Annotated in this window: 210 protein-coding genes, 2 pseudogenes and 2 riboswitches (2 of these 214 running past the window's edge); of the genes and pseudogenes, 102 read left to right on the top strand and 110 right to left on the bottom strand. The window is 67.9% G+C overall.

Annotated elements, in window-relative coordinates; translation table 11 throughout:
* A protein-coding gene (locus ABL838_RS18455; RefSeq protein ID WP_418121415.1) for a glycosyltransferase family 2 protein crosses the window boundary here: on the top strand, positions 1-1,202 show its 3' portion. Its footprint begins 256 nt before the window's first position; the window shows 1,202 of its 1,458 coding nt (coding positions 257-1,458); the start codon falls outside the window, past its left edge; the stop codon is at positions 1,200-1,202.
* 4 nt (positions 1,203-1,206) lie between these two features.
* Here ABL838_RS18455 and ABL838_RS18460 read toward each other — a convergent pair whose 3' ends face one another.
* On the bottom strand, positions 1,207-2,034 hold the full coding sequence (locus ABL838_RS18460; protein ID WP_418121416.1) for a DODA-type extradiol aromatic ring-opening family dioxygenase: 828 nt from the start codon (positions 2,032-2,034) through the stop codon (positions 1,207-1,209).
* A 117-nt stretch (positions 2,035-2,151) separates the two neighbouring features.
* On the opposite strand from ABL838_RS18460, the gene ABL838_RS18465 reads away from it, so the two are divergent.
* Both ABL838_RS18465 and ABL838_RS18470 read left to right on the top strand, forming a co-directional pair.
* Positions 2,152-3,084 carry a LysR substrate-binding domain-containing protein gene (locus ABL838_RS18465; protein ID WP_418121417.1) on the top strand — a complete coding sequence of 311 codons (933 nt, stop codon included), beginning with the start codon at positions 2,152-2,154 and terminating at the stop codon, positions 3,082-3,084.
* 125 nt (positions 3,085-3,209) lie between these two features.
* Positions 3,210-5,012, top strand: coding sequence for an ABC transporter ATP-binding protein (locus ABL838_RS18470; RefSeq protein ID WP_126022145.1), 1,803 nt, complete (start codon positions 3,210-3,212; stop codon positions 5,010-5,012).
* A gap of 7 nt (positions 5,013-5,019) precedes the next feature.
* Here ABL838_RS18470 and ABL838_RS18475 read toward each other — a convergent pair whose 3' ends face one another.
* Complete coding sequence (locus ABL838_RS18475; protein ID WP_418121418.1) at positions 5,020-5,448, bottom strand: VOC family protein; 429 nt, start codon at positions 5,446-5,448, stop codon at positions 5,020-5,022.
* Between the two features lie 70 nt (positions 5,449-5,518).
* On the opposite strand from ABL838_RS18475, the gene ABL838_RS18480 reads away from it, so the two are divergent.
* The 3 genes from ABL838_RS18480 (at position 5,519) to ABL838_RS18490 (ending at position 9,300) form a co-directional block, all read left to right on the top strand.
* On the top strand, positions 5,519-6,124 hold the full coding sequence (locus ABL838_RS18480; RefSeq protein ID WP_126022003.1) for a TetR/AcrR family transcriptional regulator: 606 nt from the start codon (positions 5,519-5,521) through the stop codon (positions 6,122-6,124).
* A 357-nt stretch (positions 6,125-6,481) separates the two neighbouring features.
* Positions 6,482-7,885, top strand: a complete 1,404-nt coding sequence (locus ABL838_RS18485) for a DUF2868 domain-containing protein (protein ID WP_418121419.1) — start codon at positions 6,482-6,484, stop codon at positions 7,883-7,885.
* Positions 7,882-9,300, top strand: coding sequence for a GTPase/DUF3482 domain-containing protein (locus tag ABL838_RS18490; RefSeq protein WP_418121420.1), 1,419 nt, complete (start codon positions 7,882-7,884; stop codon positions 9,298-9,300). Before ABL838_RS18485 ends, ABL838_RS18490 begins: the two co-directional genes overlap by 4 nt.
* A gap of 4 nt (positions 9,301-9,304) precedes the next feature.
* On the opposite strand, the gene ABL838_RS18495 is transcribed toward ABL838_RS18490, so the two are convergent.
* The gene (locus tag ABL838_RS18495) at positions 9,305-10,291 is read right to left on the bottom strand and encodes a sialic acid TRAP transporter substrate-binding protein SiaP (RefSeq protein WP_184637047.1); all 987 of its coding nucleotides are present in this window, start codon (positions 10,289-10,291) and stop codon (positions 9,305-9,307) included.
* Positions 10,292-10,457: 166 nt separating this feature from the next.
* Here ABL838_RS18495 and ABL838_RS18500 point away from each other — a divergent pair, with 166 nt between their 5' ends.
* The 8 genes from ABL838_RS18500 (at position 10,458) to ABL838_RS18535 (ending at position 18,206) form a co-directional block, all read left to right on the top strand.
* On the top strand, positions 10,458-10,973 hold the full coding sequence (locus ABL838_RS18500; protein ID WP_418121421.1) for an O-acetyl-ADP-ribose deacetylase: 516 nt from the start codon (positions 10,458-10,460) through the stop codon (positions 10,971-10,973).
* A 39-nt stretch (positions 10,974-11,012) separates the two neighbouring features.
* Positions 11,013-12,767 (top strand): IlvD/Edd family dehydratase, encoded by a 1,755-nt coding sequence (locus ABL838_RS18505; protein ID WP_418121422.1) that lies wholly within the window; start codon positions 11,013-11,015, stop codon positions 12,765-12,767.
* 26 nt (positions 12,768-12,793) lie between these two features.
* Complete coding sequence (locus ABL838_RS18510; RefSeq protein ID WP_418121423.1) at positions 12,794-13,564, top strand: class I SAM-dependent methyltransferase; 771 nt, start codon at positions 12,794-12,796, stop codon at positions 13,562-13,564.
* A 151-nt stretch (positions 13,565-13,715) separates the two neighbouring features.
* Positions 13,716-15,167 (top strand): glycerophosphodiester phosphodiesterase family protein, encoded by a 1,452-nt coding sequence (locus ABL838_RS18515; protein ID WP_418121424.1) that lies wholly within the window; start codon positions 13,716-13,718, stop codon positions 15,165-15,167.
* A gap of 34 nt (positions 15,168-15,201) precedes the next feature.
* Complete coding sequence (gene trhA, locus ABL838_RS18520; RefSeq protein WP_418121425.1) at positions 15,202-15,825, top strand: PAQR family membrane homeostasis protein TrhA; 624 nt, start codon at positions 15,202-15,204, stop codon at positions 15,823-15,825.
* 35 nt (positions 15,826-15,860) lie between these two features.
* Complete coding sequence (locus ABL838_RS18525) at positions 15,861-16,778, top strand: bestrophin family protein (protein WP_418121426.1); 918 nt, start codon at positions 15,861-15,863, stop codon at positions 16,776-16,778.
* Positions 16,779-16,832: 54 nt separating this feature from the next.
* Positions 16,833-17,261: a hypothetical protein gene (locus tag ABL838_RS18530; RefSeq protein WP_418116842.1), complete on the top strand. Its 429-nt coding sequence runs from the start codon at positions 16,833-16,835 to the stop codon at positions 17,259-17,261.
* A 57-nt stretch (positions 17,262-17,318) separates the two neighbouring features.
* Positions 17,319-18,206, top strand: coding sequence for an amidohydrolase (locus ABL838_RS18535; protein WP_418121427.1), 888 nt, complete (start codon positions 17,319-17,321; stop codon positions 18,204-18,206).
* 12 nt (positions 18,207-18,218) lie between these two features.
* On the opposite strand, the gene bla is transcribed toward ABL838_RS18535, so the two are convergent.
* Entirely contained in the window at positions 18,219-19,106 is an 888-nt protein-coding gene (gene bla, locus ABL838_RS18540; RefSeq protein ID WP_418121428.1) for a class A beta-lactamase, read from the bottom strand.
* Between the two features lie 175 nt (positions 19,107-19,281).
* Here bla and ABL838_RS18545 point away from each other — a divergent pair, with 175 nt between their 5' ends.
* From ABL838_RS18545 to ABL838_RS18575, 7 genes are all read left to right on the top strand, one after another.
* Positions 19,282-19,632, top strand: a complete 351-nt coding sequence (locus ABL838_RS18545; RefSeq protein ID WP_418121429.1) for an ArsR/SmtB family transcription factor — start codon at positions 19,282-19,284, stop codon at positions 19,630-19,632.
* 51 nt (positions 19,633-19,683) lie between these two features.
* A complete protein-coding gene (locus tag ABL838_RS18550; protein ID WP_184637025.1) occupies positions 19,684-20,220 on the top strand; it encodes an SRPBCC family protein in 537 nt (178 codons plus the stop codon).
* Positions 20,221-20,461: 241 nt separating this feature from the next.
* Complete coding sequence (locus ABL838_RS18555; RefSeq protein WP_418121430.1) at positions 20,462-22,549, top strand: LamG-like jellyroll fold domain-containing protein; 2,088 nt, start codon at positions 20,462-20,464, stop codon at positions 22,547-22,549.
* Positions 22,550-22,600: 51 nt separating this feature from the next.
* A complete protein-coding gene (locus tag ABL838_RS18560) occupies positions 22,601-22,789 on the top strand; it encodes a hypothetical protein (protein WP_184637023.1) in 189 nt (62 codons plus the stop codon).
* 49 nt (positions 22,790-22,838) lie between these two features.
* The gene (locus ABL838_RS18565; RefSeq protein WP_184637021.1) at positions 22,839-25,046 is read left to right on the top strand and encodes a phosphocholine-specific phospholipase C; all 2,208 of its coding nucleotides are present in this window, start codon (positions 22,839-22,841) and stop codon (positions 25,044-25,046) included.
* A gap of 173 nt (positions 25,047-25,219) precedes the next feature.
* On the top strand, positions 25,220-25,996 hold the full coding sequence (locus tag ABL838_RS18570; RefSeq protein WP_126021986.1) for a DeoR/GlpR family DNA-binding transcription regulator: 777 nt from the start codon (positions 25,220-25,222) through the stop codon (positions 25,994-25,996).
* Positions 25,997-26,122: 126 nt separating this feature from the next.
* The gene (locus ABL838_RS18575) at positions 26,123-27,151 is read left to right on the top strand and encodes a DUF2272 domain-containing protein (protein ID WP_418121431.1); all 1,029 of its coding nucleotides are present in this window, start codon (positions 26,123-26,125) and stop codon (positions 27,149-27,151) included.
* 15 nt (positions 27,152-27,166) lie between these two features.
* Here ABL838_RS18575 and ABL838_RS18580 read toward each other — a convergent pair whose 3' ends face one another.
* The 3 genes from ABL838_RS18580 to ABL838_RS18590 are packed head-to-tail and all read right to left on the bottom strand — an operon-like array spanning position 27,167 to position 28,416.
* Positions 27,167-27,415 carry a DUF3297 family protein gene (locus ABL838_RS18580; RefSeq protein WP_126021985.1) on the bottom strand — a complete coding sequence of 83 codons (249 nt, stop codon included), beginning with the start codon at positions 27,413-27,415 and terminating at the stop codon, positions 27,167-27,169.
* 46 nt (positions 27,416-27,461) lie between these two features.
* Positions 27,462-27,938 (bottom strand): ribonuclease HI family protein, encoded by a 477-nt coding sequence (locus ABL838_RS18585; protein ID WP_369661806.1) that lies wholly within the window; start codon positions 27,936-27,938, stop codon positions 27,462-27,464.
* A gap of 7 nt (positions 27,939-27,945) precedes the next feature.
* Positions 27,946-28,416, bottom strand: coding sequence for a hypothetical protein (locus tag ABL838_RS18590; RefSeq protein WP_369661805.1), 471 nt, complete (start codon positions 28,414-28,416; stop codon positions 27,946-27,948).
* 116 nt (positions 28,417-28,532) lie between these two features.
* Here ABL838_RS18590 and ABL838_RS18595 point away from each other — a divergent pair, with 116 nt between their 5' ends.
* The 8 genes from ABL838_RS18595 (at position 28,533) to ABL838_RS18630 (ending at position 35,808) form a co-directional block, all read left to right on the top strand.
* Entirely contained in the window at positions 28,533-29,276 is a 744-nt protein-coding gene (locus ABL838_RS18595) for a glutamine amidotransferase (RefSeq protein WP_418121432.1), read from the top strand.
* A gap of 145 nt (positions 29,277-29,421) precedes the next feature.
* Positions 29,422-30,060 carry a CDP-alcohol phosphatidyltransferase family protein gene (locus ABL838_RS18600; RefSeq protein ID WP_418121433.1) on the top strand — a complete coding sequence of 213 codons (639 nt, stop codon included), beginning with the start codon at positions 29,422-29,424 and terminating at the stop codon, positions 30,058-30,060.
* 34 nt (positions 30,061-30,094) lie between these two features.
* Complete coding sequence (locus tag ABL838_RS18605) at positions 30,095-30,676, top strand: glutathione S-transferase family protein (RefSeq protein WP_126021980.1); 582 nt, start codon at positions 30,095-30,097, stop codon at positions 30,674-30,676.
* Positions 30,677-30,774: 98 nt separating this feature from the next.
* Positions 30,775-33,177, top strand: a complete 2,403-nt coding sequence (locus tag ABL838_RS18610) for an acylase (protein ID WP_418121434.1) — start codon at positions 30,775-30,777, stop codon at positions 33,175-33,177.
* 22 nt (positions 33,178-33,199) lie between these two features.
* Entirely contained in the window at positions 33,200-33,844 is a 645-nt protein-coding gene (locus tag ABL838_RS18615; RefSeq protein WP_126021978.1) for a histidine phosphatase family protein, read from the top strand.
* A 55-nt stretch (positions 33,845-33,899) separates the two neighbouring features.
* On the top strand, positions 33,900-34,862 hold the full coding sequence (locus tag ABL838_RS18620) for a DnaJ C-terminal domain-containing protein (RefSeq protein ID WP_418121435.1): 963 nt from the start codon (positions 33,900-33,902) through the stop codon (positions 34,860-34,862).
* 2 nt (positions 34,863-34,864) lie between these two features.
* Positions 34,865-35,182: a chaperone modulator CbpM gene (locus ABL838_RS18625; RefSeq protein WP_126021976.1), complete on the top strand. Its 318-nt coding sequence runs from the start codon at positions 34,865-34,867 to the stop codon at positions 35,180-35,182.
* 116 nt (positions 35,183-35,298) lie between these two features.
* Entirely contained in the window at positions 35,299-35,808 is a 510-nt protein-coding gene (locus tag ABL838_RS18630) for a MerR family DNA-binding protein (RefSeq protein ID WP_418121436.1), read from the top strand.
* Here the strand turns inward: ABL838_RS18630 and ABL838_RS18635 are convergent.
* Positions 35,762-37,498: a dipeptidase gene (locus ABL838_RS18635; RefSeq protein ID WP_418121437.1), complete on the bottom strand. Its 1,737-nt coding sequence runs from the start codon at positions 37,496-37,498 to the stop codon at positions 35,762-35,764. The genes ABL838_RS18630 and ABL838_RS18635 overlap by 47 nt on opposite strands.
* Positions 37,499-37,562: 64 nt before the next feature.
* Between ABL838_RS18635 and ABL838_RS18640 the strand changes: the two genes are divergently transcribed.
* The gene (locus tag ABL838_RS18640; RefSeq protein WP_418116857.1) at positions 37,563-38,150 is read left to right on the top strand and encodes a DNA-3-methyladenine glycosylase I; all 588 of its coding nucleotides are present in this window, start codon (positions 37,563-37,565) and stop codon (positions 38,148-38,150) included.
* A gap of 84 nt (positions 38,151-38,234) precedes the next feature.
* Here ABL838_RS18640 and ABL838_RS18645 read toward each other — a convergent pair whose 3' ends face one another.
* The 4 genes and pseudogenes from ABL838_RS18645 to metE all read right to left on the bottom strand — a co-directional run.
* Positions 38,235-38,588 carry an alpha/beta hydrolase gene (locus tag ABL838_RS18645; protein ID WP_184636997.1) on the bottom strand — a complete coding sequence of 118 codons (354 nt, stop codon included), beginning with the start codon at positions 38,586-38,588 and terminating at the stop codon, positions 38,235-38,237.
* Between the two features lie 328 nt (positions 38,589-38,916).
* Positions 38,917-39,885, bottom strand: a complete 969-nt coding sequence (locus ABL838_RS18650; RefSeq protein WP_418121438.1) for a Bug family tripartite tricarboxylate transporter substrate binding protein — start codon at positions 39,883-39,885, stop codon at positions 38,917-38,919.
* 100 nt (positions 39,886-39,985) lie between these two features.
* Positions 39,986-40,840 carry a hypothetical protein gene (locus tag ABL838_RS18655; protein WP_418121439.1) on the bottom strand — a complete coding sequence of 285 codons (855 nt, stop codon included), beginning with the start codon at positions 40,838-40,840 and terminating at the stop codon, positions 39,986-39,988.
* An 80-nt stretch (positions 40,841-40,920) separates the two neighbouring features.
* Positions 40,921-43,263: pseudogene (metE, locus tag ABL838_RS18660) on the bottom strand (5-methyltetrahydropteroyltriglutamate--homocysteine S-methyltransferase); the annotation flags it as partial.
* Positions 43,264-43,376: 113 nt separating this feature from the next.
* On the opposite strand from metE, the gene ABL838_RS18665 reads away from it, so the two are divergent.
* The gene (locus ABL838_RS18665) at positions 43,377-44,303 is read left to right on the top strand and encodes a LysR family transcriptional regulator (protein WP_184636991.1); all 927 of its coding nucleotides are present in this window, start codon (positions 43,377-43,379) and stop codon (positions 44,301-44,303) included.
* Positions 44,304-44,356: 53 nt separating this feature from the next.
* The gene (locus ABL838_RS18670; protein WP_418121440.1) at positions 44,357-44,797 is read left to right on the top strand and encodes a hypothetical protein; all 441 of its coding nucleotides are present in this window, start codon (positions 44,357-44,359) and stop codon (positions 44,795-44,797) included.
* On the opposite strand, the gene gcvA is transcribed toward ABL838_RS18670, so the two are convergent.
* Complete coding sequence (gcvA, locus tag ABL838_RS18675) at positions 44,698-45,687, bottom strand: transcriptional regulator GcvA (RefSeq protein WP_418121441.1); 990 nt, start codon at positions 45,685-45,687, stop codon at positions 44,698-44,700. The genes ABL838_RS18670 and gcvA overlap by 100 nt on opposite strands.
* A 128-nt stretch (positions 45,688-45,815) precedes the next feature.
* Here gcvA and ABL838_RS18680 point away from each other — a divergent pair, with 128 nt between their 5' ends.
* Both ABL838_RS18680 and ABL838_RS18685 read left to right on the top strand, forming a co-directional pair.
* Positions 45,816-47,114 carry an MFS transporter gene (locus ABL838_RS18680; RefSeq protein ID WP_418121442.1) on the top strand — a complete coding sequence of 433 codons (1,299 nt, stop codon included), beginning with the start codon at positions 45,816-45,818 and terminating at the stop codon, positions 47,112-47,114.
* A complete protein-coding gene (locus ABL838_RS18685) occupies positions 47,111-47,275 on the top strand; it encodes a hypothetical protein (protein ID WP_184636983.1) in 165 nt (54 codons plus the stop codon). The genes ABL838_RS18680 and ABL838_RS18685 overlap by 4 nt, the downstream gene beginning before the upstream one ends.
* A gap of 19 nt (positions 47,276-47,294) precedes the next feature.
* Here ABL838_RS18685 and mmsB read toward each other — a convergent pair whose 3' ends face one another.
* From mmsB to ABL838_RS18705, 4 genes are all read right to left on the bottom strand, one after another.
* The gene (mmsB, locus tag ABL838_RS18690; protein WP_126021966.1) at positions 47,295-48,191 is read right to left on the bottom strand and encodes a 3-hydroxyisobutyrate dehydrogenase; all 897 of its coding nucleotides are present in this window, start codon (positions 48,189-48,191) and stop codon (positions 47,295-47,297) included.
* Positions 48,192-48,338: 147 nt separating this feature from the next.
* Positions 48,339-49,454: an enoyl-CoA hydratase/isomerase family protein gene (locus tag ABL838_RS18695; protein WP_418121443.1), complete on the bottom strand. Its 1,116-nt coding sequence runs from the start codon at positions 49,452-49,454 to the stop codon at positions 48,339-48,341.
* Between the two features lie 142 nt (positions 49,455-49,596).
* On the bottom strand, positions 49,597-50,751 hold the full coding sequence (locus ABL838_RS18700; protein WP_418121444.1) for an acyl-CoA dehydrogenase family protein: 1,155 nt from the start codon (positions 50,749-50,751) through the stop codon (positions 49,597-49,599).
* Between the two features lie 12 nt (positions 50,752-50,763).
* A complete protein-coding gene (locus tag ABL838_RS18705; protein ID WP_418121445.1) occupies positions 50,764-52,287 on the bottom strand; it encodes a CoA-acylating methylmalonate-semialdehyde dehydrogenase in 1,524 nt (507 codons plus the stop codon).
* A gap of 161 nt (positions 52,288-52,448) precedes the next feature.
* On the opposite strand from ABL838_RS18705, the gene ABL838_RS18710 reads away from it, so the two are divergent.
* Both ABL838_RS18710 and ABL838_RS18715 read left to right on the top strand, forming a co-directional pair.
* Positions 52,449-53,411, top strand: a complete 963-nt coding sequence (locus tag ABL838_RS18710) for a LysR family transcriptional regulator (protein WP_418121446.1) — start codon at positions 52,449-52,451, stop codon at positions 53,409-53,411.
* A 41-nt stretch (positions 53,412-53,452) separates the two neighbouring features.
* Complete coding sequence (locus ABL838_RS18715; protein WP_418121447.1) at positions 53,453-54,622, top strand: pyridoxal phosphate-dependent aminotransferase; 1,170 nt, start codon at positions 53,453-53,455, stop codon at positions 54,620-54,622.
* 3 nt (positions 54,623-54,625) lie between these two features.
* On the opposite strand, the gene ABL838_RS18720 is transcribed toward ABL838_RS18715, so the two are convergent.
* From ABL838_RS18720 to ABL838_RS18730, 3 genes are all read right to left on the bottom strand, one after another.
* Positions 54,626-55,699 carry a DUF4241 domain-containing protein gene (locus tag ABL838_RS18720; RefSeq protein ID WP_418121448.1) on the bottom strand — a complete coding sequence of 358 codons (1,074 nt, stop codon included), beginning with the start codon at positions 55,697-55,699 and terminating at the stop codon, positions 54,626-54,628.
* Positions 55,700-55,772: 73 nt separating this feature from the next.
* On the bottom strand, positions 55,773-56,411 hold the full coding sequence (locus ABL838_RS18725) for a 3-oxoacid CoA-transferase subunit B (RefSeq protein ID WP_019652014.1): 639 nt from the start codon (positions 56,409-56,411) through the stop codon (positions 55,773-55,775).
* Between the two features lies 1 nt (position 56,412).
* Positions 56,413-57,216: a CoA transferase subunit A gene (locus ABL838_RS18730; RefSeq protein ID WP_126021959.1), complete on the bottom strand. Its 804-nt coding sequence runs from the start codon at positions 57,214-57,216 to the stop codon at positions 56,413-56,415.
* 113 nt (positions 57,217-57,329) lie between these two features.
* Between ABL838_RS18730 and ABL838_RS18735 the strand changes: the two genes are divergently transcribed.
* A complete protein-coding gene (locus ABL838_RS18735; RefSeq protein ID WP_126021958.1) occupies positions 57,330-57,896 on the top strand; it encodes a LuxR C-terminal-related transcriptional regulator in 567 nt (188 codons plus the stop codon).
* Here the strand turns inward: ABL838_RS18735 and ABL838_RS18740 are convergent.
* On the bottom strand, positions 57,893-58,384 hold the full coding sequence (locus ABL838_RS18740) for a GNAT family N-acetyltransferase (protein ID WP_126021957.1): 492 nt from the start codon (positions 58,382-58,384) through the stop codon (positions 57,893-57,895). The two genes, ABL838_RS18735 and ABL838_RS18740, sit on opposite strands and share 4 nt — an antisense overlap.
* A gap of 219 nt (positions 58,385-58,603) precedes the next feature.
* On the opposite strand from ABL838_RS18740, the gene ABL838_RS18745 reads away from it, so the two are divergent.
* On the top strand, positions 58,604-58,750 hold the full coding sequence (locus ABL838_RS18745) for a hypothetical protein (RefSeq protein ID WP_301509455.1): 147 nt from the start codon (positions 58,604-58,606) through the stop codon (positions 58,748-58,750).
* A gap of 53 nt (positions 58,751-58,803) precedes the next feature.
* Here the strand turns inward: ABL838_RS18745 and ABL838_RS18750 are convergent, their stop codons facing one another.
* The 13 genes from ABL838_RS18750 to ABL838_RS18810 all read right to left on the bottom strand — a co-directional run bounded on the left by ABL838_RS18750 (position 58,804) and on the right by ABL838_RS18810 (position 74,286).
* A complete protein-coding gene (locus ABL838_RS18750) occupies positions 58,804-59,772 on the bottom strand; it encodes a Bug family tripartite tricarboxylate transporter substrate binding protein (RefSeq protein ID WP_418121449.1) in 969 nt (322 codons plus the stop codon).
* 49 nt (positions 59,773-59,821) lie between these two features.
* Positions 59,822-60,202: a VOC family protein gene (locus tag ABL838_RS18755; protein WP_184636963.1), complete on the bottom strand. Its 381-nt coding sequence runs from the start codon at positions 60,200-60,202 to the stop codon at positions 59,822-59,824.
* Positions 60,199-61,188 (bottom strand): hydroxymethylglutaryl-CoA lyase, encoded by a 990-nt coding sequence (locus tag ABL838_RS18760; protein WP_418121450.1) that lies wholly within the window; start codon positions 61,186-61,188, stop codon positions 60,199-60,201. Before ABL838_RS18760 ends, ABL838_RS18755 begins: the two co-directional genes overlap by 4 nt.
* Complete coding sequence (locus ABL838_RS18765; protein WP_418121451.1) at positions 61,185-62,360, bottom strand: CaiB/BaiF CoA transferase family protein; 1,176 nt, start codon at positions 62,358-62,360, stop codon at positions 61,185-61,187. Before ABL838_RS18765 ends, ABL838_RS18760 begins: the two co-directional genes overlap by 4 nt.
* Before the next feature lie 128 nt (positions 62,361-62,488).
* Positions 62,489-63,268 carry a hypothetical protein gene (locus tag ABL838_RS18770; protein WP_418121452.1) on the bottom strand — a complete coding sequence of 260 codons (780 nt, stop codon included), beginning with the start codon at positions 63,266-63,268 and terminating at the stop codon, positions 62,489-62,491.
* On the bottom strand, positions 63,265-63,999 hold the full coding sequence (locus ABL838_RS18775; RefSeq protein WP_418121453.1) for a phospholipase D-like domain-containing protein: 735 nt from the start codon (positions 63,997-63,999) through the stop codon (positions 63,265-63,267). Before ABL838_RS18775 ends, ABL838_RS18770 begins: the two co-directional genes overlap by 4 nt.
* A 1-nt stretch (position 64,000) precedes the next feature.
* Positions 64,001-69,256, bottom strand: a complete 5,256-nt coding sequence (locus ABL838_RS18780; RefSeq protein ID WP_418121454.1) for a DNA repair ATPase — start codon at positions 69,254-69,256, stop codon at positions 64,001-64,003.
* Between the two features lie 12 nt (positions 69,257-69,268).
* The gene (locus ABL838_RS18785; protein WP_126021949.1) at positions 69,269-69,814 is read right to left on the bottom strand and encodes a zf-TFIIB domain-containing protein; all 546 of its coding nucleotides are present in this window, start codon (positions 69,812-69,814) and stop codon (positions 69,269-69,271) included.
* The gene (locus ABL838_RS18790) at positions 69,811-72,003 is read right to left on the bottom strand and encodes a hypothetical protein (RefSeq protein ID WP_184636951.1); all 2,193 of its coding nucleotides are present in this window, start codon (positions 72,001-72,003) and stop codon (positions 69,811-69,813) included. Before ABL838_RS18790 ends, ABL838_RS18785 begins: the two co-directional genes overlap by 4 nt.
* 70 nt (positions 72,004-72,073) lie before the next feature.
* Positions 72,074-72,727 carry an OB-fold-containig protein gene (locus tag ABL838_RS18795; protein WP_126021947.1) on the bottom strand — a complete coding sequence of 218 codons (654 nt, stop codon included), beginning with the start codon at positions 72,725-72,727 and terminating at the stop codon, positions 72,074-72,076.
* 25 nt (positions 72,728-72,752) lie between these two features.
* On the bottom strand, positions 72,753-73,139 hold the full coding sequence (locus ABL838_RS18800) for a hypothetical protein (RefSeq protein WP_418121455.1): 387 nt from the start codon (positions 73,137-73,139) through the stop codon (positions 72,753-72,755).
* Positions 73,140-73,144: 5 nt separating this feature from the next.
* Entirely contained in the window at positions 73,145-73,858 is a 714-nt protein-coding gene (locus ABL838_RS18805) for a PspA/IM30 family protein (protein WP_126021945.1), read from the bottom strand.
* Positions 73,859-73,869: 11 nt separating this feature from the next.
* Positions 73,870-74,286 carry a YjfI family protein gene (locus ABL838_RS18810; protein WP_184636946.1) on the bottom strand — a complete coding sequence of 139 codons (417 nt, stop codon included), beginning with the start codon at positions 74,284-74,286 and terminating at the stop codon, positions 73,870-73,872.
* Positions 74,287-74,426: 140 nt separating this feature from the next.
* Here ABL838_RS18810 and ABL838_RS18815 point away from each other — a divergent pair, with 140 nt between their 5' ends.
* Together ABL838_RS18815 and ABL838_RS18820 are read left to right on the top strand one after the other, a co-directional pair.
* A complete protein-coding gene (locus ABL838_RS18815; RefSeq protein ID WP_184636943.1) occupies positions 74,427-75,347 on the top strand; it encodes a LysR family transcriptional regulator in 921 nt (306 codons plus the stop codon).
* Positions 75,344-76,558 (top strand): hypothetical protein, encoded by a 1,215-nt coding sequence (locus tag ABL838_RS18820; protein ID WP_418121456.1) that lies wholly within the window; start codon positions 75,344-75,346, stop codon positions 76,556-76,558. The genes ABL838_RS18815 and ABL838_RS18820 overlap by 4 nt, the downstream gene beginning before the upstream one ends.
* Positions 76,559-76,586: 28 nt before the next feature.
* Here the strand turns inward: ABL838_RS18820 and ABL838_RS18825 are convergent, their stop codons facing one another.
* Entirely contained in the window at positions 76,587-76,970 is a 384-nt protein-coding gene (locus tag ABL838_RS18825; protein ID WP_418121457.1) for a DUF779 domain-containing protein, read from the bottom strand.
* A complete protein-coding gene (adh, locus tag ABL838_RS18830; RefSeq protein WP_418121458.1) occupies positions 76,970-78,490 on the bottom strand; it encodes an aldehyde dehydrogenase in 1,521 nt (506 codons plus the stop codon). Before adh ends, ABL838_RS18825 begins: the two co-directional genes overlap by 1 nt.
* Positions 78,491-78,704: 214 nt before the next feature.
* Here adh and ABL838_RS18835 point away from each other — a divergent pair, with 214 nt between their 5' ends.
* The 3 genes from ABL838_RS18835 (at position 78,705) to ABL838_RS18845 (ending at position 83,341) form a co-directional block, all read left to right on the top strand.
* Entirely contained in the window at positions 78,705-80,585 is a 1,881-nt protein-coding gene (locus ABL838_RS18835; RefSeq protein WP_418121459.1) for a sigma-54-dependent Fis family transcriptional regulator, read from the top strand.
* Positions 80,586-80,709: 124 nt separating this feature from the next.
* Positions 80,710-81,552 carry a class I SAM-dependent methyltransferase gene (locus ABL838_RS18840; protein ID WP_126021938.1) on the top strand — a complete coding sequence of 281 codons (843 nt, stop codon included), beginning with the start codon at positions 80,710-80,712 and terminating at the stop codon, positions 81,550-81,552.
* A 190-nt stretch (positions 81,553-81,742) separates the two neighbouring features.
* Positions 81,743-83,341, top strand: coding sequence for a glucan biosynthesis protein (locus ABL838_RS18845; RefSeq protein WP_418121460.1), 1,599 nt, complete (start codon positions 81,743-81,745; stop codon positions 83,339-83,341).
* Between the two features lie 27 nt (positions 83,342-83,368).
* Here ABL838_RS18845 and ABL838_RS18850 read toward each other — a convergent pair whose 3' ends face one another.
* Entirely contained in the window at positions 83,369-83,737 is a 369-nt protein-coding gene (locus ABL838_RS18850) for an FKBP-type peptidyl-prolyl cis-trans isomerase (protein ID WP_418121461.1), read from the bottom strand.
* Positions 83,738-83,897: 160 nt separating this feature from the next.
* On the opposite strand from ABL838_RS18850, the gene eat reads away from it, so the two are divergent.
* The 5 genes from eat to ABL838_RS18875 all read left to right on the top strand — a co-directional run bounded on the left by eat (position 83,898) and on the right by ABL838_RS18875 (position 89,591).
* Complete coding sequence (gene eat, locus ABL838_RS18855) at positions 83,898-85,325, top strand: ethanolamine permease (RefSeq protein ID WP_184636932.1); 1,428 nt, start codon at positions 83,898-83,900, stop codon at positions 85,323-85,325.
* A 19-nt stretch (positions 85,326-85,344) separates the two neighbouring features.
* Positions 85,345-86,748 carry an ethanolamine ammonia-lyase subunit EutB gene (locus ABL838_RS18860; protein WP_418121462.1) on the top strand — a complete coding sequence of 468 codons (1,404 nt, stop codon included), beginning with the start codon at positions 85,345-85,347 and terminating at the stop codon, positions 86,746-86,748.
* Positions 86,745-87,533: an ethanolamine ammonia-lyase subunit EutC gene (gene eutC / locus ABL838_RS18865; protein ID WP_418121463.1), complete on the top strand. Its 789-nt coding sequence runs from the start codon at positions 86,745-86,747 to the stop codon at positions 87,531-87,533. Before ABL838_RS18860 ends, eutC begins: the two co-directional genes overlap by 4 nt.
* Before the next feature lie 113 nt (positions 87,534-87,646).
* On the top strand, positions 87,647-88,918 hold the full coding sequence (locus ABL838_RS18870) for a haloacid dehalogenase-like hydrolase (RefSeq protein ID WP_418121464.1): 1,272 nt from the start codon (positions 87,647-87,649) through the stop codon (positions 88,916-88,918).
* A 79-nt stretch (positions 88,919-88,997) separates the two neighbouring features.
* Positions 88,998-89,591, top strand: a complete 594-nt coding sequence (locus tag ABL838_RS18875; protein WP_126021929.1) for a peroxidase-related enzyme — start codon at positions 88,998-89,000, stop codon at positions 89,589-89,591.
* A gap of 9 nt (positions 89,592-89,600) precedes the next feature.
* On the opposite strand, the gene ABL838_RS18880 is transcribed toward ABL838_RS18875, so the two are convergent.
* From ABL838_RS18880 to ABL838_RS18890, 3 genes are read right to left on the bottom strand one after another with little or no spacing between them, the layout of a single operon-like run.
* Positions 89,601-91,352, bottom strand: a complete 1,752-nt coding sequence (locus ABL838_RS18880; protein ID WP_418121465.1) for a phosphoethanolamine transferase — start codon at positions 91,350-91,352, stop codon at positions 89,601-89,603.
* 46 nt (positions 91,353-91,398) lie between these two features.
* The gene (locus ABL838_RS18885; RefSeq protein WP_184636919.1) at positions 91,399-91,995 is read right to left on the bottom strand and encodes a phosphatase PAP2 family protein; all 597 of its coding nucleotides are present in this window, start codon (positions 91,993-91,995) and stop codon (positions 91,399-91,401) included.
* A complete protein-coding gene (locus ABL838_RS18890) occupies positions 91,982-92,686 on the bottom strand; it encodes a phosphatase PAP2 family protein (protein ID WP_418121466.1) in 705 nt (234 codons plus the stop codon). The genes ABL838_RS18885 and ABL838_RS18890 overlap by 14 nt, the downstream gene beginning before the upstream one ends.
* Before the next feature lie 142 nt (positions 92,687-92,828).
* On the opposite strand from ABL838_RS18890, the gene ABL838_RS18895 reads away from it, so the two are divergent.
* Together ABL838_RS18895 and ABL838_RS18900 are read left to right on the top strand one after the other, a co-directional pair.
* Positions 92,829-93,503, top strand: a complete 675-nt coding sequence (locus ABL838_RS18895; protein ID WP_126021925.1) for a response regulator transcription factor — start codon at positions 92,829-92,831, stop codon at positions 93,501-93,503.
* Complete coding sequence (locus tag ABL838_RS18900) at positions 93,500-94,852, top strand: sensor histidine kinase (protein WP_418121467.1); 1,353 nt, start codon at positions 93,500-93,502, stop codon at positions 94,850-94,852. The genes ABL838_RS18895 and ABL838_RS18900 overlap by 4 nt, the downstream gene beginning before the upstream one ends.
* 15 nt (positions 94,853-94,867) lie before the next feature.
* On the opposite strand, the gene ABL838_RS18905 is transcribed toward ABL838_RS18900, so the two are convergent.
* Genes ABL838_RS18905 through ABL838_RS18920 form a run of 4 tightly spaced genes read right to left on the bottom strand, consistent with a single transcriptional unit; the run spans position 94,868 to position 97,684 of the window.
* On the bottom strand, positions 94,868-95,572 hold the full coding sequence (locus ABL838_RS18905) for a M949_RS01915 family surface polysaccharide biosynthesis protein (protein WP_418121468.1): 705 nt from the start codon (positions 95,570-95,572) through the stop codon (positions 94,868-94,870).
* Complete coding sequence (locus ABL838_RS18910) at positions 95,569-95,994, bottom strand: acyl-CoA thioesterase (RefSeq protein ID WP_126021922.1); 426 nt, start codon at positions 95,992-95,994, stop codon at positions 95,569-95,571. Before ABL838_RS18910 ends, ABL838_RS18905 begins: the two co-directional genes overlap by 4 nt.
* On the bottom strand, positions 95,991-96,881 hold the full coding sequence (locus ABL838_RS18915; RefSeq protein WP_418125880.1) for a DMT family transporter: 891 nt from the start codon (positions 96,879-96,881) through the stop codon (positions 95,991-95,993). The genes ABL838_RS18910 and ABL838_RS18915 overlap by 4 nt, the downstream gene beginning before the upstream one ends.
* A gap of 20 nt (positions 96,882-96,901) precedes the next feature.
* Positions 96,902-97,684: an SDR family oxidoreductase gene (locus ABL838_RS18920; RefSeq protein WP_126021921.1), complete on the bottom strand. Its 783-nt coding sequence runs from the start codon at positions 97,682-97,684 to the stop codon at positions 96,902-96,904.
* 163 nt (positions 97,685-97,847) lie between these two features.
* Here ABL838_RS18920 and ABL838_RS18925 point away from each other — a divergent pair, with 163 nt between their 5' ends.
* Positions 97,848-99,545, top strand: coding sequence for an electron transfer flavoprotein-ubiquinone oxidoreductase (locus tag ABL838_RS18925; protein ID WP_418121469.1), 1,698 nt, complete (start codon positions 97,848-97,850; stop codon positions 99,543-99,545).
* A gap of 75 nt (positions 99,546-99,620) precedes the next feature.
* Here the strand turns inward: ABL838_RS18925 and ABL838_RS18930 are convergent, their stop codons facing one another.
* Both ABL838_RS18930 and ABL838_RS18935 read right to left on the bottom strand, forming a co-directional pair.
* Positions 99,621-100,682 (bottom strand): hypothetical protein, encoded by a 1,062-nt coding sequence (locus tag ABL838_RS18930; RefSeq protein WP_418121470.1) that lies wholly within the window; start codon positions 100,680-100,682, stop codon positions 99,621-99,623.
* Complete coding sequence (locus ABL838_RS18935; RefSeq protein WP_418121471.1) at positions 100,679-100,951, bottom strand: hypothetical protein; 273 nt, start codon at positions 100,949-100,951, stop codon at positions 100,679-100,681. The genes ABL838_RS18930 and ABL838_RS18935 overlap by 4 nt, the downstream gene beginning before the upstream one ends.
* 144 nt (positions 100,952-101,095) lie before the next feature.
* Here ABL838_RS18935 and denD point away from each other — a divergent pair, with 144 nt between their 5' ends.
* The 4 genes from denD (at position 101,096) to ABL838_RS18955 (ending at position 105,052) form a co-directional block, all read left to right on the top strand.
* Positions 101,096-102,115 (top strand): D-erythronate dehydrogenase, encoded by a 1,020-nt coding sequence (gene denD, locus ABL838_RS18940; RefSeq protein WP_418121472.1) that lies wholly within the window; start codon positions 101,096-101,098, stop codon positions 102,113-102,115.
* Positions 102,116-102,160: 45 nt separating this feature from the next.
* Positions 102,161-103,135 carry a TRAP transporter substrate-binding protein gene (locus tag ABL838_RS18945; RefSeq protein ID WP_184636904.1) on the top strand — a complete coding sequence of 325 codons (975 nt, stop codon included), beginning with the start codon at positions 102,161-102,163 and terminating at the stop codon, positions 103,133-103,135.
* 100 nt (positions 103,136-103,235) lie between these two features.
* Positions 103,236-103,748: a TRAP transporter small permease gene (locus ABL838_RS18950; RefSeq protein ID WP_176666913.1), complete on the top strand. Its 513-nt coding sequence runs from the start codon at positions 103,236-103,238 to the stop codon at positions 103,746-103,748.
* An 11-nt stretch (positions 103,749-103,759) separates the two neighbouring features.
* Positions 103,760-105,052 carry a TRAP transporter large permease gene (locus ABL838_RS18955; RefSeq protein ID WP_418121473.1) on the top strand — a complete coding sequence of 431 codons (1,293 nt, stop codon included), beginning with the start codon at positions 103,760-103,762 and terminating at the stop codon, positions 105,050-105,052.
* Between the two features lie 18 nt (positions 105,053-105,070).
* On the opposite strand, the gene ABL838_RS18960 is transcribed toward ABL838_RS18955, so the two are convergent.
* Complete coding sequence (locus tag ABL838_RS18960) at positions 105,071-105,853, bottom strand: AraC family transcriptional regulator (RefSeq protein ID WP_369661761.1); 783 nt, start codon at positions 105,851-105,853, stop codon at positions 105,071-105,073.
* Positions 105,854-105,951: 98 nt separating this feature from the next.
* Here ABL838_RS18960 and ABL838_RS18965 point away from each other — a divergent pair, with 98 nt between their 5' ends.
* The 8 genes from ABL838_RS18965 to gcvP all read left to right on the top strand — a co-directional run bounded on the left by ABL838_RS18965 (position 105,952) and on the right by gcvP (position 114,306).
* Positions 105,952-107,142, top strand: coding sequence for an MFS transporter (locus ABL838_RS18965; RefSeq protein WP_418121474.1), 1,191 nt, complete (start codon positions 105,952-105,954; stop codon positions 107,140-107,142).
* Between the two features lie 80 nt (positions 107,143-107,222).
* Entirely contained in the window at positions 107,223-107,681 is a 459-nt protein-coding gene (locus tag ABL838_RS18970; protein ID WP_418121475.1) for a hypothetical protein, read from the top strand.
* Positions 107,682-107,794: 113 nt separating this feature from the next.
* Positions 107,795-108,343 carry a hypothetical protein gene (locus ABL838_RS18975; protein WP_418121476.1) on the top strand — a complete coding sequence of 183 codons (549 nt, stop codon included), beginning with the start codon at positions 107,795-107,797 and terminating at the stop codon, positions 108,341-108,343.
* Positions 108,344-108,392: 49 nt separating this feature from the next.
* Positions 108,393-108,803, top strand: coding sequence for a YkvA family protein (locus tag ABL838_RS18980; protein WP_418121477.1), 411 nt, complete (start codon positions 108,393-108,395; stop codon positions 108,801-108,803).
* Positions 108,804-109,041: 238 nt separating this feature from the next.
* On the top strand, positions 109,042-109,326 hold the full coding sequence (locus ABL838_RS18985) for a DUF6506 family protein (protein WP_418121478.1): 285 nt from the start codon (positions 109,042-109,044) through the stop codon (positions 109,324-109,326).
* A 20-nt stretch (positions 109,327-109,346) separates the two neighbouring features.
* A riboswitch (glycine riboswitch) is annotated at positions 109,347-109,444 on the top strand.
* 12 nt (positions 109,445-109,456) lie between these two features.
* A riboswitch (glycine riboswitch) is annotated at positions 109,457-109,570 on the top strand.
* A gap of 45 nt (positions 109,571-109,615) precedes the next feature.
* Complete coding sequence (gene gcvT, locus ABL838_RS18990; protein WP_418121479.1) at positions 109,616-110,788, top strand: glycine cleavage system aminomethyltransferase GcvT; 1,173 nt, start codon at positions 109,616-109,618, stop codon at positions 110,786-110,788.
* A gap of 62 nt (positions 110,789-110,850) precedes the next feature.
* A complete protein-coding gene (gene gcvH, locus ABL838_RS18995) occupies positions 110,851-111,222 on the top strand; it encodes a glycine cleavage system protein GcvH (RefSeq protein WP_369661754.1) in 372 nt (123 codons plus the stop codon).
* Positions 111,223-111,390: 168 nt separating this feature from the next.
* Entirely contained in the window at positions 111,391-114,306 is a 2,916-nt protein-coding gene (gcvP, locus tag ABL838_RS19000) for an aminomethyl-transferring glycine dehydrogenase (protein WP_418121480.1), read from the top strand.
* Between the two features lie 34 nt (positions 114,307-114,340).
* On the opposite strand, the gene ABL838_RS19005 is transcribed toward gcvP, so the two are convergent.
* From ABL838_RS19005 to ABL838_RS19035, 7 genes are all read right to left on the bottom strand, one after another.
* A complete protein-coding gene (locus ABL838_RS19005) occupies positions 114,341-114,595 on the bottom strand; it encodes a hypothetical protein (RefSeq protein WP_126021907.1) in 255 nt (84 codons plus the stop codon).
* A 107-nt stretch (positions 114,596-114,702) separates the two neighbouring features.
* Complete coding sequence (locus ABL838_RS19010) at positions 114,703-115,611, bottom strand: DUF3014 domain-containing protein (RefSeq protein WP_418121481.1); 909 nt, start codon at positions 115,609-115,611, stop codon at positions 114,703-114,705.
* Positions 115,612-115,735: 124 nt separating this feature from the next.
* A complete protein-coding gene (locus ABL838_RS19015; RefSeq protein WP_418121482.1) occupies positions 115,736-116,413 on the bottom strand; it encodes an alpha/beta hydrolase in 678 nt (225 codons plus the stop codon).
* Between the two features lie 26 nt (positions 116,414-116,439).
* Positions 116,440-117,486 carry an NAD(P)H-dependent flavin oxidoreductase gene (locus tag ABL838_RS19020; RefSeq protein WP_418121483.1) on the bottom strand — a complete coding sequence of 349 codons (1,047 nt, stop codon included), beginning with the start codon at positions 117,484-117,486 and terminating at the stop codon, positions 116,440-116,442.
* Positions 117,487-117,578: 92 nt separating this feature from the next.
* Positions 117,579-118,880, bottom strand: a complete 1,302-nt coding sequence (locus tag ABL838_RS19025) for a UDP-N-acetylglucosamine 1-carboxyvinyltransferase (protein WP_126021903.1) — start codon at positions 118,878-118,880, stop codon at positions 117,579-117,581.
* Between the two features lie 219 nt (positions 118,881-119,099).
* Positions 119,100-119,417, bottom strand: a complete 318-nt coding sequence (locus ABL838_RS19030) for a hypothetical protein (protein WP_126021902.1) — start codon at positions 119,415-119,417, stop codon at positions 119,100-119,102.
* Entirely contained in the window at positions 119,414-119,959 is a 546-nt protein-coding gene (locus ABL838_RS19035) for a hypothetical protein (RefSeq protein WP_184636879.1), read from the bottom strand. The genes ABL838_RS19030 and ABL838_RS19035 overlap by 4 nt, the downstream gene beginning before the upstream one ends.
* 276 nt (positions 119,960-120,235) lie before the next feature.
* Between ABL838_RS19035 and ABL838_RS19040 the strand changes: the two genes are divergently transcribed.
* The gene (locus ABL838_RS19040; RefSeq protein ID WP_418121484.1) at positions 120,236-120,652 is read left to right on the top strand and encodes a GFA family protein; all 417 of its coding nucleotides are present in this window, start codon (positions 120,236-120,238) and stop codon (positions 120,650-120,652) included.
* A gap of 9 nt (positions 120,653-120,661) precedes the next feature.
* Here ABL838_RS19040 and ABL838_RS19045 read toward each other — a convergent pair whose 3' ends face one another.
* Positions 120,662-121,021, bottom strand: coding sequence for a hypothetical protein (locus tag ABL838_RS19045; RefSeq protein WP_418121485.1), 360 nt, complete (start codon positions 121,019-121,021; stop codon positions 120,662-120,664).
* Between the two features lie 365 nt (positions 121,022-121,386).
* Between ABL838_RS19045 and ABL838_RS19050 the strand changes: the two genes are divergently transcribed.
* The 3 genes from ABL838_RS19050 to ABL838_RS19060 all read left to right on the top strand — a co-directional run bounded on the left by ABL838_RS19050 (position 121,387) and on the right by ABL838_RS19060 (position 124,302).
* Positions 121,387-121,965 (top strand): dihydrofolate reductase family protein, encoded by a 579-nt coding sequence (locus ABL838_RS19050; protein WP_418121486.1) that lies wholly within the window; start codon positions 121,387-121,389, stop codon positions 121,963-121,965.
* Between the two features lie 310 nt (positions 121,966-122,275).
* A complete protein-coding gene (locus tag ABL838_RS19055; RefSeq protein WP_418121487.1) occupies positions 122,276-123,283 on the top strand; it encodes a Bug family tripartite tricarboxylate transporter substrate binding protein in 1,008 nt (335 codons plus the stop codon).
* A 71-nt stretch (positions 123,284-123,354) separates the two neighbouring features.
* Positions 123,355-124,302, top strand: coding sequence for a TauD/TfdA dioxygenase family protein (locus ABL838_RS19060; RefSeq protein ID WP_418121488.1), 948 nt, complete (start codon positions 123,355-123,357; stop codon positions 124,300-124,302).
* 67 nt (positions 124,303-124,369) lie between these two features.
* On the opposite strand, the gene argC is transcribed toward ABL838_RS19060, so the two are convergent.
* Positions 124,370-125,299, bottom strand: coding sequence for an N-acetyl-gamma-glutamyl-phosphate reductase (gene argC / locus ABL838_RS19065; RefSeq protein ID WP_418121489.1), 930 nt, complete (start codon positions 125,297-125,299; stop codon positions 124,370-124,372).
* A gap of 82 nt (positions 125,300-125,381) precedes the next feature.
* Between argC and ABL838_RS19070 the strand changes: the two genes are divergently transcribed.
* The 7 genes from ABL838_RS19070 (at position 125,382) to ABL838_RS19100 (ending at position 132,936) form a co-directional block, all read left to right on the top strand.
* Positions 125,382-126,272 (top strand): LysR family transcriptional regulator, encoded by an 891-nt coding sequence (locus ABL838_RS19070; protein WP_418121490.1) that lies wholly within the window; start codon positions 125,382-125,384, stop codon positions 126,270-126,272.
* 184 nt (positions 126,273-126,456) lie between these two features.
* On the top strand, positions 126,457-127,383 hold the full coding sequence (locus ABL838_RS19075) for a LysR family transcriptional regulator (RefSeq protein WP_126021892.1): 927 nt from the start codon (positions 126,457-126,459) through the stop codon (positions 127,381-127,383).
* Positions 127,384-127,612: 229 nt separating this feature from the next.
* Positions 127,613-128,563: an N-carbamoyl-D-amino-acid hydrolase gene (locus ABL838_RS19080; RefSeq protein ID WP_418116910.1), complete on the top strand. Its 951-nt coding sequence runs from the start codon at positions 127,613-127,615 to the stop codon at positions 128,561-128,563.
* A complete protein-coding gene (locus ABL838_RS19085; protein ID WP_418121491.1) occupies positions 128,560-129,294 on the top strand; it encodes an aspartate/glutamate racemase family protein in 735 nt (244 codons plus the stop codon). Before ABL838_RS19080 ends, ABL838_RS19085 begins: the two co-directional genes overlap by 4 nt.
* 51 nt (positions 129,295-129,345) lie before the next feature.
* Positions 129,346-130,332, top strand: coding sequence for a Bug family tripartite tricarboxylate transporter substrate binding protein (locus ABL838_RS19090; protein ID WP_184636863.1), 987 nt, complete (start codon positions 129,346-129,348; stop codon positions 130,330-130,332).
* Positions 130,332-131,795: an N-acyl-D-amino-acid deacylase family protein gene (locus tag ABL838_RS19095; RefSeq protein WP_418121492.1), complete on the top strand. Its 1,464-nt coding sequence runs from the start codon at positions 130,332-130,334 to the stop codon at positions 131,793-131,795. The genes ABL838_RS19090 and ABL838_RS19095 overlap by 1 nt, the downstream gene beginning before the upstream one ends.
* Before the next feature lie 58 nt (positions 131,796-131,853).
* Positions 131,854-132,936 (top strand): type II asparaginase, encoded by a 1,083-nt coding sequence (locus tag ABL838_RS19100; protein WP_126021887.1) that lies wholly within the window; start codon positions 131,854-131,856, stop codon positions 132,934-132,936.
* 25 nt (positions 132,937-132,961) lie between these two features.
* Here the strand turns inward: ABL838_RS19100 and ABL838_RS19105 are convergent, their stop codons facing one another.
* Together ABL838_RS19105 and ABL838_RS19110 are read right to left on the bottom strand one after the other, a co-directional pair.
* Positions 132,962-133,978 carry a patatin-like phospholipase family protein gene (locus tag ABL838_RS19105; RefSeq protein ID WP_418121493.1) on the bottom strand — a complete coding sequence of 339 codons (1,017 nt, stop codon included), beginning with the start codon at positions 133,976-133,978 and terminating at the stop codon, positions 132,962-132,964.
* Between the two features lie 270 nt (positions 133,979-134,248).
* Entirely contained in the window at positions 134,249-134,653 is a 405-nt protein-coding gene (locus ABL838_RS19110) for a RidA family protein (RefSeq protein WP_369661738.1), read from the bottom strand.
* Between the two features lie 135 nt (positions 134,654-134,788).
* Between ABL838_RS19110 and ABL838_RS19115 the strand changes: the two genes are divergently transcribed.
* Positions 134,789-135,736: a LysR substrate-binding domain-containing protein gene (locus ABL838_RS19115; protein WP_418121494.1), complete on the top strand. Its 948-nt coding sequence runs from the start codon at positions 134,789-134,791 to the stop codon at positions 135,734-135,736.
* Positions 135,737-135,765: 29 nt separating this feature from the next.
* On the opposite strand, the gene ABL838_RS19120 is transcribed toward ABL838_RS19115, so the two are convergent.
* Positions 135,766-137,130, bottom strand: a complete 1,365-nt coding sequence (locus ABL838_RS19120) for an NHL repeat-containing protein (RefSeq protein WP_418121495.1) — start codon at positions 137,128-137,130, stop codon at positions 135,766-135,768.
* Between the two features lie 317 nt (positions 137,131-137,447).
* Here ABL838_RS19120 and ABL838_RS19125 point away from each other — a divergent pair, with 317 nt between their 5' ends.
* Positions 137,448-138,278 carry an HDOD domain-containing protein gene (locus ABL838_RS19125; protein ID WP_418121496.1) on the top strand — a complete coding sequence of 277 codons (831 nt, stop codon included), beginning with the start codon at positions 137,448-137,450 and terminating at the stop codon, positions 138,276-138,278.
* 18 nt (positions 138,279-138,296) lie between these two features.
* On the opposite strand, the gene ABL838_RS19130 is transcribed toward ABL838_RS19125, so the two are convergent.
* From ABL838_RS19130 to ABL838_RS19195, 14 genes are all read right to left on the bottom strand, one after another.
* Positions 138,297-139,034, bottom strand: a complete 738-nt coding sequence (locus ABL838_RS19130; protein WP_418121497.1) for a tRNA-uridine aminocarboxypropyltransferase — start codon at positions 139,032-139,034, stop codon at positions 138,297-138,299.
* 37 nt (positions 139,035-139,071) lie between these two features.
* On the bottom strand, positions 139,072-139,581 hold the full coding sequence (locus ABL838_RS19135; RefSeq protein ID WP_418121498.1) for a hypothetical protein: 510 nt from the start codon (positions 139,579-139,581) through the stop codon (positions 139,072-139,074).
* 66 nt (positions 139,582-139,647) lie between these two features.
* Positions 139,648-140,859, bottom strand: coding sequence for a DUF1501 domain-containing protein (locus ABL838_RS19140; protein ID WP_418121499.1), 1,212 nt, complete (start codon positions 140,857-140,859; stop codon positions 139,648-139,650).
* Positions 140,860-140,884: 25 nt separating this feature from the next.
* The gene (locus ABL838_RS19145; protein ID WP_418125881.1) at positions 140,885-142,435 is read right to left on the bottom strand and encodes a DUF1800 domain-containing protein; all 1,551 of its coding nucleotides are present in this window, start codon (positions 142,433-142,435) and stop codon (positions 140,885-140,887) included.
* A 56-nt stretch (positions 142,436-142,491) separates the two neighbouring features.
* Positions 142,492-142,974, bottom strand: coding sequence for a hypothetical protein (locus ABL838_RS19150; protein WP_369661731.1), 483 nt, complete (start codon positions 142,972-142,974; stop codon positions 142,492-142,494).
* Positions 142,975-143,095: 121 nt separating this feature from the next.
* A complete protein-coding gene (locus tag ABL838_RS19155) occupies positions 143,096-143,785 on the bottom strand; it encodes a DsbA family oxidoreductase (RefSeq protein WP_418121500.1) in 690 nt (229 codons plus the stop codon).
* 63 nt (positions 143,786-143,848) lie between these two features.
* Positions 143,849-145,258, bottom strand: coding sequence for an MFS transporter (locus ABL838_RS19160; RefSeq protein WP_126021873.1), 1,410 nt, complete (start codon positions 145,256-145,258; stop codon positions 143,849-143,851).
* Positions 145,259-145,338: 80 nt separating this feature from the next.
* The gene (locus tag ABL838_RS19165) at positions 145,339-147,216 is read right to left on the bottom strand and encodes a bifunctional sugar phosphate isomerase/epimerase/4-hydroxyphenylpyruvate dioxygenase family protein (RefSeq protein ID WP_418121501.1); all 1,878 of its coding nucleotides are present in this window, start codon (positions 147,214-147,216) and stop codon (positions 145,339-145,341) included.
* 134 nt (positions 147,217-147,350) lie between these two features.
* The gene (locus ABL838_RS19170) at positions 147,351-148,115 is read right to left on the bottom strand and encodes an alpha/beta fold hydrolase (protein ID WP_418121502.1); all 765 of its coding nucleotides are present in this window, start codon (positions 148,113-148,115) and stop codon (positions 147,351-147,353) included.
* A complete protein-coding gene (locus tag ABL838_RS19175) occupies positions 148,112-149,347 on the bottom strand; it encodes an MFS transporter (protein WP_418121503.1) in 1,236 nt (411 codons plus the stop codon). Before ABL838_RS19175 ends, ABL838_RS19170 begins: the two co-directional genes overlap by 4 nt.
* Positions 149,344-149,775, bottom strand: coding sequence for a carboxymuconolactone decarboxylase family protein (locus ABL838_RS19180; protein ID WP_019651926.1), 432 nt, complete (start codon positions 149,773-149,775; stop codon positions 149,344-149,346). Before ABL838_RS19180 ends, ABL838_RS19175 begins: the two co-directional genes overlap by 4 nt.
* The gene (pcaB, locus tag ABL838_RS19185; protein WP_418121504.1) at positions 149,772-150,986 is read right to left on the bottom strand and encodes a 3-carboxy-cis,cis-muconate cycloisomerase; all 1,215 of its coding nucleotides are present in this window, start codon (positions 150,984-150,986) and stop codon (positions 149,772-149,774) included. The genes ABL838_RS19180 and pcaB overlap by 4 nt, the downstream gene beginning before the upstream one ends.
* Before the next feature lie 22 nt (positions 150,987-151,008).
* Positions 151,009-151,842: a shikimate dehydrogenase family protein gene (locus ABL838_RS19190; RefSeq protein ID WP_418121505.1), complete on the bottom strand. Its 834-nt coding sequence runs from the start codon at positions 151,840-151,842 to the stop codon at positions 151,009-151,011.
* Between the two features lie 145 nt (positions 151,843-151,987).
* Positions 151,988-152,911: a shikimate dehydrogenase family protein gene (locus tag ABL838_RS19195; RefSeq protein WP_418121506.1), complete on the bottom strand. Its 924-nt coding sequence runs from the start codon at positions 152,909-152,911 to the stop codon at positions 151,988-151,990.
* A 199-nt stretch (positions 152,912-153,110) separates the two neighbouring features.
* On the opposite strand from ABL838_RS19195, the gene ABL838_RS19200 reads away from it, so the two are divergent.
* From ABL838_RS19200 to ABL838_RS19225, 6 genes are all read left to right on the top strand, one after another.
* A complete protein-coding gene (locus ABL838_RS19200; RefSeq protein WP_126021865.1) occupies positions 153,111-153,905 on the top strand; it encodes an IclR family transcriptional regulator domain-containing protein in 795 nt (264 codons plus the stop codon).
* 80 nt (positions 153,906-153,985) lie between these two features.
* Entirely contained in the window at positions 153,986-154,996 is a 1,011-nt protein-coding gene (locus ABL838_RS19205) for a Bug family tripartite tricarboxylate transporter substrate binding protein (RefSeq protein ID WP_126021864.1), read from the top strand.
* Positions 154,997-155,021: 25 nt separating this feature from the next.
* Complete coding sequence (locus ABL838_RS19210; protein WP_126021863.1) at positions 155,022-155,687, top strand: response regulator; 666 nt, start codon at positions 155,022-155,024, stop codon at positions 155,685-155,687.
* A complete protein-coding gene (locus tag ABL838_RS19215) occupies positions 155,688-157,130 on the top strand; it encodes a sensor histidine kinase (RefSeq protein WP_418121507.1) in 1,443 nt (480 codons plus the stop codon). It abuts the gene before it with no gap.
* A 13-nt stretch (positions 157,131-157,143) separates the two neighbouring features.
* Complete coding sequence (locus ABL838_RS19220) at positions 157,144-158,169, top strand: tripartite tricarboxylate transporter substrate binding protein (protein ID WP_418121508.1); 1,026 nt, start codon at positions 157,144-157,146, stop codon at positions 158,167-158,169.
* Positions 158,170-158,191: 22 nt separating this feature from the next.
* Entirely contained in the window at positions 158,192-158,590 is a 399-nt protein-coding gene (locus ABL838_RS19225) for a DUF6194 family protein (protein ID WP_418121509.1), read from the top strand.
* On the opposite strand, the gene ABL838_RS19230 is transcribed toward ABL838_RS19225, so the two are convergent.
* The 13 genes from ABL838_RS19230 to ABL838_RS19290 form a co-directional block, all read right to left on the bottom strand.
* A complete protein-coding gene (locus tag ABL838_RS19230; RefSeq protein WP_418121510.1) occupies positions 158,587-159,816 on the bottom strand; it encodes an ROK family transcriptional regulator in 1,230 nt (409 codons plus the stop codon). The genes ABL838_RS19225 and ABL838_RS19230 overlap by 4 nt on opposite strands.
* Positions 159,809-160,606: an ATP-binding cassette domain-containing protein gene (locus ABL838_RS19235; RefSeq protein ID WP_418121511.1), complete on the bottom strand. Its 798-nt coding sequence runs from the start codon at positions 160,604-160,606 to the stop codon at positions 159,809-159,811. Before ABL838_RS19235 ends, ABL838_RS19230 begins: the two co-directional genes overlap by 8 nt.
* Before the next feature lie 164 nt (positions 160,607-160,770).
* Complete coding sequence (locus ABL838_RS19240; protein WP_184636823.1) at positions 160,771-161,736, bottom strand: ABC transporter permease; 966 nt, start codon at positions 161,734-161,736, stop codon at positions 160,771-160,773.
* Between the two features lie 40 nt (positions 161,737-161,776).
* Positions 161,777-162,793, bottom strand: coding sequence for a sugar ABC transporter substrate-binding protein (locus ABL838_RS19245; protein WP_184636821.1), 1,017 nt, complete (start codon positions 162,791-162,793; stop codon positions 161,777-161,779).
* Between the two features lie 293 nt (positions 162,794-163,086).
* Positions 163,087-163,449, bottom strand: a complete 363-nt coding sequence (locus ABL838_RS19250) for a hypothetical protein (protein ID WP_418121512.1) — start codon at positions 163,447-163,449, stop codon at positions 163,087-163,089.
* Between the two features lie 172 nt (positions 163,450-163,621).
* Positions 163,622-163,936: a hypothetical protein gene (locus ABL838_RS19255; protein ID WP_418121513.1), complete on the bottom strand. Its 315-nt coding sequence runs from the start codon at positions 163,934-163,936 to the stop codon at positions 163,622-163,624.
* A complete protein-coding gene (locus tag ABL838_RS19260) occupies positions 163,937-168,658 on the bottom strand; it encodes an RHS repeat-associated core domain-containing protein (RefSeq protein ID WP_418121514.1) in 4,722 nt (1,573 codons plus the stop codon).
* A gap of 12 nt (positions 168,659-168,670) precedes the next feature.
* Positions 168,671-169,165: a pentapeptide repeat-containing protein gene (locus ABL838_RS19265; RefSeq protein WP_418121515.1), complete on the bottom strand. Its 495-nt coding sequence runs from the start codon at positions 169,163-169,165 to the stop codon at positions 168,671-168,673.
* 26 nt (positions 169,166-169,191) lie between these two features.
* Positions 169,192-169,446 carry a hypothetical protein gene (locus ABL838_RS19270; RefSeq protein WP_369661713.1) on the bottom strand — a complete coding sequence of 85 codons (255 nt, stop codon included), beginning with the start codon at positions 169,444-169,446 and terminating at the stop codon, positions 169,192-169,194.
* A gap of 80 nt (positions 169,447-169,526) precedes the next feature.
* Positions 169,527-169,865, bottom strand: a complete 339-nt coding sequence (locus tag ABL838_RS19275) for a hypothetical protein (protein ID WP_418116945.1) — start codon at positions 169,863-169,865, stop codon at positions 169,527-169,529.
* Positions 169,862-170,245 carry a hypothetical protein gene (locus tag ABL838_RS19280; protein WP_184636809.1) on the bottom strand — a complete coding sequence of 128 codons (384 nt, stop codon included), beginning with the start codon at positions 170,243-170,245 and terminating at the stop codon, positions 169,862-169,864. Before ABL838_RS19280 ends, ABL838_RS19275 begins: the two co-directional genes overlap by 4 nt.
* A gap of 92 nt (positions 170,246-170,337) precedes the next feature.
* A complete protein-coding gene (locus tag ABL838_RS19285) occupies positions 170,338-175,113 on the bottom strand; it encodes an RHS repeat-associated core domain-containing protein (RefSeq protein WP_418121516.1) in 4,776 nt (1,591 codons plus the stop codon).
* Positions 175,114-175,188: 75 nt separating this feature from the next.
* The gene (locus ABL838_RS19290; RefSeq protein ID WP_418121517.1) at positions 175,189-178,197 is read right to left on the bottom strand and encodes a type VI secretion system Vgr family protein; all 3,009 of its coding nucleotides are present in this window, start codon (positions 178,195-178,197) and stop codon (positions 175,189-175,191) included.
* 310 nt (positions 178,198-178,507) lie between these two features.
* Here ABL838_RS19290 and ABL838_RS19295 point away from each other — a divergent pair.
* Positions 178,508-178,678: pseudogene (locus tag ABL838_RS19295) on the top strand (hypothetical protein); the annotation flags it as partial.
* Between the two features lie 286 nt (positions 178,679-178,964).
* On the opposite strand, the gene ABL838_RS19300 reads toward ABL838_RS19295, so the two are convergent.
* The 7 genes from ABL838_RS19300 to ABL838_RS19330 form a co-directional block, all read right to left on the bottom strand.
* Positions 178,965-181,151 (bottom strand): LamG-like jellyroll fold domain-containing protein, encoded by a 2,187-nt coding sequence (locus tag ABL838_RS19300; RefSeq protein WP_418116951.1) that lies wholly within the window; start codon positions 181,149-181,151, stop codon positions 178,965-178,967.
* Positions 181,152-181,240: 89 nt separating this feature from the next.
* Complete coding sequence (locus ABL838_RS19305) at positions 181,241-182,422, bottom strand: MFS transporter (protein WP_418121518.1); 1,182 nt, start codon at positions 182,420-182,422, stop codon at positions 181,241-181,243.
* Between the two features lie 17 nt (positions 182,423-182,439).
* Positions 182,440-183,558: a chorismate synthase gene (gene aroC, locus ABL838_RS19310; RefSeq protein ID WP_418116953.1), complete on the bottom strand. Its 1,119-nt coding sequence runs from the start codon at positions 183,556-183,558 to the stop codon at positions 182,440-182,442.
* A gap of 32 nt (positions 183,559-183,590) precedes the next feature.
* A complete protein-coding gene (locus tag ABL838_RS19315) occupies positions 183,591-183,776 on the bottom strand; it encodes a hypothetical protein (RefSeq protein WP_126021843.1) in 186 nt (61 codons plus the stop codon).
* A 49-nt stretch (positions 183,777-183,825) separates the two neighbouring features.
* Complete coding sequence (locus tag ABL838_RS19320) at positions 183,826-185,400, bottom strand: MFS transporter (RefSeq protein ID WP_418121519.1); 1,575 nt, start codon at positions 185,398-185,400, stop codon at positions 183,826-183,828.
* A gap of 20 nt (positions 185,401-185,420) precedes the next feature.
* The gene (locus ABL838_RS19325; RefSeq protein ID WP_418121520.1) at positions 185,421-185,882 is read right to left on the bottom strand and encodes an SRPBCC family protein; all 462 of its coding nucleotides are present in this window, start codon (positions 185,880-185,882) and stop codon (positions 185,421-185,423) included.
* Positions 185,771-186,229, bottom strand: a complete 459-nt coding sequence (locus tag ABL838_RS19330; RefSeq protein WP_418121521.1) for an ArsR/SmtB family transcription factor — start codon at positions 186,227-186,229, stop codon at positions 185,771-185,773. Before ABL838_RS19330 ends, ABL838_RS19325 begins: the two co-directional genes overlap by 112 nt.
* Before the next feature lie 102 nt (positions 186,230-186,331).
* On the opposite strand from ABL838_RS19330, the gene pip reads away from it, so the two are divergent.
* The 3 genes from pip (at position 186,332) to ABL838_RS19345 (ending at position 188,808) form a co-directional block, all read left to right on the top strand.
* Positions 186,332-187,285, top strand: coding sequence for a prolyl aminopeptidase (gene pip, locus ABL838_RS19335; protein ID WP_418121522.1), 954 nt, complete (start codon positions 186,332-186,334; stop codon positions 187,283-187,285).
* Between the two features lie 79 nt (positions 187,286-187,364).
* Positions 187,365-187,787 (top strand): cupin domain-containing protein, encoded by a 423-nt coding sequence (locus ABL838_RS19340; RefSeq protein ID WP_093201273.1) that lies wholly within the window; start codon positions 187,365-187,367, stop codon positions 187,785-187,787.
* A gap of 88 nt (positions 187,788-187,875) precedes the next feature.
* Positions 187,876-188,808, top strand: coding sequence for a DUF2167 domain-containing protein (locus ABL838_RS19345; protein ID WP_418121523.1), 933 nt, complete (start codon positions 187,876-187,878; stop codon positions 188,806-188,808).
* A gap of 12 nt (positions 188,809-188,820) precedes the next feature.
* Here ABL838_RS19345 and ABL838_RS19350 read toward each other — a convergent pair whose 3' ends face one another.
* Genes ABL838_RS19350 through ABL838_RS19375 form a run of 6 tightly spaced genes read right to left on the bottom strand, consistent with a single transcriptional unit; the run spans position 188,821 to position 194,153 of the window.
* On the bottom strand, positions 188,821-189,609 hold the full coding sequence (locus tag ABL838_RS19350) for an enoyl-CoA hydratase/isomerase family protein (RefSeq protein ID WP_418121524.1): 789 nt from the start codon (positions 189,607-189,609) through the stop codon (positions 188,821-188,823).
* A 2-nt stretch (positions 189,610-189,611) separates the two neighbouring features.
* On the bottom strand, positions 189,612-190,442 hold the full coding sequence (locus ABL838_RS19355) for an SDR family NAD(P)-dependent oxidoreductase (protein ID WP_019658647.1): 831 nt from the start codon (positions 190,440-190,442) through the stop codon (positions 189,612-189,614).
* Positions 190,443-190,470: 28 nt separating this feature from the next.
* A complete protein-coding gene (locus ABL838_RS19360; protein WP_369661700.1) occupies positions 190,471-190,890 on the bottom strand; it encodes a MaoC family dehydratase in 420 nt (139 codons plus the stop codon).
* Positions 190,891-190,907: 17 nt separating this feature from the next.
* On the bottom strand, positions 190,908-191,348 hold the full coding sequence (locus ABL838_RS19365; protein WP_184636781.1) for a MaoC family dehydratase N-terminal domain-containing protein: 441 nt from the start codon (positions 191,346-191,348) through the stop codon (positions 190,908-190,910).
* 15 nt (positions 191,349-191,363) lie between these two features.
* On the bottom strand, positions 191,364-192,548 hold the full coding sequence (locus tag ABL838_RS19370; RefSeq protein WP_418121525.1) for a lipid-transfer protein: 1,185 nt from the start codon (positions 192,546-192,548) through the stop codon (positions 191,364-191,366).
* A 45-nt stretch (positions 192,549-192,593) separates the two neighbouring features.
* Positions 192,594-194,153 (bottom strand): long-chain-fatty-acid--CoA ligase, encoded by a 1,560-nt coding sequence (locus tag ABL838_RS19375; RefSeq protein ID WP_418121526.1) that lies wholly within the window; start codon positions 194,151-194,153, stop codon positions 192,594-192,596.
* 110 nt (positions 194,154-194,263) lie between these two features.
* Between ABL838_RS19375 and ABL838_RS19380 the strand changes: the two genes are divergently transcribed.
* Positions 194,264-195,289: an AraC family transcriptional regulator gene (locus ABL838_RS19380; RefSeq protein ID WP_418121527.1), complete on the top strand. Its 1,026-nt coding sequence runs from the start codon at positions 194,264-194,266 to the stop codon at positions 195,287-195,289.
* A gap of 49 nt (positions 195,290-195,338) precedes the next feature.
* Positions 195,339-195,920 carry a GbsR/MarR family transcriptional regulator gene (locus tag ABL838_RS19385; protein ID WP_126021832.1) on the top strand — a complete coding sequence of 194 codons (582 nt, stop codon included), beginning with the start codon at positions 195,339-195,341 and terminating at the stop codon, positions 195,918-195,920.
* A gap of 22 nt (positions 195,921-195,942) precedes the next feature.
* On the opposite strand, the gene cydX is transcribed toward ABL838_RS19385, so the two are convergent.
* The 10 genes from cydX to ABL838_RS19435 form a co-directional block, all read right to left on the bottom strand.
* Positions 195,943-196,092 carry a cytochrome bd-I oxidase subunit CydX gene (cydX, locus tag ABL838_RS19390; RefSeq protein ID WP_093201312.1) on the bottom strand — a complete coding sequence of 50 codons (150 nt, stop codon included), beginning with the start codon at positions 196,090-196,092 and terminating at the stop codon, positions 195,943-195,945.
* 22 nt (positions 196,093-196,114) lie between these two features.
* Positions 196,115-197,269 carry a cytochrome d ubiquinol oxidase subunit II gene (gene cydB / locus ABL838_RS19395; protein WP_418121528.1) on the bottom strand — a complete coding sequence of 385 codons (1,155 nt, stop codon included), beginning with the start codon at positions 197,267-197,269 and terminating at the stop codon, positions 196,115-196,117.
* Positions 197,266-198,885 (bottom strand): cytochrome ubiquinol oxidase subunit I, encoded by a 1,620-nt coding sequence (locus ABL838_RS19400; RefSeq protein ID WP_418121529.1) that lies wholly within the window; start codon positions 198,883-198,885, stop codon positions 197,266-197,268. The genes cydB and ABL838_RS19400 overlap by 4 nt, the downstream gene beginning before the upstream one ends.
* Positions 198,886-198,926: 41 nt before the next feature.
* The gene (gene cydC / locus ABL838_RS19405) at positions 198,927-200,642 is read right to left on the bottom strand and encodes a thiol reductant ABC exporter subunit CydC (RefSeq protein ID WP_418121530.1); all 1,716 of its coding nucleotides are present in this window, start codon (positions 200,640-200,642) and stop codon (positions 198,927-198,929) included.
* Entirely contained in the window at positions 200,639-202,330 is a 1,692-nt protein-coding gene (cydD, locus tag ABL838_RS19410; protein ID WP_418121532.1) for a thiol reductant ABC exporter subunit CydD, read from the bottom strand. The genes cydC and cydD overlap by 4 nt, the downstream gene beginning before the upstream one ends.
* Before the next feature lie 156 nt (positions 202,331-202,486).
* Positions 202,487-203,599, bottom strand: coding sequence for an acyltransferase family protein (locus tag ABL838_RS19415; RefSeq protein ID WP_418125882.1), 1,113 nt, complete (start codon positions 203,597-203,599; stop codon positions 202,487-202,489).
* A 62-nt stretch (positions 203,600-203,661) separates the two neighbouring features.
* A complete protein-coding gene (locus ABL838_RS19420; protein ID WP_126021827.1) occupies positions 203,662-204,624 on the bottom strand; it encodes an NAD(P)H-dependent flavin oxidoreductase in 963 nt (320 codons plus the stop codon).
* A gap of 165 nt (positions 204,625-204,789) precedes the next feature.
* On the bottom strand, positions 204,790-206,580 hold the full coding sequence (locus ABL838_RS19425; protein ID WP_418121533.1) for an acyl-CoA dehydrogenase: 1,791 nt from the start codon (positions 206,578-206,580) through the stop codon (positions 204,790-204,792).
* A gap of 74 nt (positions 206,581-206,654) precedes the next feature.
* Positions 206,655-207,587, bottom strand: coding sequence for an electron transfer flavoprotein subunit alpha/FixB family protein (locus ABL838_RS19430; protein WP_301512158.1), 933 nt, complete (start codon positions 207,585-207,587; stop codon positions 206,655-206,657).
* A 14-nt stretch (positions 207,588-207,601) separates the two neighbouring features.
* Entirely contained in the window at positions 207,602-208,351 is a 750-nt protein-coding gene (locus ABL838_RS19435) for an electron transfer flavoprotein subunit beta/FixA family protein (protein WP_019656080.1), read from the bottom strand.
* Positions 208,352-208,792: 441 nt separating this feature from the next.
* On the opposite strand from ABL838_RS19435, the gene ABL838_RS19440 reads away from it, so the two are divergent.
* The 14 genes from ABL838_RS19440 (at position 208,793) to ABL838_RS19505 (ending at position 223,873) form a co-directional block, all read left to right on the top strand.
* Positions 208,793-209,551 (top strand): class II aldolase/adducin family protein, encoded by a 759-nt coding sequence (locus ABL838_RS19440; protein ID WP_126021823.1) that lies wholly within the window; start codon positions 208,793-208,795, stop codon positions 209,549-209,551.
* 48 nt (positions 209,552-209,599) lie between these two features.
* The gene (locus ABL838_RS19445; RefSeq protein ID WP_418121534.1) at positions 209,600-211,162 is read left to right on the top strand and encodes an ABC transporter substrate-binding protein; all 1,563 of its coding nucleotides are present in this window, start codon (positions 209,600-209,602) and stop codon (positions 211,160-211,162) included.
* Between the two features lie 76 nt (positions 211,163-211,238).
* Positions 211,239-212,213: an ABC transporter permease gene (locus tag ABL838_RS19450; RefSeq protein ID WP_184641233.1), complete on the top strand. Its 975-nt coding sequence runs from the start codon at positions 211,239-211,241 to the stop codon at positions 212,211-212,213.
* A 15-nt stretch (positions 212,214-212,228) separates the two neighbouring features.
* Positions 212,229-213,071, top strand: a complete 843-nt coding sequence (locus tag ABL838_RS19455) for an ABC transporter permease (protein WP_019656076.1) — start codon at positions 212,229-212,231, stop codon at positions 213,069-213,071.
* A gap of 2 nt (positions 213,072-213,073) precedes the next feature.
* A complete protein-coding gene (locus ABL838_RS19460) occupies positions 213,074-214,711 on the top strand; it encodes an ABC transporter ATP-binding protein (protein ID WP_418125883.1) in 1,638 nt (545 codons plus the stop codon).
* Positions 214,708-215,622: a 2-hydroxyacid dehydrogenase gene (locus ABL838_RS19465; protein ID WP_418121535.1), complete on the top strand. Its 915-nt coding sequence runs from the start codon at positions 214,708-214,710 to the stop codon at positions 215,620-215,622. Before ABL838_RS19460 ends, ABL838_RS19465 begins: the two co-directional genes overlap by 4 nt.
* Before the next feature lie 30 nt (positions 215,623-215,652).
* Positions 215,653-217,026, top strand: a complete 1,374-nt coding sequence (locus ABL838_RS19470) for an aspartate aminotransferase family protein (RefSeq protein WP_418121536.1) — start codon at positions 215,653-215,655, stop codon at positions 217,024-217,026.
* Position 217,027: 1 nt separating this feature from the next.
* Positions 217,028-218,065 carry a histone deacetylase family protein gene (locus ABL838_RS19475; protein WP_418121537.1) on the top strand — a complete coding sequence of 346 codons (1,038 nt, stop codon included), beginning with the start codon at positions 217,028-217,030 and terminating at the stop codon, positions 218,063-218,065.
* 58 nt (positions 218,066-218,123) lie between these two features.
* Complete coding sequence (locus ABL838_RS19480; protein WP_418121538.1) at positions 218,124-219,044, top strand: DMT family transporter; 921 nt, start codon at positions 218,124-218,126, stop codon at positions 219,042-219,044.
* A gap of 31 nt (positions 219,045-219,075) precedes the next feature.
* A complete protein-coding gene (locus ABL838_RS19485; RefSeq protein ID WP_126021815.1) occupies positions 219,076-219,768 on the top strand; it encodes a GntR family transcriptional regulator in 693 nt (230 codons plus the stop codon).
* Between the two features lies 1 nt (position 219,769).
* Positions 219,770-220,474 (top strand): SDR family NAD(P)-dependent oxidoreductase, encoded by a 705-nt coding sequence (locus ABL838_RS19490; protein WP_418121539.1) that lies wholly within the window; start codon positions 219,770-219,772, stop codon positions 220,472-220,474.
* A 9-nt stretch (positions 220,475-220,483) separates the two neighbouring features.
* Positions 220,484-221,512 (top strand): histone deacetylase family protein, encoded by a 1,029-nt coding sequence (locus ABL838_RS19495; RefSeq protein ID WP_418116988.1) that lies wholly within the window; start codon positions 220,484-220,486, stop codon positions 221,510-221,512.
* Complete coding sequence (locus tag ABL838_RS19500; protein ID WP_418121540.1) at positions 221,512-222,606, top strand: phosphotransferase; 1,095 nt, start codon at positions 221,512-221,514, stop codon at positions 222,604-222,606. Before ABL838_RS19495 ends, ABL838_RS19500 begins: the two co-directional genes overlap by 1 nt.
* Positions 222,599-223,873, top strand: a complete 1,275-nt coding sequence (locus ABL838_RS19505) for an aspartate aminotransferase family protein (protein WP_418121541.1) — start codon at positions 222,599-222,601, stop codon at positions 223,871-223,873. Before ABL838_RS19500 ends, ABL838_RS19505 begins: the two co-directional genes overlap by 8 nt.
* A 15-nt stretch (positions 223,874-223,888) precedes the next feature.
* Here the strand turns inward: ABL838_RS19505 and ABL838_RS19510 are convergent, their stop codons facing one another.
* Positions 223,889-224,413 carry the 3' portion of a mechanosensitive ion channel family protein gene (locus tag ABL838_RS19510; protein WP_418121542.1) on the bottom strand. It continues 759 nt past the right edge of the window, so only the last 525 of its 1,284 coding nucleotides appear in the window; its start codon lies off the right edge, out of view; it ends in the stop codon at positions 223,889-223,891.

Raw genomic sequence — 224,413 nt, forward strand, 5'->3', positions numbered from 1 at the left:
CTGCGGCCGCCCGGCGCAACACCCTGGGCGTGATCGTCGCCTCGCACAACGAGGCCGCCGTTCTGCCGGTGACGCTGGCCGCCCTGCTCGCCCAGACCGACCTGCCCGAGCGCATCGTGATCGCCGACGACGGCTCGAGCGACGGCACGGCCGAGCTGCTCACCACGCGCTACGGGCTCGTCGCTCCCGAGCCCGGCGAGCTGAGCGCGCCCAGCACGTTGCATCCGTCGCTGCGCTGGCTGCGGCTGCCGCACGGCGGCAAGGCGGTGGCGCTGAACGCGGGCATCCTGCGCATCGACACCGACATCGTGCTCACGGTCGACGGCGACACCCTGCTCGACAGGCGCGCCATCGGCGCCGTGCGCCGCGCCTTCTCGGAGGAGCCGGAACTGGTCGCCGCCACCGGCGTCATCACGCCCGTGTGCAGCCGCACGCTGGCCGGCCGCTGTTTCCAGTGGTTCCAGACCTACGAGTACATCCGCAACTTCCTCTCGCGCTATGCATGGATGCGCGTCAACGGCCTGCTGCTGATCTCGGGCGCCTTCGCGGGCTTTCGCACCGAGGCGGTGCGCGCGGTCGGCGGCTTCGACACCGATTGCCTGGTCGAGGACTACGAACTCATCCACCGCCTGCACCGCCACGCCCAGGCCCACAGCCTGCCGTGGACCGTGCGCGTGCTCGGCGACGCGCAGGCGCACACCGACGCGCCGAGCAGCACCGGCGCCTTCCTGCGCCAGCGCCGCCGCTGGTTCGGCGGCTTCCTGCAGACGCAGTTCTGGTACCGCGCGATGGTCGGCGACCGGCGCTACGGCTGGCTCGGCGTCGCGATGCTGCCGGTGAAGGCCGTCGACACGCTGCAGCCGCTCTATGGCCTTGCCGCCTTCGGCCTGCTGCTGGTGTACCTGGCGCGCGGCAACCTCGGGGTGCTGGCGCCGGTGGCCGGCGTGATCGGCGCGAAGATCGTGCTCGACCTCGTCTTCCACCTGTGGTCGGTGCACCTGTACCGGCGCTGGGTCGGCAACGGCAGCGAAGCCAACTTCGTGCAGGCCTTCGCAGCCGCGCTGATCGAGCCCTTCACCTTCCAGATCCTGCGGCACACGGGTGCGGCATGGGGCTGGTGGATGTTCCTGACGGGGCGCGGAACCTGGGGCCGGCAGACGCGGGTGGGGCTGGTCGATGCCGATGGCGTTCGGCGCGGCTGAAGCTTCAGCCGCCGAACCGGAAGCTCGACACCACGAGCCCGCCCATGAACGCATCCTCGTGATACACGCGTTCGCCGGCTTCGCCTTCTGCCGCGCCAACGGCCACCATCAGCGGAATCAGATGCTCCTCGCGCGGATGCGCCATGCGCGCCGCCGGGGCTGAATCCCACTGCAGCAGTTGCGCGTTGCGCTCGCCGGCCGTGCTCTTCACGACGGCAGCGTCGAGCCAGTCATCGAAAGCCTTCGACACTCCGTGCGCCTGCGGACCGAAGTTGCGCAGGTTGTGGTAGCTCAGCCCGCTGCCGACGATCAGCACGTTCTCGTCGCGCAGCGGTGCGATCGCGCGGCCCAGCGCGAGGTGCTCGGCGGGGTCGAGGCCGCGGCGCAGCGACAGCTGGACCACCGGCACGTCGGCCTTGGGGTAGATGGCGGCCATGGGCGAGAACATGCCATGGTCGTAGCCGCGCTCGGGGTCGATCTGCACCGGCAGGCCGGCAGCGGCGATGAGCGACTGCACGCGCTGCGCCAGTTCGGGCGAGCCGGGCGAGTCGTAGTGCACCTCGTAGGTATGCGGGGGAAAGCCGCCGTAGTCGTAGATCATGGGCGGCCTGGCGTTGCCCTGCACGGTGAAGGCGGGCGCCTCCCAGTGGGCCGACACCATCAGGATGGCGGCGGGGGTGCGGCCGATCTGGCGGGGCATGTCGGCCAGCGAGGCTTCGAGCCGGTCGTAGGTCGGGCCCATCTCCTTCTTCATCCAGGGCCAGGGGCCGCCGCCGTGCGAGATGAAATACGTGGGCAGGCGGGGCGAAGCGGAAGTGTTGTCGTGGGTCAAGTCGATGCTCCTCGATGAAAGCGTTGGATCGACTGTAGACATTTCCTCCAAGGAAATCGACAGGCTACGATGCATCGGATCAGTTCCTGCCAGGAAATCTTCGACAAGGATGCGCACATGGACCGGATGACCAGCCTGCGGGTGTTCCGCGAAGTCGTGGAAGCGGGCAGCTTCGTGGCCGCGGCCGGGCGGCTGGGCATGTCTGCGCCGATGGCGAGCAAGCACGTGGCGCAGCTGGAGAAGTCGCTGGGCGCACGGCTGCTGCATCGCTCCAGCCGGCACCTGAGCCTGACCGAGGCCGGCACCGCCTGGTACGAACAGAGCCGCCGCGCGCTCGATCTGCTCGACGAGGCCGAGGCCGCCATCGGCCAGACCAGCGACGTGCCGCGCGGCCAGCTCAAGGTGAGCGCGCCCGTGTGGTGCGCCACGCCGCGCTTCGCCCGGGTGCTGGCCGACTACCGCGAGAAGTACCCGGAAGTGCTGGTCGACATGCACCTGGAGAACCGCAAGGTCGACCTCGCGGCCGACGGCTACGACCTCGCGCTGCGCGCCACGCAGGAGCCCTCGCCCGCGCTGATCGCCCGACCGCTGTGCCGGGTGCCCTTCTTCCTCGCCGGCACGCCCGCCTACCTGGAGCGCATGGGCGGCGTGCCCGCCGTGCCGGCCGACCTCGCGAAGCTGGGCGCCATCGTGCCGAGCTACGTGAACCTGGACAACCTTGCGCTCAAGGGCCCGGGCGGGCGGATGTTTCCGCTGCGTCTGGCGCCGGCCATGCGCTCGGACGACACCACGCTCACGCTGCACGCGGTGCGCGCGGACATGGGCATCGCCTACATGCCCACCTGGCTGATCGACGACGACATCGCGCAGGGCCGGCTGCTGCGGCTGCTGCCGGACTTCGAGGCCACGCCGGTGACGCTCTTCGCGGTCTACACGAGCCGGCAGTACATGGCGCCCAAGCTGCGTACTTTCATCGACTTCCTGGGCGAGCGGCTGGGCCCGCCTGCGGCGAGCCAGGGCAAGCCGCGCGGCCCGCTGAACGCTTCCTGAAGAACGCACCTTTTCGGGGCAAGGTCATGCATGCACGGCTAAAGTCCTGAGCTCTCCGGGAGACCTCGCTCTTGTTCCGCTTCTTCGAAAAACTCCTTCATCCCTACCCTGCCGCCGAGCCTCCGATGCCGCCGCAGGGCTTCTTCGCCTTTCTCTGGGCCTGCACGCACGGCGTGCGCGGCAAGATCGCGGTGATGGCGGTGCTCACCGCCGCCATGTCGATCTTCGAGGCAGCGCTGTTCGCCATCCTCGGGCGCATCGTCGACTGGCTCGCGGGCCAGGAGCCCTCGCGCCTGTGGCAGGAGCGCGGCGGCACGCTCATGTGGCTGGCGGCCTTCCTCGTCATCAGCATCGTGGTGGTGGCGCTGCAGACCATCGTGAAGCACCAGACGCTCGCGGTGAACCTGCCGATGCGCCTGCGCTGGAACTTCCACCGGCTGATGCTGGGCCAGAGCATGGCCTTCTACCAGGACGAGTTCGCGGGCCGCATCACGGCCAAGGTCATGCAGACCGCGCTGGCGGTGCGCGACACGGTGTTCGTGCTGGCCGACGTGCTGGTGGCCATGGGCGTGTACGTGGCCACCATGATCATTCTTGTGGGCGTGCTCGACGCGCAGTTGGTCTGGCCCTTCCTGATCTGGCTGGCGCTTTACATCGGTTCGCTGGTGTACTTCGTGCCGCGCCTGGGCAAGGTCGGCAAGGAGCAGGCCGACGCCCGCGCGCTGATGACCGGCCGGGTGACCGACGCCTACACCAACATCGCGACCGTCAAGCTGTTCTCGCACACGCAGCGCGAGGCCGGCTTCGCGCGCGACGCGATGCGCGAGTTCATGAAGACGGGCTACGGCCAGATGCGCCTGGTGAGCGCCTTCGAGATCGTCAACCACACGCTGAGCATGGGCCTCACGGCCGGCATGGCGGGCGTGGCACTGTGGCTGTGGTCGCACGGCGCGGTCGGCATCGGCGCCGTGGCGGCGGCCACCGCGATGGCGCTGCGGCTGCAGGGCATGTCGCACTGGATCATGTGGGAGATGACCAGCCTGTTCGAGAACATCGGCACGGTGCAGGACGGCATGAAGACGCTGTCGCGCCCGCGCACCGTGCTCGACGCGGCCGATGCCCGGGCGCTCGAAGTGCCGCGCGGCGAGGTGCGCTTCGAGCACGCGAGCTTCCGCTATGGCGACGCGGGCCGCCGCGTGATCGACGACCTCACGCTGACCGTGAAGCCCGGCGAGAAAATCGGCTTGGTCGGCCGCTCGGGCGCGGGCAAGTCGACGCTGGTGAACCTGCTGCTGCGCTTCCACGACCTGGAAAGCGGCCGCATCCTCATCGACGGACAAGATATAGCGCACGTCACTCAGGACTCGCTGCGCGGCCATATCGGCATGGTGACGCAGGACACCTCGCTGATGCACCGCTCGGTCGCCGACAACGTCGCTTACGGCCGGCCCGACGCGACGAAGGAGCAGATCGAGGCGGCAGCCAAACGCGCCGAGGCGCACGACTTCATCCAGACGCTGGGCGACGCCACAGGCCGGCGCGGCTACGAGGCGCACGTGGGCGAGCGCGGCGTGAAGCTCTCGGGCGGCCAGCGCCAGCGCGTGGCCATCGCCCGCGTGATGCTGAAGGACGCGCCGATCCTGCTGCTCGACGAAGCCACCAGCGCGCTCGACTCCGAGGTGGAAGCCGCCATCCAGCAGAGCCTCTACACGCTGATGGAAGGCAAGACCGTGATCGCCATCGCCCACCGGCTCTCGACCATCGCCGCGATGGACCGGCTCATCGTGCTCGACGAAGGCCGCGTGGTGGAAGAAGGCGACCACCGCACGCTGATGGCCCAGGGCGGGCTGTACGCGCGGCTGTGGGCACACCAGAGCGGCGGCTTCCTGGGCGACAGCCTGGAAGAAGACGAAGCGCTGCGCGCCTGACCGGCCTTCAGGTCGGGAGGGCGCCCGCCTCGTACTGCGCCACGAATTCGCCCGACGGCGGGATCGGCTTGATCACGTCGATCAGCACCCCGTTCGGATCGCGCGTGATGAAGTGGCGCTGGCCGAAGGCCTCGTCGCGCAGCGGCAGCAGGATCGGCAGGCCGGCGGCCTTCAGCCGGTCGTGCACCGCATCGGGATCGTCCACCTCGAAGTTCAGCAGCGTGCCGCCTGCCACCTGACCGCGCGCCGCGGCCGGGACGGTCTCGTGCCGGCCGTCGAGCACGGCCAGGTTCACCGAGGGCTCGTCAGCCAGCTGCAGGTGCACGTACCAGTCGCTCGTGAAGAGCGGCGTGAAGCCGAAGTGCGTCTTGTAGAAAACCGCCGTTCCGGCGACATCGTTGGTCATGAGAACGGGGTAGTAGCTCGTCACTTTCACGGTGGGTCCTTTCATCTAACATACAGACTGCATGTAAATTGAATATAACTTACAGACAGGCTGCATGTAAATGAGCAAGACCACATCGGCGACGGTCATAACCAACCGCGAGCGCACCGAAACGACCCGCCTCGCGCTGCTGGACGCGGCGCGCGCCCTCTTCGTCGGCAAGGGCTACGGCGACACCTCCACGCCCGAGATCGCGGTGGCCGCGGGCATCACGCGCGGCGCGCTGTACCACCACTTCGCCGACAAGCGCGACCTGTTCCGCCAGGTGCTGCAGCGCGAAAGCCAGGCCGTCGCGGCCGACATCGAGGCCGCCGCGCCCGAGCAGCTCTCGCCGCGCGAGGCGCTGCTGGAAGGCAGCAAGGCCTACCTGAACGCGATGACGGCGCCGGGCCGCACGCGGCTGCTGCTGATCGACGGGCCCGCCGTGCTCGGCATGGAAGAAATCATGGCGCTGGACGACACCACCTCGGCCGCTTCGCTGCGCGAGGGCCTCGTGCGTGCCGGCGTGGGCAAGGACGAGGTTTCGCTGGACGCCCTCACCCCGCTGCTCTCGGCCGCCTTCGACCGCGCCGCGCTGGCCATCGACGCGGGCGCCGATGTGGAAGAGACCCGCACGGCGATGCTGTGGCTGCTGGAGCGCGCGCTGGGCCCCGCTCGTAAACGCTGACAGCCCCCTCCGGCCCGGCGCTTCACACCCGCCTACAGCACGCGCCGCCCCCTGCCGACAGTCGGGCCGCAATGCCCGCGCGATGCTGGATTCATCTTCAACACAGAGGAGTCCTCGCGTGAATTCCATCATCTACATCGTCGGTCTAGTCGTGGTGGTCGTTGCCGTGCTTTCGTTCTTCGGCCTTCGCTGATCCCACCCCCCGCTCATCCCGTGAAACGGGGCCGCTCGCGGCCCCGTTCTTCGTCGTGGCGCGTCGTGGCCGGCCGGAAAGCGCCGGGCATAATTTGCGCGGCCTCGCCCTGCGCCGGGCCTCGATGACTGATACAGATACAGACTGGCTGCGAAGGGACCCTGTTGACCAACACCGCGCTGCGCGAACCCGCCTTTACGGACGCGGTGATCACCGAGGCGATCCGATGGACCGAGCAGAACGGTCCGCTCGACGATGCGCAGGCCCTGCGTACCGCGGCCTCCCGCGCAGCGGATTCCCACCGCCAGGTCACCGAGCGCGCGCTGCTGCTCGGCGAGCGCATCGGCCTGCAGCCTGAACTCGCGCGTGCCCGGCAATGGGCGCCCTGGGTGCTGCTCGGGCTCGCGGCGCTCATCGTCGTGGCCGGCCTCGGGCTCGCGGGCAACGTGGTCGGCGGCGGGGAGCGCCACATCAACGTGATCGTCGCGCTCGCGAGCCTGCTGGGGCTGCATGCGCTGACGCTGCTGCTGTGGCTCGTCGGGCTGTGGCTGCCGATCGGCTCCTTCAACACCGCCTCGCTGGGCTGGATCTGGCTGTCGCTCACTGCGCGCGTGGCCGGCGGCAAGCGCGGGCAAGCGCCGGTGCTGGTGCGCGCGGCCACGGGGCTGCTGTCTCGCGCGAAGCTTCTGCCTTGGGCCTTCGGGCTCGTGAGCCACGGCATCTGGTCGCTGTCGTTCGCGGTCGTGCTGGCCGCGATGCTGTTCGCGCTCGCGTTTCGCAGCTACACGCTGAGCTGGGAAACGACGATCCTCGAGCCGGAATTTTTCGTGCGTGCCGTGCAGGCACTGGGGTGGCTGCCGGCGAAGCTGGGCTTTCCGGTGCCCGATGCCGCCACGGTGATGGCCGCCCCTGGTGCCGCTAGCGCCGGCGGGCAACGCACCTGGGCGCTGTGGCTCACCGGCTGCATCGCGGTCTACGGACTGCTGCCGCGCATCGCGCTGGTGCTGCTGAGCGCAGGCGTCCTGCGCAGCTGCCGCAAGGCGCTGCAGCCCGACTGGCACGAACCCTACTACCGCAAGCTGCTGGCCCGCTTCGCCGCGATGGCGTCGGCCGCCATCGTCGATGCCGACCCGGGCCGCCTGCGCGGCGCCACGCCTTCGAGCCTGCCTGCATCGGAACTGCAAGACGCCATCTTCGTGCTCGGCTTCGAGCTGCCGCCCGACATGCCCTGGCCGCCAGCCGCGCTGCCCGCGGCCATTGCAGCGCAGGCGCAGCGCATCGACGGCAGCGCCCCCACACGCCGCGCCCTGCTCGATCAGCTGGCCCGGGTCCATCCACGCACGGTGCTGATGGTCTGCCACGCCGCCTCCAGCCCCGACCGCGGTACCGAGCGCTTCCTGCGCGAGGTGCTGGCGCATTGCGGCGAATGCCGCCTGTGGCTGGCCGACTCGCCCGGTGCCAACGCCACGCAGCGCTGGCTCGACTGGCTGCGCGACACCGGCCTGGAACGCGTCGCCGCCAGCGAACGCCTCGAAGCCGCCCTGCCCGAAAGCGCCATCGCTCCATGACGCAGCAAGCCATCCGCATCGCTGTGGTCGGCCACACCAACGCCGGCAAGACCTCGTTGCTGCGCACGCTCACGCGGCGCGTCGATTTCGGCGAGGTGTCGCAACGCCCCGGCACCACGCGCCATGTCGAATCGGTAGATCTCGAGGTGAACGGCGAGGCCGCCGTGCGCTTCTTCGACACGCCGGGGCTGGAAGACGCCGTCGCGCTGCGCGAGCACCTTGCCGCCGGCTTCGACGCGCAGGCGACGCCACCGGAGCGCATCCGCCAGTTCCTGCGCGGGCCCGAGGCGCACGGCGTGTTCGAGCAGGAGGCAAAGGTTCTGCGCACCATGCTCGACATCGACGCCGCCTTCCTGGTCATCGACGTGCGCGAGCCGGTGCTGCCCAAGTTCCGCGACGAGATCGAACTGCTCAACTCCTGCGCGCGCCCTGTGCTGCCGGTGCTCAACTTCGTGCGCGACGCAGCCAGCCGCGAGCCGGCGTGGAAGGAGCTGCTCTCGGCCTACGGCCTGCACGTGCAGGTGCGCTTCGATGCGGCGGCGCCCTTCGTCGGCGCCGAGCAGGACCTGTACGGCGACCTCGCCACGCTGCTGCGCGATCGGCGCGATCTGCTGCGCGGCGTGGTCGATTCGCTGGCCGCCGAGGCCGTGCGCCGGCGCGAATCGGCGTGCTCGCGCATCGCAAGCCTGCTGGTCGATGCCGCGGCTGTGCGCCGCACGGTGTCGTCCACCGAGTTCGCCGACGATGCGCGCCGCAAGGCCCTGGTCGCCGCGCTGCAGAAGGACGTGTTCGACAAGGCCCAGCGCTGCACCGACGACCTGCTCGCGCTCTACGGTTTTCGCCAGGGCGATGCCGACGAGGCGCCGCTGCCGATCATCGAAGGCCGCTGGACGCTCGACTTCTTCAGCCCCGAGGCCATGAAAGACGCCGGCCTGCGCCTGGGCAAGGGCGCCGTCATCGGCGCGGCGGTGGGCGTTGTGGCCGACCTGGCCGTGGCCGGCATCTCGCTGGGCGCGGGCGCGGCACTCGGCGGCGCCATCGGCGGCGCGGTGTCGCAGGGCCTGGGGCCGCTCGGGCGCAAGATTGCCAACAAGCTGCGCGACGTGCACGAGCTCACCGTGGAAGACGGCGTGCTGTTCACGCTGGCCGCATGGCAGCTGAAGCTCACGCAGGCGCTGGAACTGCGCGGCCATGCGGCCACGCAGCGCATCGCCACCGAATCGCCAGAGGACGGCGATGCGCCCACGCGCGCCGCGGCGGCCGCGGTTCGTGGCGCGCAGCCGGCGCGCAACCATCCCGAATGGGAATCCGGTGGCATCGCGTCCCGCAGCTTCTGGCGCCCGTCACCCCAGCGCGAGGCCTTGGTGGCGGAGTTGTCGATTGCGCTGCAACGCGCCTTCGTCGAAACGCCCTAGCGCCCTAGTTCACCAGCGCCTGCAGCCGCGCATAGTCGCCCGGCCGCGCGCCCAGTTGCTCTGGCGTCGAGCGCCTGACGACCCGCTCCTGGAACAGCTGCCGGTTGGCCGGCGACACGGTCATGCCCTTGTCGCGCAGGAACTTCTCGTCTTCCAGCTCCCCGGCGATCACGCCGACGTTGGTCCACTTGGCTGTTTCCACCAGCACCTTCTCGACCATCGCCTGCTGCTGCGGAGTCAGCTTGCCCCACGCGGCCTTGCCGATGACGATGCCCAGCGTGTCGTAGACGTGCGCGGTCAGCAGCACGTACTTCTGCACCTCGTAGAGCTTCTTCGACTTGACGATGTCGAGCGGGTTTTCCTGCGCCTCCACCTCGCTCTTCTTGAGCGAGCCGTACAGGCTCATGAAGGGCAGCGTCACCGGCTTGGCATCGACCGCGGTGGCGAAAAGCTGGTAGGCCGCGGCGGCGGGCACGTACAGGCGCAGGTCGCGGAAGTCTTCCGGCCTGGCCAGCGGTTTTGCCGATGTGACCTGGCGCGCGCCGTAGTAGACGGACGCGACCATGCGATTGCCGCTCTTCTCGTTGTAGCCCTTCATCAGCTCGGCCAGCAGCGGGCTCGCCAGGTACTTGCGCATGTGGTCGAGGTCCTTGAAGGCGAAGGGGTAGCTCCCCAGGCTCAGCGGCGGATAGCCCTCGGCCAGCGTGGCCTGCCCGACGTAGGCGATCTGCATCGAGTCGTTGGCCAGCATCAGCGGATAGTCGCCCTCCTGTCCCAATTTGGAAGAAGGCACCACCTCGATCCTGATCTTGCCTTCGGACTGCTCGGCGATCTTGCGCGCCGCCAGCTCGGCCTGCTGGTGGAAGATGCTCGTGGGCTCGTAGACATGGCCCCACTTGAACTGCAGCGCCTGCGCATGGGCAGCCACCGCGCCCGCGAACGCCAGGCAGAGAAAAACACCGGCGCGGCGCCACGGCAACAAGCTTTTCATCGACTCTCCCTCGGGTTGAGAACAGCCCGCACCCCATGCAAGATCGAAGCCACGCGGCGACGGGTGCCGGGCGAATGCGTCCGGCGCTGGAATCGTAAGTATTTGAAACCTTCTTCGTAATCGGGTTTGCCCGACTCCGGCTAGCGCGCCTACGATGCCTTGGCACATGACCCCTACGACCACTCTGCGCGCCATCCGCGCCGACATCACGACCCTGCGGGTGGACGCCATCGTCAACGCCGCCAACTCCTCGCTGCTGGGCGGCGGCGGCGTGGATGGAGCGATCCACCGCGCGGCCGGGCCCGAGCTGGTGCACGAATGCCGGCTGCTGGGCGGCTGCAAGACGGGCGACGCCAAGCTCACCAAGGGCTACCGGCTGCATGCGCGCTTCATCATCCATACGGTCGGTCCGGTGTGGCGCGGCGGCGACTCGGGCGAGCCGGAGCTGCTGGCCTCGTGCTACCGGCGTTCGATGGCGCTCGCGGCGGCGCACGGCGTTCGCAGCATCGCCTTTCCCGGCATCAGCACCGGCATCTACGGCTACCCCGTGGAGCCGGCGGCAAGGCTGGCGGTGAGCACGGTGCGGGAGGCACTGGCGGATGCCGCATCGCCGGTGGAGGAAGTCGTCTTCTGCTGCTTCTCCGCCGGAGACCCTGCCATCTATGAAGCCGTGCTGGCCTGATGCCGCATCGGCCCCTGAAGAGCCCCCCCCCCCACACCCATGACCGAATCCAAGTTCGAGCCCGACGACAACGACGGCAACGCCAACGCCGGCATGCGCAAGGGCCTCACCAGCTACGGCGACCGCGGCTTCTCGCTCTTCCTGCGCAAGGCCTTCATCAAGGGCGCGGGCTATACCGATGCCGCGCTCGACCGCCCGGTCATCGGCATCGCCAGCACCGGCAGCGCCTACAACCCCTGCCACGGCAACGCGCCTCAGCTCATCGAGGCGGTGAAGCGCGGCGTGATGCTCGCGGGCGGGCTGCCGATGGAGTTTCCGACCATCTCGGTGCACGAGAGCTTCGCCGCGCCGACCAGCATGTACCTGCGCAATCTGATGGCCATGGACACCGAGGAGATGGTGCGCGCGCAGCCCATGGACGCTGTGGTGCTCATCGGCGGCTGCGACAAGACCGTGCCGGCGCAGCTCATGGGCGCGGCGTCGGCCGGGCTGCCGGCCATCCAGCTCATCACCGGCTCGATGCTCACCGGCAGCCATCGCGGCGAGCGCGTGGGCGCCTGCACCGACTGCCGCCGCTACTGGGCCCGCTACCGCGCGGGCGAGATCGACGCGGAGGAAACGGCCGACGTCAACAACCAGCTGGTGGCGAGCGTCGGCACCTGCTCGGTCATGGGCACGGCCAGCACCATGGCCTGCATCGCAGAGGCGCTGGGCATGACAGTGGCGGGCGGGGCCTCGCCGCCGGCCGTGACGGCCGACCGCATCCGCATCGCCGAGCAGACCGGCGCGCAGGCGGTGCGGATTGCCCGCGAGCGCCTCACCATCGACAAGGTGCTCACCCCGGCCGCCTTCGAGAACGCGATGCGCGTGCTGCTGGCCATCGGCGGCTCGACCAACGGCATCGTGCACCTCGCGGCCATCGCCGGGCGCATGGGCCTGGAGATCGACCTGCACGCGCTCGACCGCATGGGCCGCGAAACGCCGGTGCTGCTCGACCTGAAGCCCTCGGGCCAGCACTACATGGAAGACTTCCACGCCGCAGGCGGCATGGCCACGCTGCTGCGCGAGCTCAGACCGCTGCTGCACCTCAATGCGCTCACGGTCACGGGCCGCACGCTGGGCGAGGAGATCGAGGCCGCCGGCCCCGGCTTCGCGCAGGACGTGGTTCGCCCGGTGGCGCAGCCGATCTACCCGCAGGGCGGCATCGCCGTGCTGTGGGGCAACCTGGCGCCGGGCGGCGCGATCATCAAGCAGTCGGCCGCCGACCCGGTGCTGATGGAGCACGAAGGCCGCGCCGTGGTCTTCGAGAACGCCGAAGACCTGGCGCGTCGCATCGACAGCGACGAACTCGACGTGACGCCTCACGACGTGCTGGTGCTCAAGAACATCGGCCCCAAGGGCGCCCCGGGCATGCCGGAGGCGGGCTACCTGCCGATTCCGCGCAAGCTCGCACGCGCCGGCGTGAAGGACATGGTGCGCATCTCCGACGGCCGCATGAGCGGCACCGCCTTCGGCACCATCGTGCTGCATGTGACACCCGAGTCGGCCATCGGCGGGCCGCTGGCCTACGTGCGCAGCGGCGACCGCATCCGTCTCAGCGTGGCGAATCGGGAGATCTCGCTGCTGGTGACCGACGAAGAGCTGGCAAGGCGCGCAAAGGAATCGCCGGTGGTGGAGCCCACCGCCGAGCGCGGCTACAGAAAGCTCTTCCTGCAGACCGTGACGCAGGCCGACAAGGGCGTGGATTTCGACTTCCTGCGCGCGCCGGACACCACCGGCAAGGTGCCGCGCTAGCCGGCGCGCGCCCGCACAATGGGCGCATGACCGACCGCTTCTATGACGAACTCGCCCCGCTCTATCACCTGATCTATCCGGACTGGAACGACAGCATCCGCGTGCAGGGCGAAAAGCTCTCGCAGCTCTTCGAGGCCGAATGGCCGTGCGGCGAGGCAAGCCGCAAGGTGCTCGACGTGTCTTGCGGCATCGGCACGCAGGCGCTCGGCCTCGCGGCATTCGGCCATGCGGTGACGGCTTCGGACCTGTCGGCCAACGAGGTCGAACGCGCGCGAAACGAGGCCCGTCAGCGCGGCCTAGACATCGACGTCTCGGTGTGCGACATGCGCGAGGCGCACACGCATCACGGCGGCGGCTTCGACATCGTGATCTCCTGCGACAACTCGATGCCGCACCTGCAGACCGACGCCGACCTGCTGACAGCCCTGCGCCAGATGACGGCCTGCCTGCGCCCCGGGGGCGGCTGCGTAGTCAGCGTGCGCGACTACGCGAAGGAAGAGCGCGGCAGCAACCTCGTGAAACACTACGGCGCTCGCGTGGACAACGGCAAGCGCCACGTGCTGTTCCAGGTCTGGGACTTCGATGACGGCGGCAAGGGCGAGCACTACGACCTGGGCTTCTTCTTCGTCACCGAGGACCTCGCCACGCAGGCGGTGAGCACGCGGGTGATGCGCTCGCGCTACTACGCCATTTCGACGACCCGGCTGTGCGAGCTCATGCAGGAGGCAGGGCTGAAGGACGTGCGGCGCGTCGACGGTGCCTTCTTCCAGCCCGTGCTGGTGGGCACGCGGCCCTGATCCGGAGCCGAGCCGGAGTTGATCCGGCGCTGGTTTTCAGGCTGTTTCAGATGGAGTTTCGAGGCCCCCCCGCTGGTCACTGTCCCGTCACGGGGCATACCTAGCATCCGGCGGCTTTCGTTTCTTCTTCAACAACACCTGAAAACCACATATGAAAAAGAGCGTTCCCGCGCCTGCGCCCCGTCCCGTTCTCGCAACCATCGCAGCAATCACGCTCGTCGGCGGCAGCCTGCTGATGACCGCATGCGGCGGCGGCAGCGGCGGCGGCATCTCCCTGCCGGTGCTCCCGCCGGCGCCCGCTCCCGCCCCGGCCCCCACGCCGGCTCCGCCCGCCCCCGCGCCGCTGGGCACGCTCGATGGCTCCGTGCCCCTGGTCATCGGCCACCGTGGCCTGCCGGGCCTGTATCCGGAAGAAACGAAGACCGCCTACGAAGCCGCCGCCGACGCCGGCGCCGACTCGCTCGAAACCGACCTGCACCTCACCAAGGACTGCGTACTGGTCGCGCGCCACAACCCCTGGCTGAGCGACAACACCAACATCGCCGAGGTCGCCAAGACCAACGCCACCGTCGCAGGCCGCAAGCGCACCGTGCCCGGCGTACTCGTGGACGTGAAGTACCCGCCCATCGCGGCCAACGGCCCGGCCCAGTACCTGAGCGATCTGACGGACCCGAACGATCCGAAGTCGGTGCTCAAGTCGCTGATCGTCGACGGCGAGGACCACACCAACGACTGGTCCATCACCGACTTCACGATGGACGAGCTGCGCCAGTGGATCCGCGGCACCACCTACGACGCCAGGGACCAGCGCCCCACCGACCTCAACGGCAAGCTGCCGATCATCAGCTTCCAGGAGCTGATCGACATCGCCAAGGCCAAGAGCGCCGCCACCGGCCGCACGCTCACCGTGTACCCGGAAACCAAGAACCCGATCTGGAACAACGCCCAGGCCATCGCCAACGGCTGCGGCCCGGCGGGCAGCCATCCACTGGAAGACGCGCTCCTGAAGGTCATGAACTTCAACGACCTCAACCGCAAGGACGCGCCGATCTTCGTGCAGAGCTTCGAGCCCGAGAGCCTGAAGTACCTGCGCTCGGCCGGCATGAAGGCCCGCGCTGTGCAGCTGGTGGACGGCAACGACGTCGACTACCAGACCGGCGAGATGATCTACGTCACCAACGACGTCTACACCTTCGTCGACGGCCGCCCCTACAGCTGGACGCTGGCAGGCAACCCGAAGTGGTTCGGCGAAATGCTCACGCCCGCCGGCCTTGCCGAGGTCAAGACCTACGCCGACGGCATCGGCCCGTGGAAGCCGCAGGTCATGGCCCACACCATCGTGCCCTTCGTCGCGGGCAAGGGCCTTGCCGACGTGAACACGATCAAGCCGACCAGCCTGATCGCCGACGCGCACAAGGCCGGCCTCTTCGTGCACAGCTACACCTTCCGCAACGAAGCCAAGTACCTGGCCGGCGTCTACAAGGGCGACCCGACGGCCGAGTACCTCGCCTTCTTCCGAGCGGGTATCGACGGCGTGTTCTCGGATTTCGCGAACACCGCCTTCGCGGCACGCAAGACCTACCTGAAGGAAACGGGCCGCTGAGCGAGGCCGAAAGCGAAAGCAGGCGGCGAACACGATGGACCCCGGAGAGCGCCTCAACGGATACAGCCATCTGCTCGGCCTGCTGCTCGCTCTGCCTGCGACGGCGCTGCTTCTCGTCAAGACAGTGCCCACCGGCGACGCCGCGCGCATCGCCGGCGCGCTGGTGTTCTCCCTCTCGGCGGTGGCGCTGTACGCCGCCTCCACCCTCTTTCACAGCACGCGCGGGCGCCTCAAGCGCATGTGGGAGCGCGCCGATCACTGCGCAATCTTCCTGCTGATCGCCGGCACCTACACGCCCTTCGCGCTGGTCACCATGCAGGGCCCCTGGGGCCTGCTGCTGCTGGCGACGATCTGGGGCGCGGCGATCTTCGGCATCCGGCGCGAGCTGGTTCCGGAGAAGAACGGCGCGCCGAAGAAGCCGTCGCTGCCGATCTACATCGGCCTGGGCTGGCTGGTGGTGCTGGCCGCGGCGCCGCTGGCCGCGCGACTCGATACGGCGGGACTGGTGTGGCTGCTGGTCGGCGGCGCCTTCTATACGACGGGCACCGTGTTCTATCGCAACCGGTCGGGCTTCAAACATGCCCACGGGGCGTGGCATCTGTTCGTGCTGGCGGGAACGACGAGCCACTACGTGGCTGTGGGCTGGTTCGTCCTGTAGTCCCCACGGCGGCGTCGCGGAGATAATTCCCGCCGATGATCGTCCGACCCCGTCCCCACTGGCTGCGCATGCTCTTCGTATGGCGCGGCTCCGTGCTGTCGGACATTGCGCCCCAGTTGCTGTGGACCACCGCCTTCGCGGTGCTGGTGACGGTGCTGCACGGCAGGCTCTTCCAGTGGAAGGTGCCGCTGAACTTCGTGCCCTTCTCGCTCATCGGCCTGACGCTGGCCATCTTCCTGGGCTTTCGCAACAGCACGAGCTATTCGCGCTACTGGGAGGCTCGCACGCTGTGGGGCACGCTGCTCAACGAAACGCGCACGCTGGTGCGGCAGGCGTTGACGCTGGCGGACGCGCCCTCGGAGGCGACGACACCCGCGATGCGGCTCATCGCCTTCGTCCACGCGCTGCGTCATCAGCTACGAGGCACCGATCCTTCTGCCGATCTCGCCCGGCTTCTGCCCGGGGAAGACGGCGCGCGCCTGCGTGCCGCGCGCTTCAAGCCCGCCGTGCTGCTGCTGATGGTGGGCGAATGGCTGCGCGACCAGCGCCAGCAAGGCCGGCTGGACCCTACCCTCGCTCAGGCCATGGAGCACCCGCTGGGCCGCCTGACCGAAGCGCTGGGCGGCTGCGAGCGCATCGCGGGCACGCCCATACCGTTCACCTACTCCGTCATCATCCACCGCACCATCTACCTGTACTGCGTGCTGCTGCCCTTCGGGCTCGTGGACGCAATCGGCCCGATGACGCCGGTGGTGGTCGCCTTCATCGCCTATACCTTCTTCGCGCTGGAGGCGCTGGGCGCGGAGATCGAGGAGCCCTTCGGCACGCAGCCCAACGACCTTGCGCTGGATGCGATGTCGCACACCATCGAGTCGACCCTGCGCGAGATGCTGGGGGAGCCGCAGGCTGTGCCGTCTCCGATGGCCGGGCGCGCGGGATACATACAGACCTGAGGAGCGAGCGACCGGGCGCTGGCGGTCTGCGATTCCTCGAACACGCAATTTCCCATGCTGACAAAGCCCAGGCATCCACTGCCCACCATGCTCGCGATCGTGGCGGGCGCCGTGGTCACGCTCCTCGCCGGCTGCGACCGCGCCGGCACCGCTTCGCAACCCGGCGCCGAAGAAATCGCCATCCGCACTGCGCCTGCCGAGCAGGTGTTCCAAGGCACGCTCGCGGGCCAGCCGGTTCATCTGGTGGTACACGACTGTGAAGTCCTTCGCGTGCAGCAGGGCGCGCAGGGCCGGATCGAATGGACGAGCGTGCTCGCCCCCGAGCCGTATCCCTTCCCTACCGCCTGCGAGCGCCAGTCGCTGAGCTTCGATGCGGGCCAGGTCACGGCGAAGCTCGGGCGTCGCGCCTTCGGCGCGGGCGGCTGCTGCGCCAGCGGCGGCACCTATCGTTCGGCCGATGGCCTCAACTGGAAGAAGCTCTAGCGCCCGGGATCGCGTCGAGGGCCGGATAATCCGGCTCCTTTCATCAAGAGGGTACGCATGAGAGCCGTCGCATCCGCCATCGCCATGCTCCTGGCCGCCGGCACGGTGTTCGCCCAAGGGACACAGGGCCCGTACGAGGGCCCCATCTTCGATACCCACCTGCACTACAACCAGGAAGCCTGGGACGGCAACACCGGTCCCTTCCCGCCTTCCGAGGCGCTTGCGCGCATGCAGCGCAACGACGTCCGGGCGATCATCGCGAACTCGCGCCCCAACGCCGGCACGCAGACGCTGGCTGCGTCGCGCGAGACACGGGCGGCGGGCGTGACGGTGGTGCCCTTCGTGCGCCTCTACCGCAACCGCGAGGACTACACCAACTGGTTCCGCGACGAGACAATCCACGAGATGGTGCTGACCGAACTCGCGCGCGGCACCGCCAGCGGCCCGTATCGAGGCCTCGGCGAATTCCATCTGTACGAGAGTGCGAACGCCAATGGACCGGTGGCGAAGAAGCTGATTGCGCTGGCGGAGCGCGAGAAACTCGCGGTACTCGCGCATGTCGACGACACGGCGGTCGACCTGCTGATGGCGAATGCACCCTCGAAGGGCCAGTCGCTTCGCCTCATCTGGGCCCACACGGGCATCGGTGGCACGCCGGTCGAGCGGGTGCAGGCGATGCTGGAGCGCTATCCGCTGCTGATGGGCGAGCTCTCGTACCGGCCGGGGCTGACCTGCGAGGGCGGCAGGCTCTGCCCCGAATGGCGCTCGCTGATCCTCAAGCATCCGGGGCGCTTCATGGTCGGCTCCGACACCTGGATCAACCAGCGCTGGAGCAGCTACGACGAAACGATGCGCGGCTACCGGGCCTGGCTGGGCGATCTGCCGGACGACGTGGCGCAGCGCATCGCCTGGGGCAACGCGGCCGGGCTGTTCGGCCTGCGCTGAAGCCGCGAAGCCTCAGCCTGCCAGAGCCGCTGCAGCAATCCGCGTGGCCGATGCGACCACGTCGTTGCGGTTCCTGGCATCCTTCTGCGGGAAGGTCAGGTACACGGACAGCACGATGGGCGCACCGGTCGGCGGCCACAGCACGCCGACATCGTTGGTCGAGCCGTAGGAGCCCGCTCCGGTCTTGTCGCCCACCTTCCAGCCTGCGGGAACGCCCGCCAGGAAGCGCTCTGTGCTGGTGGTGTTGCCCAGCAGCCAGGTGCGCAGCTGGTCGCGCTGCCCGGCGCCGAGCGCATCGCCCAGCACAAGGCGCTGGATGCTGTCGCTCATGGCCGCCGGCGTCGTCGTGTCGCGGGGATCGCCGGGAATGCTGGTGTTGAGCTCGGGTTCGGTGCGGTCCAGCCTGAAGGCCTGGTCGCCGATGCCGCGCGCGAAGGCGGTGACGGCGGACGGTCCGCCCAGCACCTTCAGCAGCAGGTTGGCGGCGGCGTTGTCGCTGTACTGGATGGTGGCGGCGCACATCCCGGCCACCGTTATGCCGGTGGCGACGTGCTTCTCGGTGATCGGCGAATGGTCGATCAGGTCGCCCTTGCCGTAGCTCACGTTCCTCGGCAGCAGGCTGGCGTCCTTCGCGCTGCGTTCGAGCACGGCGGCCGCCAGCATCAGCTTGAAGGTGCTGCACAGCGGAAAGCGCTCGTGCGCCCGATGCTGTATGTGCGCGCCGCTGCCGGTGTTGAAGCCGACCACGCCCAGGCGGCCACCCGCGGCGCTTTCGAGCGCGGCAAGCCGGGCCTCGGCGGAAGACTGCGATTCGGTGCCAGGCCACGCGGTGCACGCGCCGGCGAGCGGCAGCACCGAGGCACCGAGCAACAGGGTTCGGCGCTGGATGAGAGGGTTCATTTCGTTTTCTCTTTCTTTCTGCGAGTGGATGGAACGAAGCGAATGCTAGGAGCGCCCCTTGTGGCGATCCACCCTCCCGACGGTGTTTCTCGTCCCGGGTGTATCGGGTGTAACAACCCTGTTTTGCTAAACCGTTCGGTTGAACATCGCTCGGAATCGATCTATATTCAACCTCATGGTTGAACTAGAACTTGCAGACGACCGGCTCGACGCCGTCTTCCACGCCCTCGCCGACAGCACGCGGCGCACCATGCTGCAGCTGCTGTCGCACGGCGAGTGCAGCGTGGGGGAACTGGGCGCGCCCTTTCGCATGTCCTTCGCGGGAGCATCCAAGCACGTGAAAACGCTGGAGCGCGCGGGCCTCGTCTCGCGCACCGTGCAGGGCCGCGCACACGTCTGCCGGCTGGAGCCGTCCGCGCTGGCCATGGTCGATGCGTGGCTGAGCTACTACGAAGGCTTCTGGAGCAACCGTCTCGACGCGCTGGAGCAGGAACTGCGGCGCGATGCGGCATCCCGCAGGAAGTGAGCCTCTTTCTTTCTTCCTTCATTCATCCATCCACCCAAGGAGAGACTGCAAATGACGATCAAGCACAGCCTGGGCACCCAGGTCGAGCCCGGCACCCTGCGCATGGAGCGCACCCTGCCCGCCCCCATCGAGCGCGTATGGGCCTATCTGGTCGATTCCGACAAACGCGCCGCCTGGCTGGCAGGCGGCGTGTTGCCGAAGCAGTCCGGCGAACTCTTCGAGCTGCGCTTCGAACACACGAAGCTCACCGGTGAAGTGGCGCCCGACCGCTTCGCCGAGTGCCGCGAGCCGATCCACCAGAAATCGCGGCTGCTGCGCATCGAGCCGCAGAAGCTGCTGACCATCAGCTGGGACGAAGGAAGCGCCGCGCCGTCGGAAGTCAGCTTCGAACTCACGCCGCAGGGCGACAGCACGCGGCTCGTGCTCACACACAGGCGCCTGGCCAGCCGCAAGGGAATGCTCAGCGTGGCGGGCGGCTGGCACGCGCATGTCGATGTGCTCATCGACGTGCTCGCGGGAAACAAGCCCCAAGGCTTCTGGACGAATCTCGCCGAGGTCGCGAAGGAATACGAGACGCAGATTCGCTGAGCCGCGACGTTCCTCCTTTTCATTTTTCTCTCTCACGGGGCCCTCGGGCCCCGTTTCTTTTTCTGACTTCGAAGTTCGGAGAGCTTGTCAAACCGCTGTCACTCGGCAAACGCAATATTCGAGGCATTCAGAGCATTTGTGTGTTTTGTTGCAAATGAATTCTCTTGCACAAACACATGTGGAAACACGCAAGCCCACGGCTCGAGCCACGGGCCGGCATCTCAATACTTCGAGGGAAAACATGACCAGAGGAATGAACGCGCGTCGTGCGCGGGCGTGGGGAAGCGCTTGTGCACTGCTGCTTCTCGCGGCTTGCGGTGGCGGTGGAGGCGGCGGCACGGGCATCCCGCTCGTCGGCACGCCACCGGCCAGCGGCGGCGGCAGCAATACGCCACCGCCGTCGGTCAACCAGGGCAAGAGCGGACCCAAGGCACTGGTCGTCGAGATCGACGGCCTCACGCATTCGGCGCTTCGCGATGCGATGGCGCAGAACAAGGTGCCGGCCCTGCAATCGCTGCGGGTCGCGCCGGCCTGGACCGGCGGCGCCAACGGCACGCCGAGCGAACAGCGCACCACCGACGGTCCCGGCTGGGCCACGCTCCTCACCGGCACCTGGGCCCAGCGCCACAACGTGCGCTGGGACACAACCGACCAGCGCATCGACATCAAGCTCGCGCCCTCCGTCTTCGCTCTCGCCAGGCAGAACAACAAGGCAGCCGGCTACAGGACGGCCTCCGTCACTGCCGGCTCGCTCTATCCGCTGCTGCTCGCGAACGAAGCGGGCACGGTGGACAGTGCCGTCGACTGTGCGGGCGCCGACGCCTGCGTTACCGACCGCACCGCGCAATTCATCGACGCCGGCTACGACCTGCTGGTGGCGCAGTACGGCGCGCCGGCCGTGGCCGCGGGCAACGGCCTGAAGAGCGACGCCTACCAGCGCTCCATCGCCGACACCGCCATCGGCGTAGGCAAGCTGCTCGCCCGCATCGCGCAGCGCACCACCAACGACCCGAAGGAAGACTGGCTGGTGATCCTCACCACCGGCCACGGCCTCGATGCCTTCGGCAGCGCCACCGGCCTGCAGGACAACAGCAGCAAGACCATCTTCATCGCGAGCAACAAGACGCTGGCGGCCCAGCCTGGCGTCGGTGCCGCCGCTGCGGCCGACGATACGCTGCTGGCGCTCGCGTCCGCCACCGACATCGCCCCGACCGTGCTGCGTCACCTGGGCGCGCTGCCGGCGGCGACGGACTACCGCTTCGCCGGCCAGGCCCTGCAGGCCTCGACGTCGTTGCGCAGCCTGGCTGCCAGGACGGGCGCGGACAAGCGCAGCATCGAACTGTCGTGGACCCTGGCCGGCAACACGACCTCCGCGGTGCAGGTGCTGCGCGACGGCAAGGTGGTGGCCACGCTGCCGGCCGGCTCCACCGCCTACACCGATCCCATCGTCGCGGCGAGCGACGGGGTCTACGCCTTCCAGTACACGGTCGTCGCGGGCGAAGCCAGCGTGGCGCTTGCCGCGCAGATCTCGTATGTCGCGCCCGAAGCACCCGTGACGCTCGCTCCCACGCTCGCGAACGGACTGCTCAACTACTACCCGCTCGACGCGCTGCCCGGCGTGGACGCGAAGAACGCTTCCACGCTCGCGCCGTGGGCCTCCGATGCCAACGGCGGCTCGCTGGTCGACGACGGCTTCGCTGCGCCCTACAAGGCCAAGGCGCTGCGCATCGACAGTACGGTGAAGAACGCCAGCGGCATGGCCGGCTACCGCCTCGTGCAGAACAACGACGTCACCACTAACGCCGCGATCACGGCTTTCACCATCGGGTTCTGGATGCGCACCGATGCCACCTGCAGCCAGGGGGTGAGCAATGGCGGCACGGTGATCGGCAACAAGAACTACACCACCGGCGGCAACGCGGGCCTGGCCATCGGCCTGTTCGGCAGCTGCGAGATCCGCTTCAACGTGGGCACGGGCAGCGCGCGCGCCGACAGCAACGGCTACAGCTTGAGCGCGGGCCAGTGGGCCTACGTGGCGGTGGTCATCGACAAGGCGGCACTCACCATGCGCGGCTACGTGATGGACCCGGTCAGGGGCACGCAGACCAACAGCACCGCCATCACCACCGCGCTGGTCGACAAGCTCGGCGGCCTGGGCAACGGCCTGGGCCTCAACGAGGACGGCACCGGCCTGTACTACCAGCGCGAAAGCAGCTCGCCGCGCGGCGCCATGGACTTCAACGACTTCGCGATCTGGAACCGCGCGCTCACGAGCGCCGAGCTCAACAGCATCTTCAAGTCGGGGCAGCCCCTGTCGACGCTGCCCTGACCCCGATCACCTTCAGCCCCAAGACAACGACGCCTTCAGAGGACTCCAACCATGCAACTTCACCCACGTCTCCTCGTGCGCCTCGCACCCGCGCTCATCCTGGCCTGCGTCCTGTCCGCCTGCGGCGGCAGCGGCGGAGGGGGTGCCGGCTTCGTCGGCACGCCGACGACGCCCACCACGCCGACGACACCCACGCAACCCGATACCGGCGCCGCTCCCGTGAAGAGCTGCGCCCCCTGAGCTCCACATCAAGCCCTACGCCATACCCCAACAAGAGAAGAACAGATCCATGACGAATTCACGTCGCAAGTTCCTCACCGGCACCGCCACCACCGGCGCGGCCGCCCTCGCGCTCTCGGCCTTTCCGCCCAGCATCCGGCGCGCGCTCGCCATTCCGGCCAACAACGCCACGGGCACCATCAAGGACGTCGAGCACATCGTCGTGCTGATGCAGGAGAACCGCTCCTTCGACCAGTACTTCGGCACCCTGATGGGCGTGCGCGGCTTCGGCGACCGTTTCACCATTCCGCTGCCCAAGGGCATGAATGTGTGGCAGCAAAGCGATGCCAACGGCAAGGTCATCCTGCCCTACCACCTCGACAGCCGCAAAGGCAACGCACAGCGCGTGAGCGGCACGCCGCACTCGTGGAGCGACGGCCAGAACGCCTGGGACGGCGGCCGCGCCTACCAGTGGCCGCGCTACAAGAACAACGCGTCGATGGGCTACTTCAAGGAAGCCGAAGTCACCTTCCAGTTCGCGCTGGCCAATGCCTTCACGCTGTGCGATGGCTATCACTGCAGCATGCACACCGGCACCAACTCGAACCGCATGTTCCACTGGACCGGCACCAACGGCCCGTCGGGCGAAACCGCCGCCGGCCCCGCGGGCGTGGCCTCGGTCGTCAACGAATGGGACGACATCGGTGCCTCGACCAGCGGCTACGAGTGGAAGACCTATCCCGAGCGGCTGCAGGAGGCCAAGGTCAGCTGGTTCATCTACCAGAACATGCCCGACAACTTCACCGACAACCCGCTGGCCGGTTTCAAACAGTACCGCAAGGCCAACGAGGCCTCGGGCAAACCCGTGAGCAACGACACGACGTCGCCCGCCTACGACCCAGCCAGCGACGATGCGGGCAACCCGCTCTACAAGGGCATCGCCAACACCATGCCCGACGGCGGCTTCCTCGAACAGTTCCGCCAGGACATCAAGAACGGCAAGCTGCCGCAGGTGTCGTGGATCATCGCGCCGGCCACCTACTCCGAGCACCCCGGACCGTCGAGCCCCGTGCAGGGCGGCTGGTACATCCAGCAGGCGCTGGACGCGCTCACCGCCGTGCCCGAGGTGTGGAGCAAGACCGTGCTGCTCATCAACTTCGACGAGAACGACGGCTACTTCGACCACTATCCGTCGCCCGCGGCACCCTCGCTCAACCCCGACGGCACGATGGCCGGCAAGACCACGCTGCCGGAGTCGGACCTTGCCGTGGAGCGCTTCACGCACCCGAAGCCGCCGGGCACCAGCAGCCAGCCCGCACCCGACGGACGCGTGTACGGCCCCGGCGTGCGCGTGCCGATGTACGTCATCTCACCCTGGAGCCGCGGCGGCTGGGTCAACTCGCAGGCCTTCGACCACACCTCGGTGCTGCGCTTCATCGAGGCGCGCTTCGGTGTGAAGGAAACGAACATCTCGCCGTTCCGCCGCGCGGTGTGCGGCGACCTCACGAGCGCGTTCAACTTCGCAACGCCCAACAGCGAAGCACTGCCCACGCTGGCGGGGCGCACCACCAAGGACGCCGCCGACAAACTGCGTGCCGACCAGCAGGCGCTGGCACAGGTGGCGCTGCCGCTCGACCCGCAACTGCCCCGCCAGGCCACCGGCTCGCGCCCCTCGCGCGCCCTGCCCTACGAACTGCACGTGAGCGGACGCAGCGACGCCGTCAAGGGCCAGATGCGGCTGATCTTCAAGAACAGCGGCAAGGCCGCCGCCGTGTTCCATGTCTACGACAAGCTCAACCTCGACCGCCTGCCGCGCCGCTACATGGTCGAGCCCGGCAAGCAGCTCGACGACACCTGGAACCCGGGCGCCGACAACAGCGGGTTCTACGACCTCTGGGTGCTTGGCCCCAACGGCTTCCATCGCCACTTCAAGGGCGACTTGAACCGGCTGCGCGCAGGCGGCGCGCCCGACCCCGAGGTGCGCGTGTGCTACGACATCACCAACGGCAACGTCTCGGTGGAAATGCTCAACGGCGCGAACGGCACGGCCAGGTTCACGGTGCGCGCCAAGGCCTACCGCGATGACGGCCCGTGGACCGCAACGGTCGCGGGCGGTGCCAAGGCCGAGCAGGCCTGGGTGCTGGCGAGCAGCGGCCAGTGGTACGACTTCGCGGTCACCTGCGACTCCGACCCGGCCTTCTACCGGCGCTTCGCCGGCCGCGTCGAAACGGGCAGGCACTCGGTGAGCGACCCGGCCATGGGTCTGGCCGATCTCTGACCACGGCATCGATGCGTGATCACGCGATCGTGTGATCGTGTGATCGCGAAGTCACCTGATCACGCCCGCGCCGGACATTCGGCGCGGGCACAATGGCGCGGCTTTCGCGCCTGTTCCGGGGCGGCCGTCTCGCAACGCCGCCTTTTTCATTTCTTCCCATAAGCCGCGTTTCCATGCTCCAAGAAGAACGATTCCTGCGTATCCGCAGCCTGCTGGCCACCTTCTCGCGGCTGAGCGTGGAGCGCATCGTGCAGGACCTTGCCGTGTCGCGCGAAACGGTTCGGCGCGATCTGGTCGAGCTCGAGGGCCTGGGCGAGCTGCGGCGCGTGCACGGTGGCGCGGTCGCGGTCAAGGCGGAGCCCGAGCCGCCGCTCGCCGTACGGCTGGTGGCGCGGCAGCGCGAGAAGCGCGCCATCGCCAAGGCCGCCGTGGCCCTGCTGCAACCCGGCCAGACCATCTTCATGGACGCGGGCAGCACCATGTCGATCTGCGCGGAGGAAATCGCCACGCTCAGCGGCATGACGGTCATCACCAATTCGCTGAGCATCGCGCTCAAGCTCGCTGGCGCGGGCGAAGGCCGGCTCACCGGCAACCAGACCATCCTGCTGGGCGGCCAGATCGACGTGAAGGGGCAGGCCACCTTCGGCGACACCACGCTGGAGGCCATTCACCGCTACCGCGCCGACATCGCGCTGCTGTCACCCGTGGGCCTGCACGCGAAGCACGGCGCCATGAGCTTCGAGCACCACGAGGCCACCGTGGCGCGCGCCATGGCCGAGCAGTCGCAGCAGCTCGTGCTGCTGGCCGATCACGCCAAGATCGGCCAGGCCAGCCGCGTGACCTATGCGCGGACGGCGGACATCGACGTGATCGTCACCGACGCCAAGGCACGCGAACTGCCGGGACTGCCCGGGCTGCGCAAGGCCTGCGAGCGCGTGATCCTGGCCTGACGCCGGCTCGGCGGTGCAGCCGCCTCTTGCCGCTCCCAAGTCACGAAGACGTGGCGGCCGGTGCGCGGGTGCGCGGTATCTGCTCGACCAACACTGAACGGGCACGAGGGCTATGCTCGCCGCCAAATGCCGCCACGCACCGACCTCTTCTCCTTCCCGCGCCGGACGATGGCCGTTCTCGGGGCACTGTGGCTCGGCGCCGTGCCAGCGCTGACGCTCGCCGCGCCGGACTGCCTCGACACCGCCACACGGATCCCGCCGCCCTCGCGCGCGCTCGCCATGGCCACCTTCGCCATGCAGGAGCACGAGGCCCTCGGCGGCCAGGCGATGGATGCCGAAGGCCGCATGACCGAGGCCGGCGACTCCGAAGCGGAGGACACGCGCCGCACCGTGCCTGGTCTTGCACCCTGGCAGCGTGTGCTGGGCTACTGGAAGGCAGTCGATCCGCGCCTGCCCTCGCAGGTGCGCTTCGGCGCCCTGCGCCCGGCCGACCGCCATCTGCTGATGCAGGCGCTGAACGAGGCGACGGCCGGGCGCCTTCAGGGCATGGGCGTGGGCCCCGACGAGGGGCTGGATTCAGCGGAGCTGCGCGCCGTGCAGGCCGCGTTGGCAAGGGTCGCGGTGATCGACACGCCCTGGTCGGCAGCCTTCATCAGCTGGCTGGCGCGTCAGGCAGGGCTCACGGACGAGGAATTCGTGTTCTCCGAAGCGCATGCCGACTACGCGGGAGCCGCGTGGCAGGCCGGCATCGATGAAGCTTCGGGCCGCGGTACGCGCCATGCGCTGCGGGCCTGCGACCTCAGGCGCACGCCGCCGCGCGTCGGAGACCTGGTCTGCCAGGCGCGTGGAACCGGCGCCGGGCTGGACACCTTCGACAAGATCGGCGAAGTGCTGGCCGCGCGGGACACCGGCGGCGAGCCGCTGCCCATGCATTGCGACGTGGTGGTGGCGGTGGATGCCACGGGCTTCGACACCGTGGGCGGCAACGTGCTGCAGTCGGTCACGCGGCGCCGGCTCGATTTCGCGCCGGGCACGCGCCGGCTGGACCCGAGCTACCTGCCCGAAGGGTGCGTACCGGGCACGGCGGGCGTGCCCGGGTGCGTCGACCGCCACATGAGCCGGCAGCCCTGGTCGCTGCTGCTGCAGTGGCGCTGAAGAGGCCGGCGGCGGTTACTTGTAGTACGCCTCGACGGTGCCCTTGAGCTTGATCAGCAGCGGCTTGCCTTTGCGGTCGAGCGTCTTGCCGGCGGGCACCTTGATCCAGCCTTCGCTGATGCAGTATTCCTCGACGTCGAGGCGGTCCTTGCCGTTGAAGCGGATGCCGATGTCGTGCTCGAAGGCGGCCGCCACATGGTGCGGGCTGCGCGGGTCGATGGAAAGATGGTCGGGAAGAGGTGGGCGGGAGGTGGCTTCTGTCATGGCGCGTGATGATAGGGGCTCCCGGATCGGGCTCCCTTTTTGGCGCCTACCGGCGCTTGCGGGTCCGTCGGGCCGGCGGCTTGGGGCCGAAGCCCAGCGCGGCGCGTGCCAGCGCGTCGGCCTCGCCGTTGCGATGGCGCGGAATCCATTGCAGGCGCACGTCGTCGAAGCTGCCGAGCAGCACGCGGGCCTCGTCGAACAGGGCGGCCAGCCGGACGATGGGCGCCACCGGCTCGGGGCCTGCCGCGCCGAGTTGCTCGACCAGGATGCTGTTGTCGCTGTAGGCCCGCACAGCGGTGGCGCCGCGCTCGCGCAGGTCACGCAGCGCGAGGGTCAGCGCCAGCAGCTCGGCTTCGTTGTTGCAGCCCGTGGTGTGCGTGGCCTGCGACAGCGTGTGGCGGCTGCCGTCGGGCGCGGTGATGACTGCGCCAATGCCCATGCGGCCCGGATTGGGCATGGCGCTGCCGTCGCAATAGATGGTCCACGGCAGGTTGCCGCAACCCTGTTCTTCTCCCACGCTCATCCGGACTTCAGCAGTTGCTGCGCTTGATGCCCGCGAGGTTCTGGCACGGCCGCTGGCCCGGCGGCGGACCGGAGTCGTGCGCATGCGGCGGCCGCGGCCTGCGGATGGGACGCACGCCGTCGTAGTACGGATCGGGGCTCAGGATCACCACGCCCGGTGGCTCGGCCGCGGCCTGCGGCTGGCTCTCGGCCGGGTAGCGCGGAATGATGGCCGGGCCCGGGGGCGGATTGCTGGCCACCTGGCTAGGCGGCACGACCGGCGGCGCCGACGAGGTCTGCGGCGGCGTGTAGTCGCGGCGTGCCGGGTCGGGCGGCGGCGATTCGAGGATGGGCACCTGCCGCGACTGCTTGCTGCCCGGCGGGCAAGCGACATTGGTGTACGAGATGGCTCCGCTGGCATCGGTGCAGCGCACCACCTCGGCCGCATGCGCGCCGAGCGCCGCAGCGGAGATCGCGAGGAAGGCAGCCAGTGCGCGCATCGATGTGTTTCCGGCAGGGTTCTTCGGTCAGGTCAGGTCAGGTACCGGGAACGGCTCCCGATGGCGCCCACTTTAGCCGTTGCGTGCCGGTTGCGCACCTGCGGCATGATCGCGGGATGGACATTCCCCGACCGCATCCCCTCGTCATCGTCAAACTGGGAAGTACTTTCGAAGCCCTGCGCGCGCAGCAGGGCGGCGACTTCGAACACTGGATCGCCGACGGGCTCGGCGCGCACGCGCTGCCCCTGCTGGTGATCGATCCGCGACGCGGCGACGCCCTGCCCGACCCGGCCGGGGTTTCGGGCGTGGTGGTGACCGGCTCTCATGCGATGGTGTCGCACCGCGAGCCCTGGAGCGAGGCCACGGCCGCGTGGCTCGCGAAGCTGGTCGCGCGCGATACGCCCGTGCTGGGCATCTGCTACGGCCACCAGCTGCTGGCGCACGCGCTGGGCGGCGAGGCCGGCGATCATCCGCAGGGCGCGGAAGTCGGCACGGTGACAGTCACGCTCGGCGAGGCCGCTGCCACCGATCCGCTGCTGCATGGCCTGCCCGCGCAGTTCCCGGCACATGCGGTGCACTGGCAGAGCGCGCTGCGCCTGCCCGAAGGCGCGGTGCTGCTGGCCGGCAACGAGCACGAGCCGGTGCACGCCTTCCGCGCGGGCAGGAACGCCTGGGGCGTGCAGTTCCATCCGGAGTTCGACGCGAACGCCATGCGCGGCTACATCGAGATGCTGGCCGGCGAGCTGGCCTCGATGGGCGCCGATGCGGCCGCGATGCGCGAGCGCGTGGTCGACACCGGCGCGGCCGCCAGCCTGCTCGGGCGTTTCGCGCGGATCGTCGAGGCGCACCAAGGCGCCTGAGCGCCCATCCCACCCCACCCACCCATCCCACCCGGCCTGTCCGACGGCGGCTTTCGCGCGTCGGACCGCGACTACAGGCTACGCTCGCCGCTTCGGTTAAGGTGCGGTCCATCGGCCGCCCGCCGGTTCCTTTTTCTTCCCCTTCATGACCACCCCCTCCCCTGTGCCGGCCCGCAAGCATTTCTCGATGATCCGGGAGTTCCACCTCGCCGACGTGTTCACGCTCGGCAACGCGGCGTGCGGCGTGGGCGCGGTCTTCCTGGCGATGGCCTTCATGGCGAGCCATTCGCTCGCGCAGTTCCTGTGGGCCGCCGCGCTCGCGCCCACGGCCTTCGTGTTCGACGTGCTCGACGGCCGCATCGCGCGCTGGCGGCAGACACAGTCGGCCCTCGGGCGCGAACTCGACTCGCTGGCCGATGTGATCTCCTTCGGCGTGGCGCCCGCCGCACTCGGCTTCGCGGCCGGGCTGAACGGCGGCTGGGACTGCGCGATCCTGGTCTATTTCGTCTGCTGCGGCGTGAGCCGGCTCGCGCGCTTCAACGTGACGGCCGAGGCGCTCTCGGCCGGCTCCGACAAGGTGAAGTATTTCGAGGGCACGCCCATCCCGACCAGCGTGGTGCTGGTGGGCGTGCTGGCGTACGCCGCGTGGCAGGGCCGCATCGGCGCCGACGTGTGGGGCGGCGCCTGGGTCTTGGGGCCCTGGCAGCTGCATCCGCTGGCGCTGCTGTTCGCGCTCTCGGGCACGCTCATGATCAGCAAGACGCTGCGCATCCCGAAGTTCTGACCCATCGCCGATCAAGGCCACAGGAGACACGCCCATGACCATGAAGCTGTATTTCGACCCGCACAGCCGAGCCCAGGTCGCGAAATGGATGCTCGACGAAGCCGGCGTCGACTACGAGATCGTGCCCACCCTCATCAGGGAGAAGGCGCACAAGACGCCCGAGTTCCTGAAGATCAACCCGGCGGGCAAGCTGCCCGCGCTGGTCGACGGCCGCACGCGCATCTTCGAGAACGCGGCCATCTGCATGTACGTGGCGGAGAAGTTTCCCGGCAAGCGGCTGGCGCCGCCCGTGGGTTCGCCCGAGCGTGGCCGCTACCTGTCGCTGATGGTCTATTCGACCTCGCAGCTCGAGCCCGCGATGGGCGATGCCATCATGAAGATCCGCAGCAACAACAGCGCGCGCGGCTGGACCAATTTCGAGGCTGCCAAGGACGCGGTCGAACGCGAACTTGGCGACGGCCCCTACCTCTTCGGGGCGCAGTTCACGGCCGCCGACGTGATGATCGGCTCGATGTTCATCTGGCACCGCGCATTCGGCGGCCGCTCGAACCGGCCGAAGATCGATGCGTACATCCACCGGCTGCAGGCCCGCCCCAAGGGCATGAAGTTCGGCTGAACGCGGCGCGGCGTGCCGCGCTGGTGACAACGCGCGGCGAAGGCACGTCCTTTAATCGGCTTGCTTGTTCCCCTCCAAGAAAGAAGAGAGACGCCCGCATGACATCCAAGAACGCCACGCCCTCCCGGTTTCCGCTCGCGGCCCTTTCGCTGGGCCTTGCCGCCCTGCTCGCCGCCTGCGCGAGCGCGCCGCCGCCCGGCGGGCGAAGCGTGACCATCGAGCGCACCACCTTCGGCATCGCGCACATCACGGCGCCGGACTACGAGGGCCTGGCGTACGGCAGCGCCTATGCGCATGCGCAGGACAACGTCTGCCAGACGGCCGAGCACCTGCTCACGCTGCGCGGAGAGCGCTCGCAGTTCCTCGGCGCGCAGAACACCGGCGAGCTGGGCCTGGGCCGCGCGCCGAACGCGCAGATCGACCTGTTCATCCGCTATCACATGGACGACGCGGCGCTGGCACGCGCGGGCGCCACCACCAGCCCCGAAGTGCAGGCCGCGCTGCGCGGCTACGTGGCCGGCTACAACCGCTACCTGCAGGACGTGGGGCCGAATGGCTTGCCCGAAACCTGCCGCGGCAAGCCCTGGGTGAGGCCGATGACCGCCTCCGACCTGGCGCGCGCCACCGAGATGTCGATGATCCAGGGCGGCCTGGGCGCGCTGGCCGGCGCCGTGCTGGCCGCCGTGCCGCCCGCGCCCGGCGCGAAGACCGGCGCCGCGCCCGTCGAACTGAAGGAAGCCGTCGCCGAGATCGGCCGCCACAGCTTCAACGCCAACCCCGAGGGCGGCGAGCTCGGCTCCAACGGCTGGGCCTTCGGCCGCAACGCCACGCCGGACGGCCGGGGCCTGCTGCTGGGCAACCCCCACTTCCCGTGGAACGGCACCAACCGCTTCTGGGAAATGCACCTGACCATTCCCGGCAAGCTCGACGTGATGGGCGCCACCGGCGGGCTGAGCCCCGTGGTGGCGATCGGCTTCAACAAGGACGTGGCCTGGACCCACACCGTCTCGACCGGCAAGCGCTTCACCCTGTACGAGTTGAAGCTCGATCCCGCCGACCCGACCGTGTACCTGGTCGACGGCCAGCCGCGGAAGATGCTCGCGCACACCGTGACGCTGCCGGCCGCGGCAACGGGGGGCAACGCGCCTGCGGTGCAGCACACCTTCTATTCGACCGAGTGGGGCCCGGTGATCTCTCTGCCGCGCGCCGGCCTCGGCTGGACCGCGCAGAGGGCCTATGCCATCCGCGACGCCAACACGCTCAACGTGCGCTCCGCCGAGGCCTGGATGAAGATGGCGCAGGCCCGCAACGTGGCCGAACTGCGTGCCGCCATGGGCAACCAGGGCATGCCATGGATCAACACCATCGCGGCGGACCGTGACGGCAACGCGATGTATGCCGATCTTTCGGTGGTGCCCGACGTGTCGGCCGACATGCTGAAGAGCTGCGCGCCCTCACCCGCCGCCGCGGCGCTGCTGAACGCGGCCGGGCTGGCGGTGCTCGACGGCTCGCGCGCCGCCTGCGCATGGAATCGCGACAGCACGGCCGCCTCGCCCGGCATCATCGCGCCGGCGCGCATGCCGGTGCTCGTCACGCCGGACTACGTGCAGAACAGCAACGACAGCTTCTGGCTCAGCAACCCCGACATCGCGCCGATGGCGGGCATTTCGCCGCTGGTGGGCCCCGTCGGCGTGCCGCAGCGGCTGCGCACGCGCAGCGGCATCATGGAAATCCGCGGCCGGCTGGCGGGCACCGACGGCCTGCCCGGCAACCGCATGGGCGCGGCCGAGCTGCGCAGCGTGATCTTCCGCGACCGCAACCTCGCCGGCATGCTGGTGATGGACGACCTGCAAGCCGCCTGCCGCGCCGCCGGCGGCTCGCTCGGCACCGACCAGGCGCTGGGCTGCCGCGTGCTCTCGGCCTGGGACCGCACCAGCAATGCCGACTCGAAGGGCGCGCCGCTCTTTCGCGAGTTCTGGCGCAAGGCCAAGGACATCCCGAAGGTCTGGCGCGTGCCCTTCGACCCCGCGCAGCCGGTGGCGACGCCGGCGGGGCTCGACATGGCCACGCCGGCCACGCGCGAGGCCGTGTTCAAGGCGCTGGGCGACGCGGTCGGCATCCTGCGCACCGCCGGCTTCGCGGCCGACGTGCCGCTGGGCGTGCCGCAGTCGCGCCTGGTGCGCGGCCAGAAGATCGCGCTGCACGGCGGCGACGAGTTCGAGGGCGTGCTCAACAAGCTGGAGTCGCAGGGCCAGTCGCTGATCGACCCCAAGGGCTACAACATCAACTACGGCAGCAGCTACATGCAGGTCGTGAGCTTCGACGCCAACGGCCCCGTCGCCCAGGGCCTGCTGACCTACGGCCAGAGCAGCGACCCCGCATCGCCGCGCGCCTACGACCAACTGCCGCTGTTCGCCGCCAAGCAGTGGCACCCGCTGCCCTTCCATCGCGCCGACGTGCAGGCGCAGCGGGTGGGCGCGCCGCTGCAGCTCGCGTACTGATCGACAACGCTTCCTCTCATCCATGTCATTGCAGACCGCTCCCACCCACACCAGGCCCAGCGGGCTCGACCAGCTGATCCGCATCGCGGCGGACCAGCCGCTCTCGCCCGACTGCGACCATTTCTACTTCCTGCGCCACGGGCAGACCGGCCGCAACGCGCTGCGCATCTTCCAGGCCGTGGACGAGCCGCTGAGCGAACTCGGCCTGCAGCAGGCCGCGCGCGCCGCCACGCTGCTGGCGGGCGAGCCGATCCGCACCGTGGTTTGCAGCGACGCGCGGCGCGCGAACGACACCGCCTACGCAGTGGCCACGGCGCTGAAGCTCGTGCCCGCCGCGCAGGCCACGCTGCGCGAGCGCAACTTCGGCGCGCTCATCGGCACCTCGTCCGCCAACATCGACTGGGCCTGCGAGCCCGAGGGCGGCGAGACGCTCTCGCAGTTCGTCTCGCGCACGCGAGAGGCCATCGACACCGCCCTGCGGCTGCCCGCCCCGGTGCTGGTGGTCGCGCACGGCGGAACGCTCTACGCACTGGCCGCCCTGCTGGGCGTGCCGGTCGACCTCGGCCTGCTCGGCAACGCCCAGCCCTTGCGTTTCGAACGCCGCGGCCCCACATGGGCCGTGACGCCGCTGCTGCGGCACGCCGACGGCGACGCGGCCCTGGCCTAGCTGCCGGGGACATTCCCCGCCTCGATGCCGTCCACCCAACGAAGCACCACGCACCATGGAATTCAAGGACTACTACAGCGCACTGGGCATCGACCGTACCGCGTCCGACGACGAGGTGCGCAAGGCCTACCGCAAGCTCGCCCGCAAGTACCACCCCGACGTCAGCACCGAGGCCGATGCCGAGCAGCGCATGCGCGACATCAACGAGGCCAAGGACGTGCTGGGCGACAAGGAGAAGCGCGCCGCCTATGACGCGCTGGCCGACCGCGTCGCGCGCGGCGGCAGCCCCGAGGGCGACTTCCGTCCGCCGCCGGGCTGGGACGAAGGTTTCGAGTTCCATCGCGGCCCGCGCCAGGGCCCGGCCGACCATGCCGACTTCAGCGACTTCTTCTCGTCGCTCTTCGGCGAGGCCGAGCGCCGCGGCGCCGCGCGGCAGAACTTCCGCGCGCGCGGCGAAGACCACCATGCGGCCATCGAGATCACGCTGGAAGACGCGCTCAACGGCGCCGAGCGCGAGATCACGCTGCGCGCACAGACCATCGACGCGCAGGGCCACCCGCTGTGGAGCAACCGCACGCTGAGCGTGAAGATCCCGCCGGGCGTGCACCCGGGCCAGTTCATCCGCCTTGCGGGCCAGGGCATGCCGGGACACGGCGGCGAGCCCCCGGGCGACCTGTACCTCGAAGTGCGCATCGCCCCGCACAAGCTCTATCGCGTGGAAGAGCGCGACCTGTACATGACGCTGCCCGTCACGCCCACCGAGGCCGCGCTGGGCGCGCAGGTGCAGGTGCCGACGCCGACCGGCGGCGTGGTCGAGGTGAGCGTGCCGCGCAACGCGCGCAGCGGCCTGAAGCTGCGCCTGAAGGGCCGCGGGCTCGCGGGCAAGACGCCGGGCGACCTGTACCTTCTGCTCGACATCGCGCTGCCGCCCGCTGACGGCGACGAGGCCCGCAAGGCCTACGAGCAGCTGGCGCAGGCCACCTCTTCCTTCCACCCACGCCAGCATCTGGGAGTCTGAGCATGGTGAATTTCACCCTCACGAGCACCACCGCCATCAGCGCCTCGCAGCCGCTCGCCGCGAGCGAACTGGCGCACGCTGTCGGCGCGGATACCGCCTGGGTCGTGCAGCTGGTCGAAGTCGGCATCCTGCGCATCGAAACCGCCGAGGCGCCGCCAGAGCGCTGGGAGTTCTCGAGCACCGACCTGCAATGCGCGCTCGAGGCACGCAGGCTGGAGCGCGACTTCGGCGTGAATCTCGACGCAGCGGCGCTGATCCTCGACCTGCAGCACGAGGTGCGGAGGCTCAAGGCAGCACTGCACGCGCACGGCCTCCGATAGGAGCCCGAGGGCGAGCGCATCGCCCCTCCTACCCTCAGGGGGAAGCGGCTCGCCCCTTGACCTTGACACCATGCGAAGCCGAAGACTGCGGGCCTTCTCAACAGGAAGGAGCCCGCATGAACCCTCGCACCCTTGGCACACCCGAGCCGGCACCGGCAACGACCCAGTCCGGCCACCGATTCGGAATGGAAGAGGCCATGGCCCGCGCCGGCGTCTCCGAGCGGCTGCTGCGCCAGTGCGAAGCCCGCGGCCTCATTCAGGGCACCGTCGGCCGCGGATTCACCCGCGAGCACGTCGACGTGCTGCGCTTCGTGCGCAGGGCGCACGCGCTGGGCTTCGGCATGAGCGACATCGCAAGGCTGCTCGCGCTCAGGCAGGACGAGCACCGCATGAGCGCCGAGGTGAAACTCATCGCGCTGACGCGCACCGAGGAACTCGAATCGCAGATCGAGGAACTGCAGGCCACGAAGCGCGTGCTGGAGCGCCTCGCCGGCCTGTGCCTGGGCAATCATCAACCCGCCTGTCCCATCCTCGACGAACTGCTGGAGCTCAGGGGCTTCGCCTCCCAGCCGGTTGGCGCTACTGCATCTGCTTCAGATTGCCGATGCGCACCAGCATCTCGGTGAACATCTGCAGGTCGGCGTCGAGGTCGGGCACCTCCTTGTACTCCTTGGCGTTGTGCGCCGTGTACTTCTTGCCGGGCATCGCGGGGCCGAAGTTGATGGCGTTGGGCATCAGCTTCGCGGTGGTGCTGCCGGCCGTGGGCACGGGCCTGGCCTCGAGGCCGGTGGTGTCGCCATAGATGTTCAGCAGCGTGGACAGCCATGCGCCCTTCGGGTCTCGCGCCATCCAGTTGCCTTGCTCGTAGGCGACTTCGAGCTTCACGTTGTTCGCGTTGGCCCACGCATCGATCTTCTGCGTGACTTGCACCTTGAGTTCTTCGGGCGTACGGCCGCGAGGCATGCGCGCATTGACCGTGACTTCGAGCCTGCCATCGCTGCCCATGCGCACGAGGTTGGGCGAGAAGGTCAGAGGCCCCATGAAGTCGTCGGCATAGCCCAGGCCCATCTTCTCGCCGAGGTAGCCGGTGCCGTAGAGCGCGTCGATGTACTTCACGGCTTTCAGGTAGTGATTGGGCGCGAGCGGCACGCCGGATTCCTGCAGGAAGAGCGCGAGACGAGGCAGCGGGTTCACGCCCTCCTCGGGCCGCGAGCCATGGGCGGAAACGCCCGTCACCTTCAGCTCGATGCCGTCGGCGCCGCGCGCGATGTCGATGGAGAACTTGCCGCCCTGCCCTTCGTACTTCTGCAGGAAGGCCGGCTTCGCGGCCTCGAGCTTCGCGAGCGCAGCGGCCTGGTCGCCGCCCTTGAGCACGGCCGTCGCCGTCTGCGAGATCGCGTTGGCCGATGCGGCGGCGCTCATGGCTGTGATCGCCGTCGACGCGCCATCGGCAGTTTCCGCCGGGAAAAACACCTTCAGCGCGCCCGAGCCCTTCTCGGCCACCACCGCCGGGTACTTGCTGTCGAGCACGATGTTGTAGGCCGGCAGCTGCGTCTTGGTGCGGTAGTACTGCATCGCGTCGCCGCCGGTTTCCTCGGTGGTCTCGATCATCAGGCGGATGCTGCGCTCGATGGGCAGGCCGCTTTCCTTCACCGTCTTCATCGCATAGAGCACCGCCGCGATGGAGCCCTTGTCGTCGATGGTGCCCCGGCCGTAGAGGAAGTCGCCCACGCGCGTCATCTTGAACGGATCGAGCCGCGTGCCGTCGTCGAGCACCCATTCGGACAGCACCGCCGGCACCACGTCGGAGTGCGTGAGGATGCCGAACTCTTCGGAGCCCGTGCCCTTGAGGCTGACTTCGAAGATGCGGTTGTCGACGTTGCGGTAGGCCAGGCCGAAATCGCCCGCCATCTTCTGCACGAGCTGGCCGAACTCGATGATCGGCGCACTTTCGTGGGGCGGAACCTGCACGTTGCGCACCGTCGGGATCGCCACCATGGTGCCGATGCTCGCGATCACGGCCTGCTGGTTCTTCAGGCGGTTGTAGAGGCCGAGCAGGCGCGCGATGTTGACGAGGTCGTCGCCGGCCAGCGGCGCCTTCTTGCGGTAGGCGGCCCCTCCCGGCTTGAGTTCCGGGTTGGTCGTCTCGGCCTGCGCCAGGAACGCGTTGAAGTCGGCGGGCGGCTTGCCAGCCTGCCAGGCGGCGGCGAGCTGATCAAGCTGGGGCTTCCTGATCGTTTCCGCATGCGCCAGAGAGCCGAGCGCGAGCGCAAGGCCCAGCGAAAGCGCCGACAATGAAAATCGAGATTGCTGCATCAGGGTCTCCCCCTCATTCTGAAAACATCCCGCGACGATAGCCGAGCGAAGAATCGAAAGAACAATGAGCAACAGCACCGACAAGATCCGCTGCGCCTGGGCCCAGACCGACCCGCTGCTGATGGCCTATCACGACGCCGAATGGGGCGTGCCCGAGCGAGACAGCCGCGCGCTGTGGGAAAAGCTCATGCTCGACGGCTTCCAGGCCGGACTCTCGTGGCTCACCATCCTGCGAAAGCGCGATGCCTTCCGCAAGGCCTTCAAAGGCTTCGTCCCCGAGAAGATCGTCAAATTCACCGAGGCCGACGTCGAGCGGCTGCTGCAGGATCCGGGCATCGTGCGCTCTCGCTCGAAGATCGAGGCCACCATCGGCAACGCGCGCGCCTACCTCGCGATGCAGGCCAAGGGCGAGGACTTCTCGGAATTCATCTGGGGCATGGCGGGCGGCAAGCCCGTCGTGAACCGCACGGGCAGCGTGCCGGTGAAGACGCCGCTGTCCGAAGACATCTCGGCTGCGCTGAAGAAGCGCGGCTTCAAGTTCGTGGGGCCGGTGATCGTCTATGCGTGGATGCAGGCCACGGGCATCGTGGACGACCATGCGCACGATTGCCACCGGCACGGGACGAAGCACGGACGCGGCAAGGCCCAATGAAAAAACCGGACGCTGCCTTCGCAGGTCCGGTTTCTCCTGATGTGTGACTTGTGATTCGATGAAGCGGCTTGCGCCGCTTTCGAATTACAGGCCGGCTTGGCGCGTGAAGGTCAGGCCCTTGGCTTGCGCGGGGATCACGCTGCCGGCGAAGGTTTCGGGACGCAGGTTCTGGCCCGGAGCGTGTGCGGCGGCGACGGCCTGGCTACGGACGGCGGCGCGGTCCACCGAAGCGGTCAGAGCGGGCGTTGCGGTCGAAGCGGCGCCTTCGCTGTCGTTGTAGGCGTTGCCGGCACGGGCGGCTGCCACGGCCTGGGGCGCCACATCGGCGCGGCTGTAGCCAGAAGTCAGGGGCTGGACGCCTTCGTAGGTTTCTGCGTGGGCGCCAGCGGCGGCGAGCAGGGTCAGAGCGGCGGCGGCGAGGATGTTCGAGGTCTTCATTTCAGTTCCTTCTTCATTGGGCTTTTCGGTGCCGCAAGTGTGCACCAGGATTACCAGGGCAAACCCTATGAAGAATGAACCGCAGTGTTCACGAAATTGAAACAATAGCCAGGAACTTTCTGACAACGCTAATCCAAGTGCTCTTTGCGCCGTCGAGAACGTGGGCAGTTTGCATACTTTGTCTCTAGACCGTCAAGCGGAACCTGGCAGCCTGGCTCGGCCTTTCAGCAAAAGGTGCTAAGGCAGCTTCGCCCCTCACCGCGCCTTTCAACAAGCTCTTGCAGGTTGCATGCCAACCGGTGCGCCTGTTCCGGAGCGCTTCGCCCGCTCAGTCCTCCTTCATGCCGGTCGCCTTGACCACGCTGCCGAGCCGCGCACGCTCCTCGTCGACGAACTTGGCAAAGCTCGCGCGGGTGCCACCGACGGGCTCGATGCCCATGTCCTTCAGGCGCTTCGCGATCTCGGGCGACTTCATTGCGGCGTCGACTGCCGCGGCCATCTTGTCCATGATCGCGTCGGGCGTGCCGCGCGGCGCGTGCACGCCGGCCCAGTGCGCGATGCGGATCTCGGGGAAGCCCTCCTCCGCCGCAGTCGGCAGCTCAGGGTAGGCCGAGATGCGTTGCGTCCACGTGCCCGCCAGCGCCTTGAGCTTGCCGCTCTTCACGTAGGGCAGCACCACGATGCTGGCCTCGGAAGTCGCCTCGACCTGGCTGCCGAGCACCGCGGTGATTGACTCCGAGCCGCTCTTGTAGGGCACCACGTCGAGCTTGCCGCCGTATTTCGTCTGCAGGATGCCCTCGACGAAATGCGGCGTGCTGCCCGTGCCGGCGGTGGCCCAGTGGAAGCCGTTGCCCGACTTCTTCGACGCGGCGACGAATTCCTTCAGGTCCTTGTACGGCGCATCGGCCGGCACCACCACCACCGAAGGCGCCAGCCCGATCATGGCCACCGGCACCAGCGCCTCGTCCTTGTACGGCATGTTCTTCTTGATCATGCTGTTCGACACCACGCCGGCCGCGCTCACCAGGAAGGTGTAGCCGTCAGGCGCGCTCTTGGCGACCACGTCGGCGCCGAGGACCGCGCCCGCGCCGGGCTTGTTGTCGACGATCACCGGTTGCCCCAGCTGCTTCGACGCGCCTTCGGCTGCCGCGCGCGCCATCAGGTCGTTGGCGCCGCCTGCGGAAAAGGGAACGACCAGCCTGATCGGCTTGGTTGGCCAGGCCTGCGCGGCGGCGCCTTGGGCGAGGACGGACACTGCCAGCCCGGCGGCGAGCGATGCGATGCGGTTGGAAAGCATGGGAAGTCTCCTGCGTGTTGTGAGTCGTTGTCAGGTACAGCGCCCATTGCACGCTCCTGGGTCGGCTTTGACCTCGGTATTTCTCCCAGAGGCCTGCCGGTCAGGAACGCGGCCAGGCGCGGATCAGCGTGCGCAACGCCACGCCGCCGCTGCCCTTGACCTCGGCGCGATAGGTGCCCACCAGTGCCTCGCGCTCGGCGGCGGCCTGCGGATCGTTGCGCCATGCGAGCAGCGCGGCCACGTCGGTATCGGGCAGCGCGGCGAGCAGCGCCTGCGTCACCTGCCTCTCGAATTCGCGCGCCACTAGCATCAGGTTGCGCGGGCGCGTCGAGGTCACGCCGCGCGACCAGAGCGTGTCGAGGGCCATGTCGAGCGTGCGGTCGGGCAGCGAGCTGAACTGGCCGCCATTGCCGCGCGCGAGTTGCTTGACGACGGCGCTCATCAGCAACTGGCTGGAGAAGTCGATCTCGCGCACCTCGGCCACAGCCATGCGCTCCAGCAGTTCCGCGCGCGCGGGGTCCACGGGCTTGGCGCGCTCGCGGTTGAAGAACTCCGCCTTGCCGGCATCGCTCATCGCCGCGTAGTCGGTACGCAGCTTCACGAAGCGCGACACGGCGGCGAGCAATTGCGGGTTGGGTGCCGCACCACCGTTACCGGCCGATGCAACTTCCTGCTGGATGGCAGACACCGAGGCCTTCGTGTCGAAGGCGCGCGTCGCCGCCGTGTCCAGCGCCTTGAGTGCCTTGTCGGCGATGGCCTGGTCGTCGGGGTCCAGCAGCTCTCTCGCACCACGCGAGACGGCGCCAGGCCCGTAGGAGGCCTGGTAGCGCTGCTGCACGCCTTCGAACTGCAGCAGCGCTTCCGCACGGCTCTGCGCCCAGCCCATCAAGGGGGTCGGGAGCAAGAGAAGCAACAGGGAGAAACGAAAGAGGAAGAGACGGTTCAGGGAAAGCATGGCGCCATTATTGGCACGCCGGCGTTTCCCTCCCGCTGCCCCGGTCCGCCCCCGTCCGCCCCGGTCTCTTCCGTGCTTCAGGCCTGCGCCAGCTCCCTGCGCAGTTGCTTCGCAGCCGCCACCATGTTCGAAAGCGCCGCCTCCGTCTCGGGCCAGCCGCGAGTCTTGAGGCCGCAGTCGGGGTTGATCCACAGGTTGGCGGGCGGCACCACGTCGGCCGCCTTGCGCATCAGCCGCACGATTTCTTCGACCGAAGGCACGCGCGGCGAGTGGATGTCGTAAACGCCCGGGCCGATCTCGTTGGGGTAGCGGAAACCGCCCGCGTTGTGCTCGCCCCCGAAGCCGCGCAGCAACTCCATGTCTGAGCGGCTCGTCTCGATGGTGATCACGTCGGCGTCCATGGCCGCGATCTCCGGCAGGATGTCGTTGAACTCCGAATAGCACATGTGCGTGTGGATCTGCGTCTCGTCGCGCACGCCCGAGGCGCTGATGCGGAAGGCGCGCGTGGCCGACTTCAGATAAGCCGGCCAGCCGGCGCGGCGCAGCGGCAGGCCTTCGCGAATGGCCGGCTCGTCGATCTGGATGATGCCGATGCCCGCACTCTCCAGATCGACCACCTCGTCACGGATCGCCCAGGCGATCTGCTCGCAAGTGGTGGCGCGCGGCTGGTCGTCGCGCACGAAGGACCACTGCAGGATGGTGACGGGGCCGGTCAGCATGCCCTTCATCGGCAGCTTCGTGAGGCTTTGCGCGTAGGCGGTCCATTCGACCGTCATAGGCGCGGGGCGCGCCACGTCGCCGAAGATCACCGGCGGCTTGACGCAGCGCGAGCCGTACGACTGCACCCAGCCGTTGGCGGTGAAAGCGAAGCCGTCGAGCTGCTCGCCGAAGTACTCGACCATGTCGTTGCGCTCGGCCTCGCCATGCACCAGCACGTCGATGCCCAGCTCCTCCTGCTTGCGCACGGCCAGTGCGATCTCGGCGCGCATCTTCTCGCGGTAGCCCGGCGCATCGAGCTCGCCGCGTTTGAAAGCGGCGCGGGCGGCGCGGATGTCGGCGGTTTGCGGGAAGGAGCCGATGGTGGTGGTCGGCAGCGCGGGCAGCCCGAAGCGCGTGCGCTGCACCAGCTGGCGCATTCCGAACGACGAGACGCGGTTGTCGTCGCCCGCCACGCTGCGCGCGAGGCGCAGGGCCACATCTGCACGATGCACGCGTGGGCTGGTGCGGCGAGCTTCCACCGCGGCGCGGGCCGCCGCGAGTTCGGACGCGACCGAGGCCTCGTCGCCGTCGACGGCCGCACGCAGCACGCGCAGCTCGTCGAGCTTCTCGACGGCGAAGGCGAGCCACGATTTCAGTTCCGCATCGAGCTTCGTTTCCGCCGCAAGGCTGAAGGGCACATGCAGCAGCGAGCACGAAGGCGCGATCCACAGCTCGCCCTGGTGCTTCTCCGCCACCGGCCTGAGCCTGGCAAGCGCCGCATCGACGTCGGTGCGCCAGATGTTGCGGCCGTCGACCACGCCGACCGACAGCACCTTGTGCGCCGGCAGCCAGTCGGCCACGCCCGTGAGTTCCTGCGGGGAGCGCACCGCGTCGACGTGCAGGCCGGCCACCGGCAGCTGACAGGCCAGGCGCAGGTTGTCCGACAGCGGCGAGAAATACGTGGCCAGCAGTAGCTTCGGCGCGCTGCGGGCGAGTTGCCAGTAGGCGCGCTCGAAGGCGTTGCGCCATGCATCGGGCAGGTCGAGGCCGAGGATGGGCTCGTCGATCTGTACCCACTCCACGCCCTGCTGCTTCAGCCGCGTGAGCACCTGCTCGTACACCGGCAGCAGCGCATCGAGCAGCGAGAAGCGGTCGAAGCCGGCCGCCTTCTCCTTGCCGAGGTACAGGAAGCTCAGCGGCCCCAGCAGCACGGCCTTGACCGCATGGCCGGCCTGCTGCGCCTGCGCCACCTCGTCGAAGAGGCGCGTCGAGGCCAACCTGAACTGGGTGCGCGCATCGAACTCGGGCACGAGGTAGTGGTAGTTGGTGTCGAACCACTTGGTCATCTCCAGCGCGAAGGTGCCTTCGCCGCCGTGCGCGCAGCCTTCGCCGTGCGCGTGGGCCGTTTCGCTCTCCACGCCGCGCGCCATCTTGAAGTAGCGCGAAAGTTCGGGCTCGTCGCCATGGAAGCCGAAGCGCGCCGGCTCGCAGCCGAGCAACTGGATGTGGTTGGCCACATGGTCGTAGTAAGCGAAATCGCCCACCGTCACGAAGTCGAGCCCCGCATCGCGCTGGGCCTGCCAGTGGCGGGCGCGCAGTTGCTCGCCGACCGCTTCGAGCGCGGAACGGTCGATCTCGCCGCGCCAGTGCTTCTCGAGGGCGAACTTGAGTTCCCGGTGCGCGCCCATGCGCGGAAAGCCGAGGGTGTGGGTACGGGTGGTCATTTGAAGGTAATCCGGTCGCTGATCTTGGGAATCCGGGATGGTCGGCGTTTGCGGCATATGATTCAAACGAAACCTTTTGCCCATTCGATTGAATATTTTTCATGCAGCCCGCCATGCAGCAATCGATCCTTGAAATACGCCACCTGCGCACGCTCATCGCGCTGCGCGACACCGGCAGCCTCGTGCGCGCCGCGCAGCTGCTCAACCTCACGCAATCGGCGCTGTCGCACCAGATCAAGCTGCTGGAAGACCGCTACGGCGCGCAGCTGTTCGAGCGCAAGTCGGTGCCGCCGCAGTTCAGCACCACCGGCCTGCGGCTGCTTCAGCTGGCCGACACCGCGCTGCCGCTCATCGAGGAAGCCGAGCGCGACGTGGCCCGGCTTGCGCTCGGGCGCAGCGGCCAGCTGCGCATCGTGGTCGAGTGCCACACCTGCTTCGACTGGCTCATGCCAGCCATGGACGCCTTTCGCCAGCGCTGGCCCGAGATCGAACTCGACATCGTCTCGGGCTTCCACCCCGACCCGATCGCGCTGGTGATGCAGAACCGCGCCGAGGTGGCCATCGTGTCCGAGCAGGACCCCGGCGAAACCGTGGACTACCACGCGCTGTTCCGCTTCGAGATCGTGGCACTGCTGGCCAACGAACACCCGCTCGTTGCCAAGGCCTACCTCACGGCGCGGCACTTCGCCGACCAGACGCTCATCACCTACCCCGTGCCCGACGAAATGCTCGACATCGTGCGGCAGGTGCTCGGCCCCGCCGGTGTGGAGCCCGTGCACCGGCGCACCACCGAACTCACGGTCGCGATGCTGCAGCTGGTGGCCAGCGGGCGTGGCGTGGCGACGCTGCCGCTGTGGGCGGTGCAGAACTACCTGGACCGCGGCTATGTCACCGCGCGCCGCGTGGGCAGCAAGGGGCTGACCGGCCGGCTCTACATGGCGTGCACACAGGGCACCTCGGCACAGCCCTGGCTCGCCGACTTCGTGCGCATCACGCGCGAGAGCTGCTTCAAGAGCCTGCCGGGCATCGAGCTGCTGTAGCTGGCGCGCGCCAGAATCTGCCGTACACCGAACAGAGGAAAAAGGAAGACCGCATGGCTCTGAAGAAGAAAGGCCGCTACTGGTACGGCGACGGCCCCGAAGACACGCAAGCCGAGATCCAGCGCTACAGCAAGGCCAACAAGTACCCTGCCACCCGCTTCGCCGCATCGGCATGCATCTGCGGCCATCGCGTGTTCGGTCTGGAAAGCGACGAGGAGACCGGTGCGGCCCGCCGCACCTGCACGGCCTGCGGCAATGTGCACCTGATGGGCGACAGCGCTGAATACGCGGACGAGGCCGAGTTCGGAGGCCACGAATGCGTCTGCGGCGAGGAAAGCTTCGAGCTGCTGTCGGGCGTTGCGCTCTACGCCGAGAGCAACGACGTGCGCTGGTACTACCTCGGCTGCCGCTGCACCAGCTGCAGCCTCGTCGGCGTCTTCGCCGACTGGAAGTGCGAGGGCGGCGACGCCGGGGTCTTTCTCGCAGCGGTCTGAGCGCCGCAGTCGCCCATCGCCTCGGCGAGCCATGAACGGAGGGCCGCCACCTTCGGCCGTTCGTGGCTGGCCGGCGGATACACGAGGTGGTAGGCAAAGCCGTCGAGCAGCGCGGCCTTGAAGAGACGCACCAGCCTGCCCTCGGCCACGTCGCTCGCCACCAGCGCAGCCGGCAGCAAGGCGACGCCCTGCCCGGTCTGCACAGCCCTCAGCAAAAGGCCGGCATCGTCGAAGGACGGTCCGCGCACCGGGCCCGTATCGGCCACGCCCTGCGCCGCGAACCACAGGCGCCAGCCCTTGCGCTGCGCGTCGTTCACGCGCGGCCAGCGCAGCAGATCGGCCGGCTTCGCGGGCTTGCCCAGTTCGGCCACCAGCGAAGGCGCAGCAACGGGAACAACCTCGACGGTCAGCACGCATTGGCTGACGAGCCCCGGGTACTGTCCCGTGCCGTGGCGAATGGCGACATCCACGCCGTCGCGCGAGAAATCGGCCAGCGCGTTGCTCGCCTGCACCTGCAGGTCGATGTCGGGATGTGCCTTCTGGAATGACTTGAGCCTTGGCACCAGCCAGGCCGAGGCGAAGAACGGCGTGGTGCTCACGGTGAGCAGGCCGCTTTCGGTGGGCACGGCCAGCCTCTGCGTCGCATCGCTGATCTGCCTGAAAGCGCTGCGCACCGGCGGCAGGTAGGCCTGGCCCGCGTCGGTGAGGAAGATGCCCCGGTTGACGCGGCGGAACAGCTGCACGCCCAGGTGCAGCTCCAGCGCCTTGACGAGCTGGCTCACGGCGCCCGGCGTCACGCAGAGCTCGTCGGCCGCGTTCTTCACCGACAGATGGCGCGCGGTGGCCTCGAAGGCGCGCAGTGCGTTGAGTGGCGGGAGCTGATGTTCCATCGTTTAGCCAGACTGATTCGAAAAAGGCAGAAATTCTGGTTTGTGCCGCAGACAGCAAAGGAGGAGTATCAGCATCCGCGCGGCCAGAACAAGTCTCGCGAGCTTAGATATTTTGATCCGTACACCGCATGAAGACCACACATCCGAGCCAGCCTTCTTCCGCATCGCAGCAAGGCGCGGGCCTCTTCCGCGGCTGGCTGGTGGTCGCGGGCGCATTTGCCGTGACCTTCGTGGGCTTCGGCTGCGCCTACACCTTCAGCGCCTTTCTCGAATCGCTGCAGAAGGACTTCGGCGCCTCGCGCGGGTCGGTGTCGCTGGTGTTCTCGCTGGCGGGCTTTCTCTACTTCGGCCTCGGCGTGCTCAGCGGGCCGCTGGCCGACCGCTGGGGTTCGCGGCGGCTGGCCGCGGCGGGCATGGTGCTGGTGGGGCTGGGGCTTGCGCTCGCAGGGCAGGCACGGAGCCTGACGCAGATCTATCTCGCCTATGGGCTCGGCGTGGGCCTGGGCGTCGGCGCTTCGTACGTGCCGGTGCTGGGCGCGGTGCAGCGCTGGTTCGTCCGGCGGCGCGGTTTCGCTTCGGGGCTGGCGGTGAGCGGCATCGGCGTGGGCACGCTGGTGATGCCGCCGCTGGCATCGCTATTCATCGAGACGCTGGGCTGGCGCAACGCCTACCTGGCGCTGGGTGTGCTGGCGGTGGTGGTGGGCGTGGGCATGGCGCTGCTGATCGAGAACGACCCGCGCGACCGTGGCCTGGCGCCGGATGGCGATGCTCCCCAGCTTCAGGCCCAAACAGCCCGGCCCGAGGGCTTCACGGTGCGCGACGCCGTGCGCTCGCGGCGCTTCGCCGGCCTGTACGTAGCCTGCCTCATCAGCTCGTTCGGCCTCTTCGTGCCCTTCGTGCACCTGGTGCCCTATGCGCTGGACCACGGGGTGCCGAACGCGTCGGCGGTGCTGCTGCTGGGGGCCATCGGCGTGGGCAGCACGGCCGGGCGCTTTTTCCTGGGCGGGCTTGCCGACCGCATGGGGCGCGCGCAGACCATGCTGCTGATGTCCACCGGCATGGCGCTTTCGCTGCTGGTGTGGGCCTCATCGGACGGCTTCCGGGGGCTGGCGGTGTTCGCCTTCTTCTACGGCGCGTTCTACGGCGGCTTCGTCGCGCTGCTGCCGGCGCTGGTGATGGACTACTTCGGCGGACGCAACATCAGCGCGATCATCGGCGTGCTCTACACCAGCGTGGCCTTCGGCACGCTGGTCGGTCCGGCCGCCGCGGGCTATGCCTTCGACATCAGCCGCAGCTACCTGCTGCCGATCTTGTTCAGCGTGGGAGCCAACCTGGTGGCGGCCGCCATCATGTGGACGATGTCGCGGATGGATGCCCGTGCAAAGCCGGCCACGGCCGGCGAACTGCGCTGTACAGTGGGGAAATGACACAACCGCAACCCGACGTTACCGTCAGCCCGCCTCCCGCCGCGGACGCGCAGCCCGAGCTCACCGAGACCCAGGCGTTCATGCGCGCCTGGGTTATGTTCGCGGTGCTGTTCGCTGTCGTGCTCGGCCTGCTGTGGCTGCTTCAGTCCCACTTCAGCTGAACCGGCAAGTGCAGGAGGCTCAGGAAGCCTTCTGCACCAGCTTCAGCACGCTGGAGAAATCGAGCGCGCCGTGGCCGGCGAGGCTGTGGGCCGCATACAGGCTGCGTGCAAGCCCGCCCAGCGGTGTGGCCGCACGCACGGCAGTGGCGTTCTCCTGAGCCAGCCCCAGGTCCTTGAGCATCAGGTCGGTGCCGAAGCCACCGGCATAGTTCTTCGAGGCAGGGGCGGTCTCCATCACGCCGGGCATCGGGTTGTACTTCTCCAGCGCCCAGTTGCCGCCCGAGCTGCGGCGCATGATTTCCGACAGCACCTTCGGATCGAGCCCGTTGGCCACGCCCAACGCCAGCGCTTCGGAAGTGCCGATCATCAGAATGCCCAACAGCATGTTGTTGCAGATCTTCGCGGTCTGCCCCGCTCCGGCCGCGCCGGCGTGGAAGATGTTCGCGCCCATCTTTTCGAGCACGGGGCGCGCACGCTCCAGATCCTGCGTCTCGCCGCCGACCATGAAGGTCAGCGTGCCTGCGATGGCGCCGCCCGTGCCACCGGACACCGGCGCATCGATCATCGCGATGCCCTTGGCGGCAGCCGCTTCGGCGACCTTGCGCGAGGTGGCCGCCGCGATGGTGCTGCTGTCGATCACCAGCGAACCGGCGCGGATGCTCTCGAGCAGGCCTGGCTTGCCGGCACCGCCCAGGAACAGGCCCTCGACGTGCGCGCTGGCCGGCAGCATGCTGATGACGACCTCGGCATCGGCCACCGCCTCGGTGGCCGACTTGGCGATGGGCAGGCCATCCGCGCCGAACTTCGCGCAGGCCTCCTTCGAGAGGTCGAAGGCGGCGAGCGCGTGACCGGCCTTGTGCAGGTTCATGGCCATCGGGCCGCCCATGTTGCCCAGGCCGATGAAAGCGATCTTCATTGCTTTGTCTCCAGGTTGTTTGAATACGGGTTCAGAACGCAGAAGTCGCGAAGGTTTCGCAGAGGTCGCAGAAGAAACACAAAAACAGGTTTCTCCTTCGCGACTTCTGCGTAGCTTTTGTCTTCCTTCTGCGTTCGGCTGTCCGATTTACTTCAGCGATGCCAGCTCCGCCGGCATCTCGCCGCGCGGACGCAGGTGGTCTTCGATGAAGGCGGGCGTGATCTCCTCGAGCGTCGCCGGGCTCCAGCGCGGATTGCGGTCCTTGTCGACCAGCACCGCGCGGATGCCTTCGGCGAAGTCCTTGTGCGCGCAGAAACCGAGCGATGCCCAGTATTCGAGGCGGAACACCTCGGCCAGCGACATGCGCAGAACGCGCTGCCACAGCTCGAAGCTCAGCGCGGCCGAGCTGGGTGCGCCCTTGGCGAAGGTCTTGGCCGCGCTCTGCAGCCATGCGTCGTCGCTCTGCAACTCGCGCAGGCGCTTCGCGATGTCGAGCAGGTCGTCGCCCGCCATCAGCGCGTTGATGGTGTCGTAGTGCTCGCGCACCTTCGAGGCCGGCATCTCGGCGCCCTCGCCCGCCTTGGCGAGGATGCGCGACAGCGTGGCGCGGTCGGCCTTGTTCTCGCCGGCCCACTTCGTCGAGGCGATGACTTCCAGCACTTCGCCCTTGCGCTCCTGCGGCACCAGCACGTCGGCCAGCCCGCAGAAGATGGTGTCGGCCGCATTGACGTTGGCAGCCGTGAGCGCCAGGAACAGGCCCGTGCGGCCCGGCGTGCGGCGCAGGAACCAGCTGCCGCCCACGTCGGGGTACAGGCCGATGTTGATCTCGGGCATGGCGATGCGGCTTTGCAGCGTCATCACGCGGTGCGAGGCGCCGGCCAGCAGGCCCACGCCGCCGCCCATCACGATGCCGTGGCCCCAGCACAGGAAGGGCTTGGGGAAGGTGTGGATCAGGTAGTCGAGCTCGTACTCCTCGCGGAAGAAGTCTTCGGCGTAGGTGTTGCGCGCGGGGCCGCAGTCGAGCAGCGTCTGGTAGAGCTGGCGCAGGTCGCCGCCGGCGCAGAAGGCCTTGTCGCCCGCGGCCTGCAGCAGCACGCCGACGATACCGGCATCACCGGCCCATTCGCGCAGCTTCGGGGTGAGCAGGCGCACCATGTCCACCGACAGCGCGTTGAGCGAAGCCGGTGCGTTGAGCGTGGCCACTGCGAAGCGCTGGCCGCCGGCGGTCTTGATTTCGTCGAAGAGAACTACTGAGTCAGTCATGTTTTGGGGTTGCTTGAATACGGGAACCGAACGCAGAGACCGCAAAGGTTTCGCAAAGGTCGCAGAAGGAATATCAATTTTCTTTTGTCTTTTCTGCGACCTTTGCGAAACCTTCGCGACTTCTGCGTTCTGAAGTTGGGCTTCAGCGGATGTCGCTGTCCCCTTCCAGCAATTTTCGCGCAACGATCACGCGCATGATCTCGTTGGTGCCTTCGAGGATCTGGTGCACGCGCGTATCGCGCACCAGGCGCTCCAGCGGGAACTCGCCCAGGTAGCCGTAGCCGCCGTGCAGCTGCAGCGCGTCGTTGCAGACGTTGAAGCCCGCGTCGGTCGCGAAGCGCTTGGCCATCGCGCAAAAGGTGCTGGCGTCGGCATGGCCGGCGTCGAGCTTCGAGGCTGCGAGCCGCACCATCTGCCGCGCCGCGACCAGTTCGGTCGCCATGTCGGCCAGCTTGAACTGCAGCGCCTGGAAGCTCGCGAGCGGCTTGCCGAACTGCTGGCGCTCGTGCAGGTAGCGGCGCGCCGCGTCGAGCGCGCCCTGCGCCGCGCCCACCGAACAGGTCGCGATGTTGATGCGCCCGCCGTCCAGGCCCTTCATGGCGATGCGGAAGCCCTCGCCCTCCTTGCCCAGCAGGTTCTGCGCGGGAATGCGAACGTTGTCGAAGCTGATGGTGCGCGTGGGCTGGCTGTTCCAGCCCATCTTGTGCTCCTTCTTGCCGTAGCTGATGCCCGGGGCGTCGGCCGGCACCGCGAAGGCCGAGATGCCACTGGCGCCAGCGCCGCCCGTGCGCGCCATCAGCACCAGCACGTCGGTCGAGCCCGCACCGGAGATGAAGGCCTTGCCGCCGTTGATGACGTACTCGGCGCCCTGCAGCTCCGCGCGCGTCTTGAGCGAGCCGGCGTCGGAGCCCGCGCCCGGCTCGGTCAGGCAGTAGGAGGCCAGCTTGCGCCCGCTCGTCAGGTCCTCGCCCCACTGCTGCGCCACTGCGTCGGTCGCCCAGGTGCCGAGCATCCACGTCGCCATGTTGTGGATGGTGATGAAGGCGCTGGTCGAGGGGTCGACCGCGGCCATCTCCTCGAACACCAGCGCGGAATCGAGCCGCGGCAGGCCAAGGCCGCCGATGCGCTCGGGCGCATACAGCCCGCAGAAGCCCAGCTCGCCGGCCTTGGCGATGGCCTCTCTCGGAAAGATGGCTTCCGCGTCCCACTGCGCCGCATGCGGCGCGAACTCGGCCTGTGCAAAGTCGCGCGCCGTCTCGGCGAAGGCGCGCTGCTCCTCGGAAAGTTCGAAGTCCATCCTCCGGACTTCTTATTTGAGGCTGATGGTCGTGTTCACGCCGTGCGAGACGGTGCTGTCGTCGAACCAGCGAGCCGTCACCGTCTTGGTCTGCGTATAGAACAGCACCACCTGCTTGCCGTAGGGGCCCAGGTCGCCGAGCTTCGACGCGCGCGAGCCCGTGAACGAGAACATCGGGACCGGCACCGGGATCGGCACGTTGATGCCCACCTGGCCCACGTCGATGTCTTCCTGGAAGCGGCGCGCCGCGGCGCCCGACTGCGTGAAGATCGCGGTGCCGTTGCCGTTCGGGTTGCTGTTGATCAGGTCGATGGCCTCGTCGATGTTCTCGGCGTCGGCGATGCACAGCACGGGGCCGAAGATTTCCTGGTCGTAGATGGTCATGCCGGGCTTCACGCCGGTGAAGATCGTCGGGCCGACGAAGTTGCCCTTCTCGTAGCCGGGCACCGTGGGCTTGCGGCCGTCGAGCACCAGCTTGGCGCCGTCGGCTTCGCCGCGTTCGATGAGGCTGTTCACGCGGTCGTAAGCGGCGCAGGAGACCAGCGGGCCCACGTCCACGCCCTTGTCGACGCCGGCGCCGACCTTCAGCGTCTTCGCCTTCTCGATGAGTTCGGGCACCCAGTTGCGCGCCTCGCCCACCAGCACCGCCACCGACACCGCCATGCAGCGCTGGCCCGCAGCGCCGAAGCTCGCGCCGGCCAGCGCGTTGAGCGTCTGCTCCTTGTTGGCGTCGGGCATCACGATGGCGTGGTTCTTCGCACCCATCATGCATTGCACGCGCTTGCCGGCCAGCGTGGCGCGGTTGTAGACGTGCGTGCCGACCTTGGTGGAGCCGACGAAGCTGATCGCCTTGATGTCCTTGTGGTCGCAGATGCCGTTGACGATGGCTTCACCGCCATGCACCACGTTCAGCACGCCGGGCGGAACACCGGCTTCGAGCGCCAGTTCGCACAGGCGCATGGTGACCATCGGGTCCTGCTCGGAGGGCTTGAGCACGAAGGTGTTGCCGGTGACGATGGCCATCGGGAACATCCACAGCGGAATCATGGCCGGGAAGTTGAACGGCGTGATGCCGGCGCACACGCCCAGCGGCTGCAGCAGCGTGTAGGTGTCGACGCCGTTGGCCACGTTGTTGGCCAGTTCGCCCAGCTGCAGGTTGCCGATGTTCGATGCGTGCTCGACCACTTCGAGGCCGCGGAACACATCGCCTTCCGCGTCCGGCAGCGTCTTGCCCTGCTCGGCAGTGAGGATCGCGGCGAGCTCGCCCATGTTCTCGCGAATGAGCTGCTGCAGCTTGAGGAAGATGCGCGCGCGGACGCCGATGGGCGTCTTGCGCCAGGTCTTGAAGGCCTCCTTGGCGGAAGCGACTGCCGCGTCGAGCTCCGCCTGCGTGGCGAAGGGCACGCGCGCCAGCACTTCCTGCGTGGCGGGGTTGACGACGTCGCGCCATTCGGTGGTCTTCGATTCGACCAGCTTGCCGCCGATCAGCAGCTTGACGGTGGCGACCTGGGTCGAGGGCGTGGTGGTGGCGTCCATGGGGTTTGTCTCCTGTGAATCCTGTGAAAGCGGCGCCGGACGAGCCGGGGCGGTGACGCATCCTAGCTTTGCAGATTTGCCATGACAATAGACAAAATTGCGCGGCGACTTTGCAAAAATGCAAAGCCTTCCATTCGAGACCACCCGAGGCACGAAAGCACATGGACTGGGACAACCTGCGGTATTTCCTGGAGCTGGCCCGCTCGGGCACGCTGATGAGCGCGGCGCGGCGGCTGGAGGTCGACCACACCACGGTGGCGCGCCGCATCCAGGCGCTCGAGAAGGAAGTCGGGGCCCCGCTGTTCTCGCGCGAATCGGGCGGACACCGGCTCACCGAGGCGGGCCGCAGGCTGCAGCCGCAGGTCGAGGCGATGGAGAGCGCGTTCCAGGCCGTGGAAAGCACCGCTCCGGCCTCGCAGGAAGGCCTTTCGGGGCTGGTGCGCATCGGCGCCACCGAGGGCTTCGGCACGGTGGTGCTGGCGCCGCAGCTAGCGTCGTTCGCGGTGCGGCACCCGAAGCTCACCATCGACCTGCTGGCCATGCCGCGCCTCGTGCACCTGTCGCGGCGCGAGGCCGACATCGTGATCTCGCTCGAACGCCCGGCGCGCGGGCCGGTGGTGGTCGCAAAGCTCACCGACTACACGCTGCGCCTGTACGCATCGAAGCAGTACCTGTCGGCGCACAAGCCCATCCGCACGCGTGAGGACCTGCGCGGCCACACTTTCATCAGCTACGTGGACGACCTGCTCTTCAGCAAGGAGCTGCAGTACCTCGACGAGTTGCACCGCCCCGACGCCTTCGCGCTGCGCAGCACCAGCGTGCTCGCGCAGCACAGCGCGGTGGTGGCGGGCGCGGGCATCGCGGTGCTGCCGGCCTTCATCGCCGAGCACGACACCGCGCTGCGCCCCGTGCTGCCGGGGCAGGCGAACTTCACGCGCACCTTCTGGATGTCGATGCCGGCGGAGACCAAGCACCTCGCGCGCATGCAGGCCGTGTGGAACTTCCTGCGCGAGACGGTGCAGGAGCAGCAGCCGCTGTTGCTCCTGCAGCCGCCCGGCGAAGAAAATGGCGCGAGCGGCCCGCCGCAGCGGCCGGCCCGCCCGCGCAAGCCACCAACCCCGTAATGAGCAACGCAATCCCCTACACGGAGCCTGGAGACACGCCCATGCCACGCCACCGCCCCGCCCGCCTCGAACACATCGCCGGCATCGGCGTCGACCGCATGGGCGCGATCGCCGACGACGCCGACGGCCCGCCCTTCCTGCGGCTGGAGAACCTCGACGTCGACATCCCGCCCGACCCCGAGGCCGTCGCGCGCACCGTGCACGCGGCATCGTTCGACCCGGACAACAGCTACCTGCCCTTCGTAGGCCAGTCGCGCCTGCGCGACGTGGCGGCGCGGCATGTGTCGGCGCTCTCGGGCGTGGCGTACAGCGGCGCGCGCAACTGCGTGATCTCGGCGGGCGGCCTCTCGGGCATCCTCAATGCGCTGCTCGCCACCGTCGAGGTCGGCGACGAGGTGCTGGTGACCGACCCGACCTACGCGGGCCTGCTCAATCGCATCCGCCTCGCGGGCGGCACGCCGAAATACGTGCCCTTCAGGTTCACGCCCGGCGGCGAATGGAAGCTCGACCGCGAGGCGCTGCAAGCCGCCATCGGCCCGCGCGTGCGCACCATGCTGCTGATGTCGCCCTCGATGCCCACAGGCGGCTGCTTCGACGAGGAAGACTGGCGCGCCATCGCCGCGCTGTGCGTGCGGCACGACCTCACGCTCATCCTCGACACCGCGATGGAGCGCCTGCTGTACGACGGCCGCAAGGTCATCCACCCCGCGGGCCTGCCCGGCATGGCCGAACGCACCATCACCGTGGGCTCATCCGCCAAAGAGTTGCGCATGATCGGCTGGCGCGTCGGCTGGACCGTGGCGCCCGAGAGCTACATGCCCGACCTCGTGGCCGTGTCGCTCGCCAACGTGGTGGTGCCGGTGGGCATCGCGCAGGACGCGGTGGCGACTGCACTGGAGCAATCGGCACACACGCTCGCGTCCTACGTGGCCGAACTGGAGCGACGGCGCGACACCGTGCTCGACGAGCTCAAGGGCCTGCCGGTGGGCGTACCCGGCGGCGGCTGGTCGCTGCTGCTGCGCGCCAGCGACTTCGGCATCGACGGGCAGACGCTGTCGGAACGCCTGCTGGCGCACCGCGTCTGCGCCACTGCTATGAAGGGCTGGGGCGAGACGCATGGGGCGCAGTACCTGCGCTTCGTGTTTTCCAACGAGCCGGTGGAGCGGCTGCGGGGGTTGGGAGACAAGGTGCGGGCGGCGCTGGGGGCCTGACGCTCAGGAAAAGAGGCGCTTCCAGAGACTCTTGCCCCCTGCAGATTCAGCAGCCGCAGCGGCCTCAGCCTGTTCGAGCAGCTCGACCAGCCCCGGCACGCGCGGCTTCTTGAGCCATCGCGCAAAGGCCGAGTAGCTTTCCGCCTTGCCTTCGATGCGCAGATGCTCGGGCATGGCGGGGCACGGCGCGCTGCCCAGCAACACGCGCAAGGCTTCGAGCTGGTTCATGCGGATCGCGCTGAAGAGCGCGGTCTCGCCGAGCGACGGAACGATGTCGTTGGCCCCCGCGAGCCCGCCGTCGAGCAAAGGCCGGATCGCGGCCGCGTCGCCCTTGATCGCCGCGGCTCCGAGGGCTTCGAGGGCCGCGAGCCTTTCGGGCGACAGGCTCGCCAGGTAGGCATCGTCTCGCTTGTCGTCCTCGCTGCGCGCATCGCCGCCTTGCATCGTCATGAAGTCGGTCACCAGCGCCACCGGCTCGCGGGCGGCGTCGAGCGCCCAGAAGCTCGGATAGCTGCCGTCACCCCAGCCCGAGCTGAAGATCAGCACGTTGTTCGCGCTGCCCTCGCCCAGCGGGTAGTGGTCGGCCATGTCCTTGCTGCCAAGTTCTTCGTCGAGCACGTCGTCGTAGTAGCTGCCGTAGTCGGGGTTGGCCGACGATTCGCGCGCCTCGCGCTCGGCGATGGCGGCCGCGCAGTCGGCATCCATGAAGCAGCCGACGCCGGCGTCGACCGGGTAGCCATAGAACTCGTCGTCGCCCAGCTCATTCTGCGACTGGCCATCGAGCAGCGCGGGTTCCCAGTGCAGGTCCGCGGGCTGCAGTCCGCGGCGATCACGCAGCCAGAGCACCGCGAGCGCATGCCGGCCTTCGTGTTGAAGCAACTCGGCAGGGAAAGCGCCCCGGCCGGAAACGCTGCGCACGAAAGGGGGGCGTTCCGGCTGCACCAGCGGATCGCACGCCACGATGCGGCCGCTCGTGACCTGGAGCGACCCGCAGGACTGCCGCTGCAGGCGCCGCACGCGCAGCGCCTCGTCGTCGAGAAAAACGGTGCGCAGGTTTTCGAGGTCGAGGTAAGCCATGCGCCCAGTGTCTCACCCCAACGGGAAAGGGCCGCGAAAGCGGCCCTTGCGTGCTGTCGGGTCGATGCCGTCTTTACTGGATCAGCTTGGCGCCCGTCTTGGCCTGCAGCGCGTCGAAGGTGACGCCCGGCGCCAGCTCGACGACCTTCAGGCCCTCGGGCACCACGTCCATCACGGCCAGGTCGGTGATGATGCGGTCGACCACGCCCACGCCGGTCAGCGGCAGAGTGCACTTCTCGAGGATCTTCAGGTCCTCGGTGCCGTCCTTCTTCTTCGCGACGTGCTCCATCAGCACGATCACGCGCTTCACGCCGGCCACGAGGTCCATGGCGCCGCCCATGCCCTTGACCATCTTGCCGGGGATCATCCAGTTGGCGAGGTCGCCCTTGGTGCTGACCTGCATCGCGCCCAGGATCGACAGGTTGATCTTGCCGCCGCGGATCATCGCGAAGCTGTCATGGCTGCCGAAGATGGCCGAGCCGGGCAGCGTGGTGACGGTCTGCTTGCCGGCGTTGATGAGGTCGGCGTCGACCTGGTCTTCGGTGGGAAACGGGCCGATGCCGAGCATGCCGTTCTCGCTCTGCAGCCACACTTCCTTGTCGCCGGTGTGGTTGGCCACCAGCGTCGGGATGCCAATGCCGAGGTTGACGTAGAAGCCGTCTTCGAGTTCTTGCGCGGCGCGGGCCGCCATCTGGTCTTGGGTCCAGGGCATCTCAGGCTCCTTCTTTCTTGTTGACGACCTTGGCGGGCACTTCGCTGCCTGCGGCGGCAGCAGCGGCGATGGCGGTCTGGGCCTCGACCTTCGCGGCGGCGGCATCGACCGATGCGCTCACGGTGCGCTTCTCGATGCGCTTCTCGGGGTTCGCGTTGAGCACGATGCGGTGCACGTAGATGCCTGGCAGGTGGATGTCGTCGGGGGCCAGCTCGCCCACCTCGACGATCTTCTCGACTTCGACGATGCAGATCTTGCCGGCCATGGCGGCAGCCGGGTTGAAGTTGCGCGCCGTGAGGCGGAAGCGCAGGTTGCCCGACTTGTCGGCCACGTCGGCCTTCACCAGCGCCACGTCGGGCACCAGCGAGCGTTCCATGACGTAGGTTTCGCCGTCGAACTCGCGCAGCTCCTTGCCTTCGGCAACCTGGGTGCCCACGCCGGTCTTGGTGAAGAAGGCCGGAATGCCGGCGCCGCCGGCGCGCAGCTTCTCGGCCAGCGTGCCCTGCGGCGTGAATTCGAGGGCCAGTTCGCCCGCGAGATACTGGCGCTCGAACTCCTTGTTCTCGCCGACGTAGGACGCGATCATCTTCTTGATCTGGCGCGTCTCCAACAGCTTGCCGAGGCCGAAACCGTCGACGCCCGCGTTGTTGGAGATGACGGTGAGGTTCTGCACGCCGGAGTCCTTGAGCGCGTCGATCAGCGCTTCGGGAATGCCGCAGAGGCCGAAGCCGCCGACCGCGAGCATCTGCCCGTCGGCGACGACTCCCTTGAGTGCCGCGTCAGCGGTGGGAAAAATCTTGTTCACTCGTGCTCCTTGATGGATGAATGAGAGAGGTGGAAGCAGGAAAAAAGCCGGAGGAAGAGGCCTGAACGATACTACGTACCCGCATACGTAGTATTTCGTAATGGTGACCCCCGATGCCCGAGATCGATTACCGGCTGGCCTTTGAACACGCCCCCGTCGGCATGGTGGTGTCGAGCAACCGCACCATCGTGGCGTGCAACCTGCGCGTTTGCGAGATCTTCGGCGCAACGCCCTCCGCACTGGTCGGGCATTCGTTCAGCATCCTCTACCCCAGCGTGGCCGAGTTCGAGCGCATCGGCAAGCGCATGGAGCCCTTTCTGAATGCCAGCGGGCACTACGCCGACAACCGCATGATGAAGCGGCTCGGCGGGCTGCACGGCGCCATCGCCGGCGAAACCTTCTGGTGCCACGTCACCGGCCACGCCATGAACCGCGCCGCCCCGCACGAGGCCGGCATCTGGACCTTCGAGGACCTGGGCTCGCGCCGCGCCGTGAAGGCAGAGCTCACGCCACGCGAGCGCGAGGTGGCCGCGCAGGTGATGCGCGGGCTGACTTCGAAGGAGATCGGCAAGGCGCTGGGCATCAGCCACCGCACGGTGGAACTGCACCGGGCCCGGCTGATGCGCAAGTACGCGGCCGCGACCACGGCCGAGCTGGTGCAGAAGCTGATCGCCGGTTAATCGGCGAGCTCGATGCGCAGGCGCACCATGTCGCGCAGCACGATGCCGTCCTGCTTCTGCAGCCTGCCGCCGGCTGCGCGGCGCACGAAGAAGTCGCGATCCACCCCGGCGATGCGGAAGCCGAAGCGCTGGTAGAAGGCCAGCTCGCGCAGGCTGCTGTTGCCCGTGCCGACTTCGAGCAGGTGTGCGCCCCGTTCCACGGCCAGCGCCTTCGCCTTGCGCAGCAGCGCCGTGCCCACGCCCTGGCCGCGCAGATCGGCGCTCACCGCGATGTTCATGATCTCCCAGGTGCCGATGCGGGTTTCGAGCAGCACCATCTGGCCGACGGCCCGGCCGGCAGCTTCCGCCAGCCAGAGCTCGCCGCGCGACAGGTACTTGCGGATCTCGGCGCGCGGGCCGTCGGCGGCCAGCAGCAGCGGCCATGGGGTCGAGTCGTCGGGGGTGGCACGGCGTATCCGCGGCCGGAGCGCCGCCTTCTTGCTCGTCATCTGTTTCTGTCTGCTTTCATCGGTTGTCGGCGCCGGATTCTCGCGCCACACGAAGCGTCGCCGATCCGCAGAACCAGCCTGAAGTTCCGGCCGAACGCCGACGGATCGTTGCGAAAACGGAAACGCCGTGTCCTCGAAACGCCCGCGCCACGGCAGGCTGCGAAGCCTATCGTGGAGGCCATCAGGGGCAACAAGCCCGCAACCACACAGGAGTCCGAAATGTCCACACCCATCCATTCCGAACGCAGCCTTCTGCTTCAGACGCAGGCTTCCGTCGCCCGCGCCCATGCGCTCGCCGTGCGGAAGCTGCCGGTCGCGATGACGCTCTCCGCGATCATCCTGTCGATCATCAACGTCAAGCTGTAGCCGGTCGTATCCGTGGCAGGTCGGTCAGAGGGCACCGGCACCATGAGGCCCGATCAATCGGGCTTGATGTCAGCCGACTTGATCACCTTCGACCATGCAGCCAACTCCTGGTCGACGAATTTCGCCAGCGTCGGCGGGTCCATGTAGGTCGCGAAGGCGCCTTGCTCGTCCACCTTCCTGCGGAAGGCTTCGCTCTCCACGATCTTGCGGAGTTCCGCGCTGAGCCTGTTGACGACCTCGGGCGGCGTCTTCGCCGGCGCGAACACCGCGAACCACGATTCCACCTCGTAGCCCGGCAGTCCCGCCTCGGCCGAGGTCGGCACGTCGGGCATCGACGGATGCCGCTTGCTGCCCGTGTACGCCAGCGGCTTGATGCGCCCACCCGCGAAATGGCCGATGACCGAGGGCGGCGTGGTGATGAACATGTCGACGTTGCCCGAGATCAGGTCGTTGATCGCCGGCCCCGAGCCCTTGTAAGGCACGTGTGTCATCGCCTGTTTCGTCTGCCGCAACAGCAGCTCGCCCGCGATGTGCTGGATCGAGCCGTTGCCCGAGGACGCGAAAAAGAGCCCGCCCTCCTTCTTCTTGCCGTACTCGATGAGTTCCTTCATCGACTTCACCGGCAGCCTGCCGCTCACCGCGACCACATGCGGCGCGCGCATCACCATCGCGACCGGCACGAAGTCCTTGGTGGGGCTCCACCGGATGTTCGGGTAGAGCGAGGGATTGCCGACGTGGTAGCCCGAATACTGCATCAACAGCGTGTAGCCATCGGGCGCGGCGCGCGCCACGAACTCGGTGCCGATGTTGCCGCTGGCGCCGGGCTTGTTGTCGATGACGACAGGCTGGCCCAGCGCGCGCTGCAGCGGGTCGCCGACCAGCCGCGCCATGATGTCGGTCGAGCCGGCCGGCGCGGTCGGCACGACCATGGTGATCGGTTTCGAGGGCCAGGCGTCCGCGGCGGTTGCGGCCGAAGCGGACAGCACGAGGCCGACCGCGAGAAGGCGGTGGATGGGTTTCATGGTTTGTCTCCGGTGGTTTTGTATTGCTGGCTGTTCTTGGGGCTTCGCTTCAGGGCGACAGCTCCGAGATCTCGATCAGGTTCTGGTCGGGGTCGCGCACATAGACCGAACGGATGCGCGAGGTGGCTCCCGTGCGCATCACCGGCCCTTCGAGGATCGCCACACCCTTCTCGCCGAGCCGCGCGACGACCTCGTCGAGCGGCACGCTGGCGATGAAGCACAGGTCCAGCGAGCCGGGCGTCGGCAGCTGCGCCTTGGGCTCGAACTCGTGGCCCTTCACATGCAGGTTGATCTTCTGGTTGCCGAAGCGAAAGGCCTTGCGGCCGGCGCCGAAGCTCTCCAGCGACATGCCCATCACGTCGACATAGAAGCGGATGCAGGCTTCCTCGTGCGAGGTGGTCAGCACGAGGTGGTCCAGGTGGTCGATCATGGTTGCAGCTCCTTGTGTGCTTGCCCGCGCTCCCGGGCGCGGATGACGATGTCGTCGAAGTCCGGCGGGGGCGCATGCCGCGTCAGCCGATGGCCTGCGCGCGAGACCTGGGCCGGCAACTCGTGCTGCACCAGCGCTTCCAGCTCCGCCGCAGCGGCGATCAGGCCCTCCAGGTCCATGCCGGTGTCGTAGCCCATGCACTGCAGCATGTGGACCACGTCCTCGGTCGCCACATTGCCTGTCGCACCCGGCGCGTAGGGGCAGCCGCCGATGCCTCCGAGCGACATGTCGAGCCGGCGGATGCCGGCCTCCACCGCCGCCACGGTATTCACGAGGCCCATGCCGCGCGTGTTGTGGAAGTGGGCCGTCCATTCCAGCGCCTGATGGCTCGCCAGCACGGATTCGCAGACCTCCCGCACCTGCGTCGGATAGGCCATGCCCGTCGTGTCGCACAGCGTGATGCCCTGCACCTCGAGCGCGGCGAAGCGGTCGATCCAGCCTTGCACCGTCGCGAGCGGCACTTCGCCTTCCATCGGGCAACCGAACACGCACGACAGCGACACGTTCACCGGCACCCCGGCCTTCTTCGCCAGCGCGATGACGCCGGCCAGCTGCGCGAACGACTGCTCCCTCGTCATGCGCAGGTTGGCGAGGTTGTGCGTCTCGCTCACCGACATGACGATATTGAACTCGTCGATGCGGCTCTCCAGCGCGCGCTCCGCCCCTCGCAGGTTTGGCACCAGCGCGGTGTAGACCAGGCCTGGCCGGCGGGCGATGCGATTCATCACCTCCTCGCCATCGCGCAATGCGGGAATCGCCTTCGCCGAGGTGAACGACGTGACTTCGATCTTCGCGTAGCCCAGGCCGCTGAGCCGGTCGATCAGCGCGATCTTGTCGTCCGTGGGAACGAAGCGGCTCTCCATCTGGAAGCCGTCGCGCGTCGCGACCTCGTTGACGAACAGCCGCGTGCCGTTGCCCGCCTTCATGCCGCCACTCCTTCCACGCGCCGCGCCGGCCATCCGGCACCGTGCAGATCGCCGTCATGCTCGCCCAGCCGTGGCGCAGGGTGCGCGAGGCGCCCCGGCGTGGCGCTGAGCTTGGGCACCACGCCCGGCACCTTCAATGTGCTGCCGTCGGAGGTCGGCGCCTCCACGATCATCCCGCGCGCCAGGTACTGCGGGTCGCCCGCGATGTCGGCCACCGTGTAGATGCGACCGACCGGCACGCCCGCCGCATCGAGCGCGGCCAGCACCTCGTCGCGGCTGCGCTGCAGCGTCCATGCCTCGATGGCGGCGTCGATCTCCTCCACGCGCAGCACGCGGCCGTCGTTGTGCACCAGCCCGGGGTCGTTCTCCAGGTCCTCGCGGCCGATGGCGCGCATCAGCCGGCGGAAGATGCTGTCGCCGTTGCCGGCCACCAGCACGTACTGCCCGTCCTCGCAGCGGTAGGCATTGGTCGGCGCGATGCCGGGCAGCGCGCTGCCGGCACGCTCGCGCACGGCACCGAAGGCGTCGTACTCTGGCAGCAGGCTTTCCATCACGTTGAACACCGACTCGTAGAGCGCCACGTCGATGAACTGGCCTTCGCCGCCATGCGCCGTGCGGTGGTGCAGCGCGGTCAGCACGCCGATCACGCCATGCAGCGCCGCCAGCGTGTCTCCCAGAGACACCCCCACGCGCACCGGCACACGGCCCGGCTCGCCGCTCAGGTAGCGCAGCCCGCCCATCGATTCGCCGAGCACGCCGAAGCCGGGCTTGTCGCGGTAGGGCCCGGTCTGCCCGTAGCCCGAGATGCGCAGCATGATGAGCCGGGGGTTCAGCGCATGCAGCGCCTCCCAGCCCAGGCCCCAGCCTTCGAGCGTGCCGGGCTTGAAGTTCTCGATCAGCACGTCGGCTTCGAGTGCCAGTGCGCGCACGGCCTCCTGTCCCTCGGGGCTGCGCAGGTCCAGGCACACCGAGCGCTTGTTGCGCGACTGGACCTCCCACCACGCCGAGGTGCCGTTGTCGCGCAGCAGCCGCCACTTGCGCAGCGGGTCGCCGACGCCGGCCGGCTCGACCTTGATCACGTCGGCGCCGAACTCCGCCAGCGTCTTGCCGGCGAAGGGGCCGGCGATGAGCTGGCCGAGCTCCAGCACCTTCAGGCCTTCGAGTGCATTCATGTCCGCGTCCGTCTCCTTTGTTGGGCTGGCCCCGACTTTAGGAACGGATCGCGGAATGCGGAATTGCTTTGGCGGCAGCAGTCCTTCGCGAAACGCGAAGGACCCGGCTGACGGCGGCGTTGCCCGCCCTACTTTCTCTTCGAGATGCCCGATCCGGCGGCGGCCGGTGGCGCAGGTGCATCGGGCACCTTCACCCATCCGCGCAGCAGCACGCCCATGAAGAGCCCCGCGCCGAAGATCGCCCAGTACACCCAGCCCGGCAGGTTCTCGACGCCGCTGTGCAGGTTCATGCCGAAGGCCGCGCCGATGGCCATCAGCGGGAATGTCAGCGCAGCGATGGTGTTGAGCTTGTGCTGCGCCCGGCTGACTTCGTTGGCCGCGCGCGCCTGCTGCTCGGCGGCGTGCGCGAGCCTGTAGTCGAGCGACATGCGGGTGTCCGCCAGCAGCAGTTCGAGCCCGCGTCCGATCTCGACCGCGCGGTCGCGCAGGTCTGTGATCATCGGGTCCCCCGGCACGGCCTCGCGCGCGGCCTGCAGGGTGGCCTGCATGTTCGAGGCTGCGCGCGAGAGCGGAATCAGCGGCCCGAGGATCTGGAACAGGGCCTCCGAGTTTTCGGCGGCCTCGTGCCGGACCTCGAAGGCGGCCAGGGTCGCGCGGTAGTTCTCCACCAGCTTGGCCAGGGGGCGCTCGCCCGGGTTGTTGCCCTTGTGCAGCCAGGTGCCGTCAGGCTTGCGCAGGAACACCGCCGACTTGCGCTCCGACCCCGTGCCCGTGGGCGGCTCGTGCAGGATCACCATCAGGTGCCCCTGCTCGTGAATGACGCGCTGCGCGCCGTAGCTGGAGCCACCCAGCCGCTGCTGCATCTCGGGTGGCAGCTCCCAGTCGTAGTCGATGCGTCGGGTGCTCATCGGGGGGCCTGCAGTTCTTTCCAGAGGCTGTCGAACTCGTCGGCGAAGCGCCGCACGAGCTGAGGGTCGTTCGTCAGCACCAGGTTCTCCTCGTTGAACTCACAGGCGCTGCGCGTCCAGTTGTAGCTGCCGTTGAGCAGCCGGGCGCCGTCGAAAATGGCGAACTTGTGGTGCATGTGCGCCTCTGTGCGGTCCACCGCCACCGGAATGCCGGCGGCGCGCAGCTGGCCGATGTCGCTGCCGGCATCGAACTCCTTGTCGTTGTCGGAGATGCAGCGCAGCGACACGCCGCGCCGGTGCGCGGCCAGTACCTCGGCCGTGATGCGGTCGTCCGACAGCGTGAACACGCACAGGTCGACGGAATGCCGGGCCGAGCGCAGCTGATGGTTGATGGCCTGCAGGCAGGCCGTGCCGGGGCTGAAGAAGGCCTGCGAGCGCACGGTCACGCTGCCGTCGGCCGAGCGGCCGGTGTCGATGGCGCGGACCACGCCCTCCAGCCACTTCAGCAGAGCCAGCTGCTCGGGGTCGGCGGTGCGGGTACGCACCAGGTCGAAGGCGCGGTTGCGCAGCTGGCGCAGGCCGTCTTCCGGCGGCTGGGCCTCGCGCAGCGTGTGGACCAGCACGCGGCGCTCGTCGTCGCTCAGGCGGGCATCGGCGAGGGTGTCGTCGAGCTGGGCCAGCAACGCGGGCAGCGTGGACGGTGCTTCTGTGGTCGCAGGCAGGGCCGACATCTCATTGCTCCTTGTTGTCCGGCCTGGGCGTGCGCTTCGGCTGCGCACGCGTCGCCATCGCCTCCGCCGCCAGCCGCTCCATGTTCTGTGCGATGGAGCGGTCCAGCTCCAGGCGGCGCTCGGTGGCGGTCACCAGCGGCAGGATCAGCTCGCGATAAGTCACGGCGATCTGCAGCATGGCATCGGCCAGTCGCTGGCCTTCGCTCGGCCCTTCCGCGGGCGCAACGGGTTCGGGCTTGAGCCTGTCGACCGCGCGCGCCACATCGAGCATGCTGCTGGCGATGCGCTGGCTGCCATCCACGTCGGCCCCGCCCAGCTTGCGCTGGCGCACGAACTCCTCGCAGATCTCCTTCCAGCGCGCGTCCTCCTCGGGCGTCGGGCTGCCCAGGAGCTGGGCCAGGCGCAGCAGGTTCTCCTCTGCCCCGGTGGTCAGGGTCTGGGCCTCGCCGCGGTAGTGGTCGCGCAGCAGCGCATCGAGCTCGTCGTCGCGCATCAGCGCTGTGATCTTGCCCGCGAGCTTGGTCATGTTGCGGTAGCTGCCCTGCAGCTTGAAGGGCGGCGCGGTGCGGTACGACTCCTGCTGCGCGGCCGACTCGATGTAGGCGAGATTCACCTTCAGCAGCAGGTCGCGCGCACGGAAGAGCCGCTGCAGCAGCGCCTTGATCTCCTCCAGCTCGGCCGCGCTGTAAGCGTGCGACAGCGCGCTGCTCGGCACCTCGTGGCCCTGTGCCATCTTCACCAGCAGCTGCACGTCCTTGGGGTCGCGCGAGGCCAGCGGCATCAGCGTGGGGTTGGAGGTCAGGCTGTTCTCGATGTACGAGAGCGCGAATGCCGCCTCGCGGCCCGAGAGCACATCGCCGAGGTTGTAGATGTCGGCGCGGTTGGCCAGCATGTCCGGGATCTTGAACACGTCGCCCGACTCGGTGTACGGGTTGCCGGCCATGACCACCGCGAAGCGCTTGCCGCGCATGTCGTAGCTGCGCGGCTCGCCGTTCCACACGCCCTCGATGCGGCGGGTGCCGTCGGCCAGCGCGATGAACTTCTGCAGGAACTCGGGGCTCGTGTGCTGGATGTCGTCGAGGTACAGCATCACGTTGCTGCCCATGGCCAGGCCCAGGTTGAGCTTCTCCAGCTCCTGCCGCGCCGCGCTGTTGGGCGCGTTCGCCGGGTCGATGGCCGTCACGCCGTGGCCCAGTGCCGGGCAGTTGATGCGCACGAAGATCAGGCCCAGCCGGTCGGCCACGTACTCCATGAGCGTGGTCTTGCCGTAGCCCGGCGGCGAGATCAGCAGCAGCAGGCCCATGCGGTCGGTGCGGCTACCCTCGCCCGCCGAGCCGATCTGCTTGGCGAGGTTGTCGCCGATGATGGGCAGGTAAAGCTCGTCGATCAGCTGGTTGCGCACGAAGGTGGAAAGGGGCTTGGCCTGGAACTGGCTCAGCTTGAGCCGCGCCTTCTCGCCTTCGAGGAGTTCGTGGCGCAGCCGGTGCAGCGCCTCGAAGCCCGGCACCGCGTGCTGCGTGTGGAAGAGGAAGCGGCGCCAGAAGTCGTTGAGGTTCAGCGTCAGGCGGCCCTCGGCCACGCGCGGATGTTCGCCGCGCAGCCCTTCCACCGTCTGGTCGAGTGCCACGTTGACGCGGGTGCGCTGCAGCGGCATGGCGAGCACGCTGGCCGCGTCGTCCACCCAGTCGACCGATTGCGGCGACTGGTGCACGGCGAAGGCGCGCACCCAGTCGCGCGCCAGCCGCCAGCGCTCGGCCGGCGGCGCGGCGTCGAGATCGGCCTGCCAGGCTTCGCGTCGGCGGCCACGCTCAAGCTCGCGCAGCAACGCTGCGGCGAGGTCTTCGCCGGCCCCCGAGACCACCCAGGTCTCGCCGCCATGCGCCGCAAGCTCGCGCACGAGGTAGGCGGCCGACTGGTCGCACAGCGTGGCGACGAGCGCCTTGCGGCCCTCGGGCTCCTGCTCTTCTTCCGCCTTCTCCGCCACCGCGAGCATGTCTGGCAGCACCTCGCGCACGAAATGGCCCAGCGAGCGGGCGACGTCGGCCTCGAGCTGGTCGAGGGCGTCGCGCCGCCCGAACAGTTCCTGCATCTGCAGTGCCGCGCGCGCACGGCGCAGCAGCGACTCGCGGTGCGCGATGAGGTGGCCGTGCTGCCAGTAGAGCAAGGCCAGCGCGCGCTCCGTCGGCCCCCAGGCGAGCAGCCCGGCCTGGTCCTGCATGGCGACCAGCGCGGCCAGCAGGCGAAGCGCGTCGTCGTCGTGGATGCCCTTCTGGTAGCCCTCCTGGTAGCGCGCGGCGGCGAAGCGGCGGACCATTTCGAGCAGCTGCGGATGCTGCGGGTCCTCGGCCAGCAGCGTGCGCACCTCGGACCAGCTGCGTTCGGCCTTGCCTTCGAGCAGGGCTTCGAGCAGGCGGCCGGCGAGGTACTCGGCGCGCAAGAGCTGGGGTGTCTCGGACACCAGCGACTGGCCCCAGTAGGCCTGCAGCTCGCGCAGGCGCCCGTCGTCCACCGGGCTCTGGTAGTCGGTGCCCGTCACCTGGTAGGCCATGCCCTCTTCGCGGGCGACCAGCGTCAGGTCGACAGGCTGGCGGTGCACTGTGAAGGCGTGGCGGCCCAGGCGCAGCGTGTCGCCGCCCTCGCTCACCAGCTCGCGCTTGTCGCGCACGGCGCGCAGGGCCTGGTCGCGGGCAGTCTTCAGGCGGGTGTCGAGCTCGTCGGCCGGCACCGCCGAGCCCAGCGTGCGCAGGTCGGCGATCAGCGTGTGAAGCTTGCCGATCATCGGGTCGGCGGCGAAATAGCTGTGGACCTGCCCCAGCTCGGCGAACTGCGCGATGCGGCGCGGAATGCCGTCGAGTATGCGCCCCGCCGCGTCGATCAGGCCCTGCGCGCGGCGCTGGCGGGCCTCGACCAGGGTCTGGCGCCTGGCCGAGAGCGCCTCGTAGACGTTCTCGCGCTTCTCGGCGATGTCGCCAAGGAACTCGTCCTGCTCGGCGAAGCGGCCTTCGATTTCTTCCAGCTGCGCCAGAAGGCGCGTGAGCGCGTCGTCGCACTTCTCGGGTGTGTCGGCGAACTCCAGCGCGTTCTCGACCGCCTGGCCGAAGAGCTTGAACTGCGCGCCGAACTCGGCCCTCGCCTCGGTCGCGCCCAGCGACTTGCGCCGCGCACGCGCATCGGCGCGCATGCGGTTGATGTCGGCGTAGATCAGCGAGATGCGGTCGAGGATGGAGGTGCGGACGACCGCATCGCCACCCGGCAGGCTGCCCAGCTGCTCGGTCAGCAGGTCGAGCCCGGCTGCCTGTTCGTCGAGCGTGGCGAGCAGTTGCCCCAGCGCCGGCGAGGTGGCGAGGTTGGGCAGCTCGGTCGCGAGCTTGTCCAGCGCCTGGCGCTGGCCGGCGAAGGCCGTGTCGGCCGCCAGGAACTGCATGGCTCGCTCGCCGATGCGCTGCTGCTCGGATTCGAGCGCGGCGTCCATCGCGGCGATGCGCGGCAGGTCGGCGTAGCGCAGCTCCTTGAGCATCTGCAGCGCGCCGCGGCGTTCGCGCAGCCGGCCCAGTGCCTTCACGAAGTCGTCGGGTGCGCGCCAGAGCGTGCTGGCGATGTCGACCAGCAGCGCGCGCTGCTCTTCCTCCGCGCGGGCCAGCGCACGGGCCGTCTCGCGGCGGATGGTGTCGACCTTCTCGAACTCGGCCAGCGTGCTGCGCGCCACCTCGGCGATGCTGCGCAGCTCGGCCATGAGGCCGGTGGCCTCGGGCGCATCGAGCCAGAAGTAGGCATCGCTCACCCGGGTGCACTGGCGGATCAGGTCCTCGTAAGCCGCCTTGGTCGGCGCCTGCTCGCGCACCGCGCGGGCGATGCCCATCAGGTCGCTCACGCCGCGCACCAGCTCGGCGTTGCCGATCTTGCCGAAGAAGCCGGTGGCGGGCGGCTGCGCGCTCACGTGCTCTTCGCTGGCGAACGGCGTCTGCCACAGCTGCATCGGGTGCACGCGCGTCGGCTCGCTGTCGTTGTCGTGGAACACCAGGATGCGGCCGTCGGCGAAGCGTGCGTATCCGTTGGCGATGATCGGCGTGGCGAGCTTCTTCTCGATCAGGTTGTAGTTGAAGAGCGCGTAGCGCCCGGGCCTGGGGTCGTAGAAGATGTAGGCCACGTCTTCGCCGTTGGGCGAGCGCAGCATGCGCTTGAAGCGCAGGTTCTCGACCGTCTCGGCCGGCAGGTCGAAGCGCTTGTGCTCTCCCGACTGCAGGTAGTAGCCGCCCGGGAAGATGATGCCGTGGTCTTCCGGCAGCTGCACGCAGGAGCCGCCGATGGCATCGATGCGCTCGACCTGCTGGGTACGGATGTTGAACACCAGGTAGCGCGTGACCTGCTCGCGGTAGGGCTTCACGCGCAGCAGGATCAGCATGCCGAGCTTCGCCCACGCGATCTCGGCGTCGGCCAGCGACTGGCTGCGGTCTTCCACCGGCTCGCTGTAGATGCCCAGCCCGGTCTCGGTGTTGTTCTCGATCTTGATCGTGAGGTCGCCGCCCAGCGTTTCGACGAAGACGGTGTCGAGCACGTTGACGTGCGGGTGCTTGCCGCCCACGTGGTCTTCGCGCGTGGCCACCGTCCACTCGAAGTCGTGGCTGGGCGGCAGCGCGATGTCGCGCTCGCCGCGGTTGTCGATGTACTGGATGCGGCCGTCACGCTCGATGGCCCAGCGGAAGACGCGCACGTCGGTGAGCTGCTGGCCGATCTGGAAGGAGGCGAGCAGCTTGTCCTGCGTCACGCGCAGCTGCAGCAGCGTGGCCTGCTTGTAGTAGGCGTACAGCTCGCGGAAGTCGGAGGCGAAGCGCGGGTCTTCCAGGAAGCTGCCGGCCAGCGGCACCGGCTGCAGCTCGTCGCTGTCGGCGCCCTGCCCGGCCTCGCCCGGAGACACCAGGCGGTACAGCCCGAACACGTCGCCGACCGTGGTTTCCTTGCGCAGGCCGATGAACACGTTGTAGCCGAACAGCAGCAGGTCGCCGATGCGCACGAGGTCGCGTGCTACGGCGTTGTTCTCGGTGCGCGCGCGGGTGCGCAGCACCAGGGCCTGGTCGGAGCGGCCGAACTCTGCCAGCCGCTGCTCGTTGAGCGCCTGCGTCTTCTTCAGCAGGCCCTCACCCTGGTTCTCCAGCCGCTTCTTCAGCAGGTCGTAGCTGCCGCTGCCGGACACCAGCGCCTCGGTCTGCGATTCGGCGGTGCCGCCCGGCGGCGCGCCTTTTTCATCCGTTGGTTGCATAGATCGGCGCGGTCAGTCCGCGCGCAGCAAGGCGAGCAGTTCGTCGCGGTGGGGCTGGGTATCGAGCCAGGCGCGGATGCGGTCCAGCTCGTCGATGCATACGTCGCCGTAGCGGCGGCGCAGCGCGGCAACGCGGGCCTCGCGGACCACCTCGGTCTGCAGGCGGCGCTGCCATCCGTCGGACAGCATCTCGTCGAGCCGGCCGGCCAGGCCCCGGCTCACGATGGCGCGCCACTCGCCCTGGTCGAACCAGAGGTTCTGGCAGGCCACGCAGCGGTCGACGCGGAAGTCGGGGCCCGCGCTCATGCGCAGGCGCTGCATCAGGCGTTGGCATTCGGGGCAGTGCCGCACCGCCGTGGCATCGAACACCTCGATGACCTCGTCGTCGACCGCCTGGGGCACGCGGCTCGCGTCGCCCGCCTTCCAGGCGCGCCAGTCGTCCATGTCCATCAGCATGCCGTGGCAGTCGTCGCACTGCACCGCGAGCAGGCCCTCGGCCAGCGCCACCGGCCGCATCGGCGAGTGCGCGGGGCAGCTGCACGTGAGGCTCGGGTTCATCGCGCCACTTCCCCGGCGGCACCGTTGCGGAAGGTGGCGACCAGGTTGCGCAGCGCGCTCTTCTGGCTCTCGCTGCCGTCGCTGGCGATCCTGTTCATCAGCGCTGCCACGCTGAGGTTCTGCACCTCGCCCGACGAACTGCCGAGCGCACCGACGATGTCGCGCAGGTCCTTCACCACGTCGCGCTCGCCGGAGAGCTGGTCCTTGAAGGCTACCTGCAGCGCGTTGCTCTTGGAGATGACGCCGTCGATGCCCTTGCCTACGGAGAGCGAGCGCACGAAGCTGTCGAAGTAGTCGCCCTGCCCGCCCACGATGTCGATCTTGGCGTTGGCCAGCGCGGTGCCCAGCACCTCGGCCTGTTCCTTGGCGATGGACGTCTGCGCGTCGATGCCCTTGAGGGTCTCGATGTGCGACTTCTCCAGGCGCATGCGGAACTCTTCGTGATCGCGCGTCTCGGGGCTCATGGCCTTCATGGCCTCGAACTTCTCGTGCAGGCCCTTGGCCTCGGCACCGAAGCGCGCTTCGATGACCTGAGCATCGGCCTGGCCCGACTTGAGCGTGGCCTCGGCATCGGCCGTGCGCACGTTGACCTCGGCGAGGCCGAGCTTTTCCTTGCCCGAGGCCTCGGCCTCGAACTTGGCGCGCATGCCCGCGGCTTCGGCCTGCGAGCGAGCCTCGATCACCTGCGCGTCGGCCTGGCCGGCCTTGAGGATCGCATCGGCATCGGCCTGGCGCACGTGCACGTCGGCCAAGCCCAGCTTTTCCTTGCCCGAAGCTTCCGCCTCGAAGCTCGCGAGCTTGGCCTGCGCGGTGGCGATCTCGACCTTGGCGGCGGCCAGCCCCGGCGCGGCGGAGATGGCCTCGACGCCCTCGGCCTCGCGCTTCTTCGACTCGGCCTCGCGCTCGGCCACCTTCAGCTTGGCATCGGCCAGCGTGAGTTCTTCGGCCGCCTTGTGGCGGGCGCGTTTTTCCTGCGTCTCGGCTGCCTTCAGGTCGAGCACCATCTTCTCGTCGGCCTGCCCCTCGGCCATGATGACGACCGACTTCTTGGTGCGCTCGGCCTCTGCGACCACGCGCAGTTCCTTGATTGCCTCTTCCTGCTCGGCCACCGTGCGCTCGACCACGATGCGCTCGCGGATCACGTCGGCGATGGCCTTCTTCTGCACTTCGACGGCCTTGTCCTTCTCTATGCGCTGCAGTGTCACTTCCTTCTCGCGGTCGACAATTTCGAGGTCGCGGGCGCGGATGACCTTTTCTTCCTCGACGGCCACGGCGCGCTTGCGGTTGTTCTCGGCCACTTCCTTCTCGCGCTGCACGTTCTCCTGCTGCACCGAAACCGACTGCTCGGCGAGCAGCCGCGCGGTCTCGGACTTCGTGCGCTCCTCGGCCTGGATCTTGGCGGTCTCGGCCTCCTCGCGGGCACGCACGCTGGCAATTTCGCGCTGCTGGCGCGCGGTGGCGTCGGCCTGCTGGCGCTCCAGTTCGAGCAGGGCTTCCTGCGTCTCGACGTTCTTCTTCTTGATCTGCATCTCCTCGTTGCGTCGCAGCTCGTTGGTGCGCACGTGCTCCACCGCCGTGAGCTCGGTGATCTTCTTGATGCCCTGCGCGTCGAGGATGTTGTTGGCGTCGAGTTCCGACAGCGGCGTCTGCTCGAGGAAGTCGATGGCCGCGTCTTCCAGCACGTAGCCCGAGAGGTCGTTGCCGATCTGGCTCACGATCTGGTCACGGAAGTTGTCGCGCGCCTGGTAGAGGTCGACGAAGTCCATCGACTTGCCCACAGTCTTCAGCGCCTCGGAAAACTTGGCGGAGAACAGTTCTTCCAGCGTCTCGTGGTTGGAGGCCCGTGCGCAGCCGATGCCCTGCGCCACCTTGAGCACGTCGTCGGCCGTCTTGTTCACGCGCACGAAGAACTTCACCTTGATGTCCGCGCGGATGTTGTCGCGGCAGATCAGGCCCTCGTTGCCCGAACGGTCGATCTCGATGGTCTTGACCGAGATGTCCATCAGCTCGGCCTTGTGGATGATCGGATAGACCATGCGCCCGGTGAAGGTCACCTCGGGCTCCGCGCGCAGCGTGTTCACGATGAGCGCGTGGCCCTGCTCGATCTTGCGATAGAACTTGGCGAACATCGCGAACAGGCCGAGGATGACGACGGCCAGTATGACGATGGCGAAGATGATGGGCTCCATTTTTTCTCCAGAAATGCTTGAGAGCGAAAGAAACGGGTGAAAGGTGTGGCGCGCCCGGCAGCGCGCGCGATCAGGCGGACTGCTCGTCGTGCGCGACGATGAGGTAGCGCGCGGCCGCCTCGTCGTACTCGACGATCAACGCCTGCGAACCGCGCTTGAGGGCGTTGGGCGTTGTGGCCCATACCCGGATGTTCAGGCTGGCGCCGCGCCGCGCGACTTCGGCGCGGCCGTCCTTCTCGTTGACCACGCCGGTCACGACACGGCAGAGCTGGCCGACCAGCGCCGCGTTGCTCACGGCCGTGTGGCTCACGAAGAGGCCGCGCAGCGGACGAATCGCGACGGCGGTGATCGGAATGGCGATGACCGCGCTGGCCACCAGCAGCGCGGTGCCGGCCAGCAGCTGCAGCGCCATGGTGGGCACCAGCGGCAGCAGCCACTCGCCGCCGAGGCAGGACACGGTCCACGCGACGAGCACCAGCAGGCTCACGGCCACCGAGAACGGCACGCCGTTCAGGCCCAGGGCCACCACGTAGCTGGCAAGGTGGCCGATGTCGCTGGCGTCGCCGTCGGCATGCGTGTGCACGCCGACGTCGACATCGAGGCCGCTGTGTTCGATGTCGACCATGCCGAGCATCGCGAGCACCCAGTAGATCACCACGACGCCGAGCAGCACCGTGTAGATCGCGGTCGGGTACCCCGTCACCGCTCCCAAGAAATCGCCCATTGATCCTCCCGCGTGCGGGTTGTTGTCAGTTGTTCTGCTTGCTACTGCTGCTGCGTACCGGCGTCCTCCCGCCGGTGTTCTTCTTCGTTGCTGCCGCCGGCTTGCCCGCGAAGGCAATCAGGTCGCGCGTGGCCCTCTCCTTGATGGCCAGTCTGTCGTCTGCGGCGAGGCCGTAGCGCTTCGCCAGGAATTCATAGTCGGCGCCGCTCAGCGACACCGTGAGGCGCGGCCGCTTCGGCTTGGCGGTAGTGGCGAGGCCCAACACCTGCCGGATCTGGTCGGACGTGGAGACGTGCTGCCTGAAGGCCGCTGTGCGCACGGCCTCGAGCACGGCTTCTTCCACGTCGAAGGCGACCTGGACGGCGCGTATCGCCTCGTCCGAGCCTTGCCAGCGAACCGGCTTGACGCGCATGGTGCCTACTGTGCCTCGGGCCCTGCGGGCTTGGCCTGGCGGGCGCGGATGCGCTCCATCACCTTGCTGGCACGGTCGGCGTCGCCGCCGATGCCCGCGGCGGCCAGCTTCTTCTCGAGCGCGCCGTGGCCGAATTCATCTTCCAGCTGCTTGCTGGCGGTCATGCGGTCGGACAAGTCTTCGTGGCGCGCGCGGATGCGCTCCAGCGACTCGCGCGCGTTGGCCAGGCGCGAACCGCCGGCGCCGATGTTCTCGGAGATCGACTGCGTGGCGCGATAGACGCTCTCGGTGGTCTTGGCGATGCCGATCTCGCGCTCGTGCTCGCGGATGCGGGCCTCGGCGGACTTGATCAGGTCCTTGAGCTTGGTCACCTGCAGCGCGTACGAGGCGTGGGCCTTGGCCTGCTCTTCCAGCTCCTGCTCGAGCGCGCCGACCTTGGCCGCGACGTCGAGCGCCAGGCCCTCCTGCGTCTTGTTGAGCGCTTCGAGCGCAAGGCCCTCGTAGCGCGCGGCCTCGTTCTTCAGCCGCTCGATCTCGCGGGCCGACTGCATCTCCTTGGCCATCACGCCCGTGAGGTCGCCCTTGGCCTTCTCGATGCTGTGCTTGGCGTCGATGATTTCCTGCTCGTAGATGCGCGTGGCGTTGCTGTCGACCACGCTCTCGCCGATTTCGCGCGCGCTGCCGCGCAGCAGGGTGACGAGCTTCTTGATGACTGTCATGGGACCTCCGCTTAATTCAGGAATTCGGAAAGGGCGTCGAGCGCATCGAGCGCGTTGTCGCTGAGCACAGCAACCTCGCGTGCGATGTCCTGAACGCTGGCATCGCGGCCCAGCGCTCCGGTGAGCACATAGCGGCCATCGACGCGGCCGAAGGAAGACAAGGGAACCGAAGGATTCAGGTCGAGCAGCGATTCGAGCAGCTCGGTACGGCGTGCGGGCTTCACTTCTTCCTCGCCCCAGAGGTAGCAGATGCAGATGATCTGCATGTCCGAACTCGTGACGAAGATCGGCAGTTCGTCGCGCCCCTCGATGCTCACCTGGATCACGGGCGTGTGGCCCGGAATGGGCTGCAGCTGCACGGACCGCCCGCCCATCTCGGCGCCTGCCAGCACATCCAGTCCCTTCAGTTGATCGAGCAGTGGTTGCATACCTCTCCTTGTGGTGAATACCGTTGGAAGCGAGCGGTGCTTCGATGGATTCACTATAGGTGCGCGGACATAACATGTCAAAAAATTTCTTTCGCCGGGCCCATGACTTTCGGCACTGGCGCGCTACCTAGAATTCGCCGATGGCCAACCCGATCAACCCCGCTCGTGTCGATTTCGTGACGCTGCGCCTGTTCTGCGCCGTCGCCCAGTCGGGCAGCATCACCAAGGGCGCGGAGGCGTGCCACCTCGCGCTCTCCGCAGCGAGCAGGCGGCTCTCCGACTTCGAGGCCGCAACGGGATCGAAGCTGCTCGAACGCAGCTCGCAGGGCATTGCGCTCACGCCCGCGGGCCATGTGGCGATGCAGCATGCGATGCGGCTCTTCCAGGGCTTCGAGCAGTTCAGCAGCGAGCTCGGCGACTATTCGAGCGGCGTGCGCGGCCATGTTCGGCTGTGGGCCAACATGTCGGCGCTGACGGAGTTCCTGCCCACCACGCTAGCGACCTTCCTGGCGCAGCATCCGGATATCCGCGTCGAAGTCGAGGAGCAACTGAGCGGCGACATCGTGCGCGCACTCGTCGACGGCCTTGCCGACGTCGGCGTCTTCGCCGAGAACACGCCCGCCTACGGCCTCGATGTCGCCCCCTTCCAGACAGACGAGCTCGTGGTGCTGTGCGCCAGGCAGCATCCGCTGGCACGCAGCCGCGTGAAGCAGACCAGCTTCAAGGCCTGCCTCGCGCACGAGTTCGTCGGCCTGAATCGCAGCAGTTCGCTGCTCGAACTCACCTCGCGCGCGGCCGAACAGGCCGGCATCCCGATGCGCCTGCGCGTGCAAGTGCGCAGCTTCGATGCGATGTGCCACATGATCGCGGCCAACCTCGGCATCGGCGTGGTGCCGCTGGCCGCGTGCAAGGCGCAGGTGGAGGCGCTCGACCTGAAGGTCGTGCGGCTCAGCGATGCGTGGGCCACGCGGCGGCTGCTGATGGCGACGAAGACGGGTGCCGAACTCTCCCCCGCGACCCGCTTGCTGGTCGGGCAGCTTCTGAAACAGGCCAGCACATGACGATGTCCACATTCCTTCTGCTCGGCGCGTGCACCCTCCTGCTCGCAATCAACGTTTACATGGCGCGGCGCATTCGCGCGATCGAAGATATTCCGCTGCGAAAGAACATGCTGCTCGTGGCTGTCTGGATCCTTCCATTCGTGGGCGCATTCTTCGCGTGGACCCACCTGCCCAGGCAGCTTCGTCCATCAAGGGCCAAGACACGGCCCGAGGGCTTCACCACCACCCCTGCGCCGGAGCGCATCGCACTGGACGATGGCCCGGCGTTTTCCCTGCCCGAGCACACGACGCTCTGCAACGGGCTTCCTTTGCTCGACTGGAAGGCGGTCGACGCCTGGACCGGCGCAATTGATGATCCCGGCCTACGGTACAAGGGCAAGTTGCTGGCGCAGCGCGCTTGGCTGCTCCATCTCAGGGATGCGCTCGGCCCGCACTTTCATCTCCATGAATCGGACAAGGCCTTCGTTCTATCGTCGCTGGAAGATGTGGTCGCCGTTGCGACATCCGCCTACGTTGCGACGACGCGCACGCGCATACAGCGTTTGCTGGCCGACATCGCGCACTTTGAAGAACACGGCAAAAGCATCCTGGTCGTGATGGACGACGACGATGCCTACTACGACTACGCCTCCGGCTACTACCCCGACAGCGGCGAATTCGCCTTCAGCGGAGGCATGTTCATCGACGCGGGCTGCCCGCACTTTCTCGTCAAGCGTGCCGACCTTGCAGCCATCGAGCCAGTCATCGCCCACGAGATGACCCACAGCGCCCTATCGCACCTGAAGCTGCCGAGGTGGCTGGACGAAGGGCTGGCCGTGAACACCGAAAGAAAGCTCGCGGGTGTGGGAGTCTTGCCGCTCGGCGAGCGTGAACAACTGCGGCGCAGCCATTTGAAGTTCTGGGACGAAGCGAGAATCCAGGAATTCTGGTCCGGCGCTTCCTTCTTCAGGACGGATGAAGGCAACCAGCTCTCCTATGAACTCGCGCGCATCCTCGTGGAACAGATGGGGCAGAACTGGAAACTCTTCACCCGCTTCGCATCGAGCGCGAAACGGGAGGACGGCGGCGCTGAAGCCGCGAGAGAGGTCTACGACATGGACCTCGGCGCCTATGCCTGCATCCTGATGGAACGAGAACCGGACGCCCAGTGGACGCCCGATCCGCAAAGCTGGCGTGACGAGGAGCGAGCAGAGGAAGAGTCTCCCGCCTGAGGCTCAGTCCGTCCCTGCCCTTCCTGTCCTACCGCAATTCCCCGGCCTCCAGCACTGCCCACTCCTCGTCCGTGAACAGCCGCGAGCGCGTCAGAAAGCGTACGCCCTCCGGCCCCTCCAGCGAGAACATCCCGCCTCGCCCCGGGACTACGTCGATGATCAGCTGCGTGTGCTGCCAGTACTCGAACTGCGGCCCGCTGATGTAGAACGGCGTGCCGCCGATGTGCCCGAGCAGCCTGTCGTAGTCGCCCACGATGAATTCGCCGCGGGCGTAGCACATGGGCGCGCTGCCGTCGCAGCAGCCGCCCGACTGATGGAACATCAGCGGGCCGTGCCTGGCGGCGAGCCTGTCGATCAGCGCGAGCGCGGCATCGGTCGCGGTGACGCGCAGGACTTCGCCATTGCCTCTCATCAGAAGAAGCCCAGCTTGTTCTCGCTGTAGCTCACCAGCAGGTTCTTGGTCTGCTGGTAGTGGTCGAGCATCATCTTGTGGTTCTCGCGACCGATTCCCGACTGCTTGTAGCCGCCGAAGGCCGCGTGCGCCGGATAGTGGTGGTAGCAGTTGGTCCACACGCGGCCGGCCTGGATGCCGCGGCCCATGCGGAAGGCGCGGTTCATGTCGCGGCTCCACACGCCGGCGCCCAGGCCGTAGAGGGTGTCGTTGGCGATGGCCAGCGCCTCTTCCTCGTCCTTGAAGGTGGTGACCGAGACCACCGGGCCGAAGATTTCTTCCTGGAAGATGCGCATCCTGTTGTTGCCGCTGAACACGGTCGGCTTCACGTAGTAGCCGCCGGCGAGGTCGCCCTCGAACTGCTGGCGCTCGCCGCCGATCAGCACCTTCGCGCCCTCCTGCCGGCCGATGTCGAGGTACGACAGGATCTTCTCCAGCTGCTCGCTGGAGGCCTGCGCGCCGATCATGGTGGCCATGTCCAGCGGGCTGCCCTGCCTGATGGCGGCCACGCGCTTGAGGGCGCGCTCCATGAAGCGGTCGTAGATCGACTCCTGGATGAGCGCGCGCGACGGGCAGGTGCACACCTCGCCCTGGTTCAGCGCGAACATCGCGAAGCCCTCGAGCGCCTTGTCGAAGAAGGCGTCGTCCTTGTCCATCACGTCGGCGAAGAAGATGTTGGGCGACTTGCCGCCCAGCTCCAGCGTGACCGGGATCAGGTTCTGGCTCGCGTACTGAGAGATCAGCCGGCCCGTGGTGGTCTCGCCGGTGAAGGCGATCTTGCCGATGCGGTTGCTCGACGCCAGCGGCTTGCCCGCCTCCACGCCGAAGCCGTTGACCACGTTCAGCACGCCCGGCGGCAGCAGGTCGCCGATGAGCTCCATCAGCACGAGGATGGAAACCGGCGTCTGCTCGGCCGGCTTGATCACCACGCAGTTGCCGGCCGCGAGCGCTGGCGCCAGCTTCCACACGGCCATCAGGATCGGGAAGTTCCACGGAATGATCTGCCCGACCACGCCGATGGGCTCGTGGAAGTGGTACGCGAAGGTTTCATGGTCGATCTCGCTGATGCCGCCCTCCTGCGAGCGCACGCACGAGGCGAAGTAGCGGAAGTGGTCGATGGCCAGCGGCAGGTCGGCCGCCGTGGTCTCGCGGATGGGCTTGCCGTTGTCCCAGGTCTCGGCCGCCGCGAGGATGGCGAGGTTCTCCTGCATGCGGTCGGCGATCCTGTTGAGGATGTTGGCGCGCTCCGTGGTCGAGGTGCGGCCCCAGGCGGCCTTGGCCTTGTGGGCGGCGTCCAGCGCGCGCTCGATGTCGGCCGCGGTGGAGCGCGGCACCTCGCAGAAGACCTTGCCGGTGACGGGCGTGATGTTCTCGAAATACTGGTTGTCCGCCGGCGCGACCCATTCGCCGCCGATGTAGTTGCCGTAGCGCTTCTTGAACGGCACCGCGGTACCGAATTTGCCCGGTTCGAGCATGTCCATGACGTTGTCTCCATGTGCAGGGTGATGGCGCCGCGACATGCGGCGGCCGCACGCTGGAGCGCAAGCCTCGTACCCGGCCGGATCGGGACAATCCCTGAGTACTTCCGCCGTGCAGATGCGCGCGTCAGCGGGTTTTCATTCGCAATCTGCGACATGTTCCGGCGAACATGGCGACTACGATGTCGCACAAGGCGAAACCCCATCGGAGACACGCATGAGTGCACAAGCGCAGTTGCCGTCGATCGCAGTGGCACAGGCCCGGGAGCTCTTCTTCGGCCAGGGCCACGACCCGGCACCGTGGATCGCGCCTCACATCTCGCGCTCCTGGCAGCGCAGCCGCCCGGTCGACCACCATGCCGTCGACCCCGAGCCGATGGCTCTGGCCCTGCTGAGCGAGCGGCGCGAGCAGGCCATGCGCCTGCTGAACTGCGCGCAGCCCGAGCTCGACGGGCTGGCCGAGCACGCGGTCGGCAACGGCTGCGTGGTGATCCTGTCGGACGCCAGCGGGCTGATCCTCGAGGAGATCGGCAGCGCCGACTTCCTGCCCAAGGCCCAGCGCATCGCGCTGCAGCCCGGCGTGGAATGGTCGGAGCACAACCGGGGCACCAACGCCATCGGCACCGCGCTGGCGGAGCGAGAAGCGCTGATGGTGCTGGGCGGCGAGCACTACCTGGCACAGAACAGCGAACTGGGCTGCGCGGCGGCGCCGATCTTCACCGGGCGCGGCGAGCTGGCCGGCGCACTCGACATCTCGGGCGAGACGGTGCGTGTGAACACCCACGCGCTGGGGCTGGTGCGCATGGCGGCGCAGCAGGTCGAGCACCGCATGATGCTGGCCGAGGCCGGCGGCCACGTGCTGCGCTTCCATGCGCGGCCGGCGCTGATCGGCACGGCGCGCGAAGGGCTGATGGTGATCGAGGGCGGCCGCATCGTCGCGGCCAACCGCGTCGCACTCGAACTCTTCGGCCGCTCCTGGAAAGAGCTGCTCGACCTGGAAGCCGAGGACTTCCTCGGCGCGAACTGGCCGCGCATGGAGCACCGGCGCGGCCTGCTCACGCTCCCGGGCGGGCGGCAGATCGCGACGGTGATGGAGCGCTCGAGCAACCCGGGCAGCGTTCGTCCACTCCAGCGCCGCGGCATGCATGCCCAGGGCGCGGCCGAAACCGACGACGTGCAGCCTCTGCTGCACAAGGCGGTGCGGGTGCTCAACGAAGGCGTCTCCGTGCTGGTCAACGGCGAGACCGGCAGCGGCAAGGAGGTGTTCTCGCGCCGGCTGCATGCCGCCAGCCGTCGCAGCGCGGGGCCTTTCGTCGCGGTGGACTGCGCCTCGCTGCCCGAGACGCTGATCGAATCGGAGCTCTTCGGCTACGAGCAGGGAGCCTTCACCGGAGCGAAGCGCAAGGGCATGGCGGGCCGCATCCGCGAAGCCCACGGCGGCGTGCTGTTCCTCGACGAGATCGCGGAAATACCGCTGGCTCTGCAGACGCGGCTGCTGCGCGTGCTGGAGGAACGCCTGGTCACGCCGCTGGGTGGCGGCCAGGGCGTGCCGGTGGACTTCGACCTGGTCTGCGCCACCCACGGCCACCTGCCCTCGCTGGTGGAAGCCGGCCGCTTCCGCGCCGACCTGATGTACCGGGTGGCCGGCTTCACCGTCACGCTGCCGGCGTTGAGGCAACGCGACGACAGGCATGCGCTGATCTCGCGGCTGTTCCTCGAAGCGGGCGGCGCGGCGAAACATCTGCAGCTGGAGGCCGACGCGCTGGAAGCCCTGGCTGCATACCGGTGGCCGGGCAACGTGCGCGAACTGCGCAGCACGCTGCGCTCCATCGTGGCGCTGGCCGACGCGGGCGATGCGGTGAGGGCGGCCATGCTTCCGGCGCATCTGCTCGGCAATCACGCGCCTCCAGCCGAGCACGCGCCGACGCCGGCCGCACCGCAGGCGGCGCCCCTGCAGGCCATGACGCGCCACGCCCTCGACGAGGCACTGAAGGCCTGCGACCACGACGTCGCGAAGGCCGCGCGCAGGCTGGGCATCCATCGCAGCACGATCTACCGGCATCTCGCGCGCCAGCGCGGCAAGCCCGCCGGGAACTGACGTCGAACGTACGCGCGCGGGGCCACATTCATGCCCGGCACGCACCGGCGACCGCAACCAAAGACTGACTTGCCCCGTGGTGCCGGAGCGGCCAGACTTTGCGCGAAGCGCCGCTCCAGCATTCATGACCACCCGCAAATCCGTCCGCCGCCTGTCCGCCGTTCCTTCCACTTTGCGGATTCCCTTGGCCGCGCGCGCCTCGGGTGACACGATGTTCCCGCAGGTGGCCGTGCGCGATGCCTACGCCGCAGGCATCCTCGAACAGATCCGCGACGAGGGCGACCCGCTCCCGGAAGACCGGGCCACCATCTACGGCATCCTCTCGCGCACCCGGCGCTTCCGCAGCCTGGCGCAGGACTTCCTCAAGCTGCACCCCGGTGCGCGCATCGTGAACATGGGCTGCGGCCTCAGCCACTACTTCCAGTGGCTGGACGACGGCAAGTCCCGCATGACCGATGCCGACCTGCCCGAGGTGCTCGAACTGCGCCACGAGCTGCTTCCCGAGCCCGGCGAGCGCCATGACCTGCGCGAGCTCGACCTCACCACCTCCGGCTGGTGGGAGCAGCTGGGCCTGCCGCGCAAGCGCAGCGCGCAGCCGGTGTTTCTCTTCACAGAGGGCGTGCTGATGTACCTGGAGCCCGCGCAAGTCGAGGCGGTACTCGCCACCTTCGGCGAGCGCGCGCCGGCGGGTTCGGTGCTGGCCTTCGACGCGATGTGCTGGCTGGCGGTGGGGCGCGGCAGGCAGCATCCGTCGGTTCGCGTGACCGGGGCCGAGTTCAAGTGGGGCATCCGCCGCACGGCCGAGCTGACGCAGCCCCATCCGCGCCTGAGCCTTGAGGGCACCTACCGGGTGCTCGAAGGCTTCGGCCTGCCCTACACGCTGTTCGCACCGATGGTCATGTTGTTCCTGGGCGTGCCGCTCTATGCGCTCTACGCGCTGCAGGCGACGGATGCCGCGGATACATAAACGCACAATTTTGCGGATTGCCGGTTTTGTCCGGCGCGCGCTGCGCGGATCGGCTGACGCGGGCCGGGAACGGAAAGCGCCAAGCTTCGAGGGTGTTTACGGTCGCGGAAAATGCCATATCGTTTCCGCAGCAGACCTTCTTTCCTCTCCCTTTTTCCTCCCCAAGAGATTCGCAACCCTCAAGAACCACATGCTTGATCGCCGATCCTTCCTTGCCGCCGGCGGTGCCGCTGCCGCACTCGCCGCCCTCGGACTGCCCGAAGAGGCCCTCGCCGCCAACGGCCTGCAACTGAGCCAGCCCACGCCCTTCTCCTTCGACGCGCTGGTCGCGCAGGCAAAGGCGCTGGCCGGCAAGCCCTACGCCGCCCCGGCGCCGCTGGCACCCGAGGTGCTCGACCGCATCGACTACGACGCGCACGGCAAGATCAAGTTCGACCCGGCCAACGCACTCTTCCGCGACGGGCCGGGCGCGTTCCCGGTCACCTTCTTCCACCTCGGGCGCTTCTTCCAGACGCCGGTGCGCATGAACGTGCTGGAGAACACCGACGGCGACGCCTTCTCGCGCGAGGTGCTCTACAGCCCCTCCTACTTCTCGATGCCGCCTGACAGCCCCGCGCGCTCGCTTCCGCCGGGCGCGGGCTTCGCCGGCTTCCGCCTGCAGGAAAGCCGACTGGGCGACCAGGGCAAGCTCGACTGGCAGAAGAATGACTGGGTCGCCTTCCTGGGTGCCTCTTACTTCCGCGCCATCGGCGAGCTCTACCAGTACGGCCTGTCGGCGCGAGGCATCGCGCTCGACGTGGCGGTGCCCGACCGGCCCGAGGAGTTCCCGAACTTCACGCGCTTCTACTTCGAGACGCCGGCCGCGAACAACACGACGTCGATGACGGTCTACGCGCTGCTCGAAGGGCCGAGCGTGACGGGCGTGTTCAAGTTCGTCATGCAGCGCACGAAGGCCGTCATCATGGACATCGACGCACGCATCTTCGTGCGCAAGGACGTGGCCCGCCTGGGACTGGTGCCGCTCACGTCGATGTACTGGTACTCGGAGACCATCAAGCCCACCGCCATCGACTGGCGCCCCGAGGTGCACGACTCCGACGGCCTCGCGATCTGGAACGGCGCGGGCGAGCGCATCTGGCGCCCGCTCAACAACCCCTCGCAGACGCGCGCCTCGGCTTTCGCCGACACGAAGCCGCGCGGCTTCGGCCTGCTGCAGCGCGACCGCGCCTTCGACCACTACCAGGACGGCGTGAACTACGAGAAGCGCCCGAGCCTGTGGATCGAGCCGCTGGGCGACTGGGGCGAAGGCTCGGTGCAGCTCATCGAGATCCCGACCGACGACGAGATCCACGACAACATCGTCGCCTTCTGGGTGCCCAAGGCCGACGCGAAGGCCGGCGCCAGCTACAGCCTGCAGTACCGGCTGCACTGGACCGACCAGGAGCCCTTTCCGTCGCCGCTCGCGCGCTGCGTGGCCACGCGCATCGGCCGCGGCGGCCAGCCGGGGCAGCCGCGGCCGCAGGGCGTGCGCAAGTTCATGGTGGAGTTCATCGGCCAGCCGCTGGCGACCGTGCCCTTCGGCGTGAAGCCGGAGGTGGTGCTGACGGCCGCGCGCGGCAAGTTCTCGTACGTCTTCGCCGAGGCCGTGCCCAACGGCGTGCCCGGCCACTGGCGCGCACAGTTCGACTTCACGCCCGAGGGCAACGAGCCGATCGACATGCGCATGTACCTGAAGAACGGCGACCAGACACTCACCGAGACCTGGCTGTACCAGTACCAGCCAGGTTGATTTCTTCGAGCGCTGCGGCTCGAAGCCTCAGCGCTTCGAGACGGAGATCAGCTCGACTTCGAAGTTGAGCGTGGCGTTCGGCGGGATCACGCCGCCGGCGCCGCGCGAGCCGTATGCGATCGAGGGCGGGCAGGTCAGCTTGGCCTTGCCGCCCGGCTTCATCTTCTGCACGCCTTCGGTCCAGCACGGGATCACGCCGTTGAGCGGGAACTCGGTGGGCTCGCCGCGCTTGTAGGAGCTGTCGAATTCCTTGCCGCTGTCGGGGAAGGTGCCGCGGTAGTGCACCTTGACCACGTCGGTGGCCGCGGGCGATGCGCCGGTGCCTTCCTTGATCGACTGGTAGATCAGGCCGCTTGGCGTGGTGACGGGCGCGGACTGCGCGAACGCGGCGGGCATGGCAACGAAGGAAACCAGGGCGGCACAGAAAAGAGACTTCACGGAACACCTCGAGGATTGAGAGACCTCGATTATGGCCAGCGGCCATGCAGGCCCACGGTGGAACAACCCTTGCTTTGGCGAATGTGCACTGTCAACATTCACGAAGAGAGGAAGTCGCATGAACTCCACCACTGCCGCCGGCACGGCCGCATCGCCTGCCCCCGCAGGCACAGGCCATCTCAAGAAAGTGCTCGGCCCCGTTCAGCTCTGGGGCATCGCGGTGGGCCTCGTCATATCCGGTGAGTACTTTGGTTGGAGCTACGGCTGGAACACGGCCGGCACGCTCGGCTTCCTGGTCGCCACTGTGCTGGTGGCCACCATGTACACCACCTTCATCTTCAGCTTCACCGAACTCTCGACCGCCATCCCGCACGCGGGTGGTCCTTTTGCCTACGCCCGGCGCGCCTTCGGTCCCAGCGGCGGCTTCGTCGCGGGCTTCGCGACGCTGATCGAATTCGTCTTCGCGCCGCCGGCCATCGCGCTGGCCATCGGCGCGTATCTCAACGTGCAGTTCCCGGGCATCAACCCGAAGTGGTTCGCGCTCGGGGCGTATGTGATCTTCATCGGGCTCAACTGGATCGGCGTGGGCATCGCCGCGGCCTTCGAGCTCTTCGTGACGGTGCTGGCCATCGTCGAACTGCTGGTGTTCATGGGCGTGGTCACGCCGGGCTGGACCATGGCCAACTTCGTGGCCAACGGCTGGGCCGGCGGCAGCGTGCTGAACGGCGCGGCCGTCGCGGGCATCTTCGCTTCGATCCCGTTCGCGATCTGGTTCTTCCTCGCCATCGAAGGCGCGGCCATGGCGGCCGAGGAGGCGCGCGATCCGCACCGCACCATCCCCATCGCCTACACCACGGGCATCGTCACGCTGGTGGTGCTGGCCTTCGGCGTGATGATCTTCGCGGGCGGCGTGGGCGACTGGCGCAAGCTCGCCAACATCAACGACCCGCTGCCGCAGGCCATGAAGGCCGTGGTGGGCGACAACAGTGGCTGGCTGCACATGCTGGTGTGGATCGGCCTGTTCGGGCTGATCGCCTCCTTCCACGGGATCATCATGGGCTACTCGCGCCAGATCTTCGCGCTGGCGCGCGCGGGCTACCTGCCGCGCTACTTTGCAGGCCTGAGCCCGCGCTTCGACACGCCGCACCGCGCGCTGCTGGCCGGCGGCGTGATCGGCGTCATCGCCATCTTCAGCGACGAGTGGGTGCAGTTCGGCGGCCAGACGCTCACCGCCAACATCGTGACCATGGCCGTGCTCGGCGCCATCGTGATGTACCTGATCTCGATGGCCGCGCTCTTCAGGCTGCGCCGCACCGAGCCGGATCTGCCGCGCACCTACCGCGCGCCCTTCTACCCCGTGTTTCCGGCCATCGCCTTCGGCCTGGGCTTGGTGTGCCTAGGCGCGATGGTGTGGTTCAACGGCATGCTCACGCTGCTGTTCATCGTGCTGATGGCCGCCGCCTACGGCTACTTCCTGCTGACATCGGGGCAACGCGATGCGGCAGCGCCTGACGAAATGCTGTCTTCCCGGACCACCGGCTCCTGACATCGGGCCCCTCCAGAAGATGCTCTATCGCACCACCATCGCCGGCCAGGTCTTCGCCTTCGACGACCTGCGCCAGGTCATGGCCTTCGCCAGCCCTGCGCGTTCGGGCGACTACCTCGCGGGCATCGGTGCGGCCACCGCGCAGCAGCGCATGGCCGCGCGGCATGTGCTGGCCGACACACCGCTCAGGCAGTTCCTCACCGAGGCGCTGATTCCCTACGAGAGCGACAACATCACGCGCCTCATCATCGACAGCCACGACGCGCAGGCCTTCGCGCCGGTGTCGCATCTCACGGTGGGCGACTTCCGCAACTGGCTGCTGTCGGACGCAGCCACCACCGCCACGCTTACGGCACTGGCGCCCGGCCTCACGCCGGAGATGGTCGCGGCCGTGTCCAAGCTCATGCGCAACCAGGACCTGGTGTCGGTCGCGAAAAAGTGCAGCGTGGTCACGCGCTTTCGCGACACCATCGGCCTGCCCGGCCATCTCTCGGTGCGCCTGCAGCCCAACCACCCGACCGACGACTTGCGCGGCGTGGCCGCCTCCACGCTCGACGGCCTGCTCTACGGCGCGGGCGACGCCGTGATCGGCCTCAACCCTGCTTCCGACAGCATGCCCGTGCTGGGCCGCCTGCTGCACATGCTCGACGAGGTGATCCAGCGCTTCGAGATCCCCACGCAGAGCTGCGTGCTCACGCACGTGACCAACACGCTCAAGCTCGCCGAGGCCGGCGCGCCGGTCGACCTGGTGTTCCAGTCGATCGCGGGCACCGAGAAGGCGAACCTCTCCTTCGGCGTGACGCCGGAACTGCTCGACGAGGCCCATGCGGCGGCGCAGTCGCTCAAGCGCGGCACCGTGGGCGACAACGTCATGTACTTCGAGACCGGCCAGGGCAGCGCTCTCTCGGCCAACGCCAACTTCGGCGTCGACCAGCAGACCTGCGAAGCGCGCGCCTACGCGCTGGCGCGGCGCTACAGGCCGCTGCTCATCAACACGGTGGTGGGCTTCATCGGGCCGGAGTACCTGTACGACGGCAAGCAGATCATTCGCGCCGGGCTGGAAGACCATTTCTGCGGCAAGCTGCTGGGCCTGCCCATCGGCTGCGACGTCTGCTACACCAACCACGCCGAGGCCGACCAGGACGACATGGACACCCTGCTCGTGCTGCTGGGCACGGCGGGCATCAACTTCATCATGGGCATTCCGGGCGCCGACGACGTGATGCTCAACTACCAGAGCACCTCCTTCCACGACGCACTGTTCCTGCGCGACACGCTGGGCCTGAAGCGCGCGCCCGAGTTCGAAGCGTGGCTGCAGCGCATGCAGATCACCGACACGGCCGGCCGGCTGGCGCCGCCCTCCTCCTCCGGTTCCAACCGGCTGCTGGCCGACATGAGCGGGCTCTCCGCGCTGGCGCCATGAGCGAAGAATCGCCCGTCACCCCCAACCCGTGGGCGCAATGGCGCTCCGCCACGCCCGCCCGGCTCGCGCTCGGTCGCGCCGGCTCGGGCATGCCCACCGACGAGACGCTGCGCTTCGGCTGGGCGCACGCGATGGCGCGCGACGCGATCCATGCCGCGCTCGACGTCGACGCGCTGGCGGCTGCCCTCACCGCGCAGCGCTGGGAAGTGGCCCGCGCACGCAGCCGGGCGGCGGACCGCACCGAATACCTGCGCCGTCCCGACCTCGGCCGCCAGCTCGACGAGAGCGACGCCACGCGCCTGCTCGCCGAGCGGCGCTACGGCTGCGACGTCTGCGTGGTGATCGGCGACGGGCTTTCCTCGCTCGCCGTGGCACGCCATGCGGTGCCGCTGCTGGCCGCGCTGCGCCCGCACCTGCCGGCCGGCACGCGCTTCGCACCGGTGGTGATCGCCACTCAGGCGCGTGTGGCGCTGGCCGACGAGGTGGGTGAGCTTTTCGGCGCGGCGCTGTCGGTAATGCTGATCGGCGAGCGGCCGGGCCTCAGCTCGCCCGACAGCCTGGGCATCTACCTGACCCACACGCCCACGCGCGGGCGGCACGATGCCGAGCGCAACTGCATCTCGAACGTGCGGCCCGAGGGCCTGTCGAGCGAGGCGGCCGCGTTCAAGCTGGCATGGCTCATGCGGGAGTCCCTGCGCAGGGGGCTGACGGGCGTGGGGCTCAAGGACGAGAGCGACCTTGCGGTGCTCGACGAGGAGCGCCGGGCGCCTCCGCTCCCACGCTGAACAGCACGGCCGACGCGGCCGGAACTGTCACGGGCGCTTCGTACGCTCGTCATCTTCTTTTTCGTCCACCGCATTCATCAACGCATTCACTTACTCAAAAAAGGAAAAAAGCAATGCAACGTCGCCTCCTCCTTCTCACGCCACTGGCCGCAGCACTCGTCTCGACGGGCTGCGCCAGCCTGTCGTCCGCCGGCAAGGGCACCGCCATCGCGCCCGGCAACTGGGACGCCTTCAACCGCGCGCAGATCGAGGGCCTGATCGCCAGCATCGGCAAGGCAAGTCCGGGCTATGACGCCGCGAAGCCGCCCTACGTGGTGTTCGACTGGGACAACACCAGCGTCTTCCTCGACATCGAGGAGGCCGCGCTCATCTACCAGCTCGAGAACCTCGTCTTCGGCGCCACGCCCGCGCAGCTCGAAGTGGCGCTGCGCAAGAACATCCCGAAGAAGGACTTCCTGCCCGCCTACAACAACGCCGTCGGCCAGGCCGTGAACATCGACGCGGTGGTGCCCGACATCATCGCGAGCTACACATGGCTCTACCAGAACTACAAGGGGCTGAAGGGCGACCAGTCGCTGGCCGTGGTGGCATTGAGCCCGCACTACGGTGCCTTCACCACCAAGGTGCGCTATCTCTATGAAGCCATCGGCGACACCTTCGACCACGACACGGCCTACCCGTGGGTCACCTATCTCTTCGCCGGCATGACCGAGGGGCAGGTGCGCAAGCTCACGGCCGACACGGTGGCCTGGCAGTTGAAGGAGCCCGTGGCCAAGGTCAAGTGGACTTCGCCATCCGCCCTGCCGGGACGCGCGGGCGTGGTCTCGGTGAGCTGGAAGAACGGCCTGCGGCTGCAGCCCGAGATGCAGCAGCTGTACGCCGCCTTCCGCAACGCCGGCTTCGACGTGTGGGTGTGCTCGGCATCGTTCGTCGACGTGATCAAGGAGATCTCGTCGAACCCGGCCTTCGGCTACAACAACCCGCCCGAGCGCGTGCTGGCGATGGAGCTGGAGCGCGACGCCAGGGGCGTGATCCAGCCCGAGTTCCGCCGCGGCTACGACCAGACGCAGGGCCCGGGCAAGACGAAGAACATCCGGCGCTTCCTGGTCAGCAAATACGGCTACGGCCCGAGCTTCGTGGCCGGCGACAGCGAAGGCGACCAGAACATGATGGCCGACTTCGCCGACACGAAGAAGGTGCTGATCGTCAACCGCCTGCGCGACCCGAAGACCGACATCGGCAAGTTCTCCGCCATGGCGGTGCAGAACTACGGCAAGGCCGACACGCGCTACCTGCTGCAGGGTCGGGACGACAACACCGGCTCGTGGGTGAGCTCGCAGCTGCACACGCCGCTGGGCGCCACGCAAGGCAAGGCGCTCAAGTAAGAGAACGGGAGCGGCCGCAGGGTCTTCGGCGCGGCTTGCCTATGATGGCTCCATCAAGGCAACCCGAACCGGAGACAACATGGCCGCAGACCGCTACCCCCTCGCCGAACTCAAGGACCTGCCCGAGGACATCCGCACCGCGATCCTTGCCGTGCAGGAGAAGGCAGGCTTCGTGCCGAACGTGTTCCTCGGCCTCGCGCGCCGCCCCGCCGAGTGGCGCGCCTTCTTCGCGTACCACGACGCGCTCATGCTCAAGGAGGAAGGCTCGCTCACCAAGGGCGACCGCGAGATGATCGTCACCACCACCAGCGCGGCCAACAAGTGCCTCTACTGCGTGGTGGCGCACGGCGCGCTGCTGCGCATCTACGAAAAGAAGCCGCTGGTGGCCGACCAGGTGGCGGTGAACTACCGCAAGGCCGACATCACCCCGCGCCAGCGCGCGATGCTCGACTTTGCGATGAAGGTCTGCGAACGCTCGCACGAGATCGACGACAGCGACTTCCCGCCGCTGCATGCGCACGGCTTCGATGACGAGGACATCTGGGACATCGCCGCCATCACCGCCTTCTTCGGACTGAGCAACCGCCTGGCCAGCTTCAGCGGCATGCAGCCGAACAACGAGTTCTTCCTCATGGGGCGGGTGCCCCGCGAAAAGAAGCAAGACCCCGAATAAGCCCCTGCCTCAGCCCTTGGCGCGGCAGGAGGCCAGCGCGTCGAGGGCCGGCTTGTAGGTCGGCGTGGTCACGTCCATCACGCCCAGCACCGTGTGGTACAGGTTGTCGTGCGTGAGCGGCGCATCGAGCCCCGCTTCCATGCACGAGCGCGAAAGCTTGCGCCGCTCGCTCATGCCTTCGCTGAACCAGGTGACCATGGGCACGTGCTTCTGCGCATCGGGCGCGAAGCTGTACGGCACACCGTGCAGGAACAGGCCGAACTCGCCGAGCGATTCGCCGTGGTCGCTGATGTACAGCATCGCCGGGTCGTACTGCTTCGACTGCGCCTTGAGCCAGTCGATGGTCTGGCCGAGGAAGCGGTCGGTCTGAACGATGGAGTTGTCGTACACGTTCATCAGCTCGGCATGGCCGCAGTCGGCGAGCGCGTTGGTCTTGCACTCGGGCAGGAAGCGCTTCACGTCGGGCGCCGAGCGCTTGTAGTAGGCCGGGCCGTGGCTGCCCATCTGGTGCATGACCAGCACCACGCCCTTGGCGCGGCGCTCGGCCGGCAGCGCGGCGATGCGTGCGTCCAGGCTCTTGAGCATGACATCGTCCAGGCATTCGTCGCCGTCGCACAGCGCCTTCTTGGTCGCTGCGTCGAGTCCGTCGAAGGCCGAAGCGTTCGGAATGCGCTCGCACACGCCCTTGCAACCGGCCTGGTTGTCGAGCCAGAACACGGCCAGGCCGGCTGCCTGCAGCACGTCGACCAGGGTCTCGTAGTCGTCCTTGCGCGACTCGTAGCCTTCCTTGCCCAGCGGCGAGAACATGCACGGCACCGAGGCCAGGGTGTTGGTGCCGCAGGAGCGCACCTCGCGATAGCTCAACACGCCGCGCTTGGCCAGTTCCGGCGTTGTGTCGCGCGCGTAGCCGTTGAGGGCGAAGTGGTCGGCCCGTGCCGTCTCGCCCACCACCACCACGAAGAGCGGCGGCCTGGTCTGCGCCGCGTAGCTTGCGCCCAGCGCCGTTCCGGCGGTGATGGAAACCAGCTTGCCGCTGCGCTTGAAGAGCGGCTTGATGAAGAGCGCACCCGTCGAATAGAGCGATGCGATCGGGTTCATCATGTAGCGCAGGTGCACGTTGTTGCGCATCAGCGGCGCCAGCTCGCGGTTCATGGCCACTGCCGTGCCTACGGCCACGGCCACGGACAGCAGCAGCAGCCCCACGTTGTGCGCGAGCTTGGGCAGGAAGCGCATCGGCGCGACGCGCACGCGCCAGATCAGCCAGGCCGCGGGCAACACCACCACCGCCACGTTGAAGGCCATGCGCCAGCTCAGCAGGTCGCGCGCCTCGTTGGGGTCGGTCTGCAGCGCGTTGGCGATCATGGTGGGGTCCATGACCACGCGGTACTCGAGCATGTAGTGCTGCACCACCGCGGCCAGTATTACCACCAAAAGCCACAACGGCTTCATCCAGCGCGACCAGGCCGTGAACGACAGGATGGCCGCCGAACCGCACAGCGTGAGCAGGCTCATCGACACCACGGTCGACATGTAACTGCTGGGCGCGCCGCCGATGCGGGCCAGCTCGTTCCACAGCGGCCAGTTGGTGGTCAGTACGAGGTAGAGACTGAGCCAGAGGACGACCATGGCGGCCGAGCGCGGACGCTGCAACCAGAGGTCGAAGCGGGTCCACGGGGCGCCCGAAGGAGGCGACTGTGGCGTTTTTGACTCAGAAGTACTCACCCGTTCCAATGGAACAGGCGAAATTCGTGAAACAGACATGCGGCGAATGTAACGACGCCGCCTGAAGCGAGGCTGAATTCCCCCTTCAGTCCGTGTTCAGACTCGCCGCCCTGCGCAGCCGCAATCTTGCCGAGCGCCGCCGCGCCACCAGTGCGCCCGAGGCAGCCTGGCTCATCGGCCGGCTGGCGCCCCGCTCCACCAGGATCGCCACCAGCGCGCCCAGCATGGTTGCCGCCACGATGTCGGACGGGAAATGCAGGCCCAGGTACACCCGGCTCCACGCTACAAGGGCCGCCACCACCAGCGCCGCCAGCATGGGCACGCGCGACGGCAGGCACCAGAGCGCGAAAGCGGCGGCGAAGGTGCCGGCCGCGTGCATGCTCGGGAAGCCCGGGCGCACACCCTGCGGCACCCATTGGATGCCCAGGCCGTAGTAGGCGGGCCGAGGGATCGGCGCCACCATGCGGATAAGGCTCACGACGATCCACGCCGCCAGTACGCTCAGCAGCACGGTGAACAGCGCATAGCGCCAGCGCCGGCTGAACAGCGCGCACACGCCGATGGCCAGCGTCAGCAGGGCCGGCAGCAAGTCGGAGCAGAACTCGGCGAAGCGCAGGCTCCACGGCGGCACCGTGGCACTCGCGTTGATCAGCCTGAAGAGGGCGAAATCAAGGCCCTGCATGCGCGGGCACCGCCGTGTTGGTCGAGCGCGAACCGAATCGCGCAACCGCCATCTCGATGACAAGGCCAACCGTCCAGCAGACCCAGGCCGTCCAGAGGGTGTGGCTCATGTAGTGCGCGCCGCGCAGTTGCTGGGCCACGCCCAGCACCAGCCCCGCGGCCACGGCCGTCCAGAGCCAGATCGCCGCCGCGCGGGACGATACCCGCCGCAGCACGAAGTACCCGCCCACGTAGGCGAAGGCCGCCGAAGCATGGCCGGCCGGGAAACAGCCGCCGGGACCGCCATCGCTCACGCCCCACGACCAGTGGGACACGTACCGCGCCACGCCGCCGAACTCCTGCAGGTCCCAGGGGCAGCTGGTGTGGCTCGCGTGCTTGATCATGCTGACCGCGATCACCGAGCCGAGCACGGTCAGGGCCAGTTGCGCGCGGGAGCCGGTGTCGAGGCGGCGCAGCACGCCGAAGGGCCAGCGGATCGCGGCGAACAGCAGGATCACCAGCGCCCAGCTGAGGTTGCGCGCGCCCTCATGCATGACGTGGACCATGAAGGGGTTCTCGCGCAGGGGAAAACCGAGTTGCGAGCCTGCCATGCGTGCCAGAAGCAGATCGCCGCCCGTCGCGTCCCAGGCCATCAGCGCAACCAGCGCGACAAGGGTGAAAACCCCCAGACGAAAAATGGGCGGACGAGTCATGGACGAAGGCAGGACTGAAAAACAGCCGCGAGCCTACGTTTGCGGAATGAACCGAGCCTGAAGCAAGATGAACCGAACCTGACTGAAAGGCCTGCTTCAGCCCGGGGACGCTAGACTCTTTTTCTCGTTGAAAGGACATGGCGTGCGCATATTGCTGGTCGAAGATGACACTGCATTGGCAGATGCCGTCTGCAGCTACCTTCTGGCCAAGGCCTTCGTGGTCGACGTGGCGCCGAGCCTGGCGGATGCACGCGGCGCGCTGCTGTCGGTGCAGTACGCGGCGGTGCTGCTCGACCTGCACCTGGGCGACGGAGACGGCCTCTCGCTGCTGCCCCAGATACGTGCCCTGCCCGAGCGCCCCATCGTCATCGTGCTGACCGCACGCGACCAGGTGACCGACCGCATCCGCGGCCTGGACGCCGGCGCCGACGACTACCTGATCAAGCCCTACGACCCGGCCGAGCTGCTGGCGCGCCTGCGTGCGGTCGAGCGGCGGCGCAGTTCCAGCAGCTCACCGGTGCTGCAGCTGGGCACGCTGGAGATCGACCTCGCCCACGACATGGTGCGCAAGCACGGCTCGCCGATCACCCTCACGCAGAAGGAATGGGCGCTGCTGCGCGTGATGGCCACCCGGCCCGAGCGCATCCACACGCGCGAGAACCTCGCCGACGCGCTGTACGGCTTCGGCGACGAGGCCGACAGCAACACGCTCGAAGTCTTCATCAGCCGCCTGCGGCGCAAGCTCGGCCGCAGCCACATCCAGACACTGCGCGGGCTGGGCTACCGGCTGTCGTTCTCGACGGACGAGGACGAATGACCCCGGCCAGCTTCGCCGCCGGGCGCGACTCGCTCGCCGGGCGGCTGACCCGCACGCTGATCCTGTGGGTCGGCGGCGTGTGGCTGCTTTGCGTGTTCGCGGTGGTCTGGTACGTGGACCGCGAGATCAACCACAACTTCGACAACGAACTGGTCGAGGTCTCGCACCGCATGTTCGCGATGGCGGTGCAGGAACTCGAGAAGCTGCAGCACCCGGGCGAGCAGCAGCCGCGAGAGCCGCTTATCGCGCCCAAGCAGCTCTTCTCCGAAGACGCGGTGATCTACCAGATCGTCGACCTGCACGAGCACGTGCTGCTGCGCTCCGCGGAGACGCCCGCCGACACCTTCGACGTGCCGCTGGCCGCCGGCTTCGCGAACAACCCGACCTGGCGCATCTACACCGTGCGCCACCCGACGCTGGGCCTGTTCTTCCAAGTGGCCGACCCGCTGGACGAGAGGCGCCATGCGCTCAACCGCACGCTCTTCGGCCTGATCATTCCGCTTGGCGCGGTGCTCCCGCTGCTCGCGCTGGTGCTGCGCAACGTGGCCCGCACCGAACTCCGGGTGCTGCAGGAGCTGGCCGCGGAGATCGAGAAGCGCAGCGGCGCCGACCTGAGCCCGATCACCCTGCCCGGCCTGCCGAAGGAGCTGCGCACCGTCGGCGACCACGTCAACCGGCTGCTGGAGCGGCTCTCCCATTCGCTCGACGTGGAGCGCGCGCTGGCCGCCAATGCCGCGCACGAACTCCGCACCCCGCTCGCCGCCGCGAGGCTGCGGCTGCAGACCGCGCTGGAGCACGACCTGCAGCGCAACGACGTGCAGGCCGCGCTCGACGCGCTGCGCACGCTGAGCCATCGCACGGAAAAGCTGCTGCAGCTCTCGCGCGCCGAATCGGGCGCCTCGCTCGCGCGCTCGCGGGTCGACCTCGTGCAGCTCGCCGGCACCGTGGCGCAGGACTTCTGGCAAGACCCGCAGAACAGCGGGCGCCTCGCGCTCAAGGTACCGGACAGTGGTACCCCAGCGGCCCTCGGCGACGTCGACGCGCTCGCCATCGCGTTGCGCAACCTGGTGGAGAACGCGCTGCGCTACGGCGGCGGCCGCGTCGTCATCGAGGTGATGGGCCCCGCCACGCTGGCCGTGCGCGACTCCGGCAAGGGCGTCACGCCCGAGCAGCTCGCCACCCTGCGCGAGCGCCATGTGCGCCACAGCTCCGACCGCGCGGGCTACGGGCTGGGCATCTCGATCGTGGGCACCATCGTCGAGAAGCACGGCGCGAAGCTGGAGCTGTCTTCGCCTCCGGCGGGCGCGGCGCAGGGCTTCGAGGCGCGGATCGTGCTGCAGCAGGCCTGACCGCGCGAAGCAACCTCAGCGCCGGGCTACATCCTTCCTCGGCACGAAGCCGTAGGAGTTGTCGAAGCCGAATTGGCCGGCGGAATACATCGCCGCCATCTTCTTCACGAGATGCTGCCGCACCGGTTTCGGCAGCGCGAAGTAGCTGGCGTTGGCGGTGGTCCTGCGGTCGCCATCCAGGTTGCCGGTGATCGCGTGGATGGTCGCCTTGCGGCCCTGGTGGAAGGTGACGATCTTGATGCGCCCGACGAAATCGTCGTTGACGATGCGGTCGGCACCGTCTGGCTCGAAGAAGCGGTAGACGAGGATGGGATCGACCAATCCGTCGCCGTCGATGTCCGTGAGTTCGATGAGCTTCGAGCGGAAGTTGACGCCGGCCTCGTCCCTGCCTGGGAAGTCTCGGATCGACCACTCGGACGTCAGGCCGCCGCCGTCGGCACCGACCTTGTAGAGCGCGGCCTGGATGGCCGAAGAGAGCTTTTCCTCAGGGAACGGCAGGTCCTGCTTCTCGCCGAGCAGCAGGACGTGGCTGCCCGCCTTGTCCGAATAGCAGTACCGCTTGAACACCGGAAGTTCGAACCCGGCCTTCTTCAGCGCCTCGGCGTTCAGGTACGGCGCTCCGGCGGCGCACTCGGTACCGTTCTTGCCGGGCGGCGTCTGCGCATGGCTGCCGGTGGCGAGCGATGCGAGCAAGGCGACCGCCAGGAGCGTTCTTCTCATTCGGCGCTCACGAGCGCACGCAGCCAGTCGGGCAATGTCAGCGCCTTCTGCTTCGGGAAGTCGACCCAGATCGTGGTCGCGCCTCCGGCGGCGCAAATCACGTCGGGTTCAGCCTCGCGGGCCATGGTGGCCCAGCTCTCGAAGGTGGTGCGCCCCGGATCGCTCACGTACATCTTGAGCAGCACGTTGCCCGGGTACTCGATCTGCCGGTAGAAATTGCAGAAGGCGTTGACGATCACCATGCCCTCGCCGTTGGGCTGCGGCTCGAAGCCGATGGAGTGCATCCAGTCGATGCGCGCGGTTTCGAGGTAGCGGAAGTAGGTGCCGTTGTTGAGGTGGCCCATGGCGTCCATGTCGCCCCAGCGGATGGGAATGGAGGTTTCGTACACCAGCTTCTTCTTTTCGGGGATTTCGATTCTCATCGGTGCGCCTTGATGGATGCGAGGATGCCCAGCACGAACAGCACCGCCGCGGCCCACTCGGTGGCCTGCGGCCAGCGGCCGTCCCAGACGAAGGAATACAGGAGCGCGAACAGCGTCTCGCTGACGATCAGCTGCCCGCAGAGGCTGGCCGACAGCCGCTGGCTGGCCACGTTCCAGAGAATGGTCGCGAGCCACGACGAGCCGAAGCCGCTGGCCAGCGCGATCCACACGAAGAGCATGCCATCGGGCTGTGCCTGGAGCGTGGCCACGTCGCTGCCCGCGATGAGCCACAGCAGCAAGGCGCCGAGCCCGGTCGCCACGCCCAGCCAGTTGGCCCAGTCGGTCGCGTTGAGCCCGGTGTGGCGCTGCAGCCAGGCCGCGTTGAGCAGGCCGTACACCGTCCAGCTCGCCATGGCGGCCAACGCCAGCGCGATGCCCCAGCCGAAGCGGGCACCGGTCGCCTCGCCCGCGCCGTGCTGCGCCGACCATGCGCCATAGATCATCAGCGCGATGCCCGCGCCCGTGAGCAGCAGCCCCGGCAGCAGCGCGCTCATGCGCAGGCCTGCGGGGCGGCCCAGCAGCAGCATCCAGACGGGGATCGTGCCGATGATGAGGCTGGGCACCTCCGCGCCCGCCGCCTGGATGCCGAAAGCCAGCAGCAGGTAGTAGCCGCTGAAGCCGAGCACGCTGAGGCCCAGCGCCGCGAGCGCCTGCCGCCCGTTGGGCCAGCGCACGGCGGCCGGCCGCGCGAACACCGCCAGCGCCGAGACGGCACCGAAGATGGCGAAGCGCGCTGCGGTGATGTCGACCATGCCGAAGTGGCCCACCATGCGCGGCGCCACGAAGGTCAGGCCCCAGAGGGCACCCGCGGCCAGCCCGGCCGCGATGCCGACCCACGCTCGCGGGCTCAGAGCGCGAACCCGTCGTCGGCCGCGATGACGGCGCCGTTCACGAAGTGGCTCTGGCCGCTGGCCAGCAGCACGATCAGGCCGTCGAGGTCTTCCGGCTTGCCCACGCGCTTGCGCGGCAGCATGTTGACCAGCTTGGTGCCGCCCTCGGTGCTCCAGTGCTCCTCGTTGAGCTCGGTCGTGATGTAGCCCGGGCACAGCGCGTTCACGTTGATGCCGAAGCGGCCCCACTCGAGCGCCATGGCCTTGGTCATCTGCACCACCGCGGCCTTGCTCATGCAGTAGGTGCCGATCTGCGGCATGACCTTGAGCGCCGCGGCGGAGGCGATGTTGATGATGCGCCCGCCGATGTAGGTGCCGGGCGCCGTGCCCCTGGCGCGGGCCAGCATGCGCTTGCCGACCTCCTGCGCCACGAAGAAGCTGCCCTTCACGTTGGTGTCGAAGATGTAGTCGTAGTCGTCGGGCGTCACGTCCTGCAGGCGCTGCGTGGTGCTCACGCCCGAGTTGTTGACCAGGATGTCGATGGGGCCCACCTCGGTCTCGGCGCGCGCCACGGCGGCCTTGATGCTGCCGATGTCGGTCACGTCGAGTTCGACCACGTGGGCGTCGTGGCCCTCGCCCTCGATGCGCGCACGCAGCTCCTTGAGCTTCTCTACGCGGCGGCTCGCCAGCACCACCGCCGCGCCGGCACGCGCCAGCGTCTTCGCGAACTGGGCACCGAGCCCGCTGGAGGCGCCGGTGACGAAGGCCACGCGGCCGGAGAGATCGATGCTGTAAGCCATGAACTGGATCCTGTGGAGTCGCGCAGGTGACGCGGGAGGTCCCGCCCGCGAGCGCTGGGGAGCATGCCGGACGCGACAGGGAGCATGCCTGGACGCCGCATAAAATGCCCCGCAATCCCGGGAAGCCCCCGCGTCTCGAAAAATCATTATCGATCCAACCCAGATGACCCACGACGAAATCCTCGCTCAGTTCGGCCCTCGCGAAGCCATGGAATACGACGTGGTCGTGGTCGGCGGCGGCCCGGCCGGCCTGTCGACCGCGATCCGGCTCAAGCAGCTGGCCGCGCAGCACGAGAAGGAGATTTCGGTCGTGGTGCTCGAGAAGGGCTCCGAGCCCGGCGCGCACATCCTCTCGGGCGCCATCATGGACCCGCGCGCGCTCAACGAGCTGCTGCCCGACTGGAAGGAACTCGGCGCCCCGCTGAACCAGCCGGTAACCGACGACGCGATGGTGTTCCTGGGCGAGAAGTCGGGCCTGCGCACCCCCAACCTCTTCCTGCCGGCCTGCTTCCAGAACCACGGCAACTACATCATCAGCCTGGGCGCCTTCACCAAGTGGCTGGCCCAGCAGGCAGAAAACCTGGGCGTGGAGATCTTCCCGGGCTTCCCAGCCGCCGAGGTGCTCTACAACGAAGACGGCTCGGTGCGCGGCGTGGCCACCGGCAACATGGGCGTCGGCAAGGACGGCGAGCCCACCGAGAACTTCCAGCTCGGCATGGAGCTGCTGGGCAAGTACACCGTGTTCGCCGAAGGCGCGCGCGGCCACCTGGGCCGCCAGCTCATCGCCAAATACAAGCTCGATGCCGGCAAGGACCCGCAGACCTACGGCATCGGCGTGAAGGAAGTCTGGGAAATCGACCCCAAGCGCCACCAGCCCGGCTTCGTGCTGCACACCGCCGGCTGGCCGATGAAGAGCGACACCTACGGCGGCGCCTTCCTCTATCACATGGAGGACAACAAGGTCACGATGGGCTTCATCACGGGCCTGGACTACAGCAACCCCTACCTGAGCCCCTTCGAGGAAATGCAGCGCTGGAAGCTGCACCCCAACATCCGCTGGTACCTGGAAGGCGACGAGTCCAAGGGCATCAAGCCCGCCAAGCGAATCGGCTACGGCGCGCGCGCCATCACGGCCGGCGGCCTGATGTCGCTGCCCAAGACGGTGTTTCCGGGCGGCGCACTGGTCGGCTGCGAGGCCGGCTATCTCAACGTGAGCCGCATCAAGGGCAGCCACGCCGCCATCAAGACCGGCATGCTGTGCGCCGAGGCCGCCTTCGACGCGGTCATGGCCGGCCGCCAGCACGACGAACTCACGGCCTACCCCGCCGCTTTCGAGAAGAGCTGGCTGCACACCGAGCTGAACAAGGCCCGCAACTTCAAGGCCTGGTTCAAGAAGGGCCTGGGCATCGCCACCTTCATGAACGGCGTCGAGCAATGGCTGCTGAAGGGCCACATTCCATGGACGCTGCGCCGCGACAAGCCCGACCACCTGTACCTGAAGCCAGCTTCGGAGTGCAAGCCCATCTTCTACCCGAAGCCCGACGGCAAGCTCACCTTCGATCGCCTCTCCAGCGTGTTCATCAGCAACACCAACCATGAGGAGCAGCAGCCGGCCCACCTGACGCTCAAGGACGCGACGGTGCCCGTGAACATCAACCTCGCCAAGTTCGCCGGCCCCGAAAGCCGCTACTGCCCGGCCGGTGTGTACGAGTTCGTCGGCACCGAGGACGGCAAGCAGCGCCTGCAGATCAACGCGCAGAACTGCGTGCACTGCAAGACCTGCGACATCAAGGACCCGACGCAGAACATCGTGTGGGTCACGCCCGAAGGTGGCGGTGGGCCGAACTACGTGGGGATGTAAGGCTCCCGGCCCTCTTGCCGCTCGAGGCCCTCTTCGGAGGGCCTTTTTCTTGGCCTGGCCGGAAGACCCGCCGCTTCAGGCAAGGTAAGAAACGACTTCCTCGGGCGTGAGCATGCGCACGAGCGACACGCGCGACTTCTGTTCCGAATGGAGCACGCGGTTGAACCCGTTCCAGCTGCGGCTGGGCTTGTCCTGCGTGTCCAGCGCCACCAGCACCAGCCGCCCCTGCCTGCGGGCGTTCTCGCGCAGCGAGCCTTCGCCCCATGACCACGCCATGGGATCGACCAACTCGCCGTTCCTGAAGGCATCGGCCTGCAGCCACAGGTACTCGGCGCAGTCGGTGTCGCGGCTTGCGGTCGCGCCCGCCTCGCGTGCGGGCGGCTGGATGCCGAGCGCCTTGGCGCGCTTGCGCATCAGCTTCTGTAGCAGCGAGAACGCGTGGAAGTTGTTGTTGATGGCGTGGGCCTTCACCACCATGCCGGTGCCGGAGGCCGGGAGCACCACCACCAGTTCGTCCTCGTAGGCCAGTTCGGCGGCCCCCTGCAGGAAGTGCAGGCCGTCGATCGGCAGCGAATCGTTGACGGCCAACGCATCGATGCGCGCCACCAGTTCGCCGTCGGCCAGCAGGGCGCGGTGGTTGCGCACGTCGCGCATGAGCATGGTCATGAGTGGAAGCACCAGCAGGCCAGCCGCGGCCTGCCGTGCCTCGACCTCGAAACGCTCCGGTGCAGACAGCGCGCCAAGGGCCGCCTCCGCAGCCTGCCATTCGGCGACTTCTTCGGGGTCTGCCTCTTCGCCATCGTCCTGAGGCTGTGTCGCGCAGAACGGTTCGAGCGACACGAGCAGGCCGGCCATGAGTTCGAGCGCCGCGCCGAAGAGCAGGCGCGGGTCGGCCCCGTCCTCGACGAGCGCGCCGCAGAACAGCGCCAGCAGCGCGGCCCGGTGGGGATGCAGACGAGGCAGTTCGTCGGCCGCCAGCTGAAGCACATCGTTCTTCTCGGGGCTCTCGATCACCGAAAGATAGAAATCCCTGATCTCCTTGCGCGAGAAGAACGAGGACTGGCTGTCGAGATCGGCCTCGACGCGCACCGGCTGCCGCAGCGTCTCGAGGAAATCGGGCGGGAACTTGATCGTCATGGCGTCGTTGTTTCTGCACCGGGGTCGGGCTTTCGCACGTCAACGAGGCTGCGCGCCACGAACCCGGCGGCCGCGGCACCGACGATGGAGCCCGCGAGCGAGAAGGTTGGCCCCGCCAGGCCGGCGAGTGCTCCCGCGCAACCGCCCAGGAACATCCAGGCCACCAGGGTTCGCCTGCGCCGGTACTGCGGCGAAGGCTTCTCGGCGAACATGCCGTTCGCAACGAGCCATGCCACGGCAAGAAGCCACAAGACGATGACCGTGAGCATGCAGTGTCTCCTGTCGATGAGGGGCGCTCGGTCGCGACGGTTTCCGCTGCACAAGCTGAGATCGAGCATGCCACAGGCCTCCCGCCCTCGCCGCTGCCCGCTTATCCTCGAAGCTCTCAGGAGACAAGACAGGAGACCCGACCCATGCAGATCATCATCACCGGCGGCGCAGGCTTTCTGGGCGCGCGACTCGCGCGAACACTGCTCGCGCAAGGCAGCCTTTCACTGGCCGGCGCCGCAGCCCGTCCCATCGAGCGCATCACGCTGGTCGACCGCGCAGCCCCACCGGCCGACCTGACAGCCGACGCGCGTATCAAGGCCATCACCGGCGACCTGAACGACCAGCTCTCGGCGCAGGCCGATGCCACGCCCTGGCGCGAGGCCGACGCCATCTTCCACCTGGCGGCCGCGGTGAGCGGCGAATGCGAGGCCGACTTCGACCTCGGCATGCGCAGCAACTTCGCCGCCACGCATGCGCTGCTCGAGCGGGTTCGCGCTCTCGGCACGAAGCCGGTGCTGGTCTTCGCCAGCTCGCTCGCGGTGTTCGGCGATTCGCCCGAGCAGCCGCTGCCGAAGGTGATCGAGGATCACACGCTGCCCACGCCGCAGACCAGCTACGGCATCCAGAAATTCATTGGTGAACAGCTGGTGGCCGATTTCACGCGCAAGGGCTTCGTGCGCGGGCGCAGCGTGCGGCTCATGACGGTGAGCGTGCGCCCGGGCAAGCCCAACGGGGCGGCCTCGGGCTTCTTCAGCGGAATGATCCGCGAGCCGCTGGCGGGGCTGCGCGCGGCCTGCCCGGTGCCCGACGAGACGCCTGTCGCCATCGCGTCACCGGCTCGCACCATCGAGGGCATCATCCGCGCCGCCGAGGCGAGCGATGCGCAATGGGGACCACGCACCGCGCTGAACCTGCCTTCGCTGCCGACCACGGTGGGCGAGATGGCCGCGGCGCTGGAGCGCGTGGCCGGCAAGGCCGCCACCGCCTTGCTCGACCGCACGCCCGACCCGGCGATCATGCGCATCGTGAAGACCTGGCCGGGGCGCATCGAGACGGCGCGCGCGAAGGCGCTGGGCCTGGCGGCGGACGACAGCTTCGAGGCCGTCATCCGCGAATACGTCCGTGAAAATCCCGACGCGGTGAAGCTCCCCGGTGTTGCATAGTCCGTTGCGCCTGACGCGCACCTGACCCCAACCCCCGGAGACATCATGAAACTCGGCCACATCGCCGCCGCCTGCCTTTCGTTCGCCCTGGGCGCTTCCGCCTTCGCCCAGGCACCCACCGTTCTCAAGATCGGCTACGCGACCTCCAAGGAGTCGCACTACGGCGTTGGCTCCACGGTGTTCTGCGACGAGATCGAGAAGGGCACACAAGGCCGCTACAAGTGCCAGCACTTCGCCAACTCGGCGCTGGGCGGCGAGCGCGAGCAGATCGAGGCCATCCAGCTCGGCACGCAGGACCTGGTCAACACCTCGACCGGCCCGGTGGGCAACTTCGTGCCCGAGGTGAAGATTGTTGATATTCCCTTCCTCTTCCGCGACTACGACCACGCGCGCAAGGTGATGGACGGCCCCATCGGCCAGGACATCCTGACCAAGTTCCCGAGCAAGGGCATCATCGCGCTGGCCTGGACGGAGAACGGCTTCCGCCACATGACGAACAGCAAGCGCGACATCGTCAAGCCCACCGACGCGGCCGGCCTGAAGATGCGCACCATGGAAAACAAGGTGCACATGGACGGCTACCGCACCTTCGGCATCCTGCCCACGCCGATGGCCTTCCCCGAGCTCTTCGGCGCGCTGCAGCAGGGCACGGTCGACGGGCAGGAGAACCCGATTCCGGTGATCCTGGCCTCGAAGTTCTCACAGGTGCAGAAGCACCTCTCGCTCACGGGCCACGTGTATTCGCCGGCGCTCCTGCTGCTGTCGCCGAAGGTGTGGAACAAGCTCTCGGACGCCGACAAGAAGGTGTTTACCGAGGCCGCGAAGAAGGCCGCCGTCGCCCAGCGCAAGAAGGTGAACGACGACGAGAACAACGGCATCGCGCAGCTCGAGAAGGACGGCATGAAGGTCACGCGCACCGTCGACGGCGCTGCCTTCCGCGAGGCGCTGAAGCCGGCGTACGTGAGCTACGCCAAGGAATTCGGCGCGGACAACATCAAGAAGATTACGGACGTCAAGTAAGCCGTCCCGAGCCGGTCTTCCGGCAACGCGCCCGGTCCGCCACAGTGCGCCGGGCGCTTCGTTTTTTCTTCTCTCCCGAAACAACAGAGAACAACTCAAAGTGCAAGCCTTCGAGCGCTACTTTCTCGCCGCCAACCGCTGGGCGCTGATTCTTCTGCTGGCCGCCATGTCGGTCATCATCTTCACCAACGTCGTGCTGCGCTACACCACCAGCCAGTCGCTCGAATGGGCGGAAGAGGTGTCGCGCCACATGATGATCTGGCTCACCTTCCTGGGCGCCGGGCCGGTGCTGCGCTACGGCGGGCACATCGCGGTCGAGAACCTGCAGGACGCGCTGCCGCGCAGCGCCGCGGTAGCGCTGCGCATCGTGGTGGCGGGGCTGCTCTTCGCCTTCTTCGGCTTCATGGTGTGGTACGGCTGGCTCTACATGCAGCGCACGATGTTCCAGCTCACCGCCGTCACGCAGATTCCGTTCGCCTACATCTACAGCGCGATGCTCTTCGGCGGCGTGCTGCTCGTCGTGCACTGGCTGCTGGTGGTGCGCGGCTACGTGCTGAACCGCGAGTTCGCGTCCGACGCACACTTCGACGCCAACGCCAGCGCGTCGCTGTAAGGAGAACGACCATGGATGCAAGCCTCGTTCTCATCGTCTCCGCCTGCGTGTTCCTGGCCATCGGCGTGCCGGTGGCCTTCGCGCTGGGCCTTTCCACCGCCACCACGCTGATCCTGGCGGAAAACTATCCGCTGATGGTGCTGCTGAAAGAAACCTTCACCGGCATCGACAGCTTTCCGCTGATGGCGGTGCCCTTTTTCATCCTGGCTGCCGAGCTCATGAGCGGCGGCTCGCTCACCGAGGTGCTGCTGCGTTTCGCGGGCCAGTTCGTGGGCCACCGGCGCGGCGGGCTGGGCTACACCAACGTGGTGTCGCTGACCTTCTTCTCTGGCATCTCGGGCTCGGCGCTGGCCGACGCAGCGGGGCCGGGGTCGATGCTCATCAAGATGATGGACAAGGCCGGCTACGACCGCTCCTACGCGGCGGCGCTCACCGCCTCGACCGCGATCGTGGGGCCGATCATTCCACCCTCGATCATCATGATCATCTACGCGCTGCAGGACGAGACGGTCTCGGTCGGCACGCTGTTCGCAGCGGGCATCCTGCCGGGCATCCTGATCGCGGTAGCGATGTGCCTGGTGAACTTCTACGTCTCGAAGAAACGCAACTACAAGGGCGACGGGCAGACACCGCCGCTGCGTGAGATCCTCATCACGACCTGGAAGGCGATTCCCGCGATCCTGCTGCCGGTGGTCATCCTGGGCGGCATGCGCGCGGGCTGGTTTACGCCCACCGAGGCCTCGGTGGTGGCGGTGTTCTACGCGCTGGTGTGCGGCAAGTTCGTCTACCGCACGCTCGAATGGAAGGCGCTGCCGGACATTCTTTCGCGCTCGGCCCTGCTGTCGGCCTCGGTGCTGATCATCATCGGCCTGTCGGCCTCGTTCGCGTGGATCCTGACCATCGAGGGCATTCCGCAGCAGATGGCCGAGTGGCTCATCGGCATGAACCTCTCGCCGTGGATGTTCCTGATCATCGTCAACATCTTCCTGCTGCTCTTCGGCATCTTCATCGAGCCGCTGCCCGGCGTGATGGTGCTGGCGCCGATCCTCGCGCCGGTGGCGGTGAAGCTGGGCGTCGACCCGGTGCACTTCGCGATGATCGTGATCTTCAACCTCACGCTGGGCATGATCACGCCACCGGTCGGCGGACTGCTGTTCGTGACCTGCAACGTGTCGAAGGTGCCGATGACGGAGCTGGTGAAGGAACTGGTGCCGTTCCTGTGGGCGCACGGCGCGGTGCTGCTCATCCTGACCTTCGTGCCGGCGCTGAGCACCTGGCTGCCGCACACGCTAGGGTTCAAGTAGCGCCGCAAGCTGCGGCGCTCAGCCGGGCCGGTGCAGGTACTGGCTCGGCGGCACGCCCAGCGTGCGCCGGAACATCGCGGTGAAGGCGCTCGGGCTCTCGTAGCCGTGGGCCAGCGCCACTTCAAGAATCGACGCACCCGCCGCCAGCCGGGGCAGGCTCAACAGCAGCCTCGCCTGCCGGCACCACGCGCCGAAGTTCATGCCCGTCTCGCGCTGGAACAGGCGCGCGAGCGTGCGGGTGTTCATGTGCAGACGCGAGGCCCAGTCGTCCAGCGTTGCGGGCAGCGAAGGATCGCGCACCAGCTCCTCGCACAGCGCGGCCAGCCGGGCGTGGCGCGGCATCGGCACGTACAGCGAGAGCGCGGGCGCGGCCTCGATCTCGTCGAGGATCAGCTCCATCACCCGCTCGTCGCGGCCGCCCGGCGCGTAGTCCAGCGGCAGCGACACGGCCGTGACGATCAGCTCCCGCAGCAGCGCGCCGACGTGGATCACGCGGCATTCGCTGCCCAGGTCGGCCCGCGTGCCGGGTTCGACGAACACGGTGCGCATGCGCACCTCGCCCGCCATGCGGATCTGGTGCTCCATGCCGCCGGGCACCCACACGCCGCGACCGGTCGGCACCACCCAGCTGCCGGCTGCGGCGCTCACCAGCATCACGCCCGAGATCGCGTGGATGAGCTGGCCGCGCCGGTGCGTGTGCGGCGGAATGAAGGCGTCGCCCGCCGGGTCGGTCGCCAGCACCGCGACGGCGCGCGGGGTCGACTCGCCGTGCTCCGGCCGGAGGTCAATTTCTTTGTCCATTTCTCGACGATGCTTGCCAATTCGTAGCAGGAACATCTTCTCACGGCTTCCTACGATGCTTTTTTCCACTCCTCCCGCAGACGAAAGAAGCATCCGTCATGAACAAGCGCCGACTCGGGCTGCTCACCGGCACCCATGCCGTCAACGACCTCTACCAGGGCCTCGTGCCCGCCCTGCTGCCCTTCATGGTGCTGGAGCGCGGCTACAGCTACACGGCAGTCAGCGGGCTGATGCTGGCGGCCACGGGCCTGTCGAGCGTGGTGCAGCCCCTCTTCGGCCTGTACGCCGATCGGCACCCGCGCAGCTGGCTGGTGCCCACGGGCTTCCTTGTCGCCGCGCTGGGCGTGGTGCTGGCGGGGCTGGGCCAGAGCTACCTGCTGACCTGGATCGCGATGGCGCTGTGCGGGCTGGGCATCGCGGCCTACCACCCACCGGCCACGGTGGCGGCGCGCGCGGCCGGCGGCGGCTCGCAGAAGGCGATGAGCGTGTTCTCGGTGGGCGGCACCATCGGCGCCTCTTTCGCGCCGGTACTGGCGGCCACCGTCGTGGGCGGCGGCCGCCTGTCGCACAGCTACCTGCTGGGCGTGCCGGCGCTGGCGATGGGCGTGGTGTGGTTCGCCGCGAACGCGCGGCGCGGCGCGGCCTCGGGCAACGCAGCAGCGGCCCGCAAGGCCGGCGACCACCTGATGAAGCCCCACAACGACTGGCGTGCCTTCGGGCTGCTGGTGGCGACCATCGTGGGCTGGTCTATTCCGTACGTCACGGTGATGTCGATGCTGTCGCTGCGCATCACGCGCGACCTGCAAGGTTCGGCCCTCCAGGGCGCGGCGGCGCTCACCATGTTCACGGCGGCGGGCGCCGTCGGCACGCTGCTCGGCGGCTGGCTGGGCGACCGCATCGGGCGCATGGGCACGATTCGTGCCGGTTATCTGCTTGCACTGCCCTCGCTCGCGGGCATCGTGCTCGCCCCGAGCGCAGGATGGGCGCTTGCCTGCACCGCGCTCTTCGGCCTGTGCATGTTCCTGCCCTTCGCCGCGCAGGTGACGCTCGCGCAAGACTACCTGCCGCGCAACCCGGCCACGGCCAGCGGCATCGCGCTGGGGCTGGCGCTTTCGGTGGGCGGGCTGGTGTCGCCGCTCTTCGGCATGCTCTCGGACGCGCGCGGCCTCGGCGTGACGCTGACGGCAGTGCTCTGCGTGCTGTGCGTGGCGACGGTCTTCGCGCTGCGGCTGCGCAACCGCGCCATACAGGCGATGCCGGCCGACGCCGAAGGAGCTGCCGCCGCCTGAAGCGGCCCGGCGCATGTTCGCTGCCAGAATCGGGCGCAGGGCCGAGGGGCCGGCGAAACGACAAGGAGGGACACCGCGCCATGAATCGATTCCTGAGCTGCGTACTGGGGAGCGTGCTGCTGGCTCCGGCGGCCTTCGCCGCCGGGCCGGCAGCGACCACCGCGCCGGCAGCCGCCGCCGCACCGGCCGATCCCGCAGCAGGCATCCGCGAAGTCGAAGCCGCAGTGCGCGCCTGGGCCGCCGCATGGTCCGCACGCGACGTGGCCCGCTACCTCGCCGCCTATGCGAGCGACTTCACCCCCCCGCGCGGCCAGGATCGCAAGGCATGGGAGACCGATCGCCGCACGCGCATCGAAGAGAAGGCCGCCATCAGCGTGGAGATCGACAGCCTCGTCATCAGCCTCAAGGGGCAGGCGGCCACCGCCAGCTTCCAGCAGACCTACAGCGCCGACAAGCTGCGCGAGAAGAGCCGCAAGACGCTGGAGCTGCAGCGCGTGGAAGGCCGATGGCTCATCCGCAAGGAGAGCGCGGGCGGCTGATGCAGGCGCCCGGACGAGGCGGGACGCAATGGCCCTGTAAGCCAAACGGTTCACGAAGGTGTCACCACTTGCAACCATGCTGCAGCCTTCGTTTCCCCAAAGCTGTGGCTGCCATGTTTCCCACCAAGACCGACAAGGCGCGCAACGAACTCCAGGGCGGACAGCGCACGCTCACCCAGCGCGAACGCGCCCTGCTGCTGATGGCCGACGGCCGGCGCTCCCTGACCGACTTCAGTCCCCTCTTCGCCAACCGCGACGAAGCCGAGCGGACCATCCAGGCGCTGATCGACAAGGGCTACCTGCAGGGCACGAAGGCCGCGGCGGCGGAAGCCGAGCCCCACGCACAGCCCGCGCCCTCGCCCATCCCCGCCGTCGAGCCGATCCAGGTCGCCACCTCGGCCGACACCTTCGACGGCAAGCGTTCGCTGGCGACCACGCGCATGTTCCTGTTCGACATCTGCGAGCGCATGTTCGTGCGCCGCGACCCGAAGTTCGCGCTGCAGATGCGCGACGCCCTGCGCGAGGCGCGCGACCGCGAGGCCATGCTGACGATCGCCGCGCTGATGCTCACCGAGATCGAGAAGACCGCGGGCGCGGAGCGCGCCGAGTCGCTGCGCGAGCGCATCGACCGGCTGCTGCCGCCGGCCGAAGTGATTCACTGAGAACTTCGATCGGGGCGATGGCCGCCACGGCCTGTGACACCATCGCCGGGTGAATTCCCCGCCTCCCGCCTCCACCTCGTTGTCCGAGCGCCTTCGCAGCTGGGCCAGGCGCCTCAAGCGCGACGGCGTCACCCTCTGGTTCGCCTGCCGGCACGCCTCCACGCCCTGGTATGCGAAGGCGCTGGGTGTTTTCGTGGTGGCCTATGCGCTCAGCCCGATCGACCTGATCCCCGACTTCATTCCGGTGCTGGGCTACGTCGACGACGTGCTGCTGCTGCCGGGGCTGATCTGGCTCGCGGTCCGGCTGATTCCCGCGTCCGTGCTCGCCGAATGCCGCGAGCGGGCCGATGCCTGGATGCAAAGCTCGGGCTCGAGGCCGACCAGCCGCTGGGGCGCCGCGCTGGTCGTGGCCGTGTGGATCGCGGTCGCCGCAGGGGCGTGGTACCTGTGGGTGCGCTGAGCGCATCGAGAAGATGGTCGTTGCGGAGCGCGCCGAATCGCTGCGAATGAAAAGCCGGCCGACGCCAGCGGCTTCGGCATTGCTTCATCGTGTCCGACCGTACATCGGACATCTGGAACCGGTGGTCATGAATCTTGCGGATGCGAAGCGCTGCAAGGTGTACGCTGAACCGAGCAAGCAGCCGCCAGAGGCACCGCTTGCCTCAACGCTCATCAATGCATAAAGGGAGAACAAGCCCATGGCTCTCACAAGTTTCGGATTCATCGTGACGGGAGACCGATTTGTCCAGCATCAGGGAACAGACAAGTTCCGAATGAAGGTCGTAGGAGTCGCAACCGCCTCCGAAGGTATCGAGGTTGCGCAGGAGATGGTTCGGGAAGGTGTACAGCTCATCGAACTCTGCGGCGGATTCAGCCCCGTGTGGGCGGGCAAGATCATCGAGGCCATCGACTACGCCGTGCCCGTTGGCGTGGTCGCGTACGGGCCGGAGTCGATCGACTCGATGCACCGTCTGTTCTCCTAGCGATACCCGATCAACTACACTCTCGAAAGTCAGGAGAGAGCCCCGCATGCCGGGGCCGCCGAAGGCGCAGGGGGCAAATTTCCCCCGAACGCTCAGGCAAAAGGACTGACGAGGCGCCGGTGAAAACCGGCGTTTCCTTGCTGGAGAGAGGCCGCCGCATCCAAAACAGGAGCAGCGGCCCACCGAAGGAGCAAACCCCGATCGTGGGGCGAATCTCTCAGGTAAAGCGGACAGCAGGGGTGGCCCATGGCTTGCGTCATGGATTTCGACTGCCCCTTTGGAGTGCCCCGTGGCCGCTTCTTCCGCCCCCGCTACCGAACTTCTCAAGACGCCGCTGTATGACCTCCACCTGGAGCTGGGCGCCCGCATGGTGCCCTTCGCCGGCTATTCGATGCCGGTCCAGTACCCGGCGGGCCTGATGGCCGAGCACAAGCACACGCGCGACGCGGCCGGCCTCTTCGACATTTCCCACATGGGCCAGCTGCGCCTGGTCGGGCCCGACGCCGCGGCCGCCTTCGAGACCCTGATGCCCGTCGACGTGATCGACCTGCCCGCCGGCAAGCAGCGCTACGGCCTGCTGCTGGACGACGAGGGCGGCATCCTCGACGACCTGATGTTCTTCAACGAGGGCAACGGCTCGATCTTCGTGATCGTCAACGGCGCCTGCAAGGTTGCCGACATCGCCCATATCCAGAAGAAGATCGGCTCGCGCTGCGAGGTGCGCCCCCTGCCCGAGAACGCGCTGCTCGCGCTGCAGGGCCCGCAGGCTGCGGCCACGCTGGCGCGGTTGTCGCCCGGCGTCGAGCGCTTCGTGTTCATGACGGGCGGAGCGGTGCAGATCGACGGCATTGCGGCCTTCGTCACCCGCAGCGGCTACACCGGAGAAGACGGCTTCGAGATCTCGGTGGCCGCATCCGACGCCGAACGCCTCGCCCGCCTGCTGCTGGCCCAGCCCGAGGTCAAGCCCATAGGCCTGGGAGCGCGCAATTCGCTGCGGCTCGAGGCGGGACTTTGCCTCTACGGCAGCGACATCGACACCACCACCACGCCCGTCGAGGCCTCGCTCAACTGGGCGATGCAGAAGGTGCGCCGCGCGGGCGGCGCGCGCGAAGGCGGTTTTCCGGGTGCCGCGAAGGTGCTCGCGCAGCTCGCCGCCTCCACCGCCGGCGCGGCCGGACACACCGACCACGACACGCTGAAGCGCAAACGCGTGGGCCTCGTCGCGCTGGAGCGCATTCCGGTGCGCGACGGCACGGTGCTGCAGTCTTTCGAGGGCCAGGACATCGGCACTGTCACCAGCGGCCTGCTCGGCCCCACGGCCGACCGCTGCATCGCCATGGGCTACGTGGCCACCGCGTTCGCCGAGCCGGGCACGCGCGTGCAGGCCATCGTGCGCGGCAAGTCGGTGCCGATGGAGGTGTCGACCATGCCCTTCGTGCCCACCCGCTACTACCGCGGCTGAACGCGGCTGACCGGCTAGGCTCTGCACCCCCGAACCATTTTTTCCACGAGGAGTTTTCCACCATGAGCATCAAGTACACCAAGGACCACGAATGGGTGTCGGCCGAAGGCGACGCGGCCACCGTCGGCATCACCGTGCACGCACAGGACGCGCTGGGCGACGTGGTGTTCGTCGACCTGCCCGAAGTCGGCAAGACCTTCGCGCAGGGCGATGTCGCCGGCGTCGTCGAATCGGTGAAAGCCGCCGCCGACGTGTTCATGCCCGTGTCGGGCGAAATCACCGAAGTGAACGAAGAGCTGCGCGCCGACCCGTCGCTCGCCAACAGCGACCCGCTGGCCGCCGGCTGGTTCTTCAAGGTCAAGCTGAGCGACCCCTCGCAGCTCGACGCGCTGCTGGACGCGGCCTCGTACGACAAGTTCGCTGCCGAATCCTGATCCTCGAAATCGGACAGCCGAACGCAGAAGGAATACAAAAACTACGCAGAAGTCGCAGAAGAAACCGAATCATCTTTTGGTTTTCCTTCTGCGACCTCTGCGAGACCTTCGCGACTTCTGCGTTCTGACCCCGCTCCCCCGCCCCAAGCTCTTATCAACAGCACTGCCATGTCGAAGCCCGCTGCCCTTCCCACCCTGCAAGAACTCGAGAACGCCGAAGAATTCATTGCCCGCCACATCGGCATCGACGCGGCGGACGAGGCGCGCATGCTGCCGGCGATCGGGTCGGAAACGCGCGCGGAGCTCATCGACGGCATCGTGCCCGCCGCCATCCGCCGCTCGAAGCCGATGCGCCTGCCCGCCCCGGTCACCGAAGCCGACGCGCTGGCCGAGCTCAAGGCGATGGCGTCGAAGAACAAGGTGTTCCGCAACTTCATCGGCCAGGGCTACTACGGCAACCACACGCCGGGCGTGATCCTGCGCAACATCCTCGAGAACCCCGCCTGGTACACCGCCTACACGCCCTACCAGGCCGAGATCTCGCAGGGCCGCATGGAAGCCCTGCTCAACTTCCAGACGATGGTGTGCGACCTCACGGGCATGGCCATCGCCAACGCCTCGATGCTCGACGAGGCCACGGCCGCCGCCGAGGCGATGACGCTGGCCAAGCGCAGCGTTAGAGCCAAGAGCAACGTGTTCCTCGTGTCGGGCGACTGCCATCCGCAGACCATCGAAGTCATCAAGACCCGCGCCGCGCCGCTGGGCATCGAGGTCAAGGTGAGCACCGTGTCGGAAACGCTGCCGCACCTGATGGTGAGCGGCGCCTTCTTCGGCGTGCTCGCCCAGTACCCCGCCACCACCGGCCACGTGCACGACCTGCGCCCGCTCGCGGGCCATGCGCACCAGTGCGACGCCGCCTTCATCGTCGCGGCCGACCTGCTGGCGCTGACGCTGCTGGCGCCCCCCGGCGAATGGGGCGCCGACATCGTCTGCGGCACCACGCAGCGTTTCGGCATGCCGCTGTGCAACGGCGGCCCGCACGCCGCCTACCTGGCCTGCCGCGACGAGTTCAAGCGCTCTCTGCCGGGCCGCCTCGTGGGCGTGAGCGTCGACACGCACGGCCAGCCCGCCTACCGCCTCGCGCTGCAGACGCGCGAGCAGCACATCCGCCGCGAGAAGGCCACTTCCAACATCTGCACCGCGCAGGTGCTGCCGGCCGTGGTGGCCAGCATGTACGCCGTGTACCACGGGCCCGACGGCCTCACGCGCATCGCGCAGCGCGTGGCCGCGCTCACCGCCGTGCTGGCCAAGGGCCTCGCGCAGATGGGCCGTAAACCCGTGAACGCCACCGCATTCGACTCGCTGACCATCCGCACCGGCGAAGACACGCAGGCGATCATCGAACGCGCGCAAGCGGCCGGCGTCAACCTGCGCCAGCGCCTGCAGCAGCACCTGGGCATCTCGCTGGACGAGACCAGCACGCGCGCCGACGTCGAAACGCTGTGGGGTCTGTTCGCGCCCGCCGGCAAGCAGGCGCCGCGCTTCGACGATCTCTCGGGCAGCACCACGCCGCTGATTCCCGAGGAACTGCGCCGCAGCAGCGCCTTCCTCACGCACCCGGTGTTCAACACGCACAAGAGCGAGACGGCGATGCTGCGCTACATCCGCAGCCTGTCCGACAAGGACCTGGCGCTCGACCGCAGCATGATCCCGCTGGGCAGCTGCACCATGAAGCTCAACGCGACCAGCGAGATGATCCCCATCACCTGGCCCGAGTTCGCCAACATCCACCCCTTCGCGCCGGCCGACCAGCTGCAGGGCTACGCCCAGCTCGACGCCCAGTTGCGCGCCTGGCTGTGCGAGGCCACCGGCTACGCGGGCATCAGCCTGCAGCCCAACGCCGGCTCGCAGGGCGAGTACGCGGGCCTGCTGGCCATCAAGTCCTTCCACGAGGCCAAGGGCCAGGGCCACCGCAACATCTGCCTGATTCCGTCGTCGGCGCACGGCACCAACCCGGCCAGCGCGCAGATGGTCGGCCTGCAGGTGGTGGTGACGGCCTGCGACGCGCAGGGCAACGTGGACCTCGACGACCTCAAGCGCGCCTGCGAGAAGCACAGCGCCAATCTGGCCGCGGTGATGATCACCTACCCCAGCACCCACGGCGTGTTCGAAACCCGCGTGAAGGAGCTGTGCGAACTGGTGCATGCGCACGGCGGCCGTGTGTACGTCGACGGTGCCAACATGAACGCGCTGGTCGGCGTGGCCGCGCCGGGCGAGTTCGGCGGCGACGTGAGCCACCTGAACCTGCACAAGACCTTCTGCATTCCGCACGGCGGCGGCGGCCCGGGCGTGGGCCCTGTCTGCGTGGTGGAAGACCTCGTGCCCTACCTGCCGGGCCATGCCACGGCCGGCGTGGCGTCGAACGGCGTGGGCGCGGTGTCGGCCGCGCCGCTGGGCAATGCGGCCGTGCTGCCGATCAGCTGGATGTACTGCCGCATGATGGGCGCCAAGGGCCTGCAGGCCGCGACCGAGACGGCCATCCTGAGCGCCAACTACATCAGCGCGCGCCTGAAGGACCACTACCCGACGCTGTACGCGAGCCCCAACGGCCACGTCGCGCACGAGTGCATCCTGGACCTGCGCCCGCTCAAGGACACCAGCGGCGTCACCGCAGAAGACGTAGCCAAGCGCCTGATCGACTACGGCTTCCACGCGCCCACGCTGAGCTTCCCCGTGCCCGGCACGCTGATGGTGGAGCCCACCGAGAGCGAGCCGCTGGCCGAGCTCGACCGTTTCATCGACGCGATGATCGCCATCCGCGGCGAGATCCGCCGCATCGAGGAAGGCGTCTGGCCGAAGGAGGACAACCCGCTCAAGCACGCGCCGCACACGGCCGCGAGCCTGCTGGGCAGCGAGTGGAGCCACCCGTACTCGCGCGAGCTTGGCGCGTTACCGCTGGCCGAACTCAAGAGCGCCAAATATTGGCCGCCGGTCGGCCGCGTCGACAACGTCTACGGCGACCGCAACCTGTTCTGCAGCTGCGTGCCGGTGAGCGAGTACAGCGAGGAAGCCGAAGAGGCCTGAGCGAAGTGACCGAGGGAAAGGAAGCCGCGTCCTTCTATGACGAAGGGTCGCGGCGGTAGGTCGCCCACTTCACGGTGAGGATGTCGGCCGCGATCTTCGCGGCATTGACGCCCGCATAGGCCTCCGACGGATCGAACATGAATGCCTCGCGGTAACGTTTGATCTGCGCGTAGTCCCGGTCGAAGGTCATCGGGCCCATGAGTTCAGCGGGGTCTGTGCCCGCGGGAAGCGCAAGGAATTTCTCCGAATCGGTGGCACTCTGGTAGAGGTCGACGCTCATCTGGTTCATACGGTTGTCCTCCGGAGCTTGGGTTTCGCCAACCAAGCCTCCGCGACAACCGCAGGGCATGCAATCGGTGTGCGCCTACACGGAGCGCCGGAAGAACGCCCGCTGCGTCAGGGCTGCTTCTTCCTGGCCACGTCGCCCGTGGCCACCTGCTCGCGGAAGGCGCGCATGGCGGCCTTCACCTTGCGCTCGTTCTCCAGGCCCATGCGCACCATGATCTTCTGGCCCGACGACATGGCCTCCAGCTGCGGATCGGCGTACTCGTAACGCACCCACGGGCGCTGCGAGGGAACGTCGCCCTTCACCTCGACCAGCCGCACCTGCACCGGACCGGCGGGCTCGGGCGCCTGCAGCAGGTGGTCGATCACGGCGACGAGCCTGTCGTTGAAGTAGCGCCCCGGATAGCCCAGCTCTTCATAGGCCTTCTGGAAGAGCGGATAGAGCCGCGCATAGGCCTTGGCCGCCTTCGCCGGATCGACCGACTCGGCGAACAGCACGATGGGGTTGTAGCGCGCCGCGTTGTTGGCGGCGATGACCTGCTTGTCGCCCTGCCCCGAGGTGATGAAGCGCTGTTTGGTCTGCTGCACCGGCCACGCGCTCGCGGGTGCCTGCTCGCGCGCGAGGTTGTCCACCGTCGCCACGAAGCGCCGCACGATGCCGTCGAACTGCAGGAAGTCGGCCACGTTCTTGCTGCCGAACAGGTCGACCAGCGCCTTCATCACGCGCGCATCGGTGTCGGTGGCAGTGGTCAGGCCCGCGTCGGGCACCGCGATCCCGTCCATCGGGTTTCGCGGTTCCTGGGATTGAGGTGCGGGCGCGGGTGCCGGCGCGGGCGGCGCCCCGTCGTTCGGTGCCGTGGCCACCGGCGTGGCCTCGGGGGCCTGCTGCTGTTGCTGGTACCAGCGCCAGCCGAAGAACGCGGCCGCGAGCAGCACGAGCACGCCGACGACGATGGTTCCTATGGGCGTTTCGCGGCGGGGCCTGAACTCGGGGGTGTCGCGGGTGTCGCTGTCGGACATAGGGGCGGTTCCTTGTGCTGGAGTGTCAGGAAGGCGAGCGGCTATGGTGCACCAGATCGGGTCATGGCCGGCCCGCCTCGTCGTAACGCCCTGTGACGCGGCGACCGCGCTGAAGTTCAGTCGCTCAAGCTGGGCCTGCCTGCGCGCTCAGCGACTGCAGCCACGCCAGCGTGGCCTGCAGCTCGGCCGGACGGATCTCGTGCGCGCCCGGAAAGTCCGTGCCCGACAGCGTCAGCGGCAGCGTGCGCGCCAGTTCGCGCGTGGCCTGCGCCGCGCTCGGCGGAATCACGTTGTCGGCGCTGCCATGGCTCACCCACAGCGCCTTGCCCTCGAAGGCCTCGGGCAGCGCGATGTGCGGCACCACCTGCGACAGCAGCCGGCTGTGCCACACCATGGCGGCGCGCACGCTCTCGGGCTTGGTCAGCAGCAGCGACAGTGCCATGATCCCGCCCTGGCTGAAGCCGCCGACGATCACTCGCTCGGCAGGCACGCCGAGCTGCTGCGCGGCCGAGGCGACCATCTCGCCGACGAGAAAGCGGCTCTCGCGCTCCTGCTCCTCGTCGATGCGGCGTTCGCCGCCGGGCAGCACCTCGAACTCGAACCACGCGTAGGAGTCGGGCGACAGCACATAGGGCGCGCGCAGGCTCAGCACGTGAAACTGCGGCGGCATCATCCGCGCGAGGCCGAACAAGTCCTGCTCGTTGCTGCCGACGCCGTGCATCAGCACCAGCAGCCAGGGCTCGCGCACACCGGGTTGCGCGCCGTGCGCGAGGAATTTCAGGGGCAGGTGAAGCTGGGTCATGGTCCTGGACTTTTCTCTTGTCGTTCCTATCGGCGGAATCCTTCTGCCAGCGCACGGGTGAGCTCGGCCGCCGGAATCTCGCGGCAGCCGGTCGCGTTCTGCCCCGACCACAGCGGAGAGAAGTCGCCGCTGCCCTTCGCCTCGGCCTTGGCGCGCAGCGGTGCGATGGCCGAGGTGGCCAGCGGAAATTCAGGAGCCGCCGAACCGATCGGGCCCAGGTCGCGCATCACGCGATTGACGATGCCGCGCGCCGGCCGCCCGGTGAAGAGATTGGTAAGCGCCGTGTGCCGCGCCGCCTCGCTCTTGAGCGCCGCGCGATGCAGCGCGCTGGTCGTCGCCTCGGGTGTCAGCATGTAGGCCGTGCCGATCTGCACGCCCGCCGCGCCCAGCGACATCGCCGCCGCCACGCCATCGGCATCCGCAATGCCGCCCGCGGCGATCACCGGCAGCTTCACCGCCTTGACCAGCTGTGGCAGCAGCGCGAAGGTGCCGAGCTGCTTCGTCAGGTCGTGCGAGAGGAAATGGCCGCGATGCCCGCCTGCCTCCAGCCCCTGCGCGATGACCGCGTCGGCGCCATGCGCCTCGAGCCACAGCGCCTCGTCGACCGTGGTGGCCGAGGCCAGCACCTTGGCGCCCCAGCCATGCACCTGCGCCAGCAACGCCTCGGGAGGCAGCCCGAAATGGAAGCTCACCACCGGCGGTCGGAACTCGGCCAGCAAGTCGGCCACTTCGGCGCTGAAGGGGTTGCGCCCCGGGCCGGCCGGAATACTCGCGGCGTCGATGCCGTACTCGGCGTAGTAAGGCGCCAGCGCTGTGCGCCAGGTGGCCTCGCGCTCGGCGCTGGGCACGGGCGGCGTGTGGCAGAAGAAATTGACGTTGTAGGGCTTGTCGGTGCCAGCACGGATCGCGGCGATCTCGCTACGCAGGGTGTCCGTGCTCAGCATGGCCGCCGGCAGGGAGCCCAGGCCGCCGGCATTGCTGACCGCGATGGCCATCGCGCTGACTTGTATGCCGGCCATCGGGGCCTGGATGAGCGGAAGTTCCGTTCCGAGGAGTTGTTGCAGCGTGGTCATTCGAGGGCGCTCCTTCTGTTTCGTCGAATGCCGGCCATTCTCCGGCCAAGCCGGAGGTCGCCGCGGCGGCAGGGTCATCGCCCCGCTTCAGCTCACTCCTCGCTCGTCCACTCCACCTGCACGCCCAGGCTGCGCAGGTTCTCCACGAAGCGCGGATGCGCGCGGCGGATGGGCGCCGCGTTGCGGATCTCGGAACGGCCCTCGATGCTGGCCGCCACCATGAAGAGCGCTATCGCCACGCGGATGATGTACGGGCTCTCGACCACAGCCGGCGTCAGCGGATTGCCGCCGAAGGTGATGAGCCGGTGCGGGTCGGACGAGAACACGTGCGCGCCGAACTTCGAGAGCTCGCCCGTCCAGCCCAGTGCGCCGTCGTAGACCTTGTTCCAGAACATCGCGTTGCCTTCGGCGCGAACGCCCAGCGCGATGAAGATCGGCAGCAGGTCCACCGGGAAGTAGGGCCACGGCGCCGCCTCCACCTTGGTGAGCACGTTGCTCGTGAACGGCGTCTGCACCTTCAGCGGACCGCTGCGGATGGCGCGCGACCAGCCTTCCTTGTGCTCGATCTGCACACCGAACTTGGCGAAGGTGCGGTCCAGTAGCGGAAAGTTTTCCGGCGCGCTGTTGCGCACGATCACGTCGCCGCCGGTGATGGCGCCCAGCGCGAGGAAGGTGGTGATCTCGTGGAAGTCTTCGTCGAAGCGGAACTCGCCGCCCTTGAGCGTGCCGCCGCCGTGCACCGTGAGCCGCGAGGTGCCGATGCCCTCGATGCGCACGCCGATCATCGACATGAAGCGGCAGAACTCCTGCACGTGCGGCTCCGAGGCCGCGTTGGTCAGCGTCGAGGCGCCGTCGGTGGCCGCCGCGCACAGCACGAAGTTCTCGGTGGTAGTGACCGAGGCGTAGTCCAGCCAGTGGTCGGTGGGCATCAGCCGGCCCTTGCTGCGCACCAGCAGCGAGCCCTCGGTGCGCTCCACCTCGCCGCCGAAGCGCTGGAACACCTCCACGTGCGGATCGATCTCGCGCACGCCCAGCGTGCAGCCCTTGACGTTGTCCTCCAGACGCGCCACGCCGAAACGCGCCAGCAGCGGCGGCACCAGCATGATCGACGAGCGCATCTCCTCCGGCAGCCGGTGGCGCGACGCGTCGAAGGCCGTCTCGCGGTGGTGCAGCTCCAGCGTGCCCGTTTCGTGGTCCATGCGCACGTCACTGCCCAGGGTGCGGAAGATGTCCAGGATCTTGCGCACGTCGGTGATGTCGGGCACCCCATGCAGGCGCAGCGGCTCCCAGGTGAGAAGCGTGGCGCAGAGCACCGGCAGCACTGCGTTCTTGTTGGCGGAGGGGGTGATGCGGCCACGCAGCGGCGTACCGCCGTGCACGATGAGGTTGGACATGGGGAAGAGCGCGCGAGAAGGCGGGAAAGCGACCGGGGTGGAGGCGGCAGGAAAAGGTTCGGAAATAGTCCGAAACGGGAAACAGGACTTTACCGTCTGAAAGCGGCATGAACGGGGCCGAAGTTGTAAGAACTTCAACGCTGGAGCCGCTCAAATAACAATTCTTTCGCGTTACATCAAGCAAATTCCAGCGCACCTGATGGTCACGCCGGGCGCCGCCTACGCACCGAACAGCAGGGTCGCCAGCATCCAGGCCGCCCACAGAGCGGCATAACCGGCAGCCAACAGCACGCACCCGAAGGCAATGGCGTACGCGATGCGGCGGCCGGCCGTTGGTGCGCCAGGCACGTGACGCCAATAGATCCAGACCGCCCAGCCCAAGAGAATCGCGCCCTCGAGGACAAGGGTGAGGGTCGGTGCAAACGCTCCCAGTGCGGAGAACGCCTTGGTCCCGATGAACCCTGCCAGCATCTCGACCAGAGGTGAAGCAATCGCCCAGAGCGCAATGTGCGAGCCAAGTCGCCAGCTCGGCTTCATCGCAGCGCCTCGCCCTTGAAGAAATGCAATGGCATGGGTTGCTCCCACCCGGGTGTTTGGTAGCCGATCACATGGACCGCTGGCACGTAACCCATCACGCTTTTGAGGAGCGCAGCCAAGTACGAGCTGCTGTTGTATTCGCCGGGATTCATCTTGTCGCCCCGCAGCTTGGCCGGAGGACGATAGGGTGAGACATAGCTTGCAAAGTTGGTGGCACGAATCACCAACTCACGCGCGAAGGTCTCGCGACTCATCCCGGCCGGCGGATCGAGCGGAATCTTGACGATCACCCCGCCGGGCAACTCGTTGGTGTAGATGTTGGTCCTGATGCGCAAGAGATTGTGCAAACCTGCTTCCCCGAAGGTGGGCTGTCCATCAATCACGGTGATGCCGTTGTAGGCATCGTCAATGATGAGCGACAAATGCAGATCGGCGTATGGACGCCCGATGTACCCCGCATACGTCGCAGCGATCCGCCCATAGAGCGTGAAGGTTGGCTCCGAGTGCTGTGCACGCCCAACTGTATTCATGTCTGTTGACATTGTCCTTCCTTGATTGGCCAGATACCCTGGCGATGCCCGGCGCATGGTATCGATTCGGGCATGTGCCGCCAGCCAGCCCAAAGCCCTCGCTCCCCCACAACGTGTGTTTTTGCGCAAGTTGAAGCGCGTCGTGCTGACAATGAGGAGGAAGCCTGAGCCCCCGGGCGGCGCCAATTCGCGACGAACTTGTTACTCACCCGCCCTGCCCTTGTCCAAATAAATTCGTTGCCTCCCGCCAGCTCTCGCTGTCCCGGCAACCTCGAAAGGACAAGACAAATGAACTCCTCCTACACCGGCGGCTGCGCCTGCGGCGCGATCCGCTACGACATCCCCTCCGAGCCGATCTTCCAGAACCACTGCCAGTGCCTCGACTGCCAGCACAAGAGCGGCACCGGCCACGGCTCGTACCTGAGCTTTCCGCGCGGCGGTGCGAAGCAGACCGGCAAGGCCACGCTGTGGGACATGGTCGGCGACAGCGGCAACGTCAAGACCCGCGCGTTCTGCCCCACCTGCGGCTCACCCGTCTACATGACCTATGCGGCGATGCCGGACGTCATCACCGTGCATGCAGCGAGCCTTGATGACCCGAGCCGGTTCAGGCCGCAGGCGGTCACGTACGGCGTGCGGGGGCATGCATGGGACGTTCTCGACCCGGAGCTGGTCAAGTTCGAGAAGATGCCGCCGGGCAAATAAGAAAGCGCGCTACCCCGTCATCGCCTCGCACTGGATTTCGATCCGGGCATGAAGCAGACCCAGCGTCGCCGAGAGCAGCCGCTGCAGCGAGTTGCGCTGGCAGGCATCGAAGAGTGGCGCGGGGTCTGCGTCGGACGAAGCGGCATCGCGCCGGTCTTCGTCCCAGCCAAGCAACTGGATCAGCGTCTGCGCGCCCTGCACCACGTCGCGGGCATCGTTGAGGAATGCGGCCTGGCTTTGTTGCGAAGAGTCTCCGAGCCGGTCGCCCTGAACCCATTCGAAGGGCTTGAACTGGGCGCCGGGGCGATAAGGCGTGCAAGTGCAGCGAGCGTCGGCGCTTGCCGCGTCGTTTGAAGAAGCATTGGCCATGAGTGGGCCTCCCAAGGATGTCGATTTGCAGAAACCGACGCCCTCGCTTCCAAACAAGGGCGGCAGCTCGAACAGGTTGGAAGACCGGGACATCCTTGCGGAAACCGGCAGGGCGCGAGCCCTCCCGTTCGAGCCGCCTAAAAATTAGGCGCAAACGAAAAAGCCGCAGACCAGTGCGGTGGCTGCGGCTCTCGTCGCAGGATGTCGGCGGGCTTCCAAACCCGGCCCCGCTCATCACGAGGCGGGGGCAATGTAAGCGCTGCGGACAGAGCTAGTCAAGTTTGGGACGTCAGAGTTGCGCGAAGCTGGACGACGGTTCAGCATCCCCAGTCCTCCAACCCCAACAGTCAAACACGGAGACCCGGATGAGAAAGCTCAAGCTCATGGAGCACGTGTCGCTCGACGGCGTGATCCAGCCCTCCAGCGAAGACGGCTTCCCCTATGCCGACTGGACCGCGCCCTACCGGACTCCCGCCGGCCGGGACGAGGTGCTTGCCGCGCACGGCGGGCGCTTCGATCTGCTGCTGGGCCGGCGCACCTACGACATGTGGTCGGACTACTGGCCGAAGGCGCCAGCCGGTCCGATGGCGGATGGATTGAATGCGGCGACCAAGTTCGTCGTCACCCATCGTCCGGAGAGCCTCGCGTGGGGGCCGTTCGAAGGCGTCGGGCCGGATCTGGTCGAGGGCGTGCGGCGCATCAAGTCGCAGGCCGGCCCCAACCTTGTGCTGTGGGGCAGCTCCACGCTGACATCTGCCCTGCTGGCGCATGGGCTTGCAGACGAAGTCCTGCTGATCGTCTACCCGGTGCTGGTGGGCACGGGCAAGCGCCTCTTCGCTGAAGGGACGCCGGGTTGTTCCTTCGAACTCGCCAGCACCAAGACGACGCCGTCCGGCCTCCTTCTCAATACCTACAAGCTCGCCGGGCCGCTGCAGCCCGCGTAGCGAGTTGGACGGCGCGGGCCAACCCGCCCAGGCTGCGCAGCGACACCACAGGCTGGCGCGCGAGCAGCGAAGACTACTCAGATCGATCTGGCTCATCTGCAGTCCTGAACGCGGCGCAGCGCCGCTTCGGCGGCTGGGCCACGCCCATACGATTCTCATATGCCTGCCCGGTCAAACGGTATTGGACGAGGCCCTCACCCCAGTTCGATGATTGTTCGATGACAAGCCATTCGGGCAATTGAGCGCAGACGCACACGGTGCGTGCACGTGATTCGGGCGCCATCTCTTAGAGCAACGATGGAGACAACGGATGAAAGTTCGATTCCTGTTCGTGTGGATTGCCGCGTCCATGGGCCTGCTCTCCATCGGCATGTCCGGTCAGGCTCAGGCTCAGGCTCAGGCGCAGACGCAGGCAAGCGACGCTTCCCAGCGCTCGTCGCGAATCGTCATCGGCTATCCACCGGGTCAATCCGTCGACACGGTGGGGCGATACCTGGCATCCACCTTGAGCAGGAAGCTGGACCGCAATTTCTTCGTCGAGAACGTTCCGGGCCAGAGCGGAAGCATCGCGCTGGGCAACGTCGCCAGATCGGCCGGCGACCTGAACACGCTGACCTTCTCGGCATCTTCGGCGCTGGTCATCAATCCGATCCTCTTCAAGGCCGTGAGATACAACACCCTGAAGAACTTCGAGCCGGTCGCGACGCTGTACGACACTCCGCTTCTGCTGCTCGTCAATTCCAAGCTGCCGATCGATTCGGTGGAGTCGCTGGTCAGCTACGCGAACAGCCATCCGGGGGAGATCAGCTTTTCGTCACCGGGCGTGGGGAGCGTTTCGCATCTGGCCATGACGGAGTTCATCCGGCGTACCAGGCTGAAGTTCGTGCACGTCCCCTATCAGGGGGCCGCGCCGTCGCTGACGGCCCTTGCCGCAGGCCAGGTGCAGGTGACCTTCGAAGGGGTTGCTGCCGCGACGCCGCTCTTGCAAGGCGGCCGCATCAAGGCCTTGGCCATCAGCAGCGCGAAGCGGCTGCCCAAGCTCGAATCGATTCCCACGGTCGCCGAATCGGGGCTTCCGGGATTCGATGTCGTGCCATGGGTCGGCCTGCTGACGCCCAGCGGTGTCGCGCCGGACAAGGTCGCGGAGATCTGGAACGCGGTGCAGGCCATCCTGCAAACCGACGAGTACACGGCCTTGATCGAGCAGGTTGGAGGAAGACAAGCGGTTCGATCACCCGCGGAATTCCGCAAGTTCCTCCAGGCGGAGGTTCCGCGTTGGCAGGAGTTCATCAAGGTTTCAGGAGTGACTGCGGAATAAGAAAAAGCTGTGCGAGCCGGGCCCGAGGTTCCGCTCGTTGAATTGCATCGATAAATTGAATGGAGACAAGAATGTCATTGAACATTGCCGATGAAATGGCTTCACGCTGGACGCCTGTCGAATCGAGCCCGGCCATGAAGCAAGCTCTCGAAGGATTGCCTTCGGGCTGGAAGACCCGTCGACTGGCCCCGTCGCTCGGTCTGGAGTTGCAGGATCTGTTTCTGCCGGATCTCGATGACGACGGCATCGCCAGGATTCGTGCACTGCTGCTGGCTTTCCGGGTGCTGGTCATCCGGCGCCAGCCTGTCTCCCCCGCGCAGCATGTGGCGTTTGCCCGGAAGTTCGGCGATCTCGAGACGCAGAATCCGCTGCTGGCCGCCAACGCGGATTTTCCCGAGCTTGTTCAACTCAAGGCTTCCAGGGAAAAGAAGGGAGCCGAGAACCTCTTTCACTCCGACACCGCGTTCTACGAGAAACCCTCGATGGGTTCGATTCTTCGTTGCATCAAGTGCCCGGAAGTTGGAGGAGACACCATCTTCTGCAACATGGTTCAGGCCTATGCCGGGTTGCCGGAGGAGGTCAAGCGCAAGATCGACGGCATGGTGGCAGTCAACGACGTCAATGTCGCGTTGTTCAAGAAGATGGATCCGAACGAACGCGCCGCGCATCGGGATCGGCATCGCGCCGTGGAACACCCGGTGGTCATCACGCACCCTGAAACCGGGGAGTCGATCCTGTACGTGAACGAAATCCACACCACGCACATCGCCAACTACCGGGAAGTCCTGGGCTCGGATTGGGGCATGGATACCCCGACCCAGATTCGCGAACTGTTCGACCTGCTCGTGCGCCAGGCCAAGATCCCGGAATACCAGGTGCGCGTGCACTGGGAGCCGGACACGATCGTCTTCTGGGACAACCGGGCGGTCCAGCACTACGCGGTGTCCGACTACTACCCCTCGGAACGCCACATGATGCGCGCGACCATCATTGGCGATGTTCCGAGGCGGGTTCGATAGCGAACAGACAGGTCCGCCTCTGTTGCGAACATCGGCCCCGTCCGGAAGCGTTCGCTCTGCATCGAATTCACAACGTGTGCCGTGAAGCGCTCGCCATCAGTCGCAGGTTCTGCACTGCCGCGCCCGCGGCCCCCTTCCCCAGGTTATCGAGAACCGCGCCCAGGACGATCTGACCCGTGCGCTCATTGCACGCAACGGCCAGGCTCATGTCGTTCGAGCCGTTGTGGACCTGCGGGTCGAGCTCGGTCATCGGCACGGCAGGCGACATCGGCAGCACATGCACATGCGCCGCATCGCGGTATCGCTGCGCAAGGCATTCGTGGATGCGCATACCCGAGACATCGGAGGGAAGCATTCGCGCGTGCAATCCGATGGTGAGCACGATGCCCTGCCGGTAGCTGCCATAGGCCGGCACGAAGATGGGCCGCTGCGTCAGGCCGGCGTAGGTCTCCATTTCGGCCACGTGCTTGTGCTCGAGTGCAAGGCCGTAAACCTTCAACGAATGCGCTGCCGCCCCGGCCTCGTGCGCTTCCGCCCCCGCCCTGCCCTGGCCGGAATAGCCCGAGACCGCATGGATGACAAGCGGATAGTCGGCGGGCAGGAGGCCCGCATCCGTCAACGGTCGCAGCAGGGCAACCGCGGCGGTGGGATAGCAGCCCGGATTCGTGACCCGCGCTGCCGAGGCAATGCGTTCGCCCTGCCGTGCATCGAGCTCGGGCAGGCCGTAGACCCAGCCCGGGCTGGTGCGGTGAGCCGAGCTGGCGTCGATCACGCGCACCGAAGGGTTCTCGATCATCGCCACCGCATCGCGCGCCGCTGAATCGGGCAGGCAAAGGATGGCGATGTCGCACTCGTTGAGAGCAGCCCGTCGGGCGGCCGCGTCCTTGCGCAGGTTCGCCGGCAATGTGTGGACGCGGAATTCCCCACCCCGGAGCCGGTTCTGCAGGTCAAGGCCGGTGGTGCCCTGATCGCCGTCGATGAAGATCTTGAGGTCCATGGAGCGCGATCGTAGGCATCCGACCTCGATGGCTCCAGCTAAATATATGGAACCCACGATTAAGAAAAGTTAAATTTGCGCCATGCGAGAACTGAGCCTCGACCATCTGCGCACCCTTGTCGCCATCGCCGACCTCGGCTCCCTGGCCAACGCCGCGCGCGCCCTTCACCTGGCGGCACCTACGGTCACCGTCCAGATCGCTGAGCTGGAGTCGCGCCTGGGTGGCCAGTTGCTCGTTCGAGGGCGGGGGCCCGCGCAGGCAACCGCCCTGGGAGAGCGCTTCATCGCGCGTGCCCGCAGGCTGCTGGCCGACGCGGACGAAGCAGTGGAGGACGTCCGACGCCAGCTCGCGGGCCAGACGGGTCGTGTGCGGGTGGGTGCCTCGACGGGTGCCATCGCGCATCTGCTGCCGCCCGCGCTCGGACGCCTCGCCCGCAACCATCCCGGCATCGACGTGAACGTGCAGGTGCTGACCTCCAACGAGAGCATGGCCCGGCTCGCCGCAGGCAGCCTGGACCTGGCGGTCGTGGCGCTGCCGCAGGCGCCCGTGCGGGGCGTCCATGTCACGCCCCTGCGGCGCGAGGCGGTCGTCGCCTTCCTGCCGGCAGGCTGGAAGGCACCGAGGCGGCTGACCCCGCAGTGGCTGGCCCAGCAGGCGCTGATCATGAACGACTCCTCCACGCGTCTCTACAGGCTCACCGCGGAATGGTTCTCCGCGGCAGGCGTCCATTGCCGGCCGCGCATCGAGCTCAACTACAACGACGCGATCAAAACGCTGGTTGCCGCGGGCTACGGCGCAGCGCTGCTGCCGGAGGAATCGCAACAGAGCGCGCGCGACCCTCGCATCGCGGTGCGCCCGCTCAGCCCGGCCCTGTGGCGGCAGCTCGGCCTCGCGGTCAGCGACCGGGGCGCCAGCGGACCGACGCGTTTCGTCATGAACGCCTTGCTGCCTGAAAAGGGGGCAGCTGGCTGAAGGCTGAATACCCGGTCAGACGGGGATAATTCTGAAAATCTTTGTACTCACCGCCCGCAACCGCTATCGCTATGCCTTCGGGAATCAGGTTTTCGAACATGCCGGCCAAGCTTGACCAGCATCCGCAGCGGCAACGGAGGCCGGGACGCATGGTCCGGTTCAGCCTCGGGCTGCAAATTCAAGCATGAACCTGCGACAGATCGAGGTGTTCCGCGCGGTGATGATCACCGGCTCCGTAAGCGGCGCGGCGCGGCTGCTTCACGTATCCATTCCTGCCGTCAGCCGGCTGCTCTCGCATACCGAGAGCCGGCTGGGCTTTCTGCTTTTCGAGCGCGTGAAGGGGCGCCTGCATGCCACAGCGGAGGCGCGGCGGCTGTATCTGGAGGTCGAGCAAGTCTATGGCGGCGTGCAGCGCATCGGCAGCCTTTCGCACGAGCTTGCGCTGCGGCGACGCAGCCTGCTGAGCATTCTTTCGAGCCCCAGCATCGGGCAGACGCTGGTGCCGCAGGCGATCGCGCAGTTGCGCAACGCCATGCCCGACGTGCAGGTTCATTTCCACTGCCTCACGCATGAGGCGCTGAAGGAACGCATCCTGCAGCAGCGGGCCGACCTGGGCATTTCCACCTTTCCGGTCGACCATCCGAACCTTGCGACGAGGCCGCTGGCGAGCAGCCGGCTGATGTGCATCTGCCCACGCAGCCATCCGCTGGCCGCGTTCGAAGAAGTCGGCCTCGACGAACTGCTGCCCCACGAGTTCATCGGCTATCCGCACGGCTCGCCGCTGGGCCTGCGCATCGACCAGATGTTCGAGACGCGCGATGCCGCGCCGCGCATCAGCGTGGAGGTCACCTCGCCGCAGTACGCCTGCTCGCTGGTGCATGCCGGGGCCGGCATCGCGCTGGTGGACGAGTACTCGCTGCAGGGCTGGCTCGGGTCGTCTTTCAAGGCGATACCGGTGCGCGACGCGCTGCCCATCGTGGCCGACCTGGTGTACCTGCAGACCGAGCCCCTGTCGCCAGCGGCGCAGGCGCTGCTGCGCGCATTGCACAGCGTGCTGCTGCAGCGCGGGCTGGCCTTGCCGCTCGCGGACGACGACGAGATCCTGCGCTGACGAGCCCGGGGGCGCCGCGCCCCCTTTTCCCTTCTTCTCCGCCCGTTGCGGCGACCCCCATCCGATGCCTCCGCGCCCTGCCCCGGTGCAGGCGCGCGCGTGCGCACCACCGGAAGGCGGACCTTTAGCGTGTTGTTAAACCCGAGCGACAAATCGTCATTCGACGCCGTGGGCACCGCTTCGAATAATCGATCGCACCAGTCACACGGCTGCAACGAAGAAGGTTCAGATGACATCGCGCCCCGGCACTCCCCCACGTTTTCTCGGCCTTGCGGTCGCCCAGATGGGCCCCGTCCATCTGTCCGACAGCCGCGAGTCGGTGGTGGCCCGGCTGGTCGACATGCTGCGCCAGGCCCACAGCCGCGGCGCGGAGTTCGTGACCTTCCCCGAGCTTGCGCTCACCACCTTCTTTCCGCGCTACTGGATGAGCGAAGAAGAAGCCCATGAGCGCTTCTTCGAGCGCAGCATGCCCGGCCCGGCGACGCAGCCGCTCTTCGACGAGGCCCGCAGGCTCGGCGTGGGCTTCTACCTCGGCTACGCGGAACTCACCGAGGACGGGCGCGGCTTCAATTCGGCGGTGATCGTGGGGCGCGACGGCAGCATCGCGGGCCGCTACCGCAAGATCCACCTGCCGGGCCATTCGGAGCACAAGCCCGAGGCACCCTTCCAGCATCTGGAGAAGAAGTTCTTCGAGGTCGGCGACCTGGGCTTCCGCGCCTTCGACACCGACGGCGTGCGCATGGGCATGTGCCTGTGCAACGACCGCCGTTGGCCCGAGACCTACCGCGTGATGGCGCTGCAGGGCGCCGAAGTGGTGGTGCTCGGCTACAACACGCCCTCGCTCAACATCCACTGGAACGAGCCGGTGCACCTGCGCACCACCACGCACCTGATCTCGCTGCAGGCCAACGCCTACCAGAACGGCATCTGGGTGGCGGCTGCAGCCAAGTGCGGGTCGGAGGACGGCCACCACATGATCGGCAGCTCCGTGATCGTGGCGCCCAGCGGCGAGATCGTGGCGCGCACGGTGAGCGAGGAAGACGAGGTCATCTGCGTGCGCGCCGACCTTGCGCTGGGCGCGCACTTCCGCGAGCACGTCTTCAACTTCGCCAAGCACCGCCGGCCGGAGCACTACCGGCTGATCGTCGAGCGCACCGGCGCCGGAGATCCGCTGCCATGAGCGGGCAGCAGCACCCCCCATTCGCGCCGAGGGCGCTGGGCATCCTCGGCGGCATGGGGCCGCTGGCGGGCGCGACCTTCGCGCTGCGGATGGTGCAGCTGACAGAGGCTGCCGTCGACCAGGACCACATTCCGACGATCTTGTGCAACGACCCTCGCATCCCCGATCGTTCGAGCGCCATGCTCCAGGGCGGCGAGAGCCCGCTGCCCGCCATGCAGCGCGGCATCCGCCTGCTGGAGGCGGCGGGCGCTGGCTGCATCGCCGTGCCCTGCAACACCGCGCATCTCTGGTTCGACGACCTGAAAGGCGCGACCCGGCTGCCGGTGCTGAACATCGCCGAGGCGGTGGTGCAGAACCTGCGGCGCCACAGTGTCGTGCAAGGCAAGGTGGGCGTGCTCGGCACGCCGGCCACGCTGGCGCTCGGCCTGTACCAGCGAGCGCTGGAGCAGGCGGGGTACGAGGCGATCGTTCCCGAAGCTGACGACGTGCAACGCCACTGCGTAGCGTCCATCGCGGCGGTCAAGGCCGGGCAGATCGATGCCGCCTGGGAGCCGGCCGCACAAGGCATCCGCGCGCTGGTCGCACGCGGCGCGCAGGCCGTGGTGCTCGGCTGTACCGAGCTGCCATTGGCGGTTCCGCACCACCGGCGCGGCGCGTTCGACTGCGTGATCACGGACTCCATCGACGCGCTGGCGCTGGCCGCGATCGCGCACTGCCGCCAGCAGCACTGAGGCGGCCTCCCCTTTTCGCCTCCTTTTCCACTTCCACGAAAGACCCTTCCGATGATCCATCGCAAGTTCTCCCGCCCGATGGCCGTGCTGGCCGCCGCCTTCGGCCTGCTGGCAGCTTCGGCCCCGACGTGGGCCGCCTGGCCCGACCGCCCCATCACCTTCGTCGTGCCCTCGGCGGCCGGCGGCTCGCCCGACGTGCTCTCGCGGCTGGTGACCAACGAGGTCTCCAAGTCGCTCGGCGTGCCGGTGGTCATCGAGAACCGCCCCGGCGCAGCAGGCAACATCGGCATCCTGCAGATCAAGAGCAAGCCGGCCGACGGCTACACCATCGGCTACGGCAACGTGAACACGCTGGCGGTCAACCGCACGCTGTTCAAGAAGCTGCCTTACGACGTGGACCACGACCTGATGCCGGTGGCGCAGGCCTTCGACCTCTACAACGTGCTGATCGTGCCCAAGGACTCGCCCATCCAGGACGTGGCCGGGCTGGTGGCCACAGCGCGCAAGCAGCCGGGCAAGCTGTCCTTCGGCGCCCCCGGCATCGGCACCACGGGCCACATGGGCGGCGAACTGTTCCGCAGCATGGCCGGCATCGACGTGCTCTTCGTGCCCTACAACGGCGGCCCCGCCGCGCTGCAGGACCTGATGGGCGGCCGCATCGACTACCTGTTCGCCAACTCTTCCGAGGTCGGCCCGCTGGTCTCGTCCGGACGGGTGCGCGCGCTCGCGGTTAGCAGCGCCAAGCGCATCGCGCTGCTGCCGAACGTACCCACGCTGGACGAAGCGGGCATCAAAGGCTACGAGACGGTGGCCTGGGGCGGCGTGGTCGCGCCACGCGGAACGCCGCGCGAGGTGATCGAGAAGCTCAACGCCGCAATCAACGCAGCGCTGGCCACCCCCAGCGTGCGCGAGGGCCTCGCCAAGCTCGGCGCCGTGCCGGCCGGCGGCACGCCCGCCGACTTCCAGCGCACCATCGACCGCGAGACCAAGCGCTGGGGCGAGCTGATCGAGCGCAACCGCATCGAGAAGCTCGACTGATGGCGGACCTCGCGACCCCATCCGCGCAACAACAATTGCTGCTGCGCGGCGGCACGGTGATCGACGGCAGCGGCGCCCCGCCGCGCCGCGCGGACGTGCTGATCGAGGGCGACACCATCGCGGACATCCTGCCGCCAGGCAGCGAGATCGCTGGCGCCGGAGTCGTCGAACTCGACGGCCTGGCCCTGGCGCCCGGCTTCATCGACTCCCACACCCACGACGACGGCTACCTGCTGGCGCATCCGGACATGGTGCCCAAGGTTTCGCAGGGCGTGACCACGGTGGTGACCGGCAACTGCGGCGTGAGCCTCGCGCCCGTGCCGCCCGGCAGCCCCCTGCCCCAGCCGCTCGACCTGCTGGGGCCGCCCGAGCTGTTCCGCTACGCGAGCTTCTCCTCCTGGATGGACGCGCTGCGGCAGACGCCCGCGGCGGTCAACGTGATTCCCCTCGTGGGCCACGCCAGCCTGCGGGTGAGCGCGATGGACGACCTGCAGCGGGCCGCGACGGCGGAAGAATGCGACACCATGCGGCAGTTGCTCGCCGAAGCGCTGGACGCCGGCGCGTTCGGCATGTCCACCGGCACCTTCTACCCGCCCGCGCAGCACGCCACCACGCAGGAGATCATCGACATCGGCGAAACCATGCGGGGGCGAGGAGGCATGGTCTATGCGGTGCACCTGCGCGACGAATCCGACCGGATCGACGAGGCGATCGAAGAAGCCCTGGAGATCGGGCGCGCGCTGACCGCGCGCGTCGTGTTCTCGCACCACAAGCTGGCGGGCGAGCGCAACCATGGCAGGTCGACGCAGACCCTCTCGCGCATCGACGAGGCCGGCGCGATGCAGCCTGTCTGCCTCGACTGCCACCCCTACCCGGCCACCTCGACCATGCTGCGGCTCGACCGCGTGCGGCTGGCGAGCCGCACGCTCATCGCATGGTCGAAGAACGAGCCGTCCGCGCAGGGGCGCGACTTCGCGGACCTGCAGCGCGAATGGGGGCTGGACGACGAGGCCATGCTGCAGCGGCTCGCACCCGCGGGCGCCATCTACTTCCTGATGGACGAGCGCGACGTGGAGCGCATCCTGGCGCACCCGCGCACCATGGTCGGCTCCGACGGGCTGCCCTTCGATCCGCATCCGCACCCGCGCCAATGGGGCACCTTCACGCGCGTGCTGTCGCGGCTGGTTCGCGACAAGGGACTGCTCACGCTGGAAGCCGCCGTCCACAAGATGACCGGCCTGGCCGCGAGCAACTACGGACTAGTCGACAGGGGCCTGCTGCGCCCGGGCCTGCGGGCCGACCTGGTGGCCTTCGATGCACAGCGCGTGACGGACCTCGCCACCTTCGACAACCCCGTGCAGGCAAGCCGGGGCATCGAGGGCGTGTGGGTCAACGGGCAGCGGGTCTGGGACGGGCAGCGCCCCACCGGCCTGCGGCCGGGCAAGGTGCTGCAGCGGCACTGATCCGGGACCTCCCTTTCTCTCTCCCTCCTCTGTTCCCCTCCTTCAAAACCGTCGAATCATGAACCCCAAGAAAATCGCCTTGACGTTTCTGACCGCCATCGGCCTCCTCGGAGGCGCCGGGCATGCCATCGCGCAGGCCCCGGCCAAGCCCAACGTGGTGATCCTGGCCACCGGCGGCACCATCGCCAGCCGGGGCGCCGACAGCCTGGCGCTCACCGACTACGGCCTGAGCAAAGGGCTGCAGCCCGTGGGCGTCGAAGCACTGGTGACCGCCGTTCCCGAGATCCAGAAGTTTGCCAACATCACGGGCGAGCAGATCTTCAATGTCGGCAGCTCCAAGCTGAGCATCGACAACTGGCTGACGCTGGCGAAGCGCACCAACGAGATCCTCGCGTCGAAGAACGTGGACGGCGTCGTCATCACCCACGGCACCGACACGCTGGAAGAAACCGCCTACTTCCTCAACCTGGTGGTCAAGAGCGCCAAGCCCGTGGTGATCGTGGGCTCCATGCGCCCCAGCACCGGCATGAGCGCGGACGGCCCGCTGAACCTGGTCAACGCGGTCGCACTGGCCGCGAGCCCCAGCGCCCGGGACAAGGGCGTGATGGTGAGCATGAACGAGGTCATCAGCAGCGCGTTCAGCGTGACCAAGACCAACACCACCAACGTCGCCACCTTCAAGAGCCTGGACGGCGGTGACCTGGGCTACATGCAGAACTCCACGCCCTACTTCGTCGCGCAACCGCTGAAGCGGCACACCGTGCACAGCGAGTTCGACGTGTCGAACCTGCAGAAGCTGCCGCGCGTGGACATCAACTACACGACGCTAGGCTCCGACGGCGTGCTGGTCGACGCCGCAGTCGCGGCCGGCGCGAAGGGCATCGTCAACGCGGGCGTCGGCCATGCGAACATGCCCGACGTCACGCTGCAGAGCCTGAAGGCCGCGCGCCAGAAGGGCGTGGCCATCGTCGTCGGGTCGCGCGCCATGAGCGGCATCGTGACCCCGGTCGGTCAGTTCACCGAAGCCGGCTTCGTGACATCGATGATGCACACGACGCAGAAGGCGCGGATCCTCCTGATGCTCGGTCTGACGAAGACGAACGATCCGAAGGAGCTTCAGCGGATGTTCGAGGAGTATTGAGCGATTGCAGCGGCTGGAGGCCGGCTCAGGTCCAGTTCGCCTCCACCCAGTTGCGCACCTTCGCCCACTCGGGCGAGTTCTTGATGTAGTCCTGCGTCGCGCTCACCAGCTCGCCGACGTTCTTGTAGTCGTCCAGCCCGAAGGGCTGGGCCAGCGGCACGTTGCCGCGCATGTAGTTGCCGCCGAGCATCTGGCCGGCCTGGATCGCCGCCAGTTCGGCGGTGGCGTCCATGGTGAGGTTGAGCAGCGCAGTCGCCGGCACCGTGCCATCGCTGAAGGGCCACAGCCAGTGCGTGACGCCCCAGTCCAGCGGATTCGACACCGAGCTTGGCGAGATGCCCACCGGGTTCACGCCGGTGCCGAGCGAGAGCATCAGGATGTCGGACGTGCCGCTCGCGTAGCCCTGGTAGATCGCCTCCACCATCGCCGTCATCGACGGGTTGTTGGCGAAGGTGCCGCCATCGGCGAAGTAGCCGTAGCTGCCCACCTGGTACGGAGGGAAGTAGGTCGGCGCGGCCGAGGTGGCCAGCGCGGCGTCCACCATGCTGATGCCGCGATAGGCATTGCTCGGGCCGTTGGAGATGGTGCAGGGCTCCCAGCTGTTCTGGCTCGGGTCCCACAGCCGCGCGGAGTTGACGGCCACGAAGCGGCTCGCCGACGACAGCGGGCCGCTGCCCACCAGCTGCTGCGCGACCGACTGCAGGCCGGTGTTGACGTACTGGCACTCGAAGATGCCCGGGCCGCTGCCCAGCAGTTCTGCCGTCGACTGCGCCGGGGCCCTGTCCTGCTGCCTGGCCTGCGCGTCCAGCAGCCAGCCGTTGGGCTTGAAGATGGTGGCGCCGTCGTTCTCGTAGACGTTCACGATGTCGCCGATGGCCACGCCGTTCACCAGCCCCAGCGAGATCAGCCCGCCGGTGGACGTGCCGGCAAAGCCGTTCGCGCCCGCGACGATGCCGAAGCTCTTGTCCAGGTCCTGGATCAACAGCGCCGTGATGACGCCACGAATGCCGCCGCCGTCGCAGCAGAGAATCTTGAAAGACATGCCGTGCTCCTTGCTCGAGTGGATGGATGGATGAATGGACGCAAGGCGCCCTCTTTCCATCGAAGGCGCCGGGACTTTCAATGCGGGGGTTTGCCGATGCGATGAAGTGATCGTTCCCCACGCCGAACGATCGATAGCCACGGATCTCAGGGCGGAATGTGGGTCAATTCGCGGGGCGGTGCATCACTTGAACAAGTGAGGTTCGGCCTCTCTACAGCAGTCTCCATACAAAGAAAGTCGTCATTCCTCCGCTTCGGCTTCGCGAGCGATTCAGCCTTCGCCGTTGCCGGGCAGCTTGGCGATCACCTTGATCTCGAACTTGAAGCCATAGAGCCACGTCACGCCGATGCCGGTCAGCGTGGGATGCGGCGCATCGCCCCAGAACTCCGGCACGATCTTCCAGGCCTTCTCGAAGTTCGCCTCGGGGTCGACGATGAAGACGGTGACGTCCACCACGTCGTCGAAGGTGCAGCCGGCGGCGCCCAGCACCGCGTTCAGGTTCTTGAAGGCGAGCCGCACCTGCGCTTCGAGGTCGGGCTCGGGCGAGCCGTCCTCGCGGCTGCCGACCTGCCCCGACACGAACAGGAATCCGTTGGAGCGGACTGCGGGCGAATAACGGTTCTTTTCGTAGAGCGCCTGGCGCCCGGGCGGGAAGACGACGTCGCGTTTGGCCATGGAATGCTTTCCTTTCTCTCTTCTTCAATGAATGCGATGAAGGGACTTTAGGAATTCGCGCCGCGCCGATAAACGGGCAATGCAGACAATGACTGTTTGGGGAATCCAAACAATCGGCAACTCAGGAACAGCACCATGGACCGTTTCGATGCAATGCAGGCCTTCGCCCGCGTAGTGGAAGCAGGCAGCTTCACCAAGGCGGCCGAGACGCTTCACACGAGCAAGACCAGCGTGACCCAGCTGGTGCAGCAGCTCGAAGCGAGGCTGCGCGTGAAGCTGCTCAACCGGACCACGCGCAAGGTCGGCCTCACGGCCGACGGCGCGGCCTACTACGAGCGCGTGGTGCGCCTGCTGGCGGACATGGACGACGCCGAGACCAGCCTCTCGGGCGCATCGGCTTCTCCTAGAGGCCGCCTGCGCGTGGACGTGCCCAGCCCACTGGCCCGCATGATCCTGGTGCCGGCGCTGCCCGCGTTCCACGCGCGCTACCCCGACATCCAGCTCGACATGGGCGTGAGCGACCGCATGGTCGACCTGATCGGCGAGAACGTCGATTGCGTGGTGCGCGGCGGCGAACTCACCGACCAGTCGCTCATGGCGCGCCGCGTGGGCGAGCTGCAGCTGGGCGTGTATGCCGCGCCCAGCTACCTGGAGCGCGCCGGCACGCCCTCCGATCCACGCGAACTGGAAGACACGCACCACCGCATCGTCGGCTTCCTGTGGTCGCGCAACGGCAAGACCTTTCCGTACGCCATGTACCGCGATGGCGAACGCATCGAGGTGCAGGGGCGGTACGTGCTATCGGTCGACGACGGCAACGCGTATCTCGCGGCTGGGTTGGCGGGTCTTGGAGTGCTCTGGCTGCCCGACTACATGGCGAAGGTGCATCTGCCCAGCGGCGAGCTGGTGCCGCTCTTCGAGGGCTGGAGCTTCGACCCGATGCCGCTGTACGTGGCGTTTCCGCCGAACCGGCATGTCAGCGCGAAGCTGCGGGTGTTCATCGATTGGGTGGCGGAGCTGATGGCGCGGCATGCGCCGGTTGCGGGCCGGCCCCTGCGCTCGGGGCCGGCGAGAAGCCGCTGAGACAGAAGAAGAGGAAGAAAGAATCTTCTTCAGGACGCCGGCACCGGCGTGACCTTGCGGATCAGATTGTTGAACGTGTCGGCGATGTACAGCGTTCCGTCGGCGTCCACGACCACGCCATAGGGCTGCTTGAACCTGGCGGCGGAGCCTATGCCGTTCTGCGCTCCGGTCATTCCCGCCTGGCCGGCCAGCGTGGAGACCACGCCCGCTCGCGTGATCCTGCGCAGAAGATTGTTGCCCGTGTCGGCCACGTAGACGTTGCCGTCGCCGTCCAGCGCGACGCCGCCCGGCGCATTGAAGGAAGCGGTATCGCCGGGGCCGTCGGCCGAGCCGCTCGTGCCGGAGCCGGCGAGAGTCGTGACGACGCCACCGGGCGTGATCTTGCGGATCCGGTTGTTGCGGCTGTCCGCGGCGTAGAGGTTGCCGTCCTTGTCCATCGCCATGCTGTAGAGCCCGCTGAAGAGGGCCGCAGCGCCGGTGCCGTCGGCGAAACCCGGCAGGTTCGGGGTGCCGGCGATGGTGGTGACGTCGCGGGCGGGGGTGATCTTGCGGATGACGTGGCTGTAGTACTCGCTCACGTAGATGTTGCCGGTGGCATCGCGGACCAATCCCGCCGGACCCGCGAACGAAGCGGCGGTGCCGTTGCCATCGAGCGTCCTTCTCGCGCCGTCGCCCGCGAAGGTGGTCACGTCGGCCGACGGCGTGATCTTGCGGATTCGATTGCCGCTGAGTTCGGTCGCGTAGATGTTGCCGTCGACGTCCAGCGCGATGCCGCCCAGGCCGTCGAAGTACGCGGCCGGGCCGTTGCCGTCCACCGGGCCATTGAAGCTGCCCCCGCCCGCGATGGTCGTGGTCTCGCCCGCAGGCGTGATCTTGCGCAGGAGCCCCGTTTGCACATCGGAGACGAACAGGTTCCTGTCCTTGTCGAAGACGATGCCGTAGGGCAGCGAGAACGACGCGGCAGTGCCGGCGCCGACCGCGGAGCCCGCGGCGCCGGAGCCGGCGAACACCGACACCTGGGCCTGTGCCGCCGAACAGGCGACCGCGACGTCGGCCACGTCGGCCGAAACCTTGCCGCTGCCCTTTGTCACGGTGCAGAACTGCCAAAGCGGCTGGGTGCGCACGCTGACCTCGTAGGCCGAGCCTTCGGCGATCGCGGTCGCAAAAGTGAAATTGCCGTCGGCCGTGAGCTTCAGGTCGTCACCCGCGTTGTTCTGGAGCACCACGCTGCCGGCAAGGCCGCTGACGGTGCCGCCGACCGTGTGCTTCACGACGACGGGGGGTTCCGGCGTCTGGGCCGATGGAACGGATGGCACGAAGGGTACGAAGCCCGTTGCGCCACCACCTCCGCCGCCACCGCCGCAGGAGGCCAGCAGCACGATTGCGCCAGCCACGGCGCCGCGGCGCCCACAAGAACTCACTCTATTCAGGAACATCCTCTGCCTCTTTGGTTTTCTGCGGATTCGCACAAACAGGAAAGCGCGAATCCATCTGTCGCCGGGCCCTCCAGCTGGCCTGGACGTATCAGATTGTTAGATCTTGTTATCTTTTTGACTCATCTGCCATAGCCGAAATTGGGTATGGCGCGCGCCAGCCCTCGATGCCTACCGGATTCCGTAGAAATGACGGATTGGCGCAAACCGGGGGCCCACTGGAGCGGGCACTGGAGGAAAATCCATTGCATACAAAGGCAATAACACCTCCCAGCGCCATGAAGACACTCGACGAACTCTTTGCCAATGACGAGTCGCTCCCCACTGTTCCGAGGGTGGTGTCCGACCTGATGGAGATGCTGAGGGACGACGACGTGTCCTTCTCGGCGGTCGCTCACCGCATCGAACTCGACCAGGTGCTGGCGGCCAAGGTGCTGCAGATGATCAATTCGCCGCTCTTCGGGCTGCGGCGCAAGATTTCCTCGATACAGGGCGCGATCCTGATGCTCGGGCTCTCGGCGATCCGCTCGGTGGTGGTGAGTTCGGGCCTGGCGGGCGCCTTCAGGAAGGTGGAAGGCGTCAGCCTTCCGGCCTTCTGGGCGCACAGCCTGCGCGTGGCTTCGGCTTCGCGGTATCTGGCTTCCAAGACCCGGCTCGTCGACCCCAACCTGGCCTTCACCGCGGGCAGCATGCATGCGATCGGCCACCTGATCATGGCCCAGGCGATGCCGGGCCGGATCGCCGCGCTGAACGCCCTCCATCCCTTCGAGGCGCTGGGGCGCGCGCAGCTGGAGCTGGTCGAGTTCGGCTACCACTACGGCGACGTGAGCGCCTCGCTGGCGCAGCGCTGGGGCTTCGCGCCCGACCTGGTCGGCGGGCTTTCGAGCTTCGTGAACCCCGACAAGTCGGAGCATGCCGACGCACTCGGCGGCGTTCTGCACCTGGCCGTGTGGCGCGTGGCGCTGGAGCGCCAGGGCGTGGACCTGGGCAATCTGGGCGGCGTCTGGCCGAGCCAGTCGGCCATCGCTGCCGGCATCACCGAAGACATCGTCCAGGAAATGCCTGCGCCGCGCGAACTGGCGGCGGAACTCGAATCGATGATCGCCTGACGGCGGCGCCGTCGGCCTTCACGAAGTCTTCGAGGTCTGCGCGGCGACCACCTCGCGCAACCGCTGGTGCTCGGCACCATCCCACACAACCGGCTGCTGGTTCTTCGCGCGCAGATAGTGGTGCGAGAACACCGGCAGATAGGCTTCGAGCGTCTGCCCTGCCGCATGCTCGCCCGCCAGGTTCAGGCACATCGCGGCGACCTCGCTGGTGCAGAAGTGGTCTTCGCGGCCCGAGTTGCGCAGCTTGTACTGCGTGATCTGCTCCGGGCGAAGGCTCAGCACCGGTAGCCGGTCGAGGTACGGGCTCCTGCGGAACATCTTGCGCGCCTCGGCCCAGGTCGCGTCGAACAGGATGAAGAGCGGGCGCTTCGCAGCGGGCTGTTCCACGCCCAGCACCACCCGCTCCGGCTGCGCGTACTGTCCCGGAAACACCACGTAGGGCTGCCATTGCGGATCGTTCAGCAGCGCCAGCAGCGCAGGATCGACCTCGGTGCGGGCCCAGCCGAAGGCGAAGGTGTCGGCCACCACGTCGGCGACCAGCCAGCCGGTGTTGGTGGGCTTGAGCGGCTCGATGTCCGCCATGATCAGGCAGACGCCCGCGCGCGTTGCGACCGACGGGCGGATGGCGCACATGCAGTGGCTGGGCACCAGCCGGCAGCCCGCACAACGCTCGCGCTTGAAGCCGCCACGGGCAAGAAAAGGCTTGGCGCTTCGCGCCAGCCGTGCGGCGCGAAGAAGGGAAACGGCGTGAGGCATGCGGGAATTCTCGGCGGTGTTGCAGCCCGCCCTGCGATCAGGCTGAAGGGGCGTCCCGGTCGATGCCGGCGACCAGCTCCTGAAGCCACGCCCGATGGGCGCTGAAGCTGCCCAGTTGTTCCTCGAAAGCTTCCCTCGCCGTCAGATACCGCTCCAGGAAGCGGAATCCGACCACTCCGGCGGCGTCGCGCAGCACTTCATCGGACAGGTCGCATTCGTAGAGGAAGTCGAAGCGCGTCGCCCAGAACCCCTGCTCGGTGCCGGCGACCCTTTCGAAGTCCTGAGGCAATTCGATGCTGAACTCGATGAACTCCAGGCTGCCCTCCGCTGCCCGGAGGCCGCAGACCCTGCTGCCGTGGTCCCACAGCGGAACCAGCGTGGGCCCTTCGGGCACGTCCGCGCCGTTGTAGACGTAGAACGGCGGTCCCAGGCAGGAGTCCCGCAACGCCTCGTGGATGCACCGGCCGGCAGCCAGCTGCATCAGCGGGGCGGATGCTCCGAGCCGTTGCAGCTCGGACATTCGCAGGTGTTCGGCGATCACGGCCATGTTTCTTTCCCGATCCGTCCTGTATCAGCCCGGATCATGGCTCATGCCGCCTTGGAGCCGACGCCGCTAGAGCAGCCGCAAGTCCTTCGGCGCCACGCCCTCGAACACCCGCCCCAGCTGCGCCGGCGACAGCCCGTACATCCGCTGGAACAACCCGCCGAACACCGCCCGGTACTCGTTGAGCACTGGATAGTCGCGGTTCTGGAACAGCGTCGCCTGCGTCAGCGCCTGCTGCTCGCCCACCACGCGCCCGCCGGCCTGCGCCGAGAGGCCGCCGCCGAGCACCCAGTAGACGGTGCCGTGGCCGTGGTCGGTGCCGCGGTTGCCGTTTTCGCGGAAGGTGCGGCCGAACTCGCTGATGACGACCACCACGGTCTGGCGCCATGCGTCGTCGCCCATCTCCTGCGCGAAGCCGGCGACGCCCCGGCCCAGTTCTTCGAAACGGTTGGCGAGGTAGCCGGTGGCGCCGCCCTGCCCCACGTGGGTGTCCCAGCCGCCGACGTCGACGAAGCCGAGGTCGAAGCGGTCGCGCATCAGCAGCGCCATGCGGCGCGCCACCAACTCGAAGCCCTTGGCGGTCATGGCATTGCGGCTGGCGGCGTCCATCTCGGCCTGCACCGCGCGCATGACCTCGTCGCGCACCTGGAAGCCCTCGGCCACCGGCTGGGCCAGCGTGGTATTGCGGTACATGGACGCGATGACCTGGCTCTGCCGCGCGTCGATGCCCGAACGCGCATTGCCGGCCAGCGCCATGTTGGCGGCCTTGGCGTTGCCGCGCATCGAGATCGGCAGCTGGTCGGTGAAGGCGATGGGCGACACGTCGGTGACGGGCCCCGCGCCGAGCACGCCGGCCAGCCGGTTGAGAAAGCCCGAGCGGTAGTCGCGGCGCTTGTCGAGCGCCTGCCCGAGCTCGATGGAGTCCTGCGTCTCGAAGTGGCTGCGCGTGAGGTCGTCGGTGCCCGCGAAGGCGATGAAGGACGCCTGCTTCTGCTGGAACATCGGCAGCACGCTCTGCGCCAGCGCGGGGTGCAGGCCCCAGCTGCCGTCCAGCGGCAGCGCGCCATTGGGCGAACCGGGCCGTGCGATGGCGATGTTGGGACGCGAGGCGTAGTAGAAGTCGCTGGCCGTGGGCACGAGCAGGTTGCAGCAGTCGTAGGCGCCGCGCAGGAACACGACCAGCAGCTTGGTGCCTTCGGCGGCCGGCGCGGCCATCACGCTGGCGGCGGTGCCCGCGAACGGCACGGCAGCCGCGAGTTTCAGGAGTTCTCGACGTTGCATGACGGATGCCTTCTTCCTTGCTGTTCTATCGCCGCATCAGCTCGGGCGAGGCCAGCAGGAAGGTATTCCACTCCTGCGGGTTCTTCGCCTGCGCCAGTGCCTCGCGCGTGTCCGCGCTCATGCCGGCCTGCATCGTGCGCACCGCGCGCGAATCGGCCAGCGGGGGGAACGTGGGCTTCTCCAGCGGCGCCTTGTCGTCCGCGCGGAACAGCACCGCGCCGTTCGCGCCGATGGCGCGCGCGATCTCGAAGCGGGTGTTCATCTGCCCCGCGCTGGCCCAGGCCGCCTCGTTGAGCGGATAGCCGTCGGGCGTCTCGTGGCCGTAGAGCTGCTCGCCCATGCGGTTGATCCAGCCGAGCATCGGGTTCACGTTGGTGACCACGCGGTCGTCGTACGCGAGGCGCACGCCGGCCATCACGTAGTGCACCGGGTCGCGGAACTTGCGGCCCAGCGAAGCCGAGAACTCGGGTGACTCGAACAGCGCCTTCAGCGTGACGGCGATGTCGCCGTCGCTGCGCGTGAAGGCTGCAGCCATGCGGTCGACCAGTGCCTGCGGCGGATCGTCGGCGACGAAGTACACGGCCAGCTTGCGCGAGACGAAGCGCGCGGTGGCCGGCGCGCGAGCGAGGCGGTCGAGCGCCTCGTCGACCTCGGCCAGCCCGCGGCTCTGGATGGGCTGGCCCAGCAGCGTCTTCGGGCCGTAGTCGTGCCGGTTCGGGTTGAACTCGAAGAGGCCCTTGCGCACGTAGTCGGCGCGTAGGTTGGGCCGCACGTTCGGCGGCGGCGCGTCGAGCGGCTGGTAGCTCACGCCCACGCCGGTGAGCACGCGTGCCAGCTCCTGCACGTCGGCCTGCGAATAGCCGCCACCGACGCCCAGCGTGTGCAGCTCCATCAGCTCGCGCGCGTAGTTCTCGTTGATGCGGTTGGCGGCGTTCTGCGCGTTGTCGAGGTAGCGCAGCATCGCCGGGTGGTGCAGCGTGGCGCCGAGCAGGTCGCGGAACCTGCCGAGCGCGTGAGGGCGGATGGCGTTCTCTTCATAGTCGCCCACCATCGCGCGGATGTTGTCCTTGCGCAGGTTGACGTTGAAGTGGTTCATCCAGAACCAGGTCATCTGCTCCTGCAGTTGGTTGGGTGAGTAGAGGGCGCGCAGCACGAAGCGCTGCTGCGCCTCGCGCACCAGCGCGTTGAGGTGCTGCTGGTAGGCCTGCCGCGCGGCCTTCTTCTGGTCTTCGTCGGGCAGCGCATCGGCCGCCTTGCGCTGCGCGTCGAGCCCGGTGACGAGCTGGTCGAGCGGCGTGCGCGAGATTTCCATCGCGTCGATCTGCGCCTGCGCAGCCGCAGGCAGCGGCGCGGGGCGCGGGTTGAGCTGGTCGCGCATCCACAGCGGGAGGCCGCGCTTCGCGAGTTGCGCGTCGCTGCTCGCATTGGCACCCCAGCTCACGCGGTCGAGCCAGCGCAGCCGCGTGGCCTCGTCCACCTGCTGCGAGGGCAGCGACACCGAAACCATGGGCCGATGGTCCCCCGGCGCGCTCGCGCACGCGGCGAGCAGCGCCAGCGCGCATGCGCCGAGCGCCATCGACACATGCTGCGCGGGCCGGGAGAAGACCGGCGAAGCGGCGGCCGGCACCGCCTTCACTCCCTGCGCAGATCGTGGCGGCGCACGTCGCCGATGGCGTGCTGCGCGGTGGAAAGCGCGAGGTCGACATGCTCGAGGCCGCGCTGCTGATACGGCCGCGAGCGCGGGTCGTCTTCCTCGCGCGCCACATCGGAATGAACCTTGCGCAACAGGTCGACCGCCGCGTGCAGGCGGCCTTCGCGCGGCAGCCATGCATCGGTGGGCTCGCGCCATTCGACGGGCTTGCCGTCGAGCCATGCGGCGTGCTGCAGGTCGCCGATGGCGGCGTGGATCTCGTCGATCACCACCTGCTCGTCGCGCGAGACCTGTCCGTCCTCGGGGCGGCGGTGCTCCACTTTCCAGGCCGCGGTGCGCAGGTCGGACAAGGCGTGGAGATAGAACGGGTGCCTGCCGTATTCGTCCGCCAGTGCAGGCAGCGAAGCCGCGGCCAAAAGAGCGAATAAGGGGGCGAGCGCGGCGATTAGGCTTTTCTTCTTCATCTTCGGGGCTCCTGTGTGACAGTGGTTCAGGGACGCCTCCTCAACCGCCGGAGCCCGCTTCGGGTTGACGGTCTTTACCGTCGTAACGCTGCGCAAAGCTGGCGCCTAAGCGCCAGCTAAGTCAGGCTGTGGCAAGGCCCGAAGGTGCAGCACCCGCGATCTGGCGCAGGGCCCGCTCGAACACTTCGACGGGCTGGCCGCCTGAAATGAGATGCCGGTCGTTGATGATGATCGCGGGCACCGAGTGGATGCCGGCGTCGGTGTACATGCGCTCGCGTTCGCGGGTTTCCTGCGCGAACTCGTCGCTGTCCAGTATCTGCCGGGCACGGGCCGCGTCGAGCCCCGCTTCGGTGGCGGCACGCACCAGCACCTCGTGGTCGGAAGGGTTCTGGCTGTCGGTGAAGTAGGCCTTCAGCAGCAGCTTCTTGAGCGCCGCCTGCTTGGCCGGGCTTTCCAGCTCGGCCCAGTGCAGCAGGCGATGGGCATCGAAGGTGTTGTAGACGCGCGGACGGCCTTCGGGGCTGAACTCGAAACCAACAGCCGCGCCGCGCTGGCGGATCATCTCGCGCGACTGCGCCTGCTGCTCGCGCGTGGAGCCGTATTTCTGGTTGAGGTGCTCGAAGGTGTCCTGGCCTTCGGGCGGCATCTGCGGGTTCAGCTCGAAGGGCTGGAAGTGCAGGTCCGCGGTGATCTCCGGAGCCACCTTCCCGAGCGCCGCCTCGAGCGAACTCAGGCCGATGGCGCACCAGGGACAGGACACGTCGGAGACGAAGTCGATCTTGAGGCGGGAGGGGGAGGATGTGGAGGTCATGGCGCCATTCTTCCCGGCGCCACAACCCTTGGCAGGCGAAAGGTCTTCGCCTGCCAGCGCCCCTCAGGCCGCGGCCTTTGCCAGGCGCGCGTCCTGCAGCGTCTGCTCGCGCATGCGGTCGTATTCCTGCTTGTCGACCGGCACGGCGTTCGGGTCGCCCAGGTCGCGCATGTGGATGCGGTAGGTTTCGCGGGCGCTGAAGGCGGCCAGGGCGGCGAGCACCGTCACCGCGAAGGTGATGGCACCCACGGTGAACCACACGTTGGTCGAGCCCGGAGGCGCGACGGCGGCGAACAGCGCCGGCAGCAGCGCGGTGAAGGTGGTGCCGATGTTCTGCGAGATGGCCATGGCCGAGACGCGGTTGCGGGTGCGGAACAGCTCCGGATAGAAGCTCGGGAAGGTCGCGTTGTAGCCCTGGTAGATCACGCCCCACATCAGCAGCGACATGCAGATGGCCAGCGGCACGTTGCGGATGCTGATGGCGTACAGGTACACGAACGACAGCAGGCCCGAGACCAGCGCGCCGACGATGATCGGCGGGCGGCGGCCGATGCGGTCCGACAGGTTGCCCACGAACGGAATCACGATCACGGCCAGGATGTTGCCGAGCACCGGAATCCACAGGTACACGTCCTTCTGGAAGCCGATGCCGTAGGCGGCCTGCACGGCGTAGGCCGCGCCGAACACGGTGGCCACCACCGGAATGACGTTCATCAGCGCCATGCACACCACGCGCAGCATGTCGGCCCAGCTGTCGGTGAAGGCCTGGATGATCGGCGCCTTGGCAGTTTCACCCTTCTTGTCGACTTCGGCGAAGGCCGGGGTCTCGTCCACTTCGCGGCGGATGATGTAGCCCGCCACAATCACCAGGAAGCTCAGCAGGAACGGAATGCGCCAGCCCCAGGAGTTGAACGCGTCCTCCGGCATGTAGTGCGCGAGCGGCAGGAACACGGCGGCCGCCAGGATCTGGCCGGCCTGCACGCCCTGCAGCGTGAAGCTCGCGAAGAAGCCGCGTCGCCCGAACGGCGCATGTTCAAGAATCATCGAGCTCGCGCCCGAGATCTCGCCCGCCACCGCGAAGCCCTGCACCAGGCGCAGCAGCACCAGCAGCACCGGGGCCAGCAGGCCGACCTGGTCGTAGGTCGGCAGCAGGCCGACGGCCACGGTCGAGAAGCCCATCAGGAACATGCAAAGCACCAGCACCTGCTTGCGCCCGTGCGTGTCGCCCCAGTGGCCGAGCACGAAGGCGCCGATGGGGCGTGCCACGTAGCCAACGCCGTAGGTCGCGAGCGAGGCGACGATGGCCGTCGTCGGGTCGCCCTTGGGAAAGAAGATCTGCGGAAAGATCAGCGCCGCCGCGGTGGCGTAGATGAAGAAGTCGTAGTACTCCAGCGCCGAGCCGATCCAGCCGCTTGCCGCGGCCTTTCTCGACTGGTGCCTGCCTTGCGGCTCACGGGCTGTGTTGCTTGCCATGTGTTGTCTCCAGTGGTGACGTGAAAAAAGAAATCAGCTCTCTGTCGGTCAATCGATCTGTCGATGCGCCGGCGGGCCTGTCAGTCCTGTGCCTGCGAAGCCATGCGCGCCGGCGCATTGAGGGCGCCGTAGGCGTCGTAGTCGCCCACGCGCTGCGCGACCTCGAAGAACAGTCCGCCCTCGAAGCTCTCGGTATAGATGTGCAGGTAGTCGCCGGCCGGCGAGCGGTCGAAGAGCACGCCCGCGTCGCGCATGCGCGAAAGCAGCGCGGGCTCGACGTCGATGCGCGTGGCCAGGTCGTCGTAGTAGTTGTCGGAAATCGGAACGAAGCGCGTGCCGTTGGCGCGCAGCTTCGCGGCCGTCTCGAAGATGTCGGAGCAGCTCAGTGCGATGTGGTGCACCGCGCCGCCGCCGGTCACGCTCAGCGTGCGCGCGGTGCGGGTGCGCTGGCTCAGCGACACGTTGAGCACCAGGCGCAGGCTGCGCTCGGCATTGGCGACGCCGCGGCTGCGGATCAGCCCGAAAGGGTCGGCGAGCTCCAGGCTCTCGCCGGGCTCCAGGCCGAGCACGGCGCGCGTGAACAGCACCCACGTGTCGAGCTGGTCGAGCGCCAGGCCCAGCGCCACGTGGTCGATGCGCTGCAGGCCGGCGTCGTTGGCGCCCGCGCCCTCGCCTTCGAGGATGAAGTCGGTCTCGTACAGGCCGTTGGCGCCCAGCATCTCGGGCACGAAGTGGATCAGGTTGCCGCCCGGCGCCACGATGGCCGGCACGCGCAGCTCGTTGGGGCCGACCGGGCTGTCGTGCCGCTGCGAGCGCATGGCGGTGGCGCGGCCCACCGCGGCCAGCGGATCGTCGCAGCGCACGCCCAGCGCGCACACCGACGTGCCGTGCGCCTCGAAGCGCTGGCGCGCGAAGGAATCAGGCTGCGCATTGACGATCAGGTTGATGTCGCCCTGGCGGTACAGCGTCACCGCCTTGGAGCGGTGCCTGCCGATGCGGCGGAAGCCCAGTTGCTTCACCAGCGTGGCCAGCGTCGCGGCCGAAGCCTCGTCGGCCGCGAACTCGATGAACGAAAGGCCCGAGAGCGCCGGCACCGGCGGCGGGTCGAACAGCGTTACCTGCTGCGCCACTGCCGGCTTGGCGAGGCGCTGGCGCGCTTCGCTCTCCAGGTACAGCAGCGAGCGCATCGCGTCCACCGCGGTGCGGCGGTTCGGCGTCTCGCGGAAGATGTCGTTGAAGATCTCCAGCGACAGCGGCCCGGTGTAGCCGGCGCGCAGCACCTGCTCAAAGAAGCCGATCACGTCGAAGTCGCCCTGCCCCGGGAACGAGCGGTGATGGCGCGCCCACTGCAGCACGTCCATCGACAGCAGCGGCGCGTCGGCCATCTGCAGGAAGAAGATCTTGTCGCCCGGAATGGCCGCGATGCCGGCCGGGTCGTCCTTCAGCGAGAGCGTGTGGAAGCTGTCGAGGATCAGGCCCAGGTGCGGATGGTTCGCCTGCTTCACGATCTCCCAGGCCTGGCCGTACAGCCAGGTGTGGCGGCCCCAGGCCAGCGCCTCGAAGCCCACGCGCAGGTTGCGGCGCGCGGCGCGCTCAGCCAGTTCGTGCAGTTGGGCGGCCGCCAGCGAAGGGTCGTTGACGGACAGCGGCGAGGTGTTGGAGCAGCACAGCATCGTCGGCGCGCCCATGGCCTGCATCAGGTCGAACTTGCGCTCGGCGCGCTCCAGGCTGCGGCGGAACTGCGCCTCGGGCATGCCTTCGAAGTCGCGGAACGGCTGGTACAGGTCGATGCTCAGGCCCAGATCGCCGGCGATGCGGCCGAGTTCGGCGGCCGTGCCCTTGAAGTTGATGAAGTCGGCCTCGAACAGCTCGATGCCGTCGAAACCGGCGGCGGCGACGGCTTCGAGCTTCTGGCGGAGCGTGCCGCTGAGCGAGACGGTGGCGATGGAGCGATGCATGGGGGTGGACTTTAGGAACACCCGGGCGTCGTCACAATCTATTCAGAGCCGTTTTGATCGATCATCGATCACACTCAACCGTTATTCGCACGAAATACGGGATACACCTAGGCCGCCGCTCCGGCTCCGACCCCTCAAAGGCTGCGCCAGAAATCGATCAGCAGCCGCGCAAATTCCTCCGGCCGCTCTACGGCGCTCAGGTGCGCGGCGTCGATGGTCTCCAGACGGGCATGCGGAATGGCCGTGACCATGGCCTGCGACATCGCCATCGGCGTGGCCTCGTCCTGCAGCCCGCCGATCACCAGCGTGGGCACGGCGACGCGGTGGTTGCTCTCGCGGAAGTCGATGGCGGCGACCGCATTGCAGCTTTCGATGTAGCCCTGCGCGTCGGTGCGCACCAGCACGTCGTGCAGCTTCTTCGCGGCTTCCGCGCCTTCCGGCGTGGCGGCCCAGGCCGGCGTGATCCAGCGCGACACCGCACCGGGGGCGATGGCAGCCACGCCCCTGGCGGCCACCGTCTCGACGCGCGTGCGCCAGGGCGTCTGGTCGGGGTAATGCGCGGCCGAATTGGCGATCACGATCGTCTTCAGCAGCTCGGGATGGCGCACCGCCAGCGCCTGCGCCGTCATGCCGCCCATCGACAGGCCGACGAAGTGCACCGGCTCGCCGCCCGCCTCCCGGCGGATGAGCTCGGCCGCGTCCTGCGCCAGCGTCTCGATGCGCAGCTCGCCGGGCAGCACCTCCGAGGCGCCGTGGTTGCGGTGGTCGTAGCGCAGCACCGTGTGGGCGCGCGAGAGCTGCGCGGCCACGCCGTCCCACATGCTCAGGTCGCAGCCGAGCGCATGGCTGAGCACGACGATGGGGCCATCGCCCTCGCGAACGACATTCAAACGGGTCATGGTGTGGTTTCCTTTTTCGGGTGTTGCAGACGCGGCAGCCAGAAGAACGCGATCGCCACCAGCACGCTGCCGGCCAGCAGCATGGGCACGACCATCGGCCAGGCGCCGTTGGAGTAATCGGCATCGACGAAGCGCGCGGCCAGCTGCCCCGCGCAGAACGCGACCATCATCATGCCGAAGCCGGACCACGACACGGCCCGGCCCGCCAGGTGCGGCAGGTCGCCCACCGCGCCCGCCTGCCCGCAGGGCTGGTGGATGCCGTGGCCCAGGCAGTAGACGGCATGGCCGAACAGCAGGGGCACCGCGCTCAGCGGCATGAGCCAGCAGCCCAGCGCCTGGATGACGGTGCCGCCGAGGCTCAGCGATGCGCCCAGCCGCACAGTGCGCACCGGCCCGTAGCGCCGCAGCAGGCTGCGGCACATGGTGGTGCTGAAGATGTAGACCAGCGAACCACCGGCCGGGATCCACCCGTACCAGGCAGGCGACCAGCCCAGGTAGCCGATGTAGACCATGGGCGACAGCAGCAGGAAGCAGAACAGCCCGCCGTAGGTCGTGGCCGCCACCGAGGCCCAGGCACGGAACGAGCGGCTCGCGAACACGGCGCGCGTGCTGCCGCGCGGCGCGGACGACTCGCCTTCGCCCAGGGGCCGGCGCGTCTCGCCGAACGAGCGCCAGCACAGCGCGAAAAGCGCCGCAGCGTAGAGCGCCATCGCCGCCATCACCCAGCGCCAGCCCGCGCCCTGCACCAGCCACGCGCCGAGCAGCGGCGCCATCAGCCCGACGATGCCCAGGCCGGTGAGGCCGCGCGCCATCACGTGCGGGCCTTCGTGCGCCGGGTACAGGTCGCGTACGGCGGCGCGCGAACACACGAGGATCGCCGCCATCGAGAAGCCCTGCAGCGTGCGCCAGCCCGCGAGCAGCGCCACGCTGCCCGCGAAGGCGCCGCCGAGCGCCGCGAGCGCGTAGCAGCCCAGCCCCGCCAGCAGCACCGGCCGCCGCCCGAAGCGGTCGGCCAGCGGCCCGCACAGCAGCTGCGCAAAGCCGAAGGCCAGCACGAACAGCGTGAGGCTGGTGCTGGCCGAGCCGAGCTCCTTCGCGATGGCGGGGAGCGCGGGAAGATAGCTGTCGGTGGCTACGGGCTGTGCCGCCAGGAGCAGCGGCAGCAGCAGCGCAAAGGTGACGTCGAAGCGGCCCTTCGTTCGTCCCCTACCTGGAGCAGGCGGCGCGGTCACTGCGCCAGCGGCGGCAGCAGGCCCTTCTCGCGCAGGATGCCCGTCGCAATGCCGAAGGCGTGATTGGCCACGGGCACGCCGCAGTAGATGGCGGCCATCATGATCACTTCCTTGATCTCGTCCGGCGTGAGGCGCGACTCGGGCGGGCCGTCGAGCGCGGCGCGCACGTGCATCGCGAATTCTTCGTACGCGTGGATGCCCAGCATCATCGACAGCACCATGAAGCGGCGCGTCTTGTCGCCCAGCGCGGGACGGCCCCAGATGTCGTTCCACGCATGGCGCGTGATGAGCTCCTGGAACTCGGCGTTGAAGCCGTTGCGGTTGGCCAGCGACTTGTCGACCCAGGCATCGCCGAGCACGCGGCGGCGGTTGACGAGGCCGGCTTCGTACACGCCGGGTTCCACGGGCGGGTTTTCGGGGGTGGTCATTGGGAGAGTTCCTTGTGTGCGTCGAGCCGGGCCTGCAGCGCCTTCACTTCGGCGAGCGCGGTCTGTCCGGCTTCGTGGGCGAGCGCGGGGGCGAACCATTCGTCCGCCGCGTCGCGCGGGAGTTCGGCGCGCAGCCGGTCGATGTTGGCGCGCATGCGCGCGGCGTCGACCTGCAGGCCGGGCAAGGCACCGGCCATCGCGCGCACGCTGCCGTGCGCCGACATCAGCAGCTGCGGCCATTCGCCCAGCTCCGCCTGCCAGGCGCCGAGGGCGCGTTCGTGCTGCTGCGGCATGGCGCCGAGCAACGCGGCCACGCGCTGCGGCGCGCGGTGCGCGGCGGCGATGGCGACCATCGAGGCCACCGGATTGCGTTTGTGCGGCATGGCCGACGAGCCGCCGCGCCCCGGCTCGCTGGGCTCGGTGACTTCGCCCACCTCGTACTGGCCGAGCAGCGAGATGTCGACCGCGATCTTGCCCAGGCTGCCGGTCATGAGGCCCAGCTCGCAGCCGAGCGCGACCCATTCGTCGCGCTGGGTGTGCCAGGTCGCGCCGGGGTCGCCCAGGCCGAGTTCCTTGGCCATCCGCTTGCGCACTGCCGCGCCCTGCCCCTTCATCTGCGCCAGCGTGCCGATGGCACCGCCCAGCTGCAGCTGCAGCGCGTGCTTCGCGGCATCGCGCAGGCGGATGCGGCTGCGCACCAGCGGCGCGGCCCAGCCGGCGCACTTGAAGCCGAAGCTGGTGACCGAGGCCGGCTGCATCAGCGTGCGCGCGAGCATCGGCGTCTCGGCATGCGTCACCGCCAGGCGCAGCAGCGCGTCGGCGGCCTTGGCGAGGTCGGCCTCGACGAGCGCCACCGCCTCGCGCGTGACCAGCGCCATCGCGCTGTCGATCACATCCTGGCTGGTGCTGCCGAAATGCACGAAGGGCGCGGCCTCGGCGTTGAACAGGGCCACGGCCTCGCGCAGCGCCTTCACCAGCGGGATCGCGACGCTGCCGGCACGGCCGCTCTCGCGCACGATCTTGGCGACGTCGAACAGCTCGACCTTGCAGCTGCTGACGATCGAGTTCGCGGCGCTCTCGGGGATCAGTCCCTCGGCCGCCTGCGCGCGCGCCAGCGCGGCCTCGAAGCGCAGCATGGCGTCGACGAAGGCACGGTCGCTGAACGCGCCGAGCGTTTCGGATGTGGAGAGGAAGCCTTCGAAAATGCTCATCGGGCGAGCCTTCCTTTCTTTTTCAGTATTTCAGTTGCGCCACGGCGCGCAGCTCCTCGGGCGAGGCGGTGCCGAAGCCGAAGAATTCCAGGTACGCCGGAATCATCTCGAACAGCATGTCGGTGCCCACCTGCACCGCACAGCCCTTGGCCTTGGCGGCCTGCAGCAGCGGCGTGTATTCGGTCTTCATGACCACCTCGCCGACGAAGGTCGAAGGGTCGATGCGGTCGACATCGAAGGGCAGCGGATCGCCCTCCTTCATGCCCAGCGGCGTGGCGTTGACCACCACGTCGTAGCCGGCCGGGTCCTTCGAGCCGGTGGCCACCTTCATCTGCGGATAGTGCTCGCGCAGCCGGGCGGCCAACGCGTTGGCCGAGGCCTCGCTCATGTCGAACAGCATCAGCTCGGCGGCGCCCGCGGCGGCGATCGACGCCGCGATGGCCGAGCCCACGCCGCCCGCGCCCGACACCAGCACCCGCGTGCCCTTGAAGAGCCGCCCCTTGCGCTCCACGCCGCGCACGAAGCCGGCGCCGTCGAACTGGTCGCCCAGCAGCGTGCCGTCGGGCCGCTTGAGGATGGCGTTGCAGGCGCCGGCCACGCGCGCGGTGGGCGTCACCTCGTCGACCAGCGACATCGTCGTCACCTTGTGCGGCATGGTCACGAGCGCGCCGCGGATGTTGCTGAACTTGAAGATCTGCGGCAGCGACACCGCGTAGTCCTCGGGCTTCACGCCCATGGGCACGACCACCGCGTCGATGCCCTGCTTATCGAACCAGGGGTTGTAGATCATCGGGGCCTTGAAGGCCTCCGTGGGAAAGCCGATGTGGGCGATGAGGGTGGATTTGCCGGAAATCATTGGTGGATCAATCTGTGCAATCAAAGGTCGATGAAGGTTTCTTCCAGGAATGCCGCGGAACCGGCTTTGCCGGGCCGCAGGCATTGCCCCCTGCAAGGGGGTTGGCGAAGCGACACGAAGTGCGCGAAGCCTGGGGGTGAGCCATTTACGCCACGCTCGGGGAGCGATAGCGCAAGGGCTGCGCAATCTCGGCGTGCATTGCGGGCGGATAGATGATTTCGCGCAGGAAATCGGCGTCGGCCGCCATCGCATCCGCCGCATCCATGTGGCCGAAGTAGCGGAAGTAATGCGGCATCTGCTGGATCAGCATCTCGAAGCCGGCCTGCGCATTGAGCCCGCGCGCACGGGCCGCGCGCACCAGCGGCGTGGGCTGGTTGCGCAGCAGGATGTCGAAGAGCGCGGCGTGGCTCTCCATGCGCGCCACATCGACCGGCGCCGCGTCGTCGTCGCTCAGCCCCAGCTGCGTGGCGTTGACGACGAGGTCGAAGCCCTCGGGTGCGTTGCTGTCGGCGGCGACCACGTTCGCGTCGAAGAAGGCGTCGAGCTTGGCCGCCACGCCGGCCGCCTTGCCGGCTGCCTTGTCGTACATGGCGATGTGCGCCGCGCCATTGACCGTGCCGCCCTCGGCCAGCGCCACGCCGATGGCCGCGGCGCTCACGCCCGCGCCCAAGATCAGCACCCGCTTGCCGCGGAAGGGAATGTTGTAGTGGTCGAGCGCGCCGATCAGGCCCTCGCCGTCGAAGAGATCGCCCTCGAGCTGGTCGCCCTCGGTGCGGCGCACCACGTTGACCGAGCCCGCCACGCGGCCGAAGAGGCCGCAGCCTTCGAGCAGATCGACCACCAGCGGCTTGTGGGGCGGCGCGATCACCATGCCGCGCACGTTGCGCGCGAGGAAGGCCGACTTGAAGAACACCGCGAAGTCGCGCACCGGCACCTGCATGGGCAGCAGCACGGCGTCGATGCCGTAGCGCTCGAAGGCGGCATTGAACATGCGCGGCAGCCGCACGTTGCGAACCGGGTCACCGGGGATCAGGTAGGCCTGGGTGCTGCCGCTGATGGAATGGCTCATGTGCGTGCTTCCGTTCGTCAATCGCTCTTTTGGAGGGCGGATGGCGAGCTTTATAGTCCCTCCAGGCAACCCCTGCAGCCTTTGGGGCATCAAAACGTGCGACTATCGATCTTTAGAATTCAATGATCGATCAATTCAAGGGTTTTCACCTGCACCAATTGCAAACTCGAACCCTTCCGCACAGATCACACTTCCGCCCATGAGCAAGGACAGCAATCACGACCCGGCACCGCCTCCCGGCCTGGACAAGCGCGACTGGATCGCCGGCCTGGAGCGCGGCGTGAGCATCATCGAGGCCTTCGACGACGCCAACCCGCGCCTCACCGCCAGCCAGGCCGGCCAGCGCACGAACATGACCCGCACCGCCGCGCGGCGCTACCTGCTGACCCTGCAGCACATGGGCTACGTCGCCAGCGACGGCAAGCTGTTCTGGCTCACGCCGCGCGTGCTGCGCCTGGGCCAGTCGTACCTGGAGTCGGCCCGCCTGCCGCGCGTGGTGCAGCCCTTCCTGCAGCGTGTGGCCGCCGGCACCAACGAGATCGCCTACCTCAGCGTGATGGACGGCGACGAGGTGGTCTACATCGCCCGCAACGGCCCCAACCGCAGCATGAGCACCGGCTACGTGCTCGGCGCGCGCGTGCCGGCGCAGGTCACCGCCTCCGGCATGCTGATGCTGGCGCTGCGCAGCGACGCAGAGCTCGACGAGTGGCTCACCACGCGCAAGCTCACCGTCTTCACCTCGCACACCATCGCGAGCATGGAGCGCATGAAGCTCGAACTTGCGCGCATCCGCGCCCAGGGCTGGGCGCTGTCCGAACAGCAGCTCGACCTGAACTCGCGCGGCATCGCGGTGCCGCTGCGCGACCGGCACGGCACGCTGGTCGGCGCGCTGAACATCACGATGCCGATGGGGCACGAGAGCTCGGAGGATGCGGTGGCGCGGGTGCTGCCGGTGCTTCGGGAGACGGCGCAGGCGATGCGGAACCTGATCTGACCCGACTGACAGCATTCCGACAGCATCCCCCGGGCACGATGTGCGCTTTCAATCCAAAAAGCGCTGGAGACACAAGCACCATGTCCGCCCCCCTCCTCCCCCAAGACACCCGCCTGAGCCGCCGCGGCCTGCTCCAGGCCGGCGGCGCGGCAGCCCTCGGCGGCCTGCTGCCCTCGATGGCCTTCGCCGAAGACGCGTGGCCCAGCAAGTCGATCCGCTTCGTCGTGCCCTTCGCGCCAGGCGGCAGCTCGGAGATCGTCGCGCGCTCGACCGCCGCTGAGCTCTCGCGCACCATCGGCCAGAGCGTGTTCGTCGACAACAAGCCGGGCGCTGCCGGCAACATCGCGATGGGCGAGGTGGCGCGCGCCACCGACCAGCACACGATCATCCTGGGCCACATCGGCACGCTGGCGGTCAACCCGTACATCTTCGCCAAGCTGCCCTACGACGCGAACAAGGACTTCAAGCCCGTGAGCCTGCTGGCCAAGGTGCCCAGCCTCTACGTGGTGCACCCCGACGTGCCGGCGAAGAACCTGAAGGAATTCATCGCCTACGCCAAGTCGAAGCCGGGCAAGCTCAGCTACGGCTCGGCTGGCAACGGCAGCGCCGGCCATCTGGCCTTCGAGTACCTGAAGATGACGGCCGACGTGTTCATGCTGCACGTGCCCTACCGCGGCACCGGCCCGATGGTGACCGACCTGCTGTCGGGCCGGCTCGACGCCTCGGCCATCGGCGCGGCGGCGGTGCTGCAGTTCATCAAGGCCGGCAAGGTGCGCTGCATCGCGACCGGCTCGGCCAAGCGCCTGCCGCAGCTGCCCGACGTGCCGACCGTGGCCGAACAGGGCTTCCCCGGCTTCGAGATGACGCAGTGGTACGGCATGCTCGCGCCGGCCAGCATCACGCCGGCGCAGCTCGCCAAGCTTTCGGCCGAGACGATGAAGGCCGTGAAGTCGCCCGACTCGATGCAGCGGCTGACCAACGACGCGGCGGAAGCCATCGGCGGCACGCCGGAGCAGTTCGCGCAGTTCATCGCCTCCGAACAGGCTCGCTGGCAGAAGGTCATCGCAAGGGCAAACATCAAGCCGGATTGAGCCCCGTCGGCTCTAGCATCGGGCCATGCGCATTCTCCTGGCCGAAGACGAACACACCCTGGGCACATGGCTGTGCAAGGCGCTGGAGCACGCGGGCATCCAGGTCGAATGGGTGGACGACGGGCGGCTGGCCGACCGGGCGCTGCAGCAGCGCGACCATGACGCGCTGGTGCTCGACCTGGGCCTGCCAGGGCTGGACGGGCACACGGTGCTGCAGCGGCTGCGCGAGCGCGACCAGCGGCTGCCGGCGCTGATCCTCACGGCGCGCGATTCGGTGAACGAGCGGGTGGCCTCGCTCAACGCGGGCGCCGACGACTTCCTCGCCAAGCCCTTCGCGCTGGCCGAGCTCGAGGCGCGGCTGCATGCGCTGGTGCGCCGCGCGCGCGGCGTGGAACATCCGCGCCAGGCCTGCGGCCCGCTGGTGTACGACGGCGCGCGGCGGCACTTCACGCTCAACGGCGAGGCGCTGGCGCTCTCGCCGCGCGAACTGGCGGTGCTGCGGGTGCTGGTGCAGCGCAGCGGCGAGCCGCTGTCGAAGCAGCAGATCCTGGAGCGCGTGTTCTCCGACGACGAGGAAGTGCACCCCGAGGCGGTGGAAGTCTTCGTCTACCGGCTGCGCAAGCGGCTGGACGGCAGCGGCGTGCGCATCGTCACGCTGCGTGGGCTTGGGTACGTACTGGAAGCAGACTGAGTGAGCGTGACGCAGGGCATCGTCAACCGCCTGCGCCGCGCGAGCCTCTGGCAGCGGCTCGCGCTGCTGCTCTTTCCCGCCCTGCTCGTGGTGACCGCGCTGGAGCTGTGGATGACGCGGCACGACGCGCTGGCCGCCGCCAACGCGGCCTACGACCGCTCGCTGCTGGGCGCGCTCAAGTCCATCGACGCCAACATCTCGACCGCGTCGGGCGGGCTCTCCGTCGAGCTGCCTTACACGATGTTCGAGTTCTTCGAGCTCACGGCGAGTGGACAGGTGTTCTTCCGCGTCTCGACCTCCGACGGGCTGGTCGAACTGGGCAGCGCCGACCTGCCCGCCCCGCCCGCCGAGCTGAAGATGGGCGTGCCGGCCTTCTACGACGCCACCTATTTCGGCGAGGCCGTGCGGCTCGCGGCCTACCGCCGCGACCTCGACCGTGCGCCGGCCGGCAGCACCGGGCGCAGCGTGCTGATCCAGGTCGGCGAGAGCACGCGCTCGCGCCAGGAATTCAGCGCGCGCTTCGTGCGCAGCGCGGCGCTGCGCGACGGGCTGGTGCTGGCGATGCTGCTGTGCGGCACCGCCATCGCGCTCGCGGCGGCGCTGCGCCCGCTCTCGCGGCTGGCGCGCGAGGTGGGCGCGCGCACCAGCGATGACCTCACGCGCATTGCCGAGACCGACCTGCCCGCCGAGGTTCGGCCGCTGGTGGCTGCCGTCAACCAGCAGATGTCTCGCACGCAAGAGCTGGTTTCGCAGCAGCGCCAGTTCCTCGACGACGCCTCGCACCAGCTGCGCACGCACCTGACCACGCTGCAGATGCAGGCCGACTACGCACGTCGTGAGGAAGACCCGGCGCAGGTGCAGGTGGCGCTCGATGCGCTCGGCACCGAGATCGGCCGCGCCACGCGCAGCGCGCAGCAGCTGCTGGCGCTGGGCCGCAGCGACACGGTGTCGGTGGAGCCCGCCGAATTCGATCTGGCGGGGCTGCTGCGCGAAGTGGCCGTCGACCTGCTGCCGCTGGCGCGCGCAAAACGCATAGATCTGGGCATCGACCTGGGCGTCCATTCACCCGCGCCCGAATTCCCCGCCGTGGCCGATCGCGGGCTGATGCGCGAGGCACTGGGCAACCTGGTGAGCAACGCCATCGCCTACACGCCAGCCGAAGGCACGATCACGCTTTTTGCTGCCGGCGACGCCGCGGGCTGGAGCCTCAACGTGGAAGACAACGGCCCGGGCATCGACGAGGAGGAACGCGCCGCGCTGGGCCAGCGCTTCCGGCGTGGCGCACGCGCCGGCAAGGGCGGCTTCGGGCTCGGGCTGGCCATCGCGCGCTCCATTGCGCAGCGGCACCGGGGCGAACTGCGGCTCGAGGCACGCGAAACCGGCCCGGGGCTGCATGCGATCATCTGGTGGCCGCGCGCTTCATCGGCCCCGGCCTCCGACTGACGGGCCCGCCGCCATGCCTTCCTCCGCTACCTCCAACCGACGCCATGCATTGCGCGCGCTGTGTGCGCTGCTCGCGCCGCCATTCGGCATGCGCGCGATGGCCGCGGGCGATCCTTCCGAAGAAGCGGCCGACTGCGTGATCCCCGCCAAGGCGGGCGGCGGCTTCGCGCTGACCTGCGCACTGGCGCGCGACGCGCTGCAGGCCGTGCGCCCCGCGCGCCCACCGCTCGCGCAGCGCTACCTGCCGGGCGGCATCGGCGCCGTGGCCTTCGACCGCATCGCCACCGGCAAGCTCGGCGGGCCGGGCACGCTGGTGGCGTTCTCCAGCGGCTCGCTGCTCAACCTCGCGCAAGGCCGCTTCGGACCGCATTCGCCCTCGGCCGTGCGCTGGATCGCCACGCTGGGCACCGACTACGGCGTGATCGCCGTTCACCGCGATTCGCCTTTCAGGCGCCTGCAGGACCTTGTCGCCGCACTGCGGCAGGACCCGTCGCGCATCGCCTTCGGCGCGGGCGGCACGGTAGGCAGCCAGGACTGGGTGAAGGCCGCGCTGCTGGTGCGCGCCGCGGGACGAGACCACAAGGCGATGCGCTTCGTCTCCTTCGAGGGCGGCGGCGACGCACTGAGCGCATTGCAGGGGCGGCATGTGGACGCGTTTCCGGGCGACGCGGCCGAGGCGCTCCAGGCCATCGCGGGCGGAGCGGCCGTGCGGCTGCTCGCGGTGCTGTCGGAGAACCGGCTGGGCGGCGCCCTCACCGGCGTGCCGACCGCGCGCGAGCAAGGCGTGGACCTGGTCTGGCCCACGGTGCGCGGCCTCTACCTGAGTGCGGACGTGCCCGATGCCGCCGTGCGCGCCTGGACCAACGCGTTCCGCGAGGCGAGCGCTGCGCCCGGCTATGCATCTCTGCGCGAACAGCACGGGCTCTACCCTTTCGCCCTCACCGGCTCCGCGCTCGACGACTATGTGCAGGCGCAGATCAAGGCCTACCGGCAGCTGGCGGACGAACTGGGGCTGCGGCGCTGGCCGACTTCCCGATGAGAATGCGGGCAAGATCGCGCCCATGACCGAAGACGCGATCACCCAACACATCATCGACATGCTGGCCGGCGGCCATTTCCAGATCGCCGACGACAACACCTTCTTCTTCCACGACGGCGACGACAAGTTTCCTTTCGCGACCATCGTGACGAAGGACAACGAGTTCGACAACGCCTCGAAGCTGAACCGCGCCGGCGTGTTCCGGCTGAACCTCGGCGTGGGCAAGGAAACGTTCCGCGCGCTCTTCGGCGAGCAGCCCGCCTCACCCGACTACAGCGCGCTCGACACGCTGATGCCGCATCCGCTGTACGCGAAGATGTACTGGGTCAGCGTGATCAACCCGAGCGCGAAGACCTTCGAGACGGTCAAACCGCTGATCGCCGAGGCACTGAGCCTCGCGCGATCACGTCGAACAGCCTAGGCCGCCTTCAGAAACACGTCGTGGTCCGGCGCGAAGTTCGCGTGCAGCGGCAGCATCGCGCCGCCCAGCGCGCAGGCCTGCGCACCGGCCTTGCCGCCGTGCAGCTGCGGCTGCCAGAGGCCTTCCCAGTTGCAGTGGTCGAGCGCGTCGCGGGTCTGGTCGAGCAGCGCCTGCAGCAGCGGGCGTGACATGGAGCCGTCCACCACCACGTCGGACAGGTCGAGCATGGCGGTGCCGCACACGATGGCATGCGCCAGCGCCTGCGATGCGCTGGCCAGCCAGGCCGTCGTGGTCTGTGCGAAAGGCGGCTGCAGCGCGCGGTCGTCGTAGGCGGCCATAGGGTCGAGGCCTTCGGCCGACAGGCGCTGCTCGAGCTCCCACAGCGACGCCTGCGCGACCAGCTGCGGCGGCAGCGCGCCGCGGGTACCCGGCGGCTGCATCGGCAGCGATGCCAGCGCGCCCGCATTGCCATGCGCGCCGGTATGCAGGTGCGAGTTGATGACCAGCCCGCCGCCCACGAAGGTGTCGACGAAGATGTAGAGAAAGCTCTTCAGGTCGTGCCCCCGCCCTCCCACCAGTTCGGCCACGCAGGCGGCCACGGTGTCGCGCGCGAAGCTCACCGGCAGGTCGATGCGCGAACGCACCTCGGCGGCCAGGTCCATCTGGTTCCACAGGTCGGACTGCGCCTTCGACAGCCCCAGCGTGCGGTGCCAGCCGCCGAGCAGAAACGGCGCGGCCAGCCCCACGCCCACGTTGCGCGCGGCCAGCGGCCCCAGGCCGTCGCGCAGGCGGTGGATGTGCTGCGCGATGGCGGGCAGCAGTTCGTCGGCGTCGGGAAAGTCGTAGCCGATGGCGTGGCGCTCGCGCACCTGCGCGGCGAAGTCGATCAGCAGCCACTCGGCACCGCGCCGGCCGACCTTGATGCCGATGGCGAAGGCGCCGTCGGGGTTGAGCGCCAGCGGCACCGAGGGCTGGCCGATGCGTCCGCGCACGCGGCTTTGCTTGAGGATGAGCCCGTCTTCCTCCAGCCGCGCGGTGATGAGCCCGATGGTCTGCGCGCTGAGCCCGGTCAGCCGTGCCAGGTCGGCCTTGGGCAGGCTGCCGTGAACGCGCAGCGCCTGCAGCACCGTGCGCTCGTTGAACTGGCGCATGCCGACCTGGTTGGAGCCGCGGGGCCGCAGCAGGTCGGGCGTGCGCGCAGCAGCGGGTGCGTGCGCATCAGGCATGCGCCTCCGCGGGCAGCTGGTCGGCCGTCATCGCGCCGGTCATCACCGCGACCGTGTCGCTCATGCTGATCTTCCTAGGATCGAGCACGGCCGCGCGGCGGCCCAGGCGGGCCACGTGGATGCGGTCGGCCACCTCGAACACGTGCGGCATGTTGTGGCTGATGAGCACCACCGGCAGGCCGCGATCGCGCACGCGGCGGATCAGCTCCAGCACCATGTTGCCCTCCTTCACGCCGAGCGCGGCGGTGGGTTCGTCCATGATGACCACGTGCCGCGCGAAGGCCGCGCTGCGCGCCACGGCCACGCACTGGCGCTGGCCGCCCGAGAGCGTCTCGACCGCCTGCGTCATCGACTGGATGCCGACCTTCAGGTCGGCCATGCGCGCGGTGCTTTCCTGCAGCATCTTCTTCTTGTCGAGCATGCGCAGCACGTTGCCCATGAAGCCGGGGCGGCGCAGCTCGCGGCCGAGGAACAGGTTCTCGTAGATGGTCATGGCGGGTGCCACGGCCAGGTCCTGGTAGACCGTCTCGATGCCCGCGCGCCGCGCCTCCAGCGGATTGCGGAAGTTCACCGGCTTGCCGTCGAGCAGGATCTGCCCCTCGTCGGGCACGATCGCGCCCGACAGCGCCTTGATGAGCGATGACTTGCCCGCGCCGTTGTCGCCGATCACCGCGAGGATCTCTCCTGCGCGCAGCTCGAAGTCGACACCGGCCAGCGCCGTGACCTGGCCGTAGCGCTTCACCAGGCCCTTGGCCTGCATCACGATCTTGCGGTTTGTAGCCGTGTTCATTTCAGTTCTCCACCACGCTGGCACACGAGCCGCGGCCGACGCGACCGGCGCGGACCCGTCGGGGAACACCGCGGAACGGGCTTTGCCCGGCCGAAGGTGTTGCCCCCTGGAAGGGGGTTGGCGAAGCCACACGAAGTGCGCGAAGACTGGGGGTGAGCTTCATGCTAGCGAGCCCCCCTGCGCGAGAGTTGGTCTGCCGTGACGGCCAGGATCACCAGGATGCCCGTCACCAACACCTGGTAGATCGAAGACACGCCCATCAGCGTGAGCCCGTTGCGGAACACGCCCACGATCAGCACGCCGATCAGCGAACCCAGCACGATGCCGCGGCCGCCGAAGAGGCTGGTGCCGCCGAGCACCACGGCCGTGATGGCGTCGAGGTTCTCGGTCTGGCCCGCGTTCGGGTCGCCCACTCCGGTGCGCGCCACCGACAGCAGCGAGGCGATGCCGTAAAGCACGCCCGCCATCACGTACACGCCCAGCAGCACGCGCTGGGTAGGGATACCCACGAGGCGCGTGGCCTCGGCGTTGTTGCCCACGGCGTAGACGTGCCGCCCCGCCGCCGTCTCGCGCAGCACGAACCACGCGAGGAAATAGAGCACCACCATCAGCACCGAACCCCAGGCCACTTCGGCGCCGCCGATGGTGAAGGTGGTGCCCAGGCCCGTGAGGCCGCCGGGCAGGTCGGTGATGGTCTGCGACGACGAGTACAGCTGCGTGATCGCGAAGGCGATGTTCAGCGTGCCCAGCGTCACGATGAAGGGCGGCAGCTTGATGCGCGTGACCAGCAGGCCGTTGAGCAGGCCGAACAGCGTCGTCACGCCGATGCCGCAGAGGATGGCCACCGGCGCCGGCAGGCCGAGCTCGGTGGCGAACTTGCTCATGATGATGCCGCCCAGCGCCATCACCATGCCGCACGACAGGTCGATGCCCGCCGTGAGGATCACCAGCGTCTGGCCGATGGCGATCACGCCGACCACCATCACCTGCTGCAGGATCAGCGAGAGATTGCCGCCCGTGAGAAAGCGGTCGGACTGGGTCGCGAAGAAGATGCATGCGCCGAGCAGGGCCAGCCACGGCCCCAGGGCGCCCCACGGGATGTGGTGCGTGGCTGATGCGGATTTCGCCATCGAGATGTGCCTCCCTGGAATTCGTCGTCAGCTCGGCTGCTTACTTCTTGCCCCAGCACAGCTCGGCACCGGTCTTGGTGTCCTTGCTGTCGACGCCCGCCACGCTCTTGCCAGCGATCAGCGTCACGCCCGTATCGACATAGCCCGAAGCCTTCTTGCCCGTCTTGGCGTACTCGACGCCCGCGGCAACGCCCATGGCGGCCATCTTCAGCGGGTACTGCTGCGAGGTCGCGGCGATGATGCCGGCGGCCGTGTCCTTGATGCCCTGGCAGCCGCCGTCGACCGACACGATCATCACGCCCTTCTCCTTGCCGGCGCGCTTGAGTGCGTTGTACGCACCGGCGGCGGCGGGCTCGTTGATGGTGTAGACCAGGTTCACGTCGGGCGCCTTCTGCAGGCAGTTCTCCATCACCGTCTGCGCCTTGGCCTGGTCGCCGTAGCTGTCGGCCATGCAGACGATCTCGGGCGCCTTAGACAGCTCATTCGACTTCGCGTCGTTGGCCTGCAGGCCGAAGCCCTTCATGAAGCCGTTGTGGCGCTGCGCGCCCACGGGGTGGCCCGGCAGCAGGTCGAGCGCGACGATCTTCGCCGGCTTGCCCGCCATCGCGGCCTTGGCGTATTCGCCGATCAGCACGCCGGCGGTGTAGTTGTTGGTCGCGAAGAGCGCGTCGGTCGCATCCGGCGGATCGGCCGGGCTGTCGAGCGCGATCACCATCACGCCTTTGTCGCGCGCCTTCTTGATTGCGGGAACGATGGCCTTGGCATCGCTCGGCGTGATGAGGATGGTCTTGGCGCCGGCCGCGATCATGTTCTCCATGGCGGTGATCTGCCCGGCGTTGTCGCCGTCGGCCTTGCCTGCGCCGGAGAGCAGCTTGGCGCCCTGCTTCTTGGCCTCTTCCTGGGCGCCTTCCTTCATCTTCACGAAGAAGGGGTTGGTCTCGGTCTTGGTGACGAGGCCGATGACGGGCTGGTCGGCGGCGAAGGCAGCGGTCGACGCGGAGGCTGCGGCGAGGGAGAGTGCTGCCAGGGCGAGGATAGAGCGGGGGCTGGTGTGCATGGGTTGTCTCCTTGGGCGGGCGGTTGTTAGCGCCTGCGGTTTTGGATCCGGATCGCGTGAGGGGAAGCGGGCGTCCGGGCGCAAGGGGACTATCGGGCAGCGGAGGGACTAAATCAAGGTGATTTAGTTATCGGAAACCCGAACACAGCAGATGTAGAGGCGCCGAAGCCTGTGGCTATGGCGGCGAACAATCAATGGGGGGTTTTGCTTGGGGGACGTCTGTCGTGCGCGCAATGCTGAAGGGTAGATCCACGTAGCGTTCGGGTTGCCCTCTCAAGCCGGAGGCGAAGGAGTCACTCCCGCGAGGAGAGCTTTCCGAAGAAAACCTGCGTATCGTATTTTCGGCCTTCTCTCGAAAAACTCCAGAATTCGGAAGGAAAGAAGTAGCCCCTTTCCAGGAACTCAGTCAACTGATGGAGCGCATACCCCAAAGCATCCAAGCTTATCTCCAAGAACAACGAATTTTTCTTCATTTCGAGACGATCGAGCACGCCAAGTCTCAATTCAATTATCGCTTCCTCCAGATTATTTCGAAACAAATGAAGAGAGCCGACATGCTCGACACTCTTTATTCCATCTATCAATGCAGAGATTTTCGAGAGAAGAAAACCAGCACCCTCTTCATCGAAATCAATCGTTAATTCGTCCTTGCTCAACGGCCCAAAATGAAAAACTATCAAGCTACAACCTCACTGCCAGCATCGCCACCGAAGCGTCAATTCATTTCATTAGGATTCAACTTCAACAATAGCTCGAAGTGATCAGAAGCCAGCGCACAAAAAATCTCGGCGCACCGTTCAGCAACCTGGCACCGCTATTCAGTACTGTTCACTCACTGTTATTTCCTGGTCTCCAAAACTGCAGACCTTCCAAAGCTCGCTCAATATCTGTCAGGTCATCTTCGCCTCGAGTTTCATCGAAAACCCTGGACAAGGTAGATCGAACTCTGGCGAGCCGACTCGTCACTTCTCCGTCGTCAATGAATTTGGTTGTTTCCGCGTTGTATTCTGACTTCTTATCAGGAAGATCCGGCGCGTAATATGAGCCAATCTTATGCAGGGAAATTAGCATGTACTCGATCTCTCGAAGGACGCTTAATAAATCCCCCCCATCAATTCGCAATTCTTTATTTTTTTCCATCATTTAAGATCTCCTAAAGACTTTTAGATTGCATGCTGGAACACCACCTTTAATCGTTAGCTCCTGCCTGTGATACCTAGGATTCTCCACCCATTCAAGTCTTGACAGCGGCACGTCAAATTCAACATAGTCCCGCCCGCGACCTTGTCCGATCTGATACTTATCTTCGGCATCGCGTTGACTTAGTGGTTTTCCGCTAGCAGGCTCAACATAGACGCGATTGTTGTCACTGGCAATAACTTTGCCGCTGGCCTGGATTCCGGTTGACCCTTTTCGATTCGTGTAATGCCGCACTCGCGTCATCAGCGGGCAATGCGCGTTTTCCTGTGTTTGCGCCGCTTTCGCCTGCTCGGGTTTGTTCGGCGGAGTGCTCCCGCCATTAGTCCGTTGCCCTCCTTTTCGCGCTAATCCAAAGGGGTCGATCCAGTAAGTAGGACTTGGCGCGTACTCGTAGAAGTTTTCACCACCGAGGATTCGAATTGGATCCCTCGAGACGAATCGCCCTACCAGTGGGTCGTAGTATCGATACCTGTTGTAGTGCAGCCCCGTCTCTTCATCCCAATACTGCCCCTGAAACCGAATCGGATTCCTGAACCCCGCCCTTCTCCCCGCTTCGCCGATCGCCTCCCGCGCCTCTCCCCACGCCTTGTACTGCGCCGACCACGCAATGCTGCCCTCATGGTCTGTCAGTTCCTGCGGTGTGCCCAGGTGGTCGCACTGGTAGAACGCCATCTCCCTTCTGTCAAACGCCCGCGGCACCTGCCTCTGCTCGCCGTTCCACAGCGGATCCTGCTCGATGTCGTAGGCGCCTCCATTGGCCTCCATCAACGCCTTCGCATCCGTCATCTCGCTCAGCGCCATCGCGCTCGCCCGGCGCACCTGCACCAGCGGCACGAACGAGTTCGGCTCGTGGATGTAGTGCACGCTCCAGCCGTGCTCGCCGCCCTCCTCGATCGCCGAGCTGCTCTGCGTGCTCTCGAATGCGAGCACATCGCCGTCCCAGCCGAACAAAGTCGTGGTGTCGCCCGAACTCTTGGATAGACGCCGCCCCAGCGCGTCATAACTGAAGGTGGTGGTGATGCCGCTGTGGTCGGTCGCCGCGGTCATGCGGTTGAAGCCGTCCCATGCGAAAACGGTGCGCCAGCCGTTGCGTACGCGCTCGGTCATGTTGCCGCGTTCGTCGTAGCGGTAGCTGGTGCCGGCGTAGGTCTTCAGCAGGTTATCCAGCAGCTTGCCGGCCGGGTGCCTCAGCGGCTCGTTGGCCGGGGGCGGGTCGACGATGTTGCCTGCGGGGTCGAAGGCGAAGGTCTCGCGCCCGAGGCGGCTGTTGGCTTCGAGCAGGCGGCCCACGGGGTCGTAGCGGTAGTTCAGGTTGCCACGCCGGCTGTCGCCGATGGCCACCAATTGGCCAGCCTTGTCGTAGCTGTAGCGGCGCTGGATGCCAACTGCCTCGACAGCACTTGGCCTGGTGCGCGATATCTGCTGCTCGAGCAACCGTCCCGCCGGGTCGTACTGCTGCCGCTGGCTCAAGCCGTTGCCCTGCTCGCGTGCGATCTCCCGATGCAGGTCGTCCCGCTCGAAGCCCAGGATGTCCTGACCGTCGATCATCAGGCCGTGCACATGGCCGGAGCCATAGGTCAGCCATTGGGTGACGTGCCCGTCGGGCCGCACGGTGGCGACGCGATGGTTGAGTTCGTCGTAGCTGTGTTGCCAGACCGCCGTGCGCTTGCGCTTCAGGTAGTGGTGATGCTCGCGAGTCAGGTTGCCGGCCGGGTCGTAGAACCACTGCAGGCGCGCATCGCTGTTCGTCGCCTCGAGCAGGCGGCCGTTGCGGTCGTATGCGAAGCGTTCGGACTGCCCGCCGGCGCGGCGTTCGCTAAGGCGGCCGAGAGGATCGAATTCGAGTTCGGTGCTGTGGCCCGCCTCGATCACTTCGGCGAGAACGCCCGTGGTTTCTTCGTGGACGTACTGCGTGGTCTTGCGGTCGAAGCCGGTTTCTTCGAGCAGTCGGCCCACGGGGTCGTAGCGGAAGTCGTAGCGGCTGCCGTTCTCGTTGTGCAGTTCGGTCAGGCGGCCCAGCAGGTCCCAGTGGTACTTGAGCGAGCGGCCAGCGGCATCGGTGCGGCCGGCGATCAGGCCGGCGCGCGTGTAGCTGTAGCGCGTGGCGCGCCCCAGTGCGTCGGTGTGCACGAGCAGCCGGCCTTCGGCGTCGTGCTCGAAGTGCTCGCTCGTCCTGTCGGGCTGTTCGATCTCTTCCAACTGGCCGGCTGCATAGCGATAGCTGGTGGCGTTGCCGGCAGCATCGGTGGCCTTGACCAGGCGGCCGCGATCGTCGTAGTCCCAGCGGCTGGTCTTTGCGGAGCAGTCGGTGTAGCTCAGCAGCTGGCCCGATGGCGAGTAGACGAGCGCCTTGACGCCGCCCTTGGCATCGGTGATGCGCACGGGCCTGCCCGCCTTGTCGTACGCGTACTCGGTCTTGTGCCCCAGCGGATCGATCTCTTCCGCAAGATGGCCCTGCGCGTCGTAGTCGCGCTTCCACACGCCGCCTTCCGCATCGCGGATGCCAGTGAGCCGGTGCAGGCTGTCGTATTCGTAGTGCACCCGGCTGCCGTCGGCTCGGGTGTGCGTCTGCAGGTTGCCGTCGGCGTCGTAGGTGTAGTCGTCCGTCGTGCCGTCGGTGTGCACATGGCGCGTGATGTTCTTCGCCTCGTCCCGGAAGAACCACTCCTGCAGCCCGTCCGGATGGATGATGCGGTAGGTGTAGCCCTGGATGTCGTAGTAGTGCCAGGTCTCCCCGCCCAGCGCATCGGTCACGTAGGTCAGGCGGATGTTGCGGTCCCACTCCAGCTTCAGCGCGAAGCTGCCGTCGTCGGACCACTCGCGCACGGCCTTGGCGTCGGGGCCGGTGCCGTCGTACTCGAGGTTCATGCCCCGGCCTGTGCGGTCGGTGTAGCGGGTCACCAGGTGGTGGCTGTAGGTGTAGCTCCAGCTGGCGCCGTCTTCGTCCTGCGCGGCGACGAGGTCGCGCTCGCCGTCGTGCGCGTAGCCGGCGAGTTGGCGCACGACCTGGCCGTCCTTGAGCTCCCACAGTGACTGGATGAGCCCGGTCTGCGCATCGGGCTTGGTGCCCACATGCGCCATGACGACTTCTCCGTGCTTGCTGATGACGTCGCTGAGTACGCGCTCGCCCGTTGCCGCGATCACGTGGTCGTAGCGCAGGCCGATGGCCATGCCGTCCTTGGCCTGCTGCGTGACCAGCCGGAAATGGGGTTGTTTGCTGTCGACGTACTCGTAGATCTCGCGCCATTCGCTCTGTTCGCCTTCGGGCAGAGGCTTGCCGAAGTCAAGCACCAGCAGGCTCTCGCTCAGGCGAGAGACGCGGACTTCCTCGATCGCATCGAAATAGCTCTGGCCCACGGCCAGCACCGGGTAGGCGTGGCTGCGGCCGTCGGCGGCGTGGTGCACGAGGCTGGGCTGGCCCTGGCGGGCGCCTCGCGCGGGGGCGGTGATGTCCACACGCATGCTGTAGGGGGTGATCCAGCGCGCGCCCAGGCTGCCTCGGTCGAAGGCGTCGAGGTCACTGGCGTAGGTGCGCGCCCATTCGATCGGCAGCGGCGCTGCCAGAACGAAGTCGGTGTGGGTGAAGCTTTCGTTGCCCGTGGCAAGGCTGATGGAAGCCCCTTTGCGCGCCGGCGCAGGGCAGTTCTTGCACCCCGCCGTCCCTTGTGCATCGGCTTGCTTGTTGATGTGGCCGAGTTGCGTTCCGGGATTTTCCTTTTCCGCCTTGGCTCCTGTTTGCGGAGCGATGATCGCGGCACGCTGGCCCTTCTTCTTCAGCAGCGCATCCCGCAGCTTGTACAGCAGCCACATGATGCTGGCCTGCGCTTCCCTGTCCGCCAGCCTCGACAGCTGCCCGCGCAGCTGCTGCTTGAAGTCCAGCATCTGCGTGATCACGCTGTTGACCTGGCTGGCAACGCCATCGGGCAGCTGGCTCGCAGCCGCCTTCGCCACGTAGTTCGCCGACTGCTTCGAGTAGCGCACCGCCGCACCCCACATGCGGCTCCACGTGCTCTGCGTCTTCGGGTCGTGCACCTTGGTTTCGGGTGACGCAGGCGTGCCTACCGTGAACAGATCCTTCTGCCCCAGCACGCGACGCATCACGTCCACCAGGTTGTCGATGATCTTGTCTGCCAGGTCCGCGCAGCTCTTGAGGATGCCGTCGAGCTTGGCGATGGCTCCGTCGATGAACTTGTCCAGCTCACCCATGATGGTGGCATTCAGGTGCCCCACCAGCGTGGTCACGATCGCCTCCCCCAGGTTCGAGGCCGCCGTCTTCAGTTGCTGCCTCACCAGGTGCAGCGTCGGGCGCAGGCTCATGCGCGCCGCAGCCATGCTCGGCGGTACCGGGATCAGCCCGATCAGGTTGATGCCCAGGCTCACCCAGTTCAGGAACGCGTCGACGCCGTCCTTGGCCTTCTTCTCGACGATGTTGATGATGTCCAGGAACACATCCACCAGCGCCATGATGTTGCCCACGATCGGGATGCTGCCCAGCACCATCGTCAATCGTTCCAGCGTCACGTAGCCGCCACTGAACGAGCGCAGCCAGTCGTCCACCGCCTTGCTCGCGGCGGCGACGTCTTCCTTCACGATCGTGTTCAGCGGCGCCACCGCCGTCTGCGGCTCGCGCTCGGTCGGCGCTTTCTTCTCTTCCGTCCCTGCCATTTATTGTTTCCCTCAGTTGATGCTGGCGCCCTGGAACTCGAGCTGCTCGAAGGTGCTGCCGGTGAAGTCCACGCTGCGTCCCTGCAGCCCTTGCGCATGCACCACGGTGCCGCTGCAGTCCAGCACGCCGACGTCATTCCAGCTGCCGCCCGCGAAGCTGATGTCGTCCCACTGGCACTGCCGGAAGGTGCTGCTTCCGATGCTCGCGCCATCGAAGTTCGCGCCCGTGAAGCTGCAATTGATGAACGTGCAGCCGGTGATCGAGATGCTGCTGAAGTCGCACTGGGTGAAGCTGCAGCCCGTGAACTGGCAGCCGCTCCAGCCCGCCTGCTCGAAGCTGGTGGCGGTGAAGCTCGTGCCTGCGAAGGTCGTTGCGGCGAACTGGGCAAGGCCCAGGTCGAGCCCCGCGTAGGCGAAGCTGTCGGCCTGGCCGACGAGCCCGGCGGGAGCACCGCCAGCGCCTTTGCGCCACATGTCGTGGGCGAGGATGATGATCTGGGAAGACACTCGATGTCCCTCGGTTGGCTATCTCTTCAGCGAGACAGATGCTTCTGAAGGACTCGGCCGCTGAACTTGTCGATCAGCAGTTGCGGTTCCGCCAGGCCCGGCAGGGCACCGCGATGACCCTGCGGCTTGTTCGACGCTTCCCACGTAACCCGGTATCCGTCGGATGCATCGACCAGCACAAGCTTGTAGTTCTCGAGCCGCAGGCCAGAAGACCTTCCATCCTCCCAGGCCACTGCAATCGCCTGTGCTACCAGGCCATCGACTTCGATGATTTCGTTCATTCTTTTCTCCCTTTCAAAATTGAAAGCCGCAGACTCGGTCGGTCGCGGCGTCTTTTGAAACAGTCCCAGCGTCGGGACCACTACCTGCTTCCTCGCTCCCGAAGCATTTCGCCCGTGATCCTCGAGGCGATGTACATGATCGACCGCCCCAACCTGCTGGCGTTGCCAAGTCCCTTCTGCCCGGGCGGCAGCTTGGCAGAGAAGGCTATGCCGATGGTGTCGACACCGTCTTCGTCCTCGCCGTTCTCTTTCCGCCTTTCGGCAATGCGGACATCGAAGTTATTCAGGTCTTGCCCGGTCCTCTCGAACAGCCTGAAAGCGTTGCCCAATGCGATCACCACCGGGGTGTTGAGCAGCAGCCGATCCGGCGGCTCGATCTCGAAGAGCGGCGCGGCCGAACCATCGAGGCCGTCGCTCACGGACGCGAGCCCCGGGCCTTCGCGCGGGCCGCTTCGATCTCCTTGAGCAGATCTCCTGCCTCCGCATTGCCGCTCTTCGACGACTCCGCCGCCCAATGCGCGGCTTCGGCGAGGTCCTTGCCGCCCATGTAGAGGTCGTAGGCCAGGTTGTGCTGCGCGACGACGTGTCCGGCCTTGGCCGCGATCGTCAGCCAGCGGATGCGCTGAACGTCGTCGGAAGACGTGAAGGTGTAGTACAGCGAGAGACGGAACGCGGCCTCGGCGTCACCGGCCTCGGCCTTCGTGATCAGTTCGGCTCGTTGCGCATCTGTCAGCGCGTAGGACTGCGCACCCGAGATGGGCGAAGAAGAAGAGGCTGGTGCGGCGTCGGGCTTGTCCATGGCTTGGTTCTCCGTTGCGTAAGAGACTGGGAGGTTCAGAAGAAGAGGAAGAAGCACTGCCAGCTTCGTGCCGAACCTGAGATCGATGTTCTTCATGGCTTGGGGTTGAAGGTATGCCAGACCCCGGGATCGGCGGTGTCCATGCTTCCGTCGGCCTTCTGGCCAGCAGGCTTGTAGGCGCCGTGGGGCCAGATCCACAGGAGCTTGTCGGGCGCCACGACAGGCGCATTGAGCTCGTTGGCCAGTTTCTGCGCGTAGGGGTCCGTTCCCTTGCCGGTCTCGCATGACATAAGCTGAACCTGCTGGCCTTCCGTATACGACGGATGCGCCTTGATCCGCTGCGCCATTTGCGCAGGGGTGATGCCCTTGAGCGCGGTGTCGGTCATGATGCTCGGATTGCCGTGGGAGCCGACCGTGAAGGTGCCGGGCGGGCTCGGGATGTTGTCTGCCGACTGCCGGATCGCCTCGTTGTGCGGGAACAGGTTGATGTCGACCAGACCCAGCGGATCGATGCCGCGCACGGGGTTGCCGCCGACGTACGCATACAGGTTGAGGCCGCCTGCGAGCCCCAGCGGGTCGGGCGAGACATACCGGCCGCTCGCCGGATCGTAGTAGCGGTAGCGGTTGTAGTGCAGCCCCGTTTCGGCATCGAAGTACTGCCCCTGGAAGCGGATCGGATTCACGATGCCGGCACGTCGCCCCGCCTCGCTGATGACCTCGCGCGCTTCGCCCCAGGCCTTGTACTGAGCCGACCATCCGACCCGGCCTTCATGATCGGTCAGGTCCCGCGGCGTGCCGAGGTGGTCGCACTGATAGAAGGCGATCTCGTCCGCCTCGAAGCTGCGCTGCCCCGGCTGGAGTTCGCCGTTCCAAAGCGGATCCTGCTCGATGTCGTAGGCGCCACCGTTGGCGGCCATGAGTTCCCGCACGTCGGGCGTCCTGCCCGGCACGATCGCATGCGCCTGGCGCAGTTGAACCAGCGGAGCGAAGGAGCGCGGCTCGTGGACGTAGTGCACGCTCCAGCCGCGTCCGTCGTCTTCCTGCTCCGCGGCGAGGCTCTGCGTGCTCTCGAAGGCGAGCGTGTCGCCATCCCAACCGAACCGGGTGATGCTGTCTCGCGAGCGTTTCGAGATGCGGCGGCCCAGCGGGTCGTAGGCGAATGAGGTTTGCGTGCCGTCTGGGTCCGTGGCGGAACTCAGGCGCCCGAAACCGTCCCACGCGAAGGTGGTCGCCCGGCCGTTGCATACGCGCTCGACCATGTGGCCGTGCTCGTCGTATCGATAACGGACGCCGGCATAGGCCCGGAGCAAGTTGTCGAGCAAGGGAGCGATGGGAGCCCGGCTTGCGCCGGTGGTGCCAGCGGGCTCGGCAACGTTACCCGCCGGATCGAAGGCGAAGGTCTCGCGTCCGAACCGGCTGTTGGCCTCCACGAGGCGGCCGACGGGGTCGTAGCGGTAGTCGAGGTTGCCATGATGGCTGTCGCCGATGGCGACGAGCTGCCCCGCCCTGTCGTAGCCGTAGGTGCGCTGCAGCTGCAGCGCGCCGGGTGCGCTCGCCTGGCCCGGCACGACCTGCTGCTCCAGCCGCCTCCCTGCGCTGTCGTAACGCAGCTTCTGGGTCAGGCCGTTGCGCTGCTCGCGCAGCACTTCGCGATGGAGGTCGTCGCGCTCGAAGCCGAGGATGTCGTGTCCGTCGAGCAGCAGGCCGTGCACGTGGCCCGAACCGTAGGTGAGCCACTGGGTCGCATGGCCGTCGGGGCGGATCGTGGCGACGCGCTGGTTGAGTGCGTCGTAGCGGTGCTGCCATATCGCGGTGCGCCCGGCCTGCAGGTCGTGCTGATGCTCGCGCGTCAGGTTGCCGGCCGGGTCGAAGAACCACTGCAGGCGCGCGTCGCTGTTCGTCGCCTCCACCATGCGCCCGTTGCGGTCGAAGGCGAAGCGCTCGACCTGGCCGCCAGCGGACCGCTCGGTCATCCTGCCCATGGCATCGGCCTGCAACTGCACCACTCGCCCGCCCGCGTCGACCTCGGCAAGCCGGCCGGTGCTTTCCTCGTAGCGGTACCGCGTGGTCCGGCGGGCGAAGTCGGTCTTCTCCAGCAGCCGGCCCACGGGGTCGTAGCGCAGGCTGTGGCGGCTGCCGTTCTCGTTGCGCAATTCGACAAGACGACCCAGCAGATCCCACTGGTACCTGAGCGAATGCCCGTCGGCATCGGTGCGGCCGGCGATGAGCCCTGCGCGGTTGTAGCTGTAGTGCGTGCGGCGCCCGAGCCCGTCGACATGCGCGAGCATGCGTCCCTCGGGGTCGTGCAGTGTCTGCTCGCGCGTGCCGTCGGGCAGCACGAGCTCGTGGAGCAAGCCCGGCACGCTGCCTTGGGCACGCAGTACCGCGTCTTCCTGCGGAAGGCTGTAGAGATGGCGCGTGACGTTGCCCGCCGGATCGACGGCCGTGGCGAGTCGGCCGCGATCGTCGTAGGTCCAGCGGCTGGTCTTGCCCGAGCAATCGGTGAGGCTCGCGAGCCGACCGCGAGGCGTGTAGCTCATCAGCTTCGTGCCGCCCTTCGCATCGGTGATGCGCACGGGCCTGCCGGCCTTGTCGTACGTGTACTCGGTCTTGTGGCCCAGCGGATCGATCTCTTCCGTGAGATGGCCCTGCGCGTCGTAGTCGCGCTTCCACACGCCGCCTTCCGCATCGCGGATGCCAGTGAGCCGGTGCAGGCTGTCGTATTCGTAGTGCACCCGGCTGCCGTCGGCTCGGGTGTGCGTCTGCAGGTTGCCGTCGGGGTCGTAGGTGTAGTCGTCCGTCGTGCCGTCGGTGTGCACGTGGCGCGTGATGTTCTTCGCGTCATCACGGAAGAACCACTCCTGCAGCCCGTCCGGATGGATGATGCGGTAGGTGTAGCCCTGGATGTCGTAGTAGTGCCACGTCTCCCCACCCAGCGCATCGGTCACGTAGGTCAGGCGGATGTTGCGGTCCCACTCCAGCTTCAGCGCGAAGCTGCCGTCGTCGGACCACTCGCGCACGGCCTTGGCGTCAGGGCCTGTGCCGTCGTACTCGAGGTTCATGCCCCGGCCGGTGCGGTCGGTGTACCGGGTCACGAGATGGTGGCTGTAGGTGTAGCTCCAGCTGGCGCCGTCTTCGTCCTGTGCGGCGACGAGGTCCCGCTCGGCGTCGTGCGTGTAGGCGGCCAGCTGGCGCACGACCTGGCCGTCCTTGAGCTCCCACAGCGACTGGATGAGCCCGGTCTGCGCATCAGGCTTCGTGCCTACATGCGCCATGACGGCTTCTCCGTGCTTGCTGATGACGTCGCTGAGTACGCGCTCGCCCGTTGCCGCGATCACGTGGTCGTAGCGCAGGCCGATGGCCATGCCGTCCTTGGCCTGCTGCGTGACCAGCCGGAAATGGGGTTGTTTGCTGTCGACGTACTCGTAGATCTCGCGCCACTCGCTCTGCTCGCCTTCGGGCAGAAGCTTGCCGAAGTCAAGCACCAGCAGGCCCTCGCTCAGGCGCGAGACGCGGACTTCCTCGATCGCGTCGAAATAGCTCTGGCCCACGGCCAGCAACGGGTAGGCGTGGCTGCGGCCGTCGGCGGCGTGGTAGACGAGGCTGGGCTGGCCCTGGCGCGCGCCTCGCATGGGCGTGGCGAGGTCCACGCGCATGCTGTAGGGGGTGATCCAGCGTGCGCCCAGGCTGCCGCGGTCGAAGGCGTCGAGGTCACTGGCGTAGGTACGCGCCCATTCGATCGGCAGCGGCGCTGCGAGAACGAAATCGGTGTGGGTGAAGCTCTCATCCCCGAGAGCGAGACTGATGGAGCCGCCCTTGCGCACCGGCGCCGGACCGTTCTTGATGCTGCACCCTCGCCCGTTCGCGGGCGCCTGCTTGCTGATGTGCCCCAACTGGTCACCGGGCTTGTCCTTCTGGGCAACCGCCCCCGCCTGCGGCGGCACGATCGCGGCCCTCCTGCCCTTCTTCTTCAGCAGCGCATCCCGCAGCTTGTGCAGCAGCCACATGATGCTGGCCTGCGCCTCCTTGTCCGCCAGCCTCGACAGCTGCCCTCTCAGCAGCCGCTTGAAGTCCAGCATTTGCGCGATCACCCCGTTGATCCGCCCCGCGATGCCATCCGGCAGATGGCTCGCAGCCGCCTTCGCCACGTAGTTCGCCGACTGCTTCGAGTAGCGCACCGCCGCACCCCACATCCGGCTCCACGTGCTCTGCGTCTTCGGGTCATGCACCTTGGTCTCTGCCGCCGCAGGGGCGCCCACCGTGAACAGGTCCTTCTGACCCAGCACCCGACGCAGGATGTCCACCAGGTTGTCGATGATCTTGTCCGCAAGATCCGCGCAGCTCTTCAGGATGCCATCGAGCTTGGCGATGGCTCCGTCGATGAACGTGTCCAGCTCGCCCATGATGGTGGCGTTCAGGTGACCCACCAGCGTGGTGACGATGGCTTCCCCCAGATTCGAGGCTGCCGACTTCAGCTCCTGCTTCACCAGATGCAGCGTCGGGCGCAGGCTCATGCGCGCCGCTGCCATGCTCGGCGGTATCGGGATCAGCCCGATCAGGTTGATGCCCAGGCTCACCCAGTTCAGGAACGCATCGACGCCGTCCTTGGCCTTCTTCTCGACGATGTTGATGATGTCCAGGAACACATCCACCAGCGCCATGATGTTGCCCACGATCGGGATGCTGCCCAGCACCATCGTCAATCGCTCCAGCGTCACGTAGCCGCCGCTGAACGAGCGCAGCCAGTCGTCCACCGCCTTGCTGGCGGCGGCGACGTCTTCCTTCACGATCGTGTTCAGCGGTGCCACCGCCGTCTGCGGCTCGCGCTCGGTTGCCTGCGGCTTCGACGCCGCCTCCTGTTCTGCCATTTTTTCTTTTTCTCTCGAACTCTCGTTTCAGGTTGGGTGGCCCGCTGGAGGGCCATTCGGGGCGACCAGGCAGGGTCAGCCTGCGAAGCCAGGCGTCCGGCCTGTGGCGACTGAATTTGCAACTGCGGTGGCGATGCCTGGCTGCTTCATACCGCCAGAAGCGATGCCGCTCATCACGCCGGTGATCGGCACGCCCATCGGGCCGAGCTTGGCACCGGCCGCCTGGATCGCCATGCCGGTCGCCGCCTGGCTCGCCTGGCCGAGCAGCGCCTTGGCGCCGCCCTGCTGGATCGCCTGCGCCGCGCCCACGGCCTGCTGCGCGACGCCGGCCGCTTGCGTGACCTGGTTCAGCGCGCTCGCCGCCTTGCTGCCCATGCCGGCCACGCCTGCGAGGGCTCCTGCGGCGCCGCCCGCAGAGCCGGCCAGTCCGGCAGCGTTGCCCACGAGGCCGGAGATGCCGGAGATGCCCGACACGCCCCCGCCCGCTCCGCCCGCGGCCGCGCCGGTCGCGCCGGTCGCCTTCCAGTCCTCCGGCGTACCGTAATAGCTGCCTTCTTCCCAAGGGTCTCGCGGGTCCTTGCCGAACGTGACCTTGGCGGTGCCGATGGGCAGGCCCGACACCGTCGCGAAGCCGTTGCGGTCGAAGGTGCCGGCGTGCGTGCCGCCTTCCGAATCCACCACGGTGAAATCGCCCTGCGCCACGCCCTGGCGCTTTTCGCCGGTCGGCTTGATGTACTGGTGATAGAGGTCGAGCTGGCCCTTGGGCACCGGCGGCGGGTTGGGCAGCGCGGGCTTGCCGTCGTTGGCCGGCCCCACGAGGCTGTGGACGGCGGCATGCTCGCGCCATGTGCCGGCCGTGCCGTGCTCGATGCCGCCCGAACTCCAGCGGCTGTAGCTCGAGCCGCCGTTGATGACCACTTCTTCCTTCGCCTGGATGGTGATCTTGTTGGCGGTCTGCGTGATGTTGAGCTTGGCCAGCACGTTGACGCTGTCCTTCAGCGCCTTGATGTCGATGTCCGCGCCCGCAGCCACGAGCCGCATGCCGGCCTTGGCGGCGAACATGCGGATCGCGCTCTGCACGCTGACCAGCATGCTCTTGCCCGCGCTCACGCTCGTATGGCCGCCGCTGGTGAGCGCGGTGTGCTCGTTGCTCACGACGTGCGTCGAGCCCTGCGCCACGGTCTGCAGGCCCTTGGCGCTGGCCAGCGTCAGGTGCGACTCCTGGAACTCGGGGAAATCGCCCTGCTCGCGATTGCCGCCCTGGCCCTTGATGGCGTCGTTCTGTTCCTTGATGCTCGTGGTGACTTCGTCCTGGTCGCCGGCTTCATGGGCCTGCGCGCCCTGGGCGAGGCCGCTGAGGCCTTCGTGCAGATCGCGCGCCTGCGTGAGGCGGCCCACCGTCTCGCCCATGTCGGTGGCATGCGCCTGTGCATTCGGCCGGGCCTCGGTGGTCACGAGCAGGCCCTTGCCCGAACGCAACACGCCATGCCCGTCGGTGCGCAGCTCGAAGCCCTGCCCGCGCGGCTCCTTGCGCCCTGCCGTGTCCTCGATGCGGCCGATGTGCCCCACGCTCAGCTGGCTGGACTGATGGTCGCTGCGCAGCTGCGCCTGGATCTTGCCCTGCGTGTCGTCCAGCACGAGGTGGTTGCCGCGTCCGCCTCCGAGCTCCCGGCTGCGGATGCCCGACAGGTGCTTCTGCCCCGGCAGCTCCCACGACGGCATGGTGTCGGCGTTGTGCACGCAGCCAGTGACGATGGGGTAGTCGGGGTCGCCGTTGAGGAAGTCGACGATCACCTCCATGCCGACACGCGGCACGCTGGTCATGCCGAAGGTGGCGCCGGCCCACGCGGTTGAAACGCGCACCCAGCAGCTGGAGTTCTCGTTGTCCTGTCCGAGGCGATCCCAGTGGAACTGCACCTTGATGCGCCCGTACTGGTCGGTCCAGACCTCCTCGCCCGCCGGGCCCACGACCATGGCGGTCTGCGGGCCCCGCGTACGCGGCTTGGGCGTGGTGCGCGGCGCCCGCCATGCATAGCTGGTGGGCTGGGCCTCGAAGGCGAAGCGCTGCACGGAGCCTTCGGTCCCTTCCACGCCTTCGCTGGCCTGCAGGTTCTCCTGCAGGTGGTAGCTCACGCCCACGAGCAGGTACTGCTGGTTCTGGTCGGCCTTGGGGTGGCCGGTCAGGCGCAGGGTATGGCCGGTGGCCAGCTCGCGCAGATTGGCACGGCCCGTGACGCGGCTGCGCTGGCTGAGCTGCTCCTCGTTGCGGATGCGCGCGTAGGTCTCGCCGTCGCCGTGCTGCACGAAACCGCCGGGCCATTCGTAGTTCTCGAAGGCGTCGTGGTCATGCCCCGGGGGCATCTGGCGCAGGTGCGAGAGCTCGGCCTTGGGCTTCTCGAAGTCGTAGTCGTCGTTGTAGTGATGGCCCGAGCGCACCTCCTCGGCGATCTCCCACGCGTAGACGCGCTCGCGCTGGCCCATGCCGGACTTCTCGAGTGGGTGGTAGCGCACCTCCTCGCCGCCGGGCAGCGGGCTGTGGGAATTGGCGATGTCGTCGGCGAAAACGAGCACGTGCTGGCTGGCCTCGTGCCGGAAGTGGTAGTAGATGCCTTCGAGTTCGCACAGGCGCGAGACGAAGTCGAAGTCGCTCTCGTGGTACTGCACGCAGTAATCCCAGCGCCGGTAGTCGCCGCGGCTGAGCTTCTGCTCGATGGGATGGCCATAACGCCCGAGCACTTCCATGACGATCTCGGGAACGCTCTTGCCCTGGAAGATGCGGAAGTCGCTGCGCCGCGTGGCCAGCCACAGCCAGGGGCGAAGGCGCAGGCGGTAGAAGGAGTGACGCGCATCCTCCTGCTGCAGTCCGAAGCGGGTGGCGATACCGCCCAGGTACCTCACCCCGCCTTCGGTCTCCACCGACACGTTGCAGGCCTTGCCCAGCAGGCTCTTGGGGTCGATGGCGTTGCTGTTGCCCAGCAGTTCGACGTCGAAGGCGTACAGCTGGCTCAGCGCTTCGCGGCCTACCAGCTGGCGGAATTGCAGTGCCTCGCCCGCGGGCGTCTCGATATTGACGCGCCGGGTCATTGAGCCTCGGTTTGCAGATAAGACAAACCGCCTAATTGAAACTCAATTGATAAGAATATTGTTTGCAAATTGAGCGGCATGCTCACCTCCCTGATGCATATTTTCACAATTATTCTAAGTGTTGATTTATCGCAAGAACCAATGCGAAAAATAGACGGTTCTTCGAATCAGCATAAAGTTCGCGATCCCTGGCTGCCGGTGTCCGCAGTCACGCTGGTGAGATTCGAATGAATTACGGCGCCCTCCGAACCAGCCACCGGCCAATTGAGGCCGCGCCCCGCCTGCAAGCACATTCCGGGCAAGGAATCTGATTTGTGATTGGCGGTCTGGTCGAAATACTCGAAACCAGTCCGAAATTGCGCTATTCCTCGTGCTCGCCATTGGCTATGCAGTGGGCCAGATCCGCTTCGGCCCCATTCAGCTCGGCGGCATCTGCGGCACATTGATTGCCGCCCTCGTCGCCGGCGCCGCAAGGAGGCGCTGTACCGCGAGCTCGGCCGCCGCCGGAAGTGGACCCCGATTCGGTCAGCCGCATCGCCGAGGAAAAACCGGCATCGTGCTGCTGCCGGGCGGGTGTCGCTGGCGAATCTCGACGAATACGACTACGCGAACACCGGGCGATCGCTGCGGAAGCGGGCTTCGGAGTACTTTGCGATGTTCGAGAAGGAGAACGGCAAGGGTGCCGTGAAGGCAGACCGGCAGGAAGAAATAGGAGAAAGCGGCCTCCCCGCATCACTCACTGATCGCGGGAAGGCCGGAGCCTCTGCTCAGGCCGGCTTGCGTGCCGTGAGCCACTGGGCAGGGGTCAGTGCTGCTGCCACGACGCGGACTTCGCCGATGTTGCCGAAGAAGCCATCGGCGCGCGCGCCGTCCCACGAGCCGCCGCCCACGACCCATGGCGAGGTGGCCGAAAGCGTGGCAAGGCCCGGAATGGCGGACGCATTGCGCAGCACCGGGGCTCCTTCCACGTACATGGTGGTGTCGTGCGACACGGGATCGTTCACGATCGCGATGTGCACCCAGCGGTCGGCGATGACCTCGCCCGACCAGTTGGCCTTGGGCGACCGGGTACCGGCAGGGCTCGGAGTTACTTCCCATTGCACTTCGCGCAAGCTCGATATGGCGAACAGCATCGGAGGCGATTCGGGGTCTCCGCCCGAATAGCCGGCCAGGTCGCCGCGCTTGCCGTCGCGCGTCATGATGTTCATCCACGCCTGATTGGCGCTGGTCCAGCTCTTGTCGATCTTGATGAATGCTTCGATGGTGTAGCCGTTCTCCAGCGTCTGCGCGTTGATCGGCGCCGCAGCATCGGTAAGGAAATAGCTCAGGCGCGGCGTGTTCTTGTTGGTATTCAGGAAACGTACCGACCCCGGCGCGGCCGAGAGGTAGTGACGGTCGTCCGTCCACACGATGTCGCCATCTGTCGCACCGACGACGCCCCCCTGATTCAGCGCATCGCGGTGCAGCGGATTGCTGCCCGCGACGTCGGCGATGACCGTGCCCGGCAGCACTGGCTGGTTGGCCGTGCCGCCGAAGAAGCGCCAGTGCGCCAGCGTGTTCGCGACCTTGGGGTAGTCGTCCGAATTCGTGGCCGGCCGCTGCACGAGCGTCGCCGGTTCCTTGTAGTTCGCAAGGATCATCGCGCGGGCCTTGTCCACCAGCGAGCCTTCGATGGTGGCGCTGCCGGCACCGAAGCTCTTGTTGAAGCCTGAGAAGCGCTGGGCGAAATCCATGTCGATGGTGAAGGCCTCGTTGGCAGTGGTGAGCACCGCCTGGTCGAAGCTGTTGAGCGTGGCCGCCGGCTTCTGCGGAACCCACGGCGAGAACGACAGCACCTTGATCTTCTTGTTGGTCAGGTCGAACTCGTACAGGCGCATGAGGCCGTTGCCGCCCTGGTAGGCCATCTGGTAGTCGACCACCATCTCCTCGACCTTGCGGCCGAAGTCGTTGATCTTCGTGAGGTGCGCGGCGCCATGGTGGTGGCCGTTGAGCGTCATGAAGATCTGGTCGTTGTCGCGGATCAGCTTCTCCCACAGCATCTTGCCGTAGTCGGTTTCGAGCGGGCTCGTGCCATCGGGCGCGATGTTGAGCAACTGGTGGTTCACCAGGATCACCGGCAGCGTCGGGTTCTTCCTGATCACCTGGCGGGCCCATGCAATGCCGGCATCGGAAATGCGCCACGACAGCGACAGCACCATGAACTTCTGGCCCTGGGCTTCGAACACGTGGTACTCGTGGAAGCCGCTGGTGTCGCGCTCGCCGAAGGTGGCCTGCTTCTTCGCGCGCTCGGTGCCGAACCACTGGATGTAGGGTTCGTTGGCAGGGGTACGGTCCTTGTCGGTGCCGCCGACTGAATCGACGCTGTAGTCGACGTCCCTCAGCACGTCGTGGTTGCCGGCCAGCACGCTGTAGGGCAGCTTCGCATCTTCAAGGATCTTCATGGCGGCATCGGCCACCTTCCACTGGTCGGGCTTGCCGACCTGGTCGACCACGTCGCCGAGGTGGATGGTGAAAGGTATGTTCAGTCCCTTGGCGTTGTCGGCGATCCACTTCGTCTGCGCTGCGAAAGGAGCGCTGCCGAAGCGCTTGTTGTACTGGTCGCTTTCGGCCGCCGTGGCATAGCGCGCATAGAACTGCGTGTCGGGCATCACAGCGATCGAGAAGCTCGAGATCTTGGCGGCTGCCGCGGGCGGAGCGGGCGTTGCCGCCGGCGCGGGCGCCGGTGCAGGCGTCGAAGCCGGGAATGGACCGAGAGCCGGCCCGTCGCCTCCACCGCCGCCGCATGCCGCGAGCAAGGCGCCGCTGCTGCCGACCGTCAGAAGCGAAGCCCCGAGCTTCAGCACCTGGCGGCGCGGCGGCGTGTTGTTGTCGTTGTTCTGTTCGGAGGCGTTCGATGCGGCAGGAGCAAGGAGACGCGGCGTGCGTGCGCCGCGCGAGTCGTCTGAAACGGACATGAGAAATCAGGAGAAAAGATTACGGAGCGCGCAGCGTAAAAATCCGCGGTGACGTGGGCATGTAAGGCCCATGACACTTTGTCGGGAGATCAGGAGGTCCTGACCGCGCGCTCCATCCGATCCAACTTCATCACCCGCCACGCACACACACTGCCAAGCACCGCCAGCAAGGCCGCAGCTGTAAACATCGCGCGATATCCAAACGCCTGCGCGACAGCACCCCCGAGCAGAACACCCAGCACGCCACCGAAGCCATAGCCGATAACCGTGAACAGCGCCTGCCCTCGCCCGCGCAGATGGCCGGGGAATCGGCGCGAGACCACCGCGATGCAGGTCGTGTGGTGCGCCGCGAAGCTCAGCGCGTGAAGCCACTGCGCCACGACGAGCGCCGCGATCCAACCGCCCAGGCCCGCAGTCAACCCGAGCCGCGCGACGGCCGCGATGCCGCACACCAGCATCCAGCGCGGCATCGGCATCAGGCCGATGAGCCTGCCCTGCAGGAAGAACCACACGATCTCCGCCACCACCGACAGCGCCCACAGCAGGCCGATGGTGCTCTTTCCGTAGCCGATCGAATCGAGGTACAGCGAGAAGAACGCGTACACCGAGAAGTGCGACATCACCTGGAAGAAGAGCGACGCGAAGAACCACTGCACCGAGCGGTTGCGCAGCACAGGTCCGATGGGCTCCTTCACCGTGCCGTGCGCGGCCGGAGGCTCGCGCACGTCGGGCAGCTTCATCGTCGCGATCAGCACGATGGCCAAGGTGCCCGCCGCCCATGCCGGAAAGTGCTTCATGCCGAAGCGGTCGAACCACTCCCCCGCCACGAACACCGTGAGCAGGAAACCGGCCGAGCCGCACAGCCGGATGCGGCCGTAGCGCCCCCAGTCACCGGCCACCAGTTGCGCCATCGCGGCCTCGGTGAGCGACATCATCGAACTGGTGTGGGTGAACATCACGAGCAGCACCAGCGCGAGCCACCATGCGCCGCCGTGCCACCAGAGACCGAAGGAGCTGGCCAGCGCCACCGCCGCACTGAAGCGCAGCAGCTTCACCCGCTGCCCGGTGTGGTCGCTGAGCGCGCCCCATGCATAGGGCGCGAACACGCGCGTGATCGACTGTACCGAAGCCAGCAGGCTGATGGTGAAGATCGGCAGCCCCAGGTCCTTAAGCCAGAGCGGCAGGTAGGGATTGAAGAAACCGATGTGCGCGAAATAGCTGGCCGACAGACCAGCGAATGCCAGCAGGTGGCCGCGCCTGGCGGCGGCCACTGGTGGCGGTTCCGACACTAGAGGAAGGACGCCTGCGGCGACGCGGCTTCTGTCTTGCTGCCCTGGGGCCCCTGTGGCACATCACCGCACTGCGCGCGGTTGCGCAGCACGTGCTCGATCACCACCAGCGCCAGCATCGCCTCGGCGATGGGCGTGGCGCGGATGCCCACGCACGGGTCGTGACGGCCCTTGGTGACGACCTCGACGGGGTTGTTGTGGATGTCGATCGACTGGCGCGGGCTGATGATCGAGCTGGTGGGCTTGATCGCGATGCTCACGTCCAGGTCCTGCCCCGAGCTGATGCCGCCGAGGATGCCACCCGCGTTGTTGGTGACGAAGCCCGTGGGCGTGATCGAGTCGCCGTGCGTGGTGCCGCGCTGGGTGACGCTGTCGAAGCCGGCGCCGATTTCCACCGCCTTCACCGCGTTGATGCCCATCATCGCGTAGGCGATCTCGGCGTCGAGCTTGTCGAAGAGCGGCTCGCCCAGGCCCACCGGGACGTTCGAGGCGGTCACGCGGATGCGCGCGCCGCACGAATCGCCGGCCTTGCGCAGGCGGTCCATGTAGTCCTCCAGCGCGCTCACGTCGGCGATGGGGGCGAAGAAGGGGTTGTTGGGTACGTGGTCCCAGCTCTCGAAGGGAATGGCGATCTCGCCGATCTGCGTCATGCAGCCGCGGAACACCATGCCGTACTTCTCGGCCAGCCATTTCTTGGCGACCGCGCCGGCCGCGACCATAGGCGCGGTCAGCCGTGCCGAGGAACGCCCGCCGCCGCGAGGATCGCGGATGCCGTACTTCTTCCAGTAGGTGAAGTCGGCGTGGCCCGGGCGGAACTGCTGGGCGATCTGGCCGTAGTCCTTGCTGCGCTGGTCGGTGTTCTGGATCAGCAGCGCGATGGGGGTGCCGGTGGTCTTGCCTTCGTACACGCCCGACAGAATCTGCACGGCGTCGGGCTCGTTGCGCTGGGTGACGTGGCGGCTGGTGCCGGGGCGGCGGCGGTCCAGGTCGCCCTGGATGTCAGCTTCGCTGAGTTCCATGCCCGGGGGGCATCCGTCGATGACGCAGCCGATGGCCGGGCCATGCGACTCGCCGAAATTGGTGACCGCGAAAAGAGTTCCGAAGGTGTTGCCGCTCATGGCGGGGATTATCCCGCCAAAGCGCTTCCCTCTCAGTCGGTCGTGCTTTCGAGCCGTTTGGACAGGGCCGCCACCTGCAGCTCGATGGCGAAGAGCCGCTCGTTCAGCACCGCCGTCTGGAGCCTGATCGCCTCGATGAGGGCCTTGGTCTGGGGGTCGGGGGCCTTGTCGCCCAGTTCGGCCAGGTCGTGCAGCTTCTTGCGCAGTTCGTTGCTCATGGAAGGGGCTCCGGTGGTCGCGTCGTGGAAGCCCCAGTATGGGGTTTCATCAGCGCTCCGGCAATGCGGCGGCACTCGGGGAATCCACGGGGAGCGCCTGCCCGGCGCCACCCGCCCCGCGCAGCCGGATCGCCACCAGTCCGGCGACGAACAGCAGCACCGCCGCACAGACGCCGGCCGTGAGCCGCATGCCGCGCATCAGGGCATCGCGGCCCGCATCGAGCAGTTCCGCGCCCGCACTGCCGCCGATCTGCCCGGCCAGCGCAACGGCGCCGCCCAGCGTGCTGCGGGCGGCCTCGACCTCCGAAACGCCCGCCAGACCCGCGGGCACGGCATCGGCCATGGTGCCGCGGTAGATCGCGGCGCCGATGGCTCCCAGGATCGCGATCCCCAGCGCCCCGCCGAATTCGGAGCTGGTCTCGGAGATCGCAGAGGCCACGCCCGCGCGCTCCGGAGGCGCGCTGCCCACCACCAGGTCGGTTGCCAGCGTGAAGACCGGCGCCAGCCCGAGCGAGGAGACGACCGCGCTACACACCATCCAGGCCAGCCCGTCCTGCGCGGGCAGCACGGCCAGCATGCCGAAGCCCAGCGCCGCCACTGCCAGCCCGCCGCCCATCACGAAGGCCGGCCGCATGCGCCGCACCAGCGCCGGAACGACCATGGAGCCGACGATGAAAGCGCCCGCCCCCGGCATGCTCCAGAGGCCGGCATGCAGGGGCGAAAGACCAAGCACCAGCTGCAGGTACTGGGCGTTGTAGAGGAAGATGCCGAACATCACGAAGCAGGCCAGCATGTAGGCGCCGAGCGAGACGGTGAAGGCCGGCAGGCGGAACAGGCCCAGGTCGATCATCGGGTCGGCCAGCCGCTGCTGCCGGCGCACGAACACCCATCCCAGGGCCAGGCCCAGCGCGATAGACAGCGCGGGCACCACGTCCGGCCCATGCTCGGCGATCTGCTTGACGCCGTAGATCACCGGCAGCACCGCGCCCAGCGAGAGCGCCACGCTGGCAAGGTCGAGCCGGGCCGCGTCGGGGTCGCGGTATTCGGGCAGCAGCAAGGGCCCGAGCACCAGCAGCAGCACCATCACCGGCACGCCGATCAGGAACACCGAGCCCCACGGGAAGAACTGCAGCAGCACGCCGCCGAGCACCGGGCCGATGACGGCGCCGGCCGAGTAGCTCGAGATCCACACGCCGATGGCGATGGTGCGCTGCCCCGGATCGAGGAACATGTTGCGGATCAGCGAGAGCGTGGACGGCGCCAGCGTCGCGCCCGCCACGCCGAGCAGCGCCCGCGTGGCGATGAGCATGCTGGCGCTGGTCGAGAAGGCCGCGAGCACCGAGGCGACGCCGAACGCCGCCGCGCCGATCAGCAGCAGGCGCCGCCGGCCGATGCGGTCGCCCAGCGTGCCCATGGTGACCAGCAGCCCGGCCACGAAGAAGCCGTAGATGTCGACGATCCACAGCAGCTGCGAGGCCGTGGGCTTGAGTTCTTCGCTGATCGACGGGATCGCGAGGTTCAGCACCGTGAGGTCCATCGAATAGAGCATGCAGGGCAGCGCTATGACGGCGAGGCCGGTCCACTCGCGCATCGTGGCGCGGGCCGGCGGCGGGGTGTTCTTCATTCGTTACGTGGCGAAAGGTCTCAGGCGGCGAGGTTCAGCCAAGCCTCCAGCTTGACGAGCGCACCGGTCCAGCCATGGTTGTGGGCGTCGCGCGCGGCTTCGTCGAAGAACTGTTCGTGCAGCAGCACCAGCTCGCAGCCCTCGGCATCGGGCTCGATGCGCAGCGTGACGCGCGACTCTCGCTCCGGCGTGCTGCGCCAGGCCCAGTTGAAGACCAGCTTGCGGTTCGGAACAACCTCGAGATACGTGCCGCTCACGTCGTGCGTTTCGCCGTCATTGGCGAGCATGGCGACCCGGAAGCGGCCGCCCACGCGCAGGTCGACCTCGGCGATCGGCACCGAGACGATTTCCTCTGGGCCGAACCAGAGCTTCAGCGCTTGCGGGTCGGTCCACGCGCGCCAGACCTTGTCGGGCGAGACCCGGTAGTGCCGCCTGAGGGTGAGCGAGGGGCGCTCTGCGCCGCCTGCGGAACGGTTCTCCATTCGGTCTCCTCCTGGTGATAGAGAAAGCGCGCCAGTGCATCGAGACGCCCGGCCCAGAACTTCTCGTAGCGAGACAACCACACGGCGGCTTCCTGCATGGGCCGGGGCGAGAGTTCGCAGCGCACGATGCGGCCCTCCTTCGTGCGGGAGATCAGGCCGGCGTCTTCCAGCACGCGCAGGTGCTTCATGAAACCGGTGAGGGACATGTCGTGCGGCTCGGCCAGTTCGGTCACGCTGAGGCTGCGTTCGCCAAGGGCTTCGAGCACGGCGCGCCGCGTGGAATCGGAGAGCGCGGCGAAGACTGCGTCGAGCGCATCGCTGTCGGGTCGGGTTGCTGACTGAACCATGCGGTTGAGTATCTGGAAGGCCCCCGGTGCCGTCAAGCCACTTCATGTCATGCGACGATGCGCAGCGATCAAGCCCATCCAGCACCGACAGAGGAAGCCCCAATGACCGAACTGCGCCAGCCCTATCCCCCCATCGCGCCCTACGAAAGCGGCATGCTCGACGTGGGCGACGGCCACCAGATCTATTACGAGCGCTGCGGCACTCCCGGGGCCAAGCCGGCGGTGTTCCTGCATGGCGGTCCCGGCGGCGGCGTCTCGCCGGAGCACCGGCGCCTGTTCGATCCGGCACGCTACGACCTGACGCTGTTCGATCAGCGCGGCTGCGGCCGCTCGCTGCCGCACGCCGGCCTGGAGGCCAACACGACCTGGCACCTTGTCGCCGACATCGAGCGCCTGCGCGAACGCGCCGGCGTCGACAAGTGGCTGGTGTTCGGCGGCTCATGGGGTTCGACGCTCGCCCTCGCCTACGCCCAGAAGCACCCCGAGCACGTGAGCGAACTGGTGCTGCGCGGCATCTACACCGTGACCCGCTCGGAGCTCCAGTGGTACTACCAGTTCGGCGTGTCGGAAATGTTTCCCGACAAGTGGGAGAAGTTCCAGGCGCCCATTCCCGAAGCCGAGCGCGGCGACATGATCGGCGCCTACCGCAAGCGGCTCACCGGCGACGACCCGGTGGCGCGGATCGAGGCGGCGCGCGCCTGGAGCGTGTGGGAGGCCGAGACCATCACCCTGCTGCCCAGCCCGGCGATTGCCGCGGCACATGGCGAAGATCATTTCGCGCTCGCCTTCGCACGGCTGGAAAACCACTACTTCGTGCACGACGCCTGGCTGGAACAAGGCCAACTGCTGCGCGAGGCGCACCGGCTGCACGGCATCCCCGGCGTGATCGTGCACGGCCGGTACGACATGCCCTGCCCCGCTCGCTATGCCTGGGCGCTGCACAAGGCCTGGCCGGAGGCGGAGTTCCACCTGATCGAGGGCGCGGGGCACGCCTATTCGGAGCCCGGCATCCTCGACCGATTGCTTCGCGCAACCGACGGCTTCGCAAGCCGCTGAATCGCGCGCGGCGGGTCCGTCCCGGGAACGCTTTATGCGTGTTGCACCGCAACACCCACCACCTGCGAAGGAGCGCCCCATGCTGGACCGTACCGCCACCCAGTTCTCCCATGTGAAGCCCGGCGACACCGAATTCGTATCGGGTGGTTTGCGTGACTTCTTTCTCTATCGCGACCTGGGCGTGGCGGAGGCCACCAACGGCAAGGTGATCGCGCATCTGGTCAAGGCCAACATGGCACCGGAAACGGGCACCGGCTGGCACCGCCATGAGGCGGACTTCCAGATCGTGATCATGGTCAAGGGCTGGGCCCGCTTCATGTACGAGGACAAGGAAACGCTGGTCGAGGCCGGCGACGTGGTGCACCAGCGCCCGGGCATCCGCCACTTCCTGTTCGACTACTCGCCCGACATGGAGTACCTGGAAATCGTCTCGCCGGCAGACTTCAAGAGCGTCGATGTGGAGCCGGTGTGCGAGGTGCCGGCGCCCACGCCCTGGAAGTAGCAGCTTCGCGCTCCACGACCCGCCACTTTCCGCACAGCCCCTAAACTCCCTCGGCTCACCAGACTGATAACAACCGAGGAGAGAGAACTTGCGTATTCAAACCACCCGCCTGACGGCCGGCGTGCTGCTCGCGTGCGCCGCTTTCGTGGCGCAGACCAGCCAAGCCGCATCGCCGACCACCACCCCGTCCGCTCCATCGACTCAGGCATCGACGGCCAGTTCGCTGGAAGCCGAACAGGACGCCGCGTTCAAGGCCGCCAAGGCCGTGCAGAAGGTCGGCCCCGTCGACATCACACTGCGCGACCAGGCCCACCTCCACCTGCCCGCCGGCTACGTGTGGGTGCCGACGCCCGCCGCCGCGCAGCTCATGCGCAGCATGGGCAACCGCACCGACGACACCTTCGTCGGCGCGATCTTCCCCGCCGACGACGCCGACTGGATGGCGGTGGTGAAGTTCGTGAAGGAGGGCTACATCAAGGACGACGACGCCAAGGACTGGAACGCCGACGACCTGCTCAAGAGCCTGAAGGAAGGCACCGAGGCCGCGAACGAGGAACGCGCCAAGCGCGGCATTCCTTCGATCGAGGTGACCGGCTGGGCACAGAAACCGCAGTACGACGCCGCCTCGCACCGCCTCGTGTGGTCGGCCCTGTCGAAGCGCAAGGGCGGCACCGACGGCAACCAGGGCGTCAACTACAACACCTACGCGCTGGGCCGCGAGGGCTACCTGAGCCTGAACCTCATCACCAACGCGAAGGACCTGGACAAGTACAAGCCCGACGCGAGCAAGCTCCTCGGCGCGATCCAGTACGACGACGGCAAGAAGTACGCCGACTTCAACTCGTCCACGGACAAGGTCGCCGCCTACGGCCTGGCCGCGCTGGTGGCCGGCGCGGCGGTGAAGAAGCTGGGCCTGTTCGCGATCATCGCGGCCTTCCTCGCCAAGTTCGCGAAGCTGGCGGTGGTGGCCGGCGGCGCGGCGCTCTGGGGCATCGCGAAGCTGTTCAAGCGCAACGGCTGACGGCCGTGGCGTTCAGCTTCCCTTGAACCTGGGCGCTCGCTTCTCCACGAAGGCGGCCACGCCCTCGCGCGCATCGGCGCTGGCTGCACGCTCGCGCAGCAGCCTGTGCTCCAGCGCAAGGTGCTGCTCGAAGGGCCGGCCGGGCGCGCCGGCGCAGAGCTGCTTGATGCCGGCGAAAGATGCGCTCGCACCATGCGTGAGCCGGGCCACCAACGCTTCGGCGGCGGCCGCGAGTTCGTCGTCCGGATGCAGCGCATCGACCGCGCCCCACGCAAGGCAGCGCTGGCTGTCGATGGAGTCGCTGAGCATCAGCAGCTGCTGTGCACGCACCGGCCCCACACGGCGCGCAAGGAAGTACGACGCGCCCGCATCCGGCGAAAGCCCGATGGCCGCATAGCCCGTACGCAGCTTCATCGATTCCGCGGCGAGCACGAAGTCGCCGCACAGCGCCAGCCCCACGCCCGCGCCGCCGACGGATCCGTTCACCGCGACGACCAGCGGCGCGGGGTTGTTCGACAGTCGCAGCAGCGCCGGGTGCAACCGGTCCAGGATCTCGTCGACCAGCGACGGCAGCGCTTCGCCCGCCGCCACGAACTCGTCGATGTCTCCACCGGCGCAGAACACGCGGCCTTCTCCGGTCAGCAGGATGACGCGCGGCTTGCCCGCCAGCACTTCGTCGATGGCCCGCACCAGCGCGTGGCCGCTGCGAACCCCTATCGCGTTGGCGCGCTCCGGCCGCTTCAGCACGATGCGGCCGATGCCCTCCTCCACACCCCAGGCGATGCCTTCGGCGGTCTGCATGCTCAGATGCCCGTCAGGCCGCCGCTGCACATCAGCGTCTGGCCGCTCACGTAGTCCGACTCGGGCGCGCACAGGAGGTACACGGCGCCGGCCGCCTCCTCGGGCGTGCCGCCGCGTCCCAGCGGAATCGACTGCTCCATCATCGCCAGCAGCCCCGGGTTGATGCCGACCTTGATCTCTCGGCCCTCGATGTTCGCGGTGGACGCCTCGGCGGTGCTGGCCGTCAGCCGCGTCTGGATGAAGCCGAAGGCTACGCAATTGACCGTCACGTTCATGCGGCCCCACTCCTTGGCCAGCGTCTGCGTGAGGCCGACGATGCCCGCCTTGCCCGCCGCGTAGTTCGCCTGCCCCGCATTGCCGAACAGCCCCGCCACCGACGAGATGTTGACCACCTTGCGCACCACGCGCCGGCCCGCCTCGGTCTCGGCCTTCGACAGCGCGCGGATCACCGGCTGCGCCGCGCGCAGGATGCGGAACGGCGCGGTCAGGTGCACGTCGATCATGGCGTACCACTGCTCGTCGGTCATCTTCTGCACCACGCTGTCCCATGTGTAGCCGGCGTTGTTGACGATGATGTCGAGCCCCTTGAACTCGCTCACCGCCGTGCCGACGAAGCGCTCCGCGAAATCGGGCGCGGCCACGCTGCCGGTGCATGCCACCGCCTGGCCGCCGGCCGCACGTATTTCCTGCACTGTTTCTTCCGCCGGCTGTGCGTCGAGATCGTTGACGACGATGCGCGCGCCTTCCGACGCGAGCTTGAGCGCGATGGCCCGGCCGATGCCGCGGCCCGAACCGGTGATGAGGGCGACCTTGCCGTCGAGCTTGGGTGTCATGTCTGCGTTCTTTCCTTGTCGTGTTGATTCAGCGCAGCGCAATGAGCGCCTCGCCGGCGATGCGCGTCTGCCCGTATTGATTGGCGCTGTGCACTTCCACGCGCACGCATCGCTCGCCTTCGTGCTCCAGCTTCTCGACCACACGGCCGCCGCAGCGCACCGCGTGCCCCAGGTGGGTGATGCCCTGGAAGCGCACGTCGAAGCGGCGCAGCTGCGACTGCGGCGCCCACTGCGTGAGCAGCCTGCCCAGCCAGGCCATGCCCAGCATGCCCTGCGCGAACACGTCGGGCATGCCGGACTTGCGCGCGAAGTCGGTGTCGATGTGGATGGGGTTGTGGTCGCCGGACGCGCCCGCGAACAGTGCGAGCGTGGTGCGGTTCACGGGCGGCAGCTGCAGCGCGGGCAGCTCGTCGCCGACGTTCACGGCGTCGTAGGTCGGTTCGGTCATCGGTGCGGGCTCCTTCGTCAATGGCGGCAGACGATCACCGAGCGCAGCTCGGCCACCAGCTCGTCGCGCTGATTGGTGGCGCGCGATGTCTTGACGACGAATTCGAGCGCGCCGTTCTTCTTGTCGTAGATGTCGGTGATGGTGGAACGCACCGTCACAGTGTCGCCCACGCAGGCCGGCCGGTGGTAGCTGAAGCCCTGCTCGCCGTGCAGCAGCTTCGACAGCGGAATGCCCAGGCCGGCCAGCAGCCGGTCGGAGGCGCCCGAGTCCAGCTCGGCCGCGAACAGGAAGGTCGGCGGCGCGGGCAGGTCGGGGTAGCCGGCGTCGCGCGCGGCGGCGGCATCGGTGTAGACGGGGTCGGTCTCGCCGATGGCTTTGGCGAAGAACTGCAGCCGGCTTCGCTCGATGGGCAGCACCGATGCTGGCAGTTCGTGGCCGATCCACTTCCTATCGATCATCTGGCAGCCCTTCTCTCAGACGCGCTCGTAGAGCGTGACCACGCAGGCGCCGCCCAGCCCGAGGTTGTGCTGCAGCGCGAGCCGCGCGCCCTCCACCTGCCGCTTTTCTGCCGTGCCGCGAAGCTGCTGGACCAGCTCGGTGCACTGCGCCAGCCCCGTCGCGCCCAGCGGGTGTCCCTTCGACAGCAGCCCGCCCGACGGGTTGGTGACGACCTTGCCGCCATAGGTGTTGTCGCCGTCCACCACGAACTTCTCCGCGCCGCCCACCGGGCACAGGCCCAGCGCCTCGTAGCTCAGCAGCTCGTTGTGCGCGAAGCAGTCGTGCAGTTCGACCACGTCGACGTCCTGCGGCCCGACGCCTGCCGCGTCGTACACCTTCTGCGCGGCCTCCTGCGCCATGCTGAAGCCGACCACCTCGCGCATGTCGCGGCTCTCGAAGGTGATGGGGCGGTCGGTGGTCATGGCCTGTGCCTTGATGCGCACGCTGCGGTCCAGCCCGTGGCGTTCGGCGAAACGGGGAGAACAGACGATGGCCGCCGCCGCACCGCAGGTGGGCGGGCAGGCCATCAGGCGCGTCATCACGCCGGACCACATGACGGGTGCGGCCATCACCTCGTCTTCGGTGACGACGGTGCGGAACAGCGCCACTGGGTTGTTCGCCGCGTGGCGGCTGGCCTTGGCGCGGATCTTCGCGAAGGTCGACATCTGCGTGCCGTACTGCTGCATGTGCGCGAGACCCGCGCCGCCGAAGTAGCGCAGCGCGAGCGGCACCTGCTCGTTGCCGACCAGCTCGTCGGTGATGTTCTCGAAGTGGTCGAAGGGGCTGGGCCGGTCGTTGAACACCGCGCCGAGCGCGCCGGGACTCATGTGCTCGAAGCCCAACGCCAGCACGCAGTCGGCCGCGCCGCTGGCCACCGCCTGGCGCGCGAGGAACAAAGCCGTCGAGCCGGTCGAGCAGTTGTTGTTGACGTTGACGACCGGAATGCCCGTCATGCCCACTTCGTAGAGAGCGCGCTGGCCGGCGGTGGAGTCGCCGTACACGTAGCCCACGTAGGCTTGCTGCACCAATTCGTAGCCGATGCCGGCGTCCTTCAGAGCGGTGTTCGTGGCCTGTGCGGCCATCTGGGGATAGGGCTGGTTCGCGCCCGGCTTGGTGAACGGGATCATGCCGACTCCGACCACGTGAACGTCTTGACTCATGAAAGGCTCCTTGTCTGGAAGTTCGAAAAGAAAGGTAGAGCGGGCTCAGGCCACGCTGCGCTGCCGGCCCTGCCAGAACGGCTCGCGCAGCTTGGTCTTGAGCACCTTGCCTGCGCCCGAGAGCGGCAGCGCATCGACGACGGCCACGCTGCGCGGGCACTTGTAGCCGGCGATCAGCGTCTTGCAGTGGGCGATCAGCTCCTCGGGCTGCACGCCCTGCCCCGGCTTGAGCATCAGCACGGCATGCACCGCCTCGCCCCACTCTTCGCTGGGAATGCCGATGACGGCGCAGGCAGCCACCGCGGGATGCTGGTTGATGGCGTTCTCGACCTCGGCCGAGTAGACGTTCTCGCCGCCGCTGATGATCATGTCCTTCATGCGGTCGACCACGAAGATGAAGCCGTCGTCGTCCATGTAGGCGCCGTCGCCGGTGTGCATCCAGCCGTCGCGCAGCGCGGCGGCGGTCTGCTCGGGCTTGTTCCAGTAGCCCTGCATCACATTGGGCCCGCGCACCACCACCTCGCCGACGGTGCCGCGCGGCACCTCCTTGTCGTCGGCATCGACCACGCGCACTTCCATGCACACGCTGGCGCGGCCGGCCGCACGCAGCTTGCCGCGCTTGCGGCCCTCGGCCGTGTGGAAGTACGCCGGGTTGAGCGTGGCGATGGGCGACAGCTCCGTCATGCCGTAGGCCTGCACGAAGCCCACGCCCGGGAACGCCTCCATCGCGCGGTTGAGCACGGCCTCGGAGATCGGCGAGGCGCCGTAGGTGATGTTCTTCAGGCTGCTCAGGTCGCGCGGCTGCCGCATGGCGGGGTGGTCCACCAGCATCTGGATCATGGTGGGCACCAACAGCAGGCTGGTCACGCGGTCGCGCTCGATGGTGTCGAGCACGCCCTCGGGCGTGAACATGGGAATGATGGCGTGCGTGTTGCCCGTGAACCAGTGCGGCGTGGCCAGCCCCATGTCGGCCAGGTGGAACATGGGCGCGGCATGCAGGTAGCAGCCGTCGGCCGGTGCCAGCCCTTCCGCCTGCGCCGCGAGCGCCGAGCTGCAGATGTTGGTGTGGCTCAGCATCACGCCCTTGGGAAAGCCGGTGGTGCCGCCGGTGTAGAAGATGCCGGCCAGGTCCTCGCCGCGGCGCACGGCGTCGGGCACCGGTGCCGCCGCGTCGATCAGGCCCTCGTAGCTGTGCATGCCGGCGGGCACGGGCCCCTCGCCGCAGTAGACGACCTCGCGCAGGCTCTTCGACTGGCCGCGCATCTGCTCGACGACCGCGCGGAAGGTCTCGTCGACCAGCAGGATGCCCGAGCCCGAGTCTTCCAGCGAGTACAGGATCTCGGCGGCCGACCAGCGGATGTTGCAGGGGTTGAGCACGCCGCCGCCCCAGGGCACGGCCATCTGGTATTCCAGGTAGCGGTCAGAGTTGAGCGACAGCATGGCGACGCGGTCTCCCGCCTGCATGCCCAGCCGCTGCAGCGCGCCGGCCAGGCGGGCGACGCGTTCGGCAAAGTCGCGGAATGTCCGGACACGGCCGGCGAAACGCACGGCAATGGCGTCGGGGCGCTGCTGCACGGCCCGGTGAAGGCCCTGGGTCAGGTACATGGGTTTGTCTCCGTCTCGTTCTTGTGCAGACGCATGGTAGAAATCCAGCCGCCGCCCGGCGATTGCACTTCGCTTCGATCGCATGGCAGAAAAGGTCAATCGACACAGACATGCTGCAGCCGCCCGTCACCATCCCGATCGCCTTCGTCCTCGGCATGCTGTCGGGCATCCGCGCGCGGCCCGGCGAGGCGCTGGTGGACGTGGAAAAGGCGCTGGAAGACGCGGGCATCGCCCCGGCACTCCTCGACGAGGCCGCAGCCCGCGTCACGGCCGAGCAGTACGTGGCCCTCTTCGCGCTGCTGATGGAGCGCCTGGACGACGAGGCGCTGGGTTTTCTCACGCGGCGCCTGCGCTGCGGCAGCTTCGCGCTGATGACGCGCTCCACCCTGGGCGCGCGCACCTTCGAGGTGGCGCTGCGCCGCGTGGCCCGCACATTCGACCTGCTGCAGGACGACCTCTCGCTGGTGCTGCTGCACGACGGCCCCCTCGCGGGCTTCGGGCTGCGGCTGAACATCCAGCCGCCCAAGCACCAGAACTTTTTGCACGAGCTGATGCTGCGGGTGTACTGGCGGCTCTTCGCCTGGCTGCACGGCGGCCGGCTGCAGGCTCGCCGCTTCGACTTCGGCTTCGAGCCGCCGCCCTATGCCGACGGCTACGCCAAGGTGTTCCCGGGCCCGCTGCAGTTCGGCCAGCCCCTGTCGGCCGTATGGTTCGACGCCGCCGCGCTCGACACGCCGGTGCACCGCGACGCGCAGGAGATCCAGGCCTTCCTGGCGGCCTCTCCGGCCAACGTGATCCTGCCCCGGCTGGCCGAGCAGGCAGTGAGCGCAAAGGTGCGCGCGGTGCTGCAGCAGCATCGCCCGACATGGGCCGACCTCGCCACCACCGCGGGCGTGCTGCACATGTCGGTCAGCACGCTGCAGCGGCATCTGGCCACCGAGGGCACATCATTCCAGGCGCTGAAGGACCAGTTGCGGCGCGACCTCGCCATCGTGCGGCTCAACACCAGCACCGTGCCCCTCGCGGCGCTGGCCGACGAGCTGGGCTTTGCCGACAGCGCGGCCTTCCAGCGGGCCTTCAAGGCATGGACCGGCGGCGCGCCGGGCTCGTACAGGCGACGCCAGCAGGCCGACTGAGTTTTCAGGACTTTCCGGAATTACAGCCATCCGCGCGACAATCCCGCGCATGGCCAACTCTTCCGATCTCCCGCCCCTCAACCGCCAGTTCGTCGCCCATTTCGGCGAAATGGGCAGCAAGTGGGGCATCAACCGCACAGTCGGGCAGATCTACGCGCTGATCTTCCTCTCGGAGCGCGCGCTCAACGCCGACGAGATCGCCGAACTGCTCGAGTTCTCGCGCTCCAACGTCAGCATGGGCCTGAAGGAACTGCAGGCATGGCGGCTGGTGCACCTGCGGCATCACCCCGGCGACCGGCGCGAATACTTCGAGGCACCTTCCGACGTGTGGGAAATTTTCCGCGTGCTGGCCGAGGAGCGCCGCCGCCGCGAGATCGAACCGACCCTCTCCATGCTTCGCAACGCCCTGCTCGAATCGCCCACGAGCGAAGCCGAGCGCCACGCGCAAGAGCGCATGCGCGAGATGCACGACCTCATCGACCGGCTGATGAAATGGTTCGACGACGTGCAGCGGCTCGCGCCCGAAACCGCCATGAAGCTCATGGGCATGGGCGCGACGGTGACGAAGGTGCTGACGCTGAAAGACCGCATCACCGGCGGCGCGGCGTCGAAAAAGAAGGCTGCCGAGTAAGCCGGCCGCCCTCTTCCGGGGGCTACAGCCGCTCCTGCCCCGATGACGGCTCGGGCGTCCCGAGCTTGGCCTTGCGGACGGCCTCGTCGTCCATCAGCTCGTACCACATGGCGTTGAGCACGGCGAATGCGGCTGCCAGCGGCAGGCCGAGAATCCAGGCGAAGTACCACATCTTCGATTCCTCCTTTGATTGGTCAGTAGGCGTGGCCGCTCTCGTCGCGGATCGCCTGTTCGTCGACCTTGCCCCACAGCACGCGGTAGACCCAGCTCGTGTAGGCCACGATCAGCGGAATGAAGACGGCAGTGACCACCAGCATGATGAACAGCGTGAGGTGGCTCGATGACGAGTCCCATACCGTGAGGCTGGCGCGCGGGTCGATGGACGACGGCAGGATGAACGGGAACATCGAGGCGCCCACGCTGAGGATGATGCCGGCGATGCCGAGCGCAGCCGCGAGCAGCGCGAACACCGGGCGGCGCAGCGCGAGCCCCAGCAGCGCACCGAGCGCGCCGACGAAGCCGGCCGCCGGAGCCGCCAGCGTCCATGGGTGCGCCGCGTAGTTGGCGGTCCACGCGCCCGCATGCAACTCGACCGTCTTCAGCAGCGGGTTCGAAGGCCCCGTCGCGTCGATCACGCTGCTGATGCGAAAGCCGCCGATGCTCGTGGCCAGCAGCACCCCTGCCAGCGCGTAGAGCACCACGGTGAGCACGGCGGCAACCATGCCGTAGCTGCGCGCACGCCCGGCCACCGGCCCGGCGGTCTTCAGCAACAGCCACGCGGCGCCGTGCATCACCAGCATCGCCACGGACACCAGCCCGCACAGGATGGCGAACGGATTCAGCAGGCCGAAGAAGCTGCCGTCGTAGAAGATGTGCATGTCGGGGTTGAAGCGGAACGGCACGCCCTGCAGCACGTTGCCCACGGCCACGCCGCAGATCAGCGCCGGCACGAAGCCGCTGAAGAACAGCACCCAGTCCCAGCGCGCGCGCCACTGCGCAGACTCGCGCTTGCTGCGGAACTTGAAGGCCACGGGCCGCAGGATCAGCGCCGTGAGGATCACGAACATCGCCAGGTAGAAGCCCGAGAAGGAGACGGCGTAGAGCTGCGGCCATGCCGCGAAGATCGCGCCGCCGCCCAGGATCAGCCAGACCTGGTTGCCCTCCCAGACCGGGCCGACGCTGTTGATGACGACGCGGCGCTCGATGTCGTTGCGCGCGGCGAAGGGCAGCAGCATGCCGCTGCCCAGGTCGAAGCCGTCGGTGACGGCGAAGCCCACCAGCAGCACGCCGATCAGCAGCCACCAGATGAAGCGCAGCGTGTCGTAGTCGAGAAGTGTGTGAAGGATCATGCTGCGCTCCCGGTGGATGGCGTTGCGATGGCCGCGCCCGCGTGGGCCGGCGGAATGTGCGAGAGCGTGTCGCCCTCGTCGGGCGCGTGCTCGGCCTGCGGCCCCTTGCGGATGGCCTTGAGCATGAGCTTCATCTCGATGACGAGCAGCGCGGTGTAGATCGCGATGAAGCCCGCCAGCGTGAGCAGCAGCGTCTTCACGCCGAGGTTCGACACGGCCACCGCGGTCGGCAGAACGCCCTCGATCACCCACGGCTGGCGCCCGAACTCCGCCACCAGCCAGCCCGACTCGATGGCGATCCACGGCAGCGGGATCGCGAACACGGCGAGCTTCAGCAGCCAGCGGTGGCTGTCGAGCCTGCGGCGCGCGGAGAGCACAAAGAAGGTGCCGGTCAGAAGGATCAGCAGCACGCCGATGCCCACCATCACGCGGAACAGCCAGAAGAGCGGCGCCACCTGCGGCACGGTGTCCCACGCGGCCTTGGCGATCTGCTCGTCGGTGGCCTGGCGCGGGTCGTCCACGTAGCGCTTGAGCAGCAGCGCGTAGCCCATGTTGATGCCGTTGTCCTCGAAGTCGCCGCGCACGCCCTGCGTCACCTTGTCGGTGCCGCCGGCCTCGCGGATCTTCTGCAGCGCGTCGTAGGCCTTGATGCCTTCGCGAATGCGCACCTCCGCGCGCTTCACCAGTTCGTCGATGCCGGGCATGACGGCGTCGAGCGAACGCGTGCCGATGAGGCCCATCACGCCAGGAATGTGGATCGCGTAGTGCGTCTCGCGAGCCTCCTGGTCGGGGAAGCCGACCACGGTGAAGGCGGCGGGCGCGGGCTGCGTCTCCCACATGGCCTCGATGGCGGCCAGCTTCATCTTCTGGTGCTCGCCCGAGAGATAGCCGCTCTCGTCGCCGAGCACCGCCACGGAGAGCGCTGCGGCCAGGCCGAACGAGGCCGCGACCGTCATCGAGCGCTTGGCGAGTTCGAGGTGACGCCCCTTGAGCACGTACCACGCAGAAACGCCGAGCACGAACACCGCGGCGCACACATAGCCGGCCGACACGGTATGGACGAACTTGGCCTGCGCGACCGGGTTGGTCAGCACGGCGGCGAAGTCGGTCACTTCCATGCGCATGGTCTGCGGATTGAAGGCTGCGCCCACGGGGTTCTGCATCCAGCCGTTGGCGATGAGGATCCACAGCGCCGAGAAATTGGAGCCGATGGCCACGGCCCAGGTGGCGATCAGGTGGCCGACCTTGGAGAGCTTGTCCCAGCCGAAGAAGAACAGGCCGACGAAGGTGGCCTCCATGAAGAAGGCCATCAGCCCCTCGATGGCCAGCGGCGCGCCGAAGATGTCGCCGACGTAGTGGCTGTAGTAGCTCCAGTTCATGCCGAACTGGAACTCCATCACGATGCCGGTGGCGACGCCCATCGCGAAGTTGATGCCGAAGAGCACGCCCCAGAACTTCGTCATGTCGCGCCAGATCACGCGGCCGGTCATGACGTAGACCGTCTCCATGATGGCGATGATGATCGAGAGTCCGAGCGTCAACGGCACGAACAGGAAGTGGTACAGCGCCGTGACGGCGAACTGCAGGCGCGATAACGCGACGATGTCGAGGTCCATGGGGGTTCTTCCTTTGTGTTCCCTGTTTTTCGTTTCCGGATTCAGTCGGGCCGCAGGCTGCGCAGCGCGGCATCGAAGCTCTCGCTGCCGCGGTGCAGGTCGGCGACGATGCGGCCCTGGTTCAGGCACACGAGGCGGTCGGCGAGCGCGGCCTCGCGGCGCAAGTGGGTGGCGATCAGCAGGGTTCGGGCGCTTGCATGCCGGGCGAGGCGATCCAGCACGTCGTGCGCGGTGGCTGCATCCAGCGCTTCCGTAGGCTCGTCGAGCAGCCAGAACGGCACGTCGCGCAGCAGCAGGCGGGCCAGCGCGAGGCGGCGCGACTGGCCGCCGGAGAGGCCGAGGCCGCCTTCGCCGAGGTGGGTGTCGAGGCCGGTGCTCAAGGCACGCACCTCTTCTTCCAGCCCCGCGGCTTGCAGCACGGCGTGCAGCCGTTCATCGGTGGCTTCGGGGGCTGCGAGGCGGAGGTTGTCTCGCAGGCTGTCCTGGAAGAGTTCGGTGCGCTGGGTCAGCAGGCAGGCTGGCTGGGCGAGGACGCTGCCGGAACGGGGGGCGATCTCGCCTGCGATGGCGGCGAGGAGCGTGGACTTGCCGGCGCCGCTGGCGCCGATGAGGGCGACGCGCTCGCCTGCTTGCAGAGCCAATGAGGCTTCGGTCAGGACGGGGATGCTGCTGCCGTCGTGGGCTACGGTGACTTCCTCCAGCTGGAGTGCGAGTCGGGAATCGGGAGCCTTCGCCGTTGCGGCGGGCTCATCCGCGGAAGAAGTCATGCGGGGCGCCAGACGCCGCACCGCCAGCCAGGTGCGGCCCGCGTCGAGCGCGCCGCGGCGCAAGGCTGCGAAAGGCTCCGTCGCCGTGAGCGCCACCAGCAGAGCCAGCGCTGCGGCCGGTGCGCCGATGACCCCCTCATTCACCAGCAAGCCAACGGCCAGCAGCACGCCGACGAGGGTCAGGGTGCCTGCGCCGCCGTAGGCGAAACCGGCGGCTGCCTCGAGCTTGTTCAGTGCGAGGTCGGCCTTGGCAAGCTGCGCGTCGGCAGCAATCAATGCCTCGCGTTGCGCGTCGATGCGGCCGGCCATCACCAGGTCGGTCTGCCCTGCCACCAGATCGACGGCACGTGCGCGCAGCGTCTCGACGCCATGCGCGCGCCGCACGGCTGGCCGGCGCGCGCGCCTTGCCACGAGGAATGCGATGCCCCAGCCGGCGATCACGAGCCAGAGCGTCAGCGCAAAACCCATCGCCACATGCATGAAGCCGAGCACTGTGCCGGCGAGCAATGCGGCCCCCAGCGCAGCGGCCGCTGGAACGAGCAGGCGGAGATAAAGCGATTCGAGCGCGTCGATGCCGGCGGTGAGGCGGAACAGCAGGCGCGCCGGGCGCATCAGCAACTGGCGCGCTGCCTCGGCCCTGGCCCAGCCGCGGAACAGGCGCACACGAAGTTCGGCGAGCACGGCGAAGGTGGCGTCGTGCGTCACCAGCCGCTCGCCGTAGCGCGATGCGGTGCGGCCCAGCGCGAGCAGGCGGATGCCGGCGGACGGCATGAATACGTCGAAGGTGAAGGCTGTGGCGGCATGCAGGCCGGCAAGTGCCGTCGCGGTGATGAACCAGCCGGAAAGGCCCAGCAAGGCCATTCCTGCGAGAACCGTGATCGCCGCAAGCAGGCAGCCCAGGAGCAGCCGGCGCGGCTGCGTGGCGAGGAAGGGACGCAGGACCAGGCGCAGGTCGCGCCAGTTCGTGCCTATGTGGGAAGGCTTGCTCATGCGGCCTTCTCCACCGCTTCTGCGCTGCCGAGGCTTATCGTGCGGTCCATGCGTGCGGCGAGCACCGGGTCGTGAGTTGCGACGACGAGGGTCTTGCCGCGTGCCAGCGTGATCAGCGCGTCGATCACTCGCTCGGCGGTTTCGGTGTCCAGATGCGCGGTGGGCTCGTCGACCAGCAGCAGATCGGCGTGCGGGTGGACTGCGACGCGTGCGAGCGCGAGGCGCACGGCCTCTCCGCCGGACAAGCCCTGCCCCCCCTCGCCCAGCGAAGTGACGGGATGGGCCTGCGCCACGGCTTCGAGCGATGCGAAGTGCATTGCATTGGCCACACGTTGGCTATCGGCATCCGGACGCCCCAACGCCACGTTGGCTTCGACGGAACCGGCGAAGACGTGCGGCGCCTGGCCTATCCAACCCATGCGCTGGCGCAGTACGGCCACCGTGTGGCTGGTGAGCGCGACGCCGCCGATGGAGATATCGCCTTGCGTGGCAGGCACCAGACCTGCGAGCAGGGAAAGCAAGACGGTCTTGCCGCTGCCGCTGGAACCTGTCAGGGCGACGTGCTCTCCGGGAGCGATGCGGAGCTCGTAACCGTCGAAGACCTCCTGCTGCTCGCCGGGCCAGGCGAAATGCAGGTTGTGGATGGTGACTGCCGGCGGGCCTGCGTGGGCGTTCCTCGTGGCGCGTGTCAGCGAAGCATTCGCACCGGGCAGAGGCAGGTCGTTGCGCTGCAGGCGGCCGAGTGCCTCCAGCGCAGCCTCGCCCGCGGCGCGGTCGTGCCAGACCATCGACAGCTCGCGCAGCGGCTCGAAGAACGCGGGCGCCAGCAGCAGCACGAACAGGCCCTCACCGAGGCCCAGCGTGCGGCCCCAGGTGCCGAAGCCGAGGGAGCCGAGCAGGTGGAAGCCGACATACGCAGCCACCAATGCCACGCCCAGCGCGGAGAAGAGTTCGAGCACGGCGGAAGAGAGGAATGCGATACGCAGCACGGCCATCGTCCGGCGGCGCAGGGATTGGGCCGAATCGCCCAGGCGCTGTGCAGTGAGTTCCACAGCGCCCAGGGAGCGCAACGTTGCCAGTCCACGGAGCCTGTCGAGCAGGAAGGCGTTCATGCCGCCGAGCTCCACCATCTGCGCTTCGCTCGCGGCCCTGGCTCGCCAGCCGACGATGGCCATGAAGATCGGAATGAGCGGTGCCGCGAACAGCAAGACCAGCGCTGCCACCCACGAAAAGGCAGCCACCGCGCACAGGATGAAGATCGGCACCACCGTCGCGCGCCAGCGGGCGGGCTGGTACCGCACGAGGTACGGAACCAGCGCCTCGGCCTGCTCGGCGAGCACGCTTGCCGCGAGCCCGGAATGCGCGCGGCTTCGATCCAGCGGAGAGCCGGCGGCCAGCGCGGCGGCGGTTTGGGCGCGCAACGCGGTGAGCTGTGCGCGTGCGCGGGTGAAAGTCCGGCGCGCGCCCCAGGACTCGCAAGCCGCTCTCGCCAGGCCCAGCAGCAGGATCGCGGCAGCAGGCCAGACCACGGCGTCGAAACCGCGCCCCGAAGCCAGCCCCTGCACAGCCATCGCCAGCAACGCAGCTTGCGGCAACCAGAACAGCGCCGCGGCACCCTGCACCATCCCGCCGACGTCAGGCGACGCGAAAGCCCGCAGCGGCGATCGGGATGGCGAGTGCTTGGTCATTCCTTAGTTTCGTGAATTTTCAGTATTTACTGAAATTTCCACAATCATACCGGAGACTGAGGCGGCTGACGAGCCCGCAGACTGCACGCTCCCGCGCGCTAACGCAACCGGTTCAGGAAGATTCGGACGGTGCGCCTGCGCCGGCGCGCCCGTTCTTTAATGAGAAACGACTATTCCGCTGACCAGCAGCGCGGCGAACAGCGCGAACACCGCGCGCCAGGAGGCCGGGCGCGCTTCCACCCAGCGATAGAGCAGCGCCGCCGCGACCACCGACAGGCCGAAGGTCGCCACAAGGCCGGCCGCGTCGAACCACGAGCCGTGCGGACCTGCATTCGCAACCGCAGCATTCATGGCGAGCAGCACCGGAAAGTGGATGAGGAACAGCGAATACGACATCCGCCCCAGCCGCACCAGCGGCATCGCCGTCGCGGGCCAGTGCTTCGGCGACAGCCAGTTCCGCCGCTGAGCAATGGCAATCAGCAGCGCCGTGACCAGCGCGGTCGCGATGCGGCTGCGCCAGTCGATCGCCAGCGCGCCCGCCCCAACCAGCGCCAGCAGCGCGATCGCGCTCTGCCACGTGCTGTATCGCGTCGCGCGCCCGATCCAGAACACAAGCATGCCCAGGCCGTAGGTGCCGAAGAAATAGAAGGCCGTGTCGTCCAGCCCCGCATTGCGATTGAAGAGCGCGAGCGAAGCCACTGCCAGCCCGAAGACCAGCGCCACGGGCAGCCATCGCGCCCGCAGGCCCTGCGGTGCCGGGCCGCCGGTGCGCTGCAGCATTGACGGCAACCCCACCAGCACCAACGCCAGCGCAAAGAGCTGGAAGTCGATGGCCACGTACCAGACGCCCGTGGAGAGCGACTCGTAACCCAGCAGATCCTGCAGCAGCAGGCCGTGGGCGATCAATTGCCCGAAAGTCGGCGCAGCCGGCACCACTTCTTCGTCGAGCCAGGGCCGCACGACCGCCGCGACCAGCACGCACACGGTGAGCGCGGCGAGATACGGCATGATCAGCCGCCCATAGCGCTGCAGGATGCGCGCCACCGGCCGCTCCACTCGCAGCGTGCCGTCGGGCGCAAGACTGGCCGCCGCCAGGAAGCCTGCGATCACCAGGAACACCTGAACCGCCAGCCGCCCTTCGTCGGCCAGCCAGGCGAAGAAATCGGGTGCGAGCGCGTATGCGCCCGCCGGCATCGGGCCGTAGCGCGAAAGGTGATGTCCGACGATCACCGCGCAGGCGACGCCCTTTGCCGCATCGAGCAGCGGCATGCGTCCCGCGGATGAAGACGGCGGCGCGCTCGCAACGGGCGCGGCGCCGTCGGCAAAGGCAGTCAAAGCGCCAACCGCTGCCTTGCCTCCGTGTATTCGCGCTTGAGCTTCTCGATGAAGGCGCCGGCGGTGGCCACCTCGGTCACGGCGCCGATGCCCTGGCCCGAACCCCAGATGTCCTTCCAGGCCTTGGCCTTGCTGCCTTCGCCGCCGCCGAAGTTCATCGTCTTCACGTCGCCTTCGGGCAGGTTGGCCGGGTCCATGCCGGCCTTGATGATGCTGGGCGCGAGGTAGTTGCCGTGCACGCCGGTGAAGAGGCTCGAATAGACGATGTCGTCGGAGGTGCCATCGACGATGGCCTGCTTGTACTCGTCGCTCGCGCGCGCCTCCTCGGTGGCGATGAAGGCCGTGCCGATGTAGGCGAAGTCGGCGCCCATGGCCTGTGCCGCCAGCACCGCCCCGCCGGTGGCGATGGAGCCCGACAGTGCGATCGGGCCGTCGAACCACTGGCGGATTTCCTGCACCAGCGCGAACGGGCTCTTCGTGCCCGCATGGCCGCCGGCGCCGGCCGCCACGGCGATGATGCCGTCGGCCCCCTTCTCGATCGCCTTCTGCGCGAACTTGTTGTTGATGATGTCGTGCAGCGTCACGCCGCCGTAGCTGTGCACTGCCTCGTTCACGTCGGTGCGCGCGCCCAGCGAGGTGATGACGATCGGCACCTTGTATTTCACGACCATCTCCATGTCGTGCTCGAGCCGGTCATTGCTCTTGTGCACGATCTGGTTGATGGCGAACGGCGCGGCGGGCTTGTCCGGGTTGGCCTTGTTGTAGGCCGCCAGTTCCTCGGTGATCTCGGCGAGCCAGTCTTCCAGCTGCGCGGCGGGGCGCGCATTGAGCGCCGGCATCGAGCCGACCACTCCCGCCTTGCATTGCGCGATCACGAGCTTGGGGTTGCTGATGATGAACAGCGGCGAGCCGATGATCGGCAGCGGCAGGTTCGCGAGGACGGGAGGCAGTTTCGACATGATGCTTGTCTCTTGAAAGTTGTGTTGAATGCGGGATCGGGCAGCCGAACGCAGAAGGAAGACAAAAACTACGCAAAGGTCGCAAAAGAACCCGAAGACAAATTCTGGTTTTTCTTCTGCGACTTCTGCGTAACCTTTGCGACTTCTGCGTTCGGCTGCCCGTTTTCAGAAAGCCTCGAGCGCCAGCGCCGTTACGCTCTCGGCACCGTCGACGATGCTGTCTCGGATGCCCGGCACCTTGTTGAGGATGTGCTCGGCATAGAAGCGCGCGGTGGCGATCTTCGCCAGCATGAAGTCGGTGTCGAAGCTGCGCGAGGCAAGGTCCTGCGCAATGATCAGCGAACGCGCGAGCTGCCAGCCTGCCACCAGGTTGCCCGCGAGCATCAGGTAGGGCACGCTGCCCGCGAACACCGCGTTGGGCGAGGCCTTGGTCTGGCCGGCCACGAAATCGACGACTTCGACGAAGGCCTGGCGCGCAGCCTTCAGGCGCTTGAGCACGGCCGCTGCAGCGGGGTTGTCGCTCTTGGCGAGTTCGGCTTCGGTCTTCTCGATCTGCGCGGCGATCGCCTTGGCCGTCTGGCCGCCGTCGCGCGCCGTCTTGCGGCCCACGAGGTCGTTGGCCTGGATGGCGGTGGTGCCTTCGTAGATCGTCAGGATCTTGGCGTCGCGGTAGTACTGCGCGGCGCCGGTCTCCTCGATGAAGCCCATGCCGCCGTGCACCTGCACACCCAGCGACGCCACTTCGAGGCTCATCTCGGTGCTGTAGCCCTTCACCAGCGGCACCATGAACTCATAGAAGGCCTGGTTCTGCTTGCGCGCGTCCGCGTCGGGGTGATGGTGCGCGGCGTCGTAGGCCGCAGCCGCCACGCTCGACATGGCGCGGCAGCCCTCGGTATAGGCGCGCATCGTCATCAGCATGCGCTTGACGTCGGGGTGATGGATGATCGGCGCGCTGGCGTTGATGGAGCCGTCCACCGGGCGGCTCTGCACGCGCTCCTTCGCGTAGGCCACGGCGTGCTGGTAGGCACGCTCGGCGATCGCGATGCCCTGCATGCCCACGGCGTAGCGGGCGGAGTTCATCATGATGAACATGTATTCAAGGCCGCGGTTCTCCTGGCCGACGAGATAGCCGATGGCACCGCCGTGGTCGCCATACTGCAGCACGGCCGTAGGCGACGCCTTGATGCCCATCTTGTGCTCGATGCTCACGCAGTGCACGTCATTGCGCTCGCCCAGCGAGCCATCCTTGTTCACGAGGAACTTGGGCACGACGAACAGGCTGATGCCCTTCACGCCCTCGGGCGCACCGGCCACGCGGGCCAGCACGAGGTGCACGATGTTCTGCGCCATGTCGTGCTCGCCGTAGGTGATGAAGATCTTGGTGCCGAACACCTTGTAGGTGCCATCGGGCTGCGGCTCGGCGCGGCTGCGCACCATGGCGAGGTCGCTGCCGGCCTGCGGCTCGGTGAGGTTCATCGTGCCCGTCCACTGGCCGCTCACGAGCTTCTCAAGGTACGTGGCCTTGAGCTCGTCGGAGCCGGCCGTGAGCAGCGCCTCGATGGCGCCGTCGCTCAAGAGCGGGCACAGCGCGAAGCTCATGTTGGCCGAGTTGAGCATCTCGCCGCAGGCAGCGCCGATGGTCTTGGGCAGGCCCTGTCCACCGAAATCCGCCGGATGCTGCAGCCCCTGCCAGCCGCCCGCCACGTACTGCGCGAAGGCTTCCTTGAAGCCCGGCGTAGTGGTGACGGCGCCATCCTTGAACGACGAGGGATTGCGGTCGCCCGCCACGTTCAGCGGCGCGATCACGTCCTGGTTGAAGCGCGCGCACTCTTCGAGCACGGCCTGCGCGGTTTCGAGGCCGGCATCCTCGAAGCCCGGCAGCTTCGCGATCTCGCCGATGTTGGCCAGGTGTTCGATGTCGAACAGCATGTCCTTGATGGGGGCTGTGTAGCTCATGTCATGTCTCCAGATACAGCGGATACGAAAAGGGCATCGCGAACGATGCCCTCTGGATCAGTGCAGCGATGCGATCAGAGCGCCTTCACCAGTTCCGGCACGGCCGTGAACAGGTCGGCCACCAGGCCGTAGTCGGCCACCGAGAAGATCGGGGCTTCTTCGTCCTTGTTGATCGCCACGATCACCTTCGAGTCCTTCATGCCGGCCAGATGCTGGATGGCGCCCGAGATGCCCGCTGCGATGTACAGCTGCGGCGCGACGATCTTGCCCGTCTGGCCCACCTGCCAGTCGTTCGGGGCGTAGCCCGCGTCGACGGCTGCACGGCTCGCGCCGAGGCCGGCGTTCAGCTTGTCGGCCAGGGGGGCCATCACCTCGGTGAACTTCTCTGCGCTGCCGAGTGCACGGCCGCCCGAGACGATGATCTTGGCTGCCGTCAGTTCAGGGCGCTCGCTCTTCGTGACTTCGCGGCCCACGAAGCTGCTCTTGCCGCTGTCTGCGACGCCTGCTGCCGATTCGACGGCGGCGCTGCCACCGGTGGCGGCTGCGGCATCGAAACCGGTCGTGCGAACGGTGATCACCTTGGTCGCGTCGCTGCTCTGCACGGTGGCAATCGCGTTGCCCGCATAGATCGGACGCTCGAAGGTGTCTGCGCTCACCACGGCGGTGATGTCGCTGATCTGCGCCACGTCCAGCTTGGCGGCCACGCGCGGCGCGACGTTCTTGCCGTTGGCGGTCGAGGGGAAGAGGATGTGGCTGTAGTTGCCGGCGATGGCCAGCACTTGAGCCGCGACGTTCTCGGCGAGGTTCTCGGCCAGGCTCGGGCTGTCGGCGGCGATGACCTTCGAGACACCGGCGATCTGGGCCGCTGCCTTGGCAGCTTCGGCTGCATTGGCACCGGCCACGAGCACGTGGACGTCGCCGCCGCAAGCCAGCGCTGCGGTCACGGTGTTGAGGGTGGCCGGCTTGATGCTGGCGTGGTCGTGTTCGGCAATGACGAGTGCGGTCATGTTCGTTTTCTTCCTCAGATCACTTTGGCTTCGTTCTTGAGCTTGTCCACCAGGGTGGCAACGTCGGGCACCTTGATGCCGGCGCCACGCTTGGGCGGCTCCGCGACCTTCAGGGTCTTCAGGCGGGGCTTCACGTCCACGCCCAGGTCTTCCGGCTTGACCGTGTCCAGCTGCTTCTTCTTGGCCTTCATGATGTTCGGCAGCGTCACATAGCGCGGCTCGTTCAGGCGCAGGTCGGTGGTGATGACCGCGGGCAGCGTCAGCGCCACGGTCTCCAGGCCGCCGTCGACTTCGCGGGTGACGGTGGCCTTGTCGCCAGCGACTTCGACCTTCGAGGCGAAGGTAGCCTGGGGAAGATCGGCCAGCGCAGCCAGCATCTGGCCGGTCTGGTTGGCATCGTCGTCGATGGCCTGCTTGCCGAGGATGATGAGCTGGGGCTGTTCCTTGTCGACCAAGGCCTTCAGCAGCTTGGCCACGGCCAGGGGCTGCAGTTCTTCAGCGGTTTCCACCAGGATGCCGCGGTCGGCGCCGATGGCCATGGCAGTGCGCAGGGTTTCCTGGCTCTTGGCGTCGCCGCACGAGACGGCGATGACTTCGGTGACCACGCCCTTTTCCTTCAGCCGAACCGCTTCTTCAACGGCGATCTCGTCGAAGGGGTTCATGCTCATCTTGACGTTGGCAATGTCCACTCCGGTGCCGTCGCTCTTCACGCGCACCTTCACGTTGTAATCGACGACCCGTTTGACAGGCACAAGAACCTTCATTGACTTGACTCCATTGGATTGCAAAAAGGGGGCTTCGAGGGCAAACCGGTCATTCTAGGGCGCGACCTTTGCCGCCTCTCCATTCTTCACGTCGGCGCTGGCGCCACAAAAAAGAACGATCGTGCTTTTTCGTGATTATAAAGCAGCGCCGGAGCACTGAGCCTTAGGGCGACAAAGATATTCGTGAGGCCGCCGGGGCGGGCGCATTCGCGCCATCAAGCTGCATGGCTTGCACGCGAATCGACAGGCGTGCCCGCTCGCGGTGCATGCGAGGCCGGCTGAAACGCCAACTGCAGCCAATTTGCGGGTTTTCGCCGATGTCTGGGCTGGCACGCAAACTGCAAGATGAATACTGTCGACAGATGACAGTCGATCTTCGGAGATTCAATGGAAACAGCAGAACGAAGCATCCCGGACGTACGCGGCGGCGCCCTCCCTCCCATGGCATCCGCGGAGCGCCAGCTCCGGCAGGACTTGGCAGCCGCCTACCGGCTCGTCGCCCTCTACGGGATGGACGACAGCATCTACACCCACATCTCCGCCCGCGTGCCCGGCACCACGGACCAGTTCCTGATCAACCCCTTCGGCATGCTGTTTCGCGACATCACGGCGTCCTCGCTCGTGAAGATCGACCTGGACGGCAACATCGTCGAGCCCTCCGAGTACGACGTGAACCCGGCCGGCTTCACGATCCATAGCGCCGTGCATGCCGCGCGCCATGACGCCGTCTGCGTGCTGCACACCCATACCGTCGCCGGTGTCGCCGTGTCCTCGCTGGCCGGCGGGCTGCAGCCGTGCAACCAGTGGGCGCTGCAGTTCCACAACCGCGTGACGTACCACGAGTTCGAAGGGATCGCGCTCAACCACGAGGAGCGCGAGCGCCTGGTCGCCGACCTCGGCCCGAATTCGCGCGCACTGATCCTGCGCAACCACGGGCTGATCACGCTGGGCCGCAGCGTGGCAGAGGCCTTCATCCTCATGCACAACCTGGAGCGCGCCTGCCGCGTGCAGGTCGCCATCCAGGGCACCGGCCAGGCCGTGCACCCGGTGCCCGAGGAGGTCTGCGAACTGACCGCGCGCCAGTACGAAAGCGGCGACACCAACCGCCTGGCCTCTGCGCCCCACGACCCCTACGCGCGCGAATGGCGCGCGCTCCTGCAGCGCCTGGCCCCGGCCAGCCCGGCCTCCTTCCGCGACTGAGATTCACCCGTTCTTCACTGCCCTACCCACTTCGAAAGGTCCGCACCGATGAAACGCCGCAACCTGATCCAAGCCGGCTCCGCCGCCCTAGGCCTGTCCATCGCCGGGGTGCCCCTGCACAGCCTGGCGCAAGGCAAGAAGGGTGTCGTCAACGTGCTGGTCCAGCCCGAGCCGCCTGGCCTGATGATGGGCATCGTGCAGAACGGCCCCACGCAGCTGATCGCGGGCAACATCTACGAAGGCCTGCTGCGCTACAACGAGAAGCTCGAGCCCCAGCCGCAGCTCGCCACGTCCTGGACCGTGAGCGCGGACAGCAAGACCTACGTCTTCAAGCTCAAGCCCAACGTCAAGTGGCACGACGGCAAGCCCTTCACCGCCGACGACGTGGTGTTTTCGTGCGACGTGTTCCTGCGCAAGACGCACGCGCGCTTCCGCGCCAGCCTGGCGCAGGTGGAATCGATCAAGGCGCTCGACCCGCTCACTGTGGAGTTCAAGCTCAAGCAGCCCTTCGGCCCCTTCATGGGCATCTTCGAGAACGGCACCATGCCGATGGTGCCCAAGCACATCTACGAAGGCACCGACTTCGCGACCAACCCCGCCAACGCCACGCCGATCGGCACGGGCCCGCTCAAGTTCAAGGAATGGGTCAAGGGCTCCTACATCAACCTCGTGGCCAACGAGAACTACCACCAGCCGGGCGTCGTGGGCGTGGAGAGCGTGTATTTCCACGTGATCCCCGACGCGGCCGCGCGCGCCGCGGCGTTCGAGTCGGGCAAGGTCGACATCGCGCCGGGCGGCACGGTGGAGTACTTCGACGTGGGCCGCCTCGCAAAGCTGCCGGGCGCGGCCGTGACCACCAAGGGCTGGGAGTTCTTCGCGCCGCACAGCTGGCTGTGGATGAACAACCGCACGGCGCCCATGAACAACGTGAAGTTCCGCCAGGCCGTGTGGACCGCCATCGACCGCGAGGCCATGGCCAAGGTCGCCTGGTATGGCTACGCCAAGCCGGCCACCGGCCCCTTCAACAGCCACATCGCCTACGCCAGCGACGACGTCGCCAAGTACCCGCGCGACCTCGCCAAGGCCAAGAAGCTGCTGTCCGAATCGGGCTACAAGGGCGAGACGCTGCGCCTGCTGCCGCTGCCCTATGGCGAATCCTGGCAGCGCCAGGCCGAGATCGTGCGCCAGAACCTCACGCAGGCCGGCATCAAGGTCGAGATGGTCGCCACCGACGTGGCCGGCTGGAACCAGCGCAACAGCGAGTGGGACTTCGACCTCGCCTTCACCTACGTCTACCAGTACGGCGACCCGGCGCTCGGCGTGGCGCGCAACTACACCAGCGACAACATCGCCAAGGGCTCGCCCTTCAACAACGTGGCGGGCTACGTGAACCCCAAGGTCGACGAACTGTTCGCCGCCGGCGCGCGCGAGAGCGACCCGACCAGGCGCCGCGCGATCTACCTGGAAGTGCAGAAGCTGCTGGTCGACGAAGTGCCCGTGGCCTGGCTGCACGAGATCAACTTCCCGACGCTGTACCGCAGCAAGATCCAGAACGTGGTGTCGTCCGGCATCGGCCTGAACGACAGCCTGGGCCGCGTCAAGCTGGCCTGACTTTCCTCCCCGCATGCAGTGCCCGCCTGTGTTGGCTGAATAGGCCGGACCACCGCATGCCCGAACCGAGTTCGCCATGAAACGACTGCAGTTCATGTCCGTGCGCCTGCTGCAGGGCCTGATGGCCCTGCTGGTGATCGCCACCGTCAACTTCCTGCTGGTTCGCGCGGCGCCGGGCGACCCGGTGTCCGTCATGGCCGGCGAGGCCGGCGCGTCCGATGCACAGTTCGTGGCCCAGCTGCGCCAGCAGTTCGGCCTCGACCAGCCGCTGCCCGTGCAGCTCGGCAACTACCTGGGCCACGTGCTCAAGCTCGACCTCGGCTTCTCCTACCGCCAGCAGCAGCCGGTGGTCGACCTGATCCTGGAGCGCCTGCCGGCCACGCTGCTGCTCACGGGCACGGCCTTCGGGCTCTCGCTACTGTTCGGCATCGTGCTGGGCGCGCTGGCCAGCCGCAACGCGGGCAAGTGGCAGGACAGCCTCATCACCGTGGTCGCGCTGGTCTTCTACGCCACGCCGCTGTACTGGCTGGCGATGATGGCGGTGCTGCTCTTCACGGTGCAGTTCGACCTGCTGCCCGCCTTCGGCTTCTTCACCGTGGGTGCGGACCTCACCGGCATCGACAAGGCGCTGGACATCGCCAAGCACCTGATCCTGCCTTCGCTGACGCTGGCGCTGTTCTACATGGCGGTGTATGCGCGCATGACGCGCGCCTCCATGCTCGAGGTCGCGCAGATGGACTTCGTGAAGACCGCGCGCGCCAAGGGCGTGGCTCCGGGGCGCATCCAGCGCAAGCACATCCTGCGCAACGCGCTGCTGCCGGTGGTCACGCTCGCCGGCATCCAGGCCGGCGGGATGATCGGCGGCGCCGTGCTGACCGAGACCGTGTTCGCCTGGCCCGGCATCGGCCGCCTCATGTTCGACGCGCTGCTGCAGCGCGACTACAACCTGCTGCTCGGCTGCTTCCTGTTCACCGCGGCCATGGCCGTGCTGTTCAACCTGATCACCGACTTCGTCTACACGCTGGTCGATCCCCGCATCGAGCTGAGCTGAGCCAAGGAGCCCTTCATGAAAAGCAAATTCTGGCGGCGCTTCAGCCGCAACAAGGGCGCGGTCTTCGGCCTGATCGTGCTGATGCTGGTGGCGCTGGTCACGGCGCTCGGCCCCTTCGTCGCGCAGAACAACCCCTGGGACATGGTCGGCACGCCCTTCGCGGCGCCCATGGCCGAACAGGGCCTGCTGCTGGGCACCGACACCATGGGCCGCGACATCCTCTCGGGCATCGTCACCGGCGCGCGCGTCTCGCTGCTGATCGGCGTGGTGTCCACTGTCGTCTCGCTGCTGATCGGCGTGAGCATCGGCGCCGTCTCAGGCTACTTCGGCGGCTGGATCGACGCCACGCTGATGCGCTTCACCGAGCTGTTCCAGGCCATCCCGAGCTTCGCGCTGGCCATCGTGCTGGTGGCCATCTTCCAGCCTTCGGTGCAGTCGATCGTCACGGCCATCGCGATCGTGTCGTGGCCGCCGGTGGCGCGGCTGGTGCGCAGCGAATTCCTGACGCTGCGCCAGCGCGACTTCGTGGCGGCGGCGCAGTTGGCGGGCCAGTCCACGCCGCGCATCATCCTCACGCAGATCCTGCCCAACGCCGCCTCGCCCATCGTGGTGATGGCCTCGCTGATGGTGGCCACGGCCATCCTGCTGGAGTCGAGCCTGAGCTTCCTCGGCCTGGGCGACCCGAACCAGATGAGCTGGGGCTACATGGTCGGCTCGGCGCGCACGGTGCTGCGCCAGGCCTGGTGGATGGCGGTGTTCCCGGGCGTGGCCATCCTGCTCACGGTGCTCGCGCTGAACCTGGTGGGCGAAGGCCTGAACGACGGCCTCAACGCGCGCGCCGACGGGAGGGGCAAATGAAAATGGAAAAGCTCGTTCTTCCCGTGCTCGACGTCCAGGGCCTGGACATCCGCCTGCCCCCGGGCGCCGACCGCGAACTGGCGGTGCGGGGCGCTTCGCTGCAGCTGCTGCCGGGCCAGACGCTGTGCGTGGTCGGCGAATCGGGCTCAGGCAAATCGATGATCGCCAACGCCATCATGGGCCTGCTGCCGCGGCCGCACGTGGAACCCGTGGCCGGCCGCATCCTCTTCGACGGACAGGACCTGCTGCAGCTCGACGAGACGCAGCTTCGCACGCTGCGCGGCCGGCGCATCGGCATGGTGTTCCAGGAGCCGATGACGGCGCTGAACCCGGTCATGCGCATCGGCGAGCAGATCGCCGAGGTGTTCGACGCCCACGTGAAGCTGTCGGCCGCGCAGAAGCGCCAGCGCATCCTCGCGGCGCTGGCCGACGTGGGCCTGCCCGAGCCCGAGGTGCTGATCGACAGCTATCCGTTCCGCCTGTCCGGCGGGCAGCGCCAGCGCGTGATGATCGCCTGCGCGCTGGTGCTGGAGCCGGCCCTGCTGATCTGCGACGAACCCACCACCGCGCTGGACGTGACCACGCAGGCGCAGATCCTGAAGCTCATCCGCGAGCTGCAGCAGCGCAAGGGCACGGCGGTGCTTTTCATCACGCACGACTTCGGCGTGGTCTCCGAGATCGCCGACCAGGTGGTCGTGATGCAGACCGGCGAGGTGGTCGAGGCCGGCCCAGCATCCGCCGTGCTGGCCCGGCCGCAGCATGCCTACACGCGCAAGCTCATCGCGGCCATTCCGAACGGCCAGGTGCGCGCGCCTTCCGGGCAGCGCCCCGTCGAACACGTGCTGCAGGTGCAGGAACTGCGCAAGATCTACGTGACCGGCGGCGGCCTGTTCAGCAAGGGCCGGCGCGTGGAAGCGGCCAAGGGCCTGTCGTTCGAGCTGCGCCGCGGCGAGACGCTGGGGCTGGTCGGTGAATCGGGTTCGGGCAAGTCGACCGTGGGCCGCTGCATCGTGGGGCTCGCGCCCTTCGACAGCGGCCGCGTGCTGTTCAAGGGCCGTGCGCTGCAGTCGGGCGCTCAGTTCCGGGCGCAGTCGCAAGGAAAGATCCAGATGGTGTTCCAGGACCCGTATGCCTCGCTCAACCCGCGCCACCGCATCGGCCCGGCCATCGCGGCCGGCCCCATCGCGCAGGGCGTTCCCAAGGCGCAGGCCATGGCCCGCGCGATGGAGCTGCTCGAGCTGGTGGGCCTCAAGCCCGACGCGGCGGAGCGCTTTCCGCACGAGTTCTCCGGCGGCCAGCGCCAGCGCATCGGCATCGCGCGCGCGCTGGCCATGGAGCCGCAGCTGCTGGTGGCCGACGAGCCCGTCTCCGCGCTCGACGTGTCGGTGCAGGCCCAGGTGCTGAAACTCTTCGCCGAGGTGCGCGAGCGCTTCCAGCTGGCGATGGTGTTCATCACGCACGACCTGCGCGTGGCCGGCGAGATGTGCGACCACATCGCAGTGATGCAGCGCGGCGAGATCGTCGAGTACGGCGAGACCGCCAGGGTGCTGGCGAACCCGCAGCATACGTACACGCGCGCGCTGATCGAGGCGCAGCCGAGGCTGTCGGCGGCGGCAGCCGAACAGGCGGTGGCCGCATGACGCACGAACTCGACATCGCGCTGGTCTCCGACCAGATCGCCATGGACTACCTGCAGCCCGCCTTCCGCGCGCGCTTTCCGCAGGCCCGGCTGCACCGCATCGACACCGAGGTGCAGGAGCTGGACGCGCTCGACCGCATCGACACCGTGGTCTGCTGGTCGCCGCCGCCGGGGCTGCTCGCGCGCATGCCGCGCCTGCGGCTGGTGCAGTCGGTGGGCGCGGGCACCGACCACATCACGCGCGATGCCTCGCTGCCCGACGTGCCCGTGCGCCGCATCGTCGACCCCGACATGGCCGACGGCATGAACGCCTACGTGGCCTGGGCCGTGGTGCACGGCCAGCGGCACATGGGCGCCTACCTCGAGAGCCAGCGCCGCGCGGCCTGGGAAGAAGCGCCCATCGAGCCACCGGGCCAGCACCGCGTGGGCATCGCCGGGCTGGGCGTGCTGGGCCAGTCGGTCGCGCGTGCGTTGCTTGCAATCGGCTACCGCGTGCGTGGCTGGAGCCGCAGCCCCAAGGACGCGAACGAGCTGCCCGCCGGCATCGAGGCCTTCCACGGCGATGCCGGGCGCGCCGAATTCCTGTCGGGCTGCGACACGCTGGTCTGCCTGCTGCCGCTGACCGACGACACGCGCGGCATCCTGAACGCCGGGCTGTTCGCGCAGCTGCCGCGCGGTGCGCGCCTCGTCAACGTTGGCCGTGGCGCCCACCTCGTGCAGGACGACCTGCTGGCCGCGCTGCAGAGCGGCCAGCTCGCCTCGGCCGTGCTCGACGCCTTCGTCGAGGAGCCGCTGCCGCAAGGCCACCCGTTCTGGCGCCATCCGCGCATCACCGTCACGCCGCACATCGCGACACGCACAAGGCCCGAGGCCATCGCGCGGCAGACCCACGACAACCTGGCGCGGCTGTAGAACGCCGCCCGCCATCCACGGAGGACCCCCATGGCAGAACCCCTAGGCACCGGCGACAAGGACGTCGCCACCCACCTGCATTCGTACACCAACCTGGCGGCGCTGCCGCAGACGCCGCCGCTGGTCATCGTCGAAGGCGACGGCATCCACGTCGTGGACGAGAGCGGCCGGCGCTACCTGGAGGCCATGTCGGGCCTGTGGTGCGCATCGCTGGGCTTCTCGAACAAGCGCCTGGCCGAGGCCGGCGCGAAGGCGCTGAATACCCTGCCCTACTACCACACCTTCAACCAGCGCACGAACGTGGCGGTGGCCGACCTGGCCGAGCGGTTGCTGGCGCTGGCACCCGTGCCCATGGCCCGAGTGTTCTTCGCCAACTCGGGCTCCGAGGCCAACGACAGCGCGGTGAAGATGGTCTGGTACTACCACAACGCCATCGGCCAGCCGCAGCGCAAGAAGATCATCGCGCGGCGCAACGCCTACCACGGCGTGACCGTGGCCGCCGCCAGCATGGGCGGGCTCGACGGCAACCACCGCGACTTCGACCTGCCCATCGCCACCGCGCCCGCGCGCTTCCTGCACGTGGACTGCCCGCACCACTACCGCTACGCCGAACCCGGCGAGACGGAGCAGGACTTCTCCAGCCGCCTCGCTCAACAGTTGGAGCAGACCATCCTGGCCGAAGGGCCGCACACCGTCGCCGCCTTCATCGCCGAGCCGGTGATGGGCGCGGGCGGCGTGCTGGTGCCGCCGGCCGGCTACTTCGAGAAGGTGCAGGCCGTGCTGCGCAAGTACGGCGTGCTCATGATCGCCGACGAGGTCATCTGCGGCTTCGGCCGCACGGGCAACATGTTCGGCTCCACCACCTTCGGCATCCAGCCCGACATCCTGAGCTGTGCCAAGGCGCTGTCCTCGGGCTACGTGCCGATCTCGGCCGTGATGGTCAACGAGAAGGTGCACAGCGCCATCGCCGCCAACAGCGGCAAGCTCGGCAGCTTCGGCCACGGCTACACCTACTCGGGCCACCCTGTCGCCTGCGCCGTGGCGCTGGAGACGCTGAAGGTGTACGAGGACGAGCGCATCCTCGACCACGTGCGCGAGCTCGCCCCCGCGTTCCAGGCCGGGCTGCGCGCCTTCGCAGAACGCCCCTGGGTGGGCAACGTGCGCGGCGTGGGCCTGATCGGCGCCATCGAGCTCATGGCCGACAAGGCCGCGCGCACGCCTTTCGCCGCCGACCGCAAGGCCGGCTACCGCTTCGCGGCGCTGGCGCTGGAAGAAGGCCTGATCGTGCGCGCCATGGGCGACAGCATCGGCCTGTGCCCGCCGCTGATCATCACGCGAGCCGAGCTGGACGACCTGTTCGCGCGCCTGGCGCGCGCCATGGACCGCTTCGAGAAGGAGTACTGACATGCAAGCCTTCTTCAGCGACGACCAGTTGCTGCACGATCCGCAGCAGTACATGCGCGTGGGCCGCATCTGCAAGCCCGCCGACCTGCCCACGCGCGCCGAGGCCTTGATGGCAACGCTGGCCGCACGGGGCATCGCGGTCAGTGCGCCAGCGGACGCCGGGCGCGCCGCGCTGGAGCAGGTGCACAGCACGGACTACCTCGACTACCTGGAGACCGCGTTCGAGCGCTGGCGCAAGGTCGAAAGCTTCGGGCTGGAGCCGGGCATCGAGGTGCTGCCCAACATGTCGCCGCATGGACCGCGCGTGGGGCCCTGCCCTTCGCCCTCGGTGCTGGCGCAGACGGGCTGGTACGTCGGCGACCTGTCATGCCCCATCGGCCCGAACACCTGGCGCTCCGTCCTGCGCTCGGCGCATGCGGCGCTGGCGGCGGCCGAGGCGGTGCTCGACGGCGGCTCCATCGCCTATGCCCTGTGCCGCCCGTCGGGCCACCATGCGCAGCGTTCACGCGCGGCAGGCTTCTGCTACGTGAACAACAGCGCCATCGCGGCCGCCACGCTGCGCCAGCGCCATGCGCGCGTGGCCGTGCTCGACATAGACGCCCACCACGGCGACGGCACGCAGCAGATCTTCTACGAGCGCGGCGACGTGCTGACAATTTCCACGCACGCCGACCCGGCCGGCTACTACCCCTGGTACACGGGCTACTCGCATGAGCGTGGCAACGGCGAGGGCGAAGGCTTCAACCTCAACCTGCCGCTCGCGCACGGCAGCGGCAACGCAGAGTTCGCGCAGGCGCTGGACCAGGCCACCGCCGCCATCGAGCGCTTCCAGCCGCAGGCGCTGGTGCTGCCGCTGGGCTTCGACACCTACAAGGACGACCCGATCAGCGTGCTCAAGTTCGACATGGAGGCCTTCCGCCTCGCGGGCGAACGCGTGCGCGCGCTGGGCCTGCCAACGGTGGTGGTGCAGGAAGGCGGCTACATGGTCGGGGCCATCGGCGCCGCGCTCGATGCGTTTCTGGAGGGGCTGCGCGCGTGAGTGTTTCGACGCCGGGCGGCGACCTGCTTGCGTGGGCGATGCTGTCGCAGCGGGCGGCATGAGCACAGCCCCCACCTCCGTTTCACTCGCGCGTGCCGACCAGGGCAGCAACAGCGCGGGCGCGGGCATCGCGCTCTTCCTCTGCGCGCTGGTGCTGTTCGCGGCGTACGACGCCTTCGCCAAGCAGATGGTGGCCACGCATGCGCCGGCCGTCGTCAACCTGGGCCGCTACAGCGCCATCGGCGCCATCGCGCTGGTGCTGCTGCTGCGCCACGGCGACCTGCGCCTGTGGCGCCAGCCGCACCAGAAGCTGCTGGCCGCGCGCAGCGTGGCACTGGCCATCGTGGCCACCTGCTTCATGACGGCGCTCGTCACCATGCCGCTGGCGGAGGCCACGGCCATCTACTTCACCGCCCCGCTGATCATGGTCGCGCTGTCGCCATGGCTGCTCGGGGAGCGCGTGGGCCGCGCGCAATGGACTGCCGTGCTGCTGGGCTTCGTCGGCATGCTGTGCATCGTGCGGCCGGGCGGCAGCCTGCCGCTGGCGGGCACGCTGCTGATGGCGGTGTCGGCCGTCTGCTATGCGCTCTTCCAGGTGCTCACGCGGCGGCTATCGGGGCTGGTGCCGGCGCCCGTGCAGTTCGCACACATGGCGCTGGCCTGCCTGGTCGTCACGAACCTGCCGGTGCTGTTCATGCCGCACGTCACGCTGCCGCCCTGGCCGCAGATGGCGCTGCTGGTGGCCGGCGGGGCCGTCAGCGGCAGCGCCCAGCTGTTGCTGCTGGCCGCGTTCCGCCGCGTGGGCGCAGCCACGCTGGCACCGCTGAACTACGTGCAGTTGCTGCTGGCTGTGCTGATCAGCACGCTGTGGTTCCAGCGCCCGCCCGACGCGCCGGCGCTGGCGGGCATGGCGCTGATCGCCGTGGCAGGCGTGTACCTGGCGCGCGCGGGCGGCGGCAGCCCAAGGCGGCCGGCATGATACGCACAAGAGATTGAGACAAGGAACTCAGATGACCACCAGCCGGGCCGAAGCCGCCACCCCTCCCGCCTTCTCGTCGATCCAGGTGCCCGACCTGGTCGGCGTGGTGGAGGCGCAACTGCAGCAAGCCATCCTGTCGGGCCGCATCGCGCCCGGCGAGCGCATCGTCGAGGCCGAGCTGGCCCGGCAGATGGGCGTGAGCCGCGCGCCCGTGCGCGAGGCCGCGCGCCGCCTCGAAAGCCTGGGGCTGCTGATCTCGCGTCCGCGCCATGGCTTCGCGGTGCGCACGGTTTCGCCCAAGCAGGTCAACGACCTGTACGAGGTGCGCATCCAGCTCGAACTGCTGGGCGCCTCCCTGGCCTGCACGCACGCCACCGATGCCGAGCTGGCCCAGCTCGACGCGCGCGTGGACGACATGGTGGAGCGCGCCGAGATCCTGTCGTCACCCGAGCGGGTGGCGCTCGACCTGGACTTCCACTTCGCGATCAGCGCGCTGTCGGGCAACCACTACCTGCACCGGCTGTTCGACAACATGCAGACCGAGGTGCGCATGTTCCTCGCGCTCAGCGAGGACAGCTACGGCGACCTGAAGGCGCTGGCCGAGACGCACAGGCCGATCGCCAAGGCGATGATGGCGCGCGACGTCGGCGCCGTCGAGCACGCGCTGCGCTACCACCTCGAGACCGCCAAGGACCACGTGCGCGGCCTCTTCACCAAACCCTGAGATGAGCGCGCTGCCCCGCGTCGCCATGGTCAGCGGAGGCAACCGCGGCATCGGCCTTGCCATCGTGCGCGAACTGCTCGCGCACGGCTGGCGCGTGAGCGTGGGTACGCGCAGCGCCACCGATGCCTTCCACGGCCACGACCCGGCGCAGGTGCGCGCCTATCGCTTCGACGCCGAGGACGCGCGCAGCGAGACCGACTGGGTGGCCGCGACCGTGCGCGATTTCGGGGGCATCGACGCGCTGGTGCACAACGCCGGCATCCTCAGCACGCGCTCGGTCATCGATGCGGACGACGCGGAGGTCGACCGGCTGCTGGAAGTCAACGTCAAGTCGCCACTGCGGCTCACGCGCAAGGCCTGGCCGCATCTGCTGGCGGCCGACGAAGGCAAGGTGCTGGTGATGGCCTCGCTCGCGGCCAAGCGCGTGCGCACCGCCGATGCCTCGCTCTACGCGCTGAGCAAGGCGGCGGTGCTGTCGCTGGCGCACGGCATCCGGCATTGCGGCGCCGAATCGCGCGTGCGCTGCACCGCGTTGTGCCCGGGCTTCGTCGCCACCGACATGGCGGCCGGCCTGCCGCCCGAGCAGCAACGGCAGGCCACGCGGCCCGAGGACGTGGCCCGCATCGCACGGACGGTGCTCGAACTGCCGGCCTCGGCCAGCGTCGCCGAGATTCCCATCAGCTGGACCGTCGAACCCCAATACTGAAAGCCCGACATGAAAGTCATCTACAGCGACCAGCACACCGGCCACGATCCGCAGCAGTTCATCGTGCGCGGGCGCATGAAGCGCAGCAACGAGCAGCCCGAGCGCGGCACGCTGCTGCTGAACGCCGCGCGTGCGCAGGGCCACGACATCGTCGCGCCCGAGGACCACGGGCCCGGCCCGCGCGCGGCGATCCACACGCCGCAGTACCTGCGCTTCCTGGAGACCGCCTGGGAGCGCTGGCAGCAGCTCGAGGGCGCCTCCGAGGAGGTCATGCCCAACGTCCACCCGTTTCCGGGCCAGCCCTTCACCTACCCCGACAGCCTGGTCGGCCAGGCCGGCTACCACATGGGCGACATGGCCTGCTCCATCGGCCGCCACACCTGGCATGCCGCGACCTGGTCGGCGCACGTGGCCACGCATGCCGCGCAGCTCGTGCTGGACGGTGAGCGCGCGGCCTACGCGCTGTGCCGGCCGCCCGGCCACCACGCCTACGCCGACCGCGCCAACGGCTTCACCTACCTCAACAACGCGGCCATCGCGGCGCAGCACCTGCGCAGCAGGCACGACCGCGTGGCCATCCTCGACATCGACGTGCACCACGGCAACGGCACGCAGGGCATCTTCTGGCGCCGCAAGGACGTGCTGACCGTCTCTCTGCACGGCGACCCGCATTTCTGCACGCCCTTCTTCACCGGTCATGCGCACGAGACCGGCGAAGGCGAAGGCCTGGGCTACAACCTGAACCTGCCGCTGGCGCGCGGTACCGGCGACGAGGGCTTCCTGGCCGCGCTCATGACGGCGCACGCGACCATCCGCGCCTTTGCCCCCGGCGCGCTGGTCGTGGCCATGGGCCTGGACGCACACGAGAACGATCCCTACCAGGCGCTGGCCGTGAGCACCGCGGGCTTCGGCCGCATCCTCGGCGAGATCGCGCGCCTGGGGCTGCCCACGGTGCTGGTGCAGGAAGGCGGCTACCTGTCGGAGGACCTGGGCCTCAACCTCGCCAGCGCGCTAGGCGGCTTCGAGAAGGCGGCCTGATGACGCACGACCTCGACGCCGCCATCCGCACTGCCCTGCCCGAAGCGGTGGTGCTGACTGCGCCGCCCGCACCCGTTGAGACGGACTGGGCGGCGGACCTGCTGCAGCGCCTCTACGGAATGCAGGGCAGCCTCAAGCCGCTCACGGGCGAGCGCGATGCCAACTTCCTGCTGGAGCCGGAAGGCGGCGGCGCGCGCTGCATGCTCAAGCTCTCGCACCCCGACGAAGATCCGCTGGTCGCCGACTTCCAGACGCAGGCGCTGTTGCACCTCGCGCGCACGGACCCCGGCCTGCCGGTGCAGCGCCTGCTGCCCGACCGTTCCGGCGCAGCCTCGGTGCAGATCGAAGACGCCGAGGGCCGCACGCGCGTGGCGCGCCTCTTCAGCTACCTCGAAGGCCTGCCCATGCCGCAGGCGCCACGCTCGGCGGCGCAGCGCAGCAGCGTGGCCCGCATGCTGGCGCGGCTGGACCTGGCGCTGGCCAGCTTCGAGCACCCTGCCGGCGCGCGCGAACTGCCCTGGGACATCCAGCGCGCCGACCGCGTGCGCGCACTGCTGGTGCACGTGGGCGACCCCGCCCGCCGCGCGCTGGCCGAGACTGCGCTCGACGGCTTCGTGCAGCGCACCAAGCCCACGTTGCCCGCGCTTCGCCGCCAGCCCATCCACAACGACTTCAACCTCTACAACCTGCTGGTCGATACGGACGAGCCGGCGCGCGTGGCGGGCATCCTCGATTTCGGCGACATGGTGCATGCGCCGCTCGTGGACGACCTGGCCGTCGCCACCTCGTACCACATCGACGAACAGGGCGACGCGCTCGCGACCATCGCGCGCTTCGCGGCCGACTACCACGCCGTCTCGCCGCTGACCGACGCCGAGACCCACGCCCTGCTCGACCTCGTGCGCGCGCGGCTGGCCATGGTGGTCGCCATCAGCGGCTGGCGCGCGGCGCGCCAGCCCGACAACGCCGCCTACCTCATGCGCAACAACGCCGTCTCGTGGGCAAGGCTGCAGGCCTGCGCCGCGCTGACGCCCGAACAGGTGCAGGCCGCCATCCAGGCCGCCTGCCGCACCACGGAAGCCATCCATGACTGAGAAGAAAACGACCGACGACCTGCTCGCGCGCCGCGCCCGCCTGCTCGGGCCGGCCTACAGGCTCTTCTACGACGAGCCCTTCCACCCCGTGCGCGGCGAAGGCGTGTGGCTCTACGACGCCGCCGGCACGCCCTGGCTGGACGCCTACAACAACGTGGTGCCACTGGGCCATGCGCGGCCGGAGGTGGTCGAGGCCATCGCGCGACAGGCGGCCGTGCTCAACACCCACACGCGCTACCTGCACGAAGGCATCCTCGACTATGCGGAGCGCCTGTTGGCCACCATGCCGCCCGAGCTCGGCCACGCCACCTTCACCTGTACCGGCAGCGAGGCCAACGACCTCGCCATGCGCATCGCCACGGCGCACACCGGCAACACCGGCCTGATCGTCACCCGCTTCGCGTACCACGGCGTGACCTCGGCCCTCGCCTGCGCCTCGCCCTCGCTGGGCCAGTACGTGCGCGTGGGCGAGCACGTGCGGCTGGTGGATGCGCCCGAGGGCGGAGATGCCACGACGGGCCAGCGCTTCGCCGACGGCGTGCGCGCGGCCGTGGCCGACCTCAAGGCGCACGGCATCGCGCCCGCCGCGCTGCTCGTGGACACGGTCTTCTCCAGCGACGGTGTGTTCACCGCCCCGACCGGCTTCCTGCGCGAAGCGGTGGAGGCGATCCACGCCGCGGGCGGCGTGTTCATCGCCGATGAGGTACAGCCCGGCTTCGGCCGCACCGGCGAGGCCTTCTGGGGCTTCATGCGCCACGGCGTGGTACCCGACATCGTGACCATGGGCAAGCCCATGGGCAACGGCCACCCCGTCGCGGGCCTGGCGGTGCGCCCCGAAGTCATGAAGGAATTCGGCCAGGCCAGCCGCTACTTCAACACCTTCGGCGGCAACCCCGTCTCGATGGCCGCGGCCTCGGCCGTGCTCGACGTGATCCAGCAGAACGATCTGCAGCGCAACGCACTGCAGGTCGGCAACTACCTGCGCGAGCGCCTGGCCGCGCTCGGCCAGCGCCATGCACTCGTCGGCGAAGCGCGCGGCACCGGGCTCTTCATCGGGCTGGAACTCGTGACCGACCGCGCCACGCGCGCGCCGGCCACCGCGCAGGCGGCCAAGGTGGTCAACGGGCTGCGGCAGCGGCAGGTGCTGCTGAGCGCGACGGGGCCGCAGGGCAACGTGCTGAAGATCAGGCCTCCCCTGGTGTTCACGCGAGAGCACGCCGACCTGCTGGTCGAGCGGCTGGACGAGGTGCTGGGCACGCTCGGTTAGCGCCCCCGAGGGCGGCTATTTTTCCGTGGGCACGGCCACGGGCTCCGTCCCGGCCGGCAAAGACTCCACCCGCACCACCCGCTGCGGATACGGAATGTCGATCCCCGCGCCGCGCAGCCCGTCGAGGATCGCGATGTTGATCGCCGAGCGCAGGTTGTCCTTGCCCTTGTCGGGGTCGGCCACCCAGAAGTTGAGCGTGAACTCCAGCCCGTCGGGCGCGAAGTTCATGAGAAAGGCCACCGGTGCCGGGTCGGTCATCACGCGCGGCTGGGCCTTGGCGGCCTCGCAGAGGATGGATTGCACCTGCGCCACGTCGCTGTCGTAGCCGACCACGATGGTGGTCGTGATGTTGAACTTGCGGTCCGCCAGCGAGAGGTTCTCGACCCGGCTGGTGATCAGCGACTCGTTCGGCACGATGGCCTCGCGCCCGTTGCCCGCGCGGATCAGCGTGTAGCGGGTCTTGATGTCGGTGATGCGGCCCTCGAAGGTGTCGACCTTCACGTTGTCGCCGATGCGGATCGAACGCTCCAGCAGGATCAC

Origin of the sequence: Variovorax sp. 160MFSha2.1 (genome assembly GCF_048305075.1) — a bacterium.
In the GTDB taxonomy this organism is placed as follows: Bacteria; Pseudomonadota; Gammaproteobacteria; order Burkholderiales; family Burkholderiaceae_C; genus Variovorax; species Variovorax guangxiensis.

Bases quoted from the DNA above. Each gene is read 5' to 3' on its own strand.
- ABL838_RS18465 (WP_418121417.1), top strand. From the start codon at position 2,152: ATGGACCGGATGACCAGCCTGCGGGTGTTCCGCGAAGTCGTGGAAGCG.
- ABL838_RS18470 (WP_126022145.1), top strand. From the start codon at position 3,210: ATGCCGCCGCAGGGCTTCTTCGCCTTTCTCTGGGCCTGCACGCACGGC.
- ABL838_RS18480 (WP_126022003.1), top strand. From the start codon at position 5,519: ATGAGCAAGACCACATCGGCGACGGTCATAACCAACCGCGAGCGCACC.
- ABL838_RS18490 (WP_418121420.1), top strand. From the start codon at position 7,882: ATGACGCAGCAAGCCATCCGCATCGCTGTGGTCGGCCACACCAACGCC.
- ABL838_RS18495 (WP_184637047.1), bottom strand. From the start codon at position 10,291: ATGAAAAGCTTGTTGCCGTGGCGCCGCGCCGGTGTTTTTCTCTGCCTG.
- ABL838_RS18500 (WP_418121421.1), top strand. From the start codon at position 10,458: ATGACCCCTACGACCACTCTGCGCGCCATCCGCGCCGACATCACGACC.
- ABL838_RS18505 (WP_418121422.1), top strand. From the start codon at position 11,013: ATGACCGAATCCAAGTTCGAGCCCGACGACAACGACGGCAACGCCAAC.
- ABL838_RS18510 (WP_418121423.1), top strand. From the start codon at position 12,794: ATGACCGACCGCTTCTATGACGAACTCGCCCCGCTCTATCACCTGATC.
- ABL838_RS18515 (WP_418121424.1), top strand. From the start codon at position 13,716: ATGAAAAAGAGCGTTCCCGCGCCTGCGCCCCGTCCCGTTCTCGCAACC.
- trhA (WP_418121425.1), top strand. From the start codon at position 15,202: ATGGACCCCGGAGAGCGCCTCAACGGATACAGCCATCTGCTCGGCCTG.
- ABL838_RS18525 (WP_418121426.1), top strand. From the start codon at position 15,861: ATGATCGTCCGACCCCGTCCCCACTGGCTGCGCATGCTCTTCGTATGG.
- ABL838_RS18530 (WP_418116842.1), top strand. From the start codon at position 16,833: ATGCTGACAAAGCCCAGGCATCCACTGCCCACCATGCTCGCGATCGTG.
- ABL838_RS18535 (WP_418121427.1), top strand. From the start codon at position 17,319: ATGAGAGCCGTCGCATCCGCCATCGCCATGCTCCTGGCCGCCGGCACG.
- bla (WP_418121428.1), bottom strand. From the start codon at position 19,106: ATGAACCCTCTCATCCAGCGCCGAACCCTGTTGCTCGGTGCCTCGGTG.
- ABL838_RS18545 (WP_418121429.1), top strand. From the start codon at position 19,282: ATGGTTGAACTAGAACTTGCAGACGACCGGCTCGACGCCGTCTTCCAC.
- ABL838_RS18550 (WP_184637025.1), top strand. From the start codon at position 19,684: ATGACGATCAAGCACAGCCTGGGCACCCAGGTCGAGCCCGGCACCCTG.
- ABL838_RS18555 (WP_418121430.1), top strand. From the start codon at position 20,462: ATGACCAGAGGAATGAACGCGCGTCGTGCGCGGGCGTGGGGAAGCGCT.
- ABL838_RS18560 (WP_184637023.1), top strand. From the start codon at position 22,601: ATGCAACTTCACCCACGTCTCCTCGTGCGCCTCGCACCCGCGCTCATC.
- ABL838_RS18565 (WP_184637021.1), top strand. From the start codon at position 22,839: ATGACGAATTCACGTCGCAAGTTCCTCACCGGCACCGCCACCACCGGC.
- ABL838_RS18570 (WP_126021986.1), top strand. From the start codon at position 25,220: ATGCTCCAAGAAGAACGATTCCTGCGTATCCGCAGCCTGCTGGCCACC.
- ABL838_RS18575 (WP_418121431.1), top strand. From the start codon at position 26,123: ATGCCGCCACGCACCGACCTCTTCTCCTTCCCGCGCCGGACGATGGCC.
- ABL838_RS18580 (WP_126021985.1), bottom strand. From the start codon at position 27,415: ATGACAGAAGCCACCTCCCGCCCACCTCTTCCCGACCATCTTTCCATC.
- ABL838_RS18585 (WP_369661806.1), bottom strand. From the start codon at position 27,938: ATGAGCGTGGGAGAAGAACAGGGTTGCGGCAACCTGCCGTGGACCATC.
- ABL838_RS18590 (WP_369661805.1), bottom strand. From the start codon at position 28,416: ATGCGCGCACTGGCTGCCTTCCTCGCGATCTCCGCTGCGGCGCTCGGC.
- ABL838_RS18595 (WP_418121432.1), top strand. From the start codon at position 28,533: ATGGACATTCCCCGACCGCATCCCCTCGTCATCGTCAAACTGGGAAGT.
- ABL838_RS18600 (WP_418121433.1), top strand. From the start codon at position 29,422: ATGACCACCCCCTCCCCTGTGCCGGCCCGCAAGCATTTCTCGATGATC.
- ABL838_RS18605 (WP_126021980.1), top strand. From the start codon at position 30,095: ATGACCATGAAGCTGTATTTCGACCCGCACAGCCGAGCCCAGGTCGCG.
- ABL838_RS18610 (WP_418121434.1), top strand. From the start codon at position 30,775: ATGACATCCAAGAACGCCACGCCCTCCCGGTTTCCGCTCGCGGCCCTT.
- ABL838_RS18615 (WP_126021978.1), top strand. From the start codon at position 33,200: ATGTCATTGCAGACCGCTCCCACCCACACCAGGCCCAGCGGGCTCGAC.
- ABL838_RS18620 (WP_418121435.1), top strand. From the start codon at position 33,900: ATGGAATTCAAGGACTACTACAGCGCACTGGGCATCGACCGTACCGCG.
- ABL838_RS18625 (WP_126021976.1), top strand. From the start codon at position 34,865: ATGGTGAATTTCACCCTCACGAGCACCACCGCCATCAGCGCCTCGCAG.
- ABL838_RS18630 (WP_418121436.1), top strand. From the start codon at position 35,299: ATGAACCCTCGCACCCTTGGCACACCCGAGCCGGCACCGGCAACGACC.
- ABL838_RS18635 (WP_418121437.1), bottom strand. From the start codon at position 37,498: ATGCAGCAATCTCGATTTTCATTGTCGGCGCTTTCGCTGGGCCTTGCG.
- ABL838_RS18640 (WP_418116857.1), top strand. From the start codon at position 37,563: ATGAGCAACAGCACCGACAAGATCCGCTGCGCCTGGGCCCAGACCGAC.
- ABL838_RS18645 (WP_184636997.1), bottom strand. From the start codon at position 38,588: ATGAAGACCTCGAACATCCTCGCCGCCGCCGCTCTGACCCTGCTCGCC.
- ABL838_RS18650 (WP_418121438.1), bottom strand. From the start codon at position 39,885: ATGCTTTCCAACCGCATCGCATCGCTCGCCGCCGGGCTGGCAGTGTCC.
- ABL838_RS18655 (WP_418121439.1), bottom strand. From the start codon at position 40,840: ATGCTTTCCCTGAACCGTCTCTTCCTCTTTCGTTTCTCCCTGTTGCTT.
- ABL838_RS18665 (WP_184636991.1), top strand. From the start codon at position 43,377: ATGCAGCAATCGATCCTTGAAATACGCCACCTGCGCACGCTCATCGCG.
- ABL838_RS18670 (WP_418121440.1), top strand. From the start codon at position 44,357: ATGGCTCTGAAGAAGAAAGGCCGCTACTGGTACGGCGACGGCCCCGAA.
- gcvA (WP_418121441.1), bottom strand. From the start codon at position 45,687: ATGGAACATCAGCTCCCGCCACTCAACGCACTGCGCGCCTTCGAGGCC.
- ABL838_RS18680 (WP_418121442.1), top strand. From the start codon at position 45,816: ATGAAGACCACACATCCGAGCCAGCCTTCTTCCGCATCGCAGCAAGGC.
- ABL838_RS18685 (WP_184636983.1), top strand. From the start codon at position 47,111: ATGACACAACCGCAACCCGACGTTACCGTCAGCCCGCCTCCCGCCGCG.
- mmsB (WP_126021966.1), bottom strand. From the start codon at position 48,191: ATGAAGATCGCTTTCATCGGCCTGGGCAACATGGGCGGCCCGATGGCC.
- ABL838_RS18695 (WP_418121443.1), bottom strand. From the start codon at position 49,454: ATGACTGACTCAGTAGTTCTCTTCGACGAAATCAAGACCGCCGGCGGC.
- ABL838_RS18700 (WP_418121444.1), bottom strand. From the start codon at position 50,751: ATGGACTTCGAACTTTCCGAGGAGCAGCGCGCCTTCGCCGAGACGGCG.
- ABL838_RS18705 (WP_418121445.1), bottom strand. From the start codon at position 52,287: ATGGACGCCACCACCACGCCCTCGACCCAGGTCGCCACCGTCAAGCTG.
- ABL838_RS18710 (WP_418121446.1), top strand. From the start codon at position 52,449: ATGGACTGGGACAACCTGCGGTATTTCCTGGAGCTGGCCCGCTCGGGC.
- ABL838_RS18715 (WP_418121447.1), top strand. From the start codon at position 53,453: ATGCCACGCCACCGCCCCGCCCGCCTCGAACACATCGCCGGCATCGGC.
- ABL838_RS18720 (WP_418121448.1), bottom strand. From the start codon at position 55,699: ATGGCTTACCTCGACCTCGAAAACCTGCGCACCGTTTTTCTCGACGAC.
- ABL838_RS18725 (WP_019652014.1), bottom strand. From the start codon at position 56,411: ATGCCCTGGACCCAAGACCAGATGGCGGCCCGCGCCGCGCAAGAACTC.
- ABL838_RS18735 (WP_126021958.1), top strand. From the start codon at position 57,330: ATGCCCGAGATCGATTACCGGCTGGCCTTTGAACACGCCCCCGTCGGC.
- ABL838_RS18740 (WP_126021957.1), bottom strand. From the start codon at position 58,384: ATGACGAGCAAGAAGGCGGCGCTCCGGCCGCGGATACGCCGTGCCACC.
- ABL838_RS18745 (WP_301509455.1), top strand. From the start codon at position 58,604: ATGTCCACACCCATCCATTCCGAACGCAGCCTTCTGCTTCAGACGCAG.
- ABL838_RS18750 (WP_418121449.1), bottom strand. From the start codon at position 59,772: ATGAAACCCATCCACCGCCTTCTCGCGGTCGGCCTCGTGCTGTCCGCT.
- ABL838_RS18755 (WP_184636963.1), bottom strand. From the start codon at position 60,202: ATGATCGACCACCTGGACCACCTCGTGCTGACCACCTCGCACGAGGAA.
- ABL838_RS18760 (WP_418121450.1), bottom strand. From the start codon at position 61,188: ATGAAGGCGGGCAACGGCACGCGGCTGTTCGTCAACGAGGTCGCGACG.
- ABL838_RS18765 (WP_418121451.1), bottom strand. From the start codon at position 62,360: ATGAATGCACTCGAAGGCCTGAAGGTGCTGGAGCTCGGCCAGCTCATC.
- ABL838_RS18770 (WP_418121452.1), bottom strand. From the start codon at position 63,268: ATGAGCACCCGACGCATCGACTACGACTGGGAGCTGCCACCCGAGATG.
- ABL838_RS18775 (WP_418121453.1), bottom strand. From the start codon at position 63,999: ATGTCGGCCCTGCCTGCGACCACAGAAGCACCGTCCACGCTGCCCGCG.
- ABL838_RS18780 (WP_418121454.1), bottom strand. From the start codon at position 69,256: ATGCAACCAACGGATGAAAAAGGCGCGCCGCCGGGCGGCACCGCCGAA.
- ABL838_RS18785 (WP_126021949.1), bottom strand. From the start codon at position 69,814: ATGAACCCGAGCCTCACGTGCAGCTGCCCCGCGCACTCGCCGATGCGG.
- ABL838_RS18790 (WP_184636951.1), bottom strand. From the start codon at position 72,003: ATGGAGCCCATCATCTTCGCCATCGTCATACTGGCCGTCGTCATCCTC.
- ABL838_RS18795 (WP_126021947.1), bottom strand. From the start codon at position 72,727: ATGGGCGATTTCTTGGGAGCGGTGACGGGGTACCCGACCGCGATCTAC.
- ABL838_RS18800 (WP_418121455.1), bottom strand. From the start codon at position 73,139: ATGCGCGTCAAGCCGGTTCGCTGGCAAGGCTCGGACGAGGCGATACGC.
- ABL838_RS18805 (WP_126021945.1), bottom strand. From the start codon at position 73,858: ATGACAGTCATCAAGAAGCTCGTCACCCTGCTGCGCGGCAGCGCGCGC.
- ABL838_RS18810 (WP_184636946.1), bottom strand. From the start codon at position 74,286: ATGCAACCACTGCTCGATCAACTGAAGGGACTGGATGTGCTGGCAGGC.
- ABL838_RS18815 (WP_184636943.1), top strand. From the start codon at position 74,427: ATGGCCAACCCGATCAACCCCGCTCGTGTCGATTTCGTGACGCTGCGC.
- ABL838_RS18820 (WP_418121456.1), top strand. From the start codon at position 75,344: ATGACGATGTCCACATTCCTTCTGCTCGGCGCGTGCACCCTCCTGCTC.
- ABL838_RS18825 (WP_418121457.1), bottom strand. From the start codon at position 76,970: ATGAGAGGCAATGGCGAAGTCCTGCGCGTCACCGCGACCGATGCCGCG.
- adh (WP_418121458.1), bottom strand. From the start codon at position 78,490: ATGGACATGCTCGAACCGGGCAAATTCGGTACCGCGGTGCCGTTCAAG.
- ABL838_RS18835 (WP_418121459.1), top strand. From the start codon at position 78,705: ATGAGTGCACAAGCGCAGTTGCCGTCGATCGCAGTGGCACAGGCCCGG.
- ABL838_RS18840 (WP_126021938.1), top strand. From the start codon at position 80,710: ATGACCACCCGCAAATCCGTCCGCCGCCTGTCCGCCGTTCCTTCCACT.
- ABL838_RS18845 (WP_418121460.1), top strand. From the start codon at position 81,743: ATGCTTGATCGCCGATCCTTCCTTGCCGCCGGCGGTGCCGCTGCCGCA.
- ABL838_RS18850 (WP_418121461.1), bottom strand. From the start codon at position 83,737: ATGCCCGCCGCGTTCGCGCAGTCCGCGCCCGTCACCACGCCAAGCGGC.
- eat (WP_184636932.1), top strand. From the start codon at position 83,898: ATGAACTCCACCACTGCCGCCGGCACGGCCGCATCGCCTGCCCCCGCA.
- ABL838_RS18860 (WP_418121462.1), top strand. From the start codon at position 85,345: ATGCTCTATCGCACCACCATCGCCGGCCAGGTCTTCGCCTTCGACGAC.
- eutC (WP_418121463.1), top strand. From the start codon at position 86,745: ATGAGCGAAGAATCGCCCGTCACCCCCAACCCGTGGGCGCAATGGCGC.
- ABL838_RS18870 (WP_418121464.1), top strand. From the start codon at position 87,647: ATGCAACGTCGCCTCCTCCTTCTCACGCCACTGGCCGCAGCACTCGTC.
- ABL838_RS18875 (WP_126021929.1), top strand. From the start codon at position 88,998: ATGGCCGCAGACCGCTACCCCCTCGCCGAACTCAAGGACCTGCCCGAG.
- ABL838_RS18880 (WP_418121465.1), bottom strand. From the start codon at position 91,352: ATGTCTGTTTCACGAATTTCGCCTGTTCCATTGGAACGGGTGAGTACT.
- ABL838_RS18885 (WP_184636919.1), bottom strand. From the start codon at position 91,995: ATGCAGGGCCTTGATTTCGCCCTCTTCAGGCTGATCAACGCGAGTGCC.
- ABL838_RS18890 (WP_418121466.1), bottom strand. From the start codon at position 92,686: ATGACTCGTCCGCCCATTTTTCGTCTGGGGGTTTTCACCCTTGTCGCG.
- ABL838_RS18900 (WP_418121467.1), top strand. From the start codon at position 93,500: ATGACCCCGGCCAGCTTCGCCGCCGGGCGCGACTCGCTCGCCGGGCGG.
- ABL838_RS18905 (WP_418121468.1), bottom strand. From the start codon at position 95,572: ATGAGAAGAACGCTCCTGGCGGTCGCCTTGCTCGCATCGCTCGCCACC.
- ABL838_RS18910 (WP_126021922.1), bottom strand. From the start codon at position 95,994: ATGAGAATCGAAATCCCCGAAAAGAAGAAGCTGGTGTACGAAACCTCC.
- ABL838_RS18920 (WP_126021921.1), bottom strand. From the start codon at position 97,684: ATGGCTTACAGCATCGATCTCTCCGGCCGCGTGGCCTTCGTCACCGGC.
- ABL838_RS18925 (WP_418121469.1), top strand. From the start codon at position 97,848: ATGACCCACGACGAAATCCTCGCTCAGTTCGGCCCTCGCGAAGCCATG.
- ABL838_RS18930 (WP_418121470.1), bottom strand. From the start codon at position 100,682: ATGACGATCAAGTTCCCGCCCGATTTCCTCGAGACGCTGCGGCAGCCG.
- ABL838_RS18935 (WP_418121471.1), bottom strand. From the start codon at position 100,951: ATGCTCACGGTCATCGTCTTGTGGCTTCTTGCCGTGGCATGGCTCGTT.
- denD (WP_418121472.1), top strand. From the start codon at position 101,096: ATGCAGATCATCATCACCGGCGGCGCAGGCTTTCTGGGCGCGCGACTC.
- ABL838_RS18945 (WP_184636904.1), top strand. From the start codon at position 102,161: ATGAAACTCGGCCACATCGCCGCCGCCTGCCTTTCGTTCGCCCTGGGC.
- ABL838_RS18955 (WP_418121473.1), top strand. From the start codon at position 103,760: ATGGATGCAAGCCTCGTTCTCATCGTCTCCGCCTGCGTGTTCCTGGCC.
- ABL838_RS18960 (WP_369661761.1), bottom strand. From the start codon at position 105,853: ATGGACAAAGAAATTGACCTCCGGCCGGAGCACGGCGAGTCGACCCCG.
- ABL838_RS18965 (WP_418121474.1), top strand. From the start codon at position 105,952: ATGAACAAGCGCCGACTCGGGCTGCTCACCGGCACCCATGCCGTCAAC.
- ABL838_RS18970 (WP_418121475.1), top strand. From the start codon at position 107,223: ATGAATCGATTCCTGAGCTGCGTACTGGGGAGCGTGCTGCTGGCTCCG.
- ABL838_RS18975 (WP_418121476.1), top strand. From the start codon at position 107,795: ATGTTTCCCACCAAGACCGACAAGGCGCGCAACGAACTCCAGGGCGGA.
- ABL838_RS18985 (WP_418121478.1), top strand. From the start codon at position 109,042: ATGGCTCTCACAAGTTTCGGATTCATCGTGACGGGAGACCGATTTGTC.
- gcvH (WP_369661754.1), top strand. From the start codon at position 110,851: ATGAGCATCAAGTACACCAAGGACCACGAATGGGTGTCGGCCGAAGGC.
- gcvP (WP_418121480.1), top strand. From the start codon at position 111,391: ATGTCGAAGCCCGCTGCCCTTCCCACCCTGCAAGAACTCGAGAACGCC.
- ABL838_RS19005 (WP_126021907.1), bottom strand. From the start codon at position 114,595: ATGAACCAGATGAGCGTCGACCTCTACCAGAGTGCCACCGATTCGGAG.
- ABL838_RS19010 (WP_418121481.1), bottom strand. From the start codon at position 115,611: ATGTCCGACAGCGACACCCGCGACACCCCCGAGTTCAGGCCCCGCCGC.
- ABL838_RS19015 (WP_418121482.1), bottom strand. From the start codon at position 116,413: ATGACCCAGCTTCACCTGCCCCTGAAATTCCTCGCGCACGGCGCGCAA.
- ABL838_RS19020 (WP_418121483.1), bottom strand. From the start codon at position 117,486: ATGACCACGCTGCAACAACTCCTCGGAACGGAACTTCCGCTCATCCAG.
- ABL838_RS19025 (WP_126021903.1), bottom strand. From the start codon at position 118,880: ATGTCCAACCTCATCGTGCACGGCGGTACGCCGCTGCGTGGCCGCATC.
- ABL838_RS19030 (WP_126021902.1), bottom strand. From the start codon at position 119,417: ATGAAGCCGAGCTGGCGACTTGGCTCGCACATTGCGCTCTGGGCGATT.
- ABL838_RS19035 (WP_184636879.1), bottom strand. From the start codon at position 119,959: ATGTCAACAGACATGAATACAGTTGGGCGTGCACAGCACTCGGAGCCA.
- ABL838_RS19040 (WP_418121484.1), top strand. From the start codon at position 120,236: ATGAACTCCTCCTACACCGGCGGCTGCGCCTGCGGCGCGATCCGCTAC.
- ABL838_RS19045 (WP_418121485.1), bottom strand. From the start codon at position 121,021: ATGGCCAATGCTTCTTCAAACGACGCGGCAAGCGCCGACGCTCGCTGC.
- ABL838_RS19050 (WP_418121486.1), top strand. From the start codon at position 121,387: ATGAGAAAGCTCAAGCTCATGGAGCACGTGTCGCTCGACGGCGTGATC.
- ABL838_RS19055 (WP_418121487.1), top strand. From the start codon at position 122,276: ATGAAAGTTCGATTCCTGTTCGTGTGGATTGCCGCGTCCATGGGCCTG.
- ABL838_RS19060 (WP_418121488.1), top strand. From the start codon at position 123,355: ATGTCATTGAACATTGCCGATGAAATGGCTTCACGCTGGACGCCTGTC.
- argC (WP_418121489.1), bottom strand. From the start codon at position 125,299: ATGGACCTCAAGATCTTCATCGACGGCGATCAGGGCACCACCGGCCTT.
- ABL838_RS19070 (WP_418121490.1), top strand. From the start codon at position 125,382: ATGCGAGAACTGAGCCTCGACCATCTGCGCACCCTTGTCGCCATCGCC.
- ABL838_RS19075 (WP_126021892.1), top strand. From the start codon at position 126,457: ATGAACCTGCGACAGATCGAGGTGTTCCGCGCGGTGATGATCACCGGC.
- ABL838_RS19080 (WP_418116910.1), top strand. From the start codon at position 127,613: ATGACATCGCGCCCCGGCACTCCCCCACGTTTTCTCGGCCTTGCGGTC.
- ABL838_RS19085 (WP_418121491.1), top strand. From the start codon at position 128,560: ATGAGCGGGCAGCAGCACCCCCCATTCGCGCCGAGGGCGCTGGGCATC.
- ABL838_RS19090 (WP_184636863.1), top strand. From the start codon at position 129,346: ATGATCCATCGCAAGTTCTCCCGCCCGATGGCCGTGCTGGCCGCCGCC.
- ABL838_RS19095 (WP_418121492.1), top strand. From the start codon at position 130,332: ATGGCGGACCTCGCGACCCCATCCGCGCAACAACAATTGCTGCTGCGC.
- ABL838_RS19100 (WP_126021887.1), top strand. From the start codon at position 131,854: ATGAACCCCAAGAAAATCGCCTTGACGTTTCTGACCGCCATCGGCCTC.
- ABL838_RS19105 (WP_418121493.1), bottom strand. From the start codon at position 133,978: ATGTCTTTCAAGATTCTCTGCTGCGACGGCGGCGGCATTCGTGGCGTC.
- ABL838_RS19110 (WP_369661738.1), bottom strand. From the start codon at position 134,653: ATGGCCAAACGCGACGTCGTCTTCCCGCCCGGGCGCCAGGCGCTCTAC.
- ABL838_RS19115 (WP_418121494.1), top strand. From the start codon at position 134,789: ATGGACCGTTTCGATGCAATGCAGGCCTTCGCCCGCGTAGTGGAAGCA.
- ABL838_RS19125 (WP_418121496.1), top strand. From the start codon at position 137,448: ATGAAGACACTCGACGAACTCTTTGCCAATGACGAGTCGCTCCCCACT.
- ABL838_RS19130 (WP_418121497.1), bottom strand. From the start codon at position 139,034: ATGCCTCACGCCGTTTCCCTTCTTCGCGCCGCACGGCTGGCGCGAAGC.
- ABL838_RS19135 (WP_418121498.1), bottom strand. From the start codon at position 139,581: ATGGCCGTGATCGCCGAACACCTGCGAATGTCCGAGCTGCAACGGCTC.
- ABL838_RS19140 (WP_418121499.1), bottom strand. From the start codon at position 140,859: ATGCAACGTCGAGAACTCCTGAAACTCGCGGCTGCCGTGCCGTTCGCG.
- ABL838_RS19145 (WP_418125881.1), bottom strand. From the start codon at position 142,435: ATGGCGCTCGGCGCATGCGCGCTGGCGCTGCTCGCCGCGTGCGCGAGC.
- ABL838_RS19150 (WP_369661731.1), bottom strand. From the start codon at position 142,974: ATGAAGAAGAAAAGCCTAATCGCCGCGCTCGCCCCCTTATTCGCTCTT.
- ABL838_RS19155 (WP_418121500.1), bottom strand. From the start codon at position 143,785: ATGACCTCCACATCCTCCCCCTCCCGCCTCAAGATCGACTTCGTCTCC.
- ABL838_RS19160 (WP_126021873.1), bottom strand. From the start codon at position 145,258: ATGGCAAGCAACACAGCCCGTGAGCCGCAAGGCAGGCACCAGTCGAGA.
- ABL838_RS19165 (WP_418121501.1), bottom strand. From the start codon at position 147,216: ATGCATCGCTCCATCGCCACCGTCTCGCTCAGCGGCACGCTCCGCCAG.
- ABL838_RS19170 (WP_418121502.1), bottom strand. From the start codon at position 148,115: ATGACCCGTTTGAATGTCGTTCGCGAGGGCGATGGCCCCATCGTCGTG.
- ABL838_RS19180 (WP_019651926.1), bottom strand. From the start codon at position 149,775: ATGACCACCCCCGAAAACCCGCCCGTGGAACCCGGCGTGTACGAAGCC.
- pcaB (WP_418121504.1), bottom strand. From the start codon at position 150,986: ATGAGCATTTTCGAAGGCTTCCTCTCCACATCCGAAACGCTCGGCGCG.
- ABL838_RS19190 (WP_418121505.1), bottom strand. From the start codon at position 151,842: ATGATTTCCGGCAAATCCACCCTCATCGCCCACATCGGCTTTCCCACG.
- ABL838_RS19195 (WP_418121506.1), bottom strand. From the start codon at position 152,911: ATGAGCCATTCCATCAGCGGCAGCACCCAGGCCTACCTGATCCCCGGT.
- ABL838_RS19200 (WP_126021865.1), top strand. From the start codon at position 153,111: ATGAGCAAGGACAGCAATCACGACCCGGCACCGCCTCCCGGCCTGGAC.
- ABL838_RS19205 (WP_126021864.1), top strand. From the start codon at position 153,986: ATGTCCGCCCCCCTCCTCCCCCAAGACACCCGCCTGAGCCGCCGCGGC.
- ABL838_RS19210 (WP_126021863.1), top strand. From the start codon at position 155,022: ATGCGCATTCTCCTGGCCGAAGACGAACACACCCTGGGCACATGGCTG.
- ABL838_RS19220 (WP_418121508.1), top strand. From the start codon at position 157,144: ATGCCTTCCTCCGCTACCTCCAACCGACGCCATGCATTGCGCGCGCTG.
- ABL838_RS19225 (WP_418121509.1), top strand. From the start codon at position 158,192: ATGACCGAAGACGCGATCACCCAACACATCATCGACATGCTGGCCGGC.
- ABL838_RS19230 (WP_418121510.1), bottom strand. From the start codon at position 159,816: ATGCCTGATGCGCACGCACCCGCTGCTGCGCGCACGCCCGACCTGCTG.
- ABL838_RS19235 (WP_418121511.1), bottom strand. From the start codon at position 160,606: ATGAACACGGCTACAAACCGCAAGATCGTGATGCAGGCCAAGGGCCTG.
- ABL838_RS19240 (WP_184636823.1), bottom strand. From the start codon at position 161,736: ATGGCGAAATCCGCATCAGCCACGCACCACATCCCGTGGGGCGCCCTG.
- ABL838_RS19245 (WP_184636821.1), bottom strand. From the start codon at position 162,793: ATGCACACCAGCCCCCGCTCTATCCTCGCCCTGGCAGCACTCTCCCTC.
- ABL838_RS19255 (WP_418121513.1), bottom strand. From the start codon at position 163,936: ATGATGGAAAAAAATAAAGAATTGCGAATTGATGGGGGGGATTTATTA.
- ABL838_RS19260 (WP_418121514.1), bottom strand. From the start codon at position 168,658: ATGGCAGGGACGGAAGAGAAGAAAGCGCCGACCGAGCGCGAGCCGCAG.
- ABL838_RS19270 (WP_369661713.1), bottom strand. From the start codon at position 169,446: ATGAACGAAATCATCGAAGTCGATGGCCTGGTAGCACAGGCGATTGCA.
- ABL838_RS19280 (WP_184636809.1), bottom strand. From the start codon at position 170,245: ATGGACAAGCCCGACGCCGCACCAGCCTCTTCTTCTTCGCCCATCTCG.
- ABL838_RS19285 (WP_418121516.1), bottom strand. From the start codon at position 175,113: ATGGCAGAACAGGAGGCGGCGTCGAAGCCGCAGGCAACCGAGCGCGAG.
- ABL838_RS19290 (WP_418121517.1), bottom strand. From the start codon at position 178,197: ATGACCCGGCGCGTCAATATCGAGACGCCCGCGGGCGAGGCACTGCAA.
- ABL838_RS19300 (WP_418116951.1), bottom strand. From the start codon at position 181,151: ATGTCCGTTTCAGACGACTCGCGCGGCGCACGCACGCCGCGTCTCCTT.
- aroC (WP_418116953.1), bottom strand. From the start codon at position 183,558: ATGAGCGGCAACACCTTCGGAACTCTTTTCGCGGTCACCAATTTCGGC.
- ABL838_RS19315 (WP_126021843.1), bottom strand. From the start codon at position 183,776: ATGAGCAACGAACTGCGCAAGAAGCTGCACGACCTGGCCGAACTGGGC.
- ABL838_RS19320 (WP_418121519.1), bottom strand. From the start codon at position 185,400: ATGAAGAACACCCCGCCGCCGGCCCGCGCCACGATGCGCGAGTGGACC.
- ABL838_RS19325 (WP_418121520.1), bottom strand. From the start codon at position 185,882: ATGGAGAACCGTTCCGCAGGCGGCGCAGAGCGCCCCTCGCTCACCCTC.
- ABL838_RS19330 (WP_418121521.1), bottom strand. From the start codon at position 186,229: ATGGTTCAGTCAGCAACCCGACCCGACAGCGATGCGCTCGACGCAGTC.
- pip (WP_418121522.1), top strand. From the start codon at position 186,332: ATGACCGAACTGCGCCAGCCCTATCCCCCCATCGCGCCCTACGAAAGC.
- ABL838_RS19340 (WP_093201273.1), top strand. From the start codon at position 187,365: ATGCTGGACCGTACCGCCACCCAGTTCTCCCATGTGAAGCCCGGCGAC.
- ABL838_RS19350 (WP_418121524.1), bottom strand. From the start codon at position 189,609: ATGCAGACCGCCGAAGGCATCGCCTGGGGTGTGGAGGAGGGCATCGGC.
- ABL838_RS19355 (WP_019658647.1), bottom strand. From the start codon at position 190,442: ATGACACCCAAGCTCGACGGCAAGGTCGCCCTCATCACCGGTTCGGGC.
- ABL838_RS19360 (WP_369661700.1), bottom strand. From the start codon at position 190,890: ATGACCGAACCGACCTACGACGCCGTGAACGTCGGCGACGAGCTGCCC.
- ABL838_RS19365 (WP_184636781.1), bottom strand. From the start codon at position 191,348: ATGATCGATAGGAAGTGGATCGGCCACGAACTGCCAGCATCGGTGCTG.
- ABL838_RS19370 (WP_418121525.1), bottom strand. From the start codon at position 192,548: ATGAGTCAAGACGTTCACGTGGTCGGAGTCGGCATGATCCCGTTCACC.
- ABL838_RS19375 (WP_418121526.1), bottom strand. From the start codon at position 194,153: ATGTACCTGACCCAGGGCCTTCACCGGGCCGTGCAGCAGCGCCCCGAC.
- ABL838_RS19380 (WP_418121527.1), top strand. From the start codon at position 194,264: ATGCTGCAGCCGCCCGTCACCATCCCGATCGCCTTCGTCCTCGGCATG.
- ABL838_RS19385 (WP_126021832.1), top strand. From the start codon at position 195,339: ATGGCCAACTCTTCCGATCTCCCGCCCCTCAACCGCCAGTTCGTCGCC.
- cydX (WP_093201312.1), bottom strand. From the start codon at position 196,092: ATGTGGTACTTCGCCTGGATTCTCGGCCTGCCGCTGGCAGCCGCATTC.
- cydB (WP_418121528.1), bottom strand. From the start codon at position 197,269: ATGATCCTTCACACACTTCTCGACTACGACACGCTGCGCTTCATCTGG.
- ABL838_RS19400 (WP_418121529.1), bottom strand. From the start codon at position 198,885: ATGGACCTCGACATCGTCGCGTTATCGCGCCTGCAGTTCGCCGTCACG.
- cydC (WP_418121530.1), bottom strand. From the start codon at position 200,642: ATGAGCAAGCCTTCCCACATAGGCACGAACTGGCGCGACCTGCGCCTG.
- cydD (WP_418121532.1), bottom strand. From the start codon at position 202,330: ATGACCAAGCACTCGCCATCCCGATCGCCGCTGCGGGCTTTCGCGTCG.
- ABL838_RS19415 (WP_418125882.1), bottom strand. From the start codon at position 203,599: ATGCCGCTGCTCGATGCGGCAAAGGGCGTCGCCTGCGCGGTGATCGTC.
- ABL838_RS19420 (WP_126021827.1), bottom strand. From the start codon at position 204,624: ATGTCGAAACTGCCTCCCGTCCTCGCGAACCTGCCGCTGCCGATCATC.
- ABL838_RS19425 (WP_418121533.1), bottom strand. From the start codon at position 206,580: ATGAGCTACACAGCCCCCATCAAGGACATGCTGTTCGACATCGAACAC.
- ABL838_RS19430 (WP_301512158.1), bottom strand. From the start codon at position 207,587: ATGACCGCACTCGTCATTGCCGAACACGACCACGCCAGCATCAAGCCG.
- ABL838_RS19435 (WP_019656080.1), bottom strand. From the start codon at position 208,351: ATGAAGGTTCTTGTGCCTGTCAAACGGGTCGTCGATTACAACGTGAAG.
- ABL838_RS19440 (WP_126021823.1), top strand. From the start codon at position 208,793: ATGGCATCCGCGGAGCGCCAGCTCCGGCAGGACTTGGCAGCCGCCTAC.
- ABL838_RS19445 (WP_418121534.1), top strand. From the start codon at position 209,600: ATGAAACGCCGCAACCTGATCCAAGCCGGCTCCGCCGCCCTAGGCCTG.
- ABL838_RS19450 (WP_184641233.1), top strand. From the start codon at position 211,239: ATGAAACGACTGCAGTTCATGTCCGTGCGCCTGCTGCAGGGCCTGATG.
- ABL838_RS19455 (WP_019656076.1), top strand. From the start codon at position 212,229: ATGAAAAGCAAATTCTGGCGGCGCTTCAGCCGCAACAAGGGCGCGGTC.
- ABL838_RS19460 (WP_418125883.1), top strand. From the start codon at position 213,074: ATGGAAAAGCTCGTTCTTCCCGTGCTCGACGTCCAGGGCCTGGACATC.
- ABL838_RS19465 (WP_418121535.1), top strand. From the start codon at position 214,708: ATGACGCACGAACTCGACATCGCGCTGGTCTCCGACCAGATCGCCATG.
- ABL838_RS19470 (WP_418121536.1), top strand. From the start codon at position 215,653: ATGGCAGAACCCCTAGGCACCGGCGACAAGGACGTCGCCACCCACCTG.
- ABL838_RS19475 (WP_418121537.1), top strand. From the start codon at position 217,028: ATGCAAGCCTTCTTCAGCGACGACCAGTTGCTGCACGATCCGCAGCAG.
- ABL838_RS19480 (WP_418121538.1), top strand. From the start codon at position 218,124: ATGAGCACAGCCCCCACCTCCGTTTCACTCGCGCGTGCCGACCAGGGC.
- ABL838_RS19485 (WP_126021815.1), top strand. From the start codon at position 219,076: ATGACCACCAGCCGGGCCGAAGCCGCCACCCCTCCCGCCTTCTCGTCG.
- ABL838_RS19490 (WP_418121539.1), top strand. From the start codon at position 219,770: ATGAGCGCGCTGCCCCGCGTCGCCATGGTCAGCGGAGGCAACCGCGGC.
- ABL838_RS19495 (WP_418116988.1), top strand. From the start codon at position 220,484: ATGAAAGTCATCTACAGCGACCAGCACACCGGCCACGATCCGCAGCAG.
- ABL838_RS19500 (WP_418121540.1), top strand. From the start codon at position 221,512: ATGACGCACGACCTCGACGCCGCCATCCGCACTGCCCTGCCCGAAGCG.
- ABL838_RS19505 (WP_418121541.1), top strand. From the start codon at position 222,599: ATGACTGAGAAGAAAACGACCGACGACCTGCTCGCGCGCCGCGCCCGC.